Source organism: Rahnella sp. Larv3_ips, from assembly GCF_003697865.1.
Classification (GTDB): domain Bacteria; phylum Pseudomonadota; class Gammaproteobacteria; order Enterobacterales; family Enterobacteriaceae; genus Rahnella; species Rahnella rivi.
Genome location: NZ_MJIB01000005.1, coordinates 627251 through 841448 on the forward strand (window position 1 = coordinate 627251; position 214198 = coordinate 841448).

Genomic DNA, 214198 nt, shown 5'->3' on the forward strand with positions numbered 1-214198 from the left:
TACTTCACGACGCTGGTGCATCACTGAAACAAAAGAAAAAAGAGACTGGCGTTAGGAATCGAAAAGAGAAGGCGTAAAGTTTGCGGGGCCTGAAATGGTGGAGGCCCTGCCAGCTACATCCCGGCACACACGACACCTGCTATGGCTGCTTCCTTCCGGACCTGACCGAGTTAACAAGTTAGTGTTGCGGGAGAACCAACAGGGCCCCCATTGTCGTTGTTGGCTTCTCTTCTCTTTACGGGAGAACTGAAGCGGTGGGCATTATCAGTGATGCCCACCGCAAAAGCAAGTTAACCGCCGACAACCGGTGTTTTCTTAAACAACAGCGCCGAAACTCGCCTGTCTGAGACGCAAAATTACGTCATACTGTCCGGCAGACACTGAGGAGGATGTAATGTCGGAGCCCGATAACTTTCGTCAGCGCGTATTTCAAATTATAGCGGCTATCCCCGCAGGCCAGGTCACAACGTACGGTAATGTGGCACAACTGGCAGGATCGCCACGCGCTGCCCGTCAGGTTGGCGGCGTGCTGAAGAAATTGCCCGAAGGCAGCACCCTTCCCTGGCACCGCGTGATTAACCGCCACGGCGAGATTTCATTGCAGGGTGAAGATTTTAAGCGCCAGCGTCAGGCGCTTCTGGCCGAAGGCGTCGTCTTTAGAAAAGGCAAAATCGATTTAGATAAGTATGGCTGGAAGTGGTAATGCACATAAAAAAACACCGCCGGAGCGGTGTTTATTGTTACAGCAGCAGACATTAATAAGCAGGCGACGGAGCGACTGCGCTGACCGGTGCCGGAGCGGTGCCTAATCCTGTCGGCTCAGACGGGTTGCTCAGTGGCCCTAATGCACCCGGCTTGGTGGCAACAGGAACGGAGACAACCGGGACAAGTTGCAGATCCGCACGTGTACCCTGTCCATTGTTAATCACTTCTTTAATGGAGTCGGTCACGAAGGTCATCTGACCATTGATGGTCACCGCCGCACTCAGGATAACGTGTGAGTTAGGTGGAATGTCCTGTGGGTTATACGGCAGGATAAACGTGAATGGTGCCTGCTTACCCTGCGTTCTCGCCACTTTCTGCGAGATCACACGCGATGGTGCATCAGCAACAGAGGCATCGGACAATGTCACGGTCAGTACCGCGTCAGGCGGCAACGCCACACGCTGAGCGATAAACACACTACCGGATACGTTTGGCCCCGTTATCGCGGGTTGGGTGGCCGGACTGGCTGCCGTATTCACCGGAGCCTGCTGCGCGGGTGCCTCATGATGCTGTGCGCATCCGGCAAGAGTCAGAGACAGCGCGGTTCCACCTACTATCTGCCAAAGTTTCATAGATCGTACTCCCTTTTTATTATTCGCTTGTCGACAAGCTGTAATAAACGCCGACATGAAAATGGTTTCTTTAACCAGCGTACCTGTTAATCATGGCACAATAATCTGAATTTTTCCTCCCGGTGGCTAAACAGGTCTTCTGAGCGCCCGTAAGATCCTCTATCATTAACAGGTTAGACCTGTGCTTTTGCTGCGCTTACGGGCTGCATCAGGCATGAATTAACCGGTAACTTTCATGAGGCCACTATGAGTCAGGCGTTAATAAATCTGCTGGATCTTCTGGATCTGGAAAAAATCGAAGAAGGGCTGTTTCGTGGTCAAAGTGAGGATCTGGGCTTGCGCCAGGTCTTTGGCGGGCAGGTTGTCGGGCAGGCACTCTACGCAGCCAAACAAACGGTGCCGGTTGATCGCGGGATCCACTCGTTCCACAGTTACTTTTTACGTCCGGGTGACAGCAGTAAACCGATCATCTATGACGTGGAAAACTTGCGCGACGGCAACAGTTTCAGCGCCCGTCGTGTGAAAGCGGTACAAAACGGTAAACCTATTTTCTACATGACAGCCTCTTTCCAGAGTCATGAAGAGGGTTTTGAACATCAAAACACCATGCCTGATGTACCGCCGCCCGAGTCACTGATTTCGGAGTCAGACATTGCCAAAAATCTTGCGCATCTGATCCCTGAAAAAATTCGTGATAAATTCCTCCGTCACCGGCCGATTGAAATGCGCCCGGTGAAATTCCATAACCCGCTGAAAGGCACTAAAGAAGAGCCGCACCGCGCGGTGTGGTTCCGCGCCAACGGCGAAATGCCTGATGATCTGCGCATCCATCAGTATCTGCTCGGTTATGCTTCAGACTTCAATTTCCTGCCGACCGCATTGCAACCGCACGGAATTGGTTTTCTGGAGCCTGGAATGCAGGTCGCGACCATCGATCATTCGATGTGGTTTCACCGGCCATTCCGTATGGACGACTGGCTTCTTTACGCGGTTGAAAGCACATCAGCTTCCGGTGCCCGTGGTTTTGTACGCGGTCAGTTCTATACCCGCGAAGGGGTGCTGGTTGCCACTACGGTGCAGGAAGGTGTGATCCGTCAGAGAACGGCAGAATAAGCTTTTCAGTCTGAAAATCAGGCATTAAAAAGGGGCGATAGTGATATCGCCCCTTTTGCTATTCATCATTATTTTTAGTTTTGGTACTGCCGTTCAAAAAGCGTTAGCGCACTGCCTTCTCTGAATGTATATGACTGAGATTACTGGTTGTAAGCATTTTCGCCGTGGCTGTTGACGTCCAGACCTTCACGTTCCTGTTCTTCAGGAACACGCAGACCGACCAGCATATCAGCTACTTTATAAGCGATGAAGGCAACAACACCTGACCAGACCAGCGTAACGCAGACGCTGAAGAACTGTACCCAGACCTGATGGCCCATGGTGACGCCTTCTGCATAACCCACGCCGCCCAGTGAGCTGGAAGTGAATACGCCGGTCAGCAGGCAGCCTACGATACCGCACACGCCGTGCACACCGAATACGTCGCAGGTGTCATCAACACGCAGCCATTTTTTCAGGGTAACCACCCCCCACAGACCGGTAGCACCACCGACCAGACCGATAATCAACGCACCACCCACGCCGACCGTACCACAGGCTGGCGTGATGGCAACCAGTCCTGCGATGGCACCGGAGCTTGCGCCAAGCAGAGAAGGTTTACCGCGAACCATCCACTCTACAAATGTCCATGACAGGATTGCGCCAGCCGTTGCGATAACGGTATTGAGGAAAGCCAGAGCCGCAATTGGACTTGCTGCGCTTGCTGAACCGGCGTTGAAACCGAACCAGCCAACGTAAAGGATCGCCGCACCTGTGAAGACCATTGGCAGGTTGTGTGGCTTGAATGCTTCTTTGCCAAATCCTGCACGTTTACCCAACAGGTAGGCACCGACCAGACCCGCGATGGCGGCGTTAATGTGAACCACCGTACCGCCGGCAAAGTCCAGCGCACCGTCTGCTGCCAGGAAACCCCCCGCCCAAACCATGTGAGCCATCGGAATGTAGGAGAAGGTCAGCCAGATCACAGTGAAAATCAAGACCGCAGAGAAACGTACACGTTCAGCGATACCGCCCACGATCAGCGCCACGGTGATACAGGCGAATGAACACTGGAACGCCACGTGAATCATCTGCGAGAAGGTGCCGGTGACCGAATCAAGGCCGATGCCTTTCATCATCACATTACCGAAACCGCCGAAGAACGCGTTGCCTTCGCTGAAGGCCAGGCTGTAACCGTAGAGGATCCACAGAACGCAGACCAGTGCGAACGTCACGATGACCTGAGTCAGCATAGATAACACGTTTTTAGAACGCAGTAAGCCGCCGTAGAACAGCGCCACACCGGGCACGGTCATAAAAAGCACCAGTGCAGTACAAATCATCATAAAGGCATTGTCAGCACCGTTAGCGGCTGCTGGCGCTGCTGCCATGGCAAGCGAAGGCAACAATGCAACCGCCCCAAGCCCCATCATGGATAAAAGTTTTTTCATTAGTAGCCCACCCCTGTTCTCAAAACTGTTTTTCTAAGCTCTTTTATCTCAACTCTTCATTCAAAGAGATGAACCTGAAATTACAGTGCTGCTTCGTCGGTTTCACCGGTACGAATACGGATAACGCGTTGCAATTCAGCAACGAAAATTTTGCCGTCACCAATTTTCCCGGTGTAGGCCGCTTTGCTGATCACGTCGATCACTTCATCGAGCTGATCGTCAGCGATAGCAATATCGATTTTTACTTTTGGCAGGAAGTTCACGCTGTACTCTGCACCGCGATACAGTTCAGCGTGACCTTTCTGACGGCCGAAACCTTTAACTTCCGTTACGGTCAGGCCCTGAATTCCAACAGCAGACAGCGCTTCGCGCACGTCTTCCAGCTTGAAAGGTTTGATCACCACAGTAACCAGCTTCATTTTGCCACTCCTCGAATTAAGGGCTTGCCGCGGAAAAACCGCGCCCGATACGAAATGGATAAAGCAAAGGCTGTGCCAGAGTTGAAATTGCGGAGAGATTCGTTTGATTACCGCGTAATACGGCATTTTCAGAATATTCGTGACGAGGCGCACACTTGGCCGTTCACATCATTATCATGACGCGCGCACCAATAAGGTGCCGACCGCTGCTTTTTAGTGCAGTGACATCACGCCCAGAGACTTGATGCCAGATGAAGGTGCAGGCCAGAAAAAAGGAGGGGGGAAATCGGGAGAAAAAAACCACCCCAACGCGGTGCACTATGCTGCGTTGGGGCGGGTATCAGGCGTTTTGCGTCGCCGGCGTGGCCTGCTCCGCTGAGGCAAGTTCCTGACCGGCAAGCTGCAGCTGATACATCTGATAATACCGGCCTTTTTCAGCCAGCAGTTGCAGGTGATTGCCCTGCTCCACTGCCTGACCACGATGCAATACCAAAATGTTATCCGCATCGACAATCGTCGAAAGACGATGGGCGATCACCACCAGCGTCGTTTGCTGTCGGATGGCCCGAAGTGCACGCTGGATCGCCTGTTCAGTACCTGAGTCGATATTGGCAGTTGCCTCGTCAAGGATCAAAATCTCCGGGGCCTGCACCAAAACGCGCGCCATGGCCAGCAACTGTTTCTGACCTACCGAGAGATTATTTCCCTGTTCGCCGAGGCGAGTGTTTAAACCTTCCGGCATTTCGCGAATAAGAGGCGAAAGCTGCACAATATCCAGCGCGTGCCAGACTTGCGCTTCATCGATGTCGCGCCCTAACGTGACATTGGCGAAAACCGACTCAGCCAGCACCACCGGATCCTGCTGAACCATCGCAATCCCTTTACGTAAGCTGGCGTGCGAGAGATCGGAAATGTGACGGCCATTAACCCGGATCTCTCCTTTATTGAGCGGGTAATATCCCATCAGCAAATTCGCCAGCGTACTTTTACCGCTACCCGTATGCCCGACCAGCGCAACGAAACCTCGCGATGGCACATGCAGGGATATATTTTCCAGCACCCATTTGTCCGGCAGATAGGCAAAACTGACGTCTTTAATGTCTATCTCGCCGCCGGTAAGTCTTTTGTCGTCAGCCCCGTATTGCTGCTGGGTTCGGTCCATCAGGTCAAAAATTCGTTCACCCGCGACGACGGCCTGCTGAAGAATCGACTGCTGCGAGGTCAGCTCGATCAAAGGCTCGTTCAGACGCCCCAGATAATTGATGAAAGCATAGAGAACACCGACGCCGACTGAACCTTCTGCGCTGAATCCGAACAGCAGTAACAATCCGCACAGAATTAACGAGGAGAACAAACTGAGCAATGGCCGCAGAAGAAAGCCTTCCAGCCGCAGCGTTTGCATACGCGCCAGATAATGCGACTGACTGGCACGGGTCAAACGTTCGCCAAAACGCTTTTGCTGGCGGAACTGCTGGATGACATTCATGCCGTTAATGACTTCGTTGAAACCGTCATTGATGTCCGCCAGATAGCTTCGGACTTTACGAACAATCGGGGTACTGTAAATCTGGTACAGCCCCATCACGACGAAAACCGCCGGGAAAATACATATCGCCACCGAGGCCAGACGCCAGTCAAGACTGAACATTGCCACCAGCATCGCGCCAATCAACGCAATACTGCGCAATACGGTCGAGACGACGGTTACGTACAGATCGCGGATCACTTCCGTATCATTTGTGACACGAGAAATCAGTTGCCCGACGGGCTGAGTATCAAACGCACTCAGCGGCTGGCGCAATGCAGCATCCATCACATCGGTACGCAAACGCTGAACCACGCCCACTGCGGCCCGGTTAAACAGCAACGCCTGGAAATAGTGCAATCCGGCAGCCAGAAACTGCAGCAGGATAAAGCACAATGCCAGCAGACTGATTTTGTCCCACGGCATTTCGCCTTTGGCGACATAGTGGTCGATAAAGAAACTGATCAGAATCGGCCCGGTCACCTCTGCTGCTGCCGCAATCCACAACATCAGCACCGCGACAGAAAGAGGTTTTCTGTAAGGCTTACCGTAGACCAGCAGGCGCTTCAGCGTCGGCCACATCTTTTGAATTTTACTCACTTTTTGCTCAGCCACGTGGTTCCGGCTCCTGTTCCTGCGGTACATCGTCCAGTGCGGCTTCCAGTTGCTGGTAACGGAACATATCGCGATACCATCCTGACTCAGCGGCAAGTTGCTCATGGCTTCCGCGCTGGGAAATACAGCCGTGGTTAAACACCAGAATCTCGCTGGCTTCGGTCAGTGCGGAGAGACGATGGGCACTGATGATGACGGTGCGGTCGCTGCCCCACTGACGCAGGTTGTGCAGGATCTGATGCTCTGTCCTGCCATCAACCGCAGACAATGCATCATCGAGGATCAGGATTTCCGCTTTCAGCAATAAAGCACGGGCAATAGAAATTCGTTGCTTCTGTCCGCCAGAAAGCATCACTCCGCGTTCTCCGACCTCTGTTTCATAGCCGCCGGGTAAACGCAGAATATCGTCATGAACGCTGGCAAGCCGCGCCGCTTCCTCGATCTCTTCCCGGCTGGCCTCTGGACGTCCCAGCGCAATATTTTGTGCGACGGTGTCAGAGAACAGGAAAGGGGTCTGGCTCACAATCGCCAGACGTGCGCGCCAGTCATCCAGGCGGATCGTTTTCAGCGACAGGCCGTGATAAAGCACATCCCCTTCAGTGACATCAAACTGTCGCTGAAGCAGCGACAGCAAGGTACTTTTACCGGAACCTGTCGGGCCGCACAGACCGAGCATTTGCCCAGGTTGCAGGGAGAACTTCACAGAGGACAAGGCCGGATGTGTTGTGTCGGGATAGTGGAAATCCGCAATGTTTGCTTCAAGTACAGCGCGTCCGGCAGGCAGAGGCGCAGTACCGTCCACGACGCTGGGCGCTTCCTCAAGCAGGCTGCGGATGCGGCTGTAGGCGGCGCTACCGCGTTCAACGATATTGAACATCCAGGCCAGCGCCAGCATCGGCCAGATCATCAATCCGAGATACATGACAAAACTGGTTAACTGCCCGAGTGTCAGATGCCCGTTAACCACCATCCAGCTACCACCGCCGATAGCCAGCAAATTAGCCATGCCAATCGAGACATAAATAGTCGGGTCAAAACGGGCATCAACACGCGCTACACGCATGTTTTTCGCACCCGTATCCGCGGCCACATCAGCAAACTGGGAAGACTGATGGTTCTCGAGGCCGAAGGCTTTGATCATGCGAATACTGGTCAGGCTTTCCTGCGCCTGATCGTTTAATGAGGAAAAGGCAGCCTGCGCGGTTTTAAAGCGATGATGAAGTTGGTCGCCGTAGCGTTTAATGATAATAGCCATCACCGGCATAGGAACCAGCGACAGCAGCGTCAGCTCCCAACTGATTTGCGTCGCCATTACGATTAGAACGGCAAGCCCCATGACCAGCGAATCAACCAGCGTCAGAACGCCCTCGCCTGCGGCGAAAACCACGCGATCGACGTCATTGGTTGCCCGGGCGATAAGATCACCCGTTCGGTGGCGTAAATAGAAGGCCGGATGCTGACGGCTGAGCTGCCGGAAGAAATCCTGACGCAGTTCTACGGCAAGCTGATAGGACGCACCGAACAACAGCACGCGCCAGACGTAACGCAGCAAATACACCACAATTGCCGTGGCGACCATGAGCCCAAGCCACGCAAACAGTACGCCGGTTGACATCGTTTTGGTTGTGACGCCATCAATAATGACACCAACTAGCTTAGGCGGTATCAATTGCAGAATGGCGATGATAATCAGCAAGGCAACGGCACCCAGATACCGGCGCCATTCACGTCGGAAGTACCAGCCTAATTGGGCGAACAATCTCACGCAGTGATTTCCATACAAATAATAATGATGATTTTATTGAGAAAAAGCGCCCGAAGCAGGCCTTTTTCTCATCAGGCGACAAGGATAACAGAGTTAACTGGCGATTCTGATGAAACTTTTTACTGTAACTTTTGCATCAAATCGGCAATGCGGTGGTGGATTTTATGCGTTCCATCGCAAAACTGGAGGTCACATCATTCAGCCCTGGAATGCCGTTCACAAGTCGCTTGTAAAAGTTATCGTAGCTTTTCATATCGGACACCTGCACCTGCAGTAAATAGTCATATTCACCGGCCATCCGGTAGAAACCCAGCACTTCAGGAAATGCCTCAACCTGCTGAACAAAGCGCTGGTACCACTCGCTGTTGTGATGCTGAGTTTTGATGAGCACAAACGCCGTCAGGCTTAGCCCTAACCGATCGCCGTCCAGCAGGGCCACTTTCCCGCGAATAATGCCGTCATCTTCGAGGCGCTTAATCCTTTTCCAGCACGGCGTGGTGGTGAGATTGACCGCATCTGCCAGTTCATTCAGAGATAATGTGCAATCTTTCTGCAACAGGGAGAGCAATTTAAGGTCAATTTTATCTACCATACCGGCCTCCGGGAGGAAATTTTTCTATTAAATCTTATCTTCGTGGGTTAAAGGGTAACTTATTTCTCCGGGAGTTACGTTATTCTTGTGTGCATCAAGACACTTTTATGAGCCTGCATCATGCGCAATTCCTGGGTTAGTCACGCTATTAAAGAAATCGACGCCGATTTTCAGCGTTCCGCCGATACACACCTGATTCGCCTGTCACTCAACGACTTTCCCGGAATTTCACTGTATTTGAAGGATGAAAGTACCCATCCGTCCGGCAGCCTGAAACATCGCCTTGCCCGTTCTCTGTTTTTGTACGGTTTGTGCAACGGGTGGATACGTGAAAACACGCCCATTGTGGAAGCTTCTTCAGGCAGCACCGCCATCTCTGAAGCCTATTTCGCACGCCTGCTGGGATTGCCTTTTATCGCCGTGATGCCTTCTTGCACTGCCCCACGAAAAATCCAGCAAATTGAGTTTTACGGTGGCCGGTGTCACTTCGTCCAGAACTCGGGGCAGATCTATGCCGCATCCGAACAACTCGCCCGTGAAATGAACGGGCATTACATGGATCAGTTTACCTACGCAGAGCGGGCAACCGACTGGCGCGGTAACAATAATATTGCTGACAGTATTTTCCGTCAGATGTCGCATGAGCCGCATCCGATACCGCGTTATCTGGTGATGAGCGCGGGTACCGGCGGTACTTCCGCAACGCTGGGCCGCTATATTCGCTATCAGGGGCACGATACGGAACTGGTGGTCGTTGATCCGGAAAACTCAGTATTTTACGATTATTATCAACAGCGTGATGCCAGCGTCACTGCGCAATGCAGCAGCCGTATTGAGGGTATTGGCCGCCCTCGCGCTGAGCCATCGTTCATACCAAGTGTAATAGACGACATGATGCGCGTGCCTGATGCGGCCAGCATCGCGACGCTTCACTGGCTTGAGAAGGTGCTGGGGCGTAAGGTCGGCGGCTCAACCGGTACCAACGTCTGGGGTGCGCTGCAACTGGCTACGCAGATGCGTGAGAGAGGGGAAACCGGCTCTATCGTCACCCTGCTCTGCGACAGCGGCGAACGTTATCTGAATACATACTTCGATGAGAGTTGGGTAGCGAAGAACATCGGGGATATTTCATCATACGCACAGCAGCTGGAAGGACTAAGTTAACTCCGCGTTAAATACGGCGTAAGAAAGGAAAAAAGCCGGGACAGATGACCCGGCTTGCTGCAAAACCTTAATATTCGGGGGAATAGGTGAGGTTTGGTGTGTGCAGCCAGTGTTGCAAAAAGTGAGACACCGCCTGATGACGGCAATGTCCGATAATTTGTAAGTGCGGTGACTTCTCTTTCAGAACGGGTAACGCGTTCCCCATAATCAGCCCCATCCCGACGCCCTCGAGCATTTCCTTGTCGTTCATGGCATCCCCAAACGCCATACACTCTGACATGTTAATCCCCAGACCGTCCGTCAGCAATGCAAGCGCGCTGCCTTTGTTGCTGCCTGCGGGCTGCACATCAAGACAATCCATCGCAGAGAAACATAAATCGATGCGCGGGCCAAAGTGAGCTTCGAGTTGAGGCACCAGCGACAACAACACGTCATGCGGGGCGCAGAAACACACTTTGCTGTTACCCGAATCCGGTAATAAGCGCAGATCCTGTAACTGATAGCGAAAACCACTGAACTGATGCGGAATGAGTAAATCCGGATCGTCGAGAGAAGTGAACCAGCCGTCATCGCGGAAAACATGCACACTGGCTGGCGTATCCCACGAGGTATGCAGTAATTCGTGCGCACAATCCTCGGGTAAATCGCTGGCGTGCAGCCGGTGGCCACTGAGATCATGAATACGGGTACCGTTGCCGGTGATGAGATAGCCATCCAGCCCGATGTTAGCAAGAATATCTTTCATTTCGAGATAATGACGCCCGGTGGCAAAGGTCAGCGTTACCGGCTTTTCAGCTAACTGCCTCAGCGTGGACAACGTTTTGTCGCCCAGCGTGTGGTCAGGTAAAAGCAGCGTGCCATCCATATCAAATGCAGCTAAACGGTACATATTTCCTCTCTGAGCGTCGTTGTTTTCACCCGCAAAGTATGGACTGAGATTTACGGAACTAATAGTGAACACTTTATGAATACTGTTCCGGTTTTAGCTCACACTTTGGTTTTTTACTTCAGGTCTGGTCGCGTCAGCTGGGATATGCTGAACAGGAAAAATTTACCCTACTCCTGAGGTTCCGTATTTACCGTGCGTCTGCAAAATCGGCTTAATCAGTTTCAGCGTCTGTACCTGAAAACCGGATCGCATCCGGCTCAATTTACCGTGGCAGAACTGGCAGAGATCTTCTGTTGCAGCGAACGCCACACCCGAACGCTACTGATGCACTTTCAAAATGCCGGCTGGATCCGCTGGCAGTCGCAGGCTGGTCGCGGAAAACGCGCATCGCTAAGCTGCCTCAAAACACCGGAAGAGTTACGCGGAACGTATTTACAGGAATTACTGAAAAAGGGTGAACATTCTGCCGCACTGCAACTGAGCCAGCTGGATCCTTCGCATCTGAATACCCTGCTCGCGCCGCATCTTGGCGGCCAGTGGCAGGAAGATGCGCCGACGCTGCGCATTCCCTATTATCGCCCTCTCCAGCCTTTAGATCCGCTGACGCTTACCGGCCGCGCTGAACAACACCTGGCGCATACCATACATGCAGGTTTAACGCGCTTTATCCCCGGTGATACCTCACCGCAGCCCAATCTGGCGCATCACTGGCACGTCAGTAATGACGGAAAAACCTGGCAGTTTTTTCTGCGCAGTCAGCTTTTCTGGCATAACGGTGAACCGTTAAAAACCGCGCAACTGGTCGCACGTTTTCAGCAATTGCGCGAGTCAGCGCGCGGTAAACATAATCTGGCGTCAGTGGTGACATTATCTCAGCCTCATGCGCTGTGTTTGCAGTTCGATCTGGATAAACCGGATTACTGGCTGGCACACCGTTTTGCCGACCTCAATTGTCTGCTGGCTCATCCGGACGATCCGCATATCGGCGCGGGACCGTTTCGCCTGACCACCTTCACCCCTGAGCTTATCCGCCTCGAGCAACACACCTATTACCCTTTACAACATCCCTATCTGGCCGCTATTGAGTTTTGGATCACTCCGCAGCTTTTTGCTCAGCGGGACAATGTCAGTTGTCAGCATCCGGTCAGAATTATTCTTGGCGAACAGAACGAGCTTTCGCAGGTAAAACCCATCCGGCGAAGCACCAGTCTTGGTTTTTGTTACATTGCTACTAACTTGCGACGCGGCGTGCTCAGTGAAGCACAGGCGCAAAAAGTCATCCGAATTATCCAGCGCAGCGGCATGCTGGATAATCTGCCGATCGATCATGATCTGGTGAAAGCCAGTAAAGAAATGCTGCCCGGCTGGCCGATCCCGGTTCACGGCCTTGCGGATGTTCAGCTGCCTGAAACTCTGCGTCTGCTTTACCACCCGCCCGTAGAGTTTGAACTGGTGGCTCAGGCGTTACGGGAAAAGCTGGCGGAAGAAGGTTGTGCGCTGGAAGTGGTTTATCACGCAGGCCGGTTGTGGGAAGACGGCGAATTACTGGAATCGGCAGATCTGCTGCTGGGCGACCGGCTGATCGGTGAATCTCCGGAAGCCACGCTGGAGAACTGGCTGCAACAGGATCCGTTGTGGCCGGGGATTTTGCGCGAAGAAGACCTTATCTTGCAGCAAGGACGATTGAGCCATATTCAGCAAATCCCGCAGGAAAACAGGCGGTCTGAAGAACTGCGCGATCATTTTTATCAATGGATGGTGCGCAGCATTATTACACCGCTGTTCAACTATCAGTATCAGGTGAGCGCGCCGCCACGCATCAGCGGGGTTCAGCTGACGGCATGGGGCTGGTTCGATTTCTGTCAGGCCTGGGTTCCGCCACCGTTGCAATCTGAAAATGACTGAAGCAGCTGTTTCGCTACACTACGGCGGCAAAGGTAAGTACCATGAGCGTGATTTTGCTGCCCGATGCGCGGTCAGTTCAGTAAACAGGAAATCAGAATGAAAAGAGCAGTGGTGGTTTTTAGCGGTGGACAAGATTCAACAACCTGTCTGATTCAGGCGTTAAAAGAGTATGACGAAGTACATTGCGTCACTTTCGATTACGGTCAGCGACATCGTGCTGAGATTGAGATCGCGCAAAAACTGTCAGTGCAGTTGGGCGCGCGTGCCCACAAAGTGCTGGATGTCGGTTTGCTCAACGAACTGGCGGTCAGCAGCCTGACTCGCGATAACATTCCGGTACCGGGCTTTGGTGAAGAAACTGAAGGCGGTTTACCAAGCACATTTGTACCGGGTCGTAATATTCTGTTCCTGACACTGGCGGCCATTTACGCTTATCAGATCCAGGCAGAAGCGGTCATTACCGGTGTGTGCGAAACCGATTTCTCCGGCTACCCGGATTGTCGTGATGAATTTGTCAAAGCGCTGAATCATGCAGTGTCTTTGGGTCTGGCGCGCGATGTGCGTTTTGAAACCCCGTTGATGTGGCTGAACAAAGCCGAAACCTGGGCGCTGGCAGATTATTATCAGCAGCTCAGTCTGGTTCGCCATCATACTCTGACCTGTTACAACGGCATCGCCGGTGACGGGTGTGGTGAGTGTGCCGCCTGCCACCTGCGCGCCAACGGGCTTCAACAGTATCAGCAAGATCAGGCGGGCGTGATGGCCAGTCTGAAAAAGAAAACCGGTCTGCGTTAAAGTACCTTACGGATAACCGCGGGCAGCCCTTTCGCCGCCCGCGGTTATGTCAGTCATTCATGATTGGCCGCGTCATTTTCCAGCTCAAGTTCACGTAATCTTTCCAGCAACTCACCTTCCAGCGGTAATGCCTTTTGTGTGCGTAAATCAATACACACGAAGGTCAGCGTAGCATCCGCCACGACATCGCCCTCACGGGTCACCACCTGCTCAATGACCCCGCTGCGACCATTCAGCTGCTGAAGGCTGCTGTCGATGCGTAAAACATCCCCGAGCACCGCAGGCTTGCGGTAATTGATGTTGATATTTACCACAATGAAAGCAATGTTGTTTTGGCTCATCCACTGGAAGCCGGACTGATTGTCCAGCCATTCCCAGCGAGCGGTTTCCAGAAATTCCAGATAACGTGCATTGTTAACATGCTGGTAAACATCGATGTGAAAACCACGAACTTTAATAAACGTATGCATAGTGATTAAAAAACTCCTGCGTCTCGCCTGAGGTACAAACCAAACTGGTCAGATGTCTTAAGAGATTAGCAGAAGAAAACGGCGGCACCCGTTTAGGGTTCGCCGCCGCGACATCCGTCACAATTTCAGACGGTCCTTGTTACGTTCAAACAGTGCAGCGCCAATACCCGGCACTTCGCGAAGCTGTTCAATATCAGTGAATTGCCCGAGTTCTTCACGGTAGCTGATAATGGCCTGCGCCTTCTTCATCCCTACACCGTTCATCGCCCTGGCAAACTCTTCCGCTGTGGCCGTATTAATGCTGACGGTGGTGTCATCAGCCACCGCGGTCTGCTCTTTTTTCACCTGCGGACCCGCCACTTTCCCCGCCGTTGTTGCCGGTGCCACAGATGTCGTGGCTACAGTACCGGATGCATTGGGTGCGGCCTGTAGCATCACAGGCAACGTTGAAAGCCCAAGAGCCAGAGCGAGAGAGAGTGATGTAATGCCTAGTTTTTTCATGCTGTATCCTCCATGTGTTTGACAGCACGGAGAGAGTGCATCAGGAATAAAAACCGGACAATGGGCAACTTTCAGATGTGGAAAAGGCCGCGAAAGCGGCCTTTGTTTGTTGCAACGCGTTGCAAAACTTTGCGGCGTTTACTGGTTTTGTGCAGCAGAACCGAACTTGATTTTTGCTTCCTGACGCAGGTTTGTCAGCAGCGCATCAAAGGTCACGTTTGAGGAGGTTTGTTGCATTTCCTGCGCAAAACGTGCGGCATCCGCTTCCGGCACAGCACCCGGGGTAACGGCAGTGAGTTTAATCAACACGCTGTTCCCTTTTGGATCCTGAGACAAGCCGTAAACGGCCTGGTCTTTCTGTGGATGCGGCAATGCGAAGACATTTTCTTCAAAAGCAGAAGGCTGCTGGCTGCGCTGTACTTTCTGCACATCACCAAAACTCAGACCTGCGGCTTTCATTGCGTCATCGCCTTTACCCTCTTTCAGGGCTGTCAGCAGTTTCTCGCCTTCCATGCGTGCCTGATCTTGTGCTTTCTGGCGTTTAACCAATGTAGTCACCTGATCTTTCACTTCAGCAAAAGGCTTAACGCCTTCGGCTTTGTGCGCATCGACACGAATGACAAACGCACGATCGCCATCAACAGTAATGATGTCAGAGTTACTGCCAGGAGCACCGTCCTGACCAATCAGGCCACCCTCAAAAATCGCCTGCACAACAGGTTTGAAGTTGATGCCTGCCGGGATTTGATTCTGAGTGAACCAGTCAGTGTGTACCGCTTTCACACCGGCAACTTCTTCAGCCGAAGCCAGAGACTCGTTGTCGTTCGTCGCGGCTTCACTGACTTTCTGCTGCAGCGCATAGTAAGCATCCAGTGATTTCTCTTGTTTGAGCTTATCAGTGATGCTGGCGCGCACTTCAGTCAGAGGCTTAACCTGTTCAGGTTTGATGTCTTCAAGACGCAGGATGAAGAAACCATTGTCCGATTTAATTACACCGGAAACCTGACCTTTGGTGGTCAGATTGGCGCTTTTGAATTCTGGCAATGTGGTTTCAGGTTCCATCCAGCCTAAATCCCCACCCTGCTTCGCACTCAGTGCATCGGTAGATTTAGTTTTCGCCAGTTCTGCGAAATCAGAACCGCTTTTAAGTTGGGTAGCGACCGCATCAGCGTCAGCCTGAGTTTTCAGGACGATTACGCTGTAACGACGACGTTCAGGCTGGCCAAACTCGTTCTTATGCTGGTCGTAGTACGCGCTGATGTCGGCATCAGTCACGTCGGCTTTACCCTGCATGGCCGCGGCATCCATTTCGATGTAGCTGACTTTCACCTGCTCAGGGGACAAGAAGTTATTCTTGTTTTGGTCGTAGAACGCCTGCACTTCTGCATCAGTGACTTGTTGTTTAGCGGCCAGCGTGTCTGTGTCCAGCGTTGCCGTATGCACATCACGGGTTTGCAGGATCAACGCGCCGAGCGTTGTGCTTTCAACAGGCAGAATAAAGTCGGTCTGACCGTAGGCTTGTTCGAGCTGCTGGCTGATCAATTGCTGTTTCATTAACTGAGCAAAATTATCTGCGCTGTAACCCATGCTCTGGATGCTTTGCAGGTATTTGGCGTTGTCGAAACGGCCATTAGTCTGGAATTGTGGGGTCGCAAAAATCGCGTCTTTGATCTGCTGGTCGCTGACGGCAATGCCGAGCTTTTTGGAATACTGATCCAGCAAAGTGACGTCAATCAGGTTGTTCAGGGATTCCTGGCGCAACTGCTGCATATAACCATCGCTGCCCGCCAGCGCAGAGAATTGATCTCCAAGCTGTTGCTGCAGTCGGCTACGCTGGTTTTGCACTGCTTGTTCCAGCTGTGCACGACCGATTTCCTGACCATTCACTTTCGCTGCATAGTCGCCTGAACCGCCGACCAGGTAGTTGCCCACCCCTGTCAAAATAAAGGACAGAATAATCAGGGCCAGAATGATTTTGAGCACGACGTTATTGGACGCCGCGCGTAAATTGTCCATCATAGTGAGGCAACACTCCGCTGTAATAAAAAAAGCGCACCGTTTTCGATGCGCCTTGTATCTTACCTTACCAGCCCGGTGACGTCAGGTTATTGTTTAACAACCAGACCTGAGTAAACAGGCATCAGTGATGCGCTTCACACAGATTTGACGTCAGCCCTTCGGGTAATTAGCCGTTAACGGCATCTTTCAGCGCTTTACCTGCACGGAAGCCAGGTACTTTAGCTGCTGCAATGCTGATTTCTTTACCGGTCTGTGGGTTACGGCCGGTACGTGCTGAACGTTCACGCACTGAAAACGTACCAAAACCTACCAGAGCGACTTCTTCCCCAGCTTTCAGGGTATCCGTCACAGATGCAAGAACAGCATCCAAAACACGTCCCGCTGCGGCTTTAGAAATATCAGCACCGGCAGCAATTTTGTCGATCAATTGTGACTTATTCACTCTTTTCATCCCCTCTTAAAATTCTCTCATCACGCCGAATTTCCCTTCGGACGTGACCGCGCTGCTGTTATATCAATCTTGTCAGGGCTATGCAAGCGACTGAAAGCAGCCTGAAACCTTCTGACCGTTGACTAACTTAACGGCACAAAAAAAAGCTGGCAAGTGAGATTTCACCTGCCAGCCTGAGTTTTATTCAACTGTGTAAGTCGACGTCACTATTTTGCCGCTACCGGTAATGCACCGTAAGCTGGATTTTGCAGTGCGAAGTTCAGAACATCATCAATGCGCTTAACCGGATGGATCTCGAGGTCTGCCAATACGTTCGCTGGAATTTCTTCCAGATCGCGTTTGTTATCGTCAGGGATCAGCACCACTTTGATACCACCACGGTGTGCAGCCAGCAGTTTCTCTTTCAACCCACCGATTGGCAGAACCAGACCGCGCAAGGTGATCTCGCCCGTCATCGCCACGTCGGCGCGAACCGGGTTACCCGTCAGACAAGACACCAGTGCGGTACACATTGCAATACCGGCACTCGGACCGTCTTTCGGTGTCGCCCCTTCAGGTACGTGAACGTGAATATCACGTTTTTCGTAGAAGTCAGGGTTGATGCCCAGTTTGTCAGCGCGTGCACGCACAACCGTCAGCGCGGCCTGAATGGATTCCTGCATCACTTCACCGAGAGAACCGGTATACGTCAGCTTACCTTTGCCCGGTACGCAGGCCGTTTCGATAGTCAGCAGCTCGCCGCCCACTTCGGTCCACGCCAGACCCGTCACCTGGCCTACACGGTTTTCGGTATCCGCACGGCCATAATCGACCTTCTGAACGCCGAGGAAATCCTTCAGATTATCGCCGTTAATTTCAATGTGCTTGATGGCTTTATCCATCAGCAATTGTTTAACCGCTTTACGGCAGAGTTTAGACAACTCACGTTCTAAACTACGCACGCCCGCTTCACGGGTATAGAAACGAATGATGCCGATAATCGCACTGTCATCTACCGTCAGTTCGTTCTTTTTAAGTGCATTACGTTCGATCTGTTTCGGCAACAAATGCTGTTTAGCGATGTTCAGTTTTTCATCTTCGGTATAACCGGAAAGACGGATCACTTCCATACGGTCAAGCAGCGGTGCCGGGATGTTCATTGAGTTCGACGTTGCGACAAACATCACGTCTGACAGGTCATAATCGACTTCCAGATAGTGATCGTTGAACGCAACGTTTTGCTCAGGATCGAGCACTTCAAGCAGGGCTGAAGCCGGATCGCCACGCATGTCAGAAGACATTTTGTCGATTTCATCGAGCAGGAACAGTGGGTTTTTCACCCCAACTTTCGCCATTTTCTGGATCAGTTTGCCCGGCATGGAACCAATGTAAGTACGGCGATGACCGCGGATTTCCGCTTCATCACGCACCCCACCCAACGCCATACGGACATATTCACGCCCTGTAGCACGCGCGATGGACTGACCCAGTGACGTTTTACCCACACCCGGAGGCCCTACCAGACACAGGATCGGCCCTTTGATTTTGCTGACGCGCGTCTGCACTGCAAGATACTCAAGAATGCGATCTTTAACACGCTCGAGGCCAAAGTGATCGGTATCCAGAACTTCCTGCGCTTTACGCAGATCTTTTTTCACTTTACTGCGGGCATTCCATGGCACCTGAAGCATCCAGTCGATATAACCACGAACAACGGTGGCTTCGGCGGACATCGGCGACATCATTTTCAGCTTTTGCAGTTCAGCTTCTGTTTTTTCACGCGCTTCTTTCGGCATTTTAGCCGCTTCGATTTTGCGTTTCAGCGCCTCATGCTCATCAGGCGTGTCGTCCATTTCGCCAAGTTCTTTCTGAATCGCTTTCATTTGCTCATTCAGATAGTACTCGCGCTGGCTCTTTTCCATCTGCTTTTTGACACGGTTACGGATGCGTTTCTCAACCTGTAACAGATCGATTTCCGATTCCATCATCGCCATCAAATACTCAAGACGCTCGGTGATATCAAACATTTCCAGTACGGACTGTTTGTCAGCGAGTTTCAGGGGCATATGTGCAGCAATGGTGTCAGCCAGACGTGCAGCATCTTCAATGCTGTTGAGTGAAGTCAGCACCTCTGGCGGGATTTTTTTGTTCAGCTTGATGTAGCCTTCAAACTGATTAATCGCTGTGCGTACCAAGACTTCCTGCTCGCGTTCATCCACGGCAGGAGATTCAAGGTATTCTGCCTGGGCAGCAAAATGCTCACCACTGTCAGAAAGCGTGGTAATGCGTGCGCGTTGTAACCCTTCCACCAGCACTTTTACAGTGCCATCCGGCAGCTTCAGCATTTGTAATATTGAGGCAACCGTACCTACGGAGAAGAGATCGTTAACGCCCGGCTCATCGGTAGACGCTTCTTTCTGCGCAACCAGCATGATTTTTTTGTCGTGATCCATCGCGGCTTCAAGGCACCGAATCGATTTTTCCCTGCCAACAAACAACGGGATCACCATGTGCGGATAAACCACCACATCGCGCAGAGGCAATACGGGGATTTCTATGCGTTCAGAACGCTCAGGGTTCATAGAGCTCTCTCTTAGTTTAGCTTCCGCCAGGTTAAGGAAATCTCGTGAAACACGAGTCAGACGGGTTTCAGCAAGTCGTTAACTGAGTATATGGGGATGAATGTCCGACATTCAACGATAAGAATGTGCGAAAAAAAAATGGGGGACTAAATCCCCCATTTTGTGGCTAACTCTCTGGATAGTTTGGCTAATTATTCACCAGACGCTTGCTGCGCCTCGGGTTTGCCATAAATCATCAGAGGTTCTGACTGGCCCGCAATGACGGATTCATCAATCACCACTTTTTCCACATCGTCGAGCGACGGCAGATCATACATAGTATCCAGCAGTGCGGCTTCAACGATTGAGCGCAGGCCACGGGCACCGGTTTTACGGTTCATGGCTTTTTTAGCAATCGCAATCAGCGCTTCATCGCGGAATTCCAGTTCAACGCCTTCCAGATTGAATAACGCCTGATATTGCTTAGTCAGGGCATTTTTCGGCTCTTTCAGAATTTGAATCAGTGCTTCTTCATTCAGTTCACTCAGGGTTGCCACCACAGGCAGACGGCCAATGAACTCAGGGATCAGACCAAATTTGATCAAATCCTCCGGTTCAGCCTGTGCCAGCAACTGACCTTCAGTGGCTTTTTGCTCTTTGCCTTTAACTTCAGCACCAAAACCAATACCGGTACTGGTGTTGATACGCTGACCAATCACTTTATCCAGGCCGGCAAACGCACCACCACAGATAAAGAGGATTTTCGACGTATCAACTTGCAGGAATTCCTGCTGTGGGTGCTTGCGTCCGCCCTGCGGCGGCACAGCGGCAACCGTACCTTCAATCAGTTTCAGCAACGCTTGCTGAACACCTTCACCGGACACGTCACGTGTAATCGATGGGTTGTCAGACTTGCGGGAAATCTTGTCGATTTCGTCAATGTAAACAATACCGCGTTGCGCTTTCTGAACGTCGTAATCACATTTCTGCAGCAGTTTCTGAATGATGTTTTCAACATCTTCCCCCACGTAACCGGCTTCGGTCAGTGTGGTGGCATCGGCCATAGTGAATGGCACATCCAGGAAACGCGCCAGGGTTTCAGCCAGCAGCGTTTTACCGCTACCGGTAGGCCCGATCAGCAGAATGTTACTTTTGCCCAATTCGATACCATTGCTGGTGTCACCATTGCGCAAGCGTTTGTAGTGGTTATACACCGCCACGGCCAACACTTTCTTCGCAGGTTCCTGACCGATAACGTAATCGTCAAGGTGCTGACGGATTTCGTGCGGCGTCGGTAAAGCACTGCGTTCGCGGTGTGGCGCGACTTCTTTAATCTCTTCGCGAATAATGTCATTACATAAATCGACACATTCATCGCAGATATACACTGACGGCCCGGCAATCAGCTTACGCACTTCATGCTGGCTTTTGCCGCAAAAAGAGCAGTACAGCAGCTTTCCTGAACCGTCTTTGCGCTTATCTGTCATCAGTAAACCTCTTCTCTAGTATCAGTCCCGCAGCGTTACAATAACACTGCGACACGACCATATTACACAACAGCCGCATGATGGCTGATGTCTGTTCATTCATGTTATGACTCACATCGGGCGGAAAAGTGTCATCTGTGATGTACTCTTTTTCCTTCACAGGAAAATATCCGCCCGGATAACCTCCGTATGAGTATAACTATAGACCATCAGCCCGGCACAATTGAGCCGTCAGGCACGATGGGTAAATACGGAATCCACTAAACCGTACTGTACAGCCTCATCAGCAGACAGGAAACGGTCACGCTCTGTATCGCGCTCAATTTCTTCCAGTGTCTTGCCGGTATGTTTCGCCATCAGCTCATTCATACGGGATTTCACTTTCAGGATTTCTTTCGCATGGATCTCGATATCCGTTGCCTGCCCCTGGAAACCGCCCAGCGGCTGGTGGATCATCACGCGTGAGTTTGGCAGGCAGAAACGCTTACCTTCTGCACCCGCAGTCAACAGGAACGCGCCCATTGAACAAGCCTGACCCATACAAATTGTGCTGACGTCTGGCTTGATGAACTGCATGGTGTCATAAATCGACATCCCGGCAGTGATCACGCCACCCGGTGAGTTGATGTAAAGGTAGATGTCTTTTTCCGGGCTTTCTGCTTCCAGAAACAGCATCTGGGCAACAATCAGGTTAGCCATATGGTCTTCGACCTGGCCGGTCAGGAAGATGATGCGTTCCTTAAGCAGACGGGAGAAGATGTCGTATGAACGCTCGCCCCGTGAAGTTTGCTCAACCACCATGGGTACCAACGCCATGTTTGGTGCAAATTGCTCTCTTTCACCACTGTATGACATAACCGTCTCCTAATAGATTCTGTTTGGCGCTATTTAAAACCGATTCTACTTGAGATAGACACACATGACTATGCTCAAGCGGCCAAGTCGCCATTTACACGCCTGACGGTCGTTATCAGTCAGATTCTGACTACAAATTTACCTAAGTTCGTGTTTATCAATTGGGGGATTTAGGCCCCTTTTTCAAGCCTGCCGTGATAATTCTTTTCTTTCTCCCCCAATTTGAGCCGTTCACATCACTGTTGCTGATGAATATCGAACGTTTCTACGTAGGTTGTGCCTTATAGAGCTAAATATAGTGCAAAAACAACAGTCAAAACAAAAATACCTGATTTTTGGCAAATAAAAAGCCCGCAGTGAAAACTGCGGGCTTCAGGAGGTGAATCTGCGGACAGATTCAGCAACGTGCAATAAAATTATGCAGGTTGAGTCTGGTTCATCAGCTCGGTAAAGGTAGTGGCTTTTTCAGTCACTTTCGCTTTAGACAACAGAGTTTCGACCGCTTGTTCTTCCAGCGCGACGTTACGCATGTTGTTCATCAGCTCTTTGTTTTTGCTGTAGAACTCAACAACTTCCTGTGGATCTTCGTACGCAGAAGCCATTTCTTCGATCAGCGCTTTAACGCGATCTTCGTCAGCTTTCAGTTCGTGCTGGCTGATCACTTCGCCCAGCAGCAGACCGACAACAACGCGACGTTTGGCTTGCTCTTCGAACAACTCGCGTGGCAATTCCAGCGCTTGTTTTTCGTTGCCACCAAAACGCTGTGCAGCCTGGCGACGCAGAACGTCAACTTCGCCGTCGATCAGTGCCGCTGGCACGTCGATTTCGTTAGCGCTGACCAGACCGTCGATTGCCTGAGTTTTGATGCGGTTACGAACAGCACCTTTCAGCTCACGTTCCATATTTTTACGCACTTCAGCACGCAGACCGTCAACAGAACCATCAGCCACGCCGAAACGTTTGATGAATTCTGGGGTCAGTTCTGGCAGCTCACGCTCTTCAACTTTCTTCAGGGTAATAACGAACTTAGCCGCTTTACCTTTCAGATTTTCAGCGTGGTAATCTTCCGGGAAGTTCACGTCAATCGTGAATTCTTCACCGGCTTTGTGACCGACCAGACCTTCTTCGAAGCCTGGGATCATGCGGCCCTGGCCCATAGCCAGTACGAAATCAGAGGCTTTGCCGCCTTCGAAATCTTCGCCGTCGATAGAACCGGAGAAATCTACAGTAACGCGGTCTTCTGCGGTGACTGCTGCATCCGTTTCTTTCCAGTCAGCTTGTTGCTTACGCAGAGTTTCCAGCATGGTATCAACATCAGCGTCGTTAACTTCAACAACAGGTTTTTCAACTTCGATGTTTTCCAGATCTTTCAGCTCAACTTCCGGGTACACTTCGAATTCTACGGAGAAGTTGAAGTCTTCACCCTGCTTGTACTCACCCGGGATGTAGTTAGGTGCGCCAGCTGGATTGATTTTTTCTTTGATGATTGCATCAACAAAGTTGCGTTGCATCAGATCACCCAGTACGTCCTGACGTACTGACGCGCCATAACGCTGTTCGATGATGTGGCTTGGTACTTTGCCTTTACGGAAGCCGTCAATACGTACTTTTTTAGAGACGTTGATCAGTTCACTGCTCACTGCTTTTTCAATGCTTTCAGCAGGAACAGTAATCGTTACGCGGCGCCCAAGGCCTTGAGTGGTTTCAACAGAAACTTGCATCTTGTTACCTCAAAAAAAAATCACAGTGCTCGGTCAACTCCAGAAGTCGTTCTCAAGATGAGCGCAAACTTACCTTGAAAACGACTTCTAAGAACCGGGACAGTTCTGTATCAGAACGTAGCCCTGTATTCGAGAGCGTCCGAAACCATTCCGGAAAAATTAGACGCGACATTATAGCGACGCAGACGCATTGAGTCGAGGACGGTGTCTGTTGCACGGGAGGGAAACTCACACGGGAACTCGATCCTTCGAAAAATGCGGTCGATGCAGAGGCGAAAACTGCCCTTATCGTCTGCCGGTCGTAAGAAAAACAAAAACGGCCCGCGGGCCGTTTCATGAAATTCGCATCTACTAATACCGCATCTGACAAGGAAAGTTCCAGTGATACTGCGTCAAACGACGATATTTATGCCTTTTGTGAATCAGATCGCGACGATCAGGCCATTGTTCCGGCACCACGACACGGCGGCGATGCCGGTACCGTGTCCTGTAACCCTTCCCATTCTTTACGGGTGTAGGTGTGTAATGCCAGCGCATGGACGCTGCCTGCGAGTTCTTCGGTTAAGTGGCCATAAATAGCCCGGTGCCGCGCCAGAAAACGCTCTCCCAGGAATTTATCGGACACCATAACGACTTTAAAATGGCTTTCTGAGCCTGCCGGTACATTATGACGATAGCTTTCGTCAGTCACTTCCAGAAACGAGGGCTCGAATGCCTCAGCCAATTTTGCTTCTATTTGCTCACGAATCATCGCTATCTCCTTACACCGCATCAGCAGAGAACTGCGCCCGTCGGGTTCCCTTCAGTAACATTCCTTCACTTTCATTCCCTACCCTTAAAGAATAGGCTGTTTTCCGACGTCCACGTTAATCACATTAAAAAATTTATAAGAATGATTGATAAAAACGGCGCTCAGTCTGTCAAAGAAATCGCGGCTTCGCCACGCATGAAGTTCGTAATCCGCTTTCCTGATGAAAAAAAACGCTAAAAAATCGCTTTTCCAGATTGTTGGGACTTCCACCCGCAAATGGCAATGTTATGATGTCGGCATATTTTTGAGCACTATTCCCTTATAAATATTGAGAAAACACACATGTTAAAGAAAATCATTTTTCCCGTTCTGGCGATGCTGATGCTGGCAGGTTGCGCCACCAGCACCAACACGCTGGACGTGTCGCCGAAAATTGTTCTGCCTTCGCAGGATCCAACGCTTCAGGGCATCACCATCAGCATCAACGGCGCTGACCAGCGTCAGGATCAGGCACTGGCGAAAGTGAACCGTGACGGCCAGCTGATTTCCCTGACACCTTCCCGCGATCTGCGTTTCCTGTTGCAGGAATCTCTGGAAAAACAAATGACTGCCCGTGGTTACATGATCGGTGCTGATGGCGCAGTCGATCTGCAAATCGTGGTGAACAACCTGTATGCAGACGTGCAGGAAGGCAACCTGCGTTACAACATCACCACGAAAGCAGACATCTCCATCATTGCTACCGCGAAAAACGGCAGCAAGCAGGTGAAGAACTACCGCTCGACGTACAATGTTCAGGGTGCACTGTCAGCCACCAACGCGAAGATCACCAACGCGGTGAATACCACGCTGGGCGATGTCATCAGCGACATGGCGTCAGACACCAGCATCAGCGATTTCATCAAAGCTAACGCACGCTAAGCTTCGGTTTAATTCTGTGCAATCCATTCTGCCCGGCGAGTCCGGGCAGAATGCTTTATAAAGTCAGTGAATTTACTCCCCGATAATCATCCCTTCCTTTATTATGCCCATGCGCCACTCTTTCACCGGTTAGCAGGAACATACTTTTCATGATCAGTCAGTACTTTAAGATTTTCACACAGCGAAATACCCTCATTTTACTTCTGCTGGGCTTTGCCTCCGGTTTGCCGCTGGCGCTGACCTCTGGCACCTTGCAGGCGTGGATGACGGTCGAGAATGTCGACCTGAAAACAATCGGTGTTTTTTCGCTGGTCGGGCAGGCGTACGTGTTCAAATTCCTGTGGTCGCCGATGATGGATCGCTACACGCCCTCTTTTCTCGGGCGTCGGCGCGGCTGGCTGGTACTGACGCAACTGCTGCTGGTAGTGGCCATTTTTGCGATGGGCTTTATGGATCCTTCAAAAGATCTTTTCTGGCTGGCGGCCCTGGCGGTTTTGATTGCCTTTGCCTCAGCATCCCAGGACATCGTCTTCGACGCCTATAAGACGGATTTATTGCCTGCGCAAGAGCGCGGAAACGGTGCGGCGGTGTCGGTGCTGGGCTACAGGCTGGCGATGCTGGTGTCCGGCGGGCTGGCATTATGGCTGGCCGATCGTTATCTCGGCTGGCAGCACATGTACTGGTTGATGGCCGCCCTGATGCTGTGCGGCGTATTGGCTACGCTGATGGCGCCTGAGCCTGAAAATTCACAGCCCGCACCGCGCACCATGGAAATGGCCGTGGTGGCGCCGTTAAAAGACTTTTTTGGCCGTAACAATGCCTGGCTTATTTTACTGCTGATCGTGATGTACAAAATGGGCGATGCGTTTGCAGGCAGCCTGAGTACCACATTTTTGATCCGCGGCGTTGGATTTAACGCCGGAGAGGTCGGGCTTATTAACAAATCGCTGGGGCTTCTGGCGACAATCATCGGTGCCCTGTTAGGCGGAATGCTGATGCAGCGTCTGAGCCTGTTCCGCGCGCTGATGCTTTTTGGGATTTTGCAGGCCGTCTCGAATGCGGGTTACTGGATCCTCGCCGTCACCGATAAGCATCTGTATTCCATGGGCGCGGCGATTTTCTTCGAAAATCTGTGCGGCGGCATGGGCACTGCGGCATTCGTCGCCTTGCTGATGACGTTGTGCAACCGCTCCTTCTCCGCCACGCAGTTTGCACTACTTTCCGCCCTTTCTGCCGTGGGTCGTGTTTATGTCGGTCCGATTGCAGGCTGGTTTGTTGAAGCCTACGGCTGGCCGTGGTTTTACCTGTTCTCTATCGTGGCTGCCGTACCCGGCTTGCTGCTGCTGGCAGTCTGCCGCGACACGCTGGAATACACGCAGAAAACCGACAGTTTCCTGCCGCGGATCCATTTTGGCACGCCGTATCGCTGGGCGTTGCGTTGCATGATTGTTGGCAGTGCACTGCTGGGTTTATGGCTGATAACGCTGATACTCAACAGCCTGGGCTGGGCGTCGTGGCCATCGCTGACGATACGGCTTCTGGAAAGCGGCGCGCTGATCTGTCTGGTGGGGATTGTTCTTGGGAGCCTGCTCGATTTTCTCTCCCTGCGCCGCACTGCCCGGGCATGATTTTCCCGCCATTCATTTTCAAAATGAATGGCGGATTTGATTTAACAATCCATCTATAAATATTGCTCAACAATTTACCGCCAAAAAAAATAATATTCTCAGTTCTATTTTTCCGTCACGCATTTCATGCTTTTTATTTCACCTGAAATCTACATTAATTTAACATTAATTAAACCTTACGGCCGGATAATCAGTGAGAATAATATTTACAAATTCCGTCACCCCTTGTTTTTCATCACTATAGAAAAAAATCTATACGCAACATATTGTTGCCCACTGTGAATTGTCACGATCCGTGACATGTGTGACTGCGTTAACATAAAGTGTCAACAGCGCTTTGACACTTGTTTAAGCGTGTTTACAGTCCTGCAACCTTCCCGTAAAATGCCCGCACACCTGAAGCGACAATAGAGCCCTAGTTATTGAGGTCGTTAGATGAGACTTAAGAAATACAATAAAAGTATTGGGATGTTGTCCTTATTTGCCTCCGCGTTAATGTTAAGCGGTTGCAATACGGCATTGATGGATCCCAAGGGAGCAATTGGACTTGAACAGAGAACGCTGATTTTGACGGCGATCGGTTTAATGCTGATCGTTGTTATTCCAGTTATTATCATGGCGTTTGCGTTTGCCTGGAAGTACCGTGCTTCCAATACAAAAGCAACCTACAGTCCTAACTGGTCACACTCCAACAAAATTGAAGCCGTCGTCTGGACTGTTCCAATTATTATCATTGCCATTCTGGCAACGATTACCTGGAAGACCACCCATGCGCTTGATCCGTTCAAGCCAATCGTATCTGACCAAAAACCGATGACGGTAGAAGTCGTTTCTCTGGACTGGAAATGGTTGTTCATTTATCCGGAACAGGGCATCGCCACTGTTAACGAACTGGTTATCCCGAAAGACGTGCCTGTTCAATTCAAAGTCACTTCAGACTCTGTCATGAACTCGTTCTTTATTCCTCAGTTAGGCGGACAGATTTACGCGATGGCCGGTATGCAGACTCAGTTGCATTTGATTGCAAATGAAGCCGGTACCTACAAAGGCATCTCGTCAAACTTCAGTGGCCGTGGTTTCTCTGGCATGAAGTTCAACACAATTGCGACCCCAACCCGTGGCGATTTCGACACCTGGGTAGCGAAAGTGAAAAGTGCACCGAACCAACTGGCAACCACTGATGACTTCAACAAACTGGCAGCACAGAGCATCGACAACCCGGTCGAATACTTCTCTGTAGCAAAACCGGGTCTGTTCAAAGAAATCATTGGCAAATACTCCATGCATGACATGAAGGCAGCGCCAGAAGGTCATACCATGCCAATGCCAGCCGGCAGTGACATGAAAGGCATGGATATGGGTGGACAGTCTCACGCAGCCGGAGCCGAGGAATAAACGATGTTCGGAAAATTAACGCTTGATTCGGTTCCGTATCATGAACCGATTATCATGGTCACCGTTGCCGCAATCATTTTGGGCGGTCTGGCAGTCGTTGCCGCGCTGACCTATTTCGGCAAGTGGAAGTACCTGTGGACCGAGTGGATCACCTCCGTCGACCACAAAAAATTAGGTATCATGTACATCATTCTGGCCTTCGTCATGCTGTTGCGTGGCTTTGCCGATGCCATCATGATGCGTAGCCAGCAGGTGCTCGCGTCTGCGGGAGAACCTGGCTTCCTGCCTCCTCACCACTACGACCAAATCTTTACCGCGCACGGCGTGATCATGATTTTCTTCATGGCGATGCCTTTCGTTATCGGTTTGATGAACGTAGTCGTTCCTTTACAGATCGGTGCGCGCGACGTTGCGTTCCCGTTCCTGAACAACGTCAGCTTCTGGTTCACCGCTGCCGCTGTGGTACTGATCAACATCTCTCTGGGTGTCGGTGAGTTCGCACAGACCGGTTGGTTGGCCTATCCGCCGTTGTCTGGTAAGGAATACAGTCCGGGCGTGGGGGTCGATTATTGGATATGGAGTCTACAGATATCCGGTATTGGTACCTTGCTGACTGGTGTTAACTTCTTTGCGACCATCCTGAAGATGCGCGCACCGGGTATGCCGCTGATGAAAATGCCGGTATTTACCTGGGCCGCACTGTGCACCAACGTGTTGATTATCGTGTCCTTCCCGATTCTGACCGTGACTGTTGCATTGCTGACGCTGGACCGTTATCTGGGCACCCATTTCTTCACGAATGATATGGGCGGCAACATGATGATGTACATCAACCTGATTTGGGCCTGGGGCCATCCGGAAGTGTACATTTTGGTTCTGCCAGTATTTGGTGTGTTCTCTGAAGTCACGGCAACATTCTCCAAAAAACGTCTGTTCGGTTACACCTCACTGGTATGGGCAACGATCGCCATCACCGTGTTGTCGTTCGTCGTTTGGTTGCACCACTTCTTCACCATGGGTTCAGGCGCTAACGTCAATGCCTTCTTCGGCATCATGACGATGATCATTTCCATCCCTACCGGGGTTAAAATCTTCAACTGGCTGTTCACCATGTACCAGGGCCGTATCACGCTGAATGCGGCGATGCTGTGGACCGTTGGCTTTATCGTCACCTTCTCTGTGGGCGGTATGACTGGCGTTCTGTTGGCGGTTCCGGGTGCTGACTTCGTGTTGCACAACAGCCTGTTCCTGATTGCTCACTTCCACAACGTTATCATCGGTGGTGTGGTCTTCGGTTGCTTCGCAGGTCTGACTTACTGGTTCCCTAAATCCTTCGGCTTCACGCTGAATGAGAAATGGGGCGTACGTTCATTCTGGTTCTGGATCATCGGTTTCTTCGTTGCATTCATGCCGCTGTACGTTCTGGGCTTCATGGGTATGACCCGTCGTGTCAGCCAGAATATCGATCCTGAGTTCCATACGCTGCTGGTTATTGCGGCATGCGGTGCGGCGCTGATTGCTATCGGTATCCTGTGCCAGCTGATCATGATCTTCGTTTCCGTTCGCGACCGCGACCAGAACCGTGATCTGACCGGTGACCCGTGGGATGCACGTACTCTGGAATGGTCAACCTCTTCTCCTCCTCCGTTCTATAACTTCGCTATCGTGCCGCAAATTCACGACCGCGATGAGTTCTGGGACATGAAAGAGAAAGGCAACGCGTACAAGCAACCTGCAAAATATGAACAAATTCATATGCCACGTAACAGCGGCGCAGGCTTCATCATCGCTATGTTGAGTCTGGTTTGCGGTTTCGCATTAATCTGGGATATCTGGTGGCTGGCAGCATTAAGCTTCCTGGCTCTGGTGGTTTCCTGGATTGTGAAAAGCTTCGACGAAGATGTTGATTACTACGTATCAGCTGAAGAAGTCGAACGTATTGAGAATCTACATCATGAACAAATCCGTAAAGCAGGTGTGAAACATGGCAACTGATACCCTGACTAACCACGACGCAGCCCATGCAGAGCATGGGCACCACGATGCGGGCGAGACCAAAGTCTTTGGCTTCTGGATCTACCTGATGAGTGACTGCGTACTGTTTGCGAGCTTGTTCGCAACTTACGCGGTACTGGTGCACGGGACTGCGGGTGGACCGACTGGTAAAGATATTTTTGAACTGCCGTTCGTTCTGGTAGAAACCTTCTTCCTGCTGTTCAGTAGTATTACTTACGGCATGGCGATGTTGGGCATGAACAAGGGCAGCGTCAAAGCGGTCAATGGTTGGTTGTTCCTGACCTTCCTGTTCGGTCTTGGCTTCATCTGCATGGAAGTTTACGAATTCCATCACCTGATCAAAGAAGGTTATGGCCCGGATCGCAGTGGTTTCCTGTCGGCCTTCTTTGCGCTGGTCGCCACCCACGGGATCCACGTAACCTGCGGTCTTATCTGGATCATCGTGATGATGGTACAGGTGAGCCGTCGTGGTCTGAACGCCGTTAACCAAACCCGTCTGATGTGTCTTAGCCTGTTCTGGCACTTCCTGGACGTTGTCTGGATCTGTGTATTCACCGTTGTTTATCTGATGGGGGTATTAGCATGAGTCATTCTGCCACTTCCCACGGCGGCGCAAGCCACGGCAGCGTGAAGTCATACCTGATTGGCTTCATCCTGTCAGTGATCCTGACGGTTATCCCGTTTGCCATGGTCATGAGCGATACTGCTTCGCATTCACTGATCATTGGCACCGTGGTTGCATCCGCGGTCATCCAGATCGTTGTCCATCTGGTGTTCTTCCTGCACTTAAGCACTGCATCGGAAGCGCGCTGGAATCTGGTGGCATTTCTGTTCACCGCTGTGATTATCTTTATCGTCGTTGTGGGCTCATTGTGGATTATGTATAACCTCAACCTCAATATGATGGTCAGTTAAAGAGCCGAGCTGCACGTGATGATTAAGCAATACCTGCAAGTAACGAAACCAGGAATTATTTTCGGCAACTTAATTTCTGTCATCGGGGGATTTCTCCTTGCTGCCAAAGGCAACATCGACTTCCCACTCTTTCTCGCCACTTTGGTGGGCGTTTCGCTGGTCGTCGCATCGGGTTGTGTATTTAACAACTTCATCGACCGCGACATCGACCGGATCATGGAAAGAACGAAGAACAGGGCCCTGGTAAAAGGACTTATTCCGCCGAAAACAACCCTGGTTTACGCCACTATTCTGGGTATTGTGGGCTTTGCGTTGTTGTATATCGGTGCCAACCCGCTGGCCATGTGGCTGGCGGTGATGGGCTTTGTGATTTATGTCGGCGTTTACAGCCTGTACATGAAACGCAATTCGGTCTACGGCACGTTGATTGGCAGCTTGTCTGGCGCGGCGCCACCGGTCATTGGTTACTGTGCCGTTTCCGGCCAGTTCGATACCGGTGCGTTGATCCTGCTTCTGATTTTCAGCCTGTGGCAGATGCCGCACTCGTACGCGATTGCCATCTTCCGCTTTAAAGATTATCAGGCTGCAGGCATCCCGGTTCTGCCGGTTGTCAAAGGCATTTCCGTCGCCAAGCATCATATTACCGTCTACATTCTGGCGTTTATGATTGCCACGCTGATGCTGACCCTGAGCGGCTACGCAGGGTATAAATACCTGATTGTCGCCGGTGCGGTGAGCGTCTGGTGGCTTGGCATGGCGTTGAAAGGTTACAAAGCGGAGAACGATGTGGTCTGGGCGAGAAAGCTGTTTGGCTTCTCTATCATCACCATCATGTCGCTGAGTTTCATGATGTCTGTGGATTTCAGTTCAACACCGACGTCGATGTTAACCTACGTTTGGTAACTTGAGCTGTTAGCCTGACGCGCTGTCATTCATTCCGATAATCAGCACACTGAAAGGCCAGTAGCGATACTGGCCTTTTCTTTTATTCTGACGGAAAGCAAACCCGTAATATCTGCTAAAGATCCATCGTTTTACCCTAACTCGCCAAAAGCACTACAATGCACGATTGTTATTTTGAGGTAGTAATGTGAACGATAACCAGATGACCCCGCAGGAAAGTCGGGCAACATGGGGACTAGGGACAGTTTTTTCTTTACGCATGCTTGGCATGTTCATGGTGTTACCCGTCCTGACCACCTACGGTATGGCGTTATCCGGTGCCAGCGAAACGCTGATCGGCATCGCAATCGGTATTTATGGTCTGGCGCAAGCCGTATTCCAGATCCCGTTTGGGTTGATGTCTGACCGCGTTGGCCGTAAACCACTGATCGTCTTTGGTTTAATTATCTTCTGTATCGGCAGCATCGTGGCTGCTTCCACCGATTCTATCTGGGGCGTGATCATCGGTCGTGCCCTGCAAGGTTCCGGCGCCATCGCCGCCGCCGTGATGGCGTTATTGTCAGATCTGACCCGCGAGCAGAACCGCACCAAAGCGATGGCGTTTATCGGCATCAGCTTCGGTGTGACCTTTGCGATTGCCATGGTACTCGGGCCTGTCATCACTCACGCCTGGGGCTTACACGCGTTATTCTGGGCGATCGCCGGTCTGACGCTGGTCGCCATCCTCATCACTGTCGCCGTAGTCCCCTCCCCTGCCACCCATATTCTGAACCGGGAATCTAGTATGGTGAAAGGCAGCTTCAGCAAAGTGCTCAACAACCCGAAACTGCTGAAACTGAATTTCGGCATTCTGTGTTTGCACATCCTGCTGATGTCGAGCTTCGTGGTATTACCGCAAGTGATGGAGCATGCAGGTTTCCCGCCGGCTGAACATTGGCGGGTGTATCTGGTCACCATGCTGACGTCGTTTGTTGCAGTGATCCCGGTGATTATTTATGCCGAGAAAAAGCGCCATATGAAGCAAGTCTTTATGGGCTGTGTGGCCGTATTGTTACTGGCTGAGCTGGTACTGTGGTCGGCGGGCCTGCATTTATGGGTCGTCATCGCGGGTATCCAGCTGTTCTTCCTGGCCTTTAATGTCATGGAAGCCATTCTGCCCTCGCTTATCAGTAAAGAATCTCCGGCCGGGTACAAAGGTACCGCGATGGGGCTGTATTCCACCAGCCAGTTTATCGGCGTGGCGATTGGCGGGAGTTTAGGCGGATATGTTTATGGTAACGCCGGTGCCGACGCGGTCTTTCTGCTGTGTGCGGCTATTGCCGTGGTCTGGCTGCTGGTCAGCGCAACCATGACCGAGCCGCCGTATGTCAGCAGCCTGCGTATCACGCTTTCTGAGCTGGCCGTAAAAGACTCCGCCCTGCAGGCACGCATTCTGGCCCAGCCAGGCGTGGCCGAGGCCGTTGTGGTTCCGGAAGAATTCAGTGCCTACGTGAAAGTCGATACCAAACAGACTAACCGTAAAGCGCTTGAACAACTGGTCAGCGCCGCCTGAGATCAAACGCTGTGCTAAAAAATGGCACAGCGTTTCATTTTCCTCCTCCCTTGTGACTTTCCTCACTTAAAAATTTTCCTCAATCATTATCCTCAAGAATTCCTTAACAAAATTTTGTCAGTGATGACGGCTTTCGGGCCTTTTGAGGATCTCATGAAAACCTATGCTTTAGTTGGCACCGGCGGACGCTCAGGTTTATACATTGAAGCGATCACCGGTAAATACCGCCACAACGCAAAGTTTGTGGCCTTCTGTGACACCAATCAGACCCGCATGGACTATGCCAATCAGCAACTGGTGCAGAATGACATCGCACCGGTTCCGACCTGGAAAGCCGCGGATTTTGGCGACATGCTCACGGAAACCAAACCTGACATCGTGATTGTCACCAGTATGGATCGCACCCATGATGATTATATTGTCCGCGCCCTGCATGCCGGTTGTGATGTGATCACCGAAAAGCCGATGACCATTGATGAAAATCGTGCGCTGCGCATTCTCGATGCCGTCGATGCCACCGGTTTTCAGGTGCGGGTGGCGTTTAACTACCGCTACGCGCCGCATCACAGCAAAATCCGCGAACTGCTGATGCAGGACACCATCGGCGACGTGCTGTCTGTGCATTTCGAATGGCTGCTCAACACCGAACACGGCGCCGATTACTTCCGCCGCTGGCACCGTGACAAACGCAATTCCGGTGGCCTGCTGGTGCACAAATCTACACATCACTTTGACCTGATGAATTTCTGGCTCAACAGTACGCCGGAGAAAGTCTATGCCCAGGGTGACCTGCGTTTTTACGGCAAAGAGAACGCTGAGAAGCGCGGCGTGACAGAATTTTATCCCCGCGCTCACGGCTATCCGCAGGCACAGAACGATCCCTTTGCGCTGCACATGGAAGACAACGCCCAGCTCAAAACGCTGTATCTGGATGCTGAACATGAAGATCACTATTTCCGCGATCAAAGCGTGTTCAGTGACGGTATCAACATTGAAGATACATTGTCGGTGCTGGTGAAATATCAGAACAAAGTCCAGCTCACGTATGCGCTGAACGCGTATCTGCCATGGGAAGGGTTGAACGTGGTGTTTAACGGCACTCAGGGGCGCATCGAAATGAAAATCGTTGAGATGTCCTACGTCAATGCCGGCGGTAAACGCGAGAACGAAGGCAGTATCGAGAAGGCAGAAATCACTGTTTATCCGCTATTTGCTGAGCCGTGGAAGGCACAATTCCAGCTGGGAGAAGGCGGCCATGGCGGCGGCGATAATGCCATGCTGGAAGATCTGTTCGGCGAACGCAGAGAGGATCCGTTAAAGCGCGCTGCCGATCACCGTGCTGGCGCGATGTCGATCCTGACCGGGATAGCCGGAAACTTGTCGATGCAATATGACAAACCGATTTACTTCAAAGATTTCGAACTGGTGAAAAGACTGCGGCAGCGCAAGTAACTGATCAAAAAAAGGGACGCTTAACTTAAGCGTCCCTTTTTCATTTGCCCGTATAAAAAGGCCATTAATCTCTGAAGTTTTTAAACTGGAACGGTTGTCCGAGATCACCGTTGCGCACCAGCGCCATGACGGCCTGCAAGTCATCACGCGCTTTACCGGTGACACGCACTTCATCACCCTGAACCTGCGCCTGCACTTTAATCTTGCTGTCTTTAATCAGTTTGACGAGTTTCTTCGCCAGGGCGGATTCAATTCCGGAATGCAGTTTCGCTTCAACGCTGTACGTTTTACCGCTGTGCTCCATTTGCTCAGGAATTTCCAGCGCCCCGCCTTCAATGCCACGTTTGGCTAACTTCTCACGCAGAATATCGACCAGCTGGTTAACCTGAAAATCTGATTCGCTGGCGACTTTGATGCTCTCGTTTTTTTCATTGAGATCAAAGCTGGCAGGAATGTTGCGGAAATCCCAGCGGGTTTGCAGCTCACGGCTGGCATTTTCCACGGCGTTGCGCACTTCCTGCATGTCGATTTCGGAAACAATGTCAAAAGACGGCATAATCGCTTCTCCCTGTAGTTTTTGTATTGCACGTTATATGGCGTGCATAATACCGCCTTCAACCGTCGATGCCAAACGACAGCACAGCACCGAACATAAAATGCCCCGATGGTCAAAAAGTGCAGGTGAAAATGTGATCTACAGCACGAATGTCTATACTAATAAGATAACCGGACAGCAGAATATTCTTTCAACAACCGATTACCACGGCGTATTTCGCCGCATCACCCAGGAGGCACAATGAAAATAACAGTATTAGGTTGCGGTGCACTGGGACAACTTTGGCTATCAGCGCTTTATCAGCAAGGTCACGACGTTCAGGGGTGGATCCGCATTCCTCAACCTTTCTGCGCAGTAAACGTCATTTCCCCTGATGGCACGGCGTTTAACCGCAACATGCCAACCAACGATCCGCAGCATCTGGCACAAAGCGAACTGCTGCTGGTAACGCTGAAAGCCTGGCAGGTTTCCGGCGCGGTCAGTGCGCTGATGCCGATGCTCAATGATAATTGTACCCTGCTGTTGTTGCATAACGGCATGGGGACAGTGGATGAATTGCCCGCCAATCGTTTTGCTATTTTACAGGGTGCCACCACGCATGCAGCCCGGCACGAAGGCAATGCGATTATGCACGTTGCAGCAGGAACGACGCACATCGGCCCGGTGACGCCGCGCGGTGCAGCGCTGAGTTCGCTGGCAGATACGTTACATGACGCCCTGCCCGACGTCGCCTGGCACGATAATATCAGGCCATCACTGTGGAATAAGCTGGCAGTCAACTGCGTGATCAATCCGCTGACGGCGCTGCATGAATGCACCAACGGCGATTTGATCGGTTATCCTCAACAGATCGAGCAAATCTGTCAGGAAGTGGCGCAGGTCATGGCGATCGAAGGTTATGAGATCCACAGCGAGTCGTTACTGAGTTTTGTTTATCAGGTGATCGACACCACGGCGGCCAATCACTCCTCGATGTTGCAGGATATACAGCATCAGCGTCACACCGAAATTGATTACATTACCGGTTACGTGCTGCGCCGTGGTCGCAAACATGGGCTGAGCCTGCCTGTAAACACCCGGATATTTGAACACATTAAAAGAAAGGAAAACGACTATGAGCGCATCAGTTCTGGTCTGCCTGGCACCTGGTAGCGAAGAGATTGAAGCGGTAACCACCATTGATTTGCTGGTTCGTGCGGGAATTAACGTAACAACCGCCAGCGTGGCGGGCGACGGCAGTCTGGAAATTCGCTGCTCACGCGGGGTAAGAATTTTGGCCGACGTTGCGCTGGTAGACGTCGCAGACGACGATTTTGACGCGATCGTTCTGCCGGGTGGCCTCGGCGGTGCGACCTGTTTCAGCGAAAGCCCGCTGCTGGTGGAGAAAGTTCGTCAGATGCACATCAGCGGAAACATTGTGGCAGCGATCTGCGCGGCGCCCGCGCTGGTTCTGGAATATCACGATCTGTTCCCAGTCGGCAACATGACCGGTTTCCCCGGTCTGCGGGATAAAATTGATCCGATAAAATGGTCAGATCGCCGGGTGATTTTCGATCCACGGGTCAATCTGCTGACCAGCCAGGGGCCGGGCACATCGATGGAATTCGCCCTGAAGATTATCGATTTGCTGCTGGGGAAAACCAAAGCAGCTGAAATCGCCGCGCAGCTGGTGCTGTCACCGGGAATGTATAATTACACCGACGAAGGCGCCCGGGAATCCTGATAGGATACCGGCAAACAAAAAGGGGCTCAGCCATGCTGAACCCCTTTTTTACATCGGGAATGCTGAACTAGGGACGATACACTTTCACATTATTAAAGCCCTGTTCTTTCAGATACAGCGCCTGTAAACGGCTCATCACGCCGCGGTCGCAATACAGCAAATAGGTTTTGCTCTGATCCAAATCGCCAAACTGCGTCGCCAGTTTATAGAACGCCAGCGCCTTCACTTCGACATTTTCCAGCGCCAGCGGATCCGCATCCACTTCATCCGGGGCGCGAACGTCCAGCACGATATCCGTGGAAACAAACTCAGCGACGGTTTCTACTTCCGGCACTTCCTGAGCAGCCTGCTCAGCAATTTCACGGATGTCACAGTTACGCGCTTCACTGACCACTTTATCGAGGATGGCAAAATTGAACATTGCCTCTTCCGCTTCGATTTTGGCTTTCACCGCTTTCACCGTCGGGCTTTTCGAAATCACACCGCAATATTCCGGCATGGTTTTGGCGAAATCTTCAGTACCAATTTCGCGGGCAATCTTGATGATGTGTTCTTTATCGTGCGAAATCAGCGGACGCAGGATCAGGGTATCAGAAACGTTGTCGATCAAACGCAGGTTGGTCAGCGTCTGGCTGGAAACCTGTCCCAGCGCTTCACCGGTCACCAGCGCCTGAACGCCATAACGCTCCGCGATAGAAGACGCTGCCCGCACCATCATTCGTTTCAGCACGACGCCCATCTGGCCGTCTTCGATTTTTTCGAGGATCTCACCAACTACCGGCTCAAAATCAATAGCGATAAAACGCACGCGGTGCGAACTGCCAAAACGATTCCACAGGTAATGAGCCACCTGTTTCACGCCGATTTCATGCGCCGCGCCGCCAAGGTTAAAGAAGCAATAATGCACACGACAGCCACGACGCATCAGCATATAACTGGATACGCCGGAGTCGAAACCGCCTGAAATGAGTGACATCACGTCTTCCTGCGTACCGATAGGATAACCGCCCTGACCTTCGAGACGGTTTTTCACCAGCACCAGTTTATCGTCGTTGATTTCCAGTTTCACCGTCACTTCCGGCGAGGTCAGGTTGACACGCGCCGATTCGATGTGTTGGTTCAGGCCGCCGCCCACGTAACGTTCTACGTCGCCGGAGCTGAAATCATGCTTGCCGCGACGTTTAACACGGACGCAGAAAGTTTTGCCTTCGACTTCAGAACGATAGGCTTCGAGTGCCTGTTCAAAAATATTGTGAACGTCTGTGTAAGGGCGGTCTTCCACTTCTTCGACATAGCGGATGCCCGGAATGCGGCAAAGCAATTCCTGGATAAGATCGTGTTTACTTTCGTCTTTGCTGCGAACTTCGATATGATCCCAGTGGCGAACGACTGCCAGTGTCTCATCATGCGGTCGCACAATGTTGCGAATGCTGCTTGAGAGGATCTTAATGAAGCGCAAACGCACAGATTGGCTCTTGATGGTGATTTCAGGGAACAATTTAATGATAAACTTCATGGCAGTCTTTTGTTAGCAGGTTAAAAAACGGGGTAGTAAGTCGCTGAATAAGGATCTAGGATCCTATTATTGCTAAGCCTTATGTTTGTTTGTGAAACATAAGTTTTGTGCCACATTGGGCTTAGCAATAAACTCAGCGGCGCAGAGTATATCACTTTTAATGGATATTCTGCGCGCAAAACCAAACAGCAGTGCCATGCTTAACGGGAATGTCTCCCGGAGCTGAGAGCCGACCCTGCCGTCTCAGCACTCTGGTCATCGATTCTGATCAACGATATTGAAAGAGAATTATGCCGAAAAAATCTGCACCACCCGCCAATTTCGAAACTGCTCTGGCCGACCTGGAACAGATCGTTTCACGCCTCGAATCAGGCGAATTGCCTTTAGAAGAGGCGCTGAATGAATTCGAGCAAGGCGTCCAGCTGGCGCGTCAGGGACAGCAAAAGCTGCAACAGGCCGAACAGCGTGTACAAATTCTGCTCGACAGCGATGAAGATGCACCGCTGACACCTTTCACACCGGAAGCAGAGTAACGGTTTATGTCTGAAGCGATTTCTCTTTCTCCGGCTGGCGAGTTTTCACGTGAACTTCGCGCGATGCAACAACGCGTGGATGGCGTACTGACCGCTTACATTGACGCCCTGCCGCTGGCTGATTTACCGCTGGTTGAAGCCATGCGCTACGGTGCACTGCTCGGCGGCAAACGGATGCGACCTTATCTGGTGTATGCCACCGGTCAGCTATTCGGGCTGGATTTGAAAAATCTTGATGCGCCCGCTGCTGCGGTAGAATGCATCCACGCCTATTCGCTGATCCATGACGATCTGCCCGCAATGGACGACGACGATCTGCGTCGCGGCCAGCCAACCTGTCACATCAAGTTTGGCGAAGCCAATGCCATTCTGGCAGGCGATGCCCTGCAAACGCTGGCGTTCTCTGTCTTAACCGACGGGGAAATGGCGGACGTAGCAGTCAAAGATCGTTTGTCGATGGTGTCCGAGCTGGCTGGCGCCAGCGGTGCCAGCGGCATGTGTGGCGGACAAGCACTGGATCTGGCCGCAGAAGGCCAACAGATAAGCCTCGACGCTCTGGAAAAAATACACCGTCATAAAACCGGTGCGCTTATCCGCGCCGCAGTGCGCATGGGTGCTCTGGCCGCCGGTGACACCGGACGCGCCGTATTGCCTATACTGGATACCTATGCACAGGCGATTGGCCTGGCGTTTCAGGTTCAGGACGACATCCTTGATGTCATCGGTGATACCGCCACGCTGGGTAAGCGCCAGGGTGCAGATCAACAACTAGGTAAAAGCACTTACCCTGCCCTGCTGGGGCTCGACGGCGCAAAGGCCAAGGCCATGGACCTGTATCAGGAAGCCGTTTCCGCACTGGACCAGCTCGCTGCGCTTTCTTACAACACAGCGCCACTTCTCGCGTTAGCCAGCTTCGTTATTGAGCGCGATAATTAATACTTACTATGAGCAACTGATGAGTCTTGAATTAGCCAAATACCCGACACTGGCGCTGGCGGAGAATCCTGAAGATCTCCGTTCACTTCCTAAAGAGAGCCTGCCCAGGCTCTGCGACGAACTGCGCCAGTATTTACTGGCCAGCGTCAGCCAGTCCAGCGGGCACTTCGCGTCCGGTCTGGGAACGGTTGAACTGACCGTCGCCATGCATTATGTCTACAACACGCCGTTTGATCACGTCGTCTGGGATGTCGGCCATCAGGCCTATCCTCACAAAATTCTTACCGGACGCCGTGACCGGATTTCCACCATCCGTCAGAAAGGCGGTCTGCATCCGTTCCCGTGGCGCGGTGAAAGCGAATACGACACGCTTTCCGTCGGACATTCCTCAACCTCCATCAGCGCCGGTTTGGGCATGGCCGTTGCCGCCGAACGCGAAGGTAAAAACCGTCGCACCGTCTGCGTGATTGGTGACGGCGCGATCACCGCCGGTATGGCATTCGAAGCCATGAACCACGCCGGTGATATTAAGCCAGATATGCTGGTGATCCTTAACGACAATGAAATGTCGATTTCAGAAAACGTCGGCGCGCTGAATAATCATCTTGCGCAGTTGTTGTCGGGTAAGTTGTATTCCCATCTGCGCGAAGGCGGCAAGAAAGTCCTTTCCGGCATCCCGCCGATCAAAGAACTGGTGCGCCGTACCGAAGAACATCTGAAAGGCATGATGGTACCGGGCACGCTGTTTGAAGAGCTGGGCTTTAACTATATCGGGCCGGTGGACGGTCACGACGTGGTGGCGCTGGTGCAAACGCTGAAAAACATGCGCGACCTGAAAGGTCCGCAGTTGCTGCACATCATGACGAAAAAAGGCAAAGGCTACGCGCCAGCCGAGAAAGATCCAATTGGCTGGCACGCAGTGCCCAAATTCGATCCGGCTTCCGGCATTTTGCCTAAAGGCAAAGAAGGCCTGCCAACGTATTCGAAAATCTTTGGCGACTGGCTGTGTGAGACTGCCGCCAAAGACAGCAAACTGATGGCCGTGACGCCTGCAATGCGCGAAGGCTCCGGCATGGTGCGCTTCTCCCGGGAGTATCCGCAGCAGTATTTCGACGTTGCCATCGCCGAACAGCATGCCGTGACGTTTGCCGCCGGGCTGGCGATTGGCGGCTACAAACCGATCGTGGCGATCTACTCGACTTTCCTGCAAAGGGCGTACGATCAGGTGATCCACGATGTGGCGATCCAAAATCTTCCGGTACTGTTTGCCATCGATCGCGGCGGTATCGTCGGTGCCGACGGCCAGACCCATCAGGGCGCATTTGACCTGTCATTCCTGCGCTGCATTCCGAATATGATCATCATGACGCCAAGCGATGAAAACGAATGCCGCCAGATGTTGCATACCGGCTATCATCACAACAGCGGCCCGGTGGCCGTGCGTTACCCGCGCGGCAGCGGCACCGGTGCAACCTGCGAACCGCTGGCATCCCTGCCGTTGGGCAAAGGTGTTGTGCGTCGCGAAGGTGAAAAAGTGGCGATCCTGAACTTTGGTACGTTGCTGCCGGATGCGCTGGAAGCGGCTGAAAAACGTAATGCCACCGTCGTGGATATGCGCTTTGTTAAACCGCTCGACGAAGCACTGATTCTCGAACTGGCGGCAAGCCATGAAGTGCTGGTGACGCTGGAAGAAAACGCCATCATGGGTGGCGCCGGCAGCGGTGTGAATGAGCTGCTGATGGCAAAACGCATATTAGTGCCGGTATTGAATATCGGTCTGGCGGACCACTTTGTGCCACAGGGAACCCAGGACGAGATCCGTCATGATGTCGGGCTCGATGCCGAAGGTATTGACCGTCAAATCACCGACTGGCTGGCCTGATCATTTCCCCTCTTTCGCCTGAAAGAGGGGGTTTCTTTCCCCACATTCTCCTGTCTTCCCCAATCCCGCCATTCTGTGAGCTACAGTTAAGCATGCTAATCATTTTTTAACGCCTGCCGGTTATCACGCAGGCTTTTACGGAGAGATGCAATGCAATACACCACGTTGGGAAAAACCGGTCTGAAAATATCGCAACTGTGTCTGGGTTGTATGACGTATGGCGAACCGGATCGCGGCAGACATGCCTGGACCTTACCTGAAGAAAGCAGTCGCCCAATCATTAAACAGGCGCTGGATGCAGGCATTAACTTTTTTGATACCGCCAACAGCTATTCCGATGGCAGCAGCGAAGAGATCGTCGGGCGGGCGCTGAAAGACTTCGCGAAACGCGACCAGATCGTCGTCGCCACCAAAGTGTTTTATCCGATTACCGGCCTGGAAGGCGGATTGTCCCGCGCGTCGATTATGCAATCTATCGACGACAGTCTGCGCCGCCTCGGCATGGAGTATGTCGATCTGCTACAAATCCACCGCTGGGATTACAACACGCCAATTGAAGAAACGCTTGAAGCACTCAATGACGTGGTGAAAGCCGGAAAGGCGCGTTTTATCGGGGCTTCTTCCATGCATGCCCATCAGTTTAAGCAGGCGCTGGATGTTTCGCAGCAAAATGGCTGGGCGCGCTTCGTCTCGATGCAGGATCAGTACAATCTGATCCAGCGTGAAGAAGAGAAGGAAATGTACCCGTTGTGTCTGGAAGAAAACATCGCGGTTCTGCCGTGGAGTCCGCTGGCGCGCGGTAAGCTTACGCGCCCATGGGGAGAAACCACCGCCCGTTCGGTGTCTGACAGTTTTGCCAACACGCTGTACGATGCCACGGATGAAGCCGACGGTAAAATAGCCGAGCGTGTGGGTAAAATCGCGGAAGATCACGGTGTTCCGCGCGCGCAGATTGCACTGGCGTGGATCCTCAGCAAACATGTGATCACCGCCCCTATCATCGGCGCTTCCCGCCCTGCCCATCTCGACGATGCGATTGCTGCGCTGAACATCAAACTGTCGATTGAAGAAATCGCCGAACTTGAAATGGCTTATGTGCCGCATCAGGCTGTCGGATTTGAGTAAAACGGACGAATCTCTCTCAGGTTAAAAAACAGAAAAGGCGCTGCAGAATCAACATGCAACGCCTTTTTAACTTCTTACACACCGTCAGAACATCGGCTCAGGCAAAATGGTCGAAACCCTGCCATTCCAGTTGCACCGGTGAACCGGCCCGCATCAGTTTGAGGCCTTCGGAAAGGGGAGCAATCTGGCCGATGCAGGTAAAATCAACGCCAAGATGACTCAGCGCCGCGTCCACCGCCCCGCGATTGATTTCCGGCACGGTGAAGCACAGTTCGTAATCTTCGCCGCCGGTCAGTGCCCATTTCAGTGCCTGTTCCGGATCGCCAAGTGACTTCATGGCATCAGAGAACGGAATGGCATCCAGATCCAGGCGCGCGCCGCAATCACTGGCTTTCAGAATGTGCTTCAAATCGGAAATCAGCCCGTCGGAGAGATCGATAGCCGACGTCGCTAAATCACGCAACGCCTGACCTTGCAGAACGCGCGGCGAAGGCCGCAGATGGCGTTTAAGCAGGAACTCACGCGTTTTATCATCAGTGATGTTCAGCTGCTCCAGCACAACGGCCAGACCCGCGGCACTGTCGCCCAGCGTACCTGTCACGAAAATCCAGTCGCCCACACCGGCACCAGAACGCGTCAATGCTCGACCGACCGGCACCAGCCCCTGAATGGTTAACGTCATGCTCAACGGACCGCGGGTGGTATCACCGCCAATCAGTTGCATACCGTAGTAATTAAGTTGTTCGAACAAGCTGTCACTGAAAGACTGTAGCCAGTCAGCATTGACCTCGGGCAGCGTCAGCGCGAGAGAAACCCAGGCAGGATCCGCGCCCATTGCCGCTAAATCACTGAGATTCACCGCCAGCGCTTTGTAGCCAAGATCGGCCGGAGAAATGGTTTTCAGGAAATGGATGCCTTCGACCAGCGTATCAGTGCTGACGGCGAGGAGTTGTTTTTCGCCAACCGTCAGTAAGGCACAATCATCACCAATGCCTAACTGAACATCCTGTCTGGCGGTTCTGAACCGGTTAAAGTAGCGATTGATTACGTCAAATTCGCCGGATGCCATAATACAATTCCAAATCGTTAGAATGACTTAAGGCCGGAAAACCGGCCTTAAGAAGGGTGTCACACAAAGGATAAGCGAGGTGACATCACCAGAGTATCAACGAAGACAGCAATCGGGTGAAAATGAGTGTGATCATTTATCCGTCGGGCTGACCCTTGCTGACATTATTTCTTGCGAATATGCGGGCCCGCTTTGTCCAGCACACCGTTCACAAATTTGTGACTGTCTTCAGCGCCGAAGGTTTTCGCCAGTTCGATCGCTTCATTGATGGCCACTTTATAAGGGACATCCTGGCGCTTGCTCAGCTCAAACAGAGCCAGACGCAAGATCGCTCTTTCCACCTGGCCTAATTCATCCAGCTGACGTGACAGGTATGGCGCCATCAATGCATCGAGTTTCTCTGCACTGTTTGCTACACCAGCCAGCAGTTCGCGGAAATAGGCAATGTCTACATCTTTGACATCCTGCTCGGTCAGGAATTCTAATTCAACATCGGCGATGTCATTTTTCGACAACTGCCAGGAGTAAAGCGCCTGAACGGCACATTCACGGGCGCGGCGACGAGCAGCAGGTTTCACGGATTTCCCCTTAACTAGATTCAGGCCTTAATAGCCTTGATAACATTAATCATTTCAAGCGCGGTCAGTGCAGCTTCTGCACCCTTGTTACCGGCTTTTGTCCCTGCGCGTTCAATGGCTTGTTCGATGCTTTCTGTCGTCAGCACACCAAAGGCAACCGGGATTTCGCTGTTCATGGCAACGCTGGACAGGCCAGAGCTGCATTCGCCCGCGACGAATTCAAAGTGGGCTGTGCCCCCGCGGATCACTGTACCGAGCGCAACAACGGCGTCGTACTTTCCGCTTTCAGCCAGAGCACGGGTTGCCAGGGGCAATTCGTATGCGCCCGGGACCCAGACTACGGTGATGTTGTCATCGCTGACCTGACCAATACGTTTCAACGCATCAATAGCACCGGAAAGCAGGCTGTCGTTGATGAAATTGTTAAAACGAGCAATCGCGATCGCTACGCGCGCGTTAGGCGTGGCTACAACACCTTCAATAACGTTCATAGTTTTCCTTAAAGTGGGTTCAGGAGTTTCTCAACCCCAGCCGCAGGGGGGCGGATTCTATCATAAAATTACCCTGTCTGGACACGGGCTTTTCAAACCCGTGCAAACAGAGGAGGAGTAAAATGCTCAGTACACCGGCTTCAGACGTAAACGCAGGTCCGGGCCAATCTGCCGGACATCACTGAAAACGAATTCCGGCGCATCTTTCAGATGCTGCAATCCGGGCAGTTCGCACAGTGCGCGGCCATTATCACCCAATAACTTAGGTGCCATATAAACGATTAATTCATCAACCAGACCCGCTTGTAATAAGGCTCCGGCAAGTTGAGCGCCGGCTTCCACCCAGATGGAATTTACCTGACGTTTCGCCAGTTGCATCATAAGCAGAACCAGATCGATGCGATTTTCGCGTCCCGGAACGCACCATTGTTCAACGGAATCAGGCCAGGCCAGCTGATCTTTTTCAAGACGGGCCAGCAGAACGTCGCCGGGTAAATTCACCAGCTGATGCTGTGGCGTCACGCGGTTCTGGCTGTCGAGGATAATTCTCAGCGGCTGGCGAAGGCTCTGCTCAGGGTAAACGGCCTGCACATCACTGCCCAGTTCGCACCAGCGCACATTCAGCGAGGGATTATCGGCCAGCACCGTGGCGCTGGTGCTCAGAACCGCTGAGCTTTCTGCGCGAAAACGCTGCACGTCAGCGCGCGCCGCCGACGAGGTGATCCACTGACTTTCGCCGGAGGCCATCGCCGTTCGGCCATCCAGCGATGCGCCCATTTTCAGTTGTACGTAAGGGAAACCGGTGCGCATGCGTTTCAGAAAGCCGAGATTGACGGCTTCCGCCTGCGAATGCATCAGCCCATGGCTGACATCCACGCCATTTTGCTTCAGACGGTATAACCCTCGCCCGGCAACTTCCGGATTAGGATCCTGCATCGCTGCCACAACCCGGGTGATGCCTGCCGCCAGTAAAGCATCGGCACAAGGCGGCGTGCGGCCATGATGGCTGCACGGTTCGAGTGTCACATAGGCCGTCGCGCCTCTGGCTTTTTCACCGGCCATGCGCAGCGCATGGACTTCGGCATGAGGCTCACCGGCACGCAAATGGTAGCCTTCACCGACGATTTCCCCCCCGGAGACAATGACACAACCGACGTTGGGATTCGGTGTGGTGGTGAAACGCCCGCGACGCGCCAGCTCGAAAGCGCGCGCCATAAAGCGTTCATCGGAGGGTAATTCAGCAGATTGTGGTGCAGCAGGCTGTTCGGGGAACATCAGTTTTCCTTAATCCTGAAGACGGGCGATCTCTTCACCAAATTCACGAATATCTTCAAAGCTGCGATAGACCGATGCGAAACGAATGTAGGCCACTTTATCCAGCCCTTTCAGGGCATCCATCACCAGATTGCCGATCATCTTCGCGGGAATTTCACGCTCGCCGGTGGCGCGCAGCTGCGACTTAATGTGGCTGATGGCGGTTTCAACATCGTCAGAACTGACCGGCCGTTTTTCCAGCGCTTTCAGTAAGCCGCCGCGTAATTTATCTTCGTTAAAGGGTTCGCGGACTTCATTGCTTTTAATGACACGCGGCATCACCAGTTCCGCCACTTCAAAAGTGGTGAAACGTTCATGGCACACCAGGCACTGACGGCGACGGCGAACCTGCGATCCGTCACCCACCAGGCGGGAATCAATCACTTTAGTATCAACAGCAGCACAAAATGGGCAATGCATAGCACTTCCTGATCGCGAACTCAATTGGACATCAGTTTAACCCGAAGTGTGCAGACAACAAAGGCTGTCGCTACTTTCATCGACATCGGGTTAAACTTAGGCTCTCTATTAGTGCCCGGACGGATGTTGCATCGGGCAGAAGAAAGGAAATCTCTGATATGACGAAACACCCTCGCCTTTGGCTTATCGGCGCCACGTTGCTGAGCCTGCAGGGCTGCGCGCAGCAAAATCCACAGCTGCCGGAATTGAAATCGGAAGTGGGTCAGCTGAATCAGAAACTGCAACGGCTGACCGATTTGGCGGTCGCACTTGAACAGCAAACCACGCTGAACCGGCAGTCCAGCAATGGCGTCTATTTGCTGCCTGCGGCTAAGAGCCCTGCCCTGCTGAAAAGTGATCTGGGTGAGCTGACCGTGACGTTGTTGCGCGTGGCACCGGATGCCAGCGGGTTACAAGCGGTGCTAGAAGTGAAAAACGATGCCGGCAATCCGCTGCCGCCATTTACCGCGTCACTGAGCTGGGGCCAGCTGGATCCGGTCACCGGCAAACCGCTGACCGTCGATATGCAAACCCAAAACATCAACGTGGAAGCGGATTTGCTGCCCGGACCGGTGAAAACCTTCGAGGTGAAATTCAGTCAGGTCACGATGGAAACGCTGGGCTTTGTCCATCTGCACAATATTGTCGCCACGGTACCGCCTTCTGCCGCCACAGTTCAGCCATAACATCCCGAATTTCAGGCAAAAAAAACCCCGCAGCGCGGGGTTTTTTGATCACTGAACCATCAGCAGATTAAGGCAGAATCGAAGGCTGATCTGCACCTTCTTTTTCCACTTTTTGCTGCAACATGTGTTCACGCTTCATACCCAGTTTCAGGGCCAGCGCCGAAGCAACATATATCGATGAAGCCGTACCGATTGAAACACCAATCAACATGGTCAGTGAGAAACCACGCAGCAATGCACCACCAAACAAATACAGCATCAGGATCACGACTAACGTGGTACCGGATGTGATCAATGTTCTGTGCAACGTCTGGGTCAACGACACGTTAAAGATTTCGTAAGATGTCCCGCGACGGATCTTGCGGAAGTTCTCACGAATACGGTCCGATACGACGATGCTGTCGTTAAGCGAGTAACCGATAACCGACATCAGTGAAGCAACGATGGTCAGGTCAACCTCGATATGGAATAACGAGAGCACACCCATGGTGATCACAACGTCGTGAGCAAGCGCGATAACAACACCTGCCGCCAGACGCCACTCGAAGCGGAAACCGACGTAAACCAGGATAGCGATCAATGCCACTAACAGCGCCATCGCACCATTTTGCGCCAAATCAGCCCCTACGCTTGGGCCGACGAACTCGATACGTTTCACCTGGGCATTCTGGCTGGTCGTTTCGTTAATCACGCTAAGAACTTTAGCACCCAGTTCCTGGCCGCCTGTTTCACCCTTAGTCGGTGGCATACGAACCATGATGTCGCGGCTGCTACCAAAATTCTGTACCAGCGGTTCTGCAAAGCCTGATTTCTCAAGCGAAGCGCGCATCATGTCCAAATCCGCAGGTTTTTCCAGCGAGATTTCAATAACCGTACCGCCGGTGAAATCCAGACCCCAGTTAAAACCTTTCACACCGATAATGGCGATAGAAAGGATCAACAGGAAACCAGAGATACCGAAAGCCCAGTAATCCCAGCGCATAAAGTCATAGACTCTACGGCCGTGGTTTAATTGTTCAACAGTATATTCCTGTGCCACAACGCACTCCTCAGATAGACAGCTTTTTGATGCGCTTGCCGCCGTACAACAGATTTACGAGGGCACGAGTACCGACGATTGCGGTAAACATTGACGTCGCTACACCAATACCGGTTGTAATCGCAAAGCCTTTAATTGCCCCGGTGCCGACGGCATACAGGATGATGACCTTGATTAGCGTCGTGACGTTGGCATCAAAGATGGAGCTGAACGCGCCTTTGTAACCTTCATCAATAGCCTGCTGTACTGAACGTCCGTTACTAAGTTCTTCCTTAATACGTTCGTTGATCAGTACGTTGGCATCCACCGCTACGGCAAGGGTTAATACGATACCCGCAATACCCGGCATCGTGAGTGTTGCCCCAGGTATCAGAGACATGATCCCAACAATAAGCACCAGGTTAGCAATCAGCGCAGAGGTCGCAATCAGACCGAACTTCTTATAGAAGAACAACATGAAGATAATTGAGACCACAAGTCCTGCCAGACAGGCTTCCAGACCTTGCTTGATATTTTCCATCCCTAAGGTCGGGCCGATGGTACGTTCTTCAACAATCTGGATTGGCGCGATCAACGCACCGGCGCGCAGCAGCAGAGACAGCTGACGGGCTTCATTCGGATCGTTTACACCGGTGATACGGAAGCTGTTACCCAGACGTGACTGAATCGTCGCCACGTTAATAACTTCTTCCTGTTTCGCCAGAATTGAACGGCCATTGGCATCTTTCTTACCGCTGTCTTTGTACTCCACAAACAGGGTAGCCATCGGTTTACCGATGTTATCCTTAGTGAAGTTAGACATGGCGTTACCGCCAGCGCTGTCGAGAGAGATGTTAACCTGCGGCTGATTGTACTCATCCATGCTGGAGGTGGAGTCAGTGATATGGTCACCGGTCAGGATCACGCGTTTGTACAAGACAACCGGGCGGCCTTCACGGGTATTTTTCACTTCGCTGTCACCCGGCACGCGGCCAGACGCTGCAGCAGTGGCATCCACATTGGTATTCACCAGACGGAATTCCAGTGTCGCCGTGGCGCCCAGAATTTCTTTCGCACGCGCCGTATCCTGAATACCCGGCAGCTCAACGACGATACGGTCAGAACCCTGACGTTGTACCAGCGGCTCTGCCACACCCAGTTGGTTTACACGGTTACGCAGGATGGTGATGTTTTGCTGAACGGCATACTCGCGGGCTTCATTCATGCGAGCATCAGTCATCACCACGCGAATGGCGTTATCGCCGCTGTTGGTGATCACTAAATCGCGGTGACGTGGGCTCAGGTAGCTGACCGCAGAATCGCGGGTGGCAGCATCACGAAAACGCACTTCAACGCCATAGTTGTCGAGCTTACGCACCGTGGCATAAGGAATATTCTTGTCGCGCAGATCGCTGCGCATGTTGTCCATCGTCTGCTCTTGCAGCTTACTCAGCGCAGTATCCATATCCACTTCCATCAGGAAGTGCACACCACCACGTAAGTCGAGGCCCAGCTTCATCGGCTCGGCGCCCAGCATGCTCAACCAGCGCGGCGTTGCCGGTGCCAGGTTAAGTGCAATAACAAACTTGTCGCCCAGCGCTTCAGTCAGCGCTTCACGTGCACGAAGCTGTACATCCGTGTCTTTGAAACGGGCAAGAATAGCGCCATTCTCCAGAGCAACTGATTTGATCTGGATTTTGCTTTGATCTAATACGTTACGGACTTGGTCCAGCGTTGCTTCACTGGCGTCGGAACCCCGAGCACCAGTGATTTGAACAGCCGGATCCTCACCATAAAGGTTGGGAAGTGCATAAAGCAGCCCGACGATGACCACAACGATCAGCATCAGATACTTCCACGCAGGATAACGGTTTAACACGGCAGTTCCCTTCGGGAAAATCGAAAATTAGATAGACTTCATCGTGCCTTTTGGCAGGACAGCTGCCACGAAGTCACGCTTGATCATCACTTCGTTAGTGTCGTTCAGTGCGATGACGACATAGCCAGTTTCAGCCACTTTCGTTACGCGACCGATCAGGCCACCGGTGGTCATCACTTCGTCACCTTTACCGATGGAATCCATCAGTTTTTTGTGTTCTTTAGAACGTTTCTGCTGCGGGCGCAGGATCATGAAATAGAAAATCAGACCAAAAACCACCAGCATAATAACCAGAGAGTAAGGACTTCCCTGTGACGGTGCGCCGGAAGCTGCGACAGCATCGGAAATGAAAAGACTCATTTAAATTCCCTCATTGTTGTTGTGAAGCAAAATAGTTGTTGTAAAAAAAACCGTATTTCCAAAATGGAGTCTGGCGATGAAACGTCTCGCACAATACCCCATTATGACGGCTCAACAAATGATAAAATCGGCACCGCCTTTCGGAGATGCCGACACGACTAAGAAATCAGAAGTTTAAAGGCGGAACCGGTTTGCCTTTACGCTCGTAGAAGTCTGTCACAAAGAGCTCTAATTTACCCTCTTCAATAGCCTGGCGTAAACCGGCCATCAAACGCTGGTAATAGCGCAAATTGTGGATGGTATTCAAACGGGCACCCAGAATTTCGTTGCAACGGTCGAGATGATGCAAGTAGGCGCGGCTATAATTGCGACATGTGTAGCAATCACAGTGTTCATCCAGCGTTGTCGTATCAGATTTATACTTGGCATTTCGGATTTTGACGATGCCATCGGTGACAAATAAGTGACCGTTACGCGCGTTACGCGTTGGCATAACACAGTCAAACATATCCACACCGCGACGCACGCCTTCCACCAAATCTTCCGGTTTGCCGACGCCCATCAGATAACGAGGTTTGTCTTCCGGGATTTGCGGGCAAACGTGCTCAAGGATACGGTGCATGTCCTCTTTCGGCTCGCCTACCGCCAAACCGCCCACAGCGTAACCATCAAAGCCGATATCTACCAGCCCTTTTAATGATACATCTCGTAAATCTTCGTAAACGCTGCCCTGAATAATCCCGAACAAAGCATTCTTATTATTCAATTCGTTGAAGCGATCGCGGCTGCGTTTTGCCCAGCGCAAAGACATCTCCATGGAGCGTTTTGCGTAATCCCAGTCAGCAGGATACGGCGTACATTCGTCGAAGATCATCACGATGTCAGAACCGAGATCGTATTGGATCTCCATGGATTTTTCCGGGCTCAGGAAGACCGGATCGCCGTTGATCGGATTGCGGAAATGTACACCCTCTTCTTTGATTTTACGCATCGCCCCCAGGCTGAACACCTGAAAGCCGCCGGAATCGGTGAGGATCGGGCCGTGCCAGTTCATGAAATCGTGCAGATCGCCATGCAGTTTCATGATTTCCTGACCCGGGCGCAGCCACAGGTGGAAAGTGTTGCCCAGCAGGATTTGCGCGCCGGTATCTTTAACTTCTTCCGGGGTCATGCCTTTTACGGTGCCGTAAGTGCCTACTGGCATAAATGCCGGGGTTTCGACCACGCCACGTTCAAAGACCAGACGTCCGCGACGTGCGCGGCCATCGGTAGTGCTTAATTCGTACTTCACATTGCCTCCAGCATCAGAGAAACAGTCTGATGAGGTTAAGTCCGTGGCATGACGCCCGGAAAAGAAAGCCCGGATACACCGAGTGCGTCCGGGCGGGTAGTTACAAAAACGTTACTGGCCGACCACTTCCTGCGGCGCCAGCGGGTTACGGTTGATGAACATTGCATCACCATAACTGAAGAAACGGTACTGCTCTGCGACAGCCTGATGGTAGGCATTCATCGTATTTTTATAACCGGCAAACGCAGACACCAGCATGATCAACGTCGATTCAGGCAGATGGAAGTTAGTGATCAGGGAATCAATCACCTGATAGTGATAACCCGGATAGATGAAGATCTTAGTATCGCCGAAGAATGGCGCAATCAGCGCATCTTCGCTGGCTTTCGCGGCACTTTCCAGCGAACGCACAGAGGTGGTGCCCACGGCCACGACTTTATTACCGCGCGCTTTACACGCCAGCACGGCATCAACCACGTCCTGCGGCACTTCGGCATACTCGGCGTGCATAATGTGGTCTTCAATAGTGTCCACACGCACCGGCTGAAAGGTGCCCGCGCCCACGTGCAGCGTCACAAAAGCGAACTCCACGCCTTTGGCTTTCAGCGCATCCATCAGCGGCTCATCGAAATGTAAACCGGCGGTCGGCGCGGCGACGGCACCCGGACGTTCGCTGTAGACGGTCTGATAAAGTTCGCGGTCGGCATCTTCATCAGGGCGGTCGATATACGGCGGCAGCGGCATATGGCCGATTTCGTTGAGCAGAGTAAAGACATCACGATCTTCATTAAATTCCAGCTCAAACAGCGTATCGTGACGGGCCACCATGGTGGCTTTAATGTCTTCTTTATCACCGAGCAGCAATTCTGCCCCCGGTTTAGGGGATTTGGACGCACGAACGTGCGCCAGAACGCGGTGCGAATCGAGCACCCGCTCGACCAGCACTTCAATCTTGCCGCCGCTGACCTTACGGCCAAACACGCGGGCCGGGATCACACGGGTATTGTTAAATACCAGCAAATCGCCAGGCAGGATTTTATCGAGAATATCGGTGAACACGCCGTGCGTTAACTCACCGCCCGGCCCGTCCAGAGACAACAAACGACAGCCGCTGCGCTGGGTTTGCGGATAGCGGGCAATCAGGGATTCAGGGAGTTCAAAAGAAAAATCGGCAACACGCATGGTTTTTCACTTCACTTTAACGACAAAAACAGGCGGCTTAGTCTAGTGGGACGAGGCATCCCCTGCAAGCTTCTGCGCGAATAAAGGCGGCCACCCTGTCAGGGATCACATTTACTGCGTTATACTCGGCCAATGAATTTTTTAGCTCACCTCCATCTGGCCTCTCTGGCCGACAGCTCCCTGTTAGGCAATCTGCTGGCGGACTTCGTTCGCGGCAACCCTGAAGGGCAATATTCCGATGACATCGTCAGCGGGATCCGCATGCACCGCCGCGTAGATACCCTCACCGATTCCCTGCCGGAAGTCAGAATTGCGCGCAGCTATTTCCGTGATGATTTTCGCCGCGTATCACCCATTACTCTGGACGTCGTGTGGGACCATTTTCTCTCCCGCCACTGGGCCAGCATTCATCCGCAGCAATCCCTGGAAGATTTTCTTGACGACTGTCAGCAGGAAATTGAACCGCAGCTGCCTGAAATGCCTGAGCGTTTCCGGAATCTGAATGCTTATCTGTGGCCGGAACGCTGGATGGAACGTTATGCCGCGCTGCCTTTTATAGGTGACGTATTACGCGGCATGGCCAGCCGTCGGCCAAAGCTCAGTGCACTGACCGGCTCATTCCATGATATCGAACTGAATTACGACGCCCTCGAACAGCTTTTTTGGCAGTTTTATCCGGTCATGATGCAACAGGCGAAAGACCGGCAAATCTGACAAACCGCGTTGAATTTGTGAGAATGAACACAATATTTTGCAATTAAGTGTCTGTTGTTAAAGAACGATGGGACATACTTCAAAAACTGATAGCCGGATGCTATCTGATTGATTGGCGCGATGGGGTTTATTCACTTCGGGCTTGCCCCTATACTGGCAGTCGTTTTGTTCACCCTTTCCTCTCACCTACGACGCCCTTTTGGGTTTCATAAGGAGTAATATTATGGTTCTGGTAACTCGCCCAGCCCCTGACTTCACCGCAGCAGCAGTACTTGGCAGCGGCGAAGTAGTTGAAAACTTCAACTTCAAAAAACACACTGCAGGCAAACCAACTGTTATCTTCTTCTGGCCAATGGACTTCACTTTCGTCTGCCCTTCTGAACTGATCGCGTTTGATCACCGTTACGAAGAATTCCAGAATCGTGGCGTAGAAGTAGTAGGCGTGTCCTTCGACTCCGAGTTCGTTCACAACGCATGGCGTAACACCCCTGTTGAGAAAGGCGGCATCGGTCCTGTTAAGTACGCGATGGTTGCTGACATCAAACGCGAAATTCAGAAAGCTTACGGTATCGAACATCCGGACGCTGGCGTTGCACTGCGCGGTTCCTTCCTGATCGACAAAGAAGGCGTTGTACGTCACCAGGTAGTGAACGATCTGCCACTGGGTCGTAACATCGACGAAATGCTGCGTATGGTTGACGCGCTGCAATTCCACGAAGAGCACGGCGAAGTGTGCCCGGCTCAGTGGGAAAAAGGCAAAAAAGGCATGGGCGCATCTCCGGATGGCGTGGCTAAATACCTGTCTGAAAACGCGTCAAACCTGTAATCCCTTCACGGATTTCACGTTCAATAACGGTCAGCTTTGCTGGCCGTTTTTTTATGCCTGCCGTCCGGCGGGATCACATTTTTTCCCCTTCCTTTCCTTACGCTCCTCTTTTTACGTCTACGCTGAAAACGACATGTTTCGTTCACAATGGCGTGCGCTTTGCATCATTTCCTCAGGCGAACGGAACACAGTCGTCATAAAAAAAGTGATATCACACAATAACCTGAAGGTTATGACTTAAAAGACAGGGTTAAAACAGGAGCCTATATGTTACGGAAATCACTCATCGCACTCACCATGCTGACCAGCCTGCCGCTGTACGCCGCGTCCAGTCCTGCGGTGGAAGCCAAAAACGGCATGGTCGTCACCTCGCAATATCTGGCCTCTCAGGTCGGCGTCGATATTTTGAAAATGGGCGGTAACGCCATTGATGCCGCCGTGGCTGTCGGCTACGCGCAGGCCGTCGTCAACCCATGTTGTGGCAACATTGGCGGCGGTGGCTTTATGACGGTGCATCTGGCCGACGGAAAAGACACTTTTATTAACTTCCGGGAAATGGCACCTGCGGCCGCCAGCGCCAATATGTATCTGGATGCCGACGGGAATGTGAAAAAAGGCGCAAGCCTTTACGGCTATCTGGCCGCTGGCGTGCCGGGCACGGTATTGGGCATGGATACCGTCCAGAAGGAATACGGGACGCTGACACGTCAGCAGGTCATGGCACCGGCCATAAAACTCGCACGTCAGGGTTTCGAACTGACCCGCGCCGATACCGATATTCTCGACACCAAGGTCGATCGCTTCAAAGAGGATCCTGAAGCAGCGCGCATCTTCCTGCGCAAAGATGGCAGCGCGTTGCAGCCCGGCGATAAACTGGTGCAAACCGACTTAGCCGACACGCTGGAAGCCATTTCGAAAAACGGCCCGGACGCTTTCTATAAAGGAAAAATCCCGCAGGCGGTCGAAGCTGCCTCTAAAAAAGGCGGCGGCATCCTGACGGCCGCAGATTTCGCCAATTATAAAGTCACCGAAGATACGCCGGTTTCATGCAGCTACCGTGGCTATAAATTCGTGTCTGCGCCACCGCCAAGCTCCGGCGGCGTCACGATGTGCGAAATCCTCAACATTGTGGAAGGCTATGATCTGAAAAGCATGGGGTTCAATTCAGCGGCGTCGATTCACGTCATGACCGAAGCCATGCGTCATGCTTATATGGATCGTAATACTTACCTCGGCGATCCGGCGTTTGTGAAAAATCCTGTCGATCGTCTGATCAGCAAAAGTTACGCCGAAGAAATCCGTAAAAAGATAGAAGCGGATAAAGCCACCCCATCGACTGCCGTTCAGCCGGGCATGGAACCTCACGAAAAACCGGAAACGACGCACTATTCCATCGTCGATAAAATGGGTAACGCCGTCTCCACCACCTACACCATCAATGGTCTATTTGGTTCTGTGGTGATCGCGCCCGGCACCGGTTTTTTCCTCAACGACGAAATGGATGATTTCACGGTAAAAGTCGGTGAGAAAAACCTCTTCGGTCTGGTCCAGGGCGTTAAAAATTCCATCGCCCCCGGTAAGCGCCCACTATCGTCGATGAGCCCGAGTCTGGTGACTAAAGACGGTAAAATCTTTATGGTTCTGGGATCGCCGGGCGGTTCACGCATCATCACCATTACGTTGCAGTCCGCGCTCAATGTCATCGACCACGGGATGGCACCGCAGGAAGCCGTGAACGCACCACGTATTCACCACCAATGGCTGCCGGACGAAGTGTATTACGAGCAGCGCGGCGTTTCTCCGGACAGCCTGAACATCCTGCAGAAGATGGGCTATAAAATGGTGGAACAGACGCCGTGGGGCGCGACGGAGTTGATTATGGTGGGGTTACCGGGCGCCGCAGGCGTCACCTCTGCCACTTCAGGTAATGACTCGGCGGTATCAGGCAAGGTTCGCGAAGGTTATCTCTATGGCGCGAATGATGTGCGGCGGCCAGCAGGCGCGGCCATCGGCTATTAACTGACAACAAAAAGCCCCCGATACCTTGAAGATATCGGGGGCTTTTTTTTACCGAAAGGTAAGTGCTTGCTTACTTGCTCAGTGACACTGCCTGCTTCTTGCGGTCATTACGCAGCTTGAAGGCATACCCTATCAGCAGGGCGGCAACCCACACCATACCGACGTAAAGCGACACGCGGGTATCCGGGAAGTAACCAATCAGGCCGATGATAAACACCAGGAAGATAATACCGAACACCGAGGTATACACGCCGCCACGCAGCGGGAACTCGAGCTCTTTAACCTGCTGCTTGCTCAGCTTGCGACGAAAACCAATCTGGGAGAACAGGATCATTATCCACACCCAGACGGTCGCAAAGGTCGCCAGAGACGCGATCACCAAAAACACATTCGAAGGCATGATGTAGTTGAGGTAAACCGCAATCAGCAACGCGGCCATCATCACCAGCACCGTGACCCACGGAGTGCCCAGACGCGACACTTTGCTGAACATTTTAGGCGCCTGCCCCTGCTTTGCCATTCCGTGCAACATACGGCCCACGCCAAACACATCGCTGTTGATAGCCGACAACGACGCAGTGATCACCACGAAGTTCAGAATACCGGCCGCCGCAGTGATCCCCATATGCTGGAATGTCAGTACAAACGGACTCCCCTGCGTACCGATCTGATTCCACGGGAAAATCGACATGATGACAAACAGAGTGCCCACGTAAAACACAAGAATACGCAGCGGAACCGAGTTAATGGCTTTCGGAATCGACTTCTTCGGATCTTCCGCTTCACCGGCCGTAATACCAATGATTTCAATGCCGCCATAAGCGAACATCACCAGCTGTAACGACAGGATAGTCCCCATGATGCCCTGGCTGAAGAATCCGCCGTGGCTCCACAAATTATGGATACCTGTTGCCTGGCCGCCATTACCGATGCCCCAGAAGATAATGCCGAAACCCGCCACAATCATGATGATAATCGTCAGCACTTTGAAGAAGGAGAACCAGAACTCCAGCTCGCCGAACACCTTCACACTGACTAAATTGATCGCGCCGATGATCAGCACGACGCTGAGCACCCACGTCCACTGCGGCACATCCGGGAACCAGACGCCCATATAAATGCCGAAGGCAGTAACGTCGGCGATCGCCACAATGAGGATTTCGAAACAGTAGGTCCAGCCAGTGATATAGCCCGCCATTGGCCCGAGGTAGTCCTGGGCATAACGTGAGAACGAACCGCTTTGCGGGTTATGCACCGACATTTCGCCGAGTGCGCGCATGATGATAAAGGCGATGATGCCGCCGACCAGATATGCCAGCAATACACTGGGCCCTGCCAGTTTGATGGCATCCGCCGATCCATAAAACAGCCCGGTTCCGATGGCTGATCCCAATGCCATAAAGCGAATATGACGCGTTGTCAGACCGCGTTTTAGCTTCGTGCCCGGCGCTTCTGGCTGCCCGGTTGGTTGTTCAGCTGATTCTTGCATGTACCTTAACCCGTCTCTGTATTTTAAAAATCACAATGCCAATTCAAAAAAAACACCTGCACCCTGCCAATGAAAAAGCCACGGAAATGGTTTCCGTGGCCTGATTGGCGAACAATTCACTCAACTACTGTGGAACTTTCACCCGATAATTATTGATGCGCCGTGACGCTGCGCGGGCCACTGATTTTGTCATAGATCCCCACCAGCACCAGCATTAATACTGACGGCGGTAACCAGGCAAGACCTTGTGCAGCCAGTGGCAGGTTCGCAGTCCAGGCAGGCATGATATCAGCAAAGGCCGAGGTTTTGATGCCATCAACAATACCGAACACCAGACTGACCAGCATGACCGGCGCCACGATGCGCGTCGTATTATTCCACCAGCGCAGGGTGAAGCTCAAGACCACCAGCGCGATACATGGCGGGTAAATGGCCGTCAGCACCGGAATTGAAATCTGAATCAGATGGCTCAGGCCGAGGTTGGACACCAGCATGGAGAACAGACCCAGAATGAACACCAGTGTTTTGTAAGACAGCGGCAGGTACTGAGCAAAGAACTCCGCACAGGCACAGGTCAGGCCAACCGCCGTCACCATACAGGCGATGAAAATCAGCGCGCCGAGGAAGAAGCTGCCGACGCCACCAAAGGTATGCGCCACATAAGCATGCAGGATCACCGCGCCGTTAGTCGCGCCAGGAACCAGTGATGCACTGTTTTCGCCAAGTTTGAACAGGCTGAGATAGACCAACACCAGACCTAAACCGGCGATCAACCCAGCCAGAATAGTGTAACGGGTCAGCAACTTAGCATCAGACACACCGCGTGAACGGGCGGCATTAACGATCACAATCCCGAACACCAGCGCTCCCAGCGTATCCATCGTCAGATACCCGTTTACGAAGCCACTTGAGAAGGGAACCGTTTGATAAGCATCGACCGCAGGCATTGTCTGGCCGGCAGGCCACAGCAGTGCGGCAACGCCCAGCGCAGCCAGTGCAACCATTTTCAACGGCGCGAGGAAATGCCCGACGGTATCGAGCAGACGGCCCGGATACAGGGAAATGCCGATCACCAGCGCAAAATAAATCACGCTATAAATCAGCAGAGGCAGCGGGCCGTCACCGGTCATCGGCGCGATCCCCACTTCAAAGGAAACGGTCGCGGTGCGTGGCGTAGCAAACAGCGGGCCCACGGCAAGATAGCAGACGGTGGCCAGCAAAATACCGGCACCACGGCCAATCGGAGAGCTCAGGGCGTCAACACCGCCCCCGACACGCGCCAAGGCAATGACGGTCATCACCGGGAGGCCGACGGCTGTGATCATAAACCCGGCAGCAGCCCACCAGACTTCAGGACCGGCCTGCAGGCCAACCATTGGCGGGAAAATAATGTTTCCGGCCCCGACGAATAAAGCGAAGGTCATGAAACCTAACGCCAGAATATCTTTATTTGTTAAACGAGTACTCATGATTGGTGTCGTGTTGCCTGTTCAAATGAATAAAGTGTCCGTTGCTGTCGTCGTGCTGCTCGGTCAGAAGGATGAATGGCGAACAAAGCCAGAGAGCACCAAAATGAAGCCGGAAGGAGCCTAAAACGCCTGATGATATGCAGATGATTACGTTGTTATGCAGGGAGTATCGAGCGACAGCGGGGGCTAAGGTAAACGTTTATAGCGCAGAAAGGCAAGCCGAGATCCAAAAAGCAGAGTCTTCAACCAGATTAATGCTTTAGAGCAGCGATTATCACTAAATACAGCCACAAACACGCAATATGATATGTATGATTTTTGAACGAAGTAAGCACAAGATATGCCCCGAAAAGGCAAAAAGTGCGTGAAATCACCACGAACGGGCAATTTCACGCACGATATCCAGCAGATTAATGAGGTCAATAAATAACCGGCGACGCCTTTACCAGACGCGCGCAGCGATATCGACGACCAGTTTTAATTTTTCCCACTGCTGCGCTTCGGTCAGGCTGTTGCCCTCTTCTGTCGAGGCGAAACCACACTGCGGGCTGAGGCAAATCTGGTTGATATCCAGATACTCAGCCGCTTCTGCAAGACGCGCTTCCACCGTTTTCGCCAGCTCCAGTTCGCCGGATTTTGTGGTGATCAATCCCAGAACCGCCTGCTGATGGCCTTTTTTGATGAAGCGCAGCGGCTCGAAACCACCGGAACGCTCGTTGTCATATTCAAGGAAGAAAGCATCGATGTTCACGCCGCCAAACAGGATCTCCGCGACCGGTTCATAGCCACCTTCTGAAATCCAGGTGGAGCGGAAGTTGCCACGACAAACATGCAGACCAATCACCAGATCGTCGGGTTTCCCGGCAATGGCTTTATTCAGCACGTCAGCGTAAGTGCGTGCTAACTCTTCCGGAGAATCCCCACGTTCGCGGATTTGCTTCTTCTGATCTTCTGAACACAGGTACGCCCAGACCGTGTCGTCGAGTTGCAGATAACGGCAACCGGCATCGTAAAACGCCCTGATGGCGTCACGGTAAACCTGTGCCAGATCGTCAAAATACGCTTTCAGGTCGGGGTAAACCTCTTTGCTGATGGCGTCACGGCCACCGCGAAAATGCATCACACTCGGACTTGGAATGGTCATTTTGGGCACCGCGCTGCCGCTGATGCTTTTCAGGAAGCGGAAATCTTCCAGCATCGGGTGTGCGCCAAAACCGAGTTTACTGACCACTTTGATGCTGCGTGCTTTCGTTTGTACGCCGTTGAACTGGATCCCCTGCACCGCGTCGTAACCTTCCACGCCGTCCAGCCCTTCGAAGAAATCGAAGTGCCACCACGCCCGGCGGAATTCGCCGTCAGTGACCACTTGCAGACCGGCTTCACGCTGCAAATCCACCACGCGACGAATTTCAGTGTCTTCCACAGCGCGCAGCTGAGCGGCATCAATCTCGCCGGCCTGAAACTGTTTACGCGCTTCTTTAATCGCCAGCGGGCGCAGAAAACTGCCGACAACGTCGGCGCGGAATGGAGGGGTTGTACGTTGCATGCATGACTCCTTTTAGGCACCCCGCGGCGTATGGCGGAATACCAATGATTTACAAAGTAAATAATTGCGTTGCGTTATATATAGACATCTGGATGTCTAAACGTCTTTGATTGGATAGTGTCATGCAGCACGCTTATCAGCAACAGAGGAATCTTCATGGGACGTGAATAAAATTCACGTTAGTGGGAAGAATGTTCATTTAGAGGAAATGTTCATTTGGAAGAGTAAGAAAGCCTGAAATCCGCAGATAACAGGCTTGAGAGGATTAAGGCTTAATGGAAGCTTGCGCACCGGCGTCTTGCGGAACAATCAACCGCGGCGCCAGCGTAAACATAAAGCGGGTGCCGACACCCACTTCGCTCATGACTTCCAGCCTGGCGTTGTGATGGCTCAGGGCATGTTTGACGATCGCTAAGCCCAGCCCGCTGCCACCGGTCTGGCGGGAGCGCGCTTTGTCTACGCGATAGAAACGTTCGGTCAGGCGCGGAAGGTGCTGAGGCGCAATACCCGGCCCGTTGTCGCTTATCTGGAACTGCGCGCCGTGCGGCGTTTGCTGCCAGTTGACTTCAATGCGGGTGCCCGCCGGGGTGTGATTGACCGCGTTGTACACCAGATTGGAAACCGCGCTGCGCAGTTGATCTTCGTTGCCAAAGACCTTCAGCTTGTCGTTTATACGGAATACGACCTCATGCTGACCGCCGCTCAGCGTCTGCACTTCACGCTCCAGCATGCCGAGCATCACCGGAATATCGACTTTCTCGTGCAAATCCATATTGGCAGAAGCTTCTATTTTCGACAGCGTCAGCAGCTGTTTTACCAGCCCGTCCATGCGTCGCGTCTGCTCCTGCATGGTATCCAGCGCTTTGGAACGAAACGGCTCTTCCAGCTTGGCGTCTTCCATCATTTCCAGATAGCCCTGCAAAACGGTCAGCGGCGTACGCAGCTCATGGCTGACGTTAGCGAAGAAGTTGCGTCGCGCGCCCTCGAGCTGACGCATCTGCGTGACATCCCGCGCCACCATCAGTAATTGCCCTTCAGAATAAGGCATCACGCGAAACTCCACGTAATGCTCATTATTCAGCTGAAGATTCAGTGCACGGCTGAAATCCCGGGCCTGGATCCAGGCGCGAAACTCCGGATAGCGCAAAAGGTTAAAGATGTGCTGCCCGTTGTCTTCCGGCCAGCGAAAGCCGAGCAGTTCCTGCGCCAGACCGTTACACCAGAAAATATTGCCCTCTTCGGTGGTCAGCACCACTGCATCAGGTAACGATTCTGCACCGCTGCGAAAACGTTTAATTAATTGCCCTAATTCGCGACGACGACGACGGTTACGCATCTGCATCTGGTTCAGCCCGTAGAAAAGCGGCTCCCAGCTCCAGCGCCCGTTTGGCGGGGTGATGCTGCGGTCAAGCCACAGCCAATGTGAGAGTTTAAGCTGGTTGTAATAGTTCCAGCCCAGCGCCGCCAGCAGCGACGCAAAGAGAAGCCAGCCAAAATGGCCGACAAAAATGCCGAGAATGATCGCTGGCAGGCAAAAGAGGAAAAATTCGCCGGCCAGCCGTTTCCATGACAAACGTTCTAACACACAGATTCTCCGCTGTGGGGATTAATAACGCGTTGAGAAACGGTATCCCGTGCCACGGACAGTCTGAATCATTCTGTCATGTCCACTGGTTTCCAGCGCTTTACGTAAACGACGAATATGCACGTCCACGGTGCGATCTTCCACATAAACGTTAGTGCCCCAGACGTTATTCAGCAACTGTTCGCGGCTGTAAACACGTTCTGAGTGGGTCATAAAGAAGTGTAATAATTTGAATTCGGTCGGCCCCATGTCGAGCGCCTGCTCGTTGGCCATCACCCGGTGAGAGGAAGGATCCAGGCTCAGCCCCTGCATGTCGATCACCTCTTCCACCGCCATCGGAGAAATGCGGCGCATTACCGCTTTGATGCGGGCAACCAGTTCTTTCGGAGAAAACGGTTTGGTGATGTAATCATCGGCACCCACTTCGAGGCCGCGCACCCGATCTTCTTCTTCACCGCGTGCGGTCAGCATCATCACCGGGATTTCGCGGGTCAGGGCTTCACGTTTAAGGTGCTTAATAAACTGAATACCGGAACCGCCCGGTAACATCCAGTCGAGCAGGATAAGCTCAGGATAAGGCTCGACCAGCTGGGCCACCGCGGAATCAAAATCTTCAGCTTCAACAGCCTGATAGCCATTTTGTTCCAGTACAAAACACACCATTTCACGAATAGGAGCTTCGTCTTCAACCACTAATATACGTCTAGCCATCGTAGGTCCTGCCAATAGGTTAGCGATCTTTTATTTGATTGCGGGCGCCATTATGCGTCAGTTTTGTGACAGATTTATGAATAGAAAGGATGGTTCATTACCCGGCAATTTAACAGCCATCTTGCTGAAATGCGTCCGATTTTCTCAGGACATCGTCCCCCGTCGGCGTTTATACTTTGCGCCATTGTTACCGCACCGCGAACCACAGGGAGTTTCATGCGCCTGATCCACACCTCAGACTGGCATCTTGGCCAGTATTTCTTTACCAAAAGCCGCGCCGCCGAGCACCAGGCCTTTCTGCGCTGGCTGACGGAACAGGTGGAAAATCATCAGGTTGATGCCGTGATCGTGGCCGGTGACATTTTCGATACCGGCTCACCGCCGAGCTATGCCCGCGAACTGTATAACCGCTTCGTGGTGGAATTACAACGCACCGGCTGTCAGCTGATTGTGCTGGCCGGTAATCATGATTCCGTCGCCACGTTAAATGAGTCCCGCGAGCTGCTTTCCTGTCTCAATACCCGGGTGATCGCCACCGTCGGCGAAGATCTGTCTGAGCAAGTGCTGGTGTTAAATCAGCGCAATGGTACGCCGGGAGCCGTACTGTGCGCGATCCCCTTTTTACGCCCGCGCGATTTAATCGCCAGTCAGGCAGGGCAATCCGGCAGCGACAAACAGCTGGCCTTACAGGAAGCCATTGCCGCGCATTATGATGCGCTGTGCCACGCTGCGCAGGCCAAACGCGACCAACTGGGTCTGCCGCTGCCGATCATCGCCACCGGCCATCTGACCACCGTTGGCGTCAGCACCTCTGATTCCGTGCGCGACATCTATATTGGGACTCTTGATGCCTTTCCGGCGCAGGCGTTCCCGCCGGTAGATTACGTCGCGCTCGGCCATATCCACCGCGCGCAGTGCGTGGCGAAAACGGAACATATCCGTTACAGCGGTTCCCCTATTCCGCTCAGTTTTGATGAGCTGAGCAAAGCCAAAAGCGTCTATCTGCTGGATTTCGACGGTGCCACGCTCAACGCCATCGACACGCTGGAGATCCCCGTTTTCCAGCCGATGCAAATCATCAAAGGCTCGCTGGCGGAGATTGAACAGCAGCTGGCGCACTTCACCGGAGGCGATGCCACAAAACCGGTCTGGCTGGATATTGAAGTGGCGACGCAGGATTATCTCAGCGACATTCAGCGCCGCATTCAGGCGCTGACCGCCGAACTGCCGGTGGAGGTCGTGTTACTGCGCCGCAGTAAAGAACAACGGATTCACAGCATCGATCAGCAGGAAAAAGAGACCCTCAGCGAGCTGAGCGTCAGCGACGTTTTTGAGCGCAGATTGTCGCTGGAAGCGGATACGGATGAACCGCGCCAGACGCGGATGCGCACGCTGTTCGCCCAGGTTGTCGAACAGGTCACCAGCGGTCAGAGCACGGAGGGCAGCGCACAATGAAAATTCTCAGCCTGCGTTTAAAAAACCTGAACTCGCTGGCAGGCGAATGGAAAATTGATTTCACCGCCGAGCCGTTCGCCAGCAACGGTTTATTCGCCATCACCGGCCCGACCGGTGCGGGGAAAACCACCCTGCTCGACGCCATCTGTCTGGCGCTGTATCACCAGACGCCACGCCTGAACGTCACGCCAAGTCAGAATGAACTGATGACCCGCCATACCGCCGAATCACTGGCCGAAGTGGAGTTTGAAGTGAAAGGCATCGGCTATCGCGCATTCTGGAGCCAGCGACGCGCGAAAAACTCACCGGACGGCAATTTACAGGCGCCAAAAGTCGAGCTGGCCTTGCTGGCCGACGGCAAAATTCTGGCGGATAAAGTGCGCGATAAACTTGATGCTATCGCCGAACTGACCGGACTGGATTTTGGCCGTTTCACCAAATCGATGATGCTGTCGCAGGGCCAGTTCGCGGCGTTTCTGAATGCCGACGCTAACGACCGCGCCGAACTGCTGGAAGAACTCACCGGTACCGAAATCTACGGTCTGCTGTCCGAACGCGTGTTTGAACAACATAAAGAGGCACGCGTCACCCTGGACGGTTTGCATCAACGCATGGCCGGTATCGAACTGCTTAGCGAAGAACAGCGCCAGGCGCTGGAAACAGAACTGACTGAGCTGAACGCACAGGAAATCAGCCTCAGCCGGCAGGCGCAGCAGCGCCAGCAGGATCTTAACTGGCTGCAACAGTGGCAGCAGGTGCAGCAAAAACTTCAGCAGTCTCAGCAGCAACTGAGCGCCGCCGAGCAGGAAAATTTGGCTGCCGCGCCGCAATTGCAGCAGCTGGCACGTAGCGAACCGGCAGAAAAACTGCGTCCGTTACTCAATGATCGCCAGCGTTGTCAGGATGAATCGCAACGTCTTGTGCAGCAACTGGCGCAGCTCACGCAGCAACAGGAACAGCAAATTGCACAAATGACGCCGCTGACTCTGGCGGTGGAACAGGCGCAAACCGCACGGCTGAAACAGGCGGAAGAACAGCGTCAGACGCAGACGCTGATTGAAGAAAAAATCCTGCCGCTGGATGGCGAAATTATCCAGTGGCGTAAATCACTGGCCGATACGCAACAGTCGGTCAGTGACGTGCAGAAACTGGTCAGTGAGCATAACGCGACGCGGGTGCAAATGACCGCCGAACGTCAGAAACTGGACGAAGAAAGCCGCCAGCATCAGACCCGCCAGACCGCGCTGACCGAGGCGCTGAACGCCGCACAACAGCGTCAGGCTGAGCTGGAAAAACAGCATCCGCTGGCAGCATGGCAGAAACGGCAAACAGAGCTGGCGCAGCTGCGCCCGGTGCGCCAGCAGCTGTATTCACTCGCGCAGATTTTCCCTCAGCTGAACCAGCGCGTGCAGCAACAGCAAAAAGATTTGGCGCAATATCAGACGCAGCTGGCCGAAGAAGAACTGCGTCTGGGCGCGATCCGCCTGCAATGTCAGAAACAGCTGGAGCACCTGAACGACGTCAAAGCATTGCATAAACAGGAAATGCTGATCGTCAGCCTTGAAGCTGAACGAGCCAATCTGCAAAGCGGCAAAGCCTGCCCGCTGTGCGGTTCCACATCCCATCCGGCCATTGAACACTATCAGGAGGTTAAACCTTCTGAAACGGCGCTGCGAGTCGAGAAAATGCAGCTGGAATTCGATGCGGCAAAAGCCAGCGGCATTGAGCTGGCAGCGAAAATCAAAAGTCTGAAAGAACAGCAAACACGCGTGCAAACCCAGCTGGAGCAGGAAAGCCAGCAACTGAATGCGCATACCGAAAACTGGCAGCGACTCAGCGCGCCGCTGAACCTGACATTCGGATTGCAGGATACCCTGGCCATTCAGCAGTGGCTGGCGGAACGCGACGAAGAAGAACAGCAGTCACAGGATCTGATTAACCAGCACGAACAGCTGGCGCGGGCGTTGCAGCAGGCGAAAGATGCCCTGAATGACGCCCTGAACGCGCAGCAGAAAGTGCAGCAGCAAAGCGTGTTGCTGACCGAACGCGTTACCCGACTGGAAGAGACGCAGGCAAAAACTCAGCAGGACTTTGCGCGGCTGCAAAAGCTGTTCACGGAAGGTGAGAAATCTCTTTCTGAACTGAATGCCAAACGCCTTGAACTGTTCGGTGACCGCCAGGTGGCGCAGGTTCGCGAGCACTTACATCAGCAACAACAGGCGGCGGAAAAAGCGGTCAGTGACGCACAGGGCGCGCTGCAAAAAGCGCAGGAACTGCGCGATAAGCTGGCCGGTCAGCTGGCGAGTACGCAGCAGCAACAGTTGCAGGCTACGGAGCAATTGAAGCGGGCGGAACAGGTGTGGCAACAAGCGCTGAGCGCCAGCGGATTTGCCGATGAAGCCGCGGTGACACTGGCCCTGCTCGACGATGTACTGCATCAGCAACTTCAGCAGCGCAAAGAACATCTGCAACAACAGCTGGCGCAGGCGAACGCATTGCTGAGCGATGCCAAAGCACAGCTGGAAAAACATCGTCTTGCCCGCCCTGCCCATCTGAGTGAAACAGAAAACGATCTCGAAGCCCTGACGGCGCAACAGGCGGAACTGGCGCAACAACTGAAAGCCTTACAGCAACGTTTGGGCGAAATAACCAATAAACTCAACGACGATAAAGCGCGAAGCGGCAACCAACAGGCGTTGATCGCTCAGATTGCGCAGGCACAGCTGACGTGTGACGACTGGGGCTATCTGAATCAGATGATTGGCTCCAGCGACGGCGCGAAATTCCGTAAATTCGCGCAAGGGCTGACGCTCGATCACCTGGTGTATCTGGCGAACCGTCAGCTGGAAAAACTGCATGGCCGTTATCTGTTGCAGCGTAAAACCAGCGATGCGCTTGAATTGCAGGTGGTCGATACCTGGCAGGCCGATGCGGTGCGCGATACCCGCACGCTCTCCGGCGGCGAAAGTTTCCTGGTCAGTCTGGCACTGGCGCTGGCGCTCTCCGATCTGGTGAGCGATAAAACCCGTATCGATTCGCTGTTCCTCGACGAAGGTTTCGGCACGCTCGATGCCGACACGCTGGACACGGCGCTCGACGCCCTCGACAGCCTGAATGCCTCAGGTAAAACCATCGGTGTGATCAGCCATGTGGAAGCCATGAAAGATCGCATTCCGGTGCAAATCAAAGTCACCAAAGTGAACGGGCTGGGTGTCAGCCGCCTGAGCAGTGAATTTAAAGTCTGAACGTCAACCCGCAGGCCATCCCGCTAGCAATCTTGCTACCGGTTGCCCTGCGGTGGATCCCCTCTCTGCGCATCCGCACAATAATCGCACCGTTACGGTGCGTCACAGCCTGTCAACCTGCTGAATTATCGGTTATTTCCTTCGGGTAACGATCTGGCACGCCCTGTGCTTACTGTTATGTATACAAGTTGCAGTACAAGCTGCACTGCCTGCAAAACAGCCAAGGGGATCGCCGATGAAAAACGACAAACCTGAAAACCTTCCGGTCAATACACAACGCCGCCAAATGATGAAATGGCTGGCGATTACCGGCGGTGTCATGACACTCGGCGGGATGATCCCGACCACCGTTTTCGCCGCCGATGATGATGAAATTCGCATCGGCTACTGGCCTATCGTCGGCGGTTTGCCTCTCTATGTCGCTCTCGAACAAGGGTTCTTCAAAGAGGCCGGGCTGAACGTGAAAGGCGTTAAATTTGCCAGCGCGCAGCAAATTGTTGAAGGGATGATCACCGGCAGGATCCACGGCTGCGCCAACGGTACGGCCACCGGCGCACTCGGGCTGGGGGCGATCACCTCGCCGGATCTGTTCAAAATCATCTGCTCGAACCCGTCCAATCATCAGTTGGTTCTGGATGAATTTCTGGTGCCGCTGAACAGCACCGCGAAAGCAATCAGCGATCTGAAAGGCAAAAAGATCGCCTGCGGTCCGGGGATCCAAAACGTCACCATGGCGAAGATCATTCTGGAGAAAAATGGATTCACCAATCCTTCCGTGATTGAACTGCCGGTCGGGCAACACGCGCCTGCGCTGGCCGCCGGACAAATTGACGGTGTGTATACGCTCGAACCCACCGGCACCGTCGGACGCATGAAAAACCTCTCCCGCACGCTGGAAACCGGCGTGATTTCGAAATACGTGCTCGGCAATGCGGACGCCCCGTGGTTTGGCGGCGCGGCGGCGCTGAATTCCAGCTTTATCGCCAGCAAACCTGAAGAGACGAAAAAGTTTATTGCCGCTTATCAGAAAGCGGTGGAATTCATTGCGGCGCATCCTGATAAAGCCCGTGAAAACGTCGCCGGTTACACCAGCATTGAACCTGCGCTGGTGAAAGAAGTGCCGCTGCCGGGCTTCGTGATGTATCCGGGGTTAAAAGGCGAGAATCTGCAATGGTTCCAGAAATTTTATGACGTCTTTACCGAAAGAAAAATCTTCAGCAAACCGGTGGATGTCGCTTCGCTGATCTATCAGGGATAAGGGGAAAAATGATGACATCACCATGGTCTTCAAGATTGTTGCCACTGATCGGCCCTGTCCTGTTGTTTCTGTTCTGGCAACTGGCAGTGAGCGCCAAATGGCTGAATCCGGTACTGCTGCCTTCTCCCGTCGACACGCTGGGCTTTATGTTTCAGTCGTTTTCGGATGTCTCCATGCGCACCGACATCGGCGCGACGCTATACCGCACGCTGGTGGCGTTCGGCTTCGCCGCAGTCATTGGCGTCCCGCTCGGCGTGATTTTGGGCAGCAATGAAAAGGTCTATCGCAGCCTGGAATTTCTGATCGACTTCTTCCGCTCCACGCCCTCATCCGCGCTGATCCCGCTGTTCATGCTGATTTTCGGCATCACGGATGCCAACAAAATTGCCATCGCCGCCTTTGCCGCCGTGCTGGTCATTCTGTTTAACAGCGCCTACGGCGTGATGAACGCCAAGAAAACCCGCCTGATGGCGGCCAGGGTGATGGGGATTTCCCGCTGGCACATTTTCAAAGACATTTTGCTGATGGAAAGCCTGGCCCAGACGTTCGTGGGTCTGCGTACCGGTGTGTCGATTGCGCTGGTGATCGTGATTGTCGCCGAAATGTTTATCGGTTCGGAAACCGGCCTCGGCCATCGGATCATTGATGCCCAGCAGGTCTTCAACATCAAAGACATGTACGCCTCGATCCTGATCACCGGTGCGCTGGGCTACTTACTGAATCTGGCCTTTTTGCTGATCGAGAAAAAAACTGTCCACTGGAGTAGCAAAGCATGACGCAACCTCTCTCGCTGAACCCCGGTTACAAAGGCCCGCAACTGCCGCAATACGCCACGCGACCGGATACCCATGTGACCATTCGCGGCCTGACCAAAGCCTTTGCCGGACAGCCGCTGTATACCGATCTCAATCTGGACTTGCCGCGCGGAAAAATCGTCTCGATCTTCGGCCCGAACGGCTGCGGTAAATCAACGTTAATGAACATGATTGCCGGGCTGATTCCGGTTGATAAAGGCGACATTCTGTTTGACGGCAAGACGCTGGCGCAGACCACCATCGGCTATGTGTTTCAGAACTACCGCGACGCGCTGTTTCCGTGGATGAGCGCGCGCGCCAACATCGCCTATCCGCTGGTGCGCCACGGCATGAGTAAGGCTGAAGTGAACGCGCGGGTTGAAGAACTGACGCAGATGTTTGATATCCGCTTCGACCTGAAACGCTATCCGTACGAGCTTTCCGGCGGCCAGCAGCAAACCGTGTGCATCATGCGCGCGCTGGCGACGCGTCCGGAAGTGATGTTCCTCGACGAGCCTTTCTCGGCGCTGGATTTTGAAATGACGCTGTTTATCCGCGATAAATTGCAGGAAGTGCAGCTGGCAACCGGCGTCACCATGCTGATTGTCTCTCACGATCTGGAAGATGCGGTATTTCTGGCGGATGAAATCTTACTGCTCACGCGACGGCCAACGCAGATTGCGGAAATCGTACCTTTCGATCTTCCCCGCCCGCGTGGTTCAGAAATCATGAGCCACCCGGAGTTTATCCGCGTGAAGGCGCATACGCTGGACGTCTTTAAACGGGAGATGGCGCTTTAAATGGGGAGTGTTGAATGAAATCAGGGGCGCAAATTCTGCGCCCCTGAAAGCTGATGATGGCTTACAACGCAAAACGCGACTGCGGCCACAACCAGGCGGCACCGCGCACGCCGCTGGAATCGCCGTGAACGGCTTTGAGGATAGGGGTTTCGCATTCCCCCCCGAATACCCACTGCTTCACCAGCAGAGGAACGGTCTGATACAAACGATCAACGTTACTCATGCCGCCACCGAACACAATCACATCCGGGTCGAGAATATTCACCACGTTCGCCAGCGCTTTTGCCAGACGACGTTCGTAGCGGCCAAGTGCCAGTTCAGCGGTTTCGTCGCCCTGCTCCACCAGCGCAATAATCTCTGCACCTTTGAGACGCTGGCCTGAAAGACGGAAGTAGTCCTCGGCAAAACCGGTACCGGAAACAAACGTCTCGACGCAGCCTGATTTCCCGCAGTAACACGGCACTTCGCGGGCGAACTGGATTTCTTCTTCATCCTGCCACGGCAGCGGATTGTGACCCCATTCGCCTGCATTACCGTTGCCGCCTGCGTGCGCCACGCCGTGCAGCGCCACGCCTGAACCGCAGCCGGTGCCGATGATCACGGCAAACACGGTCTGACGGCCCGCGCCTGCGCCGTCGGTGGCTTCGGACACCGCCAGGCAATTGGCGTCGTTGGCAATATGCACCTCACGGTTGAGCAGCAGCGCCAGATCTTCATCCAGCTGCTGTCCGTTCAGCCACACGGAGTTTGAGTTCTTCACTTTACCGGTAAACGGAGAAAGCGTGCCGGGAATGCCAAGCCCCACGCTGCCGTGCTGACCGGTGGCTTTTTCAGCGTCCAGCACCAGCCCTTCGATCGCTTTCAGCGTGCGTTCGTAGTCATTTCTCGGCGTATCGACCCGTTTGCGAAACAGCTCTTTACCTTCATCAGATAACGCAATGACTTCTATTTTTGTGCCGCCTAAATCAATGCCAATTCGCACGTGTTGTTCTCCTTTTACACTTTGCAGGGTCAGTTTTTTTGTGTTTATTCAGTTTAGAAGCCAGAGGCGTCTGTCACCAGAATAAGCTGTTATGCAATGTTACAGGGCGCGGTGATTTCTTAACGACGACGGACTCTCAATTGGTTATCATGCCGCCCTGCATTCATTTATTCAGCGTACCACGAGTGCGCCGGAACAGGGATAACGCCATGTTATGGTTTAAGAATTTGTTGGTTTACCGTTTGAGCCGTGAAGTTTCGTTATCTGCTGACGAAATGGAAAAACAGCTCAGCGCTTTCACCTTTACCCCGTGCGGCAGCCAGGACATGGCGAAAACCGGCTGGGTTTCGCCGATGGGTTCTCACGGTGGCGACGCGCTGACTCACGTCAACGGCGGCCAGATCCTGATCTGCGCCCGTAAAGAAGAAAAAATCCTGCCTTCTCCGGTGATCAAACAGGAGTTACAGGCCAAGATCGACCAGCTCGAAGGTGAACAACACCGTAAGCTGAAGAAAACCGAAAAAGATTCCCTGAAAGATGAAGTGCTGCACAGCCTGATGCCGCGCGCATTCAGCCGCTACAGCCAGACGTTCATGTGGATCGATACCGTGAACGGCCTGATCATGGTCGATGCCGCCAGCGCCAAAAAAGCCGAAGACATGCTGGCGCTGCTGCGCAAAAGCCTCGGTTCACTGCCGGTCGTGCCATTAACGATGGAAAGCCCGATCGAACTGACGCTGACGGAATGGGTGCGTTCCGGCGACACGCCGGCCGGTTTTACATTGCAGGACGAAGCCGAGCTGAAAGCGATTCTGGAAGAAGGCGGCGTGATCCGCTGTAAGAAACAGGCGCTGGTCAGCGACGAAATCGCCACCCACATTGAGAACGGCAAACTGGTGACCAAGCTGGCGGTAGACTGGCAGGAACGCATCGCCGTGGTACTGGCCGATGACGGCAGCATCAAGCGTCTGAAATTCAGTGACGTGATCCGTGATCAAAACGAAGATATCGACCGCGAAGATTTCGCAGGCCGCTTTGATGCTGATTTCGTGCTGATGACCGGAGAACTGGCGGCGCTGATTCAGAATCTGATTGAAGCGCTGGGCGGCGAAGCGCAACGCTAACACCGTATGCCAAATGCAGAAAAGGCGCTCATTGGGCGCCTTTTTTACATTTATTGTGTCTGAAGGAATTACTTGGTCAGGTATTTACACAGGTATGAGGTGGTTTCACCCACCTGCAAGTTGAATTCACTTTTGCCCGGAATGTAGAAGGTTTCGCCTGGCTTAAACACCTGCCAGTCCGGAGAGCCAGGGATCAGCACTTTCAGCGAGCCACTGATGACCGTCATTTCTTCCGGTTTTGCTGTGCCAAATGTGTATTCACCGACGGCCATCACGCCAACGCTGGCGGCACCCGTACTTTCGCTGTCAAAACCAATCGATTTTACTTTCCCGTCAAAATACTCATTATTTTTCAACATTGATTGGCCCTTTGCGATAAATTTAAGAGCTTCCATATTAGGGGCAAAAACCCGCTGCTGTCACTGATTATTACAGGTTTATCCGCACCAGACGACACCGCCCGCAAAGCGTCATCACTGATTTGATTTTACGTCTGCACAGTGCCATTGTGGGGAGTCACCTTTCTGCAATCACCGCAGCCCGTCACCGGTTACGCCACCAGTTCTGCCGCCAGTTGCACCATCAGCACATTCGCCAGCAGCACCGGCACATCGAGATGTTGCTCCAGCACTTTAACGTGATGATGGTTGTACCCGATACAATCGAGCACCACCACTTCCGCCCCCTGCTCAGCAAAGCGTTTAGCCGCTTCCGTCAGTGCCTGATCGTCCGTTAAATACGGGCTGGCTACCGCAAAGCACGGTGGTTTTTCCAGTTTTCGCCATTTATTGGCCTGCCAGCCAATCTGCGATTCCACCGGCACCACGATTCCTGCGCGATGCGTCCCCACCATCGCACCGATCAACGGAGGGATCATGCGTTCAGGCTCAATCAGCAATGCACTGCTTGCGTGTAACTGACCAAACTCGCCACCGCACAGCAGCAAAATCGTGGTACATCCCTGCGCTTCCAGCTGATCGATTTTTTCCTGTAGTCCGCGTTCGGCGTTGGCTGCAGACAGTAAAATCTGCGAACCATCCAGCAAAACGGCGACCAGCACTGCATCGCCCTCTTGCGGCGCATAACGCTGCTCTATTTGCTCCCTGCTTAGGCCGTCCAGTAACCCGAAGTGTGTCACGGGTTCGTCCGGCAGATGCGCCGTCAGCAGCGGCATAATATCGCTGCGCGGTGCCTGTCCAATGGTCAGGGTCGCAAAAGAAGTCATCATAAGCGTGATTTCCCATCTTTCAGGCCATACAGCCCGGAAAGACGCAGTGAACGGAGAAACTCAGATATCGTCAATGTGTTGGCAAAACTCATCACAAAATCCTCTTAAAACACGTAACCGGCGCAAACGCGCACGAGCTAAAACGGTTACGAACGCTGTTCATCATTGGAACAGTCATTGTGTCGTGCTGGCTAAAAATAAGCCCTGGTGTCGGTCTGGTACTCGCTTTACTTTTAACGTCAGCAGTCACGCCTGACGTATTTACTGCAAATCGGACAACTTCAGATTATTTCCCCAGTCATCATCACCGAGTTTCTCAGCAATTTTTCGGGTAACGGCAATCAAACCGTCTTTTATTCCGTCCGGTATGCCCTTTCCTTCAGAAGGTGAAGAGAACGACAAACCTAATCCTACAATTTCATTGCGGTGTTTATTAAAAATGCTGGTGGCTAAAGAACTGATGCCCTGCAACGTTTCGTTGTTGGCAAAAGACAAACCGGTCTGCCGGATTTCAGCCAGGCGCACTAATAATAAATCGATGCTTTTCGGCGAATTCGCCGAGTTCACGTGATAAATACCCTTGTAACGCTCGCGCACTTCTTCGTCGCTGTAGCGGGCCAGGATCGCCCGGCCAATGGCCGTTTCATGCGCAGGCAGCAGGCTGCCCGCCGGTGTCATCACCTGCAGATACGTCCTGCCGGGAAACATGCGCATGACCATAATGTCGCGCCCTTCCAGTATCGACACGTATCCGGTGCACTGGGTCAGCTGGCTCAGCTGCGTCATATAAGGTGATGTCGCATCCACCAGCGGCGTCGAAAGATAATGGCTGGATACCGCCAGTAATAATTTTCCTATGCGATATAAACGGCTATCCGGATCACGCTCTAACAGCCCTTGCGTTTCCATCGTCATTAATAATCGGGAAACCGTACTTTTTGGCAATTGTAAACTGCTCACCACATCACTGAATGACAAACCCGGATGCCCCTGACTGACACCCTGCCGGGAAAATAACTTCAGCACTGACGTCGCATTCTCTAATGTGCTCATAAAGAGAGAAGTTCCGATATGTGGAACAAGGTTCCTGTTAAGTTGTTTGAAAAATAGTGCTGATACGTGTCAGCGTCAAGGCGTTTATTTTTGCGCAAATGAAATTGCGGTTAAGGAATATGCTTAAAGATAATCCTAAGACCATTTAATAAAGAGAAGGAGGGGGAATAATGCCGAGTATTTATGAGGTGACGGATGTAAAACCCAGCAGAATGTAGCGATTAAAGATTACGCAAAATATACAGCGCAATAGAGGCTTCAACGAGGATAATCGTGATCGACCAGATAGCGGGCATCGCTTTGCTATGCTGGTGAAAGAATGACATCAGGGGTTTCATCATGGGGTCCGTTGTGGAAGTGTAAAGTAATCACCTGAGTTATTACTTTACGCCTATGCATTCACCAGGGCAATATCGCCCGGTCGTGACGCACTGCACATCTGATGGCCCGTTTTGTTTACGCCTGCCAAAATCCTGCCTGTGCGGGCATAAAAAAACGAGCCATCAGGGCTCGTTTTTTATGTCCACGCCAGGCGTTCAGCGCACCATCTGTAATGCCAGGGCATCCATGATGGCATTGACGACCTGTGCGGGATCCTGCGTGCCGTCCACGACATGATGAGCGGCCTGCTGATACAACGCTTCACGCTCATTCAGCACCTGCATCATTTCCTCAGTAATCGGCTTGCCCGTCAGCGTCGGACGCTGGTCTTCCATCGGCGCATCTTCCAGACGGTTGGCAAGCGTAGAGGCCGGTGAACGCAGATAAATCACGGTGCCGGCCTGACGCATAAACTCACGATTTTCGGCAGAGAGCACCACGCCTCCGCCGGTCGCCACCACGGTGAGCGGTGAGCTGATCGTTTTCAGCGTCTCGGTTTCACGGCGGCGGAAACCCTGCCAGCCTTCACGGTCAACGATATCAGCCACACTGAGGCCGGAGGTGCGCAGCAAATGCAGATCGGTGTCGGAAAATTTATAGCCCAGCGCATTGGCCAGAGCACTTCCAACCGTCGTTTTGCCCGCGCCACGCGCGCCTACCATGAAAATGGGTTGTGTCATTAACGCTGTCCTTAATTCCCTGGGAGCCTCGTTGCTCATCTGATGAAAATCCATCACTGACCTGAAGGATAAATGTCTAAATCGTACGTTGAAATGCCGACGCGGTGTACTCGCGAAATAGTACAACAAAAAAGCCTCACTGGCAGGTTTTTGTCACCTGCCGGTGAAGCTTCTGTAGCGTTTTATTTACGCCACCCCTGGCATGATACTGATAAATCCTTGCAGCGCAATATTCTCAGCAGGGTCTGGCGGTAAAGTGCTGTATCAGTGTGGTTTACAAATATAGACCAGAGCCGGGGGGAAATTCTTCACCACACGAATTTTTTTCCAGGTGAAGTAGCGTGAGAGCATTTTTTCAGAAAGATGACTGTACTGGAACAGCACCAGCACCCCGTCCTTCTCCTTCAGTTGCTGCTGTGTTCTTTGCAAAATTCTCATGCTGATCCGCGTAGGTATTGAGAGCAGAGGCAGGCAGGAAAACACGGCGTCGTAGCCGCCCGTGAGATGTTCTGCAGAATGCGCCATGACCTGTAGACGCGGGTCGTCGATCAGATTCAGTTTACGGATAAACGCAGGCTGGATCTCAAAGGCATCAAGCCGGGCATCAGCACGCATACGGTTCAAAATACGTCGGGTCAGTACGCCATCAGCAGCCCCTAACTCCGCGATATGTAAGGATGTTGTCCAGTCGATCTGGTTGAGCATGGCATGGCACAACCAGGGAGACGACGGCATCAGCGTTCCCATGGTCCGTGGTGAACTAATAAAATTCTGCAAATAAAAAAATTGATTCTGGATCGAAAGACCGGTGTTCTTAATCGTCATTCTCGCGGCATTCAACATATTAACCACCTCCTGAAAACATAGACCCTTATATAACAGAAAAATTCTTAAGAAATGATTATTAAGGGGAATAAACGTCAGGAGGAACAATTAAAAACAAATCACATGAGATAACTCCCAAAAAAGGAGGCATGCGCAGGTCCGGGCACAAATAAAAAGGCCAATGTCAGGTGACATTGGCCTTCTCACACACTCTCTGAAGTCAGTCAGATGTTATTTATACAACTCAACATTTGCACGGTTCAGGCTGGAGTCACCCGGCGTACCGGCACCGACAACGCGGTAATGTGTTGCGCCTTTATCGCTGGCGATCTGGTTCAGCGCATCCGTCATGCTGCCTGGGACGGTGCTGGGGGCACTGACAGAAACCATACCCAGTGACTGATAAGTCCCACTTTCAGCCTGCTGTGCAGTGATTGGGGAAGCGGCCAGCGCAGAGAATGAAGCAACCGTAATGGCAACAGCAGTAATTGCAGGTAAGAGTTTCATATTACGCACCTTTCTTTCGTTAGTTTCGTTAATTAATGGAGCGGAAGCAATCCGTTGAAATAATTATCGCTTAACGAATGAAAGCAGGCGTAATGCAACGTAAAGAAGTTTAACCTTTGTGGTAAAAATAAGGAGGGAATGAAAGTAAATATGTAGACACTGATAAGCTGGGGAGAATTAAAGATATTTTATGGAGAAATGATGAAGAGTTTTCAAAGTTATTTAGGACCGGCACAACATTCGCACGAATCGACGGCGGAGTGCAATCACTGATATGATTATTTTTTATGAATTTTCTGCTTCCTTGATCACCTGCACAGTCAGGAACGCAGATTCGGGTTTCCGCGCGGGCGGAACTCATTTTAACAAGAAACGTAAAACGCTTTTATGGAGAGCATAAATTATGGCAGGTGGTAGCCTTCTGGCTTTGATCGATGACATTGCATCAATTCTTGATGACGTCGCGGCGATGAGTAAAGTCGCGGCCAAGAAAACGGCCAGCGTACTGGGAGACGACTTAGCGCTCAATGCGCAGCAGGTCACGGGGGTTAAGGCTGACCGGGAGCTGCCCATCGTCTGGGCGGTAGCAAAAGGGTCCATGTTGAATAAGGCCATTCTGGTGCCGCTGGCTTTGCTTATCAGCGCCTTTATTCCCTGGGCAATTACGCCGTTGCTGATGATTGGGGGCGCGTACCTGTGTTACGAAGGGTTCGAAAAAATCGCGCATAAACTGATGCCCGGCAAGCATCATGAAGAAGAAAAACCGGCGGCTGAGCAGGTAAAAAATGAAGCCGACGCTAAAAAACTCGAAAAAGAGAAAGTAAAAGGCGCCGTCCGGACTGACTTCATTTTGTCGGCCGAAATCATTGTGATTTCTCTCGGTATCGTCTCCGCCGCACCGTTCATCAATCAGGTCACTGTCATGGTGCTGATCGCCGTCGCGATGACCATTGGCGTGTACGGGCTGGTGGGGGCGATTGTGAAAATCGACGATGCCGGTTTATACCTGAGCAAACTGTCCGGCGAAAGTAGCGTCATGAACGGCGTACGCGCATTTGGGCGCGGCATCGTAAATCTCGCCCCGTGGCTGATGAAAACGCTGTCAGTGGTGGGGACTGTCGCCATGTTCCTGGTCGGTGGCAGTATTATCAGCCACGGGCTGCCGTTTATGCACAGCCTGATTGAGCCTCTGACGCACGGCCACGAAAGCTGGGTCAATACGCTGATTACCGGTGCAACGGATTTAGTTGTCGGTCTGATTGTCGGCGCGGCCGTACTGGCGCTGGTAATGATTGGGCAGAAAATGTTTGGTAAGAAATAAAACCGCCATATTTCGATAATACCTCTGCAGCGAAGATGATGAACCTGCAGAGGTTATTTTCACTTAACCATATTTTTTCGTGAAAATATTGACAACGGTTAGTGTAAAAGATGAGAACTGCTGCGGTAATGTGAGTGACGGGCAGGCAATTCCCCAAGGCGTTTGAAACTTTTTTCGGAATGGGGTGAACGATACGTTCTGGAACCATCAGGGTAATAGGCACGAATATAGTACGCTTCATATTTACTGCCTTTAACTGTCCCCCATGAATGATCATTCGCTTCGGGTTCTTCCAGGGTCACAGAAAAACCAGCCAAAACTGGCTTGTACCTCGGATAACTCCAGCCCCCACTATAATCAGTACATCTTCCATAACGGTAGACTTTTTTACACTCCTCTAATGTTTTGAAAGTTCGTGTATTTTTGTAAATATCATCATAAGCCGAAGACTCAGCGACCTGACAAAGAGCCAGTGGTCTGCTGGATGACTCGCAATCTTTAGCACTTATATAGATGGGGATCCTATTTCCAACAGGAATGTAAAAATAAGCCAGTATTGCTAAAGTCATAATAAAACAGACAGCACTCTCACGTGTAAACCTGTTAATAACACGATCATACAGTTCGTTAAAATAATTAAAAACCATGGAAATATCCTTATAAACACATGAGGTATAAAAAGACCCATGGAGTTTATAAGCTTTCGGGGAAGAGTTCACTGCCAATTTATTCACTGACCGCGTTATTTATTAAACCATAATTTATTTATATATTAATTACCCCACAAGCCGTTATATATATTCCTCATGAATATTTCACAATAACAATATCAAAACCTGCTTAAACTCATTGCCCCTGCCGGTCGGGAAAGACAATGAGCAAGCGTCACTGATTTCAGTTCTTCGAGGCCACCAGCATCATAATATCGCTGGTGAAGGTGCCGTCGGGCTGTATCTCGTAATGTTTTACCACGTCATCTGACATCACTTTTTGCAACTCACGGATAGCCACAGCGAAATGTTCCGGGGTGCGCATCCTTGCGATCCAGCTGGTGTACTCCAGCGGCAGACGATCCGTTGTGACCTCGCCGGCGATCAGACCGGCTTCAGACGCCATCTTCAGCCATTCACCCGGCGAATAATTGCGAACATGCGAAGTGTCGCGCAGCACCTCGACGGTTTGCAGGTAAATATCCAGCAGCGGATGACCCGGTGACACAACGTCCATCATGATGAATTTTCCGCCCGGTTTCAGCACACGCGCCACTTCACGCAGTGCCTGTCCGACATCATGCCAGTGGTGTGCAGAATAACGGCTGATTATCACATCCGCGCTGTGGTCGTCGAACGGCAGGGATTCCGCCACGCCCTGCCGCACCGTGATGTTATTCAGCTGTTTGTCGCTGGCCGCCTGCGCGACCACATCCAGCATTTGCGCGGATAAATCATAGGCGATCACATTTTTTACCGCACCTGCGGCAACAAAACTGGCATGGCCTGCACCGCAGCCTAAATCGATCACCTGCGCCTCTTTATAAGGCGCCAGCAGCGTCGCCAGACGTTGCAAATCTTTGCCCTGCGAGTGAACCGCGCTGGTCAGATAATCCTGCGCCTGTGAACCAAATTGCTTATCAACCGCCTGACTGTGGGTATTTTTCATGTTCATCATTGCTCCTGTCTGTCTTGTTTTTTGTCACAGGAATTCGGGTTTCGCGTGACCTCAAAATCACTATAGGCATTGTTCTATACGGGTACAATATGAGCGTTTATACTGGTATGAGTTGATTCCTGTCTGAGAGAAAACAATGATGGATAATACAGAGTCGCTCAGCGGTCCGAAGGCGCTGGGTTTATTTTTGCGCACGCACCGCGAACGCACCATGCCTGAAATGGTCGGCCTGCCGGGGTCCTCGCGCCGCCGGACCAGCGGACTGCGCCGCGAGGAGCTGGCACAAATCAGCGGTATCAGCGCCACCTGGTACACCTGGATTGAACAGGGGCGCGATGTGTCAATCTCTGCCACTACGCTCGACAGTCTCGCCAAAGCATTACGGATGGAACCGGCCGCCCGTGACTATCTGTTCAGTTTAGCCTCGATGAAAGACCCGCAGGCGGTGCCCTCGCCCACGGCACCGGGCGTTGGCCTGAAAAACTGCGTCAATCAGCTGACCTGCCCTGCCTACCTGCTCGACAGCAGCTGGAACGTGCTAGCGTGGAATCCGCCAGCCGGTGCCCTGTTCAGCGGCTGGCTGGATGTGGATCCTCAGCCTAATCTGCTGGATTTTATGTTTCTCAATCCCTTAGCACGTCAGCTGGTCACCGACTGGGCGGAGCGCGCCAAGCGGGTGGTCGCTGAATTTCGCGCCGAAACCAGCCATTACGCGCATTCAGATGCAGTGCGTCAGACCGTTATCAGCCTGCGTGAACGCAGCGCGGGGTTTGATCAGTGGTGGACGCAGCAGGAGGTGCTGGCACGCGAAGGCGGCGAGCGGCATTTTAATCATCCGCGTGACGGGGGAAAAAGTTACCGCCAGCAGACCTTTTTCCCGGCGGGATATGCCGAATGTAAGCTGGTTATGCTGGTGCCTGAAGGGGATAACTGACGGGCTGACAGCCCTGTTTTACCTCACTAAATCGGCGTTCCCGGCAATTGACATATCATTGCCGTATGTGTGAGGCTGATTCGATTGATTCCCCGTATTATTTCTACACTGACGGATAATGATCATGATGACACGCCAGATTTATCAGGATGACGACATCGAGATTCGTGTGGCGACTGAACTTGAGGCCGTGCTGCACGTTGCGGCGATCCAGGATTCGGTCAATGAAATTGGCGCCTGGGAAACCTGGTGCACCGAAAACTACACGGCGGATGACAGCCGCAAATATCTCGCAGACAGTGAACTGAAACGCCATCGCGGCGCTGAGTTCAATTTCTGTTTGTTTGAGCGCGCCAGCGGTAATCTGATTGGCAGCGTGAGCCTCAACCGCATCGTTCATGAATATAAGTTCGCCAATCTCGGCTATTGGATCCGCACCGGTTACACCGGGCGCGGTCTGGCAACGCTGGCGGTCAGAGCCGCGGCACGTTTCGCCTTTACCGAACTCGAACTGACGCGACTGGAAATTGTGGCGATGGAGGGCAATGCCCGCAGCCGCCGCGTGGCGGAAAAAGCAGGCGCCACTTCCGAAGGCCTGCACCGCAACCGGCTTTATTATCATGGTCAGCCGCGCGACGCCTGGGTCTATTCTTTGATCCCAGGCGATCTCTGAGCTGGCTTCACAAAAAAGATAAGGCACTGAACATGACTTTTTCTACCCATACCGTATCTACCGACTGGCTGGCGAAGAATCTGAATTCACCGGACGTCGTCATTATCGATTGTCGTAAATCAAAGCCCGGCATTACGCCGCCGATTGATTTCCATGGAAAATATCTCGAAGCGCACATTCCCAACGCCATTTACGTGGAAGTGGACGCCATCTCCGACTGCTCAACCGGCCTGCCGCATATGATGCCGACGGCGGAGGCGTTCTCCGCGTCGATGAGCCGTTTAGGCGTGGCCGACACGCAAACTATTGTGCTTTATGATGAAGGCGATTTGTTCTCCGCACCGCGCGTCTGGTGGATGCTGACCAGCTTCGGCGCGAAAAGTGTACGCGTGCTGGACGGTGGGCTGAATGCCTGGATTGCCGAAGGTAAACCAACACAAAGCGGTGAACACACCCGTGTGCCTTCAACGTTTAACGCAAAACTGGTACGTCCGGTGGTGGTCGACGCGCAGCAGGTCAAAGCGTCACTCGGCAAGGTGCAAATCATCGACGCCCGTTCGCTGGCGCGCTTTAAAGCTGAAGCGCCGGAACCGCGTCCGGGTCTGCACGGCGGCCATATCCCCGGCAGTATCAGCGTGCCTTTTACTGAGCTGACGCAGGACGGGCACCTGAAAGCGCCGGATGCGCTGAAAGCAACCTTTGAACGTCTGGGCGTGGATCTGCATAAACCGGTGATCACCAGTTGCGGATCGGGCGTGACTGCCGCCGCACTGGCATTCGGGCTGGATGCGCTGGGTGTGAAAGAGGTGTCGTTGTACGACGGTTCCTGGGCGGAATGGGGTGACGTAAACGAAGATTACCCTATTGAAACGCACTGAAACCGGTGAAGCGCGTACACCCTCGCCGGGCTGAGAAGCCCGGTTTTTTTACGCCGTTTTTTGCAGGGTGAGCTCGCTCACGCCAAACGACTGAGCAATCTCTTTCATCAGGGTGATCACGCCGTAAGCCCGCCTCGGGACTTCCGTGAACGCCTCGATCAGCAGCGGCTGGCTGACCGGTTCCTGCGCGATTTCACGCAGCGCCTGCCTCAACAGGAGCAGGTGTCCGGGGGAGGTGTGTGACGAAGTGATAAGCGGCAGGCCGGGAACGGCCGCCGTTTGTCCGACCACAATCAGGCCGCGAAGCGCGTCCGGTTCTGCGCGCTGCAGCAACGCCATGGTGACGCAATCCACCGCCGCGATGTCCGCTTTATTCTGCTGAACAAGGTGCAGCGACTCCCGGTGGCTGCCGGTGGCGCTGGCGGCAGAAAAGAATTGCCCGGCGTGTGCCAGCGGCGCAACCAGCGCACGCAGGCTGTTGTAGCCAGACTGAGAATCAGTGCTGTTAAAGGCCAGACGCCGGTGGCGGAAATCTGCCAGATGGCGCCCCTGATCGTCCTCGCGCGCGACTAAAAAACTTCGATAACGAAAACCATCACAGCCCGGCGCGAGATAACTGAATGTGCCGACCAGTTGCACCTCAGGCAGGCTTTCTACCAGCGGAAATCCGCAGGTCTGGCTGAGCAGTAAATCAGGCATTTGCCAGTGAGCCAGTAAATCCTGCGGCCAGCTCAGGGTATCGGGGGTATCAGACAGGCCAAGCCGCCGGAGTTTATCGCGCAAAACGCTGGCGAAGGCCTCCACGTCGGCAGGTGAAATGGCGTACATCGGTAAAGACATCAGCATTATCCGGCGACTCCGTCAGAGGGTTTCCTGCTGATAATCATAGTCGCTGCGCTGCGGTTGCGCCGCTATTGCATCCGGCGCAAAAGGATGGCTTTCCACTTTTACCGGCGAACGCGTGTGGTCGCGAAACCACTGCCGGTAACCTTTCACCACAAACCCCTCGCTGCGCGCTTTGTACGCTTCGCGGTCGGAAAAATAGACCTGACGCAGCGCAAACCACGGCACCCCCGGTAAATCGTGATGCACCAGGTGATAGTTCAGATTGAGAAACAGCAGACGCCACACAAAACCCGCTTCATTCAGTGTCGATCTCGCTTGCGGTGCATGTTCTGCGCGGTGCTCAAAGAAGGACCGGACTTTGGTCAGGCTCAGTGCCGGATAACTCACGGCCAGAACAAAATACAGCGGCGACAGCCCGCGCTGCGCCATCCAGCCAAGTAACACCGCCAGCATCGCGCCATGCACCAGCCACATAGTTGCCGGGCGCCACTCTCCGCGCAGTACGGCCAGCAGCGCCCCGGTCAGCGTACTCACGATATCTGACAGCGGGCCGAGCAGCATCCTACCCGGCAAGGTATTGCGCAGGCGAACAACCCCTTTCATGGCGGGCGACAGATTTTCCCAGCTGGCGCGGCTGAAATAATAGCCCTCAGGGTCATCGCCGGGCAGCGTGAGATGTTCATTGCGGTGATGTTGTAAATGCGTATCGCGATACAGGCCGTAGGGATACCAGACCGCCAGCGGCAAGGTGCCAAACAGCTGATTCAGCCAGGGTTTGCGGGTCGGATGCCCGTGGATGAGTTCGTGTTGCAGCGACATATACCAGGTGGTGAACCAGACAAGCAGCGGCGTGCCCAACCATGGCCCGAGTTGATGCCAGTAAAACACCGTCGCAAACCAGCCGCCGTAGACTGAGACAATCAGCAGCCAGGTGGGAATTTCCAGCCGCCACCAGACATGGCGGGAGCGGGAGGTGATGTCGGCCCGCTGACGGGCGCTGAGGTAAAACGAAGAGGACGCCATAATGTGCCAGAGTAAAAAGACCTGACACATTATCGGGCAGCCGGAAGACGCCGCTAACTAACTTAAAACACTATCTATTGCCAGCCAGCGGCTAAAGCACTCAGCCCTGTATATCTTTTTGCAATGCCTGAGTAAATTCTTCCATCGGGCAGAAACCTTGTTTATCGACAGTACAGCCGTCGATTTGCAACGTCACACGCTGAGGCGGATTTTTGAGGCTCAGTGCCACATTGTTACGGATCTGCTTCGCCGTCGGATAAACGTATTCGATTTTCATCAGATCTTTATTGGCCTGCTTGTCATGCCAGCGCTGGAAGACCACGGTGCCGCTGATCGGCGTACGTTCGTACTGGCCCGGCAGCTGGTAATCCTGCGTTTTCAGTGCGGCGAGCAGAGAAGCGATATTGGAATCATGCCCGACCAGCACCGCCAGTTTTGCCTGCTGAGCCGCTTTCTCATCGGCGGTATTGGCGTGTTGTGGATCCAGTGCACCGGCAATAAAGGTCAGCAGCGGTTTAGCGGCGTTCGCGGCAATGGCCGGCGAGCCGAACAGCGTCTCGTGATACAGATTTTTGATATTTTCCAGCTGTGTCCATTGCTCAGGCGTACTGATTTTTCCCCAGGCAATATCCTTCATCGGGAAACCTTCGTAATACTGCAACATGAACGCATCGGTCGCGCCGGTCGCCATTCGCAGAGGCCCGGTAATTCCCGGCTCTTTGCCCTGCGTCAGCACCACATCCGATGGCTGAGAAGCCAGATCGCACTGCTGTTTCTCTTTGCAAATCTTGCTGTTTTTGTAATCGAGGATATTTTCCAGCAACTGGTAGTTTGGCTTGAGGCGCTGATTCAACCCCGTCAGACCGCCCTCGCCTGCGTGTTGGTTAATGGAATTCAGTGCGCCGGTTTTAAAGGTATCGTTCACTTCTGCGGTAATGATCGGGTTAAACACCGGATCCATTTTGCCGACTTCAACTCGGTTAAGTACCGTGACATCACAGCCTGGGAAAGCCCCGGTGGTGAAATGCTTCGCGGTATCAATGGTGCGCGGCAGGCTGTTGGCGTAGGTAAAGACCTGCGCATTTTCCGGGCATCCGGTGGCGGGCAGCAGTTTGTCCTTTGCCAGCCAGGCGCGGAAATAATGCCCCATGTGTTCAGAAATCTGGCCGCCTTTTGGCGTCAGTAATCCGCCTTCGGTTTTCCACACCGGCCAGGTGTGCGTGGTAGATTCGGCAAGCACATCACCATAATTCACCAGCGGCGCGCGAATGCCGTGGCGGCTAAGCACCAGCACTTGTTGCAGTTCGAGATTATCAGACTGTGCAGCCTGAGCGGCCGGTAAGATGAGCGGCAAAACGCAGGCAAAGGCTGACAACGCAAGATAACGGGATGCTTTTTTCACGAGTGATCCTCTTAATGAATAGTTTTACAGATTCCCTGAAAACAAAAACACCGCAGAAACCAACGGATTGATTCCTGCGGTGAATTTTCAGCATAGTGGAATATTCATCAGAAGTGGGGGATCAGGTTCACAACCTGCGCCCTGTGTATTGTTCAGTCACAAAGAAACCGGATCAGAACTGATAGCGCAGCCAGGCAAAGAAAACATTGCCGTTATTGTAGGTGCCCGGAATATAGGTCGCCTGAAAGGTCAGTTTGTTATAGCCGACGGAAGCCAGCGGCAACACGATGGGAATGGGGATATATTCGTAATCATCCCGCGCCGTCACCGCCGCGGTATAGCCCAGACCTACACGAAAATTTTTGTCTTCTGCGGGCGTCCATATTTTTTCCCAACCGTAACCGCCAATCGGTTCCCATTTATTATGCGAGTCTTTAAACGCCATGAAATAAATGCCGTGCCAGTTCCCTTTATCATCATACCGGGAAATACCATAACCGCCGCCCCACGGGCGCTCATTATATTTATCGGTTTTTTCTTTATCGTAGGTAAGACGGTTATGCCAGGTAATCACTGGCAGATAAACGTCCTGCGCCTGAGGCGCGTTCCAGGTTTCGGCCACGTTTTCTTTGAACGTATCCCACATGCCTGGAAAAATAGATTCCTTTCCGTCCCAATTGGGTGTGCTCGTCGGATTAACACCGCTGTTGGTTGCCCAAACCGGTGAACTCAATCCCAGCGATAATACAACACCCACATAACAGATTAATTTGTTGATAGACATATTCACAATAACTCCCTGTTTAGGGGTGCATCATAAACAAATCATGGCTCAATAAATTAAACGAAGGTATAACAAAAACATCTACACATTTTCAATTCGATGAATTTACAGCATTTAAGATTTCTATTATCAGATTTATCCGTAATTTATTTAGGCCTCGTTTAGATAAACGTCTTATGTCAGCTGATTCAGTAAAACCAGAATCATAAAACACATCAGGAATAATCTTAATGTACTGTATAGTTAATTGTAGAAAGTTTTAGAACTGAAAGCGGAACCAGCCAAACAATACGTTCCCCTTACTGTTGCCGCCGGGCACATAAGTGGCCTGGAAGGTCAGCCTTGAGTAGCCTGCTGACACCAAAGGCAGCACCATCGGGAAAGGAACGTAATCGTAATTATCACGCGCCGATACAGCGGCAACATACCCGGCACCTAAACGAAACTCTTTATCACTCAGGGGTTGCCATATTTTTTCATAACCGTAACCGGCTACGGGTTCCCATTTATTAAAAGAATCTTTAAATGCCATGGCATAAAGTGCATGCCAGTTTCCTTTTTCGTCATAACGTGATACCCCGTAACCACCGCCCCAGGGATGCTCATTATAACCATCAATTTGTTTTTTACTGTGCGTGTGCCGGTTGTGGCGGGTTAATACCGGAAGAAACAGATCTTGCTGCTGGGGTGCATTCCAGGTTTCAGCAATATTATTTTTAAATGTTGACCACAATCCGTCGTTATTTTCCTGCCCGGAGACTGTCTGAGCGGGCGGAATAATATGACTTTCACCGGCCTGAACATAACCGGCACCTAATAAGGAAAGGGTGAAAAAAGAATATGAAACTACTGCGCGAATATTCACGAAATGATTATTTTTCATTGGCGTTATTGCCCTGTTGAGTTGACCAGGACATTATATGACGTCAAATAAATATGAATACTGAATGATATATTCAGAAAACATAAATCGAATAAATAGATTTTTTATGCCGTTAAAAAACAGCACCTTAGAACGATGATGACCGGCGGAACGCGGAAAAATGAGTTCCGTCTGGCGGCGCTGACAGATGACTGCTTTCTTTCAGAGATGCCCTGACATAAAAAAATCCGCAGGCTTTCGCACTGCGGATTTTTATTACTGACGCCGGTTAAACATCAACCGAGCTGTTTACGCGCATTGCGGAACATGCGCATCCACGGGCTGTCTTCGCCCCACTCTTCCGGATGCCAGGAGTTGCTGACAGTACGGAATACGCGCTCAGGGTGCGGCATCATAACGGTGACGCGGCCTGACAGGTTGGTCACTGCCGTAATCCCGTTCGGAGAGCCGTTCGGGTTCGCCGGATAGGCTTCCGTCGCCTGACCGTTGTTATCCACAAAACGCAGCGCCACCAGGTTGCTGTGCTCGATTTGTGCCAGATGCGCCGGATCACGCACTTCCACGTGGCCTTCACCGTGGGAAACGGCGATTGGCATACGTGAACCGGCCATGCCCTGCATGAACATCGACGAACTGGCGGTCACTTCCACCAGGCTGAAGCGTGCTTCAAAGCGATCAGACAGGTTACGCACAAAGCGCGGCCAGTGTTCAGCCCCCGGGATCAGCTCTTTCAGGTTCGACATCATCTGGCAGCCGTTACATACGCCCAGCGCCAGCGTTTGCGGACGGTGGAAGAACTCTTCGAACTCTTCACGCACGCGGTCGTTGAACAGGACTGATTTCGCCCAGCCCTCACCCGCGCCCAGCACGTCACCGTAAGAGAACCCGCCGCACGCCACCAGCGTGTGGAAGTCCTGCAAATCACGGCGACCGGCCAGCAAATCACTCATGTGCACATCTACCGCATCAAAACCTGCACGGTGGAAAGCGGCAGCCATTTCAACGTGGGAGTTAACGCCCTGCTCGCGCAGTACCGCCACTTTCGGACGCGCGCCCTTCGCGATGTACGGCGCAGCCACGTCTTCGTCAGGAGCAAATGTCAGTTTGACGTTCAGACCCGGATCGAGATCCTGAGTTTTGGCCTGATGTTCCTGATCGGCACATTCCGGGTTGTCGCGCAGACGCTGCATCTGCCAGGTGGTTTCTGCCCACCAGGTACGCAGCGTGGTACGGCTTTCGCTGTACACCGGCTTGCTGCCGGAAGAAATGATGAAGCGATCGCCGGTTTCTGCGGTGCCGAGATAATGTGTGCAATCCGCCAGACCAAAATCAGCCAGCGTTTTCTCAACCGCTTCACGGTCTGATGCACGCACCTGGATCACCGCGCCCAGTTCTTCGTTGAACAAGGCTGCCAGCGAATCGTTACCCAGCGCCGCGATATCGGCAGTCAGGCCGCAATGCCCGGCGAAGGCCATTTCAGCCAGCGTCACCAGCAGACCACCGTCGGAACGGTCATGGTAAGCCAGTAATTTTTGCTCAGACACCAGCGCCTGCATGGCGTTGAAGAAGCCACCCAGTTGCTCTGCGCTGCGCACATCGGCAGGCGTGTTGCCGAGCTGACGGTAAACCTGCGCCAGCGCCGTCGCACCCAGTGCGTTATGGCCGGCACCCAGATCCACCAGCAGCAGCGCGGTGTCACCTTTATCCGTGCGCAGTTGCGGCGTCACGGTGTGGCGCACGTCTTCAACGCGGGCAAATGCCGTAATCACCAGAGAAAGAGGTGAGGTCATTTCGCGTTGTTCGTTGCCTTCCTGCCAGCGGGTTTTCATCGACATGGAGTCTTTGCCCACCGGAATGGTGATGCCCAGCGCCGGACAAAGCTCTTCACCCACCGCTTTCACCGCGGCATATAACCCGGCATCTTCGCCAGGGTGACCGGCGGCAGACATCCAGTTCGCTGAAAGCTTAACGCGTTTCAGGCTGCCGATTTCGACAGCGGCGATGTTGGTCAGCGCTTCGCCCACGGCCATACGACCCGAGGCGGCGAAGTCCAGTAAGGCGATTGGCGCACGTTCGCCCAGTGACATCGCTTCACCGTGGTAGCTATCGAGGCTGGCGGTAGTGACCGCGCAGTCAGCAACCGGGATTTGCCACGGCCCTACCATCTGGTCGCGCGCCACCATACCGGTGACGGTACGGTCGCCGATGGTGATCAGGAAGGTTTTCTCGGCAACCGCCGGCAGATGCAGAACGCGGTTTACCGCTTCAGCAATCTGAATATTTTCCGCATTCAGGTCGTCGCCGTTGGCTTTCAGCGTGGTGACGTCGCGGGTCATTTTTGGCGTTTTACCCAGCAGAACGTCGAGCGGCATATCAATCGGCTGATTGTCGAAATGGCTGTCTTCCAGAGTCAGATGCATTTCTTCAGTGGCTTCACCGATTACCGCGTAAGGTGCGCGCTCACGTTTACAGATGGCATCAAACTGCGCCAGCTGTGCTGGTGCGACGGCCATGACATAACGTTCCTGAGATTCGTTACACCAGACTTCCAGCGGGCTCATGCCCGGTTCGTCGTTGAGGATGTCGCGCAGCTGGAAACGACCGCCACGGTTACCATCGCTCACCAGTTCCGGCATGGCGTTGGACAAACCACCGGCACCGACGTCATGGATAAACAGAATCGGGTTGTCTTCGCCGAGCTGCCAGCAGCGGTCGATCACTTCCTGGCAACGACGTTCCATTTCCGGGTTATCGCGCTGTACGGAAGCAAAATCCAGATCCGCATCCGACTGACCTGAGGCCATCGAAGAAGCCGCACCGCCGCCCAGACCGATATTCATCGCCGGGCCGCCGAGCACAATCAGTTTCGCGCCAACGGTGATTTCACCTTTCTGTACGTGATCGGCACGGATGTTGCCGATACCCCCGGCCAGCATGATCGGCTTGTGGTAACCGCGCAGTTCAGGGCCGTTGTGGCTGTTGACGTTTTCTTCATAAGTACGGAAGTAGCCCAGCAGTGCCGGACGACCGAATTCGTTGTTGAACGCAGCGCCGCCCAGCGGGCCGTCGGTCATGATATCCAGCGCGGTCACGATACGATCCGGCTTACCGAAATCTTCTTCCCACGGCTGTTCAAAGCCCGGAATACGCAGGTTGGAAACGGAGAAACCGACCAGACCGGCTTTCGGTTTTGCACCGCGACCGGTTGCGCCTTCATCACGGATTTCACCGCCGGAGCCGGTTGCCGCACCCGGCCAGGGAGAGATCGCCGTCGGGTGGTTATGCGTTTCGACCTTCATCAGAATGTGCGCCTGCTCCTGATGGAAATCGTACAGACCGTCTTTCGCATCGGCGTAAAAACGACCGACCTGCGAACCTTCCATCACGGCGGCGTTGTCTTTATACGCAGACAGCACGTGATCGGGCGTCTGTTCGAAGGTGTTCTTGATCATCTTGAACAAGGATTTCGGCTGCGTTTCGCCGTCAATAATCCAGTCAGCGTTGAAGATTTTATGACGGCAGTGTTCGGAGTTAGCCTGCGCGAACATATACAGCTCGATGTCAGTCGGGTTGCGCCCCAACGACGTGAAGGCTTCCATCAGGTAATCAATTTCGTCCTGCGCCAGCGCCAGACCCAGTTTGATGTTGGCCGTTTCCAGCGCGCTGCGGCCTTCACCGAGAATATCAACGTGCTGCACCGGCGCAGGCTGATGCTGTGCAAACAGCGCACTGGCGTCTTCCAGATTGCCGAAGAGTGTTTCCATCATCCGGTCATGCAATAAAGCGCCCAGCTGTGCCCACTGCGCTTCGGTCAGCTGCGGTGCCTGCACGTAGAAGGCCAGACCGCGCTCCAGACGCAGAACCTGCGACAAACCGCAGTTGTGTGCAATGTCAGTGGCTTTGGAAGACCAGGGAGAAATGGTGCCAGGGCGTGGCGTGACCAGCAGTAAACGACCGGTTGGAGCGTGTTCAGCGAGAGAAGGACCGTATTTCAGGAGGCGTTGTAACTTGGTTTGTTCGTCCGAACTCAGCGGCGCGCTGACATCGGCAAAGTGTACATATTCGGCGTAGATATCGCTGACCGGAAGGCGGGCATCCTGACAGCGGGACAACAATTTGTTAATGCGAAAAGCCGACAAAGCGGGCGAACCACGCAGTATTTCCATAATCACAGATCTCTCGTCTTCGAAGACACTGACCACAGTGCTTCATTGGGCGCAACAGGGGGAAAACGCGGCCTATTATAAAGAAAGCCTTCGCCTGACGAAACCGTTTGCGCAGTGAATATTGATATTCATTTATAGGCAGGCATTTCGTGCGGGTATTATGAATAAAGTTGCAGACTGTCGTTTTGTTGAGCAAAATGCGTCAGCACTGGGGATATAACCATACAAACTGCACAGCATATCGTAAAAAAACAAGAGCGCCGCAGCGAGATAACTATTTGAAGCGACTAAAATTTAACTATTTCCTCATGGGAATTGCCGCCCTGTTGCTGGCGCTGGCCTTATGGCCTGCCGTGCCGTGGCATCGGGGTGAAGGTGACCAGCTGGATCAAATAAAATCCCGTGGAGAATTGCGCGTCAGCACGCTCAATTCTCCACTGACTTTTATGGACTCACCGGAAGGTAATCTCGGCTTCGATTACGAACTGGCAAAACGCTTCGCAGATTATCTGGGGGTGAAGCTCGTCGTCTCTCAGCACACCACCGTCGACGCGATGTTCAACGAACTCGATCACGATAAAGCCGACATGCTGGCGTCCGGTCTGGTCTACAACAATGAACGGCTGAAAAACTACCGCGCCGGGCCGGAATACTATTCCATCTCCCAGCAACTGGTTTACCGGCAGGGCTCCGTGCGGCCAAAAAGTTTTGCCGACATTAAAGGCACTCTGGTGGTTTCCGCCGGAACCGCGCACATCCCGACACTGGAAGCCGCAGGCAAAAAATTCCCCAACCTGACGTGGAGCACCACTGACAAGATGTCGCCACGCGACCTTCTGCAGCAGGTGGAAAATGGCAAACTGGATTACACGCTGGGCGATTCAGTGACTATCGCGCTGATGCAGCGTGTCTATCCACGTCTTGCCGTCGCGTTTGACGTTACCGAAGATGAACCCGTCACCTGGTATTACCGCAAGCAGCCCGACGACGACAGCCTGTCCGCCGCTATGCTCGACTTTTTCAGCCAGATTGCCGACGACGGCACTCTGCAAAAGCTTGAGGAGAAATACCTCGGCCACGTCGGCGATTTCGATTACGTCGATACGCGCACTTTCCTGAACGCCATCGACAAAACGCTGCCTGACTTGCAGCCATTGTTCGAAAAATACGCGCAGGATATCGACTGGCGCTTACTCGCCGCCATCGCGTATCAGGAATCACACTGGGATCCGCAGGCCAAATCACCCACCGGCGTGCGCGGTGTGATGATGCTAACCCGTGCCACCGCCTCGGGGCTGGACGTGGATGACCGGACCGATGCCGAGCAAAGTATCCGTGGCGGCGCGCTCTATCTGTCGCGACTGATGGAGAAAATGCCGGACAGCATTCCGCAGGACGAGAAAATCTGGTTTGCCCTGGCGGCCTATAACATGGGTTACGGTCACATGCTGGATGCCCGCAAACTGACGGCGCAGCAGAAAGGCAACCCCGACAGCTGGGCGGATGTGAAGCAGCGTCTGCCTATGCTCAATCAGAAACGCTACGCGGGACGCACCACCTACGGGTATGCGCGCGGGACGCAGGCTTATAATTACGTGGAAAATATCCGCCGCTATCAGCTCAGTCTGGTGGGATATCTGACGGAAAAAGAGAAACAGCTGGCGCAGCAGGCGGCATTGCAGGCCCAGTTAGGCCAGGGCTATCCGGCGGTGGAAGCGAAGGAAGCGCTGGCAGAGTAAGGCAGGCGGGGTTATTCCGGCTCTGCGCCTTGTTCAGCAGCGCGTTGCGCCAGTCTGAGGGCTTTTTTCTCACTGCGACGATAACGGAAAAAAGCGCTCAGCTGTTCCGAACAGGCCTGCGCCAGAACGCCGGAGGTAATCTCTATCTGATGATTCATGCCCGGATGGCGCAGCACGTCGAGCAGTGATCCGGCGGCACCGGTTTTAGCATCTGCCGCGCCATACACCACACGGCGGATCCGGCTGTGAATCATCGCGCCGGCACACATCACGCAAGGCTCCAGAGTGACATACAGCGTGGCATCAATCAGGCGGTAGTTTTGCACCGCGCAGCCGCCCTGGCGCAACGCCATAATTTCGGCATGTGCAGTCGGATCGTGATGCCCGATGGAACGGTTCCAGCCTTCACCAATGACCCGGTTATCCAAAACCAATACAGCGCCCACCGGCACTTCGCCTTCATCCTGCGCTTTCAGAGCCAGAGTCATGGCATATTGCATCCATTCTTCGTCACCCTTTGTCTCGTTCATCACTGTCTCTGTCACTTCAACCTCAGTCAATATTTCCTGCGGCCATTATACCTTTGTTCAGCCGCCCCGCCCACGCCAGCCAGGTGTATTCAGCCAAACAAATTGATCTGATGAATGAGTAATATCTCTGATGGAGTTTACCTGATGCCGCATCGCAGACTCCCTATGAAAAACACTGAGCGAAACAGATAATAACCTTAATATTCATGAGGATTAGCACTGGCTTTTTGCGATAAAAACAGGAAATATTGCGTCAGATCAAATCGTGTTACCGGTAACAATCATAAGATTTCCTTGTACCCACTAAGAATTAACAATAAGGAAATACATTATGGCTACTGCAACTTTCTTTATCCCTTCTGTCAATGTCATCGGTTCCGGCGCACTCAACGAGGCCGCCGCCGCCATCTCCCAACACGGTTTTCATCATGCATTGATCGTTACCGATAAAGTGTTATTCGATATCGGCGTCGTTAAACAGGTTCAGGAATTACTGGCGCAAAGCGATGTACAAAGCAGCGTCTACCACGGTACGCACCCTAACCCAACCACCCGCAATGTGCGCGAAGGCCTGGACGTTCTGCAACGCGATGGCTGTGACTGCGTGATTTCGCTCGGCGGCGGCTCTCCGCATGACTGTGCTAAAGGCATTGCGCTGCTCGCCACCAATGGCGGTGACATTAAAGATTATGAGGGCGTAGACCGCTCGGCAAAACCTCAGTTGCCGCTGATTGCCATTAACACCACAGCCGGTACTGCGTCAGAAATGACCCGTTTTTGCATCATTACTGATGAAGAGCGCCACATCAAAATGGCTATCGTCGATAAAAACGTCACACCGCTGATGTCCGTCAACGATCCTCATCTGATGGTCGGAATGCCTAAAGGGCTGACGGCTGCCACCGGGATGGATGCCCTGACTCATGCCATTGAAGCTTACGTCTCCAGCGCGGCGAACCCGATAACGGATGCCTGCGCCCTGAAAGCCGTCACCATGATTGCAGAGTCATTGCGTACCGCCGTAGAAGACGGCGCCAATATGCAGGCCCGTGAGAACATGGCATACGCGCAGTTCCTCGCCGGAATGGCCTTTAACAATGCGTCACTCGGCTACGTGCATGCCATGGCGCATCAGCTTGGAGGTTTCTATAACCTGCCACACGGTGTTTGTAACGCTGTGCTGCTGCCGTTCGTGCAGGAATACAATGCCCGCGTCGCCAGCCCGCGCCTGAAAGAAGTGGCCGCGGCGATGCATATCGATGTGGCGGACATGAGTGATGAGCAAGGTGCGAAAGCCTGTATCGATGCCATCCGCCAGCTGGCACGCGACGTGGGGATCCCAGCGGGGTTGCGCGATTTGAAGGTCAAAGAGGAAGATTTTACTACGCTGGCGACCAATGCCCTCAACGATGCCTGTGCACTGACTAACCCGATTCAGGGGACACATCAGGACATTGTCGGTATTTTTAAAGCGGCAATGTGATTCACTGAAAGAATTTCTCGAACTTGACGGGGGCGTTGAGGAAAAGAAAGTGCAGAAAAGGCCGGATAACCGGCCTTTTCTTTTTGCGCGAAACAGAACGTCACGCTTTATTCCAGCTGTTGTAATTCCCCCTGCTTGCTGACACGAAAGCGGTGTTCACAAAAGAACAGCAACGGATTGTCCTGTTTGCTGTCGCTGTACCCGCTGTAGAGTTTCAGCGGCGAACCGATCCGGCTTTCCAGTTGCACGACCTTCTCTTCTCCCAGACAGCGTAACGGCAACACCCATCCCCCTTTCGCACGGGCGATCCGGCTGCCCACCAGTTTTACCTGCGGCAGAAACAGCGACGTGTCATAAACCTGCCGCACCAGATTTTCCGGCGAGCCGGTGATAAGCCAGACCTCAGTGTCATCACTCTCGAGATATTCGCGCAGGCGCCGCTGCACAACCGGGAACTCCACCACCTTCTGGCGGAAGGCGTTAACAAACTGTAACTCCAGCGCCTTTAAACGCGCCTCGCTGTGCCCGAAAGTGATTGCCCACAGCAGCAGGCTCATAGGCCAGCGCGCGGCGCGCCCCTGAAAAAATAGCCCCAGCCCAATCAGCGGCAATAAAGGCACCACCAGAATCAGATTTTGCGGCATACGCCAAAGCAGGAAGCGCAGAAAGGAACCAAACATATCCTGCTGATGCAATGTGCCATCAAGATCAAAAAAAACTACCCGTTGGTCAGGCTTCGTAGTCAATCCGTTACTCCTCGGGATCGTTGAACCCCATCATCCAGGTAAATATAAAACCAGCTAATACCGTAATGACTAAACCTGCCAGATACAACATCACTTTTCCAGAAACGATCGTCAGTGCCAGCGGCAATCCTGAAATCCCGAAGGTGATCACCGTGGCGACTTTCCAGTAACAGATGAGTGCGCCGCCGACGGCACCGCCCAGACAGGCGCCAATGAAAGGCCGCCCGAGAGGCAGCGTGACACCGAAAATCAGCGGTTCGCCAATCCCCAGGATCCCGACCGGTAAAGCACCTTTAATCACTTTTTTCAGACGGGCATTACGGGTTTTCATATAAACTGCGATCGCCGCACCCACCTGCCCGACACCCGCCATTGCCAGAATCGGCAGCAAAGGATTAGAACCGTGAGCCTGAATCAGTTCTACGTGGATCGGCACTAATCCCTGATGCAAACCTGACAGTACCAGCGGCAAAAATGCCCCGGCCAGAATGGCGCCGACCAGTAAACCGCCTTTATCGATAGCAATATTGACACCGTGCGCAATACCGTCCGAGATGTACCCCCCGAGCGGTTGCAGGATAATAATCGCCAGTGTCGCGGTGATAAGCGTGGTGATAAGCGGGTTGAGGATAAGCTCCACGGACTCCGGTAACCCCTCACGCAGACGTTTTTCCAGCCAGCACATCAGCGCCACCACCAGCAGTACGGCAATCACCCCGCCGCGACCGGGCTGCAACGTTTCGCCGAATAAGGTGATCTGCGCCAGCGCAGGGCTGGAGAGAATACCGGCCATCACGCCGCCCATCGCCTGCGAACCCCCGAACACCCGCGCCGCATTGACACCGACCAGAATGTTCATGATGGCAAAAACGGCCCCGCCGAACACGGCCAGTAATCCAAGAATATTCGGATAATCGGTGGCAATCGATCCGGCGATATCGGGGCGCTTGAGCAGGTTGATGATGCCCATGATCAGACCGGAAGCAATGAATGCGGGGATAAGCGGAATAAAGACGTCGGCAAGCTTTCTCAGCGCCCCGCTCATCGGCGCGGAGTATTTGGCTTTTGCATTCGCCTTGTTACGGGCAATGTCCGTTTCACCACCGCCGTTTTGGCGGGCAGGCGTCAGCTGTAAGCGCATGGCGTCGACGACTTTTGCCGCCGCACCCGGCCCGACAATAAACTGGTGCTGATCGCCCTGCTTAAGATAGCCCTTAATGCCGTCGAGCGTTTTCAGGCTGGTCAGATCTAAAAGCTGCTCATCCAGCACTTCCACACGCACGCGCGTCATGCAGTTTTCCAGCTTACTGATGTTTGCTTCGCCGCCCACACCCTGCAAAATTCTGGAAGCCAGCAGGTGAGTTTTATTCATCTCCGTCGCCATACTTATCCCCTTATGCTTAATCAGCCAGAGCCAGACGCAGGAATCCGTTATGTCTGGTCAGGCGTGCTTGCGCCTGTTGCGCATCAATGCCCGCCAGCAGCATCAGAATCGCCGGTTTTACTTCAAAATCAGTTTGCGCGAGCGCCTGTTCTGCAGCAGTCCGTTCCGCGCCGGTGGCTTCCACCACAATCCGGCAGGCACGATCCACCAGTTTGACGTTGGTCGCTTTCACATCCACCATCAGGTTCTGATAAACCTTGCCCGTTTTCACCATGGCACCGGTTGAAATCATATTGAGTACCAGTTTCTGCGCGGTACCGGATTTCAGACGGGTGGAGCCGGTCAGCGCCTCCGGGCCTACCACCGGGGAAATGGCGATATTGGCTTCGCGGGCAATCGGTGAGTCCGGGTTACAGGAAATCGCCACCGTCGCACACCCCAGCGTCGTGGCATAACGCAGCGCGCCAATCACATACGGCGTACGTCCGCTGGCCGCCAGTCCGACAACCGTATCTTTCGCCGTGAGGTTTAGATTTTTTAAATCTTCAATGCCCAGACTTTCATCGTCTTCAGCGCCTTCTACGGCTTTGAGCATGGCGCCGGGCCCACCGGCTATCAGCCCGACAACCACGCCATGCGGTACGCCAAACGTCGGCGGACACTCTGACGCATCCAGCACGCCCAGACGACCGCTGGTACCTGCACCGAGATAAATCAGGCGCCCCCCGGCAGTCAAAGAGGCCGCGGCGTGGTCAACGGCCTGAGCAATCGCTGGCAGAACGAGGCTTATCGCCTCGGGCACTTTGCGATCCTGGTGATTAAAGCAGATCACCAGCTCCAGCGTGGACATCTCATCCAGATTCATTGTTTCCGGATTACGGCTTTCTGAGATAAGGGAACCTAAGTTCATGGCATTGCTCATGGCACACTCCTGAATTTTTAATTCAAAATAATCATCCAATACTTGAATATTTTATTCATCAATGCGAGGAATATTTGCTACTTTAGATAACATAATCAGTAAAACGTGATGTTGGTATTTTGAGGCACGGGGATAACCCACCATGAGTTGTATGATTCGGATCCGCCAGCTTTACCCATCGCTGGCACAAAATGATCGCAAGCTGGCTGATTTTTTACTGGATCAGCCGGAAGAAGCGCGCCATTTGAGTTCACAGAAGCTGGCTGAGATGGCAGGCGTCAGCCAGTCAGGCGTGGTGAAATTCGCGCAGAAATTGGGATATAAAGGTTTTCCGGCGCTGAAGCTGGCGATGAGCGAATCTCTGGCATCGCCTAAAAACAGCCCACCGGTCACGGTACATAATCAGATCCTGAGCACCGACAGTCTGCAGGTGGTCGGAGAGAAACTGCTGGCGGAAAAACAGGCGGCGTTGCGCGCCACGCTGGATATCAACGGCGAGCCACGGTTACAAATCGGATTGTCGATGCTGAGCGAGGCCAGAAAAATCGTGCTGACGGGGATCGGCGCATCAGGTCTGGTGGCGAAAGATCTGGCCTATAAACTGCTGAAAATTGGCGTAACGGCCATCGCCGAATCAGACACCCATGTGCTTATCGCGACGGTTCAGGCGCTGTCTAAAAAAGATTTACTGCTGGCGATTTCCTCCAGCGGCGAGCGCAGCGAGATTAATCTGGCGGCGCGGGTGGCCAGAGAAAGTGGGGCTAAAGTGCTGGCGATCACCGGTTTTACGCCGAATACGCTGCAACAACAGGCCGATCACTGCCTGTACACCGTTGCCGAATTGCCGGCGACCCGTGGCGCTGCGCTCTCTGCCACGACAGCGCAATATTCCCTGACCGATTTGCTGTTTGTGGCGCTGGTTCAGCAGGATACCGAGCATGCGCCGGAGCGTATCCGCCATAGCGAAGAGTTGGTGAAGAAGCTGATTTGATCAGGATCAGTTCAGACAAGGATAGGCGCTGGCGTGGAACCTACGCCAGCGCAATTCTGATATACTGCGCGCCCTGATTATTGAGAGATGAGACACATTATGGCCCTGCTGATCACACACAAATGCATTAATTGCGACATGTGCGAACCGGAGTGTCCGAATCAGGCGATCTCGATGGGCAACGAGATTTACGAAATTGACAGCGATCGCTGTACAGAATGTGTCGGCCATTACGATAAGCCGACCTGCCAGAGTGTCTGCCCGATCGATAATACGATTATCATCAATCCGCAACACACCGAATCCAACGAACAGCTGTGGGATAAATTTGTGGTGCTGCATCACGCCGTGTAAATCAGTTTTCGATTATCACCGTAGCACAGGCATAACGGCGTTCATCGGCCAGCGTCACGTGCACGGCTTTTACCCCGAGTTCCGCCGCCATTTCAGCCGCGCGGGCGTGAAAAATCAGCCCCGGTTTTCCCAGCACGTCGTTTACCACTTCGAACTGCTCAAACGCCAGACCGTTACGGATCCCCGTTCCCAGCGCTTTGGCGGCGGCTTCCTTGACGGCAAAGCGTTTTGCCAGGAAGCGAACCGGCTGCTGATGCTGCTGATAAACAGCCCATTCGCTGGCGCATAAAATACGTTTTGCCAGCCGGTCGCCACTGCGTTCAATCACTGCTTCGATACGGGTTATCTCAACGATATCCGTACCTAAACCTAAAATAGTCATTAACGACGTGCTTCCCGCATCAGATTTTTCATCTCGCGCACTGCACCTGACAAACCATCAATCACGGCCTGACCAATAATCGCATGACCAATGTTCAGTTCGTGCATTTCCGGCATCGCGGCGATCGGCTGTACGTTGTGATATGTCAGCCCGTGGCCGGCATTCACTTTCAGCCCTTTACCTGCGGCGTACGCAGCACCTTGTTTAATGCGATGAAGTTCTGCCTCACGCTCAAGATCCGTCTTCGCTTCTGCGTAAGCGCCGGTATGAATTTCGATATAAGGAGCACCGACGGCAACCGCGGCATCGATCTGACGTAAATCCGCATCAATAAACAAAGAAACCAGAATACCGGCCTCACTCAGACGCGACACGGCGACGGTCATTTTATCGATCTGTCCTGCAACGTCCAGACCGCCTTCCGTGGTCACTTCTTCACGCTTTTCCGGCACAAGGCAGCAGAAGTGCGGAAGGATTTCACAGGCAATGCCAACCATCTCATCCGTCACTGCCATTTCGAGATTCATGCGGGTCTGAATAGTCTGACGCAGCAGGCGCACATCGCGATCGGTGATGTGGCGGCGGTCTTCGCGCAGGTGAACGGTGATGCCATCAGCACCCGCTTGTTCTGCAATAAACGCAGCCTGAACGGGATCAGGGTAAGCCGTACCGCGTGCATTACGCAGTGTCGCGACATGATCAATGTTAACGCCCAACAGCAACTCGGCCATAACAACTCCAGATTTTAGAATGGATTAATTTACGGGTGGATCAAAAAACCATTCCCGCAGTTTACACCCTTGAACGCTACGGCGTGTAGTACGGGGGGTAAATTAGCTGGCAGAATTGTCAGAAGGTGCAACGGGTTTTTTAACCTGAAACTGGCGAAACAGCTCACGGCTTTTCAGTGGCTTACCGCCGAGATACGGCTTCAATGCGATGCGCGTAAAACGTTTGGCGGCACGCAAGGTAGCGACGTCGGGGAAATCACGGCTGGCAAGCGCCTTCAGGTCTTTGCCGGTGAAACTGGTATTGTCGATAACCAGACTGGCGATAAACCCTTTCTCTTCGCGATAACGGTAGGTCATGGTGTCAGTGACTTCTTCGCCGCTGCCTGCACAATGCAGGAAATCGACGCCATAGCCAAGATGGTGCAATAGCGCGAGTTCAAACTGCCGCAAGGCATATTCCGGAGAGCCCGTGGCACCCGCAAGATTTTGCAAACAATTAAGATAATCGAAGAATAACGAGGAGTAGTTAGCTTCCTGCTCAAGAACGCGGGAAACCAGCTCATTGACATAGAGGCCGCTGTAAAGCATCAAACCAGACAGAGGAAGTGCCAGAGACACCGGCTCGGCGTTACGCAGGGTTTTCACTTCTCCCCGCCCGCTCCAGCGAACCAGTAATGGCGTAAAAGGCTGCAGGCAGCCTTTCAGATTGGACCGGCGGCCACGCGCACCTTTAGCCAGTATGCGCACCCGCCCTTGTCCCTCAGTGAATAAATCCAGCATGAGGCTGGTTTCACTGTAAGGTCGCCCATGCAAAACAAATGCGCGTTGCCAGCCTTCCATAGGCGCGGACCTTATTATAAGTCGTCTACATAACCCAGGCTACGCAGCGCACGTTCATCATCTGCCCAGCCGGATTTGACCTTAACCCACAATTCAAGATGAACCTTCGCTTCAAACATGTTTTCCATGTCCTGGCGTGACTCGATACCGATCGTCTTGATTTTTGAGCCTTTGTTACCAATAACCATTTTTTTCTGGCCTTCACGTTCTACCAGAATCAGGCCATTGATATCGTAACCGCCGCGCTCGTTACTCACGAAACGTTCGATTTCAACGGTCACTGAGTAAGGCAGCTCTTCGCCGAGGAAACGCATCAGTTTTTCACGGATGATTTCAGAAGCCATAAAGCGCTGTGAACGGTCAGTAATGTAATCTTCAGGGAAGTGATGAATCGCTTCCGGCAGACGCTTACGAACAATGCTGGCAATGGTATCCACGTTGATACGTTTTTCTGCCGACATTGGGACGATATCGATGAAGTTCATCTGCTCGCTGAGGAACTGCAGGTGCGGCAACAGCTTCGATTTGTCAGTGACATTATCGATTTTGTTGATCGCCAGCAGCACCGGCGCTTTGATATCGCGCAGTTTGTTCACGACCATTTCGTCGTCAGGCGTCCAATGGGTGCCTTCAACAACAAAAATAACCAGCTCAACATCACCGATGGAACTGCTCGCAGCACGGTTCATCAGGCGGTTAATCGCCCGCTTTTCTTCCATGTGCAGCCCCGGGGTATCAACATAGATGGCCTGATATGGACCTTCAGTATGGATCCCCATGATACGGTGACGGGTGGTTTGCGGTTTACGCGAAGTAATGGAGATTTTCTGCCCCAGTAATTCGTTCAGCAAGGTTGATTTGCCGACGTTTGGTCGGCCAACAATGGCTATAAAACCACAGTAATTCTTTTCTTCGCTCATTCAAGCTCCAGCTGTATCAGCGCTTGTTCCGCTGCCGCCTGCTCGGCTTTTCTGCGACTTGAGCCGGTTCCTACAACCGGTTGGCTCAAGCCACTGACCTGGCAGTGGATGGTAAACTCTTGGTCGTGCGCTTCACCGCGAACCTGCACAACCAGATAAGAAGGCAACGGCAGATGACGACCTTGCAAAAACTCCTGTAAACGGGTTTTTGGGTCTTTCTGCTTATCACCGGGACTGATTTCGTCTAAACGACTACGGTACCAATCGAGAATCAGCTTTTCGACGTTCTGGATATCACTGTCCAGGAACACGCCGCCAATGAGTGCCTCCACCGTATCCGCAAGAATTGACTCACGGCGGAAACCACCACTTTTTAATTCGCCCGGCCCTAAACGCAAGCATTCACCGAGATCGAATTCACGTGCCATTTCAGCTAACGTATTTCCACGAACCAGTGTGGCTCGCATACGACTCATATCGCCCTCGTCAACACGAGGAAAACGTTGGTACAACGCGTTAGCAATCACATAACTAAGAATGGAATCACCCAGGAACTCTAAACGCTCATTGTGTTTACTGCTTGCGCTGCGGTGAGTCAGTGCCTGCAATAAAAGTTCCTGCTGTTGAAAAGTGTAGCCCAGCTTCCGCTGAAGCCTGTTTATTACGATGGGATTCATGAGTTACCAATAGATCAAGAATGCGTCAAAAACTTCAGCATACGGAACAGGCCTGCTTCGCCCTAAGCCAATCCAAAGCTGTTTCGTTTGCAGTGGCTCTCAGTGCTTTTTAATAAAAAATTAAAATCAGGAGAGCCAACTTTTATCGCCCGAAGGGTTATTCTACAACGTGTGGACATTTAATGCTGCGCTAATGTGCCCGCGATCACTGAAGTTGCAGGGGTATTATCCTCCTGCAACTCGAATAACTCAGGGCAGCAACAGGCGTTAATGAATTCCACCGATACGGCTTAAACGAACGCCGGTAGGCCATTCACCTTCCTGTTTTTTAAAGCTCATCCAAATAGCAGACGCTTTACCCACTAAATTCTTTTCTGGCACAAAGCCCCAATAACGGCTGTCTGCGCTGTTATCACGGTTATCGCCCATCATGAAATAATGGCCGGCAGGGACAACCCAGGTGCCCATTGGCTGCCCTGGTTGGCGGTAATAAGCACCCAGCTGGTCACGTGCGCCAGGCACAGTCAGAATATGGTGCGTCACATTTCCCAGTGTTTCATTGAACTGCACCAAGCGGACGCCGTCCTGAGGAACATTCGCCGTTGGCGGTGTTTCAAAGAAGCCACTGCTCGCTTCGCCACCAGAAGACTGACCAAATGTCTGAACGAAATCACTGGCAACGCCGGTGTCGTAAGTCACGGCCAGCGCGGTATTACAATTACTGCCGCTCTGACAGGCTGGCTGAATAGTCACTTGCTTACTGAAAGGATCGTAAGTCACACGATCACCCGGCAAGCCCACCAGACGTTTAATATAGTCCACCTTGGTATTCAGCGGATATTTGAACACCACCACGTCGCCGCGTTTCGGCTCGCCCGTTTCGATAAGTTTAGTCTGAGTAATAGGATCTTTCAGACCGTAGGCATATTTTTCTACCACGATGAAATCGCCGATCAACAGCGTAGGCATCATGGAGCCTGACGGGATCTGGAAGGGTTCATAAATGAATGAACGCACCACAAACACGACGAGCAAAACCGGGAATACTGAAGCACAGGTTTCTACCCAACCTGGCTGCTTCGCCACCTTGTTCAGCGTTGTATCGTCAACGGCACCGCCGGTTTCGGCCTTAATTTTCGCAATTTTAGCCCGACGAGCGGGTGCCAGTTTAAAACGATCAAGGCACCAAATAATCCCTGACACCAGCGTTGCAATCGCCAGAATCAGGGCAAACATGTTAGCCATGCATACTCCCTACAACTCAATTAAGGATTTATTTATTGCCGTCTTTGCCCACATGGAGAATGGCCAGGAACGCTTCCTGAGGCAACTCGACGTTACCCACTTGCTTCATACGTTTCTTACCATCTTTCTGTTTCTGCAACAGTTTTTTCTTACGACTTACGTCACCGCCGTAGCACTTAGCCAAAACGTTTTTACGTAACTGTTTAACCGTTGAGCGGGCGATGATATGTGCACCAATCGCCGCCTGGATAGCAATATCAAACTGCTGACGCGGGATGAGTTCCTGCATTTTCTCAACCAACTGGCGACCGCGACCTTGTGAGTTACCACGGTGAGTAATCAGCGCCAGGGCATCCACACGTTCGCCGTTGATTAGAACATCAACACGTACCATGTCAGAAGCCTGAAAACGTTTGAAATTGTAATCAAGTGAAGCATAACCGCGGGAGGTTGATTTCAGACGGTCAAAGAAATCAAGAACCACTTCCGCCATAGGGATCTCGTAGGTCAGCGCAACCTGGTTGCCGTGGTAAACCATGTTGGTCTGAACACCACGTTTCTCAATGCACAGCGTAATGACGCTACCCAGATATTCCTGAGGCATCAGCATGTGGCATTCAGCAATAGGTTCACGCAGTTCCAGAATATTATTCAGCGCAGGAAGTTTAGACGGGCTGTCCACGTAAATGGTTTCGTTACTTGTGGTCACCACTTCGTAAACTACCGTCGGAGCCGTGGTGATCAGGTCTAAATCGTATTCACGTTCGAGACGTTCCTGAATGATTTCCATGTGCAGAAGACCCAGGAAACCAATACGGAAGCCGAAGCCTAACGCTGTAGAACTTTCTGGTTCATAGAACAGAGAAGCATCGTTCAGGCTGAGTTTGCCCAACGCGTCACGGAAGTTTTCATAATCGTCGGAGCTGACCGGGAACAGACCGGCATAAACCTGTGGCTTCACTTTCTTAAAACCAGGCAGGACTTTATCCGCAGGATTACGTTGCAGTGTCAGAGTATCGCCCACCGGTGCGCCGAGGATGTCTTTAATCGCACACACCAGCCAGCCCACTTCACCACAATTAAGAATATCTTTATCGACACGTTTTGGCGTGAAAATACCCAGACGGTCGGCGTTATAAACCTGTCCGGTACTCATCACTTTAATCTTGTCTCCTTTTTTCATGGTGCCGTTTTTGATACGCACCAGAGAGACGACACCAAGATAGTTATCGAACCAGGAGTCGATGATCAGAGCCTGTAAAGGCGCGTCAGGGTCGCCCTCTGGCGGGGGAACATCACGCACCAGACGTTCAAGCACTTCAGGGACACCGACACCGGTTTTTGCGGAACAACGCACCGCATCCGTCGCATCGATACCCACGATATCTTCGATTTCCTGAGCAGCGCGATCGGGATCGGCGGCTGGCAGGTCGATTTTGTTCAGAACAGGAACGACTTCCAGATCCATTTCCATCGCGGTGTAGCAGTTAGCCAGGGTCTGAGCCTCTACGCCCTGCCCTGCATCCACGACCAGCAACGCGCCTTCACACGCCGCCAGTGAACGGGAAACTTCATAAGAGAAGTCAACGTGGCCCGGCGTGTCGATAAAGTTCAGGTGATAGACCTGACCATCTTTCGCTTTGTAATCGAGGGTCACGCTTTGGGCTTTGATGGTGATGCCACGCTCGCGCTCCAGATCCATCGAGTCGAGGACCTGCGATTCCATTTCACGGTCGGACAACCCACCGCAAATTTGAATAATACGGTCGGACAGCGTCGACTTACCGTGGTCAATGTGGGCAATAATGGAGAAATTTCGTATATGCTTCATTATAAAAGTTTTTCTGCCTTGGTATTTCTGGATCATTCGCCATGAACATACAGCGACGGTTTGTAGGTTGGCTGTCTTTCGCCTGAGTCGCAGCATTCTACATGCCAGCACTGTGAAAACCTAGTCTCGACATCCCCTAAGTCCAGATTATGCAAGCTTTGCCAACGGGCTCAACTCACATTGACAGCGGATCCCTCCTGCCAGCTTCCCCGAAAGGGACCTCACGATTTTACTGCGAACCTCTGCGCATCACGCTAAGACAACATACGCTTTAGGAAAATGCCCATATACAAAATGCATTATTAAAACCTAATATATTGTTATAAAAAGAAAATATGATTTCAAAAATATCATTCAACTGCCCCATTCTTCCTTAAGCATCTTTTATTTTTTAACTCAATCCGGTCACAAGGTTATCATCATGATCAATGAAGGGCGGCTGCTCAGTCAGCATGGCTTTGCCAAAGCCAACTCGTGGATCACTCTGGTCCTGTCAATTCTCTTACTGGTCGCCGGAGCAGTGCAACTGGCTTTACTGCTGACCGTTGATCACTCAACTAACAGTCTCTACAGCGTTTTCTTTACTGCACTGCTGAGTATTGCGCTGGGCGTTGTGCTGATCTTTTTACGACGCCTGATCAGGCCTCAGCAAATATATCAGTTACATGAAAATGGCATTTTGGTTATAAGTCAGGAAGATAAGAAAAACAGGTTCATCCCTTTTGAAAGGATTATGGATATATATCGTTTCAGGACGGGAAAATATACGCGACGGATTTTAAATACCATGCTGTTTCGCGAAGAAAATAGCAGAATCTGGCACCGTATCACCCCAAATATTGCGAACTCAGAACGGTTAATCGAGATCATTAAAACCGAACAACTGATTTTTCGGGGCCCGTGGGCATTAAATACTCTGGCTCAGGGCGGGGATATCCATTTCACCAGCATGACCCATTCACACTGCGGCTTAAAACGGTTTTTCAGTAATAAGCTTATGATGATGAATGAGAAAAAAATCAGACTTAGCGCGCTGGCACTCAATGCAGATGGCGGTAAAACAGTACCGATAGAGGATATTCAGTTTATCAGTGGTGGCAGCAACAGTCCGCTGGTCAGACTGCTCGATAAACATGGCAGAATTTTGTTCTCCGTGCCCTACACATCATTGTCCAGCGCCGATCTTTTTATCGCACTGATCGAACATATGATTCAGAACCGGATCCCGGTCAGGCATTAGAGTGAGAATATTAAGGCCGTTATATCACCCGATATAACGGCCTCAAATCAGGAAGGAAGTTGCTGATCGTGATCTGTGGCATAACGGAATGCATTGGGGGGAAGACCCACCTGCAAAATAACGGGCTGATAACCTGACTTGCCATCGACTTTAGCTGCCAGGGTTTTAGCAATCAAAAAACCAAGCCCGCCGCCAAGTACCGCCCCAACCACTGCGTAAACATCCGCTTTCATCAGTGACTGCAGCACACCGCCACCCAGTATCACACCAAACAACGGCGTCATATACACCAGAAAAGCAGAACGCAGCAGGCTTCCTTCAGGAATACCCAGTTCGACTTTTTGCCCTGGCTCAAGGCGTTCGGAGATGTTGACCTGCAAATTATGTTCGGTTTGCGGCCCTAATTCGTTGAGCACACGGGCACCACAGCCTGACCGTGAATGGCAACTACTGCACCCCGCCTGCGTTTCGCAACGCAGTGTAGCAATGCCGTCTTGCCACGAAACCACCGTGGCCCATTCTTTCATCATGTGATCACCCGAAAATTCTTTAGTAGAAAGCGTTATTTTGCCGCGAAGACTATGCTGTCAGCAACACGTTTGGCCGTTGAAGGCGGTAATTCACCCACAACCGTGATTTCATTTCCGTTACGTATTTCTGTTTGCACTGTTCTTCGCCCCTGCCTGATCAACTGCTCAGAAGGGCCATTGGTGGTTGCACTGACGTTAACAGAAAAGCTGAAAAGCCCATCAGTATACAAACGAGACTCTATCGTCACCGGCATATTTGGCAAGGTTCTTCGACTGCTGGCCACTTCGGTGACACCCGCCGGAAGCCATTTAACCTGCCATGCAAATTTCACCTGCTCGGAAGCAGGTAATGAAAGCACAGGAGGCAGATTTGCTTTCTCGAGATCGCCTAAGGAACTGATGACTTGTTTATCAGCGTCGCTGAAACTGATGACCCGGAACTGTTCGAGCGTTTCGCCATCGCGATCCAACAGATCAACGCGCATCGGCAATTTCGTTTCTTCATCCACCCAAATCACATAGCTAAAACGAGTTCCATCGCGAGAAACGACGCGGATGACCTGACTCAAACGGTCAGCGGCACGCGCACGTCCTACTGCGATAAAATCGTAATATTTTGAGAGCAGAGAGAAATCACTGAAAACAATTGAAGGCAGCGAATCAACGATATGATCGCCATCCAGGGTGAAGGGTTGTAACCCGGTTTCAAAGTAACTGATGTCTTTTCCACGCTGGACAATTTCACGGCGCGGACCATCCATCAACACTAACTGAGCCAGAGAGCTTCGGTTAGATATAGCATGACGATAGCGATAGGAATCAATTCCTTGCTTCGTGATGTTGATGAAACCCATTTCATAATTCAGCGACTGGCTGGCCTTGCCCATCTCTTGTAATAAAGCCTCGGTAGGTGATTCAGCCGAGGCGATACCAGAAGAAAGCAGGCCGCCTGTCACTAAACAAACGGCAAACCAAATTTGCTTCATTACTGCGTTTGCGTTCCTAAAGACTGATTACCAGGGACCTGAACAGCGGCTTGCTGTGGAGTAACAGGCTCAAGTTGTAGCTGCTCAGAGTGCAAGCGGCGCTGCAATTCATAGTCCTGCAACATAGCGTTGATACGCTTGCGTTGTTCCTGCACGTTCTGTTGCCCGCTGGCCGAGTTACCTTCGCTTGGTACACCGAAGCTGACAGGGGAAGCTTTGCCCATCATAGGCAGGGTATTGAACGCCGGGGTTTCTGGCGAAGCACCGGTAGCGTCAGGCTGATTGTAGTGCTGGACACCGACAATCACCGCCAGCGACACACAGGCTGCGACACCGACCTGAGTCAGCTGGCTTGCCCAAGGGCGAACCTTCTGCCAGAACGGCATTTTTTGCCAGGTATGAGGTTGAGGTTGCGATTCGGTTGCAGAGCCAGGCACCAGTTTAACCGGCTCGTTTGCCAGCGCAGCGGCCACACGATCTGCGATATCCAGATGCACCACATTCCCAATATCACCACGCAAGGTATCGCGTATCAAATGATAACTCTGCCAGTTTTGTTGAAGCGCGCGGTCTGTTGATAACGAACTTAACAGTTCGGAATCAATGGCTTCACCATCCATCAGAGCGGAAAGCTTTTCTTTCTGCATGCCTAAGTACCCTTCCTGTGTCCGTCATCTCTAACGCTGGATGAGCGGTTGAACTTTGTTATCAATTGCTTCCCGGGCACGGAATATTCGGGATCTTACCGTACCCACCGGACAGTCCATGATGGTCGCTATCTCTTCGTAGCTTAATCCATCCAGCTCCCTCAGAGTAATCGCCATGCGAAGATCTTCCGGGAGTGCTTCAATAGTACGGAAAACTATTTGCCGTAACTCTTCTGACAACATCAAGTTCTCAGGGTTCGATATTTCTTTCAGGGCGCCGCCACTTTCGAAATTTTCGGCTTCGTTTGCATCCACATCACTCGATGGTGGACGCCGTCCCTGAGCGACTAAATAATTTTTAGCTGTATTGACTGCAATTCGATACAGCCAGGTATAAAAAGCACTGTCGCCACGGAAAGATTCCAGCGCACGATAGGCTTTAATGAAAGATTCCTGAACCACATCAGGCACATCGCCCTGTGGCACGTAGCGGGATACCAGGCTCGCTACCTTATGCTGGTAACGGATAACCAGTAAATTGAACGATTTTTGATCACCCTTCTGGACCCGCTCAACCAGAACTTGATCGGCTAACTGCTCGCTCATCCGAGGTAAAATCTCCCCAAAACTATCTCCGCGCATAAAGTCGTACTGCCAGCTTTCATCATTATATTCCTGAGCAAGTACTGCTTGGAGTTCACATGGAACCTTAAGTTCCACATCGCCATTGTTTTTTCTATTGAAGTCTCATGCCCGTGGCTTTTGCACGGAGGTTTAGGCTAACATGAATTTCCCTCTTCTTCTGCAAACATCATACGTTATGCAACCTTCATCTGAATTTGTTAGCGATGTATTGATAATCGGAAGTGGTGCTGCGGGCCTTTCTTTGGCTTTGCGACTTGCAGACCACTGTCACGTTACTGTTCTCAGTAAAGGCCCCCTCAACGAAGGTTCCACATTTTACGCTCAGGGTGGTATCGCCGCCGTTTTCGATGAAGCAGACAGCATTGCCTCACACGTCGAAGACACATTAATTGCTGGCGCAGGTTTATGCGATAAAGAAGCTGTTGAGTTTATCGCCAGCAATGCACGCCATTGTGTTCAATGGTTAATCGACCAGGGAGTCCTGTTTGATACCGAAACGAACGCCAGCTCAGAAGAGCGTTATCACCTGACCCGGGAAGGTGGTCACAGCCACCGCAGGATCCTGCATGCTGCTGATGCAACAGGTAAAGAAGTAGAAACTACGCTGGTAAGTAAAGCAAGAGCGCACCCTAATATTTGTGTTAAGGAACGCTATAATGCGGTGGATTTAATTACCTCCAGCAAAGTCGGATTAGCCGGTACTCAGCGGGTGGTGGGCGCGTACGTCTGGAACCGTGATAAAGAGCATGTCGAGACGCTGCGAGCCAAAGCCGTCGTTCTGGCAACGGGCGGTGCAGCAAAAGTGTATCAGTACACCACCAATCCGGATATTTCCTCCGGCGATGGCGTTGCCATGGCCTGGCGCGCGGGCTGTCGTGTTGCTAATCTCGAATTCAACCAGTTTCATCCGACCTGCCTCTATCATCCTCAGGCACGCAATTTCCTTCTGACTGAAGCCTTGCGCGGCGAAGGTGCCGTGCTAAAACGCCCCGACGGCTCACGCTTTATGCCGGACTTTGATGCACGTGGCGAACTGGCTCCGCGCGATGTGGTCGCCAGAGCTATCGACCATGAAATGAAGCGTCTCGGCGCAGATTGTATGTATCTGGATATCAGCCACCGCCCACCGGAATTCATCAAACATCACTTTCCGATGATTGATGAAAAGCTGAGCTCACTGGGCATTGATTTGACCAAAGAAGCGATTCCGATTGTTCCAGCAGCGCACTACACCTGTGGCGGCGTAATGGTTGATCAGCATGGGCGAACCGACCTTGACGGCCTCTACGCTATCGGTGAAGTCAGTTACACCGGTTTGCATGGCGCAAACCGTCTGGCCTCGAACTCTTTACTGGAATGTGTGGTTTACGGCTGGTCAGCGGCTGAAGATATCATCAAGCGCCTGCCTCACGTCAAACTGGCGAAAAACCTGCCACAATGGGACGAAAGCCGGGTGGACAACTCCGATGAACAGGTCGTGATCCAGCATAACTGGCATGAGTTGCGCTTGTTTATGTGGGATTATGTCGGGATCGTGCGTACCACGAAACGCCTCGAACGCGCGCTGCGTCGCATCATGACCCTGCAACAGGAAATTGATGAGTATTATGCAAACTTCCGCATTTCAAATAACCTGCTCGAGTTGCGCAATCTGGTGTTAGTCGCCGAACTGATTGTCCGCAGCGCCATGGAACGTAAGGAAAGCCGCGGGCTGCACTACACGCTGGATTATCCTGATTTACAGGAAAATCCACAGCCAACCATCCTCCAGCCCTGATGGCGCGAAGTGCGAAGGAACGCACTTTTCTCATTTTTGCCTTTAAGTGCACTCTTCTCAGTAATTCAGATAAAAATCCGTGATCAATGCGCAAAATTCTTCGCTGTAGATCCCTTCAGATTTTCGCAGTGCCAGTTCTTGATCCCGCAATTCTGCGGGTTGCTTTGAGAGTGTGAGCAGCAGCCGGTTTAAAGGTTTACCCGGACGATCCCGTACGGCCATCCGCCAGTGGCTGAACCAGCCTTTCTGATGCGCCATGGTTTCAAATGCCATACCAATTTCATAAGGCAGCACAACGCTGAAGACACCGTCAGGCGTGATGAGCTTTGCGGCGCACTCAAGCAGAGCATCGTGGGTCAGCGTTTCGGTATAGCGCGCCGCATTACGGGCCTCATCGCGGCAGGCCACTGCCGACTCAAAATACGGCGGATTGCTGACGATCAGGTCATAGGTTGCGGGGTGTGCTTCGGCAAAGAGATTGATATCCTGCTCAAACACAGCCAGCCTTTTCGCCCAGCAAGACTCATGGAAATTCTCAGCGGCCTGTCCGGCGGCGGCGGATTCCAGTTCAACCGCATCAATTTGCGTTTGCGGGCCGCTGCGCTGTGCCAGCATCAACGCAATAAGACCGCTGCCGCAGCCGATATCCAGAATACGTCGTGCCTGCGTCACGGGAGCTGTAGCGCCCAGCAGAACACCGTCTGTACCGACTTTCATCGCACAACGGTCATGGGCGACAAAGAACTGTTTAAAGGTAAATCCATTACGCCGTAAAGGCTGAGTGGAACTGGCTTCTTTTGTCACTAATTTCACCGTAATTGCGCCTGTCATCAGGCCTGTGAACGAAAACTGACGTAGCATAGGGCAAAGAGATGCAGAGGAAAAGGCACACAAACCGCTTAAATAGGTGAAGATCGCGTCTAACACGTCTATAATCGGCGCCCCAAGTAGAGGTAGACCATGACTGTAACGAATTTTTCCGAACTCGAACTCGATGAACGCCTGTTAGACGCCTTAGGCGAAAAAGGCTATACCCGCCCGACTGTCATTCAGGCAGAGGCAATTCCGCCTGCAATGGACGGACGCGATGTGTTGGGTTCGGCTCCTACCGGCACCGGCAAAACAGCGGCATTCCTGTTGCCTGCATTGCAGCATTTGCTGGATTTCCCGCGTAAGAAATCTGGTCCGCCACGTATTCTGATCCTCACGCCAACGCGTGAACTGGCCATGCAGGTTGCCGATCAGGCTCGCGAACTGGCAAAGCATACCGATCTGGATATCGCAACGATCACCGGCGGTGTGGCTTATATGAACCACGCTGAAGTTTTCAGTGAAAACCAGGACATCGTCGTTGCGACGACCGGCCGTTTGCTGCAATACATCAAAGAAGAAAACTTCGATTGCCGCGCCATTGAAACGCTGATCCTTGATGAAGCCGACCGCATGCTGGACATGGGTTTTGCTCAGGATATCGAAACGATTTCAGCCGAAGCACGCTGGCGTAAACAGACGTTGCTGTTCTCCGCAACGCTGGAAGGGGAAGCCATCCGTGAATTCGCCGAACGTATCCTGACCGAGCCGGTCGAGATCGAAGCCGATCCGTCACGTCGCGAGCGCAAGAAGATCCTGCAATGGTATTACCGCGTCGATGATGTGCCACACAAAACACAGATGTTGATCCACCTGCTCAAACAGGAAGATGTCACTAAATCAGTGATCTTCGTGCGTAAGCGTGAACGTGTACACGAACTGGTTGCATGGCTGCGTGAGGCAGGGATCAACTCCTGCTATCTGGAAGGCGAGATGGTTCAGGTCAAGCGTACTGAGGCCGTCAAGCGTATGGTTGAAGACCGCGTGAACGTGCTCGTTGCCACCGATATCGCCGCGCGCGGTTTGGATATCAATGACATCAGCCACGTCTTTAACTTCGACCTGCCACTGACTGCGGATATCTATCTGCACCGTATTGGCCGTACCGGCCGTGCGGGCCGTAAAGGCACAGCCATTTCATTCGTTGAAGCGCATGACCATCTGCTGCTGGGCAAAATTGGACGTTATTTGAACGAGCCATTGAAAGCCCGCGTGATTGATGAACTTCGCCCGAAAACGAAAGCGCCAAGCGAGAAGACTACCGGTAAGCCATCGAAGAAAGTGTTGGCGAAGCGCAAAGAGAAGCAGAAAGCGTCGCAGGAAAAATCGAAAGTGAAAGTCAAAGTTCGCCATCGCGACAGTAAAAACGTCGGCAAACGCCGCGTAAAACCTGATGCTGCGAAAGACACGTCAAAATAAGTATCCGTTAGTTATCTGATACAGATGAAAAAAAACCGCCTTTTCAGGCGGTTTTTTTATGGGCATCACACCCGGAAAACCCTTTAATTACAGGCTTTCTGTGAAGGTACGGGTGATAACGTCACGCTGCTGTTCTGCAGTCAGTGAGTTGAAACGTACCGCATAGCCGGAAACGCGGATAGTCAGCTGTGGGTATTTTTCAGGATGCTTCACAGCATCTTCCAGAGTCTCGCGACGCAGTACGTTAACGTTCAGGTGTTGACCCCCTTCCACGCGCACAGTCGGTTGAATTTCCATTGGCACTTCACGGTATTCAAACTGGCCCAGTTCGCTTACAGCCACGATCTGGTCTTCCGCATAACCTGCTTTCGCACATACGCAGCGAGCTTCCGCTTTTTCATCATCCAGCAACCAGAAAGAGTTTTTCAGTGCTTCGTTGTTGGTTTTGGTAATTTGGATCCCGGTGATCATATATTGCCTCCATAATTGGCTACGATACTGTTAATTGATGGGTATCAGATTCTTACAGCAATCTGTTGTTCCTGCTCTCAGATATAACAGCACTACACCCCGCAATCTTTGACTAATATCAATCTTTTCAGTGTGGTCATTTCCTCATCACGGCATATTTATGTTTTACATCAATTTTTCCAAGCCTCTCGCTTAAATTATTTTTGTAAATTATCAATAAAATTTGCATACAAATCCTCAAGCCGCAGATAACTATGGGTAAAGGGAGGTGTGGGTTTCACTGTGATGAACGAGCAGGTAAGCTACGCCCATCAAAATAACCTTAAAAAGGAGAGCGTCAATGTCCACCACTCTCACCTGGCATGACGTGATTGGTCAGGAAAAAGAAAAACCTTACTTCATTGATACATTGAAGTTTGTCGCAGCGGAACGGGCTGCGGGCAAGACCATTTATCCACCGCAGCAGGATGTGTTTAATGCATTCCGTTCAGCGGAACTGGCGGATGTGAAAGTCGTCATTCTCGGGCAGGATCCTTACCACGGTCCGAATCAGGCTCATGGACTGTCATTTTCAGTGCGTCCCGGCATTCCTGCTCCTCCTTCGCTGGTGAATATGTATAAAGAGCTGGTGACCGATATTCCGGGGTTTGAGCGCCCAGGCCACGGCTACTTACAGAGCTGGGCCGATCAGGGCGTGCTGCTGCTCAACACGGTATTAACCGTGGAAGGCGGACAGGCACATTCACATGCCAAGCTGGGTTGGGAAACGTTCACCGATCGGGTCATTGCGGCGCTGAATGAAAATCGCGAAGGGATTGTCTTTTTACTCTGGGGTTCTCACGCGCAGAAGAAGGGCAATATTATCGACCGAAACCGTCATCATGTGTTGAAAGCGCCACACCCTTCCCCACTTTCTGCACACCGGGGGTTTCTGGGATGTAAGCATTTTTCACAGGCAAATGCTTTACTCGAACAACAAGGCCTCACGCCGATTAACTGGACGCCGGTATTACCTAATCAGGCATAAAAAAGAGGCACCCGTAAAGGTGCCTCTCTCATTAAATCAGTCTGTTAAAACAGAATCAGGCCTTGGCTTTAGACACCGCAACCATCGCAGGACGTAACAGACGGCCATTCAGCGTATAACCCTTCTGCATCACCATGATAACGTGATTAGGTTCCAGCTCTTCGGATTCCATCATCGTCATCGCCTGGTGCAGTTCAGGGTTGAATGGCACGTGAATATCACCCACCACTTCCATACCGAACTTACGAACCGCATCCAGCATTGATTTCAGGGTCAGTTCTACCCCCTCAATCAAACCGGTCAGCTCAGGGTTAGATTTATCAGCCAAATCGATCGCACGTTCCAGGTTATCAATCACTGGCAGCAATTCGCCGGAGAATTTTTCCAGGGCGAATTTATGTGCTTTCTCAATATCCAGCTCGGTGCGGCGACGGACGTTTTCCACTTCCGCTTTAGCACGCAGCAGGCTGTCACGCTCACGCTGCTGGACTTCTTTCAGCTGTGCTTCTAATTCAGCAATGCGTTCATCGCGCGGGTCAACGACATCTGCCGCCTGAGTTTCCGCTTCCGCATGCAGCTCTTGTTCCTGATTCAGTTCTTCAGAGACTTGCTCGTCAGGTGTCTTATGTTCTTTACTACTCATGAATATCTCCGCGTTTTAGCATTAATCTTGCTAGTTGGCTTATTATGGGGATCAAAACCGGGGTTTCAAGGTTTGGTTTTGAATGAAACCGGTCATAATGCAGGAGTCATCACACCCTGCTGAGGATAACCACAGCGATGAATAAAAAATTTAAGTGCATTGGGATCGTCGGACACCCTCGCCATCCTTCCGCACTTGCCACCCACGAAATGCTCTATCACTGGCTAATTTCAAAAAATTATCAGGTGATTGTCGAGCGGCAGGTGGCGCAAGATTTAGCTCTTGAAGGCGCACAAACCGGTAGCCTGGCAGAAATCGGGAAATTAGCAGATCTGGCCGTGGTGGTGGGCGGCGACGGCAATATGCTGGGCGCAGCCCGCGTGCTGGCGCGTTACGACATCAAAGTTATCGGCATCAACCGCGGCAATCTGGGATTTTTGACCGATCTGGATCCCGATAACGCGTTACAGCAACTGGATGACGTTCTGCAGGGCGAATATATCAGCGAGCAACGCTTCCTGCTTGAAGCGATGGTGCGCTGTAAAGATCAGCAATGTCGTGTGAGCACAGCCATCAACGAAGTGGTTCTGCACCCCGGAAAAGTCGCTCACATGATTGAATTTGAAGTCTATATCGACGACAAATTCGCGTTTTCACAACGTTCGGACGGACTGATTATTTCAACACCGACCGGTTCGACCGCGTATTCGCTGTCCGGCGGCGGGCCAATCCTGACCCCGACTCTCGAAGCGATAGCGCTGGTGCCCATGTTCCCGCATACGCTGTCAGCCCGCCCGCTGGTGATCAACAGTAACAGCACGATTTGCCTGCGCTTCTCGCACATGAGCACCGACCTGGAAATCAGCTGTGACAGCCAAATCGCGTTGCCAATTCAACCAGGCGAAGAAGTAGTGATCCGCCGCAGTGAGTTCCATTTAAACCTGATTCATCCGAAAGATTACAGCTATTTCAATACATTGAGCACTAAACTCGGATGGTCGAAAAAATTGTTCTGATCCCTAAAAAATAATTCGCCAGCCCCTTTACTGTATATAAAACCAGTTTATACTGTATGTAATTACAGGTCTGTTGTTATGTACAGGAAGGTGATCATGCTGGCGCAATTAACTATCAGTAACTTTGCTATTGTCCGTGAGTTAGAAATCGATTTTCATGCAGGGATGACGGCAATCACCGGGGAAACCGGTGCTGGTAAGTCCATTGCTATTGACGCGCTCGGACTTTGTCTGGGGAATCGCGCCGACGGCAGTATGGTACGCCTGGGCGCAAGCCGCGCAGATATCTGCGCGCGCTTCACCCTTGCCGACACCCCTTCCGCTAAAGTCTGGCTGGCGGAAAATCAGCTTGATGAAGGGCATGATTGCCTTCTGCGCCGTACAATCAGTAATGACGGACGCTCGCGTGGTTTTATCAATGGTACACCGGTGCCCCTGTCACAGTTGCGTGAGCTGGGCCAGCACCTGATTCAAATCCATGGCCAGCATGCTCATCAGCTTCTGCTCAAACCCGAGCATCAAAAACATCTGCTGGACGCCTACGCCGATCAACCTTTGCTCTTGGCTGAAATGCGTCAGGCATATCACAACTGGCATCAGAGTTGCCGCCAGCTGGCGCTGTATCAGCAACAAATCAACGAACGTGAATCCCGCCGTCAGTTATTACAATATCAGCTGAAAGAGCTCAATGAGTTCTCACCGCAAGCGGGTGAATACGAGCAAATCGATGAAGAGTACAAACGCCTGGCAAACAGTGGGCAGCTTCTCTCACTCAGTCAGAGTGCGCTGTACTTACTGGCGGATGGCGAAGACCAGAATATTGTCAGCCTGCTTTACACCGCTCGTCATCAACTCGCCGAACTGGCCGAGCTCGACAGCAAAATGAATGAGCTGATCGTCATGCTGGATGATGCCTCGATTCAAATCAGCGAGGCCAGCGACGAACTTCGCCACTACAGTGAACGTCTGGATATGGATCCAAACCGCTTGTTTGAACTTGAACAGCGCTTATCCCGCCAGATGAATTTAGCGCGCAAACATCATGTCCGCCCAGAGGAGTTACCGGAGCATCACCGCCAGTTACTCGAAGAACAACAGGCGCTTGATGATCAGGAAACCAATCAGGCTGAACTGAGTGAGGCTGTCCAACATCATTATCAGCAGGCCATCGCGATTGCCGGGCAGTTGCACGAAAAACGTCAGTATTTTGCTGATGAGTTAACGCACCTGATCACGCAAAGCATGCAGGCATTGTCCATGCCGCACGGTAAATTTAAAATTCAGGTCCAGTTCGAGCCTGAGCATTTAAATATGGAAGGCGCTGATCGCCTTGAGTTCCAGGTCACTACCAATCCGGGTCAGCCATTGCAGGCTTTAGCCAAAGTGGCATCCGGCGGCGAGCTTTCACGTATCGCGCTGGCTATTCAGGTGATTACCGCGCAAAAAATGGAAACGCCGGCATTGATCTTTGATGAAGTGGATGTGGGTATCAGTGGTCCTACGGCTGCCATTGTAGGTCGCTTACTGCGTCAGTTAGGTGAATCAACACAGGTGATGTGCGTGACGCACTTACCGCAGGTTGCAGGTTGTGGTCATCAGCATTATTTTGTTAGCAAAGAAACCGACGGCGAAGTGACAGAAACGCAAATGAATCGCCTGGATAAAAAGGCGCGTTTGCAGGAACTGGCGCGTCTGCTGGGCGGAAGTGAAGTCACCCGAAACACCCTGGCTAATGCAAAAGAGTTGCTCGCAGCGTAAAAAGCTCAACTTTTTTACAGTTCAGCGGTCATACAGGTGCCCCGCAAAGGTTTCAAACTGATGAAAGGTCTATTATCATCGGCATCTTATGCCCTAAAGGAATGTAATGACTATGCGCTGTAAAACGCTAACTGCCGCCGCTGTAGCTCTTGTAATGCTTACTGCGGGCTGTTCCACTCTGGAAAAGGTGGTTTATCGGCCTGACATTAACCAGGGGAATTACCTGTCTCCTGCTGATGTTCAAAAAATTCACACCGGTATGACTAAGCAGCAGGTGGCTTATGTTCTTGGCACACCGATGCTGCACGACCCGTTTGGCAGCGATGTCTGGTTCTACGTGTTCCGTCAGGAACCGGGCCATGAAGGCGTCACTCAGCAAACCCTGACTCTGACCTTTAACGCATCAGGCACGCTGACTAATATCGATAACAAACCGACATTGTCCGACCAAAAATAATCGCCCGGTGTGATGGTCGTTGGTAATCACCAAACATCATCTTTCAGGGTAAAAAAATAAGGCGCCCCAGGCGCCTTATTTTTTGGAGCGTTCTGCGCGAATGCGCCGTAACTCTTTCGGGTCAGCAATCAGCGGCCTGTAAATTTCGATACGGTCGCCATCACTGACGATATCCGTCAGTTTAACCGGACGACTGTAGATACCGAATTTGTTCTTTTTCAGGTCTATATCTTTGCGTAATTCAAGTAAGCCCGAGGCCTGCAGCGCATGTTCAACATTACACCCCTCTTCCAGCTTAACGGTTCGCAGATACTGACGCTCCGGTAACGCGTACACGACTTCAACACGGATCTCAGACACTGTAGACCTCTTTTGCCCTCAGGGTGAATGCCTGAACCATACTGCCAGCAAGTTCCTTAAAGATTTTACCGAATGCTAATTCAATCAATTTATTCGTAAACTCAAAATCAAGGCTGAGCTGCACTTTACAGGCTTCCGGGCTAAGCTCGATAAAATCCCAGCCCCCGGTAAGCTTACGAAATGGACCATCAACCAGTTGCATATCAATACGCTTATTACTGATTAACGTATTCTTCGTCGTAAAGGTTTTGCTGATACCCGCCTTCGAGACGTCAACAGCGGCGGTCATCGACGTATCACTGTTATCCAAAATACGGCTACCAGTGCAACCCGGCAGAAACTGCGGGTAAGCATCAACATCATTCACTAACGTGTACATCTGCTCCACGCTAAACGGCACAAGCGCAGAACGACTTATCTGTGGCATATCATTTTCCAGGTGTCATAAAACGTACAGATAATACCATTTATCCGCCCGGTAATAAAAACTACGAAGCACAGGGAGCCAAAATAGGAAAAACCACAGTCTCAGACGCGTGGGGATTTCATTCGGCAACGCTTACAGTATAATAAGTATCACTATGACAAAGAAAAAAGCACATAAACCCGGTTCCGCGACTATCGCGATGAACAAACGCGCTCGCCATGAATATATCATCGAAGATGAATTCGAGGCGGGGCTTGCTTTGCAGGGATGGGAAGTCAAATCGATGCGCGCTGGTAAGGCAAACATCACTGACAGCTACGTCACATTCCGCGACGGTGAAGCCTTTTTGTTTGGCGCAACCATTCAACCTCTTAATGTGGCGTCGAGTCATATCGTCTGCGACCCTACACGTACAAGAAAATTACTGCTGAACAAACGTGAACTTGAAACACTGTTCGGTAAAGTCAGTCGCGATGGCTACACCGTCGTCGCCCTTTCCATGTACTGGAAAAATGCCTGGTCGAAAGTAAAAATCGGTCTGGCTAAAGGTAAGAAAGAGCACGACAAGCGCGATGACATTAAAGATCGTGAGTGGAAAGTAGACAAAGCACGTATCATGAAGCACGCAAATCGCTAAGTCTCTGGCTTAGCTTGGTGTTTTTCTGGTATACTGCGAAATAGTACTTGGGGCTGATTCTGGATTCGACAGGATTTGCGAAGCCCAAGGAGCATGCCGAGGGGCGGTTGGCCTCGTAAAAAGCCGCAAAAAAATAGTCGCAAACGACGAAAACTACGCCCTAGCAGCTTAATACCCTGCTTAGAGCCCTCTCTCCCTAGCCTCCGCTCTTAGGACGGGGATCAAGAGAGGTCAAACCCAAAAGAGATCGCGTGGACACCTTGCCTGGGGTGAAAGCGTTAAACCCAATCAGGATAGTTTGTTAGTGGCGTGTCCATCCGCAGCTAACCGGCGAATGTAAAGATTGGACTAAGCATGTAGTGCCGACGGTGTAGTAATTCTGGACGGGGGTTCAAATCCCCCCAGCTCCACCAAACAAGGTTTCGGTTATTACCAGATAAAGCCGTTACCGCAAAGAAAGCCGCAGCCCGCAAGGGTTTGCGGCTTTTTTATTGCCTGTTATCAAACCGCATTTGTGTACCTCTCACGCCCCAAAAAATTTCATTGATCTATTTCTTCGACTAATTTAGAGTTTACTTAAATTAGTAAACTCTAAATTAAAAAATGAAAAATACCGAAATCCGTTTTCTGCAAGAAGGCGCGGCTCAGGCGGCACAACTTCTTAAGTCCATGAGTAACACCAACCGATTAATGATTCTTTGCATGCTCATTGAATCGCCAGGCACTTCTGCGGGCGATCTGAGCAGGCTGACCGGATTGAGTCCTTCCGCGACCTCCCAGCATCTGGCAAGGATGAAGGAAGAGGATTTGATTGAATGTTCCAGGGATGAGCAAAGAAGGAATTACTTCATCAAAAATGAATCGATTCGAAAAGTTATCGCAACGTTAAAGGACATTTACTGCCCTGAGGATGTCAAATGATCGTGAAGACCGTAACTCCATCTGAAGCACAAGAGCTTATGAACAATGGCAGCACATTGATCGATATCCGTGAACCTGCAGAATTTTTGCGTGAACACGTTCCCGGAGCACACTCTTTCCCGCTGTCTGACATCGTATTGGGAAAAAGCATTAAAAATCTTCCGATACAACATCCGGTCATTTTTCACTGTTTAGCAGGCTCCCGGACAACTCAAAATGCCGAGGCACTTGTCAGAGCTGCGGCACCCGTCCCCGTACTGTTGCTTTCAGGAGGAATTAACGCCTGGAAAAGCGCAAATCTTCCAACCGTAGAGGATAAAAAACAGCCGCTTCCGATCATGCGACAAGTTCAAATCGCAGCCGGAACGCTTATCCTTATCGGAGTCCTGATGGGATACACAATCGATACAAGCTTATTTCTTTTGTCCGGATTCGTCGGTGCGGGCCTTCTTTTTGCGGGTATGAGTGGCTGGTGTGGAATGGCGATCCTGCTTTCCAACATGCCGTGGAACAGGATTAAAAAATAAGTATGGGGTTTTTAAAAAGCCGCAGCCCGTGAGATGTGCGGCTTTCTGTGTAGTTATTGCCAGTGATTCTTTTCACATCTGTCCTTCGTTGCGGAGGAAGCAGATTGGCAGAGCATTTACTGTGCTTCCAGATAGTGCTTGAGCGTCATTCGCAAATCTGGTGTTAATTCTTTGATATTATTAAGCATCCAGCGCAAATATGCCGGATCATCTTGCGCGATTTCCTCAATTTTTTTACCACGATATTTACCGAACATCATTGTGCTCACCAGCGCAGGACGCCCGGTGATCGTCACCATCTGTTCAGGTGTCCAGCCTGACTCATCCATAATCCGAATCAATAACGCCGCCGTGATATAGCAGTCAAAAAGCGCACGGTGATGATGAAGCTCCGCAGGCGTTTCCACTTGCAGCTTGAGGGATTTGTATAACCCCATGTTGCTGTACTTGATGCCAGGCCATAAACGTCGCGCAAGTTTGACAGTACAAATCCATTCACCTGACATCTCTGGGAGCATACGCTGGTCAAAGCTGGCGTTATGGGCAACATAATATGGGCTGCCGTGGTAACGAGGAATGATGTCCTCTATCCAGGGTTTATCGGCCACCATGGCTTCAGTTATTTTATGAATTGCCATCGCCTGATAGCTAATAGGACGGTCGGGACGCACCAGATCGCTCATCGGATTGACGATCTGTCCATCTACGATATCGACAGAAGCAACTTCAACCACACCACCTTGCAATCCACAGGTTTCCGTATCGATAACGCGCAACATATTCCACTCCAGATGACCAGCAAACGCCGACTAAAAATGTAAGCGTAAAGGAATGAACTCACTCTGCCAACCGCTGAATCATTGAAAAGTATACGTGGCCATCGTTCACAGCTAATTCCAGGAACGAACGCGCAAAGCCTGCGACTGAAAAAGGGTGAACAACATGTCACATATAAAACACGAACAGAAAGACTTCGCCTTAAGGTTTAAAAAAATATCGCCTCCCCTCTTTGCAGCCGCACAGAGACAACGCGGCGGCCACCCTTTCCTGAATTTATCTCTCAAATTAATCTGCCTGCTGCTGCAACGACTCACATTGTTTTCGATACTCAACGCAGCGTCTGAAACTGCCCGTTCCCCAGATCCACAGGGTGGCTTACATTCATCACCAGGCGGACGTCTGCAACCTGAAAGGAGTTAAACAAGAATGAGGTCTATCGCTGTGTCTCTGAGAGCCTGTTGGGCCTCATCGCTGATATCCGTGTCCGTAATGATGGTGTCGATTTTTTCCATCGGCAGCACCAGGTTATACCCGCGACGACCAAATTTAGTGGAATCGGTGACGACGACAACGCGCTGAGCGGCATCGGCCATAATCCCGCTGATGCTGTAGCCCTCATTAAACGTTGTGATTCCGGTCGCCGCATCCAGACCATCGGCTCCCACGAACATCAGGTTAGCCACGATGCCCTGCAAGGCATACTCCGTGATGTTGCCATGCAATGAACGCGTTTTGTGCCTCAGTGTTCCGCCACAAACAACCAGCGTGATATCCGGGTTCTCAGACAATACAAAAGCCGCCGGTAAGTTATTAGTAATGACCGTGATATCGCCGGATTTCACCAGTTCCTCAGCCAGCAACATAGTGGTGCTACCGCTATCAAGGATCACCGTATCGCCGGGCTTCACCATGCCTGCCGCAGCCTGCGCAATGCGCTTTTTAGGATCGCTGGCCTGAAGATAACGCTCTTCGAGAATCAATTCGTCCTGCGGCTTATTCTGCCCGTCACTTGCCTTGTCTTCACGTTTTGCGGCGCCGCCATGAAACCGGGTGAGTTCGCCTTTTTGCCCCAGCAGGGTCAGATCCGCACGAACAGTGACCTCAGACACACCGAAAGCATTCGAAAGCTCAGCAACCTGTACGGTGCCTTTCTGATTCACTAATTCAACAATTTTATTGCGACGATCGTAAGTATTCATCCTGTTTAGTCCAAAACGTCCTATTTCGCACAGTGTAAACAAAAGATATCGAAGTGAGGATAAAAAATTCACCGGGATGTGAAATACAGCACGCTTAGCTTGCCGCCGGCCTCGCCAGAAAGCATCCCCCTCTCTCGCCCCTCAATCCAAAATGAAAGAAAACGAATGAAATGACTTACGAAATATTACGATCATCATCACGAAACACAAACAACGCTATTGTTAGACTTTCGAAAAGACACGAATATCTTCGAAAACAAACGGAGGAAAAATGAAAGAAATAATCAGGAAGCATAAGAGTGGCGAAAGTATCGGGATATGCTCAGTCTGCTCAGCTCATCCTTTAGTGATCGAGGCCGCGCTAAGAGAAGATCTGCACAGTGGTCGTAAGGTGCTGATTGAAGCTACATCTAATCAGGTTAATCAGTACGGCGGTTACACCGGTATGCTGCCGATTGATTTTCGCGATTTTGTTCTCGCAATAGCGGAGAAATTGGGGTTTCCGGTTCAGCGTCTTATTTTGGGAGGTGACCACCTCGGGCCAAATTGCTGGCAGAGTGAAAATGCCGAAAGTGCGATGAACAAAGCAGAAGTCTTGATCGCACGCTATGTTGAAGCCGGATTCAGCAAGATCCATCTCGATGCCTCGATGTCCTGTGCGGACGATCCTGTCCCGCTTGATCCTCTCGTTGTGGCTCAGCGCGCAGCCCGCTTATGCAAGGTCGCGGAAAAGGTCGCGACACCACAGCAGAAACAGGTGCTGACGTACGTTATCGGGACAGAAGTTCCGGTACCCGGTGGCGAAGCGTCCGCTATCAAGCATGTTCATGTGACCGAAGCCAAAGATGCCAAAGCGACGCTGGATATGCACTATCAGGCATTTCGTGAAGCAGGGCTGGAAAGTGCCATTGATAGGATTATCGCCGTCGTAGTTCAGCCGGGAGTTGAATTTGACCATAGCCGCGTGATCCACTATCAGCCCACTCTGGCAGAGGATTTATCAGCTTTTATCGATCACACCCCGCTGGTTTATGAAGCGCACTCTACCGATTACCAGACCCGTGATTCATACCGACATCTGGTAAAAGACCATTACGCGATCCTCAAAGTGGGTCCGGCACTGACGTTCGCGCTGCGAGAGGCTGTATTCGCGCTGGCCAATATCGAACAAGTCCTGGTTGCACCTGAATCCCGCAGCCAGATCCTCACAGTGATCGACGGCGTGATGCTTGATGAGCCGGGCTACTGGAAAAAGTATTACAACCCGACGTTCAGCCTGTCACTTATCGACCTGCACTTCAGCCTTTCCGATCGCATTCGCTACTACTGGCCACATGCCCGTATTAATCGCGCGATGGAAGTCCTGATCGGTAATCTCCAGTCGCTTGATATCCCGCTTGGTTTACTGAGTCAGTACCTGCCAGCTCAGTTCGAACGGGTGATGTCCGGTGAACTTGCCAGCCATCCTCATGAACTGATCATCGACAAAATCCAGGATGTATTACGTGCCTATCACTTCGGCTGCACGCCACAAGTGACGGCCTGTGGAGAATGCAACCATGCATAACTGCCAGGTGTTTGTAAAAACAGGCATCGCCTTCGAGGATTACCACGAAGCACTGACGCACATCGGTGAATCTATGGTGCAGGCGGGCGTTGTACAAACCAGCTATCCGCAGGCGTTATTGATTCGTGAAGCGGAATTTCCAACCGGTATTCAGCTCGAACACCATGCGGTGGCTATTCCGCATTGCGAAGCCATGCATGCCCGAACCCCGTCCATTTATCTGATCCGTCCGGACGCACCGGTGGAGTTTTTCCAGGCTGATGATGAAGGCACTGTGGCGGCTTCGCTGATTATTGCGTTGATCGTCACCCATCCCTCTGAGCAGTTGGTGTTATTGCGCAAATTATTCAGCCAGCTGCAAGAACCCACGTTTTACGAAAGCCTGCTTACTGTGCCTGAAGACCAACTGGCAGAACTGTTTAAACAACACGTTTTTGTCACGGCGCCGGAGAAAGCTGCCGCGGTGTAAACCTGAAACCCCTGTAACTCAAACTGTACCCAAAGCCTTACAAAAAAATAACACCAAAAAACAGACCATCAAGGAGCCTTACCGTGAAACGAAAAATTATTGTTGCCTGTGGCGGAGCCGTTGCCACCTCGACCCTGGCGGCAGAAGAAATCAAAGAGTTATGTGAAGCACACGGCATCAAAGTGGATCTCGTGCAGTGCCGCGTGACGGAAATTGAAACCTACATGGACGGCGTCCACCTGATTTGTACCACGGCCAAAGTTGACCGCACGTTCGGCAGCATTCCCGTCGTACATGGCATGCCGTTTATTTCCGGCGTCGGTATGGATGCTTTGCGTGAACAAATACTGACCCTGCTGCAGGAGTGAGCCATGTTTACCGAAATAATGCGCTACATCCTCGATCTCGGGCCAACCGTCATGTTGCCCGGTGTAATCATCATTTTCTCGCTGATATTAGGGATGAAATTAGGCGATTCGTTTAAATCTGCCATTCACATTGGCATTGGGTTTGTGGGTATCGGGCTGGTTATTGGTCTGATGCTGGATTCCATCGGGCCTGCAGCGAAAGCGATGGCTGAGCATTTTGAAATCAATTTACAAGTCGTGGATATCGGCTGGCCGGGATCGTCACCGATGACCTGGGCATCCCAAATTGCGCTGGTTGCTATTCCGATTGCTATCGGTGTGAACATCATTATGTTGCTGACCCGCATGACGCGCGTGGTCAACGTGGATATCTGGAACATCTGGCATATGACCTTCACCGGCGCAATGTTGCATCTCGCGACGGGCTCGTACTGGCTGGGGATCATGGGTGTGGTGGTTCATGCGGCGTTTATCTACAAGCTGGGTGACTGGTTTGCCAAAGATACGCGGGACTTCTTCAATCTCGAAGGTATCGCTATTCCTCACGGCTCCTCGGCCTATCTCGGCCCGATCGCCGTGCTGGTAGATACTCTCATTGATAAAATCCCAGGGCTGAACAAGATCCACTTCAGCGCAGATGATGTTCAGAAACGCTTTGGTCCGTTTGGCGAGCCGGTCACTGTCGGTTTTGTGATGGGCCTGATCATCGGTTATCTCGCCGGATATGACATCAAGGGTGTATTACAGCTGGCCGTTAAAACGGCGGCGGTTATGTTGCTGATGCCACGGGTGATCAAACCTATCATGGACGGTTTAACGCCAATTGCACGCCATGCCCGAACTCGCCTGCAGGCACGCTTTGGAGGACAGGAGTTCCTGATTGGTCTGGATCCGGCGCTGTTACTCGGTCATACCGCCGTCGTCTCAGCCAGCCTGATCTTTATCCCGCTGACAATTTTGATCGCTGTGCTGGTTCCGGGAAATCAGGTGCTTCCGTTTGGGGACCTCGCCACCATCGGTTTCTTTGTCGCCATCGCCGTTGCTGTACATCAGGGCAACCTGTTCCGCACCCTGATCTCAGGCTGCATCATCATGAGCATCACGTTGTGGATTGCCACGCAAACCATCGATTTGCACACCCAGCTGGCTGCAAATGCCGGTGCACTAAGCGCAGGCGGCAGAGTGGCGTCGATGGATCAGGGCGGGTCACCTGTCACCTATCTGTTGATTCAACTTTGCACACTGAAAAACGTTGCCGGGCTGAGCATCATCGGCACGCTTTATGCCATTGGAGTATTCCTCACATGGCGTCGTGCCCACAACTTCACCAAAACTGAAAAACTGGCCGCAGCTCAGGCTAACGCGTAATTCTTCATCCGGCGGGGGAATTCCCCCGCCATAAGGAAATCGACTATGAAATCTGTCGTTGTAAATGCTGGCGGGGCGATGGCCGTGGAAGAACGCCCGATGCCTGTGCTGAACGCCCCGGATGATGTGCTGGTGCGCATTGCCTATTCCGGCCTCTGTGGATCCGACATTCCACGTATTTTCTCACAGGGTGCACATTTTTATCCCATTACGCTGGGACATGAATTTAGCGGCCACGTGGTCAGTATCGGAAAAGATGTTGATGATATTCAGGAAGGTGATGCTGTGGCTTGCGTGCCGTTATTACCCTGTTTTAAGTGCGAAGAATGTCGCAAAGAGGCTTATTCACAGTGTAAGCACTATCAGTTTATTGGGTCACGCCGCGACGGCGGCCACGCAGAGTTTGTCGTGGTTTCCCGTAAAAATTTATTCCGGCTTCCCGAAAGTTCTTCACTTATTCAGGGCGCATTTTTGGAGCCCATTACCGTCGGCCTGCACGCATTAAAACTCGCGGGGGGATGTGAGGGCAAAGAGGTGATCGTGATTGGCGCGGGCACTATCGGCCAGCTGATCATCCAGGCGGCTTCGGCATCAGGCGCAACATCCGTGACAGCGATTGATATCAATCAGCAACGCCTGGATCTGGCACTGAGAACCGGCGCCAGCCATGCCTGCAACAGCGCTGAAATGAATGCTGAAGAATTCCGTCAGCACATCCATGAACGTCGCTTTGACCAGTTGATCATTGAAACCGCCGGTACTCCGCAGACCGTGGCACTCTCGCTGGATATAGCCGGGCCCAAAGCACAGGTCGTTCTGGTCGGTACCTTGCATAAAGAACTGACGCTTAACGTCGCCACCTTCAGCCATATCCTGCGCAAAGAGCTGACGTTGTTGGGCAGTTGGATGAATTACTCTGCGCCGTGGCCAGGCAGTGAATGGCAGCAGGCAACGCAGCTGTTTGCCGAAAACAAATTGAACCTTGAGCCGCTTATCGCGAGCGTTGGCAATCCGCAGGAGTTCGTTGCGGATGTGGCTGCACTGGCGGGCAAACCCATGACCGGAAAAATTCTGCTGGATATGACAGGGAGCTGAAGCAATGTATCTCATTTCAAACAGGGAAATGCTGCTGGCGGCACAACGCGAAGGTTATGCGGTGCCAGCTTTTAACGTCCACAATCTCGAAACCGTTCAGGTGGTGGCAGAAACCGCAGCGGCCATGAGCTCGCCAGTGATTCTGGCGGGAACACCGGGAACATTCAGCTATGCGGGAACCGATTATCTGATGTCGATATGTCAGGAAGCGGCACGCCAATACGGCATTCCGCTGGCGCTGCATCTGGATCACCATGAAAAACAGACCGATATAGAGACAAAAGTCCGCGCGGGGATCCGCTCCGTCATGGTCGATGCTTCACACCTACCCCTGGCGCAAAACATCGAAAAGGTCTGCCAGACGGTACGCTTTTGTCACGCATTTGACGTCAGCGTAGAGGCTGAGCTCGGGCGTCTTGGCGGGCAGGAAGACGATCTGGTGGTGGAAGACGGCGACAGCTTTTTCACCGATCCGGTTGTGGCAAAACACTTTGTGGACACGACCCGTATTGACTCGCTCGCCGTCGCGATCGGTTCTGCACACGGCTTGTATCAGGGAGAGCCCAAACTGGATTTCACCCGGCTGGGGCAAATTCGCCAGCAGGTCGATATTCCTCTGGTGTTACACGGTGCCTCGGGGATCCCAGAGCATATGATCCATCAGGCGATTGAACTGGGGATCTGTAAAGTCAATGTTGCCACGGAGCTGAAGATCGCCTTCGCCGATGCGGTAAAAGGGTATTTTTCTGAACATCCTGACGCCAACGATCCGCGTAAATACATTGTGCCGGGAAAACGTGCCATGCAGAAAGTGGTCGAGGAGAAGATCAGAATTTGCGGCAGTGCCGGGCGATTATAAGTGCCAGCGTTCATAAACCGGCTCACTCAGCGAGCGGGATAAGGAAACAAAGCGGAGAGATTTCTCCGCTTAACAGACTTTTATTATCGCGCCGGTTGCGGTCATCAATACGTTCTGATTTTATGGGTGTTCTTCGAAAGTGAATGGAAACCGCTATGACAACGCTCAACCACTTTGGTCAGCCCATCGGCGATGCCCTGCCCGACTGGCAACCGCGAGAAAAACCGACGCACGTCCAGCTTGATGGCCTCTGGTGCCGCCTTGAGCCACTGAAAAGTGAACGCCACAGTCAGGATTTGTTTAACGCCTGGCATAGCATTGATGACAACCGTGACTGGACTTATTTCTCGGTGGATCGTCCTGCCACGCAGTCAGATTGTGATGCGTTTATTGCTCAGCAGGAGAAAAGCCAGGATCCGCTGTTTTTCGCCGTCATCGACCTCGCCACACAGCGGGCAATCGGCAGCGTTGCTTTGATGCGTATCGATGCCGTCCACGGCGTTGCGGAAATTGGTTGGGTAAACTGGTCGCCGCTGATGAAACGCTCACGTTTTGGCACGGAAGCTATTTACCTGTTGCAACGCTATCTGTTTGAAACCCTTAAATATCGCCGCTGTGAGTGGAAATGTCACAGCCTGAATGAACCGTCAAAACTGGCCGCGGAGCGTTTTGGGTTTCAATACGAAGGGACATTCAGGCAAGCGCTGGTCAACAAAGGTCGCAATCGCGACACTCTCTGGTTCTCGCTGCTCGATCATGAATGGCCGGCGTCGAAAAGCATGTTTGAACAGTGGTTGAGCGCGGAGAATTTCACACCTGAAGGCCAGCAGAAACAGCGACTGGAAGCACTGAGAAAGTAAAACAGGTCCCGCATTTTCACTGACGCGGGACATGTGATAGCAAAAGATTATTGCCTGGCGGAAAGCACTGTAATATCTGGCCAGGCATAAATGATATTGCGTGAACGCCAGAGTGGCCCGGCATCGGTATAGCGTCCCGCTTCCCGGCCACCCAGAGCGGCATAAAAACGGATGGCGGATTCGTTGCCCTCTACCACGCCCAGCCCGGCAGCGCGATAGCCTGTTGCCGCGAGATATCGGGCAGCGTCGCTGATTAAACGCTTGCCTATGCCCTGACGTTTAAAATCACCAGAAACATACAGGAATTTAATTTCAGCCATTTCCCCAAATTCAGGATTGGATGAAGCAGACGCCAGACAAAATCCCGCCAGCTTCCCGTCAGCCTCGGCCAGTAAAATGCATTGTGATTCAGCGGGATGTTCAAACTTGTCCTGCCAGAAAATTTTACGACGTGGCACGTCGAGCGCGGAAAACGCCTCTGCGGGTGCCAGAGAGCGATAGGTATCACGCCAGATAGCAACGTGTAATGCAGCCAGCGCATCAATATCGGCCGACTGCGCAAAACGGAATGTTAAAACAGGCACAGGATCCCTCACTTTATCTGGGTAAGTATCGGAAAAATAACGCTCAGGCCAGTATAGTCAGCTTTTTTCCTCGCGCGCCAGCAAACTACGCTTGCGCTCGACGCCCCAGCGATAACCAGAAATATGACCGTCGGTTTTCACCACCCGATGGCAGGGGATCGCCACCGCCAGCACGTTTGCGGCACAGGCTCCGGCCACAGCGCGAACTGACTTGGGTGCGCCAATTTTGCGGGCAATATCCGCGTAACTGGCAGTGGAGCCGACCGGGATCTCGCGCAATGCCTGCCAGACTCTCTGTTGAAATGCCGTGCCGCGAATATCCAGCGGCAGATCCAGCCCCAACTGCGGTGCTTCGATGAAACCAATGACCGAAGCGATACGCTGTTCAAAGTCGGGGTCGCCGCCCAGCAATTCAGCCTGCGGAAAGCGATTTTGCAGCTCAATGATCAATGCCGTCGGGTCATCGCCGAGTAAAATCGCGCAAATCCCCCGCTGGCTTTCAGCGATCAGGATCGCGCCGAACGAAGATTCTGCAATCGCAAACCAGACGCGCACATCACGCCCACCCGAGCGGAAAGCCTGCGGCGTCATGCCCAGCGTCGCCGCGGACGCCTCATAAAAACGCCCGTCGGAAGGATATCCGGCCGCGTGAATAGCCTCTGTGACCGTGGCTGTATCCGTCAGTTTTTCGCGTACACGACGCGCACGCTGCGCCTGCTGATACTCTTTCGGCGTCACACCTGTATGGGCTTTGAAAAGCCGGTGGAAATGGTAAGCGCTGATGCCAACAGTGCCGGCCAGATGATCCAGCGTCAGTACGTCTGTCGATGTCTCCAGCAGACGGCAGGCTTGCGCCACACGCTGCGCGTGAAATTGCGCCAGTGAAATCAACCCCTGGCGACAGCGTTTACAGGGCCTGAAGCCTGCCTGCTCGGCATCTTCAGCACTGTCGAAATAGACAATATTTTCGGCTTTAGGCTGTCGCGACGGGCAGGAAGGCGCGCAGTAAATACCGGTGGTTTTTACCGCGTATACAAATTTGCCATCTGCGCTGGCATCGCAGTTAATCACCGCCAGCCAGCGCGGATCCTCACTCTGGATGCTGTCATTGTCGATCGTTACTGACCGGGGAAGGATTTCAGTTTTGCCTGACATTTTTTGCCTCACATTGACTGACTGGATGAACATCAGCATAAACCGGGGATCTGCCGCCAGCCCTCCGGCTCTTGCTTTCTCATTCAGCCATGCCGGCGAACACGCATGACGCTCCTGGCCGGTCATGCGTGAGCAGTCGCCGTGCAACGTCAGACTGACGGCGGATTACAGGTCTAACGTGCCGTCGATCAGGGTAACGGAATCCCCTCCGATCCAGGGTTCGCCGTCAACGAAAGTGACCGTCACGCGGCCCTCGCGCTGAAGTTTTGTGCCCTGCCGTACGCGGTAGGTCTCTGCCATGTGTGCGCCATCCGGGAAGTTTGCCGCTTTCAGAACCCTTGCCAGACAGGCATTGGCGCTGCCGGTGACCGGGTCTTCTTTCAGCACACCGTCTTCATCAATAATCGCCCGCACTTCATAATCTGCCGCAACGCTGTCATCGTGCAAACCGTAAACCGCGATGCCGTTAACTCCCAGCTGTTTTTGGAGCTGACTGACGGCTGCTGCATCGGCAGAAATACTCAGGCAATCCTGCGCGCTTTCCATCCGCACCACCAGCCAGATGATGCCCATATCGACCGCAACCGGCGTCACATCGGCCTGGATTTTGCCCCCGCGCAGTGCGGTCGCCAGCAAGGCGAAGTGCTCTTCTTCCAGCGGTTTGAGCACCGCCGGAGGCGCTGAAAATGCCTGTCCGCCTTCTGCCAGCTGTTTCACCTGCACCAGCCCGACACCGCATTCCTGCACCAGATAGCCTGAGTTCTTTGGTTTTAGCCCGCTTTGCAACAGCGCATACGCCGTGCCGAGAGTCGGGTGCCCGGCGAATGGCAGCTCTTTATCGGTGGTGAAAATCCGCACGCGGTAATCAGCTTCCGGTGACGTGGGTGTGAGCACAAATGCCGTTTCCGCAAGGTTGGTCCAGCGGGCCATGGCGAACATGTCGTCGTCTGTCAGACCTTCGGCATCCAGGATCACAGCCAGCGCATTGCCTTTGAGCGGCTCGGCGGTGAACACATCAACTTGTTTAAAACGGCGCAGGCGGGTCATAGCTAATCCTTTTTAATCATTGAGGAATAAATAGCGAAGTGACTGAGTTTAGGAATATTTCGATAAGTTATCGAGAAAAATGTCAGTCGCCAATGGCTGATCTATGCTTAAGGCACTTTCCAAAACATTTAATAAAACACAAGGAACAGAAAGATGCCCGCGAAGGATTTGATAGGTATTGGCATCGGCCCCTTCAATTTGAGCCTGGCCGCGATGGCAAAAGATACGGAGAAACTCAACACCGCCTTCTTTGATGCAAACCCGGAATTCAGCTGGCACCCTGGCATGTTGTTGCCAACCGCCACCATGCAGACCTATGTCTTACAAGATCTGGTGACCACCGTCGCCCCACGCAGCGAATTTTCCTTCATCAATTATCTGGTGGAACAGAAGAAAATTTACCGCTTTCTGGCAACGGAACAGCTGATCATCAGCCGCGATGAGTTTTCCGATTACCTGCGCTGGGCGTGCGACCGCATCCCCAATTTGCACTTTTCTGCGCCGGTAGAAAGTATCGATTTCGACGATAAGCGGCAGGAGTTTGTGGTGCAGAGTGAAAAAGGCGAGCACCGCGCGCGCAATATTTGCCTCGGCACCGGTCATGCGCCGTGGATCCCCAAAGCGGCCCGCGCGGCGCTGGGGGAGAATTGTTTTCATGCCGCTGAAATTGAACTGCGTGAACCCGATTTCACCGGCAAACGTATTGCCGTCGTCGGTGGCGGGCAAAGTGGTGCCGATATCATTCTCAACGCGCTAAGCGGCCACTGGGGCGAATTCGCCGAGCTGAGCTGGCTGTCGAGACGCCCGAATTTTCAGCCGCTGGATGAATCGATTTTCACCAATGAATACTTCACGCCTGAATATGTGAATTATTTTTATACCCTGCCCGAAGAGGTGCGCGAGCGGGAGATTGCCACGCAAAAACTGCCTTCCGACGGCATCAGTTACCACACGCTGGAAGATATCTATAAGCAGCTTTATCACCGTTTTGACGTCCTGCATCAGCCGCGCAATGTACGTTTATTACCGCACCGCGCGCTCGATCATATCGCGCGCAATGCCGCAGGAGATTTCAGTTTGCAGGCAAGACACGGGCTGGAAAACTGCGAAGAACATTTCAGTGCCGATATTGTGATCCTGGCGACCGGCTATCGCCCCGGTTTGCCGGACTATCTCGCGCCCATGCTCGGGAGGATCCCTTACGATCGTGAGCAGCATTTGCCGCTGCAGCCGAATTTCAATCTGCGCTGGGACGGCCCTGAACAGAACCGCATTTACGCGGTCAATGCCGGTATTCACAGCCATGGCAGCGCGGAAGGGCAACTGACGCTGACCGCCTGGCGCTCGGCGAAAATCCTCAATCATCTGCTGGGGGAAGCGCATTACGATTTGCAACCGGTGCCTTCGCTGGTGCAGTGGTGGGCAGGTAAATAGCAGGCACAAAAAAGCGGAGCCACGGCTCCGCTTCTCTCTTGCGGCTTAAAGCTACACGTAGAAATAGATCGCCAGAAAGTGACAGGCGCTCCCGCCGAGCACAAATCCGTGCCAGATGGCATGACCGTAGCGGATCCTTTCCGAGGCATAGAAAATCACGCCCAGCGTGTACACCACGCCGCCAATCGCCAGCAACCAGACGCCGCCAGGCTGCAGTTTCATCGCCAGCTGATAAATCACCACCAGCGACAACCAGCCCATGGTCAGGTAGGTGATCAATGAAAGCACTTCAAACCGGTGGGCGAATACCAGTTTGAAAATCACGCCAAATAGCGCCAGCCCCCAGATCACCGCCATCATCCCTTTCGCCAGCGGGGAATTTAAGCCGACCAGCAGGAACGGCGTGTAAGTTCCGGCAATCAGCAGGTAAATGGCGCAGTGATCCAGCTTTTTCAGCCAGTATTTCGCTTTCTGATGCGGAATGGCGTGATAGAGCGTGGAGGCTAAAAACAGCAAAATCATGCTGCCGCCGTACACGCTGTAACTGGTGATTGCCACGGCGCTGGCATTATCAGCCAGAGCCTGAGCCAGCAAAAGCACCAGCCCGACAATCCCGAAAACCAAACCAACGCCGTGACTCAGGCTGTTGGCAATCTCTTCAGCCCACGGATATCCCTGTGGCGATGGAGACGTCTTACCCATACGATGAAAACCCTCGAGGCATAACAATAAAATGGCAGGTTATAAAATATCCTGACCCGCAGAGTAGCTGAGAATGATTCCAGTGTACACCTGTACGCTAAAATGGAGTATTTCCTCCTGTAACAGGCTCTTAGCAGGATCATCATTTCATGATGCTCATCACCGGAGCCCCTTCAATTCATTCACTTTGTTTATAATCCCTCTCTATTACATTCTTCAGATGACGGATTATTCCGCACCCAAAAACATGATTTTTTGTCATCAAGGGATTAAGGTGTACCGGAAATCTCTGATAACGCCATTAACAATGCCGTCAATATGACTAAGGTTTGACCATGTCTGTAGCAACTTCCCCGCTGAATTTCGGCGCCATGACCGACGTTTTTCAGTTCCTGATGGAAATCGACAAGCTGAAAAGCGTGCAGCGTCGCACCAAAGTGTTAGGCACCGATCGTCAGGAAAACTCCGCGGAACACAGCTGGCATTTCGCCGTGGCAGCGATGTCTCTGGCGCCTTATGCGCCACAAGACGTTGATATTAACAAGGTCATTCGTATGGCATTGATCCACGATATCGTCGAAATCGATGCCGGTGATGTGCTGGTTTACGATCTCGCTGCCCGCGCGGCGGTTCACGATCAGGAAATCATTGCCGCAAAACGCCTGTTCGGCCTGCTGCCTGCGCCGCTGAACACGCAGTTCCTGGCGTTATGGAATGAATACGAAGCGGGCGAAACCGCAGAAGCGCGCTTTGCGCTGGTGATCGACCGCGTGATGCCGATGGTCATGAACCTGAGTAATCAGGGTCAGAGCTGGGTGGAAAATAATATCCGCCTGGAGCAGGTGTTAGCGCGTAATGCCTTTATCGCCGATATCCATCCTGAACTGTGGCAGCACATCCGCGGCCATCTGGATAACGCCCATCAGCAGGGCTGGCTGAAGTAATAAAATCTTCCCCTCGTGAGAGGGGAAGGCGCAAGATCAACTACTTCGGCACGGCCAGCGACGTCGATTCCACGTAAGGTTTCATGAGAGTGTCGGCGTCTTTCTGTGCCTGTGCCGCTGCCGCTTCCGGCGTGACTTTCTCGTCATTCACCAGTGCCGCCAGCTGATTTTCCATCGCCTGACGTACTGCCACGGTTTCATAGGTCGAATACCACGGATAGGCGTATTTCAGCTGTTCCAGCGCAATCGCCGCTCGCGGGTCTTTCGCCAGATAGTCCTTCATTTCCGGTGTGTCATAAGACGCCATGCGCGGTGAAAAATAGCCCGTAAAACGGCTCCAGGCGCCGTTCACTTTCGGGCTGACCAGATATTGCAGGAAGGTGTAAGCCGCTTTTTTCTGTCCGTCAGAAATGCCTTTAAAGCTCACCAGACTCGCTCCGCCAATGGTCACGCCGTTGCGCACTTTAGCGGGCATCATCGCCACGCCCAGTTCGAAATCTTTGGTGTTTTCACGCATAAAGCCCAGCGCCCCGGTGCTGAGCATGGTCATGCCGAGTTTACCGGAGAAGAACGCCGCGCTGATTTGTTTAGAATTGAGCACGCCCGACGGCATCACTTTGTCGCGATACACCAGATTCTGCCAGAAGTGCAGCGCGCCCAGCGTGGACGGTTTGTCGTAATACACTTCGCCCGGATAATCGGCGTTGTAATACTGGCCGCCGTTGGCACGGGTCAGCGCGGATAAAATCCAGGCGCCGTAGTCATCGTTAGTCGATGGCAACATGATGCCCCACTGCCCTTTTGCCGTATCCGTCAGCTTTTTCGAGTCTTCCAGCAATTCATCCCAGTCTTTCGGCGGCGCGGTAATGCCCGCTTTGGCGAACATGTCTTTGTTGTAATAGAGGATTGGCGTCGAGTTATGGAACGGGATCGCGTACGTCACGCCGTTAAGCTGGGCGTTCTGGCGCATGGCGGGCCAGAAGTTTTGCGTCAGGAACGGCGTGGCTTTCTGATCGCCGAATCTGAACAGTTCGTCCATCGGCAGAATTTCGTTTTTGATCGCCAGATCCGCCGTGAAGTTGGCGGACATGATCACCAGTGCCGGAGGCTGACCGGATTTGGCCGCCGCTTCGGCTTTGACTTTGGTGGTGTCGTAGTTGCCGGTGAAAATCCCGCGCACCTCGATATCCGTTTGTGACTGGTTGAACTCTTTGATAACGCGGGTCATTTCCATGGTCAGCTTGCCGTCAACCGGCGCAGGGAACATGAAATCGATATTTTCTTTGGCGGACGCCGTGCCTGCGGCAATGAAGCCGATGGCGAGCGCCAGCGCATGAGTTTTACGCATGAAGGTGATTCTCCTGGTGCAGATTCTGCTGGTTTTGGCCTGAAAAAAGATGAAGGTCGTGCAAAGAGAAATACAAGGTGATGCGGTCGCCGGGTTGCGGAATGTCCCGGCTGTTTTCCCGCAGCTGGTTTTTACGAACATAACGAATTTTGCCAAGCGACGTGTCGGCGTGGCACAGATACTCCGCGCCGAGCAGTTCGCGATAGGTCAGCGTCGCCTGCAATTGCAGACTTTCGCCTTCCACCGGCCGGTCGCTGATGTGTTCGGGTCTGATGCCCAGATACACGTCAGCAAGCGCCTGCGCATGTCCCGTCTGTGGCAGACGTACCGGCTGGTTTTCGACTGTCAGCACGCCAGCGGCGCACGGCAGCAAAAACAGATTCATCGACGGCGTGCCGATAAATCCGGCGACAAACAGGTTGGCCGGATGCGCGTACAGCGTTTCCGGTGCGCCGATTTGTTGCAGATGGCCTTTATCCAGCACGGCGATCCTGTCCGCCATGGTCATGGCTTCCATCTGATCGTGCGTGACGTAAACGGTGCTGGTTTTCAACTGCTGGTGCAGCTGCATGATGCCGTCGCGCACCTCCGTACGCAGCCGTGCATCGAGATTGGACAGCGGTTCATCCATCAGAAACAGCTTCGGATCGCGCACAATGGCGCGCGCCATTGCCACACGCTGGCGCTGCCCGCCCGAGAGTTTGCCCGGTTTGCGTTTAAGCAGCGGCTCCAGCTGCAAGAGTCCGGCCACGCGATCCACACGCGCCTGATGCTGATCTTTCGGTTCGTTGCGCATGCGCATACCGAACGTGATGTTTTGCTCGACGGTCATGTGCGGGAACAGTGCGTAGTTCTGGAAGATCATTGAGAAATTACGTTCGCGCGGCGGCAGCGCAGAGATGTCATTGCCGTCGAGCATAATGCGCCCGTCGCTGACCTCTTCCAGCCCCGCCAGCAGACGCAGCAGGGTGCTTTTTCCGCAACCCGACGGCCCGACCAGCACCAGAAATTCGCCGTCGGCGATCTCCAGCGACAGCTGATTCACCGCCGTGCTGCCTTCAAACTGTTTGGTGATATTTTCCAGACGAATGCCAGACATCATTGATCATCCACCGGGCAACTGATTTGCGCGTCGTAAAGATACGGCCCCGGATACTGCGACAGCGGGTGCAGATAGCTGACCAGCCCGGTTTGATCCACCAGACGGTGCATCACGCAGGCTGCCGGTTCGAGGTTATAAAACGGCGCCGGATTGTGGTGATAATACGGCACCTGATGCACCGTGCCGGGAATGGTGGTGATGATTGCCTGTTTGTACTGGGTGAAAATCAGCCGGTGCGTGTGGCCGCAGAACACGCGAACCAGCGACGGGAAGCGGTCGATCAGCGCCAGCAGCTGGTCGCCGTTTTCGCAGGAAATGGCGTCCATCTGCGCCGAACCGACTTTCACCGGCGGATGATGCATAAACACCGCCGTCGGTTTATCACCGCCCTGCTCCAGCTGACCTTCCAGCCACGCCAGCGTTTCCAGCGTCAGGAATCCTTTCGATTCTCCCGCCAGGCTGGAATCGACAAACAGCAGGCGCATCGCGAAATCATCGATGGCGTAACGCATATTCTGCGGGTCGGTGCCGAGCTGCGGACACAACGGATGCAGCGCTTCCAGAAACTGGGCTTTGTCGTCGTGGTTACCGGGAATGATAAACAGCGGATAACGCAGATTACCCAGTGTGCGGCGCGCCACCTCGTATTCCTGCGGCAGACCGCAGTTGACGATATCGCCGGTGATCACCACCGCATCCGGTTGTTCTTCCAGCGCATTCAGCTGGCTGACGACTTCGGCGTTACAGCCGTTCACATCGATAAAGTCATACAGTTTGCGGCCTTGGCTGCGAAAGTGCATGTCAGAAATCTGAGCTAAAAACATGGATGACTCCTTTATTTGATCCCGGAAAAGCCGAAACTTTTCAGGAACTGTTTCTGAAAAATAATGAACGCCAGCATCAGCGGCAGGCACACCATCAGCGTTCCGGCGGTGATTAAGCCCCACTGCCCGCCCGATTCCGCGCCCATCGCAAAAGACACCAGCCCGACGGTCAGCACCTGTTTGTCCGGATCGTTAAGCACCATCAGCGGCCAGAGATATTCATTCCAGTGATAGGTAATGCTGACGGTGGCAAAGGCGAGAATGGCGGGCCACGACATCGGGATCAGTACGCGGAACACCACCTGCCACCAGCGGCAACCTTCCATCAGCGCGGCTTCTTCGATTTCACGGGGAATACTGAGAAACGCCTGACGCATCAGAAACACGCCAAACGCCGACGCGAAGTACGGCATCATCACGCCGGTCAATGTGTTGAGCAGGCCGAACTGTTTGAGGATCATCATGTTCGGCACCATCATGATGACCGGCATGATCATCAGCTGGATCAGCAGCAGGTAGAACAGCGTCTGTTTGCCGCGAAATTCGTGATATGCGAACACGTAACCGGCGGTGGTGATGGTCACCAGCTGAACCAGAAAGGTGCCGAAGGAAAAGAAGATCGTGTTGGCGTAAAGCCGCAGCCAGTCGGCGCTGTCCCACGCATCGCGGAAGTTTTGCAGCGTCAGCGGGAAGCGCGGCAGCAGCGAGGCCATGTCCGGCGAAAAACTGCTTTCGCTGAACGCCGAAGACAACATCCACAGGAAAGGCGCCATCCATAAAAAGGCCGCGCACAGCAGTAAAACCGGCAACGTCGAACGACGCGCACCGCGCAATAACATCGACGGCGAACGTGCAGCCGCCCGCGATTTTTTGCCGGTCATCACCGGCACTTCAGACGTTTCAACGCTCATAGTGCGCCCCTCTTTCCAGCACCCGCAGGTTCAGCATCGAAAAACCAAACAGCGACACCAGCGTCAGGAAGGTTGCCGCCGAGGCTTTGCCTAAATCGTGGGTGTCATTGGCCAGACTCTGGATGTAATACAGCAGCACGGTGGTGGCGTTATTCGGTCCGCCCTGCGTCATCACCGCGACGTGGTCGATCTGCGTAATGGAATAAATCAGCGCGATGGTGACCACAAAGCTGATGGTCGGGCGCAGCAGCGGCAGCGTAATGTAGAAGAAAACCTGCGGACGCGACGCCCCTTCCATCAGCGCGGCTTCGCGGGCTGAGGCGGGGATTGACTGCAATCCGGCGAGGAAAAACAGCATGTAATAACCGGCGAATTTCCACACGCCAATCACGCTCAGCGCAATCAGCGCGCTGTTGCTCATGCCGAGATAATTGTTATTCATCGGTCCGAACACTTTCGCCAGGGTGTAATCCAGCAGCCCCATGCCGGGCATGAAAATGAACAGCCATAGCGTGGCGGCGCTGACCAGCGGGATAATCATCGGGAAGAAAAATGCGGTACGCAGCCAGCGGTTCAGCGAAGTGTTTTCCCACAGCGCCACCGCCAGCAGCAGCGCCAGCACGATACCAGGCACGACGGTCATCAGGATGTAGGCGAGGTTATTAAGCAGCGCACGCCAGAACACCGAATCCTGAATCAGACGCAGATAGTTTTGCAGGCTGACAAACGGCGGGGCATCCGACGACAGTCGGCTGTCAAACAGGCTGTCCGTCGCTGACTGAAATAAGGGGTAATAGGTGAATAAAAACAGAAAAATCAGCGTCGGCAGCAAAATCAGGTAGGGAAACAACATGCGGCGCATTACAGGATACCGGTCAGCGAATTAAGGTGCCTATCCTGTCCTGAATTTATGTCAGTCACATGGCGGGAATGTGATGGTTATTTGAATGAAAAATAAGCGAATGTTACTGAACAAAATTGAGCGGGGTGTGCTGCCAGAACGGCAAAAACGGGGGCCAGAAATGCAATCGGCTCCCTCCCCGTGAAAGGGAGAGAGCCGACGGAAATCTTACTCGTAATCTGACATCGGCACGCAGGAACAGAACAGGTTTCTGTCCCCGTACACGTCATCAAGACGTTTCACGGTCGGCCAGTATTTGTTGTCGTAACCGGCCGGGAATACCGCCACTTCGCGGGTGTACGGGTGGTTCCAGTCGCTGACCAGCTCGTTCTGCACGTGCGGTGCGTTCACCAGCGGGTTGTCTTCCAGCGGCCATTCGCCTTTCGCCACGCGGTCGATTTCGCTGCGGATTGCCAGCAACGCATCGATAAAGCGATCCAGTTCCACTTTGCTTTCGGATTCGGTTGGCTCAACCATCAGCGTACCGGCCACCGGGAAGGACATGGTCGGGGCGTGGAATCCGTAGTCGATCAGGCGTTTGGCGATATCCATTTCGCTGATGCCGGTGGTTTCTTTCAGCGGACGAATATCCAGAATACATTCGTGCGCCACACGGCCATCACGGCCGGTATACAGCACCGGATACGCGTCTTTCAGACGGGTGGCGATGTAGTTCGCATTCAGGATAGCGACCTGGCTGGCTTGTTTCAGGCCTTCCGCGCCCATCATACGAATGTACATCCAGCTGATAGGCAGGATGGACGCGCTGCCGAACGGAGCCGCAGAAACCGCGCCGTTTTGCGTCAGTACGCCGTCAATCTGCACCACACTGTGGCCCGGAACAAACGGAGCCAGATGCGATTTCACGCCAATCGGACCCATGCCTGGGCCGCCGCCGCCGTGCGGGATACAGAAGGTTTTATGCAGGTTAAGGTGCGAAACGTCCGCGCCGATGTAACCCGGCGTGGTGATGCCGACCTGTGCGTTCATGTTCGCGCCGTCGAGGTAAACCTGACCGCCGTACTGATGCACAATCTGGCAAACTTCGCGGATGGTTTCTTCGTAAACGCCGTGCGTTGACGGGTACGTCACCATGATACAAGAGAGCTCATCGCCCGCTTTCGCGGCTTTCTCACGCAGGTCACTCAGATCAATGTTGCCCTGTTTGTCACAAGCCACCACCACCACGGTCATGCTCGCCATCTGCGCGGATGCCGGGTTGGTCCCGTGCGCGGAGCTTGGGATCAGACAGATGTGACGGCTGCTTTCGTTACGGCTTTCGTGGTAGCGACGAATCGCCAGCAGACCGGCATATTCGCCCTGCGCACCCGAGTTTGGCTGCATACACACCGCGTCGTAACCGGTGAGCTGAACCAGCCATTGTGACAACTGACCAATCATTTGCTGATAGCCGCCAGCCTGTTCTGTCGGGCAGAACGGGTGCAGTTCAGCGAATTCCGGCCAGGTAATCGGGATCATTTCGGCCGCAGCATTCAGTTTCATGGTGCAGGAACCCAGCGGGATCATCGCCTGATTCAGCGCCAGATCCTTTTTCTCCAGACGGTGCATATAACGCATCATCTCGGTTTCGCTGTGGTACTGATTGAATACCGGATGGGTCAGGATCGGCTCCACACGCAGCATCGCCGCAGGAATCGAGTTGCTGTCGGTGGATACCGCTTTGTCCAGCTTATCGATATCCAGACCGTTGTCGTCACCCAGCAGGGCAGCGAACAGGATTTGCACATCTTCACGGGAAGTCGCTTCATCCAGAGTGATACCCACTGCGCCGTGAATGTCAGTACGCAGGTTCAGACCGAAGCTCAGCGCGCGTTCCAGCACGGCGGCTTTGTCTTTCACTTCCACGGTCAGCGTATCGAACCAGGTGTTGTGGCGCAGCGTCAGGCCACCCTGTTTCAGGCCAGTGGCCAGAATGTCAGTCAGACGGTGAATGCGTGAGGCAATGCGTTTCAGGCCTTCAGGGCCGTGGAATACCGCATACAGGCTGGCAATGTTGGCCAGTAACACCTGCGAGGTACAAATGTTGGAGTTGGCTTTTTCGCGGCGGATATGTTGCTCGCGGGTCTGCATCGCCATACGCAGTGCCGTTTTGCCCGCAGCATCACGGGAAACCCCGATGATACGGCCCGGCATGGAACGTTTGAATTCGTCTACACACGCGAAGAAAGCCGCGTGCGGACCGCCGTAGCCCATCGGCACACCAAAGCGTTGCGCGGAACCAAAGACCACGTCTGCGCCCTGTTTGCCCGGTGCGGCCAGCAGCACCAGCGCCATAATGTCAGCGGCGACGCTGGTAATGATTTTGCGGGATTTCAGTTCGCCCAGCAGCGCGGTGTAATCGTGCACTTCGCCGGTGGTGCCCACCTGCTGTAACAGCACGCCGAACACGCCTTCCAGCTCGAGCACTTTTTCGGCTTTATCGACAATGATGTCAAAACCGAAGGTTTCTGCACGGGTGCGTACCACGTCCAGCGTTTGCGGATGCACGTCGTCAGCCACGAAGAAACGGTTAGCGTCTTTCAGTTTGCTGGCACGTTTTGCCAGCGCCATGGCTTCGGCGGCGGCAGTTGCTTCGTCGAGCAAGGAGGCAGAAGCCAGATCCAGACCGGTCAGATCCAGCGTCAGTTGCTGGAAGTTGAGCAACGCTTCAAGACGGCCCTGAGACACTTCCGGCTGATACGGGGTATACGCGGTATACCAGCCCGGATTTTCCAGCATGTTGCGCAGGATAACCGGCGGTGTCAGCACCGCGCTGTAACCCATACCGATGTAGGATTTATAGCGCTGGTTCTGGCTGGCAATGGCTTTCAGCTCAGCCAGCGCCTGATGTTCCGTTACGGCGTCGCCGACGGCCGGTGGCCCCGGCAACTGGATATCGACCGGAACGATCTGCTGGATCAGCGCGTTTAAGGAATCCGCGCCGACCGCTTCCAGCATCTGTTGCTGCTGCTGAGAAGACGGGCCGATATGGCGGCCAATAAAGGCTTCGCTGTGTTCGAGTTGGCTGAGAGTCTGAGTCATTTGCTACGCATTCCTGGAATCTGCTGGAGGTGTCTTGGGATACTGACAAAAGCTACGGGTCTTGATTTGCCCCGCAAGCGGGTTACGGGGCGGTCGTGCAGTCTTGATTATTCTTCGACAGAGGCGGCATAGGCTTCTGCGTCAAGCAGGTTAGCCAGTTCGCTTTCGTCTGACGCTTTAATCTGGAACAGGAAACCGGTGCCGTAGGGCTCGCTGTTGACCAGCTCCGGGGAACCTTCCAGTTCACCGTTAACCGCGACGATTTCGCCGCTGATTGGCGAGTAAATGTCTGAAGCCGCTTTAACGGATTCCGCCACGGCGCAGTCTTCGCCTGCGGCAACTTCGCGGCCAACTTCAGGCAGATCAACGAAAACCATGTCGCCCAGTAATTCCTGAGCGTGTTCGGTGATGCCTACGGTGTAAACGCCGTTACCTTCTGAACGTACCCACTCGTGGGATGACGCGTATTTCAAATCTGACGGGACATTGCTCATCGATAATCTCCTGAAAACGTTTTAAATTTTTCTATTTCTGCTCAATTAAATACGTTACTGCACCAGCGGTTTGCCGTTACGGACAAACCCTGGTTTGGTGACTTTTACCGGCATTTCGCGATTGCGGATCTGTACAATGGCCTGTTCACCAATGCCTGCCGGAACGCGCGCCAGTGCAATACTGTAGCCCAGCGTCGGAGAGAAAGAACCGCTGGTGATCGCGCCCTGATGCGTGTTGCCTGCGACGTCGGTGAAATGCACCGGCATCTCGTTACGCAATACGCCTTTTTCGGTCAGAACCAGTCCTACAAGCTGTTCGGTGCCCTGCTCGCGCTGTCTTTCCAGTGCGTCACGGCCAATAAAGTTGCGGTCTTCCGGTGCCCAGGCGATGGTCCAGCCCATGTTGGCCGCCAGCGGTGAGACGCCTTCGTCCATTTCCTGACCGTAAAGATTCATGCCGGCTTCCAGACGCAGCGTATCGCGCGCGCCCAGACCGGCTGGTTTCACGCCCGCTGCCAGCAGTTTCTGCCAGAAATCCGCCACCTGCTCTTGCGGCAGCGCGATTTCATAACCCGCTTCGCCGGTGTAACCGGTGGTGGCGATGAAGAGATCGCCTGCCTGTACGCCGAAGAAAGGTTTCATGCCCGAGACCGCATTTTTTTGTTCGGCGCTAAACAAAGTTTCTGCTTTTTCTTTCGCCTGCGGCCCCTGCACGGCAACCAGCGCCAGATCGTCACGCACGGTCAGTTCAACGCCGTAAGGTTCTGCATGCTGCGAAATCCATGCCAGATCTTTCTCACGGGTGGCGGAGTTGACCACCAGGCGGAAATAATCTTCGGTAAGGAAGTAAACAATCAGATCATCGATCACGCCGCCGGACGCATTGAGCATGCCGGTGTAAAGCGCTTTGCCCGGTACGGTGAGTTTGGCGACATCGTTCGCCAGCAGGTAACGGAGGAATTCACGGGTACGGGCACCGTGGAGGTCAACAATGGTCATGTGAGAGACGTCAAACATACCGGCATCCTGACGCACAACGTGGTGTTCATCCAGCTGGGAGCCATAATGCAAAGGCATCATCCAGCCGTGGAAATCGACCATACGCGCGCCGCATGCAACATGTTGTTCATAAAGCTGAGTCTGCTTAACCATCTTATTCCTCATGACGAAAAGGCTGCCTGAAAGTTGAAAATGACAGGGAGCGCAAACGATACCCTTTGTTCGAACTTACCACTGAATAAGCTCACTAACCATAAGTTAAAATAGGTGGAGCAGAAGGAATGTCAGTGATTTCACAAGGGCATTGTGCAGAGTTTTTGACTGGTAAACTGGGGTTTGTGGCGCAAAATCTACAAATAAACATCAAAAGTATCGATGTTATATAACGACAAGGCCGGATTTCTCACCATTTGCAGAATGAGAAATCCGGCCCCGGATTAGAAAATGTAATGGAAAAACCTGGCTGAAATTAGATTATTTCAATCGAAGCGAATCGTCCTGTAACCACTCAGGTAAATCATTCAACCCCATCGCCTGACGGACCAGTTTCGGTTTCACGCCCGGCAGCGAATCCGCCAGCGTCAGGCCAATATCGCGCAGGAGTTTTTTGGCCGGATTGTCCCCGGCAAACAGTTCGCGGAAACCCTGCATCCCGGCAAGCATCAGCGCTGCGCTGTGTTTGCGGCGGCGCTCGTAACGGCGCAGGTACATGTGCTGGCCGAAATCTTTGCCTTCTTTTTGCAGGCGTTTGATTTCAGACGCCAGTTCTGCGGCATCCATAAAGCCTAAGTTCACGCCCTGACCGGCCAGCGGATGCACGGTGTGCGCCGCATCGCCGACCAGCGCCAGACGTTGACCGGCAAAGCTGCGGGCATAACGGCCGGTCAGCGGGAAGGTCACGCGCTCGCTTTCTACCGCGCAAACACCCAGGCGCAGGTCAAAGGTGCTGGCGAGAATTTTGTTGAACTCTTCCGGCGCCAGCGCGCTCAGTCGCTGTGCTTCCTCAGGCGATACTGACCAGACGATGGAAGACAAATGCGCATCTGCCAGCGGCAGAAAAGCCAGAATGCCGTCGCCGTGGAAGACCTGGCGTGCAACAGACTGGTGCGGTTCTTCCGTGCGGATGGTCGCCACCAGTGCATGATGACGGTAGTCCCAGAAGGTCAGAGGGATGTCGGCGTGCTGACGCAGCCACGACTGTGCGCCATCTGCGCCGACCACTAACCGCGCGGTGAGCTGGCGATCGTCATTGAGGGTAATGAATGCCTCGTTTTCGCCCCACGCCACATTCTTCAGAGTTGCCGGTGCCAGCAGGGTGATGTCGGAAGATTTTTCCGCACGTTGCCATAAAGCACGGTGGATCACCTGATTTTCAATGATGTGACCGAGATGACTGAAACCGTATTCTTCGCCACGAAATGCAATTTTACCGAAGCTGTCGCGATCCCAGACTTCCATCCCCTGATAGGCATTGGCACGCTGAGCAATGATGCTGTCCCAGACGCCGATATATTTCAGCAGGCGTTCACTGGCAGCGTTAATCGCCGAAACCCGTAAACCCGGCTGTTCCGGCAACGGTGAATCGAGATCCGGTTGCTGATTTTCCAGCACAGCAACGCGTAAACCGCTGCCCTGTAAACCACATGCCAGCGCCAGACCGACCATTCCGCCACCGGCGATAACCACATCAAAAGATTGCATAATTTTTCCTGTAAGGCTTAACGGTCTACCCAACCTAAGGTCCGGCGGGTGAACGCATCGCGTAGCGGCGTAATGCCTTCCATCGCCAGTAAACCGAGATTGCGTCCGACCATTAATGGCAGCCAGCGGTTGGCAAAGAGGTGGATCAGGCCATCGGTCACGCCGACGGTTGCCTGCTGATCGGGCTGACGGCGCTGCTGATAGTCGCTCAGTACGCGGTAACTGCCGACGTCAGAGCCCGTCATCGCCGCATTGGCCAGCGTTTCCGCCAGCGTCATGACGTCGCGCAGGCCGAGGTTAAAGCCCTGCCCGGCAATCGGGTGCAACGTTTGTGCCGCGTTGCCCACCAGCGCCAGACGGTGGCTGATATGGCTGTTGGCTTTCTGTAATTGCAGCGGATAACTGAAACGTTTTCCGGCCTGTTTCATGGTGCCGAGACGCCAGCCGAAGGCTTTTTGCAACTCGCTGAGGAACTGCGCTTCGCTCCAGTTATCGATTTCTTCTTTCGCTTCGCGCGGGTGACACCAGACCAGCGAACTGCGGCCATCAGACATTGGCAGCAGCGCCAGCGGCCCGTGCTGGGTGAAACGCTCGAAAGCACGATGGTTGTGCGGTTCGCTGGTCGCCACGTTGGCGATGACGGCAACCTGACCATAATCTTCACGCTGCCAGCCAATGTTGCAGGCTTTTGCCAGCGAAGAGTGCGAACCGTCGGCGGCCACCAGCAGTTGCGCGGTCAGCGTTTCTCCGCTGTCGAGCGTGACGCTGGCGGAGTCCTGCGAACGCGCGACATCGGTCACTTTCGCCGGACAGTGCAGCGTCACGCCGGGCGCATTTTTCAGTAAGGTAAACAGACGTTTGCCGACTTCATGCAGCTCAACCACCTGCCCCAGCGCTTCGACGCCGTAATGGGCTGCATTGAGATGCACAAAAGCCGCATGGCCGCGATCGCTGACGTGAATATCACGGATTGGCGTAGCAATTTTCGCCAGCGCAGGCCAGATGCCCACGCGAGCCAGTTGCTGACAGGTTCCCTGCGCCAATGCGATCGAGCGGGCATCGAACCCCGGATGCCCGTGGTTTTCCGGCGCAGTGGCTTCCACCAGATGCACCGGCAAACGCCCCTGCGTCAGCGAGGAAATCGCCAGCGCCAATGTGGCACCGGTCATTCCGCCGCCAACAATTACGATGCTCATATTATTTCTGCGCCGCCGCCATTAATGCTTCAATATCATCGGCTTCTTTCACTACATCGCCGGTCAGGATTTCAATGCCGGTGGCGGTGATCAGAATGTCGTCTTCAATGCGGATACCGATGCCACGGTACGCTTCCGGTACGTCAGCATCCGGCGCGATATACAGCCCCGGTTCCACGGTCAGCACCATGCCCGGTTCCAGTGTACGGCTGCGGTCAACAGAGCCGTAGTGGCCGACGTCATGAACGTCCAGCCCCAGCCAGTGAGATAAACCGTGCATGAAGAACTGGCGATGTGCCTGTTCGGCGAACAGCGTCTCAACGTCGCCTTTCATTACGCCGAGTTTGACCAAACCTTCAATCATCACGCGAACAGCGGCTTCGGTGGCGGCCTGAATACTGCTGCCGGGCCCTAACACGTCCAGCGCTTTGTATTCAGATGCCAGCACAATGTCGTAGATTTCGCGCTGTGCTTTGCTGAACTTGCCATTTACCGGGAAGGTGCGGGTGATGTCACCTGCGTAGCCTTTGTACTCACAACCGGCGTCGATCAGCACTAAATCGCCGTCGCGCAGTTCGCATTCGTTTTCGGTGTAATGCAGGATGCAGGCGTTTTCGCCGCCGCCTACGATAGTGTTGTAGGAAGGATAACGCGCACCGTGACGGGTAAACTCGTGATGAATTTCGCCTTCAAGCTGGTATTCAAACATGCCAGGGCGACACTTTTCCATCGCACGGGTATGAGCCAGGGCGGTGATCTGCCCTGCGCGGCGCATCACGCTGATTTCTTCAACAGACTTGAACAAACGCATGTCATGCACCCACGGACGCCAGTCAGTGACGGTGGCCGGTGCAGACAAGTTCTGACGGAAGCCTTTGCGCAGTTTTTCCATGGCACGGTTAACGATTTCATCGGCATAAGCGTAATCGCCCTGCGCGTGGTAAACCACATCGAGGCCGTTGAGCAGCAGATGCAACTGGTCATTGATGTCATCAAAAGGCAGCGCTTTGGTGACACCAAGCTTCGCCGGTGCAGCATCCTGCCCCAGACGGCGCCCGAACCAGATTTCAGCAGTGAGATCGCGCACGCGGTTGAACAGCACGCTGTGGTTATGATTTTCATCACTTTTGACCAGAATCAGTACCGCTTCCGGCTCGTTGAAACCGGTGAAATACCAGAAATCACTGCTCTGACGATACGGGTATTCACTGTCAGCACTGCGCGGTGCTTCGGGGGCGGAAAAAATCACTGCTGCGCTGCCCGGAGCCATCCTTGCTAAAAGCGCCTGACGACGATTCTCAAATTCTTGCTGAGTCATCTCACCTGCTCTCCTGAAATCGTTTTAATGTGTTGTTATGAAACAATTCATGAAAAACTTAATGCAATGTACGCGGACTTTCCGGGGCGGTCGGCAGGCTGTGGCCAAATTCGCCAAAGCACAGAATGGCCGCCACGCGGACGTATTCCACGACTTCTTCTAAAGACTGCGCTAATTGCTCCTGATCTTCATCTTCGTCGTAACCTAATTGCGCGATGCTGCGCAAATCGTCGATGGCTTCACCGACTTCGCCTTTCACTTTGGCGAGTTTAGGTTGCATCATGCCCAGACCTAGCAGGAAATGGTTGACCCAGCCGGCCAGCGCATCCGCGCGTTCGAAGATGCTTTTTTCATCGTCAGGCATCATGATTTTGAATTCGAAACTGTCGTCTTCCAGCGTATCAGACGTCACTTTACGCAATTGCTGCAGCAAATCGGCCAGCGTATGCGGGAAGGCCATGCCTTCGTTGGTAAGATCATGCACCAGAGTCAACCAGCTACCGTCGCGGTTGCCACCGCACAGTAAACCACTGATCAGCCCGTGCATTTCTGCCGCTGTTAAAGCAACCGATTGTTGTTTCAGGTTTTGATCCAACGAATCGTAAGTAGGGTAAGTATTCTCAATAGACATGCGCATTCGCCATCGTTGGCTGGATAAGTTCGTGTTATGCTACCACCAAGGTCTGTCGTAGTACCAGATTAGCAGCCTGTGATTGGGCGTACTAAGGTGTGAATGACCTGCTCTGAACAATCGGGCAGCAGTCAGCCAGCCATGGGGTTGTAACCTGGTATTGAGATAGTTATAGTGGCGCCCGCTTCCAACATCCTGCGCCAGGTCGTAGTGGTCACGTTGGGGCGGACGAATAAATTAGCAGGAAGGTGGCATGTCTGCACAACCGGTAGATATTCAAATTTTTGGTCGCTCTTTACGAGTGAATTGTCCGCCAGAACAACAGGAAGCACTGAATCTGGCAGCTGAAGATCTTAATCAGCGGTTGCAAGATCTGAAAGTTCGCACTAGAGTCACCAATACAGAGCAACTGGTTTTCATCGCGGCATTGAACGTATGTCACGAACTTGCTCAGGAAAGGTTGAAAACTCGCGATTACGCATCCAATATGGAACAACGTATCCGGATGCTGCAACAAACCATCGAGCAGGCACTGCTCGAACAAGGCCGGATCTCTGAACGTGAAGGGGCGCCTTTCGAATAACACGCGTTGCTGACTGACTGGTCACAGGTCGTCAGAAACGGTAAAAAATTTCTCTGAGATGTTCGCCAGCGGGCCCGTCCCCTGAGCCGATAATTAGTACCAACAGAATGTGATGATCCGTAATCGGTGCGCATGCTCGGTCCGTCCGAGAAGCCTAAAGATTGCGACAGCACGTTCACCTTGAACCATGGGTTCAAGGGTTACAGCCTGCGACGGCATCTCGGAGATTCCCCTTTCTTTCGGTACATCCCATCCTGGTCAATGTATCTATGTTGCACACACCCCAGTTCGCTTCAGCAAGACAACACCTTCGCACCGAAATACGCCAACGCAGAAAAAACCTGACACCCGGGCAGCAAGCTGATTTCGCCCTACAGGCGGCAGAACGTATCATTTCGCATCCCAAAATTCAGGCAGCTAAAACAATATCTGTGTTTCTGTCTTTTGACGGTGAGCTGGATACCGCCCCGTTGATTGCGCGTTTATGGCAGGAAGGCAAACAACTTTGCCTGCCGGTTCTGCATCCGTTTTCGCCTCATCATTTATTGTTTCTGCGCTATTCGCCGGATACACCGCTGGTTCGCAATCGTCTGAAGATCCTTGAGCCACGGCTGGATGTCACGCAGGTGATTCCACTCTCACGGCTGGATATTATTCTGACGCCGCTGGTTGCGTTCGACAATCACGGGCAGCGCCTTGGTATGGGCGGAGGTTTTTATGACCGCACGCTGGAGCACTGGCAGGATGGCGGGCCTTATCCGATTGGGTTAGCGCATGACTGTCAGCAGGTCGATGCATTGCCAGCCGAACACTGGGACGTACCTTTGCCGGAAGTCATTACACCCGGAAAAATATGGTCGTGGTAAAAACCCGTCCCGGATCCTGATGCCTGCACATGACAGCGTACAACCCTTTTAAGTATGTTGTAACTAAGTCTATAAAAAACCAGCACCAAGACACACAACCCAATCAACTCATTGAAATACATGTTATTTTTCATTTATACATAGCGTTACACGCCGAAACCATTCACTCACGGACAACCTGAGCCGACACGCATACTATTCTCTCATCGGCCCCGCAGTGGGGTAGACACACAAACCAAAATTCTTGAGGAATAAACGATGAAAAAAGTATTAGCTCTGGTTGTAGCCGCTGCAATGGGCCTGTCTTCTGTCGCTTTCGCTGCTGAAACTACAGCAACTCCGGCGCCTGCTGCGACCACAACAACGGCAGCTCCGGCTCATGCCACCAAGCATAAAGCCCACAAGAAACCTGTTCAGAAAGCTCAGGCAGCCAAGAAACACAAAAAAGCAGCCAAAAAAGCGCCAGTGGCTCAGAAAGCACAAGCAGCTAAAAAACACGTGAAGCACGCTAAGAAAGCAGCTCCGGTTGCTCAGAAAGCCCAGGCTGCCAAGAAACACGTGAAACACGCTAAGAAAGCGGCTCCGGTTGCTCAGAAAGCCCAGGCTGCCAAGAAACACGTGAAACATGCTAAGAAAGCTGCTCCGGCTGCAAAAGCAACACCAGCAGCATAAGAAGTAAACCAGAAGTCTTTGTGAACGCATCTGCTCACATTTATCAAGACTGAATAATTTAACACCCGGTTCGCCGGGTGTTTTTTTCTCCAGTGTCTATCCGGAGGTACTGACAGATGATGCTGCGCCGCTACCTGTTCGAAATCACCTTTTCATCCATGATCCTCTGCGGATTGATCACCCTCTCCTTTTACTTCTGAAACGTGAAGCGCCTTCCAGGACGCTTAAACGCCTGACACGCCATTTTATGCAGACACAAAAAAACCGCCTTTCGGCGGCTTTGTCATTTATGGCTGATACGATCAGTAAAGCAAACGGGCACGAATGGTTCCCGGGATCGCTTTCATCAGCTGCAACGCGGTAGTCAGCGTCGCGATATCTGTTTCCGCATCGATAACCACATAACCAATTTCCGGGCTGGTTTGCAGATACTGCGCGGCGATGTTGATGCCCTGCTCCGCAAAAATCTGGTTGATGCTGGTCAGCACGCCCGGACGGTTTTCGTGGATATGCAACAGACGGCTGGCTTTCTCAGTGTGTGCTGGCAAAGAGGCTTCCGGGAAGTTAACCGCTGACAGTGTTGAACCGTTGTCAGAGTATTTCGCCAGTTTGCCTGCCACTTCGAGGCCGATACCTTCCTGCGCTTCCATGGTCGAACCGCCAATGTGCGGCGTCAGCAGCACGTTGTCGAATTCACACAGCGGAGAATTGAAAGGATCGCTGTTGGTCGCTGGCTCTTCCGGGAAAACGTCGATCGCCGCACCGGAAAGATGTTTGCTGCGCAGTGCATTGCACAGAGCAGGAATGTCGATGACCGTGCCGCGCGAGGCGTTGATCAGCAGCGCGCCCGGCTTCATCTGCGCCAGCTGCACTTCAGAAATCATGTCTTTTGTCCCGGCGGTTTCGGGCACATGCAGCGTCACGACGTCGCTGGTATTGAGCAGTTCCTGCAACGAAGCAATTGGCTGCGCATTCCCCAACGGCAATTTGCTTTCGATGTCGTAGTAGAACACGCGCATCCCGAGGCTTTCTGCCAGGATGCCCAGCTGCGTACCGATATGGCCGTAACCGATGATACCCAGACGTTTGCCGCGTGCTTCAAATGAACCGACGGCCAGCTTGTTCCAGATACCACGGTGCGCTTTCGCATTCGCTTCAGGAATACCGCGCATCATCAGCAACATTTCACCCAGCACCATTTCGGCTACTGAGCGGGTGTTAGAAAACGGTGCGTTGAACACCGGAACACCGCGACGCGTGGCGGCTTTCAGATCAACCTGATTGGTCCCGATACAGAAACACCCAACAGCCACCAGTTTTTCTGCTGCCTGGAACACTTCTTCGGTCAGCTGAGTACGCGATCGGAGTCCAACAAAGTGCGCATCACGAATCGACTCTTTCAGCGATTCAGTATCTAAAGCACCTTTGTGAAATTCAATATTGGTGTAACCCGCGGCACGGAGTGTATCAACCGCACTTTGGTGGACGCCTTCCACTAACAAAAATTTAATCTTGTCTTTCTCAAGTGATACTTTTGCCATTTCCCGACCCTATATTTTCTGGCTGAATTCGAACTGCGAGGTGATTGCTCACAGCCAACATAACAAAAAATCCGCCATCATCAATACAAACGATTGCCTGCCAGGCAGCAGAAGGCTCACCGTGCCTGTTGGTTTTTAGCATTTCATGCTGGTTAGATTTTACAGCGCCAGACGTTCAGGAGGAGAAATACTGAAATGTGACATAAGTCACCAAATTAAAGCCTTTGAAGAAAAGATGATTCAACCAGAAAATTATCATCTTCATAACATTGCGTTATGACAGCGGGATGACAAGGCGGAGGCTGGCTGCTTTGGGCTAAAGCAGCCAGATCTTCTGCTTATATCGTCATTACTTCAGTTTAACGGTTTTCACGCCTTCGGAAGTCCCGACCAGCGCCACGTCTGCGCCACGGTTGGCGAACAGGCCGACGGTCACCACACCGGCAATGCTGTTGATCTTATTTTCCATCGCGACGGCATCCAGAATGTTCAGGTTATGCACATCGAGGATCACGTTACCGTTATCTGTCAGCACATTCTGACGGTATTCCGGCAGGCCGCCGAGTTTCACCAGCTCACGTGCAACATAGGAGCGCGCCATCGGGATCACTTCCACCGGCAGCGGGAATTTACCCAGCACATCGACCTGCTTGGAGGCATCCACAATACAGATGAATTTTTTGGCAATCGCCGCAATGATTTTTTCGCGGGTCAGCGCTGCGCCGCCGCCTTTGATCATTTGCATTGAACCGTTGATTTCATCCGCGCCGTCGACATACACATCCAGCGAATCGACTTCGTTGCTGTCGAAAACATGGATGCCAAGGCTTTTCAGTTTTGCGGTAGACGCGTCGGAGCTGGAGACTGCGCCTTCGATCTGGCCTTTGATGGACCCCAGTGCATCAATGAAATGCGCGGCGGTGGATCCGGTACCAACACCGACAATGGTGCCCGGCGTAACGTAATCCAGTGCGGCCCAGCCAACTGCTTTCTTCAATTCTTCCTGCGTCATAATGGCTTCTCTGTCTGATAACCCGAAAGTGGCGTGAATAGTTCGGTGAAACGAATTGTGCCGGTGATTATAAAGCATGTCCCGGCAGATTGGGCAGCCAAGAGCGTGACCAGCTCACACTTATTAAGTGCAATTGCGCTGCAAACACCAAGATTTTCCTCACCACAAAAACTGACAAACTGTGGCATAGTGTCCGGATAATATTGAACCCAAGGGACAGAACTCCGATGAAACGCCCGGACTATAGAACGTTGCAGGCACTGGACGCGGTCATCCGTGAGCGCGGTTTTGAGCGCGCCGCACAGAAGCTTTGCATCACACAATCGGCCGTCTCTCAGCGTATTAAGCAACTGGAAAATTTATTCGGCCAACCGCTGCTGGTGCGTACCGTTCCACCCCGCCCGACCGAGCAGGGACAGAAATTACTGGCCTTGCTGCATCAGGTGGAATTGCTGGAAGAAGAGTGGCTGGGCAGTGACAGCAACAGCGACAGTAATGATACGCCACTGCTGCTTTCGCTGGCGGTCAACGCCGACAGTCTGGCGACCTGGCTGTTACCGGCGCTGAAATCGGTGCTGGTCGACTCCCCTATCCGCCTGAATTTGCAGGTCGAAGATGAAACACGCACGCAGGAACGTCTGCGTCGCGGTGAAGTGGTCGGTGCGGTGAGTATTCAGCCACAGCCACTGCCGAGTTGTCTGGTCGATCAACTGGGCGCGCTGGACTATCTGTTTGTCGGTTCCAAACCCTTTGCCGATCGCTACTTCCCGAACGGCGTCACCCGCTCCGCCTTGCTGAAAGCGCCTGCGGTGGCGTTTGACCACCTCGACGATATGCATCAGGCCTTCCTGCAACAGAACTTCGATTTGTCGCCGGGCAGTGTGCCGTGCCATATCGTTAACTCGTCGGAAGCCTTCGTGCAGCTGGCGCGTCAGGGCACTACCTGCTGTATGATCCCGCATCTGCAAATCGAGAAAGAACTGGAAAGCGGCGAACTGATCGACCTGACGCCAGGCCTGTTCCAGCGCCGTATGCTTTACTGGCACCGTTTTGCGCCGGAAAGCCGCATGATGCGTAAAGTCACCGACGCGCTGCTGGCCCACGGGCATCAGGTTCTGCGCCAGGACTGACCTTCCTGCTCACCCAAAAATGAAAAAACCCGCCTGAGCGGGTTTTTCATTTCTAAAGAATCATTCTTACTGAGCAGGTGCAGGTGCGGGTGCTGCGGGTGCCTGAGGCTGCAATTCGAACACCACATCGACCTGATCGTCGAAGTGAATGCTTTGCTGCTCGTAGGTTTGCGCGACGTCGCTCTGCCCTGCGGCTTCGGCGGTTTTATACATGCGCGCCACCGGCATCGGCTGGTAGTTAGCCACGTGATAACGGATGCTGTAGACCGGCCCCAGCGTGGTGTGGAAACCTTCGGCCAGCGATTTTGCCTGCTGCGTGGCGTTATCAATGGCTTTCTGACGCGCTTCATCGCGGAAACGATCCGGATTCGCCACGCCCAGCTCAACGGCACGCACTTCATTCAGACCGGATTTCAGCGCGCCATCCAGCAGTTCATTCAGTTTATCCAGCTGACGCAAGGTGACCTGAACCTGACGCACGGCGCGGTAGCCTTTCAGCTGTGACGTTCCGTCTTTCAGGTAGTCATACTCCGGCTGAGTACGTAAATTCGCTGCATTGATGTCTTTCTTCTCAATGCCGTTTTTCTGCAGGAAAGCAAAGTACTCTGCCACTCGCTCATCAGCCTGTTTCTTGGCGCTGGCGGCATCTTTCGCAGAGACGTTCACTTCAATCGCCAGCGTGGCGATATCCGGCGTGGCGTCAACGCTCGCCGTTCCTGAGGTCACGACGTGCGGCCCGGCAGGTAATTCTGCCGCCTGCAACGCCAGCGGTAATGTCCCTAATCCCAACATCGCTGCAACAGTCAATGCTTTCAGTTTCACAGTGCCTCCATTAATCATCAAAGATATGGCAATAAACGTATTAACTGCGAAACCGTAGCATAATCCGTTACAACAGAAACTAAGATTAGTGACAAAAACTTACTCTGTCATAAAACTTAAAAGATCCCGGTCTGGCGCGCCAGCTGAATAGCGATTCCCCACATGATGGTGCCGACAACCGCGTTAATCACCCGCTGTACTTTGCCAGTGTTAAGCCAGGGAGCGAGCATGGCCGCGAGGATCGCCAGCCCGAAGAACCAGATAATGGATGCGCTGACTGCGCCGAGTGCAAACCACGAGCGTTCATCTGCGTTCAGGCTGCCGCCCAGACTGCCGAGCACCACAAACGTATCGAGATAAACGTGCGGATTGAGCCAGGTGACGGCCATCATGCTGACCACAATTTTCCAGCGGCTTTGCTTCGCCACTTCCGCCTGCGCCAGTTCAGGATTTTTGCTGAATGCCGTACGAAATGCGCCCCAGCCATACCACAGCAAAAATGCCACGCCGCCCCAGCTCACCAGCAACAGCAATGTCGGGGATTGACTCAGCAGCGCGCTGCCGCCAAAGATGCCACCGCAAATCAGCGCAATGTCGCTCAGGGCGCATAATCCGGCAATCATCAGGTGATACTGACGGCGGATGCCCTGGTTCATCACAAACGCATTCTGCGGGCCGATCGGTAAAATCATCGCGGCGCTCATCGCCAGTCCTTGCAGGAAAATTGCCAGCACGTTGTTATCCTTCAAACAGTCATTAACAGAGAATGCGCGCAGTGTAAGGGCTTTGCAGCCATAAGAGGAAATGGATAATTCTAATCACCCATTAGAACGGCTTATCATCAAGCCGGTGATATTTCAGGCATGAAAAAGGCGCCCGCAGGCGCCTGAAAAAATCTGAATCCGGAAAGGATCGGTTAGTCGAAAGTGCGTCGTTCTTCCTGCGGCTGGGTTGCCGCTTTCGCCACCTGATAAAGGTGAACATCCATCTGCGGGTAAGCAATATTGATGTTGTTTTCATCCAGCGCGCGTTTGAACGATTCCAGCAGATCCCATTTCACGCTCTGCGCATCACCGTTGCTGGTCCAGGCGTACACGATGAAATTCAGGGTTGAAGCCGCCATTTCGTTCAGGCGAACCACAACGTCTTTATCTTTCAAAACACGCGGGTCGGCGGTCACGATATCGGACAGGATCTTCTTCACCAGATCAACGTCAGAGTCATAACCCACGCCGATGGTCAGGTCGATACGGCTGGTCGGTTCGCGTGAATTGTTGATGATGTTACCGGCGATGATTTTACCGTTTGGCACCACAATGATTTTGTTGTCCGGTGTGCGCAGGGTGGTCGAGAAAATTTGTACCTGAGTCACCGTACCGGCCACACCGCCGAGATCGACATATTCACCGGCACGGAACGGACGGAAAATCACCAGCAGAACGCCCGCCGCAAAGTTAGACAGCGAACCCTGCAATGCCAGGCCGACGGCCAGACCGGCGGCACCGATGACCGCGATCACGGACGTGGTTTGCACGCCAATCCGCCCCAGCACCGCAATCAGCGTGAACGCGATAATTGCGTAGCGCACCATGGCGGAAAGGAAATCGGAAACCGTGATATCAATGCCACGAACTTTTAAGACCCGGCTGACGGCACCGGAAACGATGCGGGCGACAATCATCCCCACAATCAGAATAAAGATTGCCGCGACGATGTTGACGGCGTAATGCAGCAGTAAAGCCTGATTTCTCACCAGCCAGTTTCCCGCATTGTTAATGCTGCCCACAACGTTCAAATCATCCATTTAAAGTACCCCAAAAAAATACCCTGACGGGTTTTAAGAAACCAAAGCTGCCCGATTAACGGGCAGCAACTGTACTTAAAGGTTAACTAACAATGCGATGAAGTGCCAATTTCCGGGGCAATATCCCCGTGAAATTAGGAATTTGCAGGGTGATTTTTCAACGGCTCCGGCGTTTTGAACGCCTGCAGAGGACCACGTCCGGTGAGCGTAAAGGCTGAAATGACGGTGAACGTCAGCGCCACCAGACCGAGGATAAGATAAGTCCCGTGGAAACCGATACGGTCATACATGTTGCCGGCGAATACCGACATAAACATGATCGCCACCTGTTTGAAGAAGCAGAAGGTCACCAGATAAATCGTCGCGGAGAAACGCACTTCAAACACCGACGTAATGTATTTGAAGCAGCCGACAATCAGGAACGGCACTTCAAACATGTGCAGGGTTTTCAGCACCACCACTTCAACCGGCGAAGAGGCAAAGGAGGAACCGATGATGCGCACCGACATAATCATCCCCGCCAGCAACAGCGCATTTTTGCCCCCGATGCGGTTCACGATAAGCGGCGCGAAGAACATGATGCAGGCATTCAGCAGTTCGCCCATGGTGGTGACATAACCGAAGACCCGTGTTCCTTCTGATGAAGACGCAAAGAACGAGGTAAAGAAGTTGGCAAACTGCTGATCGAAGACGTCATAAGTGCAGGAGACGCCAATAACATACAGCGCCAGGAACCACAGTTTGCGGTCCTTGAGCAGTTCAAGGGCAATCTTCAGGCTGAACGGTTTGGTATTCGCGCCCAGATCGTTAGCGACGCGGGCGCTGGAGGTGACTTCCGGTTTGGCGATCAGCAACAGGATCGCGAGGATCACCGCACAGCCGGAGCCAAGCCAGAACACAAACTCATTGTTGATGGTAAACATAATGCCGACCACCGACGCGCACAGCGCCCAGCCGACACACCCGAACATCCGCGCACGACCAAATTCGAAGCTGCTGCGACGGCTGACTTTCTCAATGTAGGCTTCAATGGCGGGCGCACCGGCATTGTAAATCAGCCCGAGATAGATGCCGCCGACCACCGATCCGAGATAAATATTCACTTTCAGCAGCGGGCCGAACACGTAGATAAAGAACGGCGCAAACAACACCAGCATGCCGGTAATGATCCACAACAAATGCTTTTTCAGCCCCAGTTTATCTGAGAGTAAACCGAACACCGGCTGGAACAATAATGAGAACAGCGAGATGCTGGCGAAGATAATGCCGGTGTCACTTTTACTGATCTGATTGATGTCATGCAGCCAGATCGGGAAGAACGGGAAATATGCCCCCATGATGAAAAAGTAGAAAAAGAAGAACAGCCCGAACATCCAGAAATTGGTATTTTTCATGTAATTCATTTGCAGTTTCCTTGCGACTGAATGCTGCGCCGCAGCGTATTAACGCCACGGCGCGGGATGTCAGATGCGTTTCCAGGTGAAGGCGTAATGGTACTGACCGGCGGTCAGCAGGAAATCCGGGCTGACGCTCGGGCTCCACGAATCATCGCCGCCGACCCCCATATGGAAGCCGTCGATGTTCAGCCAGGTGCCCTGCTCTTCACGCAACAGGTGGCGATGGCTGGTGTCCATCAGCTGTTGCAGGCTGTAGCGGCTCAGGCCAAAGTGGAAATTGCCGCGCAACTGCCATCCGGCGTAATCAAGCTCACGGGTGTTCTGGCGTAAACCACTTTCCGTCGGGAAGACGTAAGGTGTGTACAGATCGCCCAGCGGCAGCGTCCAGCGCCCGTGCAGGGCAGCCAGACGGCGGTCCGGGTAGTTTTCATGCGGCCCGAGGCCCAGCCAGCTCGCTTTTTCGGCGGTGTCTGCCAGCTGACAGGTCAGCCCGATACGCCCCGGTGACGGGACGTTCGACGCCACGCGCACATCCACACTGATATGCAGTTCGCCCTGATTGTCGATGCGGTACGTTTTGCGGCTTAACAGGCGCGTTTCCTCTCCCGCCAGGAAAGCGTGCGTGGTGACGATAGCCACGCCGTCCTGCAACTGATCGGCGGAGATATTCAGCAGACGCGATCCCAGCTGATACATTCCGGCGGCTTTCCAGCGCTCCACCCAGGCATTCGGATCGATTCGCGTGACTTCGCTGACGCCGATGTCGTTATCCACCGGCGCACGGACAAACTGATCACGCAGCGCCGAAAGCAGGCGCGGCGTTTCGCCATCAAACCATTGCTCCAGCAAACCGCTTTGCTGACTGAACTGCCAGCGCTGCGCGCCATGTACCACAGAAATCACATCGCCCTGCTGATCCAGAACCGGCGCAGCGGCGGAGGTTTTCTCCGGCACCGGCAGGCTGAGCGCCAGCGGAAGTTGCCACTGATCCCATGCGGTGCGATGTCCGGCTTCTGACCACGCGGTCGCCTGCGGCTGATGCACCGCGACGTTCAGCCACAAATCCCCTTCCGCCTGCGGAATATCCCCCAGATTCAGAGTTTGTTTGCCGTTCGGCGCGATATTGAGCACGGCTTCGCCCTGCGACACCACTTCGCCGTCACGTTCAATGCGCCAGACCAGCTGCTCGTTATCGCTGTGGCGGAACAGATATTCGCTCTGAATGTCCACCGTCAGCGGCGAGGTGCCGGTCAGCGTGAACTGGAAGAACTGCTGCGCGCGCTGCGCTTCGAACAAGGAAGGATGGGGCGTGCGATCGGCAAATACCAGACCGTTCATGCAGAACTGACGGTCGTTTGGCGTATCGCCAAAATCACCGCCGTAAGCCATATAACGCTCGCCGTCTTCGCCGGTGCGCAGCAGACTTTGATCGACCCAGTCCCAGACGAAACCGCCCTGCAGACGCGGGAACTGGCGGAACGCTTTCCAGTATTTGTCGAAGCCGCCAAAACTGTTACCCATCGCATGGGCATATTCGCAAAGGATCAGCGGACGCGTTTCGTCGGGCATGCTGATCCATTTTTTGATAGACCATTTAGGCACCGCCGGGAACGGCTGGTCCTGCTCAACGCGGGAATACATCGGGCAGATAATGTCGGTTGCCGCGCTGTTGGCGCCGCCGCCTTCGTACTGCACCGGGCGGGTCGGATCGACAGATTTGATCCAGCGGTACATCGCGTCATGGTTTGCGCCATGGCCGGATTCATTGCCCAGTGACCAGATGATGATGCACGGATGGTTGCGATCTCGCTGAACCATGCGCGTAACACGTTCGCTGAAGGCGTTGAACCACACCGGATCGTCCGACAGACGGTTCATCGGCTGCATACCGTGGGTTTCAATATTGGCTTCATCGACCACATACAGGCCGTATTCGTCGCACAGTCTGTACCACAACGGATGGTTGGGATAATGCGAACAGCGCACGGCGTTGAAGTTGTGCTGTTTCATCAGCACGATGTCGCGACGCATGGTCGCCTCGTCCATCACCTGACCATTTTCAGGATGATGTTCGTGGCGGTTAGTGCCGCGGATCAGCACCGGCTGGCCGTTCACTTTCAACAGCCCGTTACTGATTTCCACCTGACGGAATCCGACGTCGCAGGCTTCGGCTTCAATAAGCTGACCCTGCGGAGAAATCAGCGACACCACCGCACGGTAAAGCGCAGGTTGTTCCGCGCTCCACAATGCTGGCTGGCTGACCGGCAGACGCAACGTGGTGCGGTCATACGCGGCTCCGCGTTCATCAATGATGTCGCTGCCGAGCGGTTGCTGATGTTCTGCGATCGATTTGTCGCCCTGCCAGAGCTGCACGCGCACCTGATAATCAGCCGCGTTTTCCTGCGGCACGGCGGCGCTGAACTGCACTTCCAGTTCGGCCTGCGTAAAGCCGTGGAACAGATGCGTGCGCACCTGGTAATCCGTGATCTGTTCAAAGGGTTTATGCAGCAGGCTGACGTCACGGAAGATCCCGCTCATGCGCCACATGTCCTGATCTTCCAGATAGCTGCCGTCGCTCCAGCGCAGCACCATCACCGCCAGACGGTTTTCACCCGCCTGCAATACGCCGCTGAGATCGAACTCCGCCGGTAAACGGCTGTCCTGCGAATACCCGATCCACTGGCCGTTACACCATAAATAGAAGGCAGAATTGACGCCGTTGAACACGATGCGCGTCTGGCCGCTGTTCAGCCATGCGTTATCCACAGAAACTGTGAGCGAGTAACAACCGGTAGGATTTTCTTCGGGCACAAACGGCGGATTGACCGGAATGGGATACTGAACGTTGGTGTAAATCGGCGCATCATACCCGGCAAGTTGCCAGTTAGACGGCACCTGCACGCGGTCGGCTCCCGCCAGATCCTGCTTCAGCCAGTGTTCAGGCACCGCTTCGGGGCGGGTGAAATAGCTGAAGGTCCACTCACCGTTCAGCGGGCGGATATTCGGCGATGCACTGCCCTGACTGGCCTGGGCTTCATCCCGCCAGCTGTTGAATGGCGGGTGCGCCGCAAGGCGGTTGTACTGCGTGGATGCCGGTTTTTCCCAGTCACGACGGGCCAGAACGGCGGCCAGTGATGACAGTTTTTCGTCCGCTGATGTACTCATCATTTATCCTCTGCAAAATTGTTATGCGCTCACAATATAAGTCAACATGCGTAACATAGCGCAGTAAGTAAAGCAGAGGGGTGCAGGAAAGGGACGCGGATCACAGATTCCGCGTCGGGTCGTTCAGATTTTGAGAATTACAGCGCGCTGAGCTGACGTGCGATGCGGATCAGCTCCTGCGATAACGCTTCCTGAGAAACGCTCGCTTCGCCGACAGGTGCCGTGGTGTGGCGTTCAACCAGCGATGTCGGCAGCAACAGCGATGAACGGCGGCTGTCGCCATGGGTATGCAGATGATCAACCAGGCGGTTGACGCTTTCATGCCCCAGCAGGCGGAAATCCTGTTTGATGGTACTGAGCGGCGGGAAGAAAAAAGCGCTGTCTTCGGTATCGTCATAGCCGATAACCGAAATATGCTCCGGTACGCGCAGGCCGAATTCGTGCACCGCGCGCAGCACGCCCAATGCCATCTGATCGTTAGCCACCAGAATCGCGGTAGGCCGCGCAGGCTGGTTCAGCAATAACAATGCCTGCTGGTAGCCGGATGCCGCACTCCAGTCGCCGTGCTGAACCGCGCAGGGCGTCACCTGATGCTTTTTCAGCGTCTCCAGCCAGCCTTCATAGCGCAGCCGCGCAGAAACAGACTCCAGCGGGCCGGTCAGCACGGCAATTTGCTGATGCCCGAGCGCCAGCAGATGCTCAACGCCCTGCTCTGCGCCGCAATGCGGATCGAAGAGAATTTTAAACACATCCGCCTGGGGATCCACATCCAGAAACAGCGCCGGCAAGGTGCCGCACATCTGCGCAATGGCATCGGCACTGTCGTTCGACAAGGGCACGTTGATCAGGATGCCATCGACGCGCTGTGACATCAGCTCGCTCACCGCCGTCCGGCAGGCGGCGAGGCTCAGATTGTCGGTCATCGAAATCACCACGTTAAACCCTAACTGATTCGCGCGGGTCTTGACCGCAGACGCAATCTGCGACGGCGCATGCAGCGCCAGTTCAGTGGTCGCCAGCCCCAGCGTATAACTTTGTTTACCGGCCAGCTGCTGTGCAACACGGTTCGGCACATAGTTCAGCGCCGCCATCGCCTTCTCGACTTTATCGCGGGTCTTTGACGAGACATGCGCCGCCTGATTGAGCACGCGCGAAACGGTCTGATAGGAAACACCGGCGTGGCGCGCAACATCATCCAGGGTGACAGATTTTGGCTTCATGGCTCTCTCTTCGGGGATTCAGGCGGGATTGTGTATGACGGGCTATTGTGGCCGGAAAGCAGACAATAAAAAAGGGGCCGAAGCCCCTTTGGTTAGGATCCTCACATTCCGGTGGTCAAGCACCGGAAGCGTAAGAATTACAGTACGTCGATTGCGTTCAGTTCTTTGAATGCCAGTTCCAGGCGCGTCACCATGGAAGACTGTGCAGAACGCAGCCATACGCGTGGGTCATAGAATTTCTTGTTAGGTTTGTCCGCGCCTTCCGGGTTACCCAACTGACCTTGCAGGTAAGCTTCGTTTTTCTTGTAGAACTGCAGGATGCCGTCCCAGTTAGCCCACTGGGTGTCGGTATCGATGTTCATTTTGATAACACCGTAGCCTACAGATTCTTTGATTTCTGCTGCAGTAGAACCGGAACCGCCGTGGAACACGAAGTTCAGGCTGTTGTGTGGCAGGTTGTGTTTCTTGCACACGTATTCCTGAGAATCACGCAGGATCGTTGGAGTCAGTTTCACGTTACCTGGTTTGTAAACACCGTGTACGTTACCGAATGACGCAGCGATAGTGAAACGCGGGCTGATTGCGTTCAGTTTTTCGTATGCGTAATCAACGTCTTGTGGCTGAGTGTACAGTGCAGATGCATCCATATGGCTGTTGTCCACGCCATCTTCTTCACCACCGGTACAACCCAGTTCGATTTCCAGAGTCATATCGAGTTTTGCCATGCGAGCTAAATACTTGCTGCAAATTTCGATGTTTTCTTCCAGAGATTCTTCAGACAGGTCGATCATGTGAGAAGAGAACAGTGGTTTGCCGGTTTTAGCAAAGTGAGCTTCACCCGCGTCCAGCAGACCGTCGATCCATGGCAGCAGTTTTTTCGCGCAGTGGTCGGTGTGCAGAATAACTGGCACGCCGTAATGTTCTGCCATCTGGTGCACGTGGTGCGCGCCAGAGATTGCGCCCAGGATTGCCGCGCCTTGTGGCACGTCAGTTTTCAGGCCTTTACCTGCGATGAACGCAGCGCCACCGTTAGAGAACTGAACGATAACCGGGGAACGGACTTTCGCAGCAGCTTCGAGAACGGCGTTGATAGAGTCGGTGCCTACGCAGTTAACTGCTGGCAGAGCAAATTTGTTTTCTTTAGCGATAGCGAAAACTTTCTGTACATCATCACCAGTGATAACGCCTGGTTTTACGAAATCAAAAATTTTAGACATAGTTCTTTGTCCTGTATTCGTCGGCCGTAGATGGATTGAATCGGTTTGCTATGTCGCGCGAGTTCCACTGTGCAGCCCCTCGCGCGGCAAAGAAGAACAGGAAACCCTATGCTTCCTGTTCAGGGTTCATTACTTCTTAGCACGCTCTTCCAGCATCACAACCGCTGGCAGTGCTTTCCCTTCAACGAACTCCAGGAATGCGCCACCGCCAGTGGAGATATAGGAAATTTTGTCAGCGATACCGAACAGGTCGATAGCCGCCAAGGTGTCGCCGCCGCCTGCGATAGAGAAACCTTCGCTATCAGCAATGGCCTGCGCCACAATTTCGGTTCCTCTGCGGAAGTTAGGGAACTCGAACACGCCTACAGGACCATTCCACAGAATGGTTTTAGCGTTTTTGATGATCTCAGCCAGGCGGTAAGCAGACTCGTCGCCCATGTCGAGAATTTGTTCGTCATCTTTGATGTCTTTGACAGACTTCACGGTAGCAACGGCAGTTTCAGAGAACTCAGTGGCTACACGAACATCCGTAGGAACCGGAATGTCGCAAGTTTCCAGCAGTTTGCTTGCGGTATCCACCAGGTCAGCTTCGTACAGGGATTTGCCGACGTTGTTGCCTTGTGCGGCAACGAAGGTGTTAGCGATACCACCGCCAACGATCAGCTGATCAGCGATTTTGGACAGGGAATCCAGAACGGTCAGTTTGGTGGAGACTTTAGAACCACCAACGATAGCCACCATCGGGCGTGCCGGGTTACCCAGCGCTTTGCCCAGTGCTTCCAGCTCTGCAGACAGCAGAGGGCCCGCACAGGCGATTGGGGCAAATTTGCCCACGCCGTGGGTAGAAGCTTGCGCGCGGTGCGCGGTACCGAATGCATCCATCACATAGATGTCACACAGTGCAGCATATTTTTTAGACAGTGCTTCGTCGTCTTTCTTTTCGCCTTTGTTAAAGCGAACGTTTTCCAGAACAACCAGCTCGCCTTCGGCAACTTCCACGCCATCCAGATAATCTTTCGCCAGACGAACTGGTGATTTCAGATGTTCTTTCAGGTAGTTAACAACCGGCAGCAGAGAAAACTCTTCGTTATATTCGCCTTCAGTCGGACGACCCAGATGCGAGGTAACCATCACGCGTGCGCCTTGTTTCAGGGCAATTTCGATGGTAGGTAAAGAAGCGCGGATACGTGCATCTGACGTTACTTTGCCATCTTTAACCGGCACGTTCAGATCCGCACGGATCAATACGCGCTTACCTGCTAAATCCAGATCGCTCATCTTAATAACAGACATGGTGAATCCTCTCGTTGATTCTCTTTAAAGTTGCTTGAAGGCGGTTTCGGCCAGAGAGGCCGGAACAACCGTACTAGAAACCGCTAGCGGACATTGCCAATGTTGTATCCAACATTCGGTTAGCAAAACCCCACTCGTTATCGCACCAGACCAATGTTTTTATCAGGTGCTTTCCACTTACCCGCGTTTGCGTTCCATCTACGATGGCGCTGTGGGGATCATGGTTAAAATCTGTCGAGACTAATGGTAGTTCGGTATAGTCAACTATACCACGAAAAGCACCTGTTGCGGCCTTTTGCAGCAGCTGGTTCACCTCCGCTACCGTCACAGAACCCTCGACAAATACGCTCAGATCAATGGCTGTGACATTGATGGTCGGCACGCGCACGGAGATCGCTTCAAAGCGATCGCAGAACTTCGGCATGATGCGCGTGATCCCTGCGGCAAGCTTGGTATCCACCGGAATAATGGACTGGCTGGCAGCGCGCGTACGGCGTAAATCCGCATGGTACGCATCAATAACCGGCTGGTCATTCATTGAGGAGTGGATGGTTGTCACCGTGCCGGACTCAATGCCGTAGGCATCATCAAGCAGCTTGATCACAGGGATAATACAGTTGGTGGTGCAGGACGCATTGGAGACAATGCGGTGCTGACGTTCGAGCAACTGGTGGTTCACACCGTAAACGACGGTGGCGTCAAGATCATGACCGCCCGGATGCGCGAACAGAATTTTTTTGGCCCCGGCCGCAAGCTGGGTTTCGCCGTCTTCGCGGCTGCCGTAAACGCCGGTGCAATCAAGCACCACGTCAATGCTCAGTTCGCCCCATGGCAACTGGCTGGCATCTGGCTGATGGAAAAGACGGATTGAGTCATCGCCGACGTAAAGGTTTTCACCTTCCTGGCGGACATCCCAGGCGAAGCGCCCGTGGCTGGAGTCGTATTTGAGCAGATGGGCCATCCCTTCAGGGCTGGCGAGTTCATTGATAGCGATAACGGAGATTTCCGCCCGACGCCCGGATTCGTATAACGCGCGCAATACGCTACGGCCAATGCGACCAAAGCCATTAATTGCAATACGTATTGGCATACTTCTCCCTGTTACACGGTTGTTACTCAATATCAGTAACACCTATAGTAATGCAGCGTGCGTTTACGGTGAATCACCATCATCATCTGCCCGCACGATAGGTACAGCAGAAAAATATCGGTTTCCGACACGTTAACAGCGTGGTCACGACGTTAAGCTCAATTAGCCTGACTGAAACGGTTCAGCTGAGAATAAACCAAACCCTGTCTAAAAGGAATAATTCCCCGAATTTCGCTGTGCGAATCGCGTCAATCGCTTAAAAAAACGTCATGCAAATCCGCGTATTCACAGTGATTTTACTTTTTCATCACCTTTCGAACAGTGATTATTCTCAAAAACCGACAGATTGAAACACTTTCAGAAGGGTGCGAGTTTACCGGGGTTTGCGCCAGAAGGGTTTGACCTGTGTCATTTGGCGGGAAAACGGCGTGCCACCCTTCCATTTTGACGTAAAAAAAAAGCACCCGAAGGTGCTTTTAAGAACTCGTTATGAGCAGAATTACTTCAACAGCGCCTGTGCCTGAGCAACGACGTTGTCGACAGTGAAACCGAACTCTTTGAACAGCAGGTCTGCCGGAGCAGATTCGCCGAAGCTGTGCATACCGATGATTGCGCCATTCAGGCCCACGTATTTGAACCAATAGTCAGCGATACCTGCTTCAACCGCAACACGTGCAGAAACGGCTTTCGGCAGGACAGATTCACGGTAAGCCGCATCCTGTTTGTCGAAGGCATCAGTAGATGGCATGGACACAACGCGTACTTTAGTGCCCGCTGCCGCCAGCTTATCAGCCGCTTCCACGGTGATACCGACTTCAGAACCGGTCGCAATCAGGATCACTTCCGGCGTACCGTCGCAATCTTTCAGGATATAACCGCCGCGTGCCACGTTTGCCAGTTGCTCAGCGGTACGTGGTTGCTGGGTCAGGTTCTGACGGGAGAAGATCAAGGTAACCGGGCCGTCGTTACGCTCAATCGCGTATTTCCATGCCACGGCAGATTCAACCTGATCCGCCGGACGCCAGGTGCTCATGTTTGGCGTCACACGCAGGCTGGCGATTTGCTCAACCGGCTGGTGCGTCGGGCCGTCTTCGCCCAGACCGATAGAGTCATGGGTGTAAACGAACACGTTGCGGATTTTCATCAGCGCAGCCATACGCACGGCGTTACGCGCATATTCGACAAACATCAGGAAGGTCGCAGAGTACGGCAGGAAACCGCCGTGCAGCGCGATACCGTTGGTGATGGCGGTCATACCGAATTCACGCACACCGTAATGGATGTAGTTACCCGCCTGATCGTCGCCGATAGACTTGGAACCAGACCACATAGTCAGGTTACTTGGTGCCAGGTCAGCAGAGCCACCCAGGAATTCAGGCAACACTTTACCGAAAGCTTCCAGCGCATTCTGAGACGCTTTACGGCTGGCGATGTTGGCAGGATTAGCCTGCAACTCTTCGATAAATTTCTGCGCGTCAGCTTCCCAGTTTGCTGGCAACTCGCCGTTCACGCGGCGTTTGAACTCTTTTGCCAGTTCAGGGTGGGCTTTTGCATAGGCTGCGAATTTCTCATCCCATGCGGCTTCTTTAGCCTTACCGACTTCTTTAGCATCCCACTGCGCGTAGATATCCTGTGGAATTTCAAAGGCAGCGTATTTCCAGCCCAGTGCTTCACGGGTTGCGGCCACTTCAGCAGCACCCAGCGCCGCGCCGTGCACATCATGCGTACCGGCTTTGTTCGGCGAACCGAAACCGATCACGGTTTTGCACATCAGCAGGGAAGGTTTATCGGTGACGTTGTGTGCTTCTTCGATAGCCGCTTTGATGGCGTCAGGGTTGTGACCATCCACGCCACGCACGACGTGCCAGCCGTAAGCTTCGAAACGCGCTGCGGTATCATCGGTGAACCAGCCTTCAACGTGGCCATCGATGGAAATACCGTTGTCGTCATAAAACGCGGTCAGTTTCCCGAGTTTCATGGTACCGGCCAGTGAACATACTTCGTGAGAAATACCTTCCATCATGCAACCATCACCCAGGAACGCATAGGTCTGGTGGTTAACAATGTCGTGGCCTGGTTTATTGAATTGCGCAGCCAGCGTGCGTTCTGCAATGGCAAAACCGACGGCATTGGCGATGCCCTGACCCAGCGGGCCGGTCGTGGTTTCTACGCCCGCGGTATAACCGTACTCAGGGTGGCCTGGGGTTTTGGAATGCAACTGACGGAAGTTCGCCAGTTCGCTGATTGGCAGATCATAACCTGTGAGATGCAGCAGGCTGTAAATCAGCATTGAACCGTGACCATTGGACAGCACGAAGCGGTCGCGGTCAGCCCAGTTAGGGTTGGTCGGGTTATGGTTCAGGTAGTCACGCCAGAGGACTTCGGCAATGTCAGCCATGCCCATAGGGGCGCCAGGGTGGCCGGAATTCGCTTTCTGCACGGCATCCATACTAAGTGCGCGGATTGCGTTCGCAAGCTCTTTACGAGAGGACATGTTCTACTCCAGGTCGGATTAATAAAGCAGTCAAGGAAGTCATTTTCTCAGACTCGGCATTAAATCGGCAATCTCTAATCACTCACGTGATGAAGTTCACAGAATACGCTTTTAAATCAGTGCGTTTTTTCGGACTTACACTATAGATCGGGCACTGCGAAAATCCTACCTTAACGCTATTCTTACAATGAGAGCCTGTTTTGGGCTGCATTACCTGTTTTGTTCACTTTTTCTGGGAATCTGAATTGATGAAATTTCGTCCTGTTATGTTGAGCCTGTTGGCCACCACGCTGATGAGCGGTTGTGCGACAGTGAATACCGATACCTTAATGCAATCCGGCGCACAGGCGTATCAGGCTTACACCCTGAGCGATGCTGATGTGAAAACCCTCAGCGTCCAGTCCTGTGAAGAAATGGATAAAAAAGCGCAAATCGCGCCAGACAGCAGCGAATATGCTCAGCGCCTGAAAAAAATCTCGGCGGCACTGGGTGATAACATCAACGGCACGCCGGCCAACTACAAGGTGTACCTGACGAAAGACGTCAATGCCTGGGCGATGGCCAACGGCTGTATTCGCGTTTACAGCGGTCTGATGGACATGATGAACGATAACGAAGTTGAGGGCGTGCTCGGCCACGAAATGGGCCACGTCGCACTCGGCCACACCCGCAAAGCCATGCAGGTGGCGTACAGCGCTACCGCTGCGCGTTCCGCGATTTCCTCGCTGGGCGGCGTCAGTGCCACCCTGTCGCAATCACAACTGGCGGATCTGGGCGAGAAATACGTTAACGCACAGTTCTCCCAGAAGCAGGAATCTGAAGCCGATGATTACTCGTTCGATCTGCTGAAAAAACGCGGCATCGATCCAACGGGTCTGGCGACCAGCTTTGAGAAACTGGCAAAACTCGATCAGGGCAGCAGTATTGGCTGGTTTGACGATCACCCTTCTTCAGAAGCCCGTGCAAAACATATTCGCGAGCGTATTGCCGCTGGCAAATAATATAAAAAAAGAGATGCATGATCAGGTGCATCTCTTTTTTTACTTCATAAAATACTTTCTGAAAATTCATTAATTTTCCAATTAAATAAAAGTACTCTGCACAGAATCTGAAAATAATTCCCTTGCGTCTGTTTTTCTCGCTTAGTGACTTTGTTTGGTTATTCTTCCTGCGCATTATTTTTATTTAACTGTCAAAGGAAGATGGATTATGAAATGTCGTATTACCTCAGTCGCGCTAGGCGTGGCTTTATTATTAAGTGGCTGCCAGAACGGATCAGTCAATACCGACGCATTAATGAAGTCCGGTTCGGATGCTTATAAGGCGGCCACACTGACCGATCAGGATGTCAGGAATATGACCGACGGCGCCTGTAAAGCCATGGATTCTGAATCAAAAATTGCCTCAACAAAAAGCAAATACACCAAACGCCTGAATAAAATCGCCAAAAATCTCGGCGACAACATCAACGGCACACCCGCGAATTATAAAGTTTACCTCACCAGCGACGTGAACGCGTGGGCAATGGCGAACGGCTGTATCCGTGTATACAGCGGGCTGATGGACATGATGACCGACGACGAAGTCGAAGGCGTACTGGGCCACGAAATGGGCCACGTCGCACTGGGCCATACCAGAAAAGCCATGCAGGTCGCCTACAGCGCCTCTGCCGCACACAATGCTGCGGGCGCCGCCGGAGGTGTCGCCGGGCAACTTTCCAGTACCCAGCTGGCAGATCTGGGTGAGGAACTTATCAACGCGCAGTTCTCGCAGAAACAGGAATCTGACGCGGATGATTATTCTTATGACTTGCTGAAAAAGCGCAACCTGCCGACAAAAGGGCTGGTAACAGCATTTGAGAAGCTGGTGAAAATGAGCGCTGGCAGTGAGAAGAGTTTATTCAGCTCGCATCCGCCTTCACAGGAACGTGCCGATCACATGAAAGAGCGTATGGCTCAGGATAAATAACACCTGTGGCAAAATGAATGGCAGCGCAGAGCTGAGTAAGCTCTGCATTTTTTTATGAGCCACAGAGTGTTCAGCCGTGGTGAAACCTGTCCGGACTCGCGGAACGGGAGATAAACAAAGGCAATAAAATAACCGGGAAGATGAGTTTTTTATAAAATTCATGAATTGATTTCAATTTAAACATTCATGATAAAAATAAAAAAGGCACCAGAAAGGTGCCTTTAAAATAGATGACAGCGTCTGACAATCAGCCTTTTTTTGAAGCCTGCACGTGCAGCATTTCCAGCGCCAGTGTCGCAGCGGCCAGAGCGGTGATTTCTGACTGGTCGTAAGCTGGAGCCACTTCCACGATATCCATACCCACGATATCCAGGTCCAGATCTTTCAGGCCACGAACCAGTTTCAGCGCGCGATCAGAAGTCAGGCCGCCGATAACCGGTGTGCCCGTGCCCGGTGCGTGCGCCGGATCCAGACAGTCAATGTCGAAGCTCAGGTAAACCGGCAGATCGCCGACGATCTGCTTCACCTGCGCCAGAATATCATCCACGGTGCGGTCGTTTACTTGTGCAGCATCCAGAACGGTGAAGCCCAGATTTTTATCGAATTCAGTACGGATGCCGATCTGCACTGAGTGGTCAGCATCGATCAGGCCTTCGTTCGGCGCATGGAAGAACATCGTGCCGTGGTCGAATTTGCTGCCGTTAGAATAGGTGTCAGTGTGGGCATCGAAATGCACCAGCGCCATTTTGCCAAAGTGTTTGGCGTGTGCGCGCAGCAGTGGCAGGGTCACGAAGTGGTCGCCGCCGAAAGAGAGCATACGCTTGCCGGATGCCAGCACTTTTTCTGCATGCTGTTGCAGTTTGTCTGTCAGATCCTGTGCATCACCGAAGTTAAACACCAGATCACCACAGTCGATGACATTCAGACGATCGCGCAGATCGAAATCCCACGGCCAGCGCTGACCTTCCCAGGCCAGATTCACAGAAACCTGACGGATAGCCGCAGGGCCAAGGCGTGCGCCTGAGCGACCAGATGTGGCCATGTCGAAAGGAATACCGGTGATGACCCAGTCAGCTTCCGCGGTGTACGGCTGGAAGTTCAGCGGAAAACGCAGAAAACCAAATGCGTTGGAAACCAGAGAGTTATCAGGCTGATTGCCTAAGGTGCTCACTAATTTGCTCATAAACAATGTCCTCTTTTAACATCGTTGTGACGCCTGCTGCGACACAACGTGATGAAGTATAGATGAAAAAAAATCCCCATCGCGTCGTTAGCCCGACGAGAAAGGGATTTATGGAATTCATGCTGCGCAGCAAAAGACGCCCGTTGGCGCGAATTTTACCTTAATCCGGCTTAGCTTCAAGCCGGCTTACTTTCAAACCTGATGAGTGCGCACGCTTACTCGTCTTCTTCCAGATACGTGTAACCGTATAAACCGGCCTCAAACTCTTCAACAAACTGTGCCTGCAAATCGGCATCCAGATCGGTTTCTTTCACCTGATCGCGGAAGCGGGCCAGCAGAACGTTCGGATCCAGCTGAACGTATTCCAGCATGTCGGCAACGGTATCGCCCTCATCGGACTGCTGCACCTCAATGCTGCCGTCAGGGAAGACGAACACGTCCACCGCGGCGGTATCACCGAACAGGTTGTGCATGTTGCCGAGAATTTCCTGATAAGCACCGACCATAAAGAAGCCCAGCACTGGCGGATTTTCCGGGTCATACGGAGGCATCGGCATGGTGGTCGCCACGCCGTCGCCATCGATGTAGTGATCGATAGTCCCGTCGGAGTCACAGGTGATGTCGAGCAGCACAGCGCGACCCACCGGCGGTTTATCCAGACCTTCCAGCGGCAGAACCGGGAACAGCTGATCGATACCCCACGCATCCGGCATTGACTGGAACAGCGAGAAGTTGACGTACAGTTTGTCCGCCATACGTTCCTGCAATTCGTCGATGATCGGACGGTGTGCACGGTTGCTCGGATCCAGCTGATCCTGAATTTTGTTGCAGATATTCAGGTAGATGTCTTCCGCCCAGGCGCGCTGCGTCAGATCCAAAATCCCGTGCGCATATTGCGAATGAACATCGTGCAGATCCATCTGGCTGTCATGCAGCCATTCACGCAGCGAACGGCGGTTTTCCGGATCGTGCATTTCATTCCAGGTATCCCACATGCTGCTGAGCGCACGTGGCGCATCAGCTTCAGGCTGAACCGGATCTTTAAACTCGTTGCGCTCAACGCCGATGATGTTCGACACCAGCACGGTGTGGTGCGCGGTGACGGCACGGCCAGACTCGGTGATGACCGTCGGATGCGGCAGGCCGTGTTCATTACAGGCATCGCCGATCCCCCAGATCACGTTGTTGGCATATTCGTTCAGGCCGTAGTTCACCGAGCAGTCAGACTGCGAGCGGGTCCCTTCGTAATCCACACCCAAACCGCCGCCAACGTCGAAGCACTGAATATTGACGCCCAGTTTGTGCAGTTCCACATAGAAACGCGCAGATTCACGCACGCCGGTGGAAATATCACGGATATTCGCCAGCTGAGAACCCAGGTGGAAGTGCAGCAGTTGCAGGCTTTCCAGACGCCCTGCGTCACGCAACATTTCAACCAGTTGCAGAACCTGAGATGCCGCCAGACCGAATTTGGATTTTTCGCCGCCGCTGGACTGCCATTTGCCCGAACCTTGCGAAGACAGACGCGCACGCACGCCCAGACGCGGGATGACGTTCAGACGTTCCGCTTCTTCCAGCACCAGCTTAATCTCAGTCATCTTCTCGATAACCAGATACACCTTGTGGCCGAGCTTCTCGCCGATCAGCGCCAGACGAATGTATTCACGGTCTTTATAGCCGTTACAAACAATCACCGAACGGGTCATGCCCGCATGGGCCAGAACCGCCATCAGTTCAGCTTTCGAACCGGCTTCCAGACCCAGCGGTTCGCCGGATTCCACCAGAGATTCGATCACGCGGCGATGCTGGTTAACCTTGATCGGGTAAACCAGGAAGTAGTCACCCTCATAGCCGAACGATTCACGGGCGCGTTTAAACGCCGCGTTAATCGAACGCAGACGGTGCTGCAAAATTTGTGGGAAACAGAACAGCGCTGGCAGACGTTGGCCGTCCTGCTCGCGCATGTCTTTCACCAGTTGCGCCAAATCCACGCGTGCGGAAGGGACGTCCGGATCCGGGCAAACACTGATGTGGCCCAGTTCGTTGACGTCATAATAATTGTTACCCCAATAGGCAACGTTGTAAGTGCGCAGCATCTTGCTGGCATCACGATCGTTCACGGCAACCTCCTGCATGGAGCGCAAAGAAACGGTATCGCCCGCATGTGACGGACGGTGGGACTGGATGTCATCAGACATAGGTAAATCCTCTTTCTACACTGACAACATGGCCAGCCACTATCGCAGTAACAACAGGCGAGAACAACCCGCAAGGCTGGCTTTCAGACAGGATAAAAACCTGCGAGCCAGGGTTCGCAAACTGTTTTTCACTCATGTGATTATAGAATTCATCATTAGACTCCGTGGAACGGGTCAGAAGAAACCAATAGGAATAATGCCCCTAAGGTTGCAGGCTACGTCAGTTTTTATGGGGGAAGCGGCTGTTAACCGGCCCGATTTGGCTGAGTAGCGTCCGGATGTCGCAAACTGAGCTGTCTATAGTCAGGCTGCATAAACGCGGCTGTCCGGCGGACAGAGTGTTTATAACATCGGATTGATGACAGAAATTTTTCAGAAAGGCGTGCAGCAGCAATGAACAGTGTCTGCCGGGGATGCTGTTGAAATGTAACAATCGGTAAAAAGTGGGTCATTAACCTAACCACCTCCACACGTGCCACGCATCACCCGCGGGCATTCGAGCTGAGAAAACAGTAATTACTGGGATACGCTGGCGTCGAGAAAGTGCCGGGCGCGCGCCGTTTATACCGGCAACCTGCTGTAAATGCAAAATGAAAATGCGGCCGGGATGGTTTCAGCACGTGAATATCACTGCCATGGCGCACAAAAACGCCATCTTCATCACAAAAATGACTGGCTTTCAGAACACCTGCTATCCTAAAATAGCCGTCCAGATGTTAATCCGTCCGTAACACCCCCCGACCATTCGCATTACAGGGGATCAAGGATTGACCGTCAAACTGCTTCAAGGCTTTGCCTTATGGGGACATGCAGGACGCATTGCGACAATGGCGAGCATAGCTCCTCATCTGCCAGTCTCCCCAGTGCTATGCAGTGATATCTAACCCGTCGTATGAAGGTAAAGAACATAATGGCTAAACACCTCTTCACGTCCGAATCAGTTTCCGAAGGACATCCAGATAAAATTGCTGACCAGATTTCCGATGCCGTACTGGACGCGATTTTAGAACAAGACCCGAAAGCACGTGTTGCATGTGAAACTTATGTCAAGACCGGCATGGTCCTGGTGGGCGGTGAAATCACCACTTCCGCCTGGGTCGACGTAGAGGAAATCACCCGTCAGACCATCCGTGAAATTGGCTACGTCAATTCTCAGATGGGCTTCGATGCCAATTCCTGTGCCGTACTGAGCGCTATCGGTAAGCAATCGCCGGACATCAACCAGGGCGTTGACCGTCAGGATCCGCTGGAACAAGGCGCGGGCGACCAGGGTCTGATGTTTGGTTATGCCACCAACGAAACCGACGTGCTGATGCCAGCACCGATCACTTACGCACACCGTCTGGTGCAGCGTCAGGCTGAAGTCCGTAAATCCGGCACCTTGCCATGGCTGCGCCCTGATGCGAAAAGCCAGGTCACTTTCCAGTATGACGAAGGAAAAATTGTCGGTATCGATGCGGTTGTGCTGTCCACTCAGCATTCTGAAGACATCGCGCTGAAAGAGTTGCAGGAAGCGGTGATGGAAGAAATCATCAAACCTGTTCTTCCGGCAGAATGGCTGAACGCGGGCACCAAATACCACATCAACCCGACTGGCCGTTTCGTTATCGGCGGCCCTATGGGTGACTGCGGTCTGACCGGTCGTAAAATCATCGTTGATACCTACGGCGGTATGGCCCGTCACGGTGGCGGTGCGTTCTCAGGTAAAGATCCGTCTAAAGTTGACCGTTCAGCGGCTTACGCTGCGCGTTACGTTGCGAAAAACATCGTGGCTGCGGGTCTGGCCGATCGTTGTGAAATCCAGGTGTCTTACGCCATCGGCGTGGCGGAACCGACTTCCATCATGGTGGAAACTTTCGGTACCGGTAAAATTTCCAACGAGCAACTGACCTTACTGGTGCGCGAGTTCTTCGATCTGCGTCCATACGGTCTGATCCAGATGATGGATCTGCTGCACCCAATCTACAAAGAAACCGCTGCATACGGTCACTTTGGTCGCGAACATTTCCCTTGGGAAAAAACCGACCGTGCCGCTCAGTTGCGTGACGCTGCAGGTCTGTAATTCCCTTTTCAGACAATTCTGCCTGCCTGACCCTGCCCTTGTGGCAGGGTTTTTTATTGCTCTTTTTCCGGTAAAAAGTCTGAAAAAATCGTCCGCGCCTTGTTCAATGAAAACGGTTACAGATAATAATTCGTTATTAACCAATGCATTATTTCAATAGGTAAAAGTTTGAAACAGAATTTTGATTGATATATATCAATTTATGCACTATTAATTGGTCTGCTTAACCCCTTCCTGCTTTGCATCTCTTTGAATCCCTTCCAAAACAACAATCCTGAACATCGCTATTAGTGTAAACGATTACAACACTGTGACCGGGTTCACGTTAAGCTGGGAGCAGGGTTAATAACATAACAGCCTAAGCATTATTACAAACACTAAACGATTGCACTATTTTGGAGACCGGATGAACAACTCAACGTCGACCAAAGGAAAACGCTCAAACAAAAGCGTGACTTTCTTTGTCTGTTTTCTCGCTGCACTGGCCGGGCTTTTGTTCGGTCTGGATATTGGTGTCATCGCTGGCGCACTGCCCTTTATCAGCCATGATTTTCAGATCACTAACCATCAGCAGGAGTGGGTGGTCAGCTCAATGATGTTTGGTGCTGCGGTCGGTGCGGTCGGCAGTGGCTGGCTCAACTTCCGTCTGGGGCGTAAATACAGCCTGATGATCGGCGCAGTGCTGTTCGTTGTCGGTTCACTGTGTTCCGCCTTCGCGCCAAACACTGAAGTGCTGATCGTCGCCCGCGTGCTGCTGGGTTTGGCGGTGGGTGTTGCGTCTTACACCGCGCCTATTTACCTGTCAGAAATCGCTCCCGAGAAAATCCGTGGCAGCATGATTTCCATGTACCAGCTGATGATTACCATCGGTATTCTGGCGGCGTACCTGTCCGATACCGCTTTCAGCTACACCGGCGCATGGCGCTGGATGCTGGGCGTGATCACCATCCCTGCCCTGCTGTTGCTGGTCGGTGTGTTCTTCCTGCCGGACAGCCCGCGCTGGCTCGCCGCACGTGGCAATGACGACAAAGCCCGCCGCGTACTGGAAAAACTGCGTGACTCCACGGCGCAGGCGAAAAGCGAACTGGATGAAATCCGTGAAAGCCTGAAAGTTAAACAGAGCGGCTGGGGTTTGTTCATCAATAACAAAAACTTCCGTCGTGCGGTCTACCTCGGGATTTTGTTGCAGGTGATGCAGCAGTTCACCGGTATGAACGTCATCATGTATTACGCTCCGAAAATCTTCGGCATTGCCGGTTTCGCCAGTACCTCGCAACAGATGTGGGGCACGGTGATCGTTGGTCTGGTCAACGTTCTGGCGACCTTCATTGCCATTGGTCTGGTTGACCGCTGGGGTCGTAAACCGACGCTGAAACTGGGCTTCCTGGTGATGGCTGTGGGCATGGGTATTCTGGGGACAATGCTGCATATCGGCGTGGAATCAGACTTTGCGAAATATTTCTCCATCGCGATGCTGCTGATGTTCATCGTGGGCTTCGCCATGAGTGCCGGTCCGTTGATCTGGGTACTGTGTTCTGAAATTCAGCCGCTGAAAGGCCGTGATTTTGGTATCACTGTCTCTACCGCGACCAACTGGATTGCCAATATGATCGTCGGTGCCACCTTCCTGACCATGCTGGAAAGCCTGGGCAACGCCAACACCTTCTGGGTGTACGCCGCGCTGAACGTGGTCTTCATCTTCATCACCATTGCGTTGATCCCTGAGACGAAGAACGTTTCTCTGGAACACATCGAACGCAATCTGATGAAAGGCGAAGCACTGCGCGACATCGGTAAGTAAGCGTCAAATTCCTCCCCTGCAAAGGGGAGGAATTCCATATTGCATCTCTCCCCCTGCAGATTTATCCTTCGCCAGATGAAAACCTCACGTCTCCCCATCGCCCTGCAACAAGCGGTTATGCGCTGCCTGCGGGAAAAACTCCAGATGGCAAATCAGTTTTTTGGCACCGACTATACGGAACCGGAAATCACCTACCAGCAACGCGGTACCAGCGCGGGCAGCGCGTACCTGCAACACTGGCAAATCCGGCTGAATCCGGTGTTATTACAGGAAAATCAGCAGCCTTTTATTGATGAAGTGGTGCCGCACGAACTGGCGCACCTTCTGGTTTACCGCCGGTTTGGCCGCGCGCCGGCCCCGCATGGCAAGGAGTGGCGCTGGATGATGGAGCATGTGCTTGGCGTCAGCGCCAGCCGCACGCACAAATTCGAAGTGGCGTCCGTACAGAGTAAAACCTATCCGTATTTATGCGCCTGTCGCGATCACCATCTGACCGTGCGCCGCCACAATAAAGTGATGCGCAAAGAGTCGGAATATCGCTGCCGTCATTGCGGCGAGCTGTTACATTTCAATGCTAAAGGCACCACTAATGGCTGAAATTTCAATCACTCAATAGCATCAATGTCCGATTGTCACGCCGCGCCGCATCCGTTACCCTTCCGACCTTTTCACATCAGGTCATTCAGAAACATGTTTCGCAAAACACTTTCAGCCTTTCTGTTTATCGCAGTACTCGCACCGGTCAGCGCCTTCAGCCAGTCCGGCAACGCCATCAATAATTTCAGCCAGGCCAAAGCCGCTGCGGTGAAAATCAATCAGGGTGCCCCCTCTTTTTATTGCGGCTGTGACATCAGCTGGCAGGGCAAAAAAGGCACGCCTGATCTCAAATCCTGCGGGTACGCGGTGCGCAAAAGCGAACAACGCGCCAGCCGGATCGAGTGGGAGCACGTGATGCCCGCATGGCAGTTTGGCCACCAGATGCAATGCTGGCAGGATGGCGGTCGTAAAAATTGTGCGAAAAACGCCGGTTACCGTCAGATAGAAACTGACCTGCACAACCTGGAACCGGCGATCGGCGAAGTGAACGGCGACCGCAATAACTTCATGTACAGCCAGTGGAATGGCGGCGAAGGCCAGTACGGGCGCTGCGAGATGAAAGTCGATTTCAAAGCCAAGGCCGCTGAGCCGCCAGCCCGCGCCCGTGGCGCCATCGCCCGCACCTATTTCTATATGCGTGATCAGTACAAACTGAATCTTTCCCGCCAGCAAACCCAGCTGTTCACCGCGTGGAACCGTCAGTATCCGGTGACGGCCTGGGAATGTGAGCGCGATAACCGTATCGCCCGTGTGCAGGGAAATCATAACCCGTACGTTCAGCAGGCTTGCGCTGAGCGAAAAGGCTAACTTAGTATTAAACACATCATCAGGGCACATTAGCTCGCGACAATGCGGGCTAATCACGACAAAATAGCCCGCTCAAACACGTTAAGGACAGCTGCCACACATGCGCATCCCCCGCATTTATCACCCGGAAACATTGACCGCCCACAGCGACATTGCGCTGTGCGAAGACGCCGCTAACCACGTCGGACGCGTTCTGCGTATGCAGCCCGGTCAGGCGATTCAATTATTTGACGGCAGCAATCAGGTCTTCGAGGCCAGCATTACGCAGGTGGATAAGAAGAGTGTGCGCGTCAGCCTGAGTGAAGGTGTGTTGTCGGACAACGAATCACCGCTGAATCTGCATCTCGGACAGGTGATTTCGCGCGGCGACAAGATGGAGTTCACCATTCAGAAATCCATTGAGCTGGGGGCGAACACCATTACGCCGCTGTTCTCGGAACGTTGCGGCGTCAAACTGGACGGCGAACGTCTGGAGAAAAAATTGCAGCAGTGGCAGAAAATCGCCATTGCCGCCTGCGAGCAATGTGGTCGCAACCGCATCCCGGAAATTCGCCCGGCGATGCAGCTCGAAGCCTGGTGTGCCGAGCAGGATGACAGCCTGAAGCTGAACCTGCATCCGCGCGCCAGTCACAGCATTAATACCCTGCCGCTGCCGGTGAAACATGTTCGCCTGCTGATTGGCCCGGAAGGCGGTTTATCCGCCGACGAAATTGCAATGACCTCCGGCTACGGATTTACTGATATCCTGCTGGGACCCCGCGTTCTGCGTACAGAAACCACAGCACTCACCGCGATAACGGCCTTACAGGTTCGTTTCGGCGATCTGGGTTAAGAGGAGACCAAATGATTAAGCTTGGCATCGTGATGGACCCGATTTCATCCATCAACATCAAAAAAGACACCAGTTTCGCTATGTTGCTGGACGCGCAGAGTCGTGGTTACGAACTGCACTACATGGAAATGAATTCCCTGTATCTGCGCGGAGGCGAAGGCCGTGCGACCACTAAAAAGCTTAGCGTGAAGCAGGATTACGACGGCTGGTATGAGTTTGGTACTGAGCAGGATATCGCCCTGCAGGAACTGGACGTGATCCTGATGCGTAAGGATCCGCCATTCGATACCGAATTCATTTATGCGACTTATATCCTCGAACGCGCTGAAGAAAAAGGCACGCTCATCGTCAACAAACCGCAGAGCCTGCGCGACTGTAACGAAAAGCTGTTCACCGCATGGTTCCCGGAACTGACGCCGGATACGCTGGTGACCCGCAACTCGGCACAGCTGAAAGCCTTCCACAAAGAACACACTGACGTGATCCTCAAGCCGCTCGACGGCATGGGCGGCGCGTCTATTTTCCGTCTGAAACCGGAAGACGCGAACGTCTCTGTGGTGATCGAAACCCTGACCGAACACGGCAGCCGTTTCTGTATGGCGCAAAACTACCTGCCAGCGATCAAAGACGGTGACAAACGCGTGCTGGTGGTCGATGGCGAACCGGTGCCTTACTGTCTGGCACGTATTCCTGCGCAGGGCGAAACCCGTGGCAATCTGGCCGCCGGTGGCCGTGGTGAAGCGCGTCCGCTGAGCGAAAGTGACTGGGCGATTGCCCGCACCGTCGCGCCAATCCTTAAGCAGAAAGGCCTGATCTTTGTCGGTCTGGATATCATCGGCGATCGTCTGACCGAGATTAACGTCACCAGCCCAACCTGTGCGCGTGAAATCGAAGCCGCCTTCCCGATCTCGGTGACCGGCATGCTGATGGATGCCATTGAAAAGCGTCTGGCTGCGCGCTAACGTTCTTTGCTACACGATGGCGCGGCTGGCTGCGCCATCATTTTCCTGAGGTTAACCATCCTGCATACCATGAATCTACAACATCACTTTCTTATTGCGATGCCCGGGCTGGATGAACCCCAGTTCAAACGTTCTGTTGTCTATATCTGCGAACATAATGAAGATGGCGCAATGGGTCTGGTGATCAACAAGCTGGTCGATGATTTCACCATTGAAAATGTCCTCGATAAGCTGGATATCAGCCCGGAACCCCGCGACCCGACTATCCGCCTCGATCGTCCGGTGTTTTCCGGCGGCCCGCTGGCCGACGATCGCGGTTTTATCCTGCATACGCCGCGCGAAGGTTTTGGCTCCAGCATTCGCATCTCTGACAGCACCATGATCACCACCTCCAAAGACGTGCTGGAAACACTGGGTACGCCGGACCAGCCAAAAGATGTGCTGGTGGCGCTCGGTTACGCCGCATGGGAACAGGGACAGCTGGAAAAAGAACTGCTGGATAATGCATGGCTGACCATTGAAGCCAGCAGCGATATTCTGTTTCGCACACCCATTGCCGACCGCTGGCGTGAAGCCGCAAAAATGATCGGCATTGATGTGAGCCAGCTCGCCACCCACGCAGGGCACGCATAATGGCTAACCGCACGGTTTTTGCCTTCGACTTTGGTACCAAAAGTATCGGCCTGGCCATTGGTCAGGAAGTCACGGGCACCGCACGTCCGCTGACCTCGTTTAAAGCGCAGGACGGCACTCCCGACTGGCAGAAGATTGAAAAACTGCTGAAAGAGTGGCTGCCGGATGTCGTGGTGGTTGGCCTGCCGCTGAACATGGACGGCACCGAACAGCCGCTGACCGCCCGCGCGCGAAAATTTGCTAACCGTCTGCATGGACGGTTTGGCGTCCAGGTAGAGCTGCACGACGAACGCCTGAGCACCGTGGAAGCACGCGCCGATTTGTTCGACCGTGGCGGTTTTCGCGCACTCGACAAAGGCAGCGTCGATGCCGCTTCTGCGGTGATCATTCTGGAAAGCTGGTTTGAAAAGCAATGGAGTCAGTCCTGATCTTGCGCCAGTAATCCGGCACTCTGTCGCTGCTGGCGGCTTTGTGCAAAAGTCTGCATTCCGGCCTGAGCGCCGGTTTGCAGGATGTCGGCCAGCTGATGGGTTTTCCCCTCCCTGATCAAATTGCACACCGCTGGCGTCGATGTCAGCACCTCAAACAACGCCACCCTGCCCGCTTTTTTATCTTCGCCTGCCTTTGTCAGCACCAGTTTCTGCGCAACCACCGCCCGCAAACTGCCCGCCAGTTGCGCCCGCACAAACGCTTTTTCTTCAGCCGGGAACACGTCAACCATCCGGTCGATAGCCTGCGTCGCATTGCGCGTATGTAAGGTCGCCAGTACCAGATGCCCGGTTTCCGCCGCCGTCAGCGCCAGCCGGATACTGTCGCTGTCCCGCAGTTCGCCGAGTAACAGCACATCCGGATCCTCACGCAGCGCACCCCGCACGGCTTCGCCGAAGGAACGCGTATGCAGCCCGAGTTCGCGCTGCTGGATCAGACATTGCCTGCTGGTGTGAATGAGCTCGATAGGATCTTCCAGCGTAATGATATGGCGCTTTACATGGCTATTCAGATGATCAATCAGCGCCGCCAGCGTGGTGGATTTACCGCTTCCCGTGGCACCGGTGACCAGAATCAGGCCATCCTCCTGCAAGATGATTTGCTGCAAGATTTCGGGCGCCAGCAGCATGTGCAGATCGGGGCAACGCGCCGGGATTGGCCGCAGCGCGGCAGACAGCCCGTGCCATTGGCGGAAAACGTTGAGCCGCATCCGTACACCACCGCCCAGCGTCAGGGCTTTATCGACCTGTCCGGCCTGTTGCAGCGTCTCCTGTTGCGCGTCGTCCAGCCACTGGACACTGAACGCCTGCATCTGCGAAGCCTTAAGCACCGGCATGTCGTCGCAGCAACATAATTCGCCATCAATGCGCAACATCGGCGGATAGCCGGTACAAAGGTGCAGATCGGAGGCATTTTGCTTTACACTACGCACCACTAATCCATCAATATCCATGTTGAAATCCTCCTGAGTCCCTATGAGCCTTAGTCAGCAAAACGCTATTGCGCAGAATTTACAGAATGTCCGCGAGAAAATCGCAGCCGCTGCACAGCTTTGCGGCAGGCCTTCAGAAGAAATTACCTTGCTTGCAGTGAGCAAAACCAAACCTGCGAGCGCTGTCGAAGAAGCGATCGCTGCCGGTCAGTACGTGTTTGGTGAAAACTACGTGCAGGAAGGGGTGGATAAAATCGCCCACTTCGCCGGGCATCAGCCTGCGCTGACCTGGCACTTTATTGGCCCTCTGCAATCGAATAAAAGCCGTTTAGTGGCGGAAAATTTCGACTGGTGCCACACCATTGATCGTCTGAAAATCGCCCAGCGCCTCAACGATCAGCGCCCGGCGGGCTTGCCGCCGTTACAGGTATTGATTCAGGTGAACATCAGCGATGAGGCCAGTAAATCCGGCATTCGCGTGGGTGAAATCACCGAACTGGCGACGCAAATCATGGCGATGCCCAACCTGACGCTGCGCGGTCTGATGGCGATCCCTGCTGCAGAAACCGATTATGCACGGCAAACCGAAGTCTTCGGTCAGATGCGCGACGCGCTGAACACCTTACAGGCTGTCTGCCCGCAGGCCGATACGCTGTCCATGGGCATGACCGATGATATGCCCGCCGCGATTGCCGCAGGCAGCACCCTGGTTCGTATCGGTACCGCCATTTTTGGGGCCCGTGATTACAGCGAAAAGCAATCACCGGCCTGAGGCGGTTTACTGCTTTACTCTTGAATGGCTCAATGAAGTCCCCATAAAACGAGGAGCACTTATGCAACACCGTAAACTCTGTTTCATCGGCGCAGGTAACATGGCTGGTGCGATCATTTCGGGTCTGGTCGAAAGTGGTTATCCGGCGACGCTTATCAGCGTCTGTGCCCCGTCGACCACACATCGCGATGCGCTGGCTGAAAAGTACGGCGTGAAGAGCAGCAGCGATAACAGTGGCTGCGCCAAAGAAGCGGATGTCATTGTGCTCTCAGTCAAACCACAAATGATGGCTGACGTGTGTAAAGCACTGCAAAAAGACGTGGATTTTGGCGGCAAACTGGTACTGTCGATTGCCGCAGGCGTCAGCGTCGCTCGTTTTTGTGAGTTGCTGGGTGAGGATCTGAACATTGTGCGCATCATGCCGAACACGCCATCCCTTGTCGGGAAAGGCATGAGCGGGCTTTACGCACCTGAACAGGTTTCACAGGCAGACCGCGATTACAGCGGTGAACTGATGACCGCGGTCGGCAAAATCTGCTGGGTCGATACCGAAGAAGGTATCAACCACATTATTGCCGCCGCAGGCAGCGCCCCGGCCTATTTCTTCCTGTTTATGGAAGCAATGCAGGCTGAAGCGCAGCGTTTAGGTTTCAGCGCAGATGCCGCACGGATGCTGGTTGAACAGGCCGCCAGCGGCGCGACCGCGTTAGTGGCTGCCAGCCCGGACACGCCATTGTCACAACTGCGTGAGAATGTGACCTCCAAAGGCGGCACCACCTTTGAAGCACTGAAAGTTTTCACCGATCGCAAATTACCGGAGATTGTCTCCGTGGCCATGCAGGCCGCCATTACCCGCGCGCAGGAAATGGAAAAACTGTTTTAATTTACATATCAAAGGTAACGCATGTTAACGCTGACTTTCCTGGTCAACACATTGATTGACCTCTACGTCATGGTTTTACTGCTACGCATCTGGATGCAGTGGGCTCGTACTGATTTTTATAATCCGTTTTCTCAGTTTGTGGTGAAGATTACTCAACCGGTCATCCGGCCATTGCGTCGGATTCTTCCACCGCTTGGGCCGATTGACAGCGCGAGCTTGTTGCTGGCTTTCATCATTACCACGCTGAAATTGCCGTTATTTTTCCTGATCAAGTACGGGGTTTTCCCGTTAGAACCCATCATGTTACTTGTGGGTCTGATTAGCCTGGTGAAGGCTGCCGGGTTATTGGTCTTCTGGTTAATTATTATCCGTTCACTGATGAGTTGGGTAAGCCAGGGGCGCGGGCCAATGGATTTTCTGCTGATGCAGCTTACTGAACCTCTGATGGCACCCATTCGCCGCGTTTTGCCGGCCATGGGCGGGATTGATTTCTCAGCGATGATTGTGATTTTGATTCTCTATATGCTGAATTATCTCGGTATGGATCTGCTCGGCGGGCTTTGGACGCAGGATTTCTTCACCTCGAATGCCCTGCTCGCTCAATGACATCAGGACCCTCCCCGGTTTACTGGCAGTCAGACGACCTGGTTTTGCGGCTGGTTATCCAGCCCAAAGCCAGCCGTGACAGCCTGGTCGGTTTGCATGGCGACGAACTTAAAGTCGCCATCACCGCACCGCCGGTTGACGGTCAGGCGAATACGCACCTGGTGAAATTTCTCGCCAAACAGTTTAAAGTCGCCAAAAGTCAGGTCAGTATTGAAAAGGGCGAGCTGGGCCGCCATAAACAAGTCCGCATTATCCATCCGCAAAATATCCCGACTGAGGTCGCGGTACTGCTCGCAGAATAACGTTTACGTCAGGACTCTCCCATGCAGAAAGTCGTATTAGCTACCGGCAACGCCGGTAAAGTGCGTGAGCTCGCACATCTTCTGGCCGATTTCGGGCTGGACGTGGTCGCGCAAACGGAACTCGGTGTTGAATCGGCAGAAGAAACCGGTCTGACGTTCATTGAGAACGCCATCCTGAAAGCCCGTCACGCCGCAGCCGAAACCGGTTTACCGGCGATTGCCGATGACTCCGGTCTGGCCGTGGATTTTCTGGGAGGCGCGCCGGGGATTTACTCCGCCCGCTACGCAGGAATTGATGCCAGCGATCAGCAAAACCTCGATAAGCTGTTAGTGGCGCTCAAAGACGTGCCGCAGGGCCAGCGCAATGCGCAGTTCCACTGCGTGCTGGTTTACATGCGCCACGCAGAAGACCCTACGCCGCTGGTGTGCCACGGCAGTTGGGCTGGTGAGATTACTTTTGCCGAAGCAGGCGCGGGCGGTTTTGGTTATGATCCGATTTTCTACGTTCCTGAGCTGGGTAAAACCGCAGCGGAACTGACGCGCGAAGAAAAGAGCGCGGTATCTCACCGTGGTCAGGCGCTGAAACTGCTGCTTGCCGCGATGAAAGAGGCTGTTCAAAAGAATGCGTAAGTTACCGCCGCTGAGTCTCTACATTCATATCCCGTGGTGCGTGCAAAAGTGCCCTTACTGCGATTTCAACTCGCACGCGTTAAAGGGCGAAGTGCCGCACGACGATTATGTCGCACATCTGCTGGCCGATCTGGATGCCGATCTGCCTCTGGTGGGCGATCGCAGCTTAGGGACAATTTTTATCGGCGGCGGAACACCAAGCCTGCTGAGCAGCGAAGCGATGCAAAACCTGCTCGACGGCGTGCGGGCGCGTTTATCCCTCGATGCCGATGCCGAAATCACTATGGAAGCCAACCCTGGTACCGTTGAAGCCGACCGTTTCAGCGCGTATCAGCGCGCCGGGGTGAACCGTATCTCGATTGGTGTGCAAAGTTTCGATGCCCTCAAGCTGGAGCGTCTGGGGCGCATTCATGGCCCGGAAGAAGCGCGACGCGCGGCGCATCTCGCCACCGGCCTGAACCTGCGCAGTTTCAATCTGGATCTGATGCACGGCTTGCCGGATCAGACCCTGGAAGAGGCGCTGGATGATTTACGCCAGGCCATCGCGCTCAATCCACCGCATTTGTCGTGGTATCAGCTGACAATCGAGCCCAACACCCTGTACGCCTCGCGTCCGCCAAAACTGCCGGATGACGACGCGCTGTGGGACATTTTCGAGCAAGGCGACAAGCTGCTCACCGCAGCCGGTTATCAGCAGTATGAAACCTCGGCGTATGCCAAACCGGGCTATCAGTGCCAGCACAACCTCAACTACTGGCGTTTCGGGGATTACCTCGGCATCGGTTGTGGCGCGCATGGCAAACTGACGCAGCCTGACGGGCAAATCCTGCGAACCGTGAAAACGAAACACCCGCGCGGTTACATGCAGGGGCGTTACATGGACAAACAGCATCAGGTCGAAACCGACGATTTGCCGTTTGAATTTTTCATGAACCGTTTTCGCCTGCTGGAAGCGGCTCCGCGTGAGGAGTTTGGGTTTTATACCGGCCTTGATGAATCGGTGATCCGCGCGCAGCTGGACGAAGCGATCGCCAAAGAATATCTGGTGGAAACCGACACGCACTGGCAGATCACCCGCAAAGGCAAACTGTTCCTGAATTCGCTGCTTGAGCTGTTTTTGGCCGGGTAATTGATTCCGAATATTTATGATTAACATTAAAAAAGGTGAAGTCACTGATCTGACTTCACCTTTTTTTATGTTCAGGTACAAATAAAAATAAGCCTGTATCCGCTGATAAGGGGCACATTTCATTAATACCTCCATACATTCAGAAGCATTTTGTCACCACCCTCTGTTTATATTGAAATTTTCCTTTCCCTGATATTTTCACTCGTTTATTTAAAAGAACTGCCACCTGACGGGCAATCAGTTAAACAGTGTAAAAATAAACAATTCAATATTTAAATATTAACCTCATGAAATTCATATTTATTAAAAATTACCGCCGATTTACTAATGCAAATAACAAATGTGCTTGGTACTAATTTCAATTGTTATTATTATAATCAGCATTAGTAGTCAGCTAACCTTGTTAGAGATTTTAGATCCTTAACAAATAAAACAGCTTCAATTAATTTAAGTGCCGCAATAAATACAATTATCACTTTTGTTAAGGAATCAAATGAAAATATCAAAAATTGCGCTGGCACTGGCGCTGACAATCAGCAGTTACTCTGTCTTTTCTGTTGAATTACCAAAGGATGCCAGCACATATACCAAAGCCTTAAATCAGGCAGTCTATAAGGGCTTACCTTTTTCTGACCAGACGGATTTTCAAAATGCCAGTAAAGGTTTTATAGCGACACTGACGCCAACAGTGATTAAAGATTCTGCGGGAGGAATATCGTGGAATATGGAAAACTATGGTTTTATTAAAGGTGATGCACCTGACACGGTTAACCCCAGCCTGTGGCGTATCGCTAAATTAAACTTACTCAACGGTTTATTTAAAGTTACCGACTTCGTATATCAGATCAGAGGATTTGATCTTTCGGATATGACCATTATTGAGGCTGAAAAAGGCATTATTATCATTGATCCTCTGGTCACCACCGAGGTTGCCCGTGCCGGATTAAAACTCTACTACGCGCACCGTCCTTTTAAACCCGTCATCGCGGTCATTTATACGCACAGCCACGCGGATCATTATGGCGGCGTTCGTGGTGTGGTGGATGAAAAAGATCTCGCTGCGGGTAAAGTCAGTATTATTGCCCCGGAAGGATTCATGAAAGAAGCCGTCAGTGAGAATGTCCTGGCGGGAAATGCCATGAGCAGAAGAACGCTGTATCAATATGGGGCGATGTTACCGCGCAGTGCTCACGGTCAGGTTGATGCTGGTTTAGGAAAAACCACGTCAATTGGAACATTTACGCTGATCCCTCCCACCGACACCGTCAGTAAAACCGGGGAAACGCGGGACATTGGCGGGATTAAGATGCAATTCCAGATGGCCGAAGATACCGAGGCACCCACGGAAATGCTCATCTGGTTCCCGCAATTCAAGATGCTGGATACCGCCGAAGATGCCACCCATACCTTGCATAATCTCTACACGTTACGCGGGGCCCAGGTACGGGATGCAAGTGCCTGGTGGAAGGTTCTGAATTTTGCCATTAATGAACACAGGACTGACGTTGAGATTGTCATTGCTCAACACCAGTGGCCGACCTGGGGAAATCAAAACATCATAAAATACCTGTCTGATCAGCGGGATCTGTTTAAATTCATTCATGACCGGACGCTCAATCTGGTGAATAAAGGTCTGACGATGAATGAAATTGCTGAGACGCTGACCCTGCCACCCGGCTTGTCACAGGAATGGTATAACCGGGGTTACTATGGCTCAGTCAGCCACAATTCTAAGGCTGTGTACCAGCGATATATGGGGTGGTATGACAGTAATCCGGCTGACCTTAATCCTTTACCTCCCGTTGAAGCGGCGAAAAAATATGTCGAATTCATGGGCGGAGAAAATCAGGTACTGACCAACGCCAAAAAGTCGATCGCCGCCGGAGAATATCGCTGGGCTGCTGAAGTTTTAAAACACGTGGTCTTTGCCGATCCGAAAAATCAAACCGCACGTGACCTGCAGGCAGATGCTTTCGAGCAGTTGGGTTATCAGTCAGAAAATGCAACATGGAGAAATGAGTATCTGATGGGGGCCTATGAATTGCGTCATGGCATTCCCAATCATCCTCCGATCAGTACGGCCAGCGTAGATATGGTGGAGGCAATGGATCCTGAACTTATTTTAGATTATATGGGTGTCCGCCTGAACACGGATAAAGCACTCAATAAAAACATCCATATAAACTGGAAACTGCCAGAGGGTACTGAATATGGCATAGAACTGAGAAACTCAGTGATCATCTATAACATGAATAAATCGACGGCACCTGCGGACGCTGTATTAATGGCTGATAAAATGAGTTTTTCACGATTATTCATGCAGGGTGAGCCACTGAAAAATGTGATGGCCAGTTCAGCAATGAAAATTTCCGGTGACCCGGAAAAAATCAAAGAACTTCAGGATATGCTGGATGTGTTCCCGGGAATGTTCAATATTGTTACGCCATAACTCTCTGTGAAATAGATTTTTCTGGTTAATTTCATCGCACAGAGGGGAATAAAAATGCGATATAAGTGGCAGTTAAATACTCAAGGGATTTTTTTAATTTTCTCTATTGTCTTACCTTGCAGCAGTTACGCAGATAACGCCCGTGACTGGCAGAACGTTCCTGATGATATTAATATTTTATTCGGCTACTACGAGAACATAAACAGTAATACATCTCTCGACTCTTCCTTGCCTGTCGATAATGCGTCAGTGGATGCCGATCTCTATATCATACGTTATGCGCGGTCTTTTGATCTCGGCGGGCACACTGCAGGTATTCAGTTGATTCAGCCCGTCGCGCACCTGCGGGCATCACTGGATGGTTCGCCTGCGCTGGATGATACGCATACGAATCAGGGGATGGGCGATTCACAACTCGCGCTGATCTATAACCTGTTTGGCGCACCCGCGCTTAATTCTCAGGAGTTCCGGCTCTGGACACCGGAGATGTTTCTGACCTCGGCGATATGGGTCACTGCGCCCACCGGGGATTACGATAAAACGAAAGCGCTCAATATCGGGGGAAACCGTTGGGTGATAAAACCGGAATTAGCTTTCGGTTACCCTGTCGGCCCTTTCTGGATTGAAGTTAACCCGATGGTGACATTCTATCAGGACAATGATGACTATCTCGGTAGCCATCATCTGGCACAAAGACCGCTTTATGCTGCCGAAGGACATTTCAGCTTTACGTTCAATCCGGCGTTGTGGATATCGCTGGACAGCACCTTCAGTCAAGGCGGCGAGACGCGTATTGATGGCAGTCTGCAAGATAATAAGCAACAGAACGTTGTTCTGGGGGCTTCGCTGGGATTTATGTTAACGCCACAATTTGGCGGGGCTGTCGCTTATACCGATACCACCCACGAGGAGTCCGGCTCACCTGATATTTCAACCTGGATGTTCAGAATGCAATATGCCTGGTAATACAGAGCCATTGCTGTTTACTCACAAAGGGAGCTTAGCTCCCTTTCTTATTATATGATGCGCCACGATGATTCTTTATATCTGGCATGTAGGGAAAATAGTGTTCATTGAGTTCAGGATTGCATCAATTAATAAGGATAAGTAATGCATTTAAATAAAACCATAAAAATGGCAAATGCATGCAACTGCATCAGCTATTCTCTTTTTCAGCAAAGAGTGTATTTAGAATGTTTCAATGCCAGGGATCCAGACCCTTCTTTGCGCAAAGGGTATTGGCAAAAAGACAGTCTTCGGCAGGAACACTCCGCCTCTGTTGTGAGTCACGGCCCCAGAGGGGTATGCCTGGCATTGACACTGGTTTATATAAAAATGAAAGCCAACTACCAGGACTGGAAAAATTTTATCTATGAGCCAGAGGGGGCTGCTGAAGTCAGAGGTATCACTAACTTTTCATTGTTATTTACAGAAATGAAAAATTACGATGATCATCGTCTGAAAGAAATTTGTCGGCCATTGGGTTTGAATTTATATGATGCTGTGAAAATGAATAAAAGCGAATTTAAAACCCAAACCGGGCAACATGATCCGGATGCCATGATAAGAGAAATTGTTTATTTATGTGTACATGGCCGCACAGAATTTCTGAGTATCAGAATGTCGCGAGGGGCACATGCTGTCGCTATCCGAACAAATGAAAACAGCTATAAAATATTCGATCCTAATCTTGGTGAGTTTATTTTCAAAACAGAAAGAGATTTAATCGAATTTTTAAAACAGATAATTGCTGAATTTTATACAGATATCAGGAAATGGGGACTTTATCATATGCTCCCGATGTATCAATGATTGCACTCTCAATCGCCTCTCCGGGGATCCGAAAAGGCGATGATTGTCAGAGCTTACTTCAAATCCGCCAGCAATGTTTTGTGCTGAGTGTCGAGCGCAGTTACACGTTTACAGACATCATCGCCAAAGGCTTTGAACTCTTTTTCCTGTTTGCTCCACTCATCCTGAACCGCCTGTTGCAGACCGCCCAGATTGCCCATCATTGCCTGCAACGGATTGCCGCCGCTGGCCGCCTGTTTCAGGCCCATTTCATTGATGCTGTCCTGCATCACGCCGCCCATGGTTTGTTCCATCAGCTTCTGACCATTCTGCTTCACCTGATCCACCGCTTTGTGATGGAACGTCAGACCATCGGTGCGGTGTTCGATAATCAGATTCATCTGCTGCTTGAGCTGCTTGTCGAGGGTGACCAGACGGTTGCGCACGTTGCTGCTGCTGCCCAGTTTATCGACGATCACGCGGTCAACGGCCACACGGCCTTTTTCCAGATGCGCGGTGGCACCCTGATCGATCCAGGGCAGATCGCGACGCAGCGAGGCCTGATAATCAATGGCTTCCTGACGCTGTTTTGCGCTCAGGGTGATCTCTTTGCCGTTGAGTGTCACATTGCCGTTAGGTGTGATCAGCAAATCGCCGCTGTTACCCACAACCTGCACGGTTTGCGGCTTGATGATCACGTCATCTTTTGGCTGGACGGCGCATTCATAATCCGCCTGCGCGCTCCACGCACTCAGCGCCAGCAAGGCAGCAAGTCCGGTTTTTACCACTCCACTTTTTACAAACATGTACTCTCCCTAAAACAGCAAATTCAAAAAATTGAACGGCCAATACGTTGCGCCAGTAATTCTAAGGCAGCAATACCGGCCAAAGAGTTCCCTGCCGCGTCAAGTTCCGGTGACCACACCGCAATGCACATCTCTCCGGGCACCACGGCCAGAATGCCGCCGCCAACACCGGATTTTCCCGGCATGCCTACGCGATAGGCAAATTCACCGGCACCGTCATACATGCCGCTGGTCACCATCATGGCGTTAATCTGCCGCGCCTGACGGGCATCAATCAGCGGCTGTTCGCTGCCCAGCGGATGGCCCTTGTTCGCCAGATACACAAAGGTTCGCGCCAGTTCTTCACAGCTCATACGCAACGCGCAGTAATGAAAATAGGTATGCAACACCGTGATGACGTCATTCTCGAAATTGCCGAAAGACTTCATCAGGTACGCAATCGCCGCGTTGCGATCAGAATGATCGAATTCTGAACGTGCAACGTGCCGATCGTAGTTGAGATCTGCCGATCCGGCCAGCTGACGCACCACTTCCAGCATTCTTTGCTTGGGCGCAGTCAGGCGGGTTTGCAGCATATCGCAGACAACCAGCGCGCCCGGATTGATGAACGGATTGCGCGGTTTGCCCTGCTCCAGTTCCAGCTGCACCAGCGAATTGAAGGGCTGACCGGAAGGTTCTTTACCGACACGCTGCCAGATTTCACTTTCCTGATAACGGGTCAGCGCCAGCGTGAGACTGAGCACTTTGGAGATCGACTGAATTGAGAATCGGGTATTGGCGTCACCGGCACGAAAGATCTCTCCTTTCGTGGTACACACGGCGATCCCTAAATGATCGGGGCTGACTTCTGCCAGCGCAGGAATATAGTCGGCGACTTTGCCACGGCCAATAAGCGGCCTGACCTGCTGAAGAATATCGTCCAGCAAACTGTTATCAAGTTCGGTGCCCAACGTCCTGCCTCCAGATGTAACAAAGGTGCCGGAAGGCACCTTTCAAAGATTCAAAATTCATCTTACCGGCAGAATCAATCCCACCAGATATCGAATAACTCTGAAACTTCCACGTCTTCCATTTTATGGTCTTCTAACCATTTTTTGATTTGCGCGCGATGTTCATCAGTGCAATGACCGATGTCCTGACGGCAAACCAGACCTTCCCACTGCAGATAACCACTGCCATCGAAGGCCAGTTTGTTTGGCTCGATCACACCTTCAATAAATTGATCCAGTGATTCGTCGATGGTTTCTACCGCGGTACCTTCCGGGAAACGCCATTTTACAGAGAAGCCCAGTTCCTGGAACTCGGCAATGTGTAACTTCTTACGTAAACGACGACTGCGATTTGTAGCCATTATTGCTTCCTCTCAAACATCAGATCCCATACGCCGTGGCCTAAACGCTGGCCACGCATTTCGAACTTGGTTACCGGGCGCGATTCCGGGCGCGGTACATAGTTGTTTTCCTGCGAGAGGTTTTTCCAGTTTTCTAAGCTGGTCATCACCTCAAGCATGTGTTCGGCATACGGCTCCCAGTCGGTTGCCATGTGGAATACGCCGCCCACTTTCAGTTTACTGCGCAGCAGTTCAACGAATGCTGGCTGGACAATCCGGCGCTTATTATGACGCGCTTTGTGCCACGGGTCAGGAAAGAATAGCTGCACCATGTCGAGCGAGCCATCCGGGATCATTTTTTCCAGCACTTCCACCGCATCGTGACACATCACGCGCAGGTTGCTGACGCCCTCTTCGTGCGCGGTAGCCAGGCAGGCACCGACGCCCGGCGAGTGCACTTCAATGCCGATAAAGTTCTGCTGCGGGTTGTTCTGCGCCATGGTCACCAGCGACGTGCCCATGCCAAAACCGATTTCCAGCACAACGGGCGCTGAGCGGCCAAACAGGGTAGCAATGTCCAGCGGTTCTGCCTGATATTCCACGCCCATCACCGGCCAGAAGTTGTCCAGCGCGTGTTGCTGACCTTTGGTCAGACGGCCCTGACGGCGGACAAAACTACGGATACGGCGCATAGCGCGACCGTTCTCGTCGAACTCCGGTGAAATGACGTCGTTTTTCATGGTGTTTCCACTCCGTTAGGCAAGACAGGGTATTCGGTCGCTGCGGTAATTTGGTCATTAACTATGAAGAATGGCGCATTATCCAAACTTACTCCCGATAAGCAAGGTTTGCGGACATGAAATACGTCAATACAGTCCGGAAAGTTCCGGTTTACAGCCACTCGGCAACTGTGATGTGATCAGCCCCGTCTTTTAACCCTGCCGGACTGTAATTCACCCATGATGAAAGCCCCTGGTTTCCTGGAAGCCAACCGTTTCTCGCCCCTGGTACTCGACTGGTATCAGCGCTATGGCCGCAAAACACTGCCGTGGCAAATCGAAAAAACGCCTTACAAAGTCTGGCTTTCAGAAGTGATGTTGCAACAAACCCAGGTTGCGACGGTGATCCCTTATTTTGAACGCTTTATGCAGCGTTTCCCGACGGTTTCCGATCTCGCGGCCGCGCCGCTGGATGAGGTGCTGCATCTGTGGACCGGCCTCGGGTATTACGCCCGCGCGCGCAACTTACATAAGGCCGCGCAGACCATCGCCAGCCAGCACGGCGGCGTGTTCCCGACGACCTTCGACGCGATCCTCGCCCTGCCCGGCATTGGCCGCTCAACGGCAGGAGCGGTGTTATCGCTGGCGCTGAATCAGCACTATCCCATTTTAGACGGGAATGTGAAGCGCGTGCTGGCCCGTTGCTATGCCGTGGACGGCTGGCCGGGCGAGAAGAAAACTGAGAACCGTTTGTGGGCGATAAGTGAAGACGTCACACCGGCTAAAAACGTTGCCCAGTTTAATCAGGCGATGATGGATCTCGGGGCGATGGTCTGCACGCGCAGCAAACCGAAGTGCGAGTTGTGCCCGGTGAAATCGGGCTGCGAAGCCTATGCGCACAACAGCTGGGCAAAATATCCCTGCAAAAAACCCAAGAAAACCCTGCCGGAAAGAACCGCGTTTATGCTGATGATTCAGCAGGAAGACAAAGTCTGGCTGGAGCAACGTCCGCCCGTTGGCCTGTGGGGCGGCTTGTTCTGCTTCCCGCAATTTTCCACGGAAGAGGAACTGGCGCAGGGGCTGAAAAAATACGGCGTGACGCAAAATCAGTTGCAGCAGCAAACCTCTTTTCGCCACACGTTCAGCCATTTCCATCTGGATATCGTCCCGATGTGGTTAAATCTGCGAACATCTGCGGGTTGCATGGATGAAGGTGCGGGTCTCTGGTATAACTTAGCGCAACCACAATTCGTCGGGCTGGCCGCGCCGGTTGAGCGTTTGCTGACTCAGCTGGCAAAAGAACCGTCCCCAAAAACGATCAATAAGGAATCAGTATGAGCAGAACCATTTTTTGCACTTTCCTGAAGCAGGATGCCGAAGGGCAGGATTTCCAGCTGTACCCTGGTGAGATTGGTAAACGCATTTATAACGAGATTTCGAAAGAAGCCTGGTCACGCTGGATGAGCAAACAGACCATGCTGATCAATGAGAAAAAACTCAGCATGATGAATCCGGAAGACCGCAAACTGCTGGAACAGGAAATGGTGAATTTCCTGTTTGAGGGCCAGGATGTGCACATTGAAGGCTATACGCCGCCTTCAAACTGATCACTGAGCATCATCAATAACAATAAAGCCGTCGCTTTCGGGTGGCGGCTTCTTTCACCAGAAATGGTTTCAAGATGAAGAAAATTTTAGCTTTGCTGGTTATCGCGCCAATGCTGATCTCCTGCTCCGGCAGTAAGAAAGACCAGTTCAACGAAGCTTACGTAAAAGACACCAATGGATTCGATATTTTGATGGGCCAGTTTGCGCACAATATCGAGAACATCTGGGGCATGAATGAAGTGCTGATCGCCGGCCCGAAAGACTACGTGAAGTATAGCGATCAGTATTACACCCGCAGCCACATCAACTTTGATGCGGGTACCATCACCCTTGAAACGATTTCCGGCACCGATCCGGCTGCCAGCCTGCGTCAGGCGATCATCAGCACCTTACTGGTGGGTGAAGATCCGGGCAACGTCGACCTCTATTCCGATGTCAACGATATTGAGATCAGCCGTGAACCGATGCTGTACGGGCAGGTGCTCGACAACACCGGTAAACCGATCCGCTGGGAAGGCCGTGCCGCCAGCTTTGCCGACTATCTGATTCAAAACAAACTGATGCGCCGCCAGTCCGGCCTGCACGTCATCTATTCCGTCACCATCCAGATGGTGCCGAACCACCTGAATCAGCGTGCGCATAAATACCTGCCAATGATCCGCGAAGCTTCGGCCAAATACGGCGTCGATCAGTCGCTGATTCTGGCGATCATGCAAACCGAATCTGCCTTTAACCCGTATGCGGTGAGCCATGCCGATGCGCTCGGGCTGATGCAGGTTGTGCAGCACACTGCGGGCGTAGATGTGTTTAAGTCCGAAGGAAAATGGGGCAAGCCTAGCCGCAGCTATCTGTTTGATCCGCAAAATAATATCAATACCGGTACTGCTTATCTGGCGATATTGCAGAAGGTGTATCTGAGTAACATTAATGACCCGACGGCACGCCGCTATGCGGTGATCACCGCCTACAACGGCGGAGCCGGCAGCGTGTTACGCGTCTTCTCACGGGATAAAACGCAGGCCTTTAACATCATCAACAATATGTCAGCCGGTGATGTGTACGACACACTGACCACCAAACACCCGTCTGCGGAATCACGCCGTTATCTCTACAAAGTGAACAACACGCAACGCGGTTATCGTCGTATTGATTAAAATTCAGCGCATTAAGCATGAAAACGGAGATTCTTAGAGTCTCCGTTTTTTTTAGCTTAACGAACACTTTCCAGTCTTTGGCGAAAGCGCTTCATTTATTGCGTTCAGATAACGGCTGATAATGATGTGCTCGTCAAACTCACGCACCATTTTCTGCCTGCTCTTCGCCCCCATATCGAGCCGCTCGGCATGCGTAAGATTAATCATTTTTTCCATGCAGGCGACCAGGCTGTCCGTACTTTGCGGTGTGCACAGATACCCGTTAACCCCTTCGTCCACCGTTTCGCGGCATCCGATATTATCTGTGGTAATAATCGGTTTTCCGGCCGCCCCCGCTTCCAGCAAAGATTTCGGAACCCCCTCACGATAAAACGAGGGCAGTACCACGCAGTCAATCTGTCTCAGCTCATTTTCGACGTTGTCGGAAATACCTAAATAATGAATCATGCCCTCGGCAATCCACGACGTCATTCTCTCGGTTTTCACCGCCGCCGGATTGTTGCCATCGAGAAAACCCAGCAAACGGAATTCACACCGGTCGCCGTAAATTCTTTTCAGTCTGCGGGCTGCATCGACATAATGTTCCACGCCCTTTGAATAGAGCATCCGCGCAATCAGGATGAAACGCACCACGCCGTCATCAGCCGCGGGCATCATCTCAAAGCGGGCCAGATCAACCCCCGATCCCGGAAGGCGTTCGGTTCGCGAATAGCCAGGAATAATTTCCGTCAGAAACAGGGTACGGTCGTCTTCATTCTGAAAGAATATTCTGGCCGCACTACGCTGACTGAATTTATACAGCAAACGGCAAATAACACAGACCGCCCCGCCGTTGATGAAAACATTTCCAAGACCTGCGACATTATTTATTACCGGTTTACGAAACAGCCACGCCACCAGAGAAAAATAGATATTATTTTTCGGGGTGAAATTCAAAACCAGATCACACTTCATCCTGAGAAAAATGAGGAAAATTGACATTATCGTCAGCGAATCCTTGAATGGATTTATTCCTCCCGAATCGATTGATAAAGGGATAAATTTGCATCCCAGTGAGGAAAGCACACCGGAATAGCCGTCTTCCGGTGCTAATGCGATGACGTCGTAACCTTGTTCAAGCATCGCCTTAATGGTGTTCTTTCTGAAGTTGTAAAGATACCAACTGCTATTAGCGGTAATAGCGATACGTTTAGCCGGGATTTTCTTCATAAACATTCCTTGTTTTCAATGATTACTGTGTTTTCTTCAAAATACAATTCAGGGAGAATTGTTTTACTGTCAGTTTCTCGGTGGTGAATTCCACCTGAAAGGGGCTGGTTCTGCTGCTGTTTAAAAAACCAGGCCAGAAAGTCTTTGCCAGACAGGTTATCGGGGATTTATAAATACCTTGTTTAATGCTGCACGACGCATCCAGATAAAAATACTTATCCACCATCGTTTTCTCGAGGAAGGGTAATTTAAAGGCATAATTCAGAGACTCTGCCAGTAAATATTTCTGCATTTCTCTGGCGGGTAATATTCTGAACATAAAAAGGTAGCGAATCACGAGATGGAAATCGTCAAGGTTTTTACTGAGTTCAGCCAGTTCACTCTCCAGATATTGTTTAACTTCATTATCCGCCGGCAATATTATCGCGGTATCTTCTGCTAATGACTGAATTAACATCGCCGCAGGCGTGGGGGCGGCCAGACATTTCAGCACTTTCGTGGCCCGGTAGATTTTTCTGCCCAGATGGCTGCTCTTATTTTTCCATACGGGCAAAAACGTGCCGAATGTCGACAGCGCCCGGACTCCCCGGCGGCGATAGAGATCGTACAATTTATCGTGCGGAAGCCCGCAGAACAGGGAATCAGCCCCCTGCCCGTCGAGGACTGCAAGGCCGGTTTCGGCTTTTGCCGCCGTGACCAGCGCCGGGATCACCAGTGCAATTTTGTCGGCAACAGGTTCAAGGGTCAGACGAATAAAATCACCGGCGACGGCACTCAGATCGCTTTCGATCGAAACGTGTTTAAATACTGTCGCCGTGTCTGCACACATTTTTTTCGCTTTGGTTGTTTCTTGCGGCATAGACGCCATAAAACAATGGATGGCACAGCGGGTTTTATTCAGCTGATTAGAAATACCCAGTAACAGCGAGGAATCCAGCCCGCCGCTAAATAAGACCTGATAATCAGATTCATTTTGCGCGAGCGAATGTTGCAGATCCGCCAGAAGTTGCGGCCCTGTCTCAACCTGATGCTGCGCATTTTCATTGTCGAAAGAGTGACGGACAGGATAAAGCGTCTTAAATGTCAGCGGATTGGACATCACTACGCCAATATAAGGCGCCAGTAAATAAACGTTTTTATACAGCGTAAAAGGCGGTGCAATAAACCCATAACGCAGATAGAAATCCTGTGCATCAGCATTAATTTCCAGGTCTGAATCAGCATTTATTTCACTGAGATTATCAGATATCACAACATGATCATTACAACGCGTAATAAAACGTCGCGCCCTGATGTGCTCATTATAAATCACGTTATTGTCATAACGCAGCCCCAGAGTTTTAAGCACACTGCCTTGCAATATCTCACCAATACTTATTTTTAATAGCATAGATGTCCTTATTCAAAATCATTTAACTGTCCACCGGTGAAACAACCAGATAAAATCCCCGTCAAAATGGAACGTGAGCTTTAAGGCATTCAGGATGAAAAAAATTCTTCGGCTTAACGAGGTGGCAAAAAATCTGCTCAACCTCACCTCAATAAATGTACTTAATTTACTGGTGACATTAGTCACCATTCCCTTTCTTTCCCGTGTACTGGGGCCGGAGCACTACGGTTACTATTTTATTTTTATATCCGCTTCTCTCTTCGCCACCATTATGACTGATTACAGCACCCAAATAACCGGCGTGCGTGACGTGGCGAAAAACAAGGATCCCCGGCAGTTGCCGCGTCTCTACGCGCAATATCAGGCTGTACGGTTTGTCGCGGGCTTATTTTCTTGCCTGATTTTTACGGTATATACCGCCTGCGTTATTCCGGGCATTTCACTGCCGGTCATTGCCGCCTATTATCTGATTGTGGTTTCCGGCCATTACCTGACAGCCAGCTGGTTTCATCAGGGAATTTCCCAGCTCAGCGCGCTGGCAGTGGCGACCCTTCTCTCCCGCCTGGTACACATTGTCGCGCTCTTACTGTGGGTCCGCTCCCCGGCGGACATGCTGCTGGCCGTCTTCATCAATGCCCTGGCCTATTTGCTTACCGGGCTTTACGCCGTCAGATGTCGTCATACCCAAAACGGCCTCAGAGAAAATGTAGAATTCACCGGATTGTGGTCACGCCTCTGTGCAGGCCGGGACAGCTTTATCGGTGACTTTGCGCCAAACCTCTACAGCAATATTCCGCTACTGATCATCGGATCGCTGGTCAGCCCCGCCGTTTTTGCCGGTTTCAGTATCGCGATGCGTCTGGTGGCCATTGCCGGTTCGGTGCAACTTATGCTCTCTAAAGCCGCTTACCCGATCATTGCGAAAGGCAAAGGCACTTTTGGCCGCCTGCTGCAGCTCAATGTGTTGCTTTCAGCGCTGCCGGTACTGGCGATCTTTATGTTCGGCGATCGTTGCGTCACGCTTTTTCTCGGTTCCGGTTACCCGGACGTCACGGGTTATCTCAAACTTCTCAGCGCGGGAATTTTATTCAACGGCATGCTGACCGCGTATTCCTACGGCTATTTTCTTCCCCGTCACCTTGACCGCGAGTTCCGCAACATCTCTCTGTTCGTCTCACTGGTTTCTGCCGTGACCGGCTATGTGCTGATTTATCTCTTTTCTGTCACTGGCGCGATCGCCATGTTTGTTTTTGCCAGAATGCTTTTCGTCATGTGTTACGCGCTGACTCACCGGCGTCTATCCCGCCGGTGAAGTGTGCAATAACCGGCGATTTTCTTCCGCTATATATAAAATAAACAAGCACATAGGAAAGATAAAACCTGAGCGATAGCGCACCGCCGATCCCGGATTAAATAAACCGAACGGGTAATGTGCTATCAGCAAGGCGAAGGTAAAGGTGAAAACCAGCGTCAGACTCAGCACATTGATATAACCGCGATGAAATGCCGCTCTCGCGCACTGGAACACCACAAAACCCGCCAAAAAAATGCCTTCGAGAAAGAACGGCAACATCTTCGGCGCGGCCAGAGCTTCAAACAACGTCGGCCCGATAAACGACACCGGCAATCCCGCGGGTAAATAGGTAAAAAAGTCATACTCGTTCAGCCAAAAATCATTGGTGCGGGTGCTGCTGCTGTTGGCAGAAAAATGTAACGGTATGATCTGGGTGTACTCATAGATCAGATCCATGTAGTGAATCGCCACCGCCACGGTGCACAGCAATGCTATGGTTAACAGCGCCAGAAGAATCTCCCTTCTGAACCCCATCCGAAAAATTGTGATAGCCAGCGCTGAAAGATAAATACACACCGAATAATGCGGTTTCATAAAGGTCAGCAACGCCAGACCCAGCAACTGAAACAGCGAGAAAAACACCCTTCGCTGACTGAGAAGATCAATCAGCCCGCCGGTACACAGGCAGAACGAAAACAGCACAAACACTTCTTTTGACAGAATTGACGTCCAGACGCCAAATGAAGGCAGCAACATCAGCACAAAAACCAGCCGGATATTTCCCGATGAAAACTCCGCCTTCTCCAGCAGATAAACCATTCCCCACACCGATAAAATCAGTGAAAAAACATAACTGCCGATATTCCCCAATGCAGCGCCGATAAGTGACATCAGGTAAGCGGTACTGGCCAGATTATTCCGCTCCAGATATTCGCCATTCAGATAATCACCGGTATCCCCAAGCGAAGTGAACCGCGCAAAAACCAGTACGGCGAAGAACGCGTAGGCAATTTTTATCAGGCAAATTCCGCTGAGTTGCTGTCTGGATGTGTACATATCTTTCCCGGCTCAGCTTTTCTTATTCATGGCGTACTGGTAATTCTCATAATGCCCGTGTCGGAAGAACTGCGCGGCACGACGGTGCGTGGCGTTAAGCACCACGCCATTGACCTCATACCCTTCCTGGGCGAATTGTGTCAGGGAAATATCCAGTTCATCTGGCGTGGTGACTTCAAAACGCGCCACCATCAGGTTCACGCCGGAGTAATTAGCAATGATCATGGCATCGCCCACTGCCATCACCGGTGGCGTATCGAAGATCACCACATCGTAATGCTCGCTTGCCCACTGGCAAAAAGCAGGAAAACGCGGCGTCAGCAGCAATTCAGAAGGATTGGATGGCGCCGTTCCCCGCGTCATCACATCCAGATTGCTCACGCGGGTGTGATGAATGGCCTGCCCGAAGGCCAAACCCGACGATAACAACTCAGACAATCCGGGCGCATAACCCACATTGAAGATGTTGTGCAGATAGCCACGTCGCATATCGGCATCCACCAGCAAAACCCGCAAATCAGACTGCGCAAACACAACGGCCAGATTACTGCTGATAAAGCTTTTGCCAATATGGCTGGTGGCACCGGCCAGCATCAGAATTTTATTTTCAGCCTGTTTAAGCTGGAAATACAGGCTGGTGCGCAGGCTGCGGATGGCTTCAATGGCGCTGTCGTCCGGCGCGGAAATGGCCAGTAAGGGCTCACTGACGCCACTGCGTTCACCTTGCTGCTTTTTCGAATAAGGGATGCTGCTGAAAACGCTGAACCCCATTTGCCGGAGTTGATCCGAGCCGCTGATCCCGCGCCTGAAAACATTGCGAATAAAGACCAGCGCGATGGAAAGCACCAGGCCGAGCACCGCTCCCGTCAGCACCAGCTGGCGGTTTTTAGGGTAGATCGGCTGCGGTAAAACCTCTGCGGCATCAACAATATGGACATTCCCTACCGTGCTGACCGTGTCGATATTCAGCTCCTGCTGTTTATTGAGCAGCAACATGTAAATGTCCTGCGCCGACTGGACATCGCGGGTCAGGCGAAACACATTTTGCTGCGTTTCCGGCATGGCGCTGATTTTATTGCCCAGCGCGGCTTTGGCTTTTTCCAGTGCCTGCTTCTTCTCAAGCAGGGCCCGGAAGGCCGGGTGTGCCGGGGTATAGCGTTTTGAGAGGTCCGACTGCTCCACTTTCAGCGCACTGAGCTGAGAATCGATTTCCACACCAGAATCCAGAATCGTGCGGGCTTCCATCGGTAAATCGATCGAACCCCTCTCTTTGCGAAAAAGGTTCAGCCGGGATTCTGCTTTTTCCAGCTGAGCTTTGATGAGCGGCAGTTGATGCTGAACAAACGTCAGGCTTTTACGCGCTGATTCAGATTTTTTATCAATACTTTTATGCACATAGTTATCACTGATCGAACTTAATATCCGCCGGATGGTTTTGGGATCTTCGCCCAGCAGCGAGAGCCGCAGCATGCCGGTATCCTTCGACGATTCGACCACATTCAGGTTTTTCTCGAGGTTCTTGATTGCCTTAAACGGATTGATTTTGGTCAGCGTGAAACGGGTATCCGGCGAGGCATCACTCTGACTGACGACAATCGTCATACCTTCTGCATTCAGGGCTTCCCCGAACCGGCCATGCATCGCGACATTGTCGCCTGCCAGACTGAACCGGCCCTCATCCAGAATCGTCAGGGAGAAAGGCTGATCCAACCTTTCCTCGGGTACGTTAAAAACAGGAACCGTGACCTGAACGTTTCTTTGCCCCAGTAACCGGGCACCGGCTTTGGCAAGATTAAGGAATTTCTCTTGCTCGATCTCGATGTCGAGCCCCATATCCTCCACCGATTTACCCAGGACTGAACGTGATTTTATCAGCACTATTTCCGTACTGGCCGACGAAGTGTCATCAGGCTGAAGGCCATACAACTTACTGAAAATATTCTCCGTGCCTTCTTTTTCAAGCTGGATTAATGCCTCTGCCTGAAAAACCGGGGGCGAGATGATGCCCCACATCAATGCCAGCACGATACCCGCTGCGGTCAAAACGACAATCAGCACTTTACTGTCGAGCAACACGCCCCACAGATAACGGACATCGACCAGATAATCTTCCCCCCTGATCGGCTTTATGACACCCTGCAACTTCTGCATTCTGGATCCTGTTTCTTTTCTATTTGTCATTTATGTCTAAGGCCCGGCCCCAACCTTGCGCAGAAGTGATGAGTTGCTGAGCGATTTGTTCATGCACTGCAAGGCTGCGGTTGAAGGGATCGGTAATATCTTGTTGTGAATCCCAGTAGCTAAAAAGCATGGTTTTCCCTTCAGCCTCCGGGACAATGCGCGCCAGCATGGCGATGTGATGTTTTTCCATCACCAGAATTAAGTCCTGACGACGGCATAACGCCGCATCCAGCTGCCGGGCGCAGTGCCCCCCGGTATCGATCCCGTAACGCGCAGCGACAAGGGCGGCATCCCGGTCAATGTCATGCCCCCTGAGCGCCATCAGCCCGGCAGACCGGATGTCGTGGCCGGGTAAATACTGGCGCAACAAGCGCTCCCCCAGCGGCGAGCGACAAATATTGCCTACGCAAACCACCAGGATGCGCTGACAACTCAGTCTGCCCAATTTTGGGTCCAGCGCGCCGATTCCGTCATGTTGTGGACACCTGCGATAGTGGGCACCAGCTGACTGATCACGCGATTCCAGCGGGTCACCGGCGCGGTGGTCACATAGACGATGTCATAGGGCTGTAAACGGAATTCGGTGCCTAAAATCAGCGCCGTGGCATCTTTTGCGTTCAGCTGATAAATACTCGCTATTTTGGCGTTTTCAGGCTTCTTCCCACGCAGCGAACGGATAACAAATATCCCGCTGGCATCACTGCTTATCTGATCCAGGCCTTCGGCATTGCCCAGCGCTTCCGTCAGCGACATGCCACTGCGATCCATCTTCAGGGTCGCCTGCTTTTTCACTTCGCCCATCACAAACACTTTTAAGTCGTCATTGCGCGGGATGTAGAGAATATCGCCCGAGGTCAGCAGAGTGTTTTGGGTCAGGTCACCGTCTTGCAGCAACCCGGCCAGCGAAAGCGGCAATTCTTTTCCGTTGCGGGTTAAAACCACATGGTTCCAGTCCGCATTTTCGCTGATCCCGCCCGCCTGATTGATGGCATCCATCACGGTCAACGGCACATTGGTAATCGAAACATTGCCACTCTGCGCCACGGCACCGGTCACAAAGACTTTTTGCGAACGGTACTCCGCCACGCTGACTTCCACCTGCGGGGAGGTAATGAACGTGGCCAGCCGCCGGCTCATCAACGTTCGCACTTCAGCGGCCGTTTTACCTTTCACCACCACGTTGCCCACGTAGGGATAGAATATTGTGCCGTCAGCGTGGACTGCGTTTCCGCTGCCGCCACTGTTACGCAGTTGCCCGTCTGGCTGAGTCAGTTCAGGGTGCTCCCAGAGCGTAATATTCAGGACATCACCGACACCGATCAGGTACTGATAATGTTGTACAGCGTGATCGAGTTGCGGATTCGCTTTCGCGACAACGGGTATTGCGCGCTGACGGTCAATCAACTGCGGCGTAATGGGATAGACATCCACCAATGCATTAATTTCCGCGCCATATTCCGGGTCGTTAATAATATGTTTTCCTGACGTCGTTAAATGACTTCCGGGAGCCCACTGGCAGCCAGAAAGTAATAGCGCAGCCGACAGCAGCGCAGAAGAAATTTTATATTTTATTATTTCCATCAACCTGACTTATTTATCGAGAAGGACACTTTTACTTTTAATTTAATTCTTACAGAGTCATAAATAAAAACTATGGCATTAATAATGGCGAATAAAACGACACTCAAAAATTCTTTTTACGCCTTTGGGACAGGCAAACACAATAAGCCTGAGCAACCGAAAACCTATACAAAGGAATGATTGTTGATAAACATTTTAGATACTGCAATGGCAGAAATGACATTATGAGCTTCTGTCAAAAGACAAAAACAAACCTTAAGTTCAATCACTTACATTTCAATTAAGCTATATTAAAAATCTCACGAAAGCAACTCCTCGAAATTTCATCGCGGATGAAGCACGCCTTAATATTTAAAACTTATCATGACAAATGAAAATAAATCGTTATCGAAAGGAGTAACATTGGCTGTTTTATGATGAGTTAATGTCATTTAATCTTATAAAAAGAGGAGTTAATAAGCAGGATACGTGAGGATGTTCACAAATTTATTCAACATTGCACCAGAATATATAAATAAGAATTCTATTTAGATAATGATCTAAAAGTCTTAAAAGTTATGCCCGAATAAAAAATAGACTTTATTATCCGGGCACCTGGTTAATTACTCCGCAATCACATACCCCATCACACGCTTCCAGCCGACCGGTTTTTTCTCAATATACACACCTTGTAATTCCGGTGAGAAACCAGGCAGCAGGTTGATGCCCTCTTCCAGCGCCATAAAGTAACGTTGCACCGCTCCGCCCCACAGTTCGCCGGGCACCACACACAGCACACCCGGAGGATAAGGTAAGGCACCCTCTGCGGCGATGCGGCCTTCGGCTTCGCCAATCGGCACCAGCTCGATATTGTCGCGGATAAACTCGTTGTGCGCGTCCTGCGCATTCATCACCACGGGCGGGAAACTCTTCTCGCGGAACATCTCTTTTTGCAGCTCTTTCACATCAAAACTGACATACAGATTATGCATTTCCTGACACAGCTGGCGGATGGTGCAGTTGCGGTAGCGGTCTTCGTTTTTACGGTAAACCGTCGGCAACACTTCGCTCAGGGGCGCATCTTCTTCGATGTACTGCTCAAAGCGGGCGATCTCCTCAACCAGCAGCTGCATTTTGGCCGGGGTTTCCGCCGGGGTCAGCAGGAACAAAATGGAATTGAGATCGCACTTCTCGGGCACGATGCCGTTTTCACGCAGATAGTTCGCCAGAATGGTCGCCGGGATCCCGAACCCGGTGTATTTACCGGTGGTCGCATCGATACCCGGCGTGGTCAGCAGCAGCTTGCACGGATCGACGAAATACTGCTTCTCTGCATAACCTTCAAAAGCATGCCAGCGCTCGCCCGGCACAAAGTCAAAGAAACGCACATCATTGGCCATTTGCTGCGTGTCATGGTTCTGCCATGCCACGCCGTCGACTACCGGCGGCACGAACGGCAAAATCATCGTGCACTGTTCGAGCAACATTTTGCGGGTTTCGATGCCGAGCTTCACACACTCCATCCACATGTGTTTACCACTGCCACCGGCGTGAATGCGCGCATTGACGTCCAGCGCGGCAAACAGCGGATAAAACGGGCTGGTGGAAGCGTGCATCATAAAGGCGTTATTGAGCTTTTTATGGCTGCAATGGCGTTTCTGGCCTTTGATGTGATTGTCTTTTTTGTGAATTTGCGACGTCTGCGAGAACCCGGCCTGCTGCTTATGCACCGACTGGGTGACGATGATGCCCGGATCGTTTTCGTTCAGTTCCAGCAGCAGCGGCGAGCACTCTTTCATCATCGGAATGAACTGCTCGTAACCGACCCATGCGGAGTCAAACAGGATGTAATCACACAGATGGCCGATTTTATCGACGACCTGACGCGCGTTGTAGACCGTGCCGTCGTAGGTGCCGAGCTGAATGATGGCCAGACGGAACGGACGTTTTTCGCCGGCACGTTCTGGCGCCACCCGCGTGATTTGCTGACGCAGATAGGTTTCATCGAAACAGGCGGCATCGATTCCGCCGATAAAGCCGAACGGGTTACGCGCCGTTTCCAGATACACCGGCGTCGCGCCTGCCTGTAACAGCGCGCCATGATGGTTGGATTTATGGTTATTGCGATCGAAAAGCACCAGATCGCCACGGGTCAGCAAGGCGTTGGTGACCACTTTGTTGGCCGCTGAGGTGCCGTTGAGCACGAAATAGGTTTTGTCCGCGTTAAACACTTTGGCGGCATATTTTTGGGCATCTTTCGCTGATCCTTCATGGATCAGCAAATCGCCCAGTTTGACGTCCGCATTACACATATCAGAGCGGAAAATGTTCGGGCCATAAAAATCGTAGAACTGACGCCCCGCCGGATGGCGACGGAAAAATTCCCCGCCCTGATGCCCCGGACAGGCAAAAGTGGCGTTCTCCATTTCGACATACTTTTTCAGCGTATCGAAAAACGGCGGGAACAGCGCTTCTTCATAAGCCTGCGCCGCAGATTCAATCTGCGCGGCATAAAACGCCTGATTCGCATCAGACAGGGTAATCACGCCTTTCAGCGCCGGTAAAAACTCAGGTGAAACCTGCTCAGTTCCCTGCACGGCAACAAACGCGGGGATGCCAAACCCCAGGCTTTCGATCTCCGCCAGCCTGCCGTGGTTCAGATCCCCGACAGAAATAATGATCGCCGCGACGTCGGCAAAATCGGCGCGACGCAGGTCAGCCACCAGACGCGCGGTCTGGAGGTAAGGGGAAACGGAGGTGCTTGCTGCAAGTTTTAAAAGTTTCATTCAGACTCTCAAACGGTTAAGTAAGAGGGTGTGCCACATGGCACGGCAATGAGCTGGTGCTTACGTCATAAGAGAAAATGCGCAGAGTCCAGCCCGGCAATTGACGCTGGCCTGAGTGAGACGGAACGTTGCCGTGAGGGCAATGGGAGACAGTTCGCGTTTCATGCTCAGCCGCGTCTGACAGACAACAGTAAAATCAGAGGAGTGGCGGGTGTCATTCTCTGTTTTTAATCATGCCTGACAGCGAGCAAAGGGTAGGCTTACCGCATGAAAGGATCTGCAAAAGGAGGAAAACTGACATCGTGGTGTTGACAGCACCCGGAGATCATCATCAGATTTTTTCTGCACGAACATAAAGCCACTGCCGCGCGATGTGATAAACCAGCCATGCCGCAACCCTCTTGAGCTGTCGCGTGAAAACGGGATCAGAGTTGTTTAATAAATCGGCGCAATAATGTCATCTTTCTTATCCCTGTTCAACCCTGAACATTGGGCGAAATTCTTTCAGAATGCGACATCCCGCCGCGGTCAATTGTGGTGTTTTTGCAGGGCATTCACGCATGCCTGAAAGAGATGAAGGGAAAACCGGCAAATCGTCGTAAAAAACATCAGTCGGGTGACGAACCCGGCGGTTGTTACAAAAACCCGTTGACGACACATGCCCAATACGGTTTAATGCGCCCCGTTGCCCGGATAGCTCAGTCGGTAGAGCAAGGGATTGAAAATCCCTGTGTCCTTGGTTCGATTCCGA

The 214198-nt window shown here is 52.6% G+C and carries 198 protein-coding genes and 3 other RNA genes (1 of these 201 only partly in view); 87 read left to right on the forward strand and 114 right to left on the reverse strand.

Annotated features, from left to right (window positions below):
- A protein-coding gene (locus ED901_RS11795; RefSeq protein WP_056771129.1) for an NCS2 family permease crosses the window boundary here: on the forward strand, nt 1-27 show its final stretch. The gene continues 1323 nt to the left of window position 1, outside the view; only the last 27 of its 1350 coding nucleotides appear in the window; its start codon lies off the left edge, out of view; the stop codon is at nt 25-27.
- A 77-nt stretch (nt 28-104) separates the two neighbouring features.
- Here ED901_RS11795 and ffs read toward each other — a convergent pair.
- An RNA gene (ffs, locus tag ED901_RS11800) (signal recognition particle sRNA small type) lies at nt 105-201 on the reverse strand.
- A gap of 193 nt (nt 202-394) precedes the next feature.
- Between ffs and ED901_RS11805 the strand changes: the two genes are divergently transcribed.
- On the forward strand, nt 395-703 hold the full coding sequence (locus tag ED901_RS11805; RefSeq protein WP_122096002.1) for an MGMT family protein: 309 nt from the start codon (nt 395-397) through the stop codon (nt 701-703).
- A gap of 52 nt (nt 704-755) precedes the next feature.
- On the opposite strand, the gene ED901_RS11810 is transcribed toward ED901_RS11805, so the two are convergent.
- A complete protein-coding gene (locus tag ED901_RS11810) occupies nt 756-1337 on the reverse strand; it encodes a YbaY family lipoprotein (RefSeq protein ID WP_122096003.1) in 582 nt (193 codons plus the stop codon).
- A 246-nt stretch (nt 1338-1583) separates the two neighbouring features.
- Here ED901_RS11810 and tesB point away from each other — a divergent pair, with 246 nt between their 5' ends.
- The gene (gene tesB, locus ED901_RS11815) at nt 1584-2450 is read left to right on the forward strand and encodes an acyl-CoA thioesterase II (protein ID WP_056771119.1); all 867 of its coding nucleotides are present in this window, start codon (nt 1584-1586) and stop codon (nt 2448-2450) included.
- A gap of 140 nt (nt 2451-2590) precedes the next feature.
- Here tesB and amtB read toward each other — a convergent pair whose 3' ends face one another.
- From amtB to ED901_RS11840, 5 genes are all read right to left on the reverse strand, one after another.
- Nucleotides 2591-3880, reverse strand: coding sequence for an ammonium transporter AmtB (gene amtB / locus ED901_RS11820; protein ID WP_056771114.1), 1290 nt, complete (start codon nt 3878-3880; stop codon nt 2591-2593).
- 80 nt (nt 3881-3960) lie between these two features.
- Nucleotides 3961-4299 carry a P-II family nitrogen regulator gene (glnK, locus tag ED901_RS11825; protein WP_009639071.1) on the reverse strand — a complete coding sequence of 113 codons (339 nt, stop codon included), beginning with the start codon at nt 4297-4299 and terminating at the stop codon, nt 3961-3963.
- A 340-nt stretch (nt 4300-4639) separates the two neighbouring features.
- On the reverse strand, nt 4640-6424 hold the full coding sequence (locus tag ED901_RS11830) for a SmdB family multidrug efflux ABC transporter permease/ATP-binding protein (protein ID WP_056771988.1): 1785 nt from the start codon (nt 6422-6424) through the stop codon (nt 4640-4642).
- Nucleotides 6425-6431: 7 nt separating this feature from the next.
- On the reverse strand, nt 6432-8204 hold the full coding sequence (locus ED901_RS11835; protein ID WP_122096004.1) for a SmdA family multidrug ABC transporter permease/ATP-binding protein: 1773 nt from the start codon (nt 8202-8204) through the stop codon (nt 6432-6434).
- Nucleotides 8205-8340: 136 nt separating this feature from the next.
- Nucleotides 8341-8796, reverse strand: a complete 456-nt coding sequence (locus ED901_RS11840) for an Lrp/AsnC family transcriptional regulator (protein ID WP_056771107.1) — start codon at nt 8794-8796, stop codon at nt 8341-8343.
- Between the two features lie 120 nt (nt 8797-8916).
- On the opposite strand from ED901_RS11840, the gene ED901_RS11845 reads away from it, so the two are divergent.
- The gene (locus ED901_RS11845; RefSeq protein WP_122096005.1) at nt 8917-9960 is read left to right on the forward strand and encodes a PLP-dependent cysteine synthase family protein; all 1044 of its coding nucleotides are present in this window, start codon (nt 8917-8919) and stop codon (nt 9958-9960) included.
- 67 nt (nt 9961-10027) lie between these two features.
- Here ED901_RS11845 and cof read toward each other — a convergent pair whose 3' ends face one another.
- Nucleotides 10028-10849, reverse strand: a complete 822-nt coding sequence (gene cof / locus ED901_RS11850; protein WP_122096006.1) for an HMP-PP phosphatase — start codon at nt 10847-10849, stop codon at nt 10028-10030.
- A gap of 192 nt (nt 10850-11041) precedes the next feature.
- Here cof and ED901_RS11855 point away from each other — a divergent pair, with 192 nt between their 5' ends.
- Both ED901_RS11855 and queC read left to right on the forward strand, forming a co-directional pair.
- A complete protein-coding gene (locus ED901_RS11855; RefSeq protein WP_122096007.1) occupies nt 11042-12754 on the forward strand; it encodes an SgrR family transcriptional regulator in 1713 nt (570 codons plus the stop codon).
- 96 nt (nt 12755-12850) lie between these two features.
- Nucleotides 12851-13549 carry a 7-cyano-7-deazaguanine synthase QueC gene (gene queC / locus ED901_RS11860; RefSeq protein WP_122096122.1) on the forward strand — a complete coding sequence of 233 codons (699 nt, stop codon included), beginning with the start codon at nt 12851-12853 and terminating at the stop codon, nt 13547-13549.
- Between the two features lie 53 nt (nt 13550-13602).
- Here queC and ED901_RS11865 read toward each other — a convergent pair whose 3' ends face one another.
- The 9 genes from ED901_RS11865 to bolA all read right to left on the reverse strand — a co-directional run bounded on the left by ED901_RS11865 (nt 13603) and on the right by bolA (nt 24344).
- Complete coding sequence (locus ED901_RS11865) at nt 13603-14019, reverse strand: YbgC/FadM family acyl-CoA thioesterase (protein WP_122096008.1); 417 nt, start codon at nt 14017-14019, stop codon at nt 13603-13605.
- A gap of 117 nt (nt 14020-14136) precedes the next feature.
- A complete protein-coding gene (locus tag ED901_RS11870; protein WP_122096009.1) occupies nt 14137-14520 on the reverse strand; it encodes a helix-hairpin-helix domain-containing protein in 384 nt (127 codons plus the stop codon).
- Between the two features lie 138 nt (nt 14521-14658).
- Nucleotides 14659-16539 carry a peptidylprolyl isomerase gene (ppiD, locus tag ED901_RS11875; protein WP_122096010.1) on the reverse strand — a complete coding sequence of 627 codons (1881 nt, stop codon included), beginning with the start codon at nt 16537-16539 and terminating at the stop codon, nt 14659-14661.
- 166 nt (nt 16540-16705) lie between these two features.
- Entirely contained in the window at nt 16706-16981 is a 276-nt protein-coding gene (hupB, locus tag ED901_RS11880) for a nucleoid-associated protein HU-beta (protein ID WP_056771982.1), read from the reverse strand.
- Nucleotides 16982-17196: 215 nt separating this feature from the next.
- Nucleotides 17197-19551: an endopeptidase La gene (gene lon, locus ED901_RS11885; RefSeq protein WP_056771086.1), complete on the reverse strand. Its 2355-nt coding sequence runs from the start codon at nt 19549-19551 to the stop codon at nt 17197-17199.
- Nucleotides 19552-19742: 191 nt separating this feature from the next.
- On the reverse strand, nt 19743-21017 hold the full coding sequence (gene clpX / locus ED901_RS11890) for an ATP-dependent protease ATP-binding subunit ClpX (protein ID WP_056771083.1): 1275 nt from the start codon (nt 21015-21017) through the stop codon (nt 19743-19745).
- A gap of 231 nt (nt 21018-21248) precedes the next feature.
- Nucleotides 21249-21872 carry an ATP-dependent Clp endopeptidase proteolytic subunit ClpP gene (gene clpP, locus ED901_RS11895; protein ID WP_056771081.1) on the reverse strand — a complete coding sequence of 208 codons (624 nt, stop codon included), beginning with the start codon at nt 21870-21872 and terminating at the stop codon, nt 21249-21251.
- A gap of 416 nt (nt 21873-22288) precedes the next feature.
- Nucleotides 22289-23593, reverse strand: a complete 1305-nt coding sequence (gene tig, locus ED901_RS11900; protein ID WP_056771077.1) for a trigger factor — start codon at nt 23591-23593, stop codon at nt 22289-22291.
- Between the two features lie 436 nt (nt 23594-24029).
- Entirely contained in the window at nt 24030-24344 is a 315-nt protein-coding gene (bolA, locus tag ED901_RS11910; protein WP_056771073.1) for a transcriptional regulator BolA, read from the reverse strand.
- A 342-nt stretch (nt 24345-24686) separates the two neighbouring features.
- Between bolA and ED901_RS11920 the strand changes: the two genes are divergently transcribed.
- From ED901_RS11920 to ED901_RS11960, 9 genes are all read left to right on the forward strand, one after another.
- Entirely contained in the window at nt 24687-25265 is a 579-nt protein-coding gene (locus tag ED901_RS11920; protein ID WP_056771066.1) for a lipoprotein, read from the forward strand.
- Nucleotides 25266-25414: 149 nt separating this feature from the next.
- Nucleotides 25415-26893, forward strand: coding sequence for a muropeptide MFS transporter AmpG (gene ampG / locus ED901_RS11925; protein WP_122096011.1), 1479 nt, complete (start codon nt 25415-25417; stop codon nt 26891-26893).
- A 435-nt stretch (nt 26894-27328) separates the two neighbouring features.
- A complete protein-coding gene (cyoA, locus tag ED901_RS11930) occupies nt 27329-28288 on the forward strand; it encodes a cytochrome o ubiquinol oxidase subunit II (protein WP_056771061.1) in 960 nt (319 codons plus the stop codon).
- A gap of 3 nt (nt 28289-28291) precedes the next feature.
- Nucleotides 28292-30283, forward strand: coding sequence for a cytochrome o ubiquinol oxidase subunit I (cyoB, locus tag ED901_RS11935; protein ID WP_056771058.1), 1992 nt, complete (start codon nt 28292-28294; stop codon nt 30281-30283).
- A complete protein-coding gene (locus ED901_RS11940; protein WP_056771054.1) occupies nt 30273-30890 on the forward strand; it encodes a cytochrome o ubiquinol oxidase subunit III in 618 nt (205 codons plus the stop codon). The genes cyoB and ED901_RS11940 overlap by 11 nt, the downstream gene beginning before the upstream one ends.
- The gene (locus tag ED901_RS11945) at nt 30887-31219 is read left to right on the forward strand and encodes a cytochrome o ubiquinol oxidase subunit IV (protein WP_056771051.1); all 333 of its coding nucleotides are present in this window, start codon (nt 30887-30889) and stop codon (nt 31217-31219) included. Before ED901_RS11940 ends, ED901_RS11945 begins: the two co-directional genes overlap by 4 nt.
- Nucleotides 31220-31237: 18 nt before the next feature.
- Nucleotides 31238-32122: a heme o synthase gene (cyoE, locus tag ED901_RS11950; protein ID WP_056771048.1), complete on the forward strand. Its 885-nt coding sequence runs from the start codon at nt 31238-31240 to the stop codon at nt 32120-32122.
- A 187-nt stretch (nt 32123-32309) separates the two neighbouring features.
- Entirely contained in the window at nt 32310-33674 is a 1365-nt protein-coding gene (locus tag ED901_RS11955) for an MFS transporter (RefSeq protein WP_162997858.1), read from the forward strand.
- A 153-nt stretch (nt 33675-33827) separates the two neighbouring features.
- On the forward strand, nt 33828-35126 hold the full coding sequence (locus tag ED901_RS11960) for a Gfo/Idh/MocA family protein (RefSeq protein WP_122096124.1): 1299 nt from the start codon (nt 33828-33830) through the stop codon (nt 35124-35126).
- 64 nt (nt 35127-35190) lie between these two features.
- Here ED901_RS11960 and ED901_RS11965 read toward each other — a convergent pair whose 3' ends face one another.
- Nucleotides 35191-35682 carry a YajQ family cyclic di-GMP-binding protein gene (locus tag ED901_RS11965; protein WP_056771041.1) on the reverse strand — a complete coding sequence of 164 codons (492 nt, stop codon included), beginning with the start codon at nt 35680-35682 and terminating at the stop codon, nt 35191-35193.
- Between the two features lie 240 nt (nt 35683-35922).
- On the opposite strand from ED901_RS11965, the gene panE reads away from it, so the two are divergent.
- Both panE and yajL read left to right on the forward strand, forming a co-directional pair.
- Complete coding sequence (gene panE, locus ED901_RS11970; RefSeq protein ID WP_056771038.1) at nt 35923-36834, forward strand: 2-dehydropantoate 2-reductase; 912 nt, start codon at nt 35923-35925, stop codon at nt 36832-36834.
- Nucleotides 36797-37405 carry a protein deglycase YajL gene (gene yajL, locus ED901_RS11975; protein ID WP_122096012.1) on the forward strand — a complete coding sequence of 203 codons (609 nt, stop codon included), beginning with the start codon at nt 36797-36799 and terminating at the stop codon, nt 37403-37405. The genes panE and yajL overlap by 38 nt, the downstream gene beginning before the upstream one ends.
- Nucleotides 37406-37472: 67 nt before the next feature.
- Here yajL and thiI read toward each other — a convergent pair whose 3' ends face one another.
- Nucleotides 37473-38921 (reverse strand): tRNA uracil 4-sulfurtransferase ThiI, encoded by a 1449-nt coding sequence (gene thiI, locus ED901_RS11980; protein WP_056771033.1) that lies wholly within the window; start codon nt 38919-38921, stop codon nt 37473-37475.
- A 290-nt stretch (nt 38922-39211) separates the two neighbouring features.
- Between thiI and xseB the strand changes: the two genes are divergently transcribed.
- The 4 genes from xseB to ED901_RS12000 all read left to right on the forward strand — a co-directional run bounded on the left by xseB (nt 39212) and on the right by ED901_RS12000 (nt 43397).
- Complete coding sequence (xseB, locus tag ED901_RS11985; RefSeq protein WP_056771029.1) at nt 39212-39454, forward strand: exodeoxyribonuclease VII small subunit; 243 nt, start codon at nt 39212-39214, stop codon at nt 39452-39454.
- 6 nt (nt 39455-39460) lie between these two features.
- On the forward strand, nt 39461-40390 hold the full coding sequence (ispA, locus tag ED901_RS11990; RefSeq protein ID WP_056771026.1) for a (2E,6E)-farnesyl diphosphate synthase: 930 nt from the start codon (nt 39461-39463) through the stop codon (nt 40388-40390).
- 19 nt (nt 40391-40409) lie between these two features.
- Complete coding sequence (dxs, locus tag ED901_RS11995; protein ID WP_122096013.1) at nt 40410-42272, forward strand: 1-deoxy-D-xylulose-5-phosphate synthase; 1863 nt, start codon at nt 40410-40412, stop codon at nt 42270-42272.
- 150 nt (nt 42273-42422) lie between these two features.
- Nucleotides 42423-43397, forward strand: a complete 975-nt coding sequence (locus ED901_RS12000; protein WP_122096014.1) for an aldo/keto reductase — start codon at nt 42423-42425, stop codon at nt 43395-43397.
- 97 nt (nt 43398-43494) lie between these two features.
- Here ED901_RS12000 and thiL read toward each other — a convergent pair whose 3' ends face one another.
- From thiL to nrdR, 5 genes are all read right to left on the reverse strand, one after another.
- On the reverse strand, nt 43495-44466 hold the full coding sequence (thiL, locus tag ED901_RS12005; protein ID WP_122096015.1) for a thiamine-phosphate kinase: 972 nt from the start codon (nt 44464-44466) through the stop codon (nt 43495-43497).
- Nucleotides 44467-44630: 164 nt separating this feature from the next.
- Nucleotides 44631-45044 carry a transcription antitermination factor NusB gene (gene nusB, locus ED901_RS12010; RefSeq protein ID WP_013576663.1) on the reverse strand — a complete coding sequence of 138 codons (414 nt, stop codon included), beginning with the start codon at nt 45042-45044 and terminating at the stop codon, nt 44631-44633.
- Nucleotides 45045-45064: 20 nt separating this feature from the next.
- Nucleotides 45065-45535 (reverse strand): 6,7-dimethyl-8-ribityllumazine synthase, encoded by a 471-nt coding sequence (gene ribE, locus ED901_RS12015; protein WP_056771010.1) that lies wholly within the window; start codon nt 45533-45535, stop codon nt 45065-45067.
- 126 nt (nt 45536-45661) lie between these two features.
- Nucleotides 45662-46810 (reverse strand): bifunctional diaminohydroxyphosphoribosylaminopyrimidine deaminase/5-amino-6-(5-phosphoribosylamino)uracil reductase RibD, encoded by a 1149-nt coding sequence (gene ribD, locus ED901_RS12020; protein WP_122096016.1) that lies wholly within the window; start codon nt 46808-46810, stop codon nt 45662-45664.
- A 9-nt stretch (nt 46811-46819) separates the two neighbouring features.
- Nucleotides 46820-47269 (reverse strand): transcriptional regulator NrdR, encoded by a 450-nt coding sequence (gene nrdR / locus ED901_RS12025; protein ID WP_056771003.1) that lies wholly within the window; start codon nt 47267-47269, stop codon nt 46820-46822.
- A gap of 158 nt (nt 47270-47427) precedes the next feature.
- Here nrdR and ED901_RS12030 point away from each other — a divergent pair, with 158 nt between their 5' ends.
- A complete protein-coding gene (locus ED901_RS12030; RefSeq protein ID WP_122096017.1) occupies nt 47428-47994 on the forward strand; it encodes a DUF3251 domain-containing protein in 567 nt (188 codons plus the stop codon).
- 67 nt (nt 47995-48061) lie between these two features.
- Here the strand turns inward: ED901_RS12030 and secF are convergent, their stop codons facing one another.
- The 5 genes from secF to queA form a co-directional block, all read right to left on the reverse strand.
- Entirely contained in the window at nt 48062-49033 is a 972-nt protein-coding gene (gene secF, locus ED901_RS12035; RefSeq protein WP_056770996.1) for a protein translocase subunit SecF, read from the reverse strand.
- A gap of 10 nt (nt 49034-49043) precedes the next feature.
- Nucleotides 49044-50891: a protein translocase subunit SecD gene (gene secD, locus ED901_RS12040; RefSeq protein WP_072158037.1), complete on the reverse strand. Its 1848-nt coding sequence runs from the start codon at nt 50889-50891 to the stop codon at nt 49044-49046.
- A 27-nt stretch (nt 50892-50918) separates the two neighbouring features.
- Nucleotides 50919-51251, reverse strand: a complete 333-nt coding sequence (yajC, locus tag ED901_RS12045) for a preprotein translocase subunit YajC (protein ID WP_056770992.1) — start codon at nt 51249-51251, stop codon at nt 50919-50921.
- A 166-nt stretch (nt 51252-51417) separates the two neighbouring features.
- Nucleotides 51418-52542, reverse strand: coding sequence for a tRNA guanosine(34) transglycosylase Tgt (tgt, locus tag ED901_RS12050; RefSeq protein ID WP_056770989.1), 1125 nt, complete (start codon nt 52540-52542; stop codon nt 51418-51420).
- 111 nt (nt 52543-52653) lie between these two features.
- The gene (gene queA, locus ED901_RS12055; RefSeq protein ID WP_056770988.1) at nt 52654-53724 is read right to left on the reverse strand and encodes a tRNA preQ1(34) S-adenosylmethionine ribosyltransferase-isomerase QueA; all 1071 of its coding nucleotides are present in this window, start codon (nt 53722-53724) and stop codon (nt 52654-52656) included.
- 132 nt (nt 53725-53856) lie between these two features.
- On the opposite strand from queA, the gene ED901_RS12060 reads away from it, so the two are divergent.
- From ED901_RS12060 to ggt, 3 genes are all read left to right on the forward strand, one after another.
- Nucleotides 53857-54438, forward strand: coding sequence for an ACP phosphodiesterase (locus ED901_RS12060; RefSeq protein WP_056770986.1), 582 nt, complete (start codon nt 53857-53859; stop codon nt 54436-54438).
- 223 nt (nt 54439-54661) lie between these two features.
- Nucleotides 54662-55264, forward strand: coding sequence for a peroxiredoxin C (locus ED901_RS12065; protein WP_013576674.1), 603 nt, complete (start codon nt 54662-54664; stop codon nt 55262-55264).
- Between the two features lie 267 nt (nt 55265-55531).
- Nucleotides 55532-57283 (forward strand): gamma-glutamyltransferase, encoded by a 1752-nt coding sequence (gene ggt / locus ED901_RS12070; protein ID WP_056770983.1) that lies wholly within the window; start codon nt 55532-55534, stop codon nt 57281-57283.
- Between the two features lie 70 nt (nt 57284-57353).
- Here ggt and proY read toward each other — a convergent pair whose 3' ends face one another.
- The 5 genes from proY to phoB form a co-directional block, all read right to left on the reverse strand.
- On the reverse strand, nt 57354-58772 hold the full coding sequence (gene proY / locus ED901_RS12075; protein WP_122096018.1) for a proline-specific permease ProY: 1419 nt from the start codon (nt 58770-58772) through the stop codon (nt 57354-57356).
- A gap of 149 nt (nt 58773-58921) precedes the next feature.
- Nucleotides 58922-60241, reverse strand: a complete 1320-nt coding sequence (gene brnQ / locus ED901_RS12080) for a branched-chain amino acid transport system II carrier protein (protein WP_056770977.1) — start codon at nt 60239-60241, stop codon at nt 58922-58924.
- Between the two features lie 442 nt (nt 60242-60683).
- Nucleotides 60684-61787 carry a cobalamin-independent methionine synthase II family protein gene (locus ED901_RS12085; RefSeq protein ID WP_056770973.1) on the reverse strand — a complete coding sequence of 368 codons (1104 nt, stop codon included), beginning with the start codon at nt 61785-61787 and terminating at the stop codon, nt 60684-60686.
- 265 nt (nt 61788-62052) lie between these two features.
- Nucleotides 62053-63372, reverse strand: a complete 1320-nt coding sequence (phoR, locus tag ED901_RS12090; protein ID WP_122096019.1) for a phosphate regulon sensor histidine kinase PhoR — start codon at nt 63370-63372, stop codon at nt 62053-62055.
- Between the two features lie 21 nt (nt 63373-63393).
- A complete protein-coding gene (gene phoB / locus ED901_RS12095) occupies nt 63394-64083 on the reverse strand; it encodes a phosphate response regulator transcription factor PhoB (RefSeq protein ID WP_056770970.1) in 690 nt (229 codons plus the stop codon).
- Nucleotides 64084-64299: 216 nt separating this feature from the next.
- Between phoB and sbcD the strand changes: the two genes are divergently transcribed.
- From sbcD to ED901_RS12120, 5 genes are all read left to right on the forward strand, one after another.
- Entirely contained in the window at nt 64300-65538 is a 1239-nt protein-coding gene (gene sbcD, locus ED901_RS12100; protein WP_122096020.1) for an exonuclease subunit SbcD, read from the forward strand.
- Nucleotides 65535-68783: an exonuclease subunit SbcC gene (sbcC, locus tag ED901_RS12105; protein WP_122096021.1), complete on the forward strand. Its 3249-nt coding sequence runs from the start codon at nt 65535-65537 to the stop codon at nt 68781-68783. The genes sbcD and sbcC overlap by 4 nt, the downstream gene beginning before the upstream one ends.
- A 235-nt stretch (nt 68784-69018) precedes the next feature.
- On the forward strand, nt 69019-70041 hold the full coding sequence (locus ED901_RS12110) for an ABC transporter substrate-binding protein (RefSeq protein ID WP_122096022.1): 1023 nt from the start codon (nt 69019-69021) through the stop codon (nt 70039-70041).
- A gap of 11 nt (nt 70042-70052) precedes the next feature.
- Entirely contained in the window at nt 70053-70817 is a 765-nt protein-coding gene (locus tag ED901_RS12115) for an ABC transporter permease (protein WP_056770957.1), read from the forward strand.
- Nucleotides 70814-71635 carry an ABC transporter ATP-binding protein gene (locus ED901_RS12120; RefSeq protein WP_056770953.1) on the forward strand — a complete coding sequence of 274 codons (822 nt, stop codon included), beginning with the start codon at nt 70814-70816 and terminating at the stop codon, nt 71633-71635. The genes ED901_RS12115 and ED901_RS12120 overlap by 4 nt, the downstream gene beginning before the upstream one ends.
- A 61-nt stretch (nt 71636-71696) precedes the next feature.
- On the opposite strand, the gene mak is transcribed toward ED901_RS12120, so the two are convergent.
- Nucleotides 71697-72617, reverse strand: a complete 921-nt coding sequence (gene mak, locus ED901_RS12125) for a fructokinase (protein WP_122096023.1) — start codon at nt 72615-72617, stop codon at nt 71697-71699.
- 209 nt (nt 72618-72826) lie between these two features.
- Between mak and rdgC the strand changes: the two genes are divergently transcribed.
- Complete coding sequence (gene rdgC / locus ED901_RS12130) at nt 72827-73741, forward strand: recombination-associated protein RdgC (protein WP_056770946.1); 915 nt, start codon at nt 72827-72829, stop codon at nt 73739-73741.
- A 68-nt stretch (nt 73742-73809) separates the two neighbouring features.
- On the opposite strand, the gene ppnP is transcribed toward rdgC, so the two are convergent.
- The 6 genes from ppnP to ED901_RS12160 all read right to left on the reverse strand — a co-directional run bounded on the left by ppnP (nt 73810) and on the right by ED901_RS12160 (nt 78415).
- Nucleotides 73810-74100, reverse strand: a complete 291-nt coding sequence (ppnP, locus tag ED901_RS12135; protein WP_056770943.1) for a pyrimidine/purine nucleoside phosphorylase — start codon at nt 74098-74100, stop codon at nt 73810-73812.
- 191 nt (nt 74101-74291) lie between these two features.
- On the reverse strand, nt 74292-74969 hold the full coding sequence (locus ED901_RS12140; protein ID WP_056770939.1) for an AroM family protein: 678 nt from the start codon (nt 74967-74969) through the stop codon (nt 74292-74294).
- 261 nt (nt 74970-75230) lie between these two features.
- Nucleotides 75231-76022 carry an IclR family transcriptional regulator gene (locus tag ED901_RS12145; RefSeq protein WP_056770936.1) on the reverse strand — a complete coding sequence of 264 codons (792 nt, stop codon included), beginning with the start codon at nt 76020-76022 and terminating at the stop codon, nt 75231-75233.
- A gap of 536 nt (nt 76023-76558) precedes the next feature.
- A complete protein-coding gene (gene aroL, locus ED901_RS12150; RefSeq protein ID WP_056770933.1) occupies nt 76559-77083 on the reverse strand; it encodes a shikimate kinase AroL in 525 nt (174 codons plus the stop codon).
- Nucleotides 77084-77347: 264 nt separating this feature from the next.
- A complete protein-coding gene (locus ED901_RS12155) occupies nt 77348-77926 on the reverse strand; it encodes a class I SAM-dependent methyltransferase (RefSeq protein ID WP_122096024.1) in 579 nt (192 codons plus the stop codon).
- Between the two features lie 213 nt (nt 77927-78139).
- Nucleotides 78140-78415: a DUF1471 domain-containing protein gene (locus ED901_RS12160; protein ID WP_056770926.1), complete on the reverse strand. Its 276-nt coding sequence runs from the start codon at nt 78413-78415 to the stop codon at nt 78140-78142.
- A gap of 403 nt (nt 78416-78818) precedes the next feature.
- Here ED901_RS12160 and ED901_RS12165 point away from each other — a divergent pair, with 403 nt between their 5' ends.
- The gene (locus tag ED901_RS12165; RefSeq protein WP_122096025.1) at nt 78819-79736 is read left to right on the forward strand and encodes a DUF808 domain-containing protein; all 918 of its coding nucleotides are present in this window, start codon (nt 78819-78821) and stop codon (nt 79734-79736) included.
- A 98-nt stretch (nt 79737-79834) separates the two neighbouring features.
- Here ED901_RS12165 and ED901_RS12170 read toward each other — a convergent pair whose 3' ends face one another.
- Both ED901_RS12170 and ED901_RS12175 read right to left on the reverse strand, forming a co-directional pair.
- Complete coding sequence (locus ED901_RS12170; RefSeq protein WP_122096026.1) at nt 79835-80383, reverse strand: DUF1190 domain-containing protein; 549 nt, start codon at nt 80381-80383, stop codon at nt 79835-79837.
- Nucleotides 80384-80630: 247 nt separating this feature from the next.
- A complete protein-coding gene (locus ED901_RS12175; protein WP_122096027.1) occupies nt 80631-81401 on the reverse strand; it encodes a class I SAM-dependent methyltransferase in 771 nt (256 codons plus the stop codon).
- Between the two features lie 139 nt (nt 81402-81540).
- Between ED901_RS12175 and ED901_RS12180 the strand changes: the two genes are divergently transcribed.
- From ED901_RS12180 to sseA, 3 genes are all read left to right on the forward strand, one after another.
- Nucleotides 81541-82338 (forward strand): helix-turn-helix transcriptional regulator, encoded by a 798-nt coding sequence (locus ED901_RS12180; protein ID WP_122096028.1) that lies wholly within the window; start codon nt 81541-81543, stop codon nt 82336-82338.
- Nucleotides 82339-82462: 124 nt separating this feature from the next.
- Nucleotides 82463-83011 carry a GNAT family N-acetyltransferase gene (locus tag ED901_RS12185; RefSeq protein WP_122096029.1) on the forward strand — a complete coding sequence of 183 codons (549 nt, stop codon included), beginning with the start codon at nt 82463-82465 and terminating at the stop codon, nt 83009-83011.
- 32 nt (nt 83012-83043) lie between these two features.
- Nucleotides 83044-83889, forward strand: coding sequence for a 3-mercaptopyruvate sulfurtransferase (sseA, locus tag ED901_RS12190; protein ID WP_056770905.1), 846 nt, complete (start codon nt 83044-83046; stop codon nt 83887-83889).
- Between the two features lie 48 nt (nt 83890-83937).
- On the opposite strand, the gene ED901_RS12195 is transcribed toward sseA, so the two are convergent.
- The 6 genes from ED901_RS12195 to purL form a co-directional block, all read right to left on the reverse strand.
- Nucleotides 83938-84735: a phosphate/phosphite/phosphonate ABC transporter substrate-binding protein gene (locus tag ED901_RS12195; RefSeq protein WP_205965093.1), complete on the reverse strand. Its 798-nt coding sequence runs from the start codon at nt 84733-84735 to the stop codon at nt 83938-83940.
- A gap of 15 nt (nt 84736-84750) precedes the next feature.
- Nucleotides 84751-85758: a fatty acid desaturase gene (locus tag ED901_RS12200; RefSeq protein ID WP_122096126.1), complete on the reverse strand. Its 1008-nt coding sequence runs from the start codon at nt 85756-85758 to the stop codon at nt 84751-84753.
- A 100-nt stretch (nt 85759-85858) separates the two neighbouring features.
- On the reverse strand, nt 85859-87160 hold the full coding sequence (gene agp, locus ED901_RS12205) for a bifunctional glucose-1-phosphatase/inositol phosphatase (protein ID WP_122096031.1): 1302 nt from the start codon (nt 87158-87160) through the stop codon (nt 85859-85861).
- A gap of 172 nt (nt 87161-87332) precedes the next feature.
- Nucleotides 87333-87944, reverse strand: coding sequence for a lipid IV(A) palmitoyltransferase PagP (pagP, locus tag ED901_RS12210; protein ID WP_122096032.1), 612 nt, complete (start codon nt 87942-87944; stop codon nt 87333-87335).
- Nucleotides 87945-88203: 259 nt separating this feature from the next.
- On the reverse strand, nt 88204-88827 hold the full coding sequence (gene pagP, locus ED901_RS12215) for a lipid IV(A) palmitoyltransferase PagP (protein ID WP_122096033.1): 624 nt from the start codon (nt 88825-88827) through the stop codon (nt 88204-88206).
- A gap of 275 nt (nt 88828-89102) precedes the next feature.
- Complete coding sequence (gene purL / locus ED901_RS12220; protein WP_122096034.1) at nt 89103-92993, reverse strand: phosphoribosylformylglycinamidine synthase; 3891 nt, start codon at nt 92991-92993, stop codon at nt 89103-89105.
- A gap of 278 nt (nt 92994-93271) precedes the next feature.
- Between purL and mltF the strand changes: the two genes are divergently transcribed.
- Nucleotides 93272-94732, forward strand: a complete 1461-nt coding sequence (gene mltF / locus ED901_RS12225) for a membrane-bound lytic murein transglycosylase MltF (RefSeq protein ID WP_056770884.1) — start codon at nt 93272-93274, stop codon at nt 94730-94732.
- Nucleotides 94733-94743: 11 nt separating this feature from the next.
- Here mltF and tadA read toward each other — a convergent pair whose 3' ends face one another.
- Complete coding sequence (tadA, locus tag ED901_RS12230) at nt 94744-95262, reverse strand: tRNA adenosine(34) deaminase TadA (RefSeq protein ID WP_122096035.1); 519 nt, start codon at nt 95260-95262, stop codon at nt 94744-94746.
- A gap of 331 nt (nt 95263-95593) precedes the next feature.
- Here tadA and yiaY point away from each other — a divergent pair, with 331 nt between their 5' ends.
- Nucleotides 95594-96745: an L-threonine dehydrogenase gene (gene yiaY, locus ED901_RS12235; protein WP_122096036.1), complete on the forward strand. Its 1152-nt coding sequence runs from the start codon at nt 95594-95596 to the stop codon at nt 96743-96745.
- A 107-nt stretch (nt 96746-96852) separates the two neighbouring features.
- On the opposite strand, the gene yfhb is transcribed toward yiaY, so the two are convergent.
- Genes yfhb through murQ form a run of 3 tightly spaced genes read right to left on the reverse strand, consistent with a single transcriptional unit; the run spans nt 96853 to nt 99785 of the window.
- Nucleotides 96853-97491: a phosphatidylglycerophosphatase C gene (yfhb, locus tag ED901_RS12240; RefSeq protein WP_056770871.1), complete on the reverse strand. Its 639-nt coding sequence runs from the start codon at nt 97489-97491 to the stop codon at nt 96853-96855.
- A gap of 4 nt (nt 97492-97495) precedes the next feature.
- Entirely contained in the window at nt 97496-98863 is a 1368-nt protein-coding gene (locus tag ED901_RS12245; protein ID WP_122096127.1) for a PTS transporter subunit EIIC, read from the reverse strand.
- 28 nt (nt 98864-98891) lie between these two features.
- Complete coding sequence (murQ, locus tag ED901_RS12250) at nt 98892-99785, reverse strand: N-acetylmuramic acid 6-phosphate etherase (protein ID WP_122096128.1); 894 nt, start codon at nt 99783-99785, stop codon at nt 98892-98894.
- Nucleotides 99786-99939: 154 nt separating this feature from the next.
- Between murQ and ED901_RS12255 the strand changes: the two genes are divergently transcribed.
- Together ED901_RS12255 and ED901_RS12260 are read left to right on the forward strand one after the other, a co-directional pair.
- Nucleotides 99940-100788, forward strand: coding sequence for a MurR/RpiR family transcriptional regulator (locus ED901_RS12255; RefSeq protein WP_122096037.1), 849 nt, complete (start codon nt 99940-99942; stop codon nt 100786-100788).
- 99 nt (nt 100789-100887) lie between these two features.
- Complete coding sequence (locus ED901_RS12260) at nt 100888-101142, forward strand: YfhL family 4Fe-4S dicluster ferredoxin (RefSeq protein ID WP_056770866.1); 255 nt, start codon at nt 100888-100890, stop codon at nt 101140-101142.
- A gap of 1 nt (nt 101143) precedes the next feature.
- On the opposite strand, the gene acpS is transcribed toward ED901_RS12260, so the two are convergent.
- From acpS to lepA, 7 genes are all read right to left on the reverse strand, one after another.
- Complete coding sequence (gene acpS, locus ED901_RS12265) at nt 101144-101524, reverse strand: holo-ACP synthase (protein WP_056770863.1); 381 nt, start codon at nt 101522-101524, stop codon at nt 101144-101146.
- Entirely contained in the window at nt 101524-102255 is a 732-nt protein-coding gene (gene pdxJ, locus ED901_RS12270; protein WP_056770860.1) for a pyridoxine 5'-phosphate synthase, read from the reverse strand. The genes acpS and pdxJ overlap by 1 nt, the downstream gene beginning before the upstream one ends.
- Before the next feature lie 102 nt (nt 102256-102357).
- Nucleotides 102358-103095, reverse strand: coding sequence for a DNA repair protein RecO (gene recO, locus ED901_RS12275; RefSeq protein ID WP_056770858.1), 738 nt, complete (start codon nt 103093-103095; stop codon nt 102358-102360).
- 14 nt (nt 103096-103109) lie between these two features.
- Nucleotides 103110-104015, reverse strand: coding sequence for a GTPase Era (era, locus tag ED901_RS12280; protein ID WP_056770854.1), 906 nt, complete (start codon nt 104013-104015; stop codon nt 103110-103112).
- Nucleotides 104012-104692 carry a ribonuclease III gene (gene rnc / locus ED901_RS12285; protein WP_056770851.1) on the reverse strand — a complete coding sequence of 227 codons (681 nt, stop codon included), beginning with the start codon at nt 104690-104692 and terminating at the stop codon, nt 104012-104014. The genes era and rnc overlap by 4 nt, the downstream gene beginning before the upstream one ends.
- Before the next feature lie 267 nt (nt 104693-104959).
- Nucleotides 104960-105937, reverse strand: a complete 978-nt coding sequence (gene lepB / locus ED901_RS12290; protein WP_122096038.1) for a signal peptidase I — start codon at nt 105935-105937, stop codon at nt 104960-104962.
- A gap of 28 nt (nt 105938-105965) precedes the next feature.
- Nucleotides 105966-107768: a translation elongation factor 4 gene (gene lepA / locus ED901_RS12295; protein ID WP_122096039.1), complete on the reverse strand. Its 1803-nt coding sequence runs from the start codon at nt 107766-107768 to the stop codon at nt 105966-105968.
- 421 nt (nt 107769-108189) lie between these two features.
- Here lepA and ED901_RS12300 point away from each other — a divergent pair, with 421 nt between their 5' ends.
- On the forward strand, nt 108190-109008 hold the full coding sequence (locus tag ED901_RS12300; protein ID WP_056770839.1) for a hypothetical protein: 819 nt from the start codon (nt 108190-108192) through the stop codon (nt 109006-109008).
- A 47-nt stretch (nt 109009-109055) separates the two neighbouring features.
- Here ED901_RS12300 and rseC read toward each other — a convergent pair whose 3' ends face one another.
- The 4 genes from rseC to rpoE are packed head-to-tail and all read right to left on the reverse strand — an operon-like array spanning nt 109056 to nt 111777.
- Nucleotides 109056-109538: a SoxR-reducing system protein RseC gene (gene rseC, locus ED901_RS12305; RefSeq protein WP_122096040.1), complete on the reverse strand. Its 483-nt coding sequence runs from the start codon at nt 109536-109538 to the stop codon at nt 109056-109058.
- A gap of 32 nt (nt 109539-109570) precedes the next feature.
- Complete coding sequence (rseB, locus tag ED901_RS12310; RefSeq protein ID WP_056770832.1) at nt 109571-110524, reverse strand: sigma-E factor regulatory protein RseB; 954 nt, start codon at nt 110522-110524, stop codon at nt 109571-109573.
- A complete protein-coding gene (rseA, locus tag ED901_RS12315) occupies nt 110524-111171 on the reverse strand; it encodes an anti-sigma-E factor RseA (protein ID WP_056770831.1) in 648 nt (215 codons plus the stop codon). The genes rseB and rseA overlap by 1 nt, the downstream gene beginning before the upstream one ends.
- A 30-nt stretch (nt 111172-111201) precedes the next feature.
- Nucleotides 111202-111777: an RNA polymerase sigma factor RpoE gene (gene rpoE, locus ED901_RS12320; protein ID WP_056771962.1), complete on the reverse strand. Its 576-nt coding sequence runs from the start codon at nt 111775-111777 to the stop codon at nt 111202-111204.
- Nucleotides 111778-111991: 214 nt separating this feature from the next.
- Between rpoE and nadB the strand changes: the two genes are divergently transcribed.
- Complete coding sequence (gene nadB, locus ED901_RS12325) at nt 111992-113593, forward strand: L-aspartate oxidase (RefSeq protein WP_183848757.1); 1602 nt, start codon at nt 111992-111994, stop codon at nt 113591-113593.
- A 57-nt stretch (nt 113594-113650) separates the two neighbouring features.
- Here the strand turns inward: nadB and ED901_RS12330 are convergent, their stop codons facing one another.
- Nucleotides 113651-114424, reverse strand: coding sequence for a tRNA1(Val) (adenine(37)-N6)-methyltransferase (locus ED901_RS12330; protein ID WP_162997859.1), 774 nt, complete (start codon nt 114422-114424; stop codon nt 113651-113653).
- Nucleotides 114425-114553: 129 nt separating this feature from the next.
- Here ED901_RS12330 and srmB point away from each other — a divergent pair, with 129 nt between their 5' ends.
- On the forward strand, nt 114554-115882 hold the full coding sequence (srmB, locus tag ED901_RS12335) for an ATP-dependent RNA helicase SrmB (protein WP_056770826.1): 1329 nt from the start codon (nt 114554-114556) through the stop codon (nt 115880-115882).
- Nucleotides 115883-115969: 87 nt separating this feature from the next.
- On the opposite strand, the gene grcA is transcribed toward srmB, so the two are convergent.
- A complete protein-coding gene (gene grcA / locus ED901_RS12340) occupies nt 115970-116353 on the reverse strand; it encodes an autonomous glycyl radical cofactor GrcA (RefSeq protein ID WP_056770823.1) in 384 nt (127 codons plus the stop codon).
- A gap of 340 nt (nt 116354-116693) precedes the next feature.
- On the opposite strand from grcA, the gene ung reads away from it, so the two are divergent.
- The gene (gene ung, locus ED901_RS12345; RefSeq protein ID WP_122096042.1) at nt 116694-117380 is read left to right on the forward strand and encodes a uracil-DNA glycosylase; all 687 of its coding nucleotides are present in this window, start codon (nt 116694-116696) and stop codon (nt 117378-117380) included.
- 55 nt (nt 117381-117435) lie between these two features.
- On the opposite strand, the gene grpE is transcribed toward ung, so the two are convergent.
- A complete protein-coding gene (gene grpE, locus ED901_RS12350) occupies nt 117436-118023 on the reverse strand; it encodes a nucleotide exchange factor GrpE (RefSeq protein WP_056770817.1) in 588 nt (195 codons plus the stop codon).
- 137 nt (nt 118024-118160) lie between these two features.
- Between grpE and nadK the strand changes: the two genes are divergently transcribed.
- The 3 genes from nadK to bamE all read left to right on the forward strand — a co-directional run bounded on the left by nadK (nt 118161) and on the right by bamE (nt 121254).
- Entirely contained in the window at nt 118161-119039 is an 879-nt protein-coding gene (nadK, locus tag ED901_RS12355) for an NAD(+) kinase (protein ID WP_056770813.1), read from the forward strand.
- 96 nt (nt 119040-119135) lie between these two features.
- Nucleotides 119136-120797: a DNA repair protein RecN gene (gene recN, locus ED901_RS12360; protein ID WP_162997860.1), complete on the forward strand. Its 1662-nt coding sequence runs from the start codon at nt 119136-119138 to the stop codon at nt 120795-120797.
- 112 nt (nt 120798-120909) lie between these two features.
- The gene (gene bamE, locus ED901_RS12365) at nt 120910-121254 is read left to right on the forward strand and encodes an outer membrane protein assembly factor BamE (protein ID WP_056770807.1); all 345 of its coding nucleotides are present in this window, start codon (nt 120910-120912) and stop codon (nt 121252-121254) included.
- A gap of 75 nt (nt 121255-121329) precedes the next feature.
- Here the strand turns inward: bamE and ED901_RS12370 are convergent, their stop codons facing one another.
- Nucleotides 121330-121614, reverse strand: coding sequence for an RnfH family protein (locus tag ED901_RS12370; RefSeq protein WP_122096044.1), 285 nt, complete (start codon nt 121612-121614; stop codon nt 121330-121332).
- Nucleotides 121607-122041, reverse strand: a complete 435-nt coding sequence (locus ED901_RS12375; protein WP_056770801.1) for a type II toxin-antitoxin system RatA family toxin — start codon at nt 122039-122041, stop codon at nt 121607-121609. The genes ED901_RS12370 and ED901_RS12375 overlap by 8 nt, the downstream gene beginning before the upstream one ends.
- Before the next feature lie 154 nt (nt 122042-122195).
- Between ED901_RS12375 and smpB the strand changes: the two genes are divergently transcribed.
- The 4 genes from smpB (at nt 122196) to ED901_RS12395 (ending at nt 124126) form a co-directional block, all read left to right on the forward strand.
- Nucleotides 122196-122678 carry an SsrA-binding protein SmpB gene (gene smpB, locus ED901_RS12380; RefSeq protein WP_015698410.1) on the forward strand — a complete coding sequence of 161 codons (483 nt, stop codon included), beginning with the start codon at nt 122196-122198 and terminating at the stop codon, nt 122676-122678.
- Between the two features lie 49 nt (nt 122679-122727).
- Nucleotides 122728-123091: a transfer-messenger RNA gene (ssrA, locus tag ED901_RS12385) on the forward strand.
- Nucleotides 123092-123281: 190 nt separating this feature from the next.
- Complete coding sequence (locus ED901_RS12390; RefSeq protein ID WP_122096045.1) at nt 123282-123599, forward strand: helix-turn-helix transcriptional regulator; 318 nt, start codon at nt 123282-123284, stop codon at nt 123597-123599.
- Entirely contained in the window at nt 123596-124126 is a 531-nt protein-coding gene (locus ED901_RS12395) for a rhodanese family protein (protein WP_122096046.1), read from the forward strand. Before ED901_RS12390 ends, ED901_RS12395 begins: the two co-directional genes overlap by 4 nt.
- Before the next feature lie 116 nt (nt 124127-124242).
- Here the strand turns inward: ED901_RS12395 and exoX are convergent, their stop codons facing one another.
- Together exoX and ED901_RS12405 are read right to left on the reverse strand one after the other, a co-directional pair.
- Nucleotides 124243-124905 (reverse strand): exodeoxyribonuclease X, encoded by a 663-nt coding sequence (gene exoX, locus ED901_RS12400; protein WP_122096047.1) that lies wholly within the window; start codon nt 124903-124905, stop codon nt 124243-124245.
- 417 nt (nt 124906-125322) lie between these two features.
- Nucleotides 125323-126105, reverse strand: a complete 783-nt coding sequence (locus tag ED901_RS12405; protein WP_122096048.1) for a DeoR/GlpR family DNA-binding transcription regulator — start codon at nt 126103-126105, stop codon at nt 125323-125325.
- A gap of 271 nt (nt 126106-126376) precedes the next feature.
- Between ED901_RS12405 and gatZ the strand changes: the two genes are divergently transcribed.
- The 7 genes from gatZ to ED901_RS12440 all read left to right on the forward strand — a co-directional run bounded on the left by gatZ (nt 126377) and on the right by ED901_RS12440 (nt 132691).
- Complete coding sequence (gatZ, locus tag ED901_RS12410) at nt 126377-127672, forward strand: tagatose-bisphosphate aldolase subunit GatZ (protein ID WP_122096049.1); 1296 nt, start codon at nt 126377-126379, stop codon at nt 127670-127672.
- On the forward strand, nt 127665-128141 hold the full coding sequence (gatA, locus tag ED901_RS12415; RefSeq protein WP_122096050.1) for a PTS galactitol transporter subunit IIA: 477 nt from the start codon (nt 127665-127667) through the stop codon (nt 128139-128141). The genes gatZ and gatA overlap by 8 nt, the downstream gene beginning before the upstream one ends.
- An 83-nt stretch (nt 128142-128224) precedes the next feature.
- Complete coding sequence (gatB, locus tag ED901_RS12420) at nt 128225-128509, forward strand: PTS galactitol transporter subunit IIB (RefSeq protein ID WP_056773114.1); 285 nt, start codon at nt 128225-128227, stop codon at nt 128507-128509.
- Nucleotides 128510-128512: 3 nt separating this feature from the next.
- Nucleotides 128513-129877, forward strand: a complete 1365-nt coding sequence (locus ED901_RS12425) for a galactitol-specific PTS transporter subunit IIC (protein ID WP_056773116.1) — start codon at nt 128513-128515, stop codon at nt 129875-129877.
- A gap of 45 nt (nt 129878-129922) precedes the next feature.
- The gene (gatD, locus tag ED901_RS12430; RefSeq protein WP_122096051.1) at nt 129923-130972 is read left to right on the forward strand and encodes a galactitol-1-phosphate 5-dehydrogenase; all 1050 of its coding nucleotides are present in this window, start codon (nt 129923-129925) and stop codon (nt 130970-130972) included.
- A gap of 4 nt (nt 130973-130976) precedes the next feature.
- Nucleotides 130977-131831 carry a tagatose bisphosphate family class II aldolase gene (locus tag ED901_RS12435; protein WP_122096052.1) on the forward strand — a complete coding sequence of 285 codons (855 nt, stop codon included), beginning with the start codon at nt 130977-130979 and terminating at the stop codon, nt 131829-131831.
- A gap of 155 nt (nt 131832-131986) precedes the next feature.
- The gene (locus tag ED901_RS12440; protein WP_056773123.1) at nt 131987-132691 is read left to right on the forward strand and encodes a GNAT family N-acetyltransferase; all 705 of its coding nucleotides are present in this window, start codon (nt 131987-131989) and stop codon (nt 132689-132691) included.
- Between the two features lie 47 nt (nt 132692-132738).
- On the opposite strand, the gene ED901_RS12445 is transcribed toward ED901_RS12440, so the two are convergent.
- From ED901_RS12445 to ED901_RS12455, 3 genes are all read right to left on the reverse strand, one after another.
- Nucleotides 132739-133275 (reverse strand): GNAT family N-acetyltransferase, encoded by a 537-nt coding sequence (locus ED901_RS12445; protein WP_122096053.1) that lies wholly within the window; start codon nt 133273-133275, stop codon nt 132739-132741.
- Nucleotides 133276-133332: 57 nt separating this feature from the next.
- Nucleotides 133333-134430 (reverse strand): bifunctional DNA-binding transcriptional regulator/O6-methylguanine-DNA methyltransferase Ada, encoded by a 1098-nt coding sequence (gene ada / locus ED901_RS12450; protein WP_122096130.1) that lies wholly within the window; start codon nt 134428-134430, stop codon nt 133333-133335.
- A 165-nt stretch (nt 134431-134595) separates the two neighbouring features.
- Nucleotides 134596-135477 carry a PhzF family phenazine biosynthesis protein gene (locus ED901_RS12455; protein WP_122096054.1) on the reverse strand — a complete coding sequence of 294 codons (882 nt, stop codon included), beginning with the start codon at nt 135475-135477 and terminating at the stop codon, nt 134596-134598.
- Nucleotides 135478-135630: 153 nt separating this feature from the next.
- On the opposite strand from ED901_RS12455, the gene ED901_RS12460 reads away from it, so the two are divergent.
- Nucleotides 135631-136911 carry a lysine N(6)-hydroxylase/L-ornithine N(5)-oxygenase family protein gene (locus ED901_RS12460; protein WP_056773131.1) on the forward strand — a complete coding sequence of 427 codons (1281 nt, stop codon included), beginning with the start codon at nt 135631-135633 and terminating at the stop codon, nt 136909-136911.
- 51 nt (nt 136912-136962) lie between these two features.
- Here ED901_RS12460 and ED901_RS12465 read toward each other — a convergent pair whose 3' ends face one another.
- Nucleotides 136963-137613, reverse strand: a complete 651-nt coding sequence (locus ED901_RS12465) for a hemolysin III family protein (protein ID WP_056773133.1) — start codon at nt 137611-137613, stop codon at nt 136963-136965.
- A gap of 335 nt (nt 137614-137948) precedes the next feature.
- On the opposite strand from ED901_RS12465, the gene ED901_RS12470 reads away from it, so the two are divergent.
- Nucleotides 137949-138557, forward strand: coding sequence for an HD family hydrolase (locus tag ED901_RS12470; protein ID WP_056773134.1), 609 nt, complete (start codon nt 137949-137951; stop codon nt 138555-138557).
- Between the two features lie 40 nt (nt 138558-138597).
- Here the strand turns inward: ED901_RS12470 and ED901_RS12475 are convergent, their stop codons facing one another.
- From ED901_RS12475 to ED901_RS12530, 12 genes are all read right to left on the reverse strand, one after another.
- Complete coding sequence (locus tag ED901_RS12475) at nt 138598-139905, reverse strand: ABC transporter substrate-binding protein (protein WP_122096055.1); 1308 nt, start codon at nt 139903-139905, stop codon at nt 138598-138600.
- Entirely contained in the window at nt 139898-141004 is a 1107-nt protein-coding gene (locus ED901_RS12480) for an ABC transporter ATP-binding protein (RefSeq protein ID WP_205965100.1), read from the reverse strand. The genes ED901_RS12475 and ED901_RS12480 overlap by 8 nt, the downstream gene beginning before the upstream one ends.
- Nucleotides 141004-141831 (reverse strand): phosphodiesterase, encoded by an 828-nt coding sequence (locus ED901_RS12485; RefSeq protein ID WP_122096057.1) that lies wholly within the window; start codon nt 141829-141831, stop codon nt 141004-141006. Before ED901_RS12485 ends, ED901_RS12480 begins: the two co-directional genes overlap by 1 nt.
- Nucleotides 141832-141842: 11 nt before the next feature.
- On the reverse strand, nt 141843-142742 hold the full coding sequence (locus ED901_RS12490) for a carbohydrate ABC transporter permease (RefSeq protein ID WP_122096058.1): 900 nt from the start codon (nt 142740-142742) through the stop codon (nt 141843-141845).
- A complete protein-coding gene (locus tag ED901_RS12495; RefSeq protein WP_122096059.1) occupies nt 142732-143604 on the reverse strand; it encodes a carbohydrate ABC transporter permease in 873 nt (290 codons plus the stop codon). Before ED901_RS12495 ends, ED901_RS12490 begins: the two co-directional genes overlap by 11 nt.
- A gap of 207 nt (nt 143605-143811) precedes the next feature.
- Nucleotides 143812-146685: an aminomethyl-transferring glycine dehydrogenase gene (gcvP, locus tag ED901_RS12500; RefSeq protein WP_122096060.1), complete on the reverse strand. Its 2874-nt coding sequence runs from the start codon at nt 146683-146685 to the stop codon at nt 143812-143814.
- Nucleotides 146686-146792: 107 nt separating this feature from the next.
- Nucleotides 146793-147179: a glycine cleavage system protein GcvH gene (gene gcvH, locus ED901_RS12505; RefSeq protein ID WP_056773158.1), complete on the reverse strand. Its 387-nt coding sequence runs from the start codon at nt 147177-147179 to the stop codon at nt 146793-146795.
- 54 nt (nt 147180-147233) lie between these two features.
- Nucleotides 147234-148331: a glycine cleavage system aminomethyltransferase GcvT gene (gene gcvT / locus ED901_RS12510; RefSeq protein ID WP_122096061.1), complete on the reverse strand. Its 1098-nt coding sequence runs from the start codon at nt 148329-148331 to the stop codon at nt 147234-147236.
- A gap of 321 nt (nt 148332-148652) precedes the next feature.
- Nucleotides 148653-149879, reverse strand: a complete 1227-nt coding sequence (gene ubiI, locus ED901_RS12515) for an FAD-dependent 2-octaprenylphenol hydroxylase (protein WP_122096062.1) — start codon at nt 149877-149879, stop codon at nt 148653-148655.
- A 17-nt stretch (nt 149880-149896) separates the two neighbouring features.
- Nucleotides 149897-151075 carry a 2-octaprenyl-6-methoxyphenyl hydroxylase gene (gene ubiH / locus ED901_RS12520; RefSeq protein WP_122096063.1) on the reverse strand — a complete coding sequence of 393 codons (1179 nt, stop codon included), beginning with the start codon at nt 151073-151075 and terminating at the stop codon, nt 149897-149899.
- 1 nt (nt 151076) lies between these two features.
- Nucleotides 151077-152393: a Xaa-Pro aminopeptidase gene (gene pepP / locus ED901_RS12525; RefSeq protein ID WP_122096064.1), complete on the reverse strand. Its 1317-nt coding sequence runs from the start codon at nt 152391-152393 to the stop codon at nt 151077-151079.
- A gap of 58 nt (nt 152394-152451) precedes the next feature.
- Nucleotides 152452-153024 carry a YecA family protein gene (locus ED901_RS12530; RefSeq protein WP_056773168.1) on the reverse strand — a complete coding sequence of 191 codons (573 nt, stop codon included), beginning with the start codon at nt 153022-153024 and terminating at the stop codon, nt 152452-152454.
- Between the two features lie 253 nt (nt 153025-153277).
- Here ED901_RS12530 and zapA point away from each other — a divergent pair, with 253 nt between their 5' ends.
- The 4 genes from zapA to asr all read left to right on the forward strand — a co-directional run bounded on the left by zapA (nt 153278) and on the right by asr (nt 155145).
- The gene (gene zapA, locus ED901_RS12535; protein WP_013576788.1) at nt 153278-153607 is read left to right on the forward strand and encodes a cell division protein ZapA; all 330 of its coding nucleotides are present in this window, start codon (nt 153278-153280) and stop codon (nt 153605-153607) included.
- A gap of 47 nt (nt 153608-153654) precedes the next feature.
- A non-coding RNA gene (ssrS, locus tag ED901_RS12540) (6S RNA) lies at nt 153655-153838 on the forward strand.
- Between the two features lie 38 nt (nt 153839-153876).
- Entirely contained in the window at nt 153877-154473 is a 597-nt protein-coding gene (locus ED901_RS12545) for a 5-formyltetrahydrofolate cyclo-ligase (protein ID WP_122096065.1), read from the forward strand.
- A 258-nt stretch (nt 154474-154731) separates the two neighbouring features.
- Nucleotides 154732-155145: an acid resistance repetitive basic protein Asr gene (asr, locus tag ED901_RS12550; RefSeq protein ID WP_015698458.1), complete on the forward strand. Its 414-nt coding sequence runs from the start codon at nt 154732-154734 to the stop codon at nt 155143-155145.
- A 302-nt stretch (nt 155146-155447) separates the two neighbouring features.
- Here asr and serA read toward each other — a convergent pair whose 3' ends face one another.
- Both serA and rpiA read right to left on the reverse strand, forming a co-directional pair.
- A complete protein-coding gene (gene serA, locus ED901_RS12555) occupies nt 155448-156686 on the reverse strand; it encodes a phosphoglycerate dehydrogenase (RefSeq protein ID WP_122096066.1) in 1239 nt (412 codons plus the stop codon).
- 349 nt (nt 156687-157035) lie between these two features.
- Nucleotides 157036-157698, reverse strand: a complete 663-nt coding sequence (gene rpiA / locus ED901_RS12560) for a ribose-5-phosphate isomerase RpiA (RefSeq protein ID WP_013576792.1) — start codon at nt 157696-157698, stop codon at nt 157036-157038.
- A 227-nt stretch (nt 157699-157925) separates the two neighbouring features.
- On the opposite strand from rpiA, the gene ED901_RS12565 reads away from it, so the two are divergent.
- Nucleotides 157926-158828, forward strand: a complete 903-nt coding sequence (locus ED901_RS12565; RefSeq protein WP_056773177.1) for a LysR family transcriptional regulator ArgP — start codon at nt 157926-157928, stop codon at nt 158826-158828.
- A 66-nt stretch (nt 158829-158894) separates the two neighbouring features.
- Here the strand turns inward: ED901_RS12565 and ED901_RS12570 are convergent, their stop codons facing one another.
- The 10 genes from ED901_RS12570 to tkt form a co-directional block, all read right to left on the reverse strand.
- Nucleotides 158895-159650 (reverse strand): oxidative stress defense protein, encoded by a 756-nt coding sequence (locus ED901_RS12570; RefSeq protein ID WP_122096067.1) that lies wholly within the window; start codon nt 159648-159650, stop codon nt 158895-158897.
- Between the two features lie 116 nt (nt 159651-159766).
- Entirely contained in the window at nt 159767-160384 is a 618-nt protein-coding gene (gene argO / locus ED901_RS12575; protein ID WP_122096068.1) for an arginine exporter ArgO, read from the reverse strand.
- A 182-nt stretch (nt 160385-160566) separates the two neighbouring features.
- Nucleotides 160567-161454 (reverse strand): small-conductance mechanosensitive channel MscS, encoded by an 888-nt coding sequence (mscS, locus tag ED901_RS12580; RefSeq protein WP_056773188.1) that lies wholly within the window; start codon nt 161452-161454, stop codon nt 160567-160569.
- 134 nt (nt 161455-161588) lie between these two features.
- Nucleotides 161589-162857, reverse strand: a complete 1269-nt coding sequence (locus ED901_RS12585; RefSeq protein WP_056773190.1) for an MFS transporter — start codon at nt 162855-162857, stop codon at nt 161589-161591.
- A gap of 60 nt (nt 162858-162917) precedes the next feature.
- A complete protein-coding gene (locus tag ED901_RS12590; protein WP_122096069.1) occupies nt 162918-166016 on the reverse strand; it encodes a beta-galactosidase in 3099 nt (1032 codons plus the stop codon).
- Between the two features lie 137 nt (nt 166017-166153).
- A complete protein-coding gene (locus ED901_RS12595) occupies nt 166154-167236 on the reverse strand; it encodes a LacI family DNA-binding transcriptional regulator (protein WP_122096070.1) in 1083 nt (360 codons plus the stop codon).
- 137 nt (nt 167237-167373) lie between these two features.
- Nucleotides 167374-168453, reverse strand: coding sequence for a class II fructose-bisphosphate aldolase (gene fbaA / locus ED901_RS12600; protein ID WP_056773197.1), 1080 nt, complete (start codon nt 168451-168453; stop codon nt 167374-167376).
- Between the two features lie 129 nt (nt 168454-168582).
- The gene (gene pgk / locus ED901_RS12605) at nt 168583-169746 is read right to left on the reverse strand and encodes a phosphoglycerate kinase (RefSeq protein ID WP_056773202.1); all 1164 of its coding nucleotides are present in this window, start codon (nt 169744-169746) and stop codon (nt 168583-168585) included.
- Nucleotides 169747-169819: 73 nt separating this feature from the next.
- Complete coding sequence (epd, locus tag ED901_RS12610) at nt 169820-170836, reverse strand: erythrose-4-phosphate dehydrogenase (protein ID WP_122096071.1); 1017 nt, start codon at nt 170834-170836, stop codon at nt 169820-169822.
- Nucleotides 170837-171335: 499 nt separating this feature from the next.
- Nucleotides 171336-173330 (reverse strand): transketolase, encoded by a 1995-nt coding sequence (gene tkt, locus ED901_RS12615; RefSeq protein ID WP_056773212.1) that lies wholly within the window; start codon nt 173328-173330, stop codon nt 171336-171338.
- A gap of 248 nt (nt 173331-173578) precedes the next feature.
- On the opposite strand from tkt, the gene ED901_RS12620 reads away from it, so the two are divergent.
- Together ED901_RS12620 and ED901_RS12625 are read left to right on the forward strand one after the other, a co-directional pair.
- Nucleotides 173579-174331, forward strand: a complete 753-nt coding sequence (locus tag ED901_RS12620) for a M48 family metallopeptidase (RefSeq protein ID WP_122096072.1) — start codon at nt 173579-173581, stop codon at nt 174329-174331.
- A 208-nt stretch (nt 174332-174539) separates the two neighbouring features.
- Complete coding sequence (locus tag ED901_RS12625) at nt 174540-175298, forward strand: M48 family metallopeptidase (RefSeq protein WP_122096073.1); 759 nt, start codon at nt 174540-174542, stop codon at nt 175296-175298.
- Nucleotides 175299-175545: 247 nt separating this feature from the next.
- Here ED901_RS12625 and speB read toward each other — a convergent pair whose 3' ends face one another.
- Entirely contained in the window at nt 175546-176469 is a 924-nt protein-coding gene (gene speB / locus ED901_RS12630; RefSeq protein WP_056773366.1) for an agmatinase, read from the reverse strand.
- Nucleotides 176470-176696: 227 nt separating this feature from the next.
- The gene (speA, locus tag ED901_RS12635) at nt 176697-178679 is read right to left on the reverse strand and encodes a biosynthetic arginine decarboxylase (protein WP_056773221.1); all 1983 of its coding nucleotides are present in this window, start codon (nt 178677-178679) and stop codon (nt 176697-176699) included.
- Nucleotides 178680-179589: 910 nt separating this feature from the next.
- On the opposite strand from speA, the gene metK reads away from it, so the two are divergent.
- From metK to ruvX, 8 genes are all read left to right on the forward strand, one after another.
- A complete protein-coding gene (metK, locus tag ED901_RS12640) occupies nt 179590-180741 on the forward strand; it encodes a methionine adenosyltransferase (protein ID WP_056773225.1) in 1152 nt (383 codons plus the stop codon).
- A gap of 406 nt (nt 180742-181147) precedes the next feature.
- Nucleotides 181148-182542, forward strand: a complete 1395-nt coding sequence (locus ED901_RS12645; protein WP_056773228.1) for a sugar porter family MFS transporter — start codon at nt 181148-181150, stop codon at nt 182540-182542.
- 75 nt (nt 182543-182617) lie between these two features.
- Entirely contained in the window at nt 182618-183139 is a 522-nt protein-coding gene (locus ED901_RS12650) for a SprT family zinc-dependent metalloprotease (protein WP_122096074.1), read from the forward strand.
- A 93-nt stretch (nt 183140-183232) separates the two neighbouring features.
- A complete protein-coding gene (gene endA / locus ED901_RS12655; RefSeq protein ID WP_122096075.1) occupies nt 183233-183946 on the forward strand; it encodes a deoxyribonuclease I in 714 nt (237 codons plus the stop codon).
- A 100-nt stretch (nt 183947-184046) separates the two neighbouring features.
- Nucleotides 184047-184778, forward strand: a complete 732-nt coding sequence (gene rsmE / locus ED901_RS12660) for a 16S rRNA (uracil(1498)-N(3))-methyltransferase (protein WP_056773235.1) — start codon at nt 184047-184049, stop codon at nt 184776-184778.
- Nucleotides 184779-184789: 11 nt separating this feature from the next.
- Nucleotides 184790-185740 (forward strand): glutathione synthase, encoded by a 951-nt coding sequence (gene gshB / locus ED901_RS12665; RefSeq protein ID WP_056773236.1) that lies wholly within the window; start codon nt 184790-184792, stop codon nt 185738-185740.
- Between the two features lie 69 nt (nt 185741-185809).
- Complete coding sequence (locus tag ED901_RS12670; protein WP_056773239.1) at nt 185810-186373, forward strand: YqgE/AlgH family protein; 564 nt, start codon at nt 185810-185812, stop codon at nt 186371-186373.
- Nucleotides 186373-186801, forward strand: a complete 429-nt coding sequence (ruvX, locus tag ED901_RS12675) for a Holliday junction resolvase RuvX (RefSeq protein ID WP_056773242.1) — start codon at nt 186373-186375, stop codon at nt 186799-186801. Before ED901_RS12670 ends, ruvX begins: the two co-directional genes overlap by 1 nt.
- Here the strand turns inward: ruvX and ED901_RS12680 are convergent.
- A complete protein-coding gene (locus ED901_RS12680; protein ID WP_122096076.1) occupies nt 186792-187814 on the reverse strand; it encodes a type IV pilus twitching motility protein PilT in 1023 nt (340 codons plus the stop codon). The two genes, ruvX and ED901_RS12680, sit on opposite strands and share 10 nt — an antisense overlap.
- Before the next feature lie 22 nt (nt 187815-187836).
- Between ED901_RS12680 and ED901_RS12685 the strand changes: the two genes are divergently transcribed.
- The 9 genes from ED901_RS12685 (at nt 187837) to ED901_RS12725 (ending at nt 196376) form a co-directional block, all read left to right on the forward strand.
- Nucleotides 187837-188565 carry a YggS family pyridoxal phosphate-dependent enzyme gene (locus tag ED901_RS12685; protein ID WP_122096077.1) on the forward strand — a complete coding sequence of 243 codons (729 nt, stop codon included), beginning with the start codon at nt 187837-187839 and terminating at the stop codon, nt 188563-188565.
- Between the two features lie 61 nt (nt 188566-188626).
- Nucleotides 188627-189448, forward strand: coding sequence for a pyrroline-5-carboxylate reductase (gene proC, locus ED901_RS12690; protein WP_056773253.1), 822 nt, complete (start codon nt 188627-188629; stop codon nt 189446-189448).
- Nucleotides 189449-189469: 21 nt separating this feature from the next.
- Nucleotides 189470-190054 (forward strand): YggT family protein, encoded by a 585-nt coding sequence (locus ED901_RS12695; protein WP_122096078.1) that lies wholly within the window; start codon nt 189470-189472, stop codon nt 190052-190054.
- The gene (yggU, locus tag ED901_RS12700) at nt 190051-190356 is read left to right on the forward strand and encodes a DUF167 family protein YggU (protein WP_122096079.1); all 306 of its coding nucleotides are present in this window, start codon (nt 190051-190053) and stop codon (nt 190354-190356) included. Before ED901_RS12695 ends, yggU begins: the two co-directional genes overlap by 4 nt.
- 21 nt (nt 190357-190377) lie before the next feature.
- Nucleotides 190378-190986 carry an XTP/dITP diphosphatase gene (locus ED901_RS12705; RefSeq protein WP_122096080.1) on the forward strand — a complete coding sequence of 203 codons (609 nt, stop codon included), beginning with the start codon at nt 190378-190380 and terminating at the stop codon, nt 190984-190986.
- Nucleotides 190979-192115 (forward strand): radical SAM family heme chaperone HemW, encoded by a 1137-nt coding sequence (gene hemW / locus ED901_RS12710; protein ID WP_122096081.1) that lies wholly within the window; start codon nt 190979-190981, stop codon nt 192113-192115. Before ED901_RS12705 ends, hemW begins: the two co-directional genes overlap by 8 nt.
- 493 nt (nt 192116-192608) lie before the next feature.
- On the forward strand, nt 192609-194564 hold the full coding sequence (locus ED901_RS12715; protein ID WP_122096082.1) for an alkyl/aryl-sulfatase: 1956 nt from the start codon (nt 192609-192611) through the stop codon (nt 194562-194564).
- A 54-nt stretch (nt 194565-194618) separates the two neighbouring features.
- Nucleotides 194619-195530, forward strand: a complete 912-nt coding sequence (locus ED901_RS12720; protein ID WP_122096083.1) for a transporter — start codon at nt 194619-194621, stop codon at nt 195528-195530.
- A 144-nt stretch (nt 195531-195674) separates the two neighbouring features.
- Complete coding sequence (locus ED901_RS12725; RefSeq protein ID WP_122096084.1) at nt 195675-196376, forward strand: YopT-type cysteine protease domain-containing protein; 702 nt, start codon at nt 195675-195677, stop codon at nt 196374-196376.
- Nucleotides 196377-196429: 53 nt separating this feature from the next.
- Here the strand turns inward: ED901_RS12725 and ED901_RS12730 are convergent, their stop codons facing one another.
- The 4 genes from ED901_RS12730 to trmB all read right to left on the reverse strand — a co-directional run bounded on the left by ED901_RS12730 (nt 196430) and on the right by trmB (nt 199231).
- Nucleotides 196430-197161, reverse strand: coding sequence for a DUF2884 domain-containing protein (locus ED901_RS12730; RefSeq protein ID WP_056773277.1), 732 nt, complete (start codon nt 197159-197161; stop codon nt 196430-196432).
- A gap of 23 nt (nt 197162-197184) precedes the next feature.
- The gene (gene glsB / locus ED901_RS12735; RefSeq protein ID WP_056773280.1) at nt 197185-198111 is read right to left on the reverse strand and encodes a glutaminase B; all 927 of its coding nucleotides are present in this window, start codon (nt 198109-198111) and stop codon (nt 197185-197187) included.
- A 74-nt stretch (nt 198112-198185) separates the two neighbouring features.
- A complete protein-coding gene (locus ED901_RS12740; protein ID WP_056773283.1) occupies nt 198186-198512 on the reverse strand; it encodes a YggL family protein in 327 nt (108 codons plus the stop codon).
- Nucleotides 198512-199231, reverse strand: a complete 720-nt coding sequence (trmB, locus tag ED901_RS12745; RefSeq protein WP_122096085.1) for a tRNA (guanosine(46)-N7)-methyltransferase TrmB — start codon at nt 199229-199231, stop codon at nt 198512-198514. Before trmB ends, ED901_RS12740 begins: the two co-directional genes overlap by 1 nt.
- Before the next feature lie 222 nt (nt 199232-199453).
- On the opposite strand from trmB, the gene mutY reads away from it, so the two are divergent.
- From mutY to mltC, 3 genes are all read left to right on the forward strand, one after another.
- Nucleotides 199454-200548 (forward strand): A/G-specific adenine glycosylase, encoded by a 1095-nt coding sequence (mutY, locus tag ED901_RS12750; protein WP_205965101.1) that lies wholly within the window; start codon nt 199454-199456, stop codon nt 200546-200548.
- Nucleotides 200545-200817: an oxidative damage protection protein gene (locus ED901_RS12755; RefSeq protein ID WP_056773291.1), complete on the forward strand. Its 273-nt coding sequence runs from the start codon at nt 200545-200547 to the stop codon at nt 200815-200817. Before mutY ends, ED901_RS12755 begins: the two co-directional genes overlap by 4 nt.
- 74 nt (nt 200818-200891) lie before the next feature.
- Entirely contained in the window at nt 200892-201971 is a 1080-nt protein-coding gene (gene mltC, locus ED901_RS12760; protein ID WP_056773294.1) for a membrane-bound lytic murein transglycosylase MltC, read from the forward strand.
- Nucleotides 201972-202022: 51 nt separating this feature from the next.
- Here the strand turns inward: mltC and ED901_RS12765 are convergent, their stop codons facing one another.
- Together ED901_RS12765 and ED901_RS12770 are read right to left on the reverse strand one after the other, a co-directional pair.
- Entirely contained in the window at nt 202023-203180 is a 1158-nt protein-coding gene (locus ED901_RS12765) for a glycosyltransferase family 4 protein (protein WP_122096087.1), read from the reverse strand.
- Nucleotides 203181-203202: 22 nt separating this feature from the next.
- A complete protein-coding gene (locus ED901_RS12770) occupies nt 203203-204432 on the reverse strand; it encodes an asparagine synthase-related protein (RefSeq protein WP_162997861.1) in 1230 nt (409 codons plus the stop codon).
- Between the two features lie 232 nt (nt 204433-204664).
- On the opposite strand from ED901_RS12770, the gene ED901_RS12775 reads away from it, so the two are divergent.
- Nucleotides 204665-205882 (forward strand): oligosaccharide flippase family protein, encoded by a 1218-nt coding sequence (locus ED901_RS12775; RefSeq protein ID WP_122096089.1) that lies wholly within the window; start codon nt 204665-204667, stop codon nt 205880-205882.
- Here the strand turns inward: ED901_RS12775 and ED901_RS12780 are convergent.
- From ED901_RS12780 to ED901_RS25220, 6 genes are all read right to left on the reverse strand, one after another.
- Nucleotides 205868-206920 (reverse strand): hypothetical protein, encoded by a 1053-nt coding sequence (locus ED901_RS12780; protein ID WP_122096090.1) that lies wholly within the window; start codon nt 206918-206920, stop codon nt 205868-205870. The two genes, ED901_RS12775 and ED901_RS12780, sit on opposite strands and share 15 nt — an antisense overlap.
- 12 nt (nt 206921-206932) lie before the next feature.
- Nucleotides 206933-209071 (reverse strand): polysaccharide biosynthesis tyrosine autokinase, encoded by a 2139-nt coding sequence (locus tag ED901_RS12785; protein WP_162997862.1) that lies wholly within the window; start codon nt 209069-209071, stop codon nt 206933-206935.
- A 19-nt stretch (nt 209072-209090) separates the two neighbouring features.
- Nucleotides 209091-209546 (reverse strand): protein tyrosine phosphatase, encoded by a 456-nt coding sequence (locus ED901_RS12790; RefSeq protein WP_240993916.1) that lies wholly within the window; start codon nt 209544-209546, stop codon nt 209091-209093.
- Nucleotides 209534-210682 carry a polysaccharide export protein gene (locus ED901_RS12795; protein ID WP_122096092.1) on the reverse strand — a complete coding sequence of 383 codons (1149 nt, stop codon included), beginning with the start codon at nt 210680-210682 and terminating at the stop codon, nt 209534-209536. The genes ED901_RS12790 and ED901_RS12795 overlap by 13 nt, the downstream gene beginning before the upstream one ends.
- A 602-nt stretch (nt 210683-211284) precedes the next feature.
- Nucleotides 211285-213447 (reverse strand): ornithine decarboxylase SpeF, encoded by a 2163-nt coding sequence (gene speF, locus ED901_RS12800; protein ID WP_122096093.1) that lies wholly within the window; start codon nt 213445-213447, stop codon nt 211285-211287.
- Between the two features lie 466 nt (nt 213448-213913).
- Nucleotides 213914-214198: hypothetical protein (locus tag ED901_RS25220; protein WP_205965094.1), on the reverse strand; the 285-nt coding region annotated here is incomplete at its 5' end.

Excerpts from the sequence above, each read along its gene's own strand:
- ED901_RS11805 (WP_122096002.1), top strand. The coding sequence starts at position 395 with ATGTCGGAGCCCGATAACTTTCGTCAGCGCGTATTTCAAATTATAGCG.
- ED901_RS11810 (WP_122096003.1), bottom strand. The coding sequence starts at position 1,337 with ATGAAACTTTGGCAGATAGTAGGTGGAACCGCGCTGTCTCTGACTCTT.
- tesB (WP_056771119.1), top strand. The coding sequence starts at position 1,584 with ATGAGTCAGGCGTTAATAAATCTGCTGGATCTTCTGGATCTGGAAAAA.
- amtB (WP_056771114.1), bottom strand. The coding sequence starts at position 3,880 with ATGAAAAAACTTTTATCCATGATGGGGCTTGGGGCGGTTGCATTGTTG.
- glnK (WP_009639071.1), bottom strand. The coding sequence starts at position 4,299 with ATGAAGCTGGTTACTGTGGTGATCAAACCTTTCAAGCTGGAAGACGTG.
- ED901_RS11840 (WP_056771107.1), bottom strand. The coding sequence starts at position 8,796 with ATGGTAGATAAAATTGACCTTAAATTGCTCTCCCTGTTGCAGAAAGAT.
- ED901_RS11845 (WP_122096005.1), top strand. The coding sequence starts at position 8,917 with ATGCGCAATTCCTGGGTTAGTCACGCTATTAAAGAAATCGACGCCGAT.
- cof (WP_122096006.1), bottom strand. The coding sequence starts at position 10,849 with ATGTACCGTTTAGCTGCATTTGATATGGATGGCACGCTGCTTTTACCT.
- queC (WP_122096122.1), top strand. The coding sequence starts at position 12,851 with ATGAAAAGAGCAGTGGTGGTTTTTAGCGGTGGACAAGATTCAACAACC.
- ED901_RS11865 (WP_122096008.1), bottom strand. The coding sequence starts at position 14,019 with ATGCATACGTTTATTAAAGTTCGTGGTTTTCACATCGATGTTTACCAG.
- ED901_RS11870 (WP_122096009.1), bottom strand. The coding sequence starts at position 14,520 with ATGAAAAAACTAGGCATTACATCACTCTCTCTCGCTCTGGCTCTTGGG.
- ppiD (WP_122096010.1), bottom strand. The coding sequence starts at position 16,539 with ATGATGGACAATTTACGCGCGGCGTCCAATAACGTCGTGCTCAAAATC.
- lon (WP_056771086.1), bottom strand. The coding sequence starts at position 19,551 with ATGAACCCTGAGCGTTCTGAACGCATAGAAATCCCCGTATTGCCTCTG.
- clpX (WP_056771083.1), bottom strand. The coding sequence starts at position 21,017 with ATGACAGATAAGCGCAAAGACGGTTCAGGAAAGCTGCTGTACTGCTCT.
- clpP (WP_056771081.1), bottom strand. The coding sequence starts at position 21,872 with ATGTCATACAGTGGTGAAAGAGAGCAATTTGCACCAAACATGGCGTTG.
- tig (WP_056771077.1), bottom strand. The coding sequence starts at position 23,593 with ATGCAAGTTTCTGTTGAAACCACTCAAGGCCTTGGGCGCCGCGTAACG.
- bolA (WP_056771073.1), bottom strand. The coding sequence starts at position 24,344 with ATGATTCGTGAGCAAATAGAAGCAAAATTGGCTGAGGCATTCGAGCCC.
- ED901_RS11920 (WP_056771066.1), top strand. The coding sequence starts at position 24,687 with ATGTTAAAGAAAATCATTTTTCCCGTTCTGGCGATGCTGATGCTGGCA.
- ampG (WP_122096011.1), top strand. The coding sequence starts at position 25,415 with ATGATCAGTCAGTACTTTAAGATTTTCACACAGCGAAATACCCTCATT.
- cyoA (WP_056771061.1), top strand. The coding sequence starts at position 27,329 with ATGAGACTTAAGAAATACAATAAAAGTATTGGGATGTTGTCCTTATTT.
- cyoB (WP_056771058.1), top strand. The coding sequence starts at position 28,292 with ATGTTCGGAAAATTAACGCTTGATTCGGTTCCGTATCATGAACCGATT.
- ED901_RS11940 (WP_056771054.1), top strand. The coding sequence starts at position 30,273 with ATGGCAACTGATACCCTGACTAACCACGACGCAGCCCATGCAGAGCAT.
- ED901_RS11945 (WP_056771051.1), top strand. The coding sequence starts at position 30,887 with ATGAGTCATTCTGCCACTTCCCACGGCGGCGCAAGCCACGGCAGCGTG.
- cyoE (WP_056771048.1), top strand. The coding sequence starts at position 31,238 with ATGATTAAGCAATACCTGCAAGTAACGAAACCAGGAATTATTTTCGGC.
- ED901_RS11960 (WP_122096124.1), top strand. The coding sequence starts at position 33,828 with ATGAAAACCTATGCTTTAGTTGGCACCGGCGGACGCTCAGGTTTATAC.
- ED901_RS11965 (WP_056771041.1), bottom strand. The coding sequence starts at position 35,682 with ATGCCGTCTTTTGACATTGTTTCCGAAATCGACATGCAGGAAGTGCGC.
- panE (WP_056771038.1), top strand. The coding sequence starts at position 35,923 with ATGAAAATAACAGTATTAGGTTGCGGTGCACTGGGACAACTTTGGCTA.
- yajL (WP_122096012.1), top strand. The coding sequence starts at position 36,797 with ATGAGCGCATCAGTTCTGGTCTGCCTGGCACCTGGTAGCGAAGAGATT.
- thiI (WP_056771033.1), bottom strand. The coding sequence starts at position 38,921 with ATGAAGTTTATCATTAAATTGTTCCCTGAAATCACCATCAAGAGCCAA.
- xseB (WP_056771029.1), top strand. The coding sequence starts at position 39,212 with ATGCCGAAAAAATCTGCACCACCCGCCAATTTCGAAACTGCTCTGGCC.
- ispA (WP_056771026.1), top strand. The coding sequence starts at position 39,461 with ATGTCTGAAGCGATTTCTCTTTCTCCGGCTGGCGAGTTTTCACGTGAA.
- dxs (WP_122096013.1), top strand. The coding sequence starts at position 40,410 with ATGAGTCTTGAATTAGCCAAATACCCGACACTGGCGCTGGCGGAGAAT.
- ED901_RS12000 (WP_122096014.1), top strand. The coding sequence starts at position 42,423 with ATGCAATACACCACGTTGGGAAAAACCGGTCTGAAAATATCGCAACTG.
- thiL (WP_122096015.1), bottom strand. The coding sequence starts at position 44,466 with ATGGCATCCGGCGAATTTGACGTAATCAATCGCTACTTTAACCGGTTC.
- ribE (WP_056771010.1), bottom strand. The coding sequence starts at position 45,535 with ATGAACGTTATTGAAGGTGTTGTAGCCACGCCTAACGCGCGCGTAGCG.
- ribD (WP_122096016.1), bottom strand. The coding sequence starts at position 46,810 with ATGTTCCCCGAACAGCCTGCTGCACCACAATCTGCTGAATTACCCTCC.
- nrdR (WP_056771003.1), bottom strand. The coding sequence starts at position 47,269 with ATGCATTGCCCATTTTGTGCTGCTGTTGATACTAAAGTGATTGATTCC.
- ED901_RS12030 (WP_122096017.1), top strand. The coding sequence starts at position 47,428 with ATGACGAAACACCCTCGCCTTTGGCTTATCGGCGCCACGTTGCTGAGC.
- yajC (WP_056770992.1), bottom strand. The coding sequence starts at position 51,251 with ATGAGTCTTTTCATTTCCGATGCTGTCGCAGCTTCCGGCGCACCGTCA.
- queA (WP_056770988.1), bottom strand. The coding sequence starts at position 53,724 with ATGCGTGTTGCCGATTTTTCTTTTGAACTCCCTGAATCCCTGATTGCC.
- ED901_RS12060 (WP_056770986.1), top strand. The coding sequence starts at position 53,857 with ATGAATTTTTTAGCTCACCTCCATCTGGCCTCTCTGGCCGACAGCTCC.
- ED901_RS12065 (WP_013576674.1), top strand. The coding sequence starts at position 54,662 with ATGGTTCTGGTAACTCGCCCAGCCCCTGACTTCACCGCAGCAGCAGTA.
- ggt (WP_056770983.1), top strand. The coding sequence starts at position 55,532 with ATGTTACGGAAATCACTCATCGCACTCACCATGCTGACCAGCCTGCCG.
- proY (WP_122096018.1), bottom strand. The coding sequence starts at position 58,772 with ATGCAAGAATCAGCTGAACAACCAACCGGGCAGCCAGAAGCGCCGGGC.
- brnQ (WP_056770977.1), bottom strand. The coding sequence starts at position 60,241 with ATGAGTACTCGTTTAACAAATAAAGATATTCTGGCGTTAGGTTTCATG.
- ED901_RS12085 (WP_056770973.1), bottom strand. The coding sequence starts at position 61,787 with ATGCAACGTACAACCCCTCCATTCCGCGCCGACGTTGTCGGCAGTTTT.
- phoB (WP_056770970.1), bottom strand. The coding sequence starts at position 64,083 with ATGGCTAGACGTATATTAGTGGTTGAAGACGAAGCTCCTATTCGTGAA.
- sbcD (WP_122096020.1), top strand. The coding sequence starts at position 64,300 with ATGCGCCTGATCCACACCTCAGACTGGCATCTTGGCCAGTATTTCTTT.
- sbcC (WP_122096021.1), top strand. The coding sequence starts at position 65,535 with ATGAAAATTCTCAGCCTGCGTTTAAAAAACCTGAACTCGCTGGCAGGC.
- ED901_RS12110 (WP_122096022.1), top strand. The coding sequence starts at position 69,019 with ATGAAAAACGACAAACCTGAAAACCTTCCGGTCAATACACAACGCCGC.
- ED901_RS12115 (WP_056770957.1), top strand. The coding sequence starts at position 70,053 with ATGACATCACCATGGTCTTCAAGATTGTTGCCACTGATCGGCCCTGTC.
- ED901_RS12120 (WP_056770953.1), top strand. The coding sequence starts at position 70,814 with ATGACGCAACCTCTCTCGCTGAACCCCGGTTACAAAGGCCCGCAACTG.
- rdgC (WP_056770946.1), top strand. The coding sequence starts at position 72,827 with ATGTTATGGTTTAAGAATTTGTTGGTTTACCGTTTGAGCCGTGAAGTT.
- ppnP (WP_056770943.1), bottom strand. The coding sequence starts at position 74,100 with ATGTTGAAAAATAATGAGTATTTTGACGGGAAAGTAAAATCGATTGGT.
- ED901_RS12140 (WP_056770939.1), bottom strand. The coding sequence starts at position 74,969 with ATGATGACTTCTTTTGCGACCCTGACCATTGGACAGGCACCGCGCAGC.
- ED901_RS12145 (WP_056770936.1), bottom strand. The coding sequence starts at position 76,022 with ATGAGCACATTAGAGAATGCGACGTCAGTGCTGAAGTTATTTTCCCGG.
- aroL (WP_056770933.1), bottom strand. The coding sequence starts at position 77,083 with ATGACACAACCCATTTTCATGGTAGGCGCGCGTGGCGCGGGCAAAACG.
- ED901_RS12155 (WP_122096024.1), bottom strand. The coding sequence starts at position 77,926 with ATGTTGAATGCCGCGAGAATGACGATTAAGAACACCGGTCTTTCGATC.
- ED901_RS12160 (WP_056770926.1), bottom strand. The coding sequence starts at position 78,415 with ATGAAACTCTTACCTGCAATTACTGCTGTTGCCATTACGGTTGCTTCA.
- ED901_RS12165 (WP_122096025.1), top strand. The coding sequence starts at position 78,819 with ATGGCAGGTGGTAGCCTTCTGGCTTTGATCGATGACATTGCATCAATT.
- ED901_RS12170 (WP_122096026.1), bottom strand. The coding sequence starts at position 80,383 with ATGGTTTTTAATTATTTTAACGAACTGTATGATCGTGTTATTAACAGG.
- ED901_RS12175 (WP_122096027.1), bottom strand. The coding sequence starts at position 81,401 with ATGAACATGAAAAATACCCACAGTCAGGCGGTTGATAAGCAATTTGGT.
- ED901_RS12180 (WP_122096028.1), top strand. The coding sequence starts at position 81,541 with ATGATGGATAATACAGAGTCGCTCAGCGGTCCGAAGGCGCTGGGTTTA.
- ED901_RS12185 (WP_122096029.1), top strand. The coding sequence starts at position 82,463 with ATGATGACACGCCAGATTTATCAGGATGACGACATCGAGATTCGTGTG.
- sseA (WP_056770905.1), top strand. The coding sequence starts at position 83,044 with ATGACTTTTTCTACCCATACCGTATCTACCGACTGGCTGGCGAAGAAT.
- ED901_RS12195 (WP_205965093.1), bottom strand. The coding sequence starts at position 84,735 with ATGCTGATGTCTTTACCGATGTACGCCATTTCACCTGCCGACGTGGAG.
- ED901_RS12200 (WP_122096126.1), bottom strand. The coding sequence starts at position 85,758 with ATGGCGTCCTCTTCGTTTTACCTCAGCGCCCGTCAGCGGGCCGACATC.
- pagP (WP_122096032.1), bottom strand. The coding sequence starts at position 87,944 with ATGTCTATCAACAAATTAATCTGTTATGTGGGTGTTGTATTATCGCTG.
- pagP (WP_122096033.1), bottom strand. The coding sequence starts at position 88,827 with ATGAAAAATAATCATTTCGTGAATATTCGCGCAGTAGTTTCATATTCT.
- purL (WP_122096034.1), bottom strand. The coding sequence starts at position 92,993 with ATGGAAATACTGCGTGGTTCGCCCGCTTTGTCGGCTTTTCGCATTAAC.
- tadA (WP_122096035.1), bottom strand. The coding sequence starts at position 95,262 with ATGAACGAGACAAAGGGTGACGAAGAATGGATGCAATATGCCATGACT.
- yiaY (WP_122096036.1), top strand. The coding sequence starts at position 95,594 with ATGGCTACTGCAACTTTCTTTATCCCTTCTGTCAATGTCATCGGTTCC.
- ED901_RS12245 (WP_122096127.1), bottom strand. The coding sequence starts at position 98,863 with ATGAATAAAACTCACCTGCTGGCTTCCAGAATTTTGCAGGGTGTGGGC.
- murQ (WP_122096128.1), bottom strand. The coding sequence starts at position 99,785 with ATGAACTTAGGTTCCCTTATCTCAGAAAGCCGTAATCCGGAAACAATG.
- ED901_RS12255 (WP_122096037.1), top strand. The coding sequence starts at position 99,940 with ATGAGTTGTATGATTCGGATCCGCCAGCTTTACCCATCGCTGGCACAA.
- ED901_RS12260 (WP_056770866.1), top strand. The coding sequence starts at position 100,888 with ATGGCCCTGCTGATCACACACAAATGCATTAATTGCGACATGTGCGAA.
- acpS (WP_056770863.1), bottom strand. The coding sequence starts at position 101,524 with ATGACTATTTTAGGTTTAGGTACGGATATCGTTGAGATAACCCGTATC.
- pdxJ (WP_056770860.1), bottom strand. The coding sequence starts at position 102,255 with ATGGCCGAGTTGCTGTTGGGCGTTAACATTGATCATGTCGCGACACTG.
- recO (WP_056770858.1), bottom strand. The coding sequence starts at position 103,095 with ATGGAAGGCTGGCAACGCGCATTTGTTTTGCATGGGCGACCTTACAGT.
- era (WP_056770854.1), bottom strand. The coding sequence starts at position 104,015 with ATGAGCGAAGAAAAGAATTACTGTGGTTTTATAGCCATTGTTGGCCGA.
- rnc (WP_056770851.1), bottom strand. The coding sequence starts at position 104,692 with ATGAATCCCATCGTAATAAACAGGCTTCAGCGGAAGCTGGGCTACACT.
- lepB (WP_122096038.1), bottom strand. The coding sequence starts at position 105,937 with ATGGCTAACATGTTTGCCCTGATTCTGGCGATTGCAACGCTGGTGTCA.
- lepA (WP_122096039.1), bottom strand. The coding sequence starts at position 107,768 with ATGAAGCATATACGAAATTTCTCCATTATTGCCCACATTGACCACGGT.
- ED901_RS12300 (WP_056770839.1), top strand. The coding sequence starts at position 108,190 with ATGATCAATGAAGGGCGGCTGCTCAGTCAGCATGGCTTTGCCAAAGCC.
- rseC (WP_122096040.1), bottom strand. The coding sequence starts at position 109,538 with ATGATGAAAGAATGGGCCACGGTGGTTTCGTGGCAAGACGGCATTGCT.
- rseB (WP_056770832.1), bottom strand. The coding sequence starts at position 110,524 with ATGAAGCAAATTTGGTTTGCCGTTTGTTTAGTGACAGGCGGCCTGCTT.
- rseA (WP_056770831.1), bottom strand. The coding sequence starts at position 111,171 with ATGCAGAAAGAAAAGCTTTCCGCTCTGATGGATGGTGAAGCCATTGAT.
- rpoE (WP_056771962.1), bottom strand. The coding sequence starts at position 111,777 with ATGAGCGAGCAGTTAGCCGATCAAGTTCTGGTTGAGCGGGTCCAGAAG.
- nadB (WP_183848757.1), top strand. The coding sequence starts at position 111,992 with ATGCAACCTTCATCTGAATTTGTTAGCGATGTATTGATAATCGGAAGT.
- ED901_RS12330 (WP_162997859.1), bottom strand. The coding sequence starts at position 114,424 with ATGACAGGCGCAATTACGGTGAAATTAGTGACAAAAGAAGCCAGTTCC.
- srmB (WP_056770826.1), top strand. The coding sequence starts at position 114,554 with ATGACTGTAACGAATTTTTCCGAACTCGAACTCGATGAACGCCTGTTA.
- grcA (WP_056770823.1), bottom strand. The coding sequence starts at position 116,353 with ATGATCACCGGGATCCAAATTACCAAAACCAACAACGAAGCACTGAAA.
- ung (WP_122096042.1), top strand. The coding sequence starts at position 116,694 with ATGTCCACCACTCTCACCTGGCATGACGTGATTGGTCAGGAAAAAGAA.
- grpE (WP_056770817.1), bottom strand. The coding sequence starts at position 118,023 with ATGAGTAGTAAAGAACATAAGACACCTGACGAGCAAGTCTCTGAAGAA.
- nadK (WP_056770813.1), top strand. The coding sequence starts at position 118,161 with ATGAATAAAAAATTTAAGTGCATTGGGATCGTCGGACACCCTCGCCAT.
- recN (WP_162997860.1), top strand. The coding sequence starts at position 119,136 with ATGCTGGCGCAATTAACTATCAGTAACTTTGCTATTGTCCGTGAGTTA.
- bamE (WP_056770807.1), top strand. The coding sequence starts at position 120,910 with ATGCGCTGTAAAACGCTAACTGCCGCCGCTGTAGCTCTTGTAATGCTT.
- ED901_RS12375 (WP_056770801.1), bottom strand. The coding sequence starts at position 122,041 with ATGCCACAGATAAGTCGTTCTGCGCTTGTGCCGTTTAGCGTGGAGCAG.
- smpB (WP_015698410.1), top strand. The coding sequence starts at position 122,196 with ATGACAAAGAAAAAAGCACATAAACCCGGTTCCGCGACTATCGCGATG.
- ED901_RS12390 (WP_122096045.1), top strand. The coding sequence starts at position 123,282 with ATGAAAAATACCGAAATCCGTTTTCTGCAAGAAGGCGCGGCTCAGGCG.
- ED901_RS12395 (WP_122096046.1), top strand. The coding sequence starts at position 123,596 with ATGATCGTGAAGACCGTAACTCCATCTGAAGCACAAGAGCTTATGAAC.
- exoX (WP_122096047.1), bottom strand. The coding sequence starts at position 124,905 with ATGTTGCGCGTTATCGATACGGAAACCTGTGGATTGCAAGGTGGTGTG.
- ED901_RS12405 (WP_122096048.1), bottom strand. The coding sequence starts at position 126,105 with ATGAATACTTACGATCGTCGCAATAAAATTGTTGAATTAGTGAATCAG.
- gatZ (WP_122096049.1), top strand. The coding sequence starts at position 126,377 with ATGAAAGAAATAATCAGGAAGCATAAGAGTGGCGAAAGTATCGGGATA.
- gatA (WP_122096050.1), top strand. The coding sequence starts at position 127,665 with ATGCATAACTGCCAGGTGTTTGTAAAAACAGGCATCGCCTTCGAGGAT.
- ED901_RS12425 (WP_056773116.1), top strand. The coding sequence starts at position 128,513 with ATGTTTACCGAAATAATGCGCTACATCCTCGATCTCGGGCCAACCGTC.
- gatD (WP_122096051.1), top strand. The coding sequence starts at position 129,923 with ATGAAATCTGTCGTTGTAAATGCTGGCGGGGCGATGGCCGTGGAAGAA.
- ED901_RS12435 (WP_122096052.1), top strand. The coding sequence starts at position 130,977 with ATGTATCTCATTTCAAACAGGGAAATGCTGCTGGCGGCACAACGCGAA.
- ED901_RS12440 (WP_056773123.1), top strand. The coding sequence starts at position 131,987 with ATGACAACGCTCAACCACTTTGGTCAGCCCATCGGCGATGCCCTGCCC.
- ada (WP_122096130.1), bottom strand. The coding sequence starts at position 134,430 with ATGTCAGGCAAAACTGAAATCCTTCCCCGGTCAGTAACGATCGACAAT.
- ED901_RS12455 (WP_122096054.1), bottom strand. The coding sequence starts at position 135,477 with ATGACCCGCCTGCGCCGTTTTAAACAAGTTGATGTGTTCACCGCCGAG.
- ED901_RS12460 (WP_056773131.1), top strand. The coding sequence starts at position 135,631 with ATGCCCGCGAAGGATTTGATAGGTATTGGCATCGGCCCCTTCAATTTG.
- ED901_RS12465 (WP_056773133.1), bottom strand. The coding sequence starts at position 137,613 with ATGGGTAAGACGTCTCCATCGCCACAGGGATATCCGTGGGCTGAAGAG.
- ED901_RS12470 (WP_056773134.1), top strand. The coding sequence starts at position 137,949 with ATGTCTGTAGCAACTTCCCCGCTGAATTTCGGCGCCATGACCGACGTT.
- ED901_RS12475 (WP_122096055.1), bottom strand. The coding sequence starts at position 139,905 with ATGCGTAAAACTCATGCGCTGGCGCTCGCCATCGGCTTCATTGCCGCA.
- ED901_RS12480 (WP_205965100.1), bottom strand. The coding sequence starts at position 141,004 with ATGTCTGGCATTCGTCTGGAAAATATCACCAAACAGTTTGAAGGCAGC.
- ED901_RS12485 (WP_122096057.1), bottom strand. The coding sequence starts at position 141,831 with ATGTTTTTAGCTCAGATTTCTGACATGCACTTTCGCAGCCAAGGCCGC.
- ED901_RS12490 (WP_122096058.1), bottom strand. The coding sequence starts at position 142,742 with ATGAGCGTTGAAACGTCTGAAGTGCCGGTGATGACCGGCAAAAAATCG.
- ED901_RS12495 (WP_122096059.1), bottom strand. The coding sequence starts at position 143,604 with ATGCGCCGCATGTTGTTTCCCTACCTGATTTTGCTGCCGACGCTGATT.
- gcvP (WP_122096060.1), bottom strand. The coding sequence starts at position 146,685 with ATGACTCAGACTCTCAGCCAACTCGAACACAGCGAAGCCTTTATTGGC.
- gcvH (WP_056773158.1), bottom strand. The coding sequence starts at position 147,179 with ATGAGCAATGTCCCGTCAGATTTGAAATACGCGTCATCCCACGAGTGG.
- gcvT (WP_122096061.1), bottom strand. The coding sequence starts at position 148,331 with ATGGTTAAGCAGACTCAGCTTTATGAACAACATGTTGCATGCGGCGCG.
- ubiI (WP_122096062.1), bottom strand. The coding sequence starts at position 149,879 with ATGCAATCTTTTGATGTGGTTATCGCCGGTGGCGGAATGGTCGGTCTG.
- ubiH (WP_122096063.1), bottom strand. The coding sequence starts at position 151,075 with ATGAGCATCGTAATTGTTGGCGGCGGAATGACCGGTGCCACATTGGCG.
- pepP (WP_122096064.1), bottom strand. The coding sequence starts at position 152,393 with ATGACTCAGCAAGAATTTGAGAATCGTCGTCAGGCGCTTTTAGCAAGG.
- ED901_RS12530 (WP_056773168.1), bottom strand. The coding sequence starts at position 153,024 with ATGTCTATTGAGAATACTTACCCTACTTACGATTCGTTGGATCAAAAC.
- zapA (WP_013576788.1), top strand. The coding sequence starts at position 153,278 with ATGTCTGCACAACCGGTAGATATTCAAATTTTTGGTCGCTCTTTACGA.
- ED901_RS12545 (WP_122096065.1), top strand. The coding sequence starts at position 153,877 with ATGTTGCACACACCCCAGTTCGCTTCAGCAAGACAACACCTTCGCACC.
- asr (WP_015698458.1), top strand. The coding sequence starts at position 154,732 with ATGAAAAAAGTATTAGCTCTGGTTGTAGCCGCTGCAATGGGCCTGTCT.
- serA (WP_122096066.1), bottom strand. The coding sequence starts at position 156,686 with ATGGCAAAAGTATCACTTGAGAAAGACAAGATTAAATTTTTGTTAGTG.
- rpiA (WP_013576792.1), bottom strand. The coding sequence starts at position 157,698 with ATGACGCAGGAAGAATTGAAGAAAGCAGTTGGCTGGGCCGCACTGGAT.
- ED901_RS12565 (WP_056773177.1), top strand. The coding sequence starts at position 157,926 with ATGAAACGCCCGGACTATAGAACGTTGCAGGCACTGGACGCGGTCATC.
- mscS (WP_056773188.1), bottom strand. The coding sequence starts at position 161,454 with ATGGATGATTTGAACGTTGTGGGCAGCATTAACAATGCGGGAAACTGG.
- ED901_RS12585 (WP_056773190.1), bottom strand. The coding sequence starts at position 162,857 with ATGAATTACATGAAAAATACCAATTTCTGGATGTTCGGGCTGTTCTTC.
- ED901_RS12590 (WP_122096069.1), bottom strand. The coding sequence starts at position 166,016 with ATGAGTACATCAGCGGACGAAAAACTGTCATCACTGGCCGCCGTTCTG.
- ED901_RS12595 (WP_122096070.1), bottom strand. The coding sequence starts at position 167,236 with ATGAAGCCAAAATCTGTCACCCTGGATGATGTTGCGCGCCACGCCGGT.
- fbaA (WP_056773197.1), bottom strand. The coding sequence starts at position 168,453 with ATGTCTAAAATTTTTGATTTCGTAAAACCAGGCGTTATCACTGGTGAT.
- pgk (WP_056773202.1), bottom strand. The coding sequence starts at position 169,746 with ATGTCTGTTATTAAGATGAGCGATCTGGATTTAGCAGGTAAGCGCGTA.
- epd (WP_122096071.1), bottom strand. The coding sequence starts at position 170,836 with ATGCCAATACGTATTGCAATTAATGGCTTTGGTCGCATTGGCCGTAGC.
- tkt (WP_056773212.1), bottom strand. The coding sequence starts at position 173,330 with ATGTCCTCTCGTAAAGAGCTTGCGAACGCAATCCGCGCACTTAGTATG.
- ED901_RS12620 (WP_122096072.1), top strand. The coding sequence starts at position 173,579 with ATGAAATTTCGTCCTGTTATGTTGAGCCTGTTGGCCACCACGCTGATG.
- ED901_RS12625 (WP_122096073.1), top strand. The coding sequence starts at position 174,540 with ATGAAATGTCGTATTACCTCAGTCGCGCTAGGCGTGGCTTTATTATTA.
- speA (WP_056773221.1), bottom strand. The coding sequence starts at position 178,679 with ATGTCTGATGACATCCAGTCCCACCGTCCGTCACATGCGGGCGATACC.
- metK (WP_056773225.1), top strand. The coding sequence starts at position 179,590 with ATGGCTAAACACCTCTTCACGTCCGAATCAGTTTCCGAAGGACATCCA.
- ED901_RS12645 (WP_056773228.1), top strand. The coding sequence starts at position 181,148 with ATGAACAACTCAACGTCGACCAAAGGAAAACGCTCAAACAAAAGCGTG.
- ED901_RS12650 (WP_122096074.1), top strand. The coding sequence starts at position 182,618 with ATGAAAACCTCACGTCTCCCCATCGCCCTGCAACAAGCGGTTATGCGC.
- endA (WP_122096075.1), top strand. The coding sequence starts at position 183,233 with ATGTTTCGCAAAACACTTTCAGCCTTTCTGTTTATCGCAGTACTCGCA.
- rsmE (WP_056773235.1), top strand. The coding sequence starts at position 184,047 with ATGCGCATCCCCCGCATTTATCACCCGGAAACATTGACCGCCCACAGC.
- gshB (WP_056773236.1), top strand. The coding sequence starts at position 184,790 with ATGATTAAGCTTGGCATCGTGATGGACCCGATTTCATCCATCAACATC.
- ED901_RS12670 (WP_056773239.1), top strand. The coding sequence starts at position 185,810 with ATGAATCTACAACATCACTTTCTTATTGCGATGCCCGGGCTGGATGAA.
- ruvX (WP_056773242.1), top strand. The coding sequence starts at position 186,373 with ATGGCTAACCGCACGGTTTTTGCCTTCGACTTTGGTACCAAAAGTATC.
- ED901_RS12680 (WP_122096076.1), bottom strand. The coding sequence starts at position 187,814 with ATGGATATTGATGGATTAGTGGTGCGTAGTGTAAAGCAAAATGCCTCC.
- ED901_RS12685 (WP_122096077.1), top strand. The coding sequence starts at position 187,837 with ATGAGCCTTAGTCAGCAAAACGCTATTGCGCAGAATTTACAGAATGTC.
- proC (WP_056773253.1), top strand. The coding sequence starts at position 188,627 with ATGCAACACCGTAAACTCTGTTTCATCGGCGCAGGTAACATGGCTGGT.
- ED901_RS12695 (WP_122096078.1), top strand. The coding sequence starts at position 189,470 with ATGTTAACGCTGACTTTCCTGGTCAACACATTGATTGACCTCTACGTC.
- yggU (WP_122096079.1), top strand. The coding sequence starts at position 190,051 with ATGACATCAGGACCCTCCCCGGTTTACTGGCAGTCAGACGACCTGGTT.
- ED901_RS12705 (WP_122096080.1), top strand. The coding sequence starts at position 190,378 with ATGCAGAAAGTCGTATTAGCTACCGGCAACGCCGGTAAAGTGCGTGAG.
- hemW (WP_122096081.1), top strand. The coding sequence starts at position 190,979 with ATGCGTAAGTTACCGCCGCTGAGTCTCTACATTCATATCCCGTGGTGC.
- ED901_RS12715 (WP_122096082.1), top strand. The coding sequence starts at position 192,609 with ATGAAAATATCAAAAATTGCGCTGGCACTGGCGCTGACAATCAGCAGT.
- ED901_RS12720 (WP_122096083.1), top strand. The coding sequence starts at position 194,619 with ATGCGATATAAGTGGCAGTTAAATACTCAAGGGATTTTTTTAATTTTC.
- ED901_RS12725 (WP_122096084.1), top strand. The coding sequence starts at position 195,675 with ATGCATTTAAATAAAACCATAAAAATGGCAAATGCATGCAACTGCATC.
- ED901_RS12730 (WP_056773277.1), bottom strand. The coding sequence starts at position 197,161 with ATGTTTGTAAAAAGTGGAGTGGTAAAAACCGGACTTGCTGCCTTGCTG.
- ED901_RS12740 (WP_056773283.1), bottom strand. The coding sequence starts at position 198,512 with ATGGCTACAAATCGCAGTCGTCGTTTACGTAAGAAGTTACACATTGCC.
- trmB (WP_122096085.1), bottom strand. The coding sequence starts at position 199,231 with ATGAAAAACGACGTCATTTCACCGGAGTTCGACGAGAACGGTCGCGCT.
- mutY (WP_205965101.1), top strand. The coding sequence starts at position 199,454 with ATGAAAGCCCCTGGTTTCCTGGAAGCCAACCGTTTCTCGCCCCTGGTA.
- ED901_RS12755 (WP_056773291.1), top strand. The coding sequence starts at position 200,545 with ATGAGCAGAACCATTTTTTGCACTTTCCTGAAGCAGGATGCCGAAGGG.
- mltC (WP_056773294.1), top strand. The coding sequence starts at position 200,892 with ATGAAGAAAATTTTAGCTTTGCTGGTTATCGCGCCAATGCTGATCTCC.
- ED901_RS12765 (WP_122096087.1), bottom strand. The coding sequence starts at position 203,180 with ATGAAGAAAATCCCGGCTAAACGTATCGCTATTACCGCTAATAGCAGT.
- ED901_RS12775 (WP_122096089.1), top strand. The coding sequence starts at position 204,665 with ATGAAAAAAATTCTTCGGCTTAACGAGGTGGCAAAAAATCTGCTCAAC.
- ED901_RS12780 (WP_122096090.1), bottom strand. The coding sequence starts at position 206,920 with ATGTACACATCCAGACAGCAACTCAGCGGAATTTGCCTGATAAAAATT.
- ED901_RS12785 (WP_162997862.1), bottom strand. The coding sequence starts at position 209,071 with ATGCAGAAGTTGCAGGGTGTCATAAAGCCGATCAGGGGGGAAGATTAT.
- ED901_RS12795 (WP_122096092.1), bottom strand. The coding sequence starts at position 210,682 with ATGGAAATAATAAAATATAAAATTTCTTCTGCGCTGCTGTCGGCTGCG.
- speF (WP_122096093.1), bottom strand. The coding sequence starts at position 213,447 with ATGAAACTTTTAAAACTTGCAGCAAGCACCTCCGTTTCCCCTTACCTC.